This is a genomic window from Microbacterium sp. GbtcB4, assembly GCF_019091465.1.
In the GTDB taxonomy this organism is placed as follows: Bacteria; Actinomycetota; Actinomycetes; order Actinomycetales; family Microbacteriaceae; genus Microbacterium; species Microbacterium paraoxydans.
The window spans coordinates 56,181-237,990 of sequence record NZ_JAGXJJ010000003.1; the positions used below are offsets into that span (position 1 = coordinate 56,181).

General features: G+C 69.9%; 181 protein-coding genes, 3 tRNA genes and 2 pseudogenes. 80 read left to right on the forward strand and 106 right to left on the reverse strand.

Features of this window, described 5'->3' with window-relative positions; translation table 11 throughout:
* Window positions 1–92: 92 nt before the first annotated feature.
* Together KVS71_RS06165 and KVS71_RS06170 are read right to left on the reverse strand one after the other, a co-directional pair.
* Window positions 93–1,211 (reverse strand): BMP family ABC transporter substrate-binding protein, encoded by a 1,119-nt coding sequence (locus tag KVS71_RS06165; RefSeq protein WP_217584132.1) that lies wholly within the window; start codon window positions 1,209–1,211, stop codon window positions 93–95.
* A gap of 147 nt (window positions 1,212–1,358) precedes the next feature.
* Complete coding sequence (locus tag KVS71_RS06170) at window positions 1,359–2,474, reverse strand: mannose-1-phosphate guanylyltransferase (protein WP_060921492.1); 1,116 nt, start codon at window positions 2,472–2,474, stop codon at window positions 1,359–1,361.
* A 165-nt stretch (window positions 2,475–2,639) separates the two neighbouring features.
* Here KVS71_RS06170 and sdhC point away from each other — a divergent pair, with 165 nt between their 5' ends.
* The 6 genes from sdhC to KVS71_RS06200 all read left to right on the forward strand — a co-directional run bounded on the left by sdhC (window position 2,640) and on the right by KVS71_RS06200 (window position 8,315).
* Window positions 2,640–3,074: a succinate dehydrogenase, cytochrome b556 subunit gene (sdhC, locus tag KVS71_RS06175; protein WP_082758508.1), complete on the forward strand. Its 435-nt coding sequence runs from the start codon at window positions 2,640–2,642 to the stop codon at window positions 3,072–3,074.
* The gene (locus KVS71_RS06180) at window positions 3,074–3,514 is read left to right on the forward strand and encodes a succinate dehydrogenase hydrophobic membrane anchor subunit (protein WP_060921490.1); all 441 of its coding nucleotides are present in this window, start codon (window positions 3,074–3,076) and stop codon (window positions 3,512–3,514) included. The genes sdhC and KVS71_RS06180 overlap by 1 nt, the downstream gene beginning before the upstream one ends.
* A 19-nt stretch (window positions 3,515–3,533) precedes the next feature.
* Window positions 3,534–5,360, forward strand: coding sequence for a succinate dehydrogenase flavoprotein subunit (gene sdhA, locus KVS71_RS06185; protein ID WP_060921489.1), 1,827 nt, complete (start codon window positions 3,534–3,536; stop codon window positions 5,358–5,360).
* A gap of 2 nt (window positions 5,361–5,362) precedes the next feature.
* Window positions 5,363–6,130 (forward strand): succinate dehydrogenase iron-sulfur subunit, encoded by a 768-nt coding sequence (locus KVS71_RS06190; protein ID WP_025105655.1) that lies wholly within the window; start codon window positions 5,363–5,365, stop codon window positions 6,128–6,130.
* A 130-nt stretch (window positions 6,131–6,260) separates the two neighbouring features.
* Window positions 6,261–7,466 (forward strand): YihY/virulence factor BrkB family protein, encoded by a 1,206-nt coding sequence (locus tag KVS71_RS06195; RefSeq protein WP_105950180.1) that lies wholly within the window; start codon window positions 6,261–6,263, stop codon window positions 7,464–7,466.
* 9 nt (window positions 7,467–7,475) lie between these two features.
* The gene (locus tag KVS71_RS06200; protein WP_060921487.1) at window positions 7,476–8,315 is read left to right on the forward strand and encodes an exodeoxyribonuclease III; all 840 of its coding nucleotides are present in this window, start codon (window positions 7,476–7,478) and stop codon (window positions 8,313–8,315) included.
* Here the strand turns inward: KVS71_RS06200 and KVS71_RS06205 are convergent.
* A complete protein-coding gene (locus KVS71_RS06205; RefSeq protein ID WP_247641181.1) occupies window positions 8,309–8,974 on the reverse strand; it encodes a DUF4166 domain-containing protein in 666 nt (221 codons plus the stop codon). The two genes, KVS71_RS06200 and KVS71_RS06205, sit on opposite strands and share 7 nt — an antisense overlap.
* A 62-nt stretch (window positions 8,975–9,036) precedes the next feature.
* Between KVS71_RS06205 and trpS the strand changes: the two genes are divergently transcribed.
* Complete coding sequence (gene trpS / locus KVS71_RS06210) at window positions 9,037–10,041, forward strand: tryptophan--tRNA ligase (protein WP_082749972.1); 1,005 nt, start codon at window positions 9,037–9,039, stop codon at window positions 10,039–10,041.
* A 26-nt stretch (window positions 10,042–10,067) separates the two neighbouring features.
* The gene (locus KVS71_RS06215; protein ID WP_217584134.1) at window positions 10,068–10,709 is read left to right on the forward strand and encodes a hypothetical protein; all 642 of its coding nucleotides are present in this window, start codon (window positions 10,068–10,070) and stop codon (window positions 10,707–10,709) included.
* A 19-nt stretch (window positions 10,710–10,728) separates the two neighbouring features.
* On the opposite strand, the gene pth is transcribed toward KVS71_RS06215, so the two are convergent.
* On the reverse strand, window positions 10,729–11,310 hold the full coding sequence (gene pth, locus KVS71_RS06220; protein WP_025105649.1) for an aminoacyl-tRNA hydrolase: 582 nt from the start codon (window positions 11,308–11,310) through the stop codon (window positions 10,729–10,731).
* A gap of 96 nt (window positions 11,311–11,406) precedes the next feature.
* Entirely contained in the window at window positions 11,407–12,024 is a 618-nt protein-coding gene (locus tag KVS71_RS06225) for a 50S ribosomal protein L25/general stress protein Ctc (RefSeq protein ID WP_025105648.1), read from the reverse strand.
* Between the two features lie 224 nt (window positions 12,025–12,248).
* Here KVS71_RS06225 and KVS71_RS20230 point away from each other — a divergent pair, with 224 nt between their 5' ends.
* Window positions 12,249–12,374, forward strand: coding sequence for a hypothetical protein (locus KVS71_RS20230; RefSeq protein WP_255218687.1), 126 nt, complete (start codon window positions 12,249–12,251; stop codon window positions 12,372–12,374).
* Here KVS71_RS20230 and KVS71_RS06230 read toward each other — a convergent pair.
* Both KVS71_RS06230 and KVS71_RS06235 read right to left on the reverse strand, forming a co-directional pair.
* On the reverse strand, window positions 12,359–12,883 hold the full coding sequence (locus KVS71_RS06230; protein WP_217584135.1) for a gluconokinase: 525 nt from the start codon (window positions 12,881–12,883) through the stop codon (window positions 12,359–12,361). The genes KVS71_RS20230 and KVS71_RS06230 overlap by 16 nt on opposite strands.
* A 19-nt stretch (window positions 12,884–12,902) precedes the next feature.
* Complete coding sequence (locus tag KVS71_RS06235) at window positions 12,903–13,961, reverse strand: D-2-hydroxyacid dehydrogenase (protein WP_217584136.1); 1,059 nt, start codon at window positions 13,959–13,961, stop codon at window positions 12,903–12,905.
* Between the two features lie 162 nt (window positions 13,962–14,123).
* Here KVS71_RS06235 and gndA point away from each other — a divergent pair, with 162 nt between their 5' ends.
* Window positions 14,124–15,578: an NADP-dependent phosphogluconate dehydrogenase gene (gene gndA / locus KVS71_RS06240; RefSeq protein ID WP_217584137.1), complete on the forward strand. Its 1,455-nt coding sequence runs from the start codon at window positions 14,124–14,126 to the stop codon at window positions 15,576–15,578.
* A 51-nt stretch (window positions 15,579–15,629) separates the two neighbouring features.
* Here the strand turns inward: gndA and KVS71_RS06245 are convergent, their stop codons facing one another.
* The 3 genes from KVS71_RS06245 to KVS71_RS06255 form a co-directional block, all read right to left on the reverse strand.
* Complete coding sequence (locus tag KVS71_RS06245; RefSeq protein ID WP_217584138.1) at window positions 15,630–16,880, reverse strand: FAD-binding oxidoreductase; 1,251 nt, start codon at window positions 16,878–16,880, stop codon at window positions 15,630–15,632.
* 76 nt (window positions 16,881–16,956) lie between these two features.
* On the reverse strand, window positions 16,957–17,685 hold the full coding sequence (locus tag KVS71_RS06250) for an ABC transporter ATP-binding protein (RefSeq protein WP_254635519.1): 729 nt from the start codon (window positions 17,683–17,685) through the stop codon (window positions 16,957–16,959).
* A 38-nt stretch (window positions 17,686–17,723) separates the two neighbouring features.
* Window positions 17,724–19,190, reverse strand: a complete 1,467-nt coding sequence (locus tag KVS71_RS06255) for an ABC transporter permease (RefSeq protein WP_217584139.1) — start codon at window positions 19,188–19,190, stop codon at window positions 17,724–17,726.
* Between the two features lie 164 nt (window positions 19,191–19,354).
* Between KVS71_RS06255 and KVS71_RS06260 the strand changes: the two genes are divergently transcribed.
* Window positions 19,355–20,083 (forward strand): response regulator transcription factor, encoded by a 729-nt coding sequence (locus KVS71_RS06260; protein WP_025105641.1) that lies wholly within the window; start codon window positions 19,355–19,357, stop codon window positions 20,081–20,083.
* A gap of 26 nt (window positions 20,084–20,109) precedes the next feature.
* On the forward strand, window positions 20,110–21,603 hold the full coding sequence (locus tag KVS71_RS06265) for an ATP-binding protein (RefSeq protein WP_217584140.1): 1,494 nt from the start codon (window positions 20,110–20,112) through the stop codon (window positions 21,601–21,603).
* Window positions 21,604–21,636: 33 nt separating this feature from the next.
* Here the strand turns inward: KVS71_RS06265 and KVS71_RS06270 are convergent, their stop codons facing one another.
* The 6 genes from KVS71_RS06270 to KVS71_RS06295 form a co-directional block, all read right to left on the reverse strand.
* Window positions 21,637–23,211 (reverse strand): flavodoxin reductase, encoded by a 1,575-nt coding sequence (locus tag KVS71_RS06270; protein WP_217584141.1) that lies wholly within the window; start codon window positions 23,209–23,211, stop codon window positions 21,637–21,639.
* Window positions 23,208–24,101: an FAD:protein FMN transferase gene (locus KVS71_RS06275; RefSeq protein WP_217584142.1), complete on the reverse strand. Its 894-nt coding sequence runs from the start codon at window positions 24,099–24,101 to the stop codon at window positions 23,208–23,210. Before KVS71_RS06275 ends, KVS71_RS06270 begins: the two co-directional genes overlap by 4 nt.
* Window positions 24,102–24,116: 15 nt before the next feature.
* A complete protein-coding gene (locus KVS71_RS06280; RefSeq protein ID WP_217584143.1) occupies window positions 24,117–24,593 on the reverse strand; it encodes an FMN-binding protein in 477 nt (158 codons plus the stop codon).
* 92 nt (window positions 24,594–24,685) lie between these two features.
* Complete coding sequence (locus KVS71_RS06285) at window positions 24,686–25,720, reverse strand: ribose-phosphate diphosphokinase (RefSeq protein ID WP_025105636.1); 1,035 nt, start codon at window positions 25,718–25,720, stop codon at window positions 24,686–24,688.
* A 7-nt stretch (window positions 25,721–25,727) separates the two neighbouring features.
* Complete coding sequence (gene glmU, locus KVS71_RS06290) at window positions 25,728–27,158, reverse strand: bifunctional UDP-N-acetylglucosamine diphosphorylase/glucosamine-1-phosphate N-acetyltransferase GlmU (RefSeq protein WP_105950193.1); 1,431 nt, start codon at window positions 27,156–27,158, stop codon at window positions 25,728–25,730.
* A 1-nt stretch (window position 27,159) separates the two neighbouring features.
* Window positions 27,160–27,231: transfer RNA gene (locus KVS71_RS06295), tRNA-Gln, on the reverse strand.
* A gap of 123 nt (window positions 27,232–27,354) precedes the next feature.
* Here KVS71_RS06295 and KVS71_RS06300 point away from each other — a divergent pair.
* Both KVS71_RS06300 and KVS71_RS06305 read left to right on the forward strand, forming a co-directional pair.
* A complete protein-coding gene (locus KVS71_RS06300) occupies window positions 27,355–27,864 on the forward strand; it encodes a GNAT family N-acetyltransferase (RefSeq protein ID WP_217584144.1) in 510 nt (169 codons plus the stop codon).
* A complete protein-coding gene (locus KVS71_RS06305) occupies window positions 27,861–28,355 on the forward strand; it encodes a MarR family winged helix-turn-helix transcriptional regulator (RefSeq protein WP_025105633.1) in 495 nt (164 codons plus the stop codon). Before KVS71_RS06300 ends, KVS71_RS06305 begins: the two co-directional genes overlap by 4 nt.
* A gap of 45 nt (window positions 28,356–28,400) precedes the next feature.
* Here KVS71_RS06305 and KVS71_RS06310 read toward each other — a convergent pair whose 3' ends face one another.
* Window positions 28,401–28,871 carry an Rrf2 family transcriptional regulator gene (locus KVS71_RS06310; RefSeq protein WP_085606068.1) on the reverse strand — a complete coding sequence of 157 codons (471 nt, stop codon included), beginning with the start codon at window positions 28,869–28,871 and terminating at the stop codon, window positions 28,401–28,403.
* Between the two features lie 63 nt (window positions 28,872–28,934).
* Between KVS71_RS06310 and KVS71_RS06315 the strand changes: the two genes are divergently transcribed.
* On the forward strand, window positions 28,935–29,684 hold the full coding sequence (locus KVS71_RS06315) for an NAD(P)H-binding protein (RefSeq protein WP_217584145.1): 750 nt from the start codon (window positions 28,935–28,937) through the stop codon (window positions 29,682–29,684).
* Window positions 29,685–29,790: 106 nt separating this feature from the next.
* Window positions 29,791–30,714 (forward strand): pseudouridine synthase, encoded by a 924-nt coding sequence (locus KVS71_RS06320; RefSeq protein WP_254635520.1) that lies wholly within the window; start codon window positions 29,791–29,793, stop codon window positions 30,712–30,714.
* A gap of 6 nt (window positions 30,715–30,720) precedes the next feature.
* Here the strand turns inward: KVS71_RS06320 and KVS71_RS06325 are convergent, their stop codons facing one another.
* The 6 genes from KVS71_RS06325 to KVS71_RS06350 all read right to left on the reverse strand — a co-directional run bounded on the left by KVS71_RS06325 (window position 30,721) and on the right by KVS71_RS06350 (window position 38,025).
* The gene (locus tag KVS71_RS06325; protein WP_025105629.1) at window positions 30,721–31,380 is read right to left on the reverse strand and encodes a methionine ABC transporter permease; all 660 of its coding nucleotides are present in this window, start codon (window positions 31,378–31,380) and stop codon (window positions 30,721–30,723) included.
* Window positions 31,380–32,423, reverse strand: coding sequence for a methionine ABC transporter ATP-binding protein (locus KVS71_RS06330; RefSeq protein ID WP_105950198.1), 1,044 nt, complete (start codon window positions 32,421–32,423; stop codon window positions 31,380–31,382). The genes KVS71_RS06325 and KVS71_RS06330 overlap by 1 nt, the downstream gene beginning before the upstream one ends.
* Window positions 32,424–32,529: 106 nt before the next feature.
* Window positions 32,530–33,432, reverse strand: coding sequence for a MetQ/NlpA family ABC transporter substrate-binding protein (locus tag KVS71_RS06335; protein ID WP_217584146.1), 903 nt, complete (start codon window positions 33,430–33,432; stop codon window positions 32,530–32,532).
* 102 nt (window positions 33,433–33,534) lie between these two features.
* A complete protein-coding gene (locus KVS71_RS06340) occupies window positions 33,535–35,310 on the reverse strand; it encodes a Na+/H+ antiporter (RefSeq protein WP_217584147.1) in 1,776 nt (591 codons plus the stop codon).
* Between the two features lie 39 nt (window positions 35,311–35,349).
* Window positions 35,350–37,218 carry an ABC-F family ATP-binding cassette domain-containing protein gene (locus KVS71_RS06345; RefSeq protein ID WP_217584148.1) on the reverse strand — a complete coding sequence of 623 codons (1,869 nt, stop codon included), beginning with the start codon at window positions 37,216–37,218 and terminating at the stop codon, window positions 35,350–35,352.
* Between the two features lie 42 nt (window positions 37,219–37,260).
* The gene (locus KVS71_RS06350; protein ID WP_217584149.1) at window positions 37,261–38,025 is read right to left on the reverse strand and encodes an alpha/beta fold hydrolase; all 765 of its coding nucleotides are present in this window, start codon (window positions 38,023–38,025) and stop codon (window positions 37,261–37,263) included.
* A 102-nt stretch (window positions 38,026–38,127) separates the two neighbouring features.
* Here KVS71_RS06350 and KVS71_RS06355 point away from each other — a divergent pair, with 102 nt between their 5' ends.
* Together KVS71_RS06355 and KVS71_RS06360 are read left to right on the forward strand one after the other, a co-directional pair.
* Window positions 38,128–39,486: an HNH endonuclease signature motif containing protein gene (locus tag KVS71_RS06355; RefSeq protein ID WP_217584150.1), complete on the forward strand. Its 1,359-nt coding sequence runs from the start codon at window positions 38,128–38,130 to the stop codon at window positions 39,484–39,486.
* 251 nt (window positions 39,487–39,737) lie between these two features.
* A complete protein-coding gene (locus KVS71_RS06360; RefSeq protein ID WP_217584151.1) occupies window positions 39,738–40,919 on the forward strand; it encodes a Cmx/CmrA family chloramphenicol efflux MFS transporter in 1,182 nt (393 codons plus the stop codon).
* Between the two features lie 107 nt (window positions 40,920–41,026).
* On the opposite strand, the gene KVS71_RS06365 is transcribed toward KVS71_RS06360, so the two are convergent.
* From KVS71_RS06365 to rsmA, 7 genes are all read right to left on the reverse strand, one after another.
* Complete coding sequence (locus KVS71_RS06365; protein ID WP_060922920.1) at window positions 41,027–42,145, reverse strand: sugar-binding protein; 1,119 nt, start codon at window positions 42,143–42,145, stop codon at window positions 41,027–41,029.
* A 59-nt stretch (window positions 42,146–42,204) separates the two neighbouring features.
* Window positions 42,205–43,575 (reverse strand): multiple monosaccharide ABC transporter permease, encoded by a 1,371-nt coding sequence (gene mmsB, locus KVS71_RS06370; protein ID WP_025105620.1) that lies wholly within the window; start codon window positions 43,573–43,575, stop codon window positions 42,205–42,207.
* Window positions 43,572–45,092: a multiple monosaccharide ABC transporter ATP-binding protein gene (gene mmsA / locus KVS71_RS06375; protein ID WP_060922924.1), complete on the reverse strand. Its 1,521-nt coding sequence runs from the start codon at window positions 45,090–45,092 to the stop codon at window positions 43,572–43,574. The genes mmsB and mmsA overlap by 4 nt, the downstream gene beginning before the upstream one ends.
* A 153-nt stretch (window positions 45,093–45,245) precedes the next feature.
* Complete coding sequence (locus KVS71_RS06380) at window positions 45,246–46,259, reverse strand: LacI family DNA-binding transcriptional regulator (protein ID WP_082750126.1); 1,014 nt, start codon at window positions 46,257–46,259, stop codon at window positions 45,246–45,248.
* A 119-nt stretch (window positions 46,260–46,378) separates the two neighbouring features.
* A complete protein-coding gene (locus tag KVS71_RS06385; protein WP_217584152.1) occupies window positions 46,379–47,311 on the reverse strand; it encodes a 4-(cytidine 5'-diphospho)-2-C-methyl-D-erythritol kinase in 933 nt (310 codons plus the stop codon).
* A gap of 7 nt (window positions 47,312–47,318) precedes the next feature.
* Window positions 47,319–48,386 (reverse strand): L-glyceraldehyde 3-phosphate reductase, encoded by a 1,068-nt coding sequence (mgrA, locus tag KVS71_RS06390; RefSeq protein ID WP_060922917.1) that lies wholly within the window; start codon window positions 48,384–48,386, stop codon window positions 47,319–47,321.
* A gap of 9 nt (window positions 48,387–48,395) precedes the next feature.
* On the reverse strand, window positions 48,396–49,265 hold the full coding sequence (rsmA, locus tag KVS71_RS06395; RefSeq protein WP_060922916.1) for a 16S rRNA (adenine(1518)-N(6)/adenine(1519)-N(6))-dimethyltransferase RsmA: 870 nt from the start codon (window positions 49,263–49,265) through the stop codon (window positions 48,396–48,398).
* Between the two features lie 27 nt (window positions 49,266–49,292).
* Here rsmA and KVS71_RS06400 point away from each other — a divergent pair, with 27 nt between their 5' ends.
* Complete coding sequence (locus KVS71_RS06400) at window positions 49,293–50,579, forward strand: MFS transporter (RefSeq protein ID WP_217584153.1); 1,287 nt, start codon at window positions 49,293–49,295, stop codon at window positions 50,577–50,579.
* Here the strand turns inward: KVS71_RS06400 and KVS71_RS06405 are convergent.
* The 10 genes from KVS71_RS06405 to rsmI form a co-directional block, all read right to left on the reverse strand.
* Window positions 50,558–51,478: a TatD family hydrolase gene (locus tag KVS71_RS06405; protein ID WP_217584154.1), complete on the reverse strand. Its 921-nt coding sequence runs from the start codon at window positions 51,476–51,478 to the stop codon at window positions 50,558–50,560. The genes KVS71_RS06400 and KVS71_RS06405 overlap by 22 nt on opposite strands.
* Before the next feature lie 17 nt (window positions 51,479–51,495).
* A complete protein-coding gene (metG, locus tag KVS71_RS06410) occupies window positions 51,496–53,073 on the reverse strand; it encodes a methionine--tRNA ligase (protein ID WP_217584155.1) in 1,578 nt (525 codons plus the stop codon).
* A gap of 49 nt (window positions 53,074–53,122) precedes the next feature.
* A complete protein-coding gene (locus tag KVS71_RS06415; protein WP_102209046.1) occupies window positions 53,123–54,292 on the reverse strand; it encodes a glycoside hydrolase family 1 protein in 1,170 nt (389 codons plus the stop codon).
* 41 nt (window positions 54,293–54,333) lie between these two features.
* Complete coding sequence (locus KVS71_RS06420) at window positions 54,334–56,043, reverse strand: ABC transporter ATP-binding protein (protein ID WP_254635521.1); 1,710 nt, start codon at window positions 56,041–56,043, stop codon at window positions 54,334–54,336.
* Window positions 56,040–56,972, reverse strand: a complete 933-nt coding sequence (locus KVS71_RS06425; RefSeq protein ID WP_025105609.1) for an ABC transporter permease — start codon at window positions 56,970–56,972, stop codon at window positions 56,040–56,042. Before KVS71_RS06425 ends, KVS71_RS06420 begins: the two co-directional genes overlap by 4 nt.
* Window positions 56,969–57,949, reverse strand: a complete 981-nt coding sequence (locus tag KVS71_RS06430) for an ABC transporter permease (RefSeq protein WP_025105608.1) — start codon at window positions 57,947–57,949, stop codon at window positions 56,969–56,971. The genes KVS71_RS06425 and KVS71_RS06430 overlap by 4 nt, the downstream gene beginning before the upstream one ends.
* Window positions 57,946–59,610: an ABC transporter substrate-binding protein gene (locus KVS71_RS06435; RefSeq protein ID WP_217584156.1), complete on the reverse strand. Its 1,665-nt coding sequence runs from the start codon at window positions 59,608–59,610 to the stop codon at window positions 57,946–57,948. The genes KVS71_RS06430 and KVS71_RS06435 overlap by 4 nt, the downstream gene beginning before the upstream one ends.
* A gap of 156 nt (window positions 59,611–59,766) precedes the next feature.
* Window positions 59,767–60,861 carry a LacI family DNA-binding transcriptional regulator gene (locus tag KVS71_RS06440; RefSeq protein WP_217584157.1) on the reverse strand — a complete coding sequence of 365 codons (1,095 nt, stop codon included), beginning with the start codon at window positions 60,859–60,861 and terminating at the stop codon, window positions 59,767–59,769.
* 232 nt (window positions 60,862–61,093) lie between these two features.
* Window positions 61,094–61,648, reverse strand: coding sequence for a class I SAM-dependent methyltransferase (locus tag KVS71_RS06445; RefSeq protein ID WP_217584158.1), 555 nt, complete (start codon window positions 61,646–61,648; stop codon window positions 61,094–61,096).
* Window positions 61,649–61,890: 242 nt separating this feature from the next.
* Window positions 61,891–62,712, reverse strand: coding sequence for a 16S rRNA (cytidine(1402)-2'-O)-methyltransferase (gene rsmI, locus KVS71_RS06450; RefSeq protein WP_217584159.1), 822 nt, complete (start codon window positions 62,710–62,712; stop codon window positions 61,891–61,893).
* A gap of 96 nt (window positions 62,713–62,808) precedes the next feature.
* Between rsmI and KVS71_RS06455 the strand changes: the two genes are divergently transcribed.
* Complete coding sequence (locus KVS71_RS06455) at window positions 62,809–64,362, forward strand: phospholipid carrier-dependent glycosyltransferase (protein ID WP_217584160.1); 1,554 nt, start codon at window positions 62,809–62,811, stop codon at window positions 64,360–64,362.
* A gap of 22 nt (window positions 64,363–64,384) precedes the next feature.
* On the opposite strand, the gene KVS71_RS06460 is transcribed toward KVS71_RS06455, so the two are convergent.
* The 7 genes from KVS71_RS06460 to KVS71_RS06490 form a co-directional block, all read right to left on the reverse strand.
* Window positions 64,385–64,864 (reverse strand): Lrp/AsnC family transcriptional regulator, encoded by a 480-nt coding sequence (locus KVS71_RS06460; RefSeq protein ID WP_144882465.1) that lies wholly within the window; start codon window positions 64,862–64,864, stop codon window positions 64,385–64,387.
* 1 nt (window position 64,865) lies between these two features.
* On the reverse strand, window positions 64,866–66,284 hold the full coding sequence (locus KVS71_RS06465; protein WP_231919645.1) for an amino acid permease: 1,419 nt from the start codon (window positions 66,282–66,284) through the stop codon (window positions 64,866–64,868).
* Entirely contained in the window at window positions 66,281–67,348 is a 1,068-nt protein-coding gene (hisC, locus tag KVS71_RS06470; RefSeq protein ID WP_217584161.1) for a histidinol-phosphate transaminase, read from the reverse strand. Before hisC ends, KVS71_RS06465 begins: the two co-directional genes overlap by 4 nt.
* 165 nt (window positions 67,349–67,513) lie before the next feature.
* The gene (locus KVS71_RS06475) at window positions 67,514–69,316 is read right to left on the reverse strand and encodes a DUF255 domain-containing protein (protein WP_217584162.1); all 1,803 of its coding nucleotides are present in this window, start codon (window positions 69,314–69,316) and stop codon (window positions 67,514–67,516) included.
* 40 nt (window positions 69,317–69,356) lie between these two features.
* The gene (gene msuE, locus KVS71_RS06480) at window positions 69,357–69,926 is read right to left on the reverse strand and encodes an FMN reductase (protein WP_105950217.1); all 570 of its coding nucleotides are present in this window, start codon (window positions 69,924–69,926) and stop codon (window positions 69,357–69,359) included.
* An 89-nt stretch (window positions 69,927–70,015) separates the two neighbouring features.
* Window positions 70,016–70,852, reverse strand: coding sequence for an aldo/keto reductase (locus KVS71_RS06485; RefSeq protein WP_060923596.1), 837 nt, complete (start codon window positions 70,850–70,852; stop codon window positions 70,016–70,018).
* Window positions 70,853–70,907: 55 nt separating this feature from the next.
* Complete coding sequence (locus tag KVS71_RS06490) at window positions 70,908–72,134, reverse strand: heparan-alpha-glucosaminide N-acetyltransferase domain-containing protein (RefSeq protein ID WP_217584163.1); 1,227 nt, start codon at window positions 72,132–72,134, stop codon at window positions 70,908–70,910.
* A 66-nt stretch (window positions 72,135–72,200) separates the two neighbouring features.
* Here KVS71_RS06490 and hrpA point away from each other — a divergent pair, with 66 nt between their 5' ends.
* The 4 genes from hrpA to KVS71_RS06510 all read left to right on the forward strand — a co-directional run bounded on the left by hrpA (window position 72,201) and on the right by KVS71_RS06510 (window position 77,865).
* Complete coding sequence (hrpA, locus tag KVS71_RS06495) at window positions 72,201–76,250, forward strand: ATP-dependent RNA helicase HrpA (RefSeq protein ID WP_217584164.1); 4,050 nt, start codon at window positions 72,201–72,203, stop codon at window positions 76,248–76,250.
* Window positions 76,251–76,273: 23 nt separating this feature from the next.
* Entirely contained in the window at window positions 76,274–77,218 is a 945-nt protein-coding gene (locus tag KVS71_RS06500) for an NADP-dependent oxidoreductase (RefSeq protein WP_217584165.1), read from the forward strand.
* Window positions 77,219–77,323: 105 nt separating this feature from the next.
* Window positions 77,324–77,596: a hypothetical protein gene (locus tag KVS71_RS06505; protein WP_217584166.1), complete on the forward strand. Its 273-nt coding sequence runs from the start codon at window positions 77,324–77,326 to the stop codon at window positions 77,594–77,596.
* Window positions 77,593–77,865: a hypothetical protein gene (locus KVS71_RS06510; RefSeq protein WP_217584167.1), complete on the forward strand. Its 273-nt coding sequence runs from the start codon at window positions 77,593–77,595 to the stop codon at window positions 77,863–77,865. Before KVS71_RS06505 ends, KVS71_RS06510 begins: the two co-directional genes overlap by 4 nt.
* Before the next feature lie 122 nt (window positions 77,866–77,987).
* Here the strand turns inward: KVS71_RS06510 and KVS71_RS20425 are convergent, their stop codons facing one another.
* Complete coding sequence (locus KVS71_RS20425; protein ID WP_217584168.1) at window positions 77,988–78,215, reverse strand: GNAT family N-acetyltransferase; 228 nt, start codon at window positions 78,213–78,215, stop codon at window positions 77,988–77,990.
* A gap of 9 nt (window positions 78,216–78,224) precedes the next feature.
* On the opposite strand from KVS71_RS20425, the gene KVS71_RS06520 reads away from it, so the two are divergent.
* On the forward strand, window positions 78,225–78,368 hold the full coding sequence (locus KVS71_RS06520; protein ID WP_217584169.1) for a hypothetical protein: 144 nt from the start codon (window positions 78,225–78,227) through the stop codon (window positions 78,366–78,368).
* 10 nt (window positions 78,369–78,378) lie between these two features.
* Here KVS71_RS06520 and KVS71_RS06525 read toward each other — a convergent pair whose 3' ends face one another.
* The 8 genes from KVS71_RS06525 to KVS71_RS06560 all read right to left on the reverse strand — a co-directional run bounded on the left by KVS71_RS06525 (window position 78,379) and on the right by KVS71_RS06560 (window position 87,349).
* On the reverse strand, window positions 78,379–78,987 hold the full coding sequence (locus tag KVS71_RS06525; RefSeq protein WP_217584170.1) for an alkylhydroperoxidase domain protein: 609 nt from the start codon (window positions 78,985–78,987) through the stop codon (window positions 78,379–78,381).
* Entirely contained in the window at window positions 78,984–79,619 is a 636-nt protein-coding gene (locus tag KVS71_RS06530) for a CMD domain protein (protein WP_217584171.1), read from the reverse strand. The genes KVS71_RS06525 and KVS71_RS06530 overlap by 4 nt, the downstream gene beginning before the upstream one ends.
* Window positions 79,616–80,683: a putative FMN-dependent luciferase-like monooxygenase gene (locus KVS71_RS06535; RefSeq protein WP_105950224.1), complete on the reverse strand. Its 1,068-nt coding sequence runs from the start codon at window positions 80,681–80,683 to the stop codon at window positions 79,616–79,618. Before KVS71_RS06535 ends, KVS71_RS06530 begins: the two co-directional genes overlap by 4 nt.
* Window positions 80,680–82,308: an ABC transporter ATP-binding protein gene (locus KVS71_RS06540; protein WP_217584172.1), complete on the reverse strand. Its 1,629-nt coding sequence runs from the start codon at window positions 82,306–82,308 to the stop codon at window positions 80,680–80,682. The genes KVS71_RS06535 and KVS71_RS06540 overlap by 4 nt, the downstream gene beginning before the upstream one ends.
* Window positions 82,305–83,198 carry an ABC transporter permease gene (locus KVS71_RS06545; RefSeq protein WP_105950226.1) on the reverse strand — a complete coding sequence of 298 codons (894 nt, stop codon included), beginning with the start codon at window positions 83,196–83,198 and terminating at the stop codon, window positions 82,305–82,307. Before KVS71_RS06545 ends, KVS71_RS06540 begins: the two co-directional genes overlap by 4 nt.
* The gene (locus tag KVS71_RS06550; protein ID WP_105950227.1) at window positions 83,195–84,175 is read right to left on the reverse strand and encodes an ABC transporter permease; all 981 of its coding nucleotides are present in this window, start codon (window positions 84,173–84,175) and stop codon (window positions 83,195–83,197) included. The genes KVS71_RS06545 and KVS71_RS06550 overlap by 4 nt, the downstream gene beginning before the upstream one ends.
* Before the next feature lie 16 nt (window positions 84,176–84,191).
* Window positions 84,192–85,826, reverse strand: a complete 1,635-nt coding sequence (locus KVS71_RS06555; protein WP_105950228.1) for a TIGR04028 family ABC transporter substrate-binding protein — start codon at window positions 85,824–85,826, stop codon at window positions 84,192–84,194.
* A gap of 128 nt (window positions 85,827–85,954) precedes the next feature.
* A complete protein-coding gene (locus tag KVS71_RS06560) occupies window positions 85,955–87,349 on the reverse strand; it encodes an NtaA/DmoA family FMN-dependent monooxygenase (RefSeq protein ID WP_217584173.1) in 1,395 nt (464 codons plus the stop codon).
* A 103-nt stretch (window positions 87,350–87,452) separates the two neighbouring features.
* Here KVS71_RS06560 and KVS71_RS06565 point away from each other — a divergent pair, with 103 nt between their 5' ends.
* Together KVS71_RS06565 and KVS71_RS06570 are read left to right on the forward strand one after the other, a co-directional pair.
* Entirely contained in the window at window positions 87,453–88,448 is a 996-nt protein-coding gene (locus KVS71_RS06565; protein ID WP_217584174.1) for a Gfo/Idh/MocA family protein, read from the forward strand.
* Window positions 88,441–89,418 (forward strand): NYN domain-containing protein, encoded by a 978-nt coding sequence (locus tag KVS71_RS06570; protein WP_060923159.1) that lies wholly within the window; start codon window positions 88,441–88,443, stop codon window positions 89,416–89,418. Before KVS71_RS06565 ends, KVS71_RS06570 begins: the two co-directional genes overlap by 8 nt.
* Window positions 89,419–89,443: 25 nt before the next feature.
* Here the strand turns inward: KVS71_RS06570 and KVS71_RS06575 are convergent, their stop codons facing one another.
* The 7 genes from KVS71_RS06575 to KVS71_RS06605 form a co-directional block, all read right to left on the reverse strand.
* Entirely contained in the window at window positions 89,444–90,451 is a 1,008-nt protein-coding gene (locus KVS71_RS06575) for a sugar phosphate isomerase/epimerase (RefSeq protein ID WP_217584175.1), read from the reverse strand.
* Window positions 90,452–90,496: 45 nt separating this feature from the next.
* On the reverse strand, window positions 90,497–91,348 hold the full coding sequence (locus KVS71_RS06580) for a sugar phosphate isomerase/epimerase (RefSeq protein WP_217584176.1): 852 nt from the start codon (window positions 91,346–91,348) through the stop codon (window positions 90,497–90,499).
* A 78-nt stretch (window positions 91,349–91,426) separates the two neighbouring features.
* Window positions 91,427–92,635 (reverse strand): substrate-binding domain-containing protein, encoded by a 1,209-nt coding sequence (locus KVS71_RS06585; RefSeq protein ID WP_144882449.1) that lies wholly within the window; start codon window positions 92,633–92,635, stop codon window positions 91,427–91,429.
* A gap of 2 nt (window positions 92,636–92,637) precedes the next feature.
* Window positions 92,638–93,687, reverse strand: a complete 1,050-nt coding sequence (locus KVS71_RS06590; protein WP_060923163.1) for an ABC transporter permease — start codon at window positions 93,685–93,687, stop codon at window positions 92,638–92,640.
* Window positions 93,684–94,820: an ABC transporter permease gene (locus KVS71_RS06595; protein WP_105950231.1), complete on the reverse strand. Its 1,137-nt coding sequence runs from the start codon at window positions 94,818–94,820 to the stop codon at window positions 93,684–93,686. The genes KVS71_RS06590 and KVS71_RS06595 overlap by 4 nt, the downstream gene beginning before the upstream one ends.
* The gene (locus tag KVS71_RS06600; protein ID WP_144882448.1) at window positions 94,817–96,337 is read right to left on the reverse strand and encodes a sugar ABC transporter ATP-binding protein; all 1,521 of its coding nucleotides are present in this window, start codon (window positions 96,335–96,337) and stop codon (window positions 94,817–94,819) included. The genes KVS71_RS06595 and KVS71_RS06600 overlap by 4 nt, the downstream gene beginning before the upstream one ends.
* Window positions 96,334–97,440, reverse strand: a complete 1,107-nt coding sequence (locus tag KVS71_RS06605; RefSeq protein ID WP_083370901.1) for a Gfo/Idh/MocA family protein — start codon at window positions 97,438–97,440, stop codon at window positions 96,334–96,336. Before KVS71_RS06605 ends, KVS71_RS06600 begins: the two co-directional genes overlap by 4 nt.
* Before the next feature lie 115 nt (window positions 97,441–97,555).
* Between KVS71_RS06605 and KVS71_RS06610 the strand changes: the two genes are divergently transcribed.
* On the forward strand, window positions 97,556–98,773 hold the full coding sequence (locus KVS71_RS06610; RefSeq protein ID WP_060923559.1) for an ROK family protein: 1,218 nt from the start codon (window positions 97,556–97,558) through the stop codon (window positions 98,771–98,773).
* On the opposite strand, the gene KVS71_RS06615 is transcribed toward KVS71_RS06610, so the two are convergent.
* A complete protein-coding gene (locus KVS71_RS06615) occupies window positions 98,725–99,861 on the reverse strand; it encodes a Gfo/Idh/MocA family protein (protein ID WP_144882447.1) in 1,137 nt (378 codons plus the stop codon). The genes KVS71_RS06610 and KVS71_RS06615 overlap by 49 nt on opposite strands.
* Window positions 99,861–100,667: a sugar phosphate isomerase/epimerase gene (locus KVS71_RS06620; protein ID WP_144882446.1), complete on the reverse strand. Its 807-nt coding sequence runs from the start codon at window positions 100,665–100,667 to the stop codon at window positions 99,861–99,863. Before KVS71_RS06620 ends, KVS71_RS06615 begins: the two co-directional genes overlap by 1 nt.
* Window positions 100,668–100,771: 104 nt before the next feature.
* Here KVS71_RS06620 and KVS71_RS06625 point away from each other — a divergent pair, with 104 nt between their 5' ends.
* The 3 genes from KVS71_RS06625 to KVS71_RS06635 are packed head-to-tail and all read left to right on the forward strand — an operon-like array spanning window position 100,772 to window position 103,038.
* Entirely contained in the window at window positions 100,772–101,413 is a 642-nt protein-coding gene (locus KVS71_RS06625) for a TetR/AcrR family transcriptional regulator (protein WP_217584177.1), read from the forward strand.
* Window positions 101,414–101,422: 9 nt separating this feature from the next.
* Entirely contained in the window at window positions 101,423–102,055 is a 633-nt protein-coding gene (locus KVS71_RS06630; protein ID WP_105950237.1) for a DUF4166 domain-containing protein, read from the forward strand.
* Window positions 102,052–103,038 (forward strand): DUF1731 domain-containing protein, encoded by a 987-nt coding sequence (locus KVS71_RS06635; protein WP_217584178.1) that lies wholly within the window; start codon window positions 102,052–102,054, stop codon window positions 103,036–103,038. Before KVS71_RS06630 ends, KVS71_RS06635 begins: the two co-directional genes overlap by 4 nt.
* Window positions 103,039–103,060: 22 nt before the next feature.
* Here the strand turns inward: KVS71_RS06635 and KVS71_RS06640 are convergent, their stop codons facing one another.
* The 4 genes from KVS71_RS06640 to KVS71_RS06655 are packed head-to-tail and all read right to left on the reverse strand — an operon-like array spanning window position 103,061 to window position 105,644.
* Window positions 103,061–104,005: a DUF1214 domain-containing protein gene (locus KVS71_RS06640; protein WP_105950239.1), complete on the reverse strand. Its 945-nt coding sequence runs from the start codon at window positions 104,003–104,005 to the stop codon at window positions 103,061–103,063.
* A gap of 33 nt (window positions 104,006–104,038) precedes the next feature.
* Complete coding sequence (locus tag KVS71_RS06645) at window positions 104,039–104,425, reverse strand: PLDc N-terminal domain-containing protein (RefSeq protein WP_060921770.1); 387 nt, start codon at window positions 104,423–104,425, stop codon at window positions 104,039–104,041.
* Window positions 104,426–104,464: 39 nt separating this feature from the next.
* A complete protein-coding gene (locus KVS71_RS06650) occupies window positions 104,465–105,394 on the reverse strand; it encodes an aldo/keto reductase (protein WP_217584179.1) in 930 nt (309 codons plus the stop codon).
* A 55-nt stretch (window positions 105,395–105,449) separates the two neighbouring features.
* On the reverse strand, window positions 105,450–105,644 hold the full coding sequence (locus KVS71_RS06655) for a helix-turn-helix transcriptional regulator (protein ID WP_060921772.1): 195 nt from the start codon (window positions 105,642–105,644) through the stop codon (window positions 105,450–105,452).
* 118 nt (window positions 105,645–105,762) lie between these two features.
* Here KVS71_RS06655 and KVS71_RS06660 point away from each other — a divergent pair, with 118 nt between their 5' ends.
* The 3 genes from KVS71_RS06660 to KVS71_RS06670 are packed head-to-tail and all read left to right on the forward strand — an operon-like array spanning window position 105,763 to window position 107,195.
* The gene (locus KVS71_RS06660) at window positions 105,763–106,134 is read left to right on the forward strand and encodes a helix-turn-helix domain-containing protein (protein WP_231919646.1); all 372 of its coding nucleotides are present in this window, start codon (window positions 105,763–105,765) and stop codon (window positions 106,132–106,134) included.
* 24 nt (window positions 106,135–106,158) lie between these two features.
* A complete protein-coding gene (locus KVS71_RS06665) occupies window positions 106,159–106,554 on the forward strand; it encodes an ImmA/IrrE family metallo-endopeptidase (protein ID WP_217584180.1) in 396 nt (131 codons plus the stop codon).
* Between the two features lie 38 nt (window positions 106,555–106,592).
* The gene (locus KVS71_RS06670) at window positions 106,593–107,195 is read left to right on the forward strand and encodes a GNAT family N-acetyltransferase (protein WP_217584181.1); all 603 of its coding nucleotides are present in this window, start codon (window positions 106,593–106,595) and stop codon (window positions 107,193–107,195) included.
* 24 nt (window positions 107,196–107,219) lie between these two features.
* Here KVS71_RS06670 and KVS71_RS06675 read toward each other — a convergent pair whose 3' ends face one another.
* Window positions 107,220–107,426 carry a hypothetical protein gene (locus KVS71_RS06675; protein ID WP_025105563.1) on the reverse strand — a complete coding sequence of 69 codons (207 nt, stop codon included), beginning with the start codon at window positions 107,424–107,426 and terminating at the stop codon, window positions 107,220–107,222.
* Between the two features lie 88 nt (window positions 107,427–107,514).
* Here KVS71_RS06675 and KVS71_RS06680 point away from each other — a divergent pair, with 88 nt between their 5' ends.
* A complete protein-coding gene (locus KVS71_RS06680) occupies window positions 107,515–108,126 on the forward strand; it encodes an NAD(P)H-dependent oxidoreductase (protein ID WP_217584182.1) in 612 nt (203 codons plus the stop codon).
* 9 nt (window positions 108,127–108,135) lie between these two features.
* On the opposite strand, the gene KVS71_RS06685 is transcribed toward KVS71_RS06680, so the two are convergent.
* From KVS71_RS06685 to galU, 4 genes are all read right to left on the reverse strand, one after another.
* Window positions 108,136–108,447, reverse strand: a complete 312-nt coding sequence (locus tag KVS71_RS06685; RefSeq protein ID WP_025105561.1) for a hypothetical protein — start codon at window positions 108,445–108,447, stop codon at window positions 108,136–108,138.
* Window positions 108,448–108,541: 94 nt separating this feature from the next.
* Entirely contained in the window at window positions 108,542–109,405 is an 864-nt protein-coding gene (locus KVS71_RS06690) for a hypothetical protein (protein WP_217584183.1), read from the reverse strand.
* Window positions 109,406–109,487: 82 nt separating this feature from the next.
* The gene (locus KVS71_RS06695; RefSeq protein ID WP_060921801.1) at window positions 109,488–110,099 is read right to left on the reverse strand and encodes a GNAT family N-acetyltransferase; all 612 of its coding nucleotides are present in this window, start codon (window positions 110,097–110,099) and stop codon (window positions 109,488–109,490) included.
* Between the two features lie 45 nt (window positions 110,100–110,144).
* On the reverse strand, window positions 110,145–111,032 hold the full coding sequence (gene galU, locus KVS71_RS06700; protein WP_060921777.1) for a UTP--glucose-1-phosphate uridylyltransferase GalU: 888 nt from the start codon (window positions 111,030–111,032) through the stop codon (window positions 110,145–110,147).
* Window positions 111,033–111,072: 40 nt separating this feature from the next.
* Here galU and KVS71_RS06705 point away from each other — a divergent pair, with 40 nt between their 5' ends.
* The 3 genes from KVS71_RS06705 to mscL are packed head-to-tail and all read left to right on the forward strand — an operon-like array spanning window position 111,073 to window position 112,413.
* A complete protein-coding gene (locus KVS71_RS06705; RefSeq protein ID WP_144882436.1) occupies window positions 111,073–111,669 on the forward strand; it encodes a 5-formyltetrahydrofolate cyclo-ligase in 597 nt (198 codons plus the stop codon).
* Window positions 111,670–111,684: 15 nt separating this feature from the next.
* Window positions 111,685–111,957 (forward strand): FmdB family zinc ribbon protein, encoded by a 273-nt coding sequence (locus KVS71_RS06710; RefSeq protein WP_025105556.1) that lies wholly within the window; start codon window positions 111,685–111,687, stop codon window positions 111,955–111,957.
* A gap of 24 nt (window positions 111,958–111,981) precedes the next feature.
* Entirely contained in the window at window positions 111,982–112,413 is a 432-nt protein-coding gene (gene mscL / locus KVS71_RS06715; RefSeq protein ID WP_060921779.1) for a large conductance mechanosensitive channel protein MscL, read from the forward strand.
* A gap of 71 nt (window positions 112,414–112,484) precedes the next feature.
* Here mscL and KVS71_RS06720 read toward each other — a convergent pair whose 3' ends face one another.
* Entirely contained in the window at window positions 112,485–112,682 is a 198-nt protein-coding gene (locus KVS71_RS06720) for a hypothetical protein (RefSeq protein ID WP_217584184.1), read from the reverse strand.
* On the reverse strand, window positions 112,675–116,355 hold the full coding sequence (locus tag KVS71_RS06725) for an AAA family ATPase (RefSeq protein WP_368874576.1): 3,681 nt from the start codon (window positions 116,353–116,355) through the stop codon (window positions 112,675–112,677). Before KVS71_RS06725 ends, KVS71_RS06720 begins: the two co-directional genes overlap by 8 nt.
* Window positions 116,356–116,582: 227 nt before the next feature.
* Between KVS71_RS06725 and KVS71_RS06730 the strand changes: the two genes are divergently transcribed.
* Window positions 116,583–117,095, forward strand: a complete 513-nt coding sequence (locus KVS71_RS06730; RefSeq protein WP_217584185.1) for a methylated-DNA--[protein]-cysteine S-methyltransferase — start codon at window positions 116,583–116,585, stop codon at window positions 117,093–117,095.
* A gap of 63 nt (window positions 117,096–117,158) precedes the next feature.
* Here KVS71_RS06730 and KVS71_RS06735 read toward each other — a convergent pair whose 3' ends face one another.
* Both KVS71_RS06735 and KVS71_RS06740 read right to left on the reverse strand, forming a co-directional pair.
* A complete protein-coding gene (locus tag KVS71_RS06735) occupies window positions 117,159–118,796 on the reverse strand; it encodes a cation acetate symporter (RefSeq protein ID WP_060921783.1) in 1,638 nt (545 codons plus the stop codon).
* On the reverse strand, window positions 118,793–119,140 hold the full coding sequence (locus tag KVS71_RS06740; RefSeq protein ID WP_060921784.1) for a DUF485 domain-containing protein: 348 nt from the start codon (window positions 119,138–119,140) through the stop codon (window positions 118,793–118,795). Before KVS71_RS06740 ends, KVS71_RS06735 begins: the two co-directional genes overlap by 4 nt.
* Before the next feature lie 109 nt (window positions 119,141–119,249).
* On the opposite strand from KVS71_RS06740, the gene KVS71_RS06745 reads away from it, so the two are divergent.
* Together KVS71_RS06745 and KVS71_RS06750 are read left to right on the forward strand one after the other, a co-directional pair.
* Complete coding sequence (locus KVS71_RS06745) at window positions 119,250–120,107, forward strand: LuxR C-terminal-related transcriptional regulator (protein WP_060921785.1); 858 nt, start codon at window positions 119,250–119,252, stop codon at window positions 120,105–120,107.
* 89 nt (window positions 120,108–120,196) lie between these two features.
* Window positions 120,197–120,559: an Lsr2 family protein gene (locus tag KVS71_RS06750; RefSeq protein ID WP_025105548.1), complete on the forward strand. Its 363-nt coding sequence runs from the start codon at window positions 120,197–120,199 to the stop codon at window positions 120,557–120,559.
* Between the two features lie 17 nt (window positions 120,560–120,576).
* Here KVS71_RS06750 and KVS71_RS06755 read toward each other — a convergent pair whose 3' ends face one another.
* Window positions 120,577–121,209 (reverse strand): MarR family winged helix-turn-helix transcriptional regulator, encoded by a 633-nt coding sequence (locus KVS71_RS06755; RefSeq protein ID WP_105950249.1) that lies wholly within the window; start codon window positions 121,207–121,209, stop codon window positions 120,577–120,579.
* 75 nt (window positions 121,210–121,284) lie between these two features.
* Between KVS71_RS06755 and idi the strand changes: the two genes are divergently transcribed.
* From idi to KVS71_RS06795, 8 genes are read left to right on the forward strand one after another with little or no spacing between them, the layout of a single operon-like run.
* The gene (gene idi / locus KVS71_RS06760) at window positions 121,285–121,806 is read left to right on the forward strand and encodes an isopentenyl-diphosphate Delta-isomerase (protein ID WP_060921787.1); all 522 of its coding nucleotides are present in this window, start codon (window positions 121,285–121,287) and stop codon (window positions 121,804–121,806) included.
* Window positions 121,807–121,809: 3 nt separating this feature from the next.
* Window positions 121,810–122,892 (forward strand): polyprenyl synthetase family protein, encoded by a 1,083-nt coding sequence (locus KVS71_RS06765; RefSeq protein WP_217584186.1) that lies wholly within the window; start codon window positions 121,810–121,812, stop codon window positions 122,890–122,892.
* Window positions 122,889–123,797, forward strand: coding sequence for a squalene/phytoene synthase family protein (locus KVS71_RS06770; protein WP_217584187.1), 909 nt, complete (start codon window positions 122,889–122,891; stop codon window positions 123,795–123,797). The genes KVS71_RS06765 and KVS71_RS06770 overlap by 4 nt, the downstream gene beginning before the upstream one ends.
* Window positions 123,794–125,386, forward strand: coding sequence for a phytoene desaturase family protein (gene crtI, locus KVS71_RS06775; protein ID WP_217584188.1), 1,593 nt, complete (start codon window positions 123,794–123,796; stop codon window positions 125,384–125,386). The genes KVS71_RS06770 and crtI overlap by 4 nt, the downstream gene beginning before the upstream one ends.
* On the forward strand, window positions 125,386–125,733 hold the full coding sequence (locus KVS71_RS06780; RefSeq protein WP_060921791.1) for a lycopene cyclase domain-containing protein: 348 nt from the start codon (window positions 125,386–125,388) through the stop codon (window positions 125,731–125,733). The genes crtI and KVS71_RS06780 overlap by 1 nt, the downstream gene beginning before the upstream one ends.
* Window positions 125,730–126,068 carry a lycopene cyclase domain-containing protein gene (locus KVS71_RS06785; protein WP_144882434.1) on the forward strand — a complete coding sequence of 113 codons (339 nt, stop codon included), beginning with the start codon at window positions 125,730–125,732 and terminating at the stop codon, window positions 126,066–126,068. The genes KVS71_RS06780 and KVS71_RS06785 overlap by 4 nt, the downstream gene beginning before the upstream one ends.
* Window positions 126,065–126,958 (forward strand): prenyltransferase, encoded by an 894-nt coding sequence (locus KVS71_RS06790; RefSeq protein WP_217584189.1) that lies wholly within the window; start codon window positions 126,065–126,067, stop codon window positions 126,956–126,958. The genes KVS71_RS06785 and KVS71_RS06790 overlap by 4 nt, the downstream gene beginning before the upstream one ends.
* A gap of 41 nt (window positions 126,959–126,999) precedes the next feature.
* Window positions 127,000–129,186, forward strand: coding sequence for an MMPL family transporter (locus KVS71_RS06795; RefSeq protein WP_217584190.1), 2,187 nt, complete (start codon window positions 127,000–127,002; stop codon window positions 129,184–129,186).
* Window positions 129,187–129,204: 18 nt separating this feature from the next.
* Here the strand turns inward: KVS71_RS06795 and KVS71_RS06800 are convergent.
* The 4 genes from KVS71_RS06800 to KVS71_RS06815 all read right to left on the reverse strand — a co-directional run bounded on the left by KVS71_RS06800 (window position 129,205) and on the right by KVS71_RS06815 (window position 131,901).
* Window positions 129,205–129,278: transfer RNA gene (locus KVS71_RS06800), tRNA-Arg, on the reverse strand.
* Window positions 129,279–129,326: 48 nt separating this feature from the next.
* Window positions 129,327–129,824 carry an HNH endonuclease gene (locus tag KVS71_RS06805; RefSeq protein WP_060921795.1) on the reverse strand — a complete coding sequence of 166 codons (498 nt, stop codon included), beginning with the start codon at window positions 129,822–129,824 and terminating at the stop codon, window positions 129,327–129,329.
* Window positions 129,825–130,131: 307 nt separating this feature from the next.
* Complete coding sequence (locus KVS71_RS06810) at window positions 130,132–130,857, reverse strand: M23 family metallopeptidase (RefSeq protein WP_231919647.1); 726 nt, start codon at window positions 130,855–130,857, stop codon at window positions 130,132–130,134.
* A 342-nt stretch (window positions 130,858–131,199) separates the two neighbouring features.
* Window positions 131,200–131,901, reverse strand: a complete 702-nt coding sequence (locus KVS71_RS06815) for a metal-dependent transcriptional regulator (protein ID WP_025105536.1) — start codon at window positions 131,899–131,901, stop codon at window positions 131,200–131,202.
* Window positions 131,902–132,002: 101 nt separating this feature from the next.
* Between KVS71_RS06815 and serC the strand changes: the two genes are divergently transcribed.
* Window positions 132,003–133,115 carry a phosphoserine transaminase gene (serC, locus tag KVS71_RS06820; RefSeq protein ID WP_217584191.1) on the forward strand — a complete coding sequence of 371 codons (1,113 nt, stop codon included), beginning with the start codon at window positions 132,003–132,005 and terminating at the stop codon, window positions 133,113–133,115.
* A gap of 9 nt (window positions 133,116–133,124) precedes the next feature.
* On the opposite strand, the gene KVS71_RS06825 is transcribed toward serC, so the two are convergent.
* Both KVS71_RS06825 and KVS71_RS06830 read right to left on the reverse strand, forming a co-directional pair.
* A complete protein-coding gene (locus KVS71_RS06825) occupies window positions 133,125–133,727 on the reverse strand; it encodes a DUF3027 domain-containing protein (protein WP_060921797.1) in 603 nt (200 codons plus the stop codon).
* Window positions 133,711–134,091: a cold-shock protein gene (locus KVS71_RS06830; protein ID WP_025105533.1), complete on the reverse strand. Its 381-nt coding sequence runs from the start codon at window positions 134,089–134,091 to the stop codon at window positions 133,711–133,713. The genes KVS71_RS06825 and KVS71_RS06830 overlap by 17 nt, the downstream gene beginning before the upstream one ends.
* Before the next feature lie 113 nt (window positions 134,092–134,204).
* Here KVS71_RS06830 and KVS71_RS06835 point away from each other — a divergent pair, with 113 nt between their 5' ends.
* From KVS71_RS06835 to KVS71_RS06845, 3 genes are read left to right on the forward strand one after another with little or no spacing between them, the layout of a single operon-like run.
* Window positions 134,205–134,480, forward strand: coding sequence for a hypothetical protein (locus KVS71_RS06835; RefSeq protein WP_060921798.1), 276 nt, complete (start codon window positions 134,205–134,207; stop codon window positions 134,478–134,480).
* 10 nt (window positions 134,481–134,490) lie between these two features.
* On the forward strand, window positions 134,491–136,194 hold the full coding sequence (locus KVS71_RS06840) for a helicase-associated domain-containing protein (protein ID WP_217584192.1): 1,704 nt from the start codon (window positions 134,491–134,493) through the stop codon (window positions 136,192–136,194).
* A gap of 36 nt (window positions 136,195–136,230) precedes the next feature.
* The gene (locus KVS71_RS06845) at window positions 136,231–137,871 is read left to right on the forward strand and encodes a DNA repair helicase XPB (RefSeq protein WP_083370903.1); all 1,641 of its coding nucleotides are present in this window, start codon (window positions 136,231–136,233) and stop codon (window positions 137,869–137,871) included.
* Window positions 137,872–137,886: 15 nt separating this feature from the next.
* On the opposite strand, the gene KVS71_RS06850 is transcribed toward KVS71_RS06845, so the two are convergent.
* Window positions 137,887–138,888: a type II CAAX endopeptidase family protein gene (locus KVS71_RS06850; RefSeq protein WP_217584193.1), complete on the reverse strand. Its 1,002-nt coding sequence runs from the start codon at window positions 138,886–138,888 to the stop codon at window positions 137,887–137,889.
* A 118-nt stretch (window positions 138,889–139,006) separates the two neighbouring features.
* On the opposite strand from KVS71_RS06850, the gene KVS71_RS06855 reads away from it, so the two are divergent.
* The 3 genes from KVS71_RS06855 to KVS71_RS06865 all read left to right on the forward strand — a co-directional run bounded on the left by KVS71_RS06855 (window position 139,007) and on the right by KVS71_RS06865 (window position 141,865).
* Window positions 139,007–139,699, forward strand: coding sequence for a response regulator transcription factor (locus KVS71_RS06855; RefSeq protein ID WP_025105529.1), 693 nt, complete (start codon window positions 139,007–139,009; stop codon window positions 139,697–139,699).
* Window positions 139,700–139,760: 61 nt separating this feature from the next.
* Window positions 139,761–141,452 carry a HAMP domain-containing sensor histidine kinase gene (locus KVS71_RS06860; RefSeq protein WP_217584194.1) on the forward strand — a complete coding sequence of 564 codons (1,692 nt, stop codon included), beginning with the start codon at window positions 139,761–139,763 and terminating at the stop codon, window positions 141,450–141,452.
* 125 nt (window positions 141,453–141,577) lie between these two features.
* Window positions 141,578–141,865 carry a WXG100 family type VII secretion target gene (locus tag KVS71_RS06865; RefSeq protein WP_060921915.1) on the forward strand — a complete coding sequence of 96 codons (288 nt, stop codon included), beginning with the start codon at window positions 141,578–141,580 and terminating at the stop codon, window positions 141,863–141,865.
* A gap of 72 nt (window positions 141,866–141,937) precedes the next feature.
* Here KVS71_RS06865 and groL read toward each other — a convergent pair whose 3' ends face one another.
* The 4 genes from groL to KVS71_RS06885 all read right to left on the reverse strand — a co-directional run bounded on the left by groL (window position 141,938) and on the right by KVS71_RS06885 (window position 145,577).
* Window positions 141,938–143,557, reverse strand: a complete 1,620-nt coding sequence (groL, locus tag KVS71_RS06870; RefSeq protein WP_025105526.1) for a chaperonin GroEL — start codon at window positions 143,555–143,557, stop codon at window positions 141,938–141,940.
* 124 nt (window positions 143,558–143,681) lie between these two features.
* Window positions 143,682–144,248: a LytR C-terminal domain-containing protein gene (locus KVS71_RS06875; RefSeq protein WP_231919648.1), complete on the reverse strand. Its 567-nt coding sequence runs from the start codon at window positions 144,246–144,248 to the stop codon at window positions 143,682–143,684.
* 66 nt (window positions 144,249–144,314) lie between these two features.
* Window positions 144,315–144,575: a DUF3263 domain-containing protein gene (locus tag KVS71_RS06880; RefSeq protein ID WP_217584195.1), complete on the reverse strand. Its 261-nt coding sequence runs from the start codon at window positions 144,573–144,575 to the stop codon at window positions 144,315–144,317.
* A 9-nt stretch (window positions 144,576–144,584) separates the two neighbouring features.
* On the reverse strand, window positions 144,585–145,577 hold the full coding sequence (locus KVS71_RS06885) for a DUF2332 domain-containing protein (RefSeq protein WP_144882426.1): 993 nt from the start codon (window positions 145,575–145,577) through the stop codon (window positions 144,585–144,587).
* 72 nt (window positions 145,578–145,649) lie between these two features.
* On the opposite strand from KVS71_RS06885, the gene msrB reads away from it, so the two are divergent.
* Entirely contained in the window at window positions 145,650–146,054 is a 405-nt protein-coding gene (gene msrB / locus KVS71_RS06890; protein ID WP_025105523.1) for a peptide-methionine (R)-S-oxide reductase MsrB, read from the forward strand.
* Window positions 146,051–146,581, forward strand: a pseudogene (locus KVS71_RS06895) (nitroreductase family protein); the annotation flags it as partial. The gene msrB and the pseudogene KVS71_RS06895, both read left to right, overlap by 4 nt.
* Before the next feature lie 149 nt (window positions 146,582–146,730).
* Here KVS71_RS06895 and KVS71_RS06900 read toward each other — a convergent pair.
* Entirely contained in the window at window positions 146,731–147,645 is a 915-nt protein-coding gene (locus KVS71_RS06900) for a DMT family transporter (RefSeq protein WP_060921936.1), read from the reverse strand.
* Between the two features lie 164 nt (window positions 147,646–147,809).
* On the opposite strand from KVS71_RS06900, the gene KVS71_RS06905 reads away from it, so the two are divergent.
* From KVS71_RS06905 to KVS71_RS06920, 4 genes are read left to right on the forward strand one after another with little or no spacing between them, the layout of a single operon-like run.
* Entirely contained in the window at window positions 147,810–148,721 is a 912-nt protein-coding gene (locus KVS71_RS06905) for an ABC transporter ATP-binding protein (RefSeq protein ID WP_025105520.1), read from the forward strand.
* Entirely contained in the window at window positions 148,718–149,542 is an 825-nt protein-coding gene (locus tag KVS71_RS06910; RefSeq protein WP_217584196.1) for an ABC transporter permease, read from the forward strand. Before KVS71_RS06905 ends, KVS71_RS06910 begins: the two co-directional genes overlap by 4 nt.
* A gap of 8 nt (window positions 149,543–149,550) precedes the next feature.
* Complete coding sequence (locus KVS71_RS06915; RefSeq protein ID WP_231919649.1) at window positions 149,551–150,789, forward strand: sensor histidine kinase; 1,239 nt, start codon at window positions 149,551–149,553, stop codon at window positions 150,787–150,789.
* Window positions 150,786–151,454 (forward strand): response regulator transcription factor, encoded by a 669-nt coding sequence (locus tag KVS71_RS06920; protein ID WP_217584197.1) that lies wholly within the window; start codon window positions 150,786–150,788, stop codon window positions 151,452–151,454. The genes KVS71_RS06915 and KVS71_RS06920 overlap by 4 nt, the downstream gene beginning before the upstream one ends.
* Before the next feature lie 7 nt (window positions 151,455–151,461).
* Here KVS71_RS06920 and KVS71_RS06925 read toward each other — a convergent pair whose 3' ends face one another.
* The gene (locus tag KVS71_RS06925) at window positions 151,462–152,415 is read right to left on the reverse strand and encodes an aldo/keto reductase (protein WP_217584198.1); all 954 of its coding nucleotides are present in this window, start codon (window positions 152,413–152,415) and stop codon (window positions 151,462–151,464) included.
* Window positions 152,416–152,560: 145 nt separating this feature from the next.
* The gene (locus KVS71_RS06930) at window positions 152,561–152,713 is read right to left on the reverse strand and encodes a hypothetical protein (RefSeq protein ID WP_217584199.1); all 153 of its coding nucleotides are present in this window, start codon (window positions 152,711–152,713) and stop codon (window positions 152,561–152,563) included.
* 270 nt (window positions 152,714–152,983) lie between these two features.
* Here KVS71_RS06930 and KVS71_RS06935 point away from each other — a divergent pair, with 270 nt between their 5' ends.
* Genes KVS71_RS06935 through KVS71_RS06945 form a run of 3 tightly spaced genes read left to right on the forward strand, consistent with a single transcriptional unit; the run spans window position 152,984 to window position 156,382 of the window.
* Window positions 152,984–154,045, forward strand: coding sequence for a tyrosine-type recombinase/integrase (locus tag KVS71_RS06935; protein WP_217584200.1), 1,062 nt, complete (start codon window positions 152,984–152,986; stop codon window positions 154,043–154,045).
* Window positions 154,042–155,964 carry a tyrosine-type recombinase/integrase gene (locus KVS71_RS06940; RefSeq protein ID WP_217584201.1) on the forward strand — a complete coding sequence of 641 codons (1,923 nt, stop codon included), beginning with the start codon at window positions 154,042–154,044 and terminating at the stop codon, window positions 155,962–155,964. Before KVS71_RS06935 ends, KVS71_RS06940 begins: the two co-directional genes overlap by 4 nt.
* Window positions 155,965–155,968: 4 nt before the next feature.
* Window positions 155,969–156,382 carry a DUF6262 family protein gene (locus KVS71_RS06945; RefSeq protein WP_217584202.1) on the forward strand — a complete coding sequence of 138 codons (414 nt, stop codon included), beginning with the start codon at window positions 155,969–155,971 and terminating at the stop codon, window positions 156,380–156,382.
* Window positions 156,383–156,441: 59 nt separating this feature from the next.
* Here the strand turns inward: KVS71_RS06945 and KVS71_RS06950 are convergent, their stop codons facing one another.
* Entirely contained in the window at window positions 156,442–157,197 is a 756-nt protein-coding gene (locus tag KVS71_RS06950) for a hypothetical protein (protein ID WP_217584203.1), read from the reverse strand.
* A 59-nt stretch (window positions 157,198–157,256) separates the two neighbouring features.
* On the reverse strand, window positions 157,257–157,634 hold the full coding sequence (locus KVS71_RS20335; RefSeq protein ID WP_368874585.1) for a helix-turn-helix domain-containing protein: 378 nt from the start codon (window positions 157,632–157,634) through the stop codon (window positions 157,257–157,259).
* 516 nt (window positions 157,635–158,150) lie between these two features.
* On the opposite strand from KVS71_RS20335, the gene KVS71_RS06960 reads away from it, so the two are divergent.
* The 4 genes from KVS71_RS06960 to KVS71_RS06975 all read left to right on the forward strand — a co-directional run bounded on the left by KVS71_RS06960 (window position 158,151) and on the right by KVS71_RS06975 (window position 160,425).
* Window positions 158,151–158,978, forward strand: a complete 828-nt coding sequence (locus KVS71_RS06960; RefSeq protein WP_254635523.1) for a metallophosphoesterase — start codon at window positions 158,151–158,153, stop codon at window positions 158,976–158,978.
* Complete coding sequence (locus KVS71_RS06965; protein ID WP_217584204.1) at window positions 158,975–159,367, forward strand: hypothetical protein; 393 nt, start codon at window positions 158,975–158,977, stop codon at window positions 159,365–159,367. Before KVS71_RS06960 ends, KVS71_RS06965 begins: the two co-directional genes overlap by 4 nt.
* A 79-nt stretch (window positions 159,368–159,446) precedes the next feature.
* On the forward strand, window positions 159,447–159,764 hold the full coding sequence (locus KVS71_RS06970) for a hypothetical protein (protein WP_217584205.1): 318 nt from the start codon (window positions 159,447–159,449) through the stop codon (window positions 159,762–159,764).
* Window positions 159,765–159,816: 52 nt separating this feature from the next.
* On the forward strand, window positions 159,817–160,425 hold the full coding sequence (locus KVS71_RS06975) for an HIRAN domain-containing protein (RefSeq protein ID WP_217584206.1): 609 nt from the start codon (window positions 159,817–159,819) through the stop codon (window positions 160,423–160,425).
* Between the two features lie 390 nt (window positions 160,426–160,815).
* Here KVS71_RS06975 and KVS71_RS20240 read toward each other — a convergent pair.
* From KVS71_RS20240 to KVS71_RS06985, 3 genes and pseudogenes are all read right to left on the reverse strand, one after another.
* Window positions 160,816–161,025 (reverse strand): annotated as a pseudogene (locus KVS71_RS20240) (CoA-disulfide reductase); the annotation flags it as partial.
* A gap of 1 nt (window position 161,026) precedes the next feature.
* Window positions 161,027–161,374, reverse strand: coding sequence for a metalloregulator ArsR/SmtB family transcription factor (locus tag KVS71_RS06980; protein ID WP_217584207.1), 348 nt, complete (start codon window positions 161,372–161,374; stop codon window positions 161,027–161,029).
* A 56-nt stretch (window positions 161,375–161,430) separates the two neighbouring features.
* On the reverse strand, window positions 161,431–162,480 hold the full coding sequence (locus tag KVS71_RS06985; RefSeq protein ID WP_217584208.1) for a DUF418 domain-containing protein: 1,050 nt from the start codon (window positions 162,478–162,480) through the stop codon (window positions 161,431–161,433).
* Between the two features lie 158 nt (window positions 162,481–162,638).
* Here KVS71_RS06985 and KVS71_RS06990 point away from each other — a divergent pair, with 158 nt between their 5' ends.
* The 8 genes from KVS71_RS06990 (at window position 162,639) to tcmP (ending at window position 171,094) form a co-directional block, all read left to right on the forward strand.
* Window positions 162,639–164,168: a gamma-glutamyltransferase gene (locus KVS71_RS06990; RefSeq protein WP_217584209.1), complete on the forward strand. Its 1,530-nt coding sequence runs from the start codon at window positions 162,639–162,641 to the stop codon at window positions 164,166–164,168.
* A 113-nt stretch (window positions 164,169–164,281) separates the two neighbouring features.
* Window positions 164,282–165,286, forward strand: coding sequence for a DUF418 domain-containing protein (locus KVS71_RS06995; RefSeq protein ID WP_217584210.1), 1,005 nt, complete (start codon window positions 164,282–164,284; stop codon window positions 165,284–165,286).
* 32 nt (window positions 165,287–165,318) lie between these two features.
* Complete coding sequence (locus tag KVS71_RS07000; RefSeq protein WP_217584211.1) at window positions 165,319–165,699, forward strand: metalloregulator ArsR/SmtB family transcription factor; 381 nt, start codon at window positions 165,319–165,321, stop codon at window positions 165,697–165,699.
* A complete protein-coding gene (locus KVS71_RS07005) occupies window positions 165,696–166,958 on the forward strand; it encodes an MFS transporter (RefSeq protein ID WP_217584212.1) in 1,263 nt (420 codons plus the stop codon). Before KVS71_RS07000 ends, KVS71_RS07005 begins: the two co-directional genes overlap by 4 nt.
* A gap of 5 nt (window positions 166,959–166,963) precedes the next feature.
* On the forward strand, window positions 166,964–168,313 hold the full coding sequence (gene hisD, locus KVS71_RS07010) for a histidinol dehydrogenase (protein WP_217584213.1): 1,350 nt from the start codon (window positions 166,964–166,966) through the stop codon (window positions 168,311–168,313).
* Complete coding sequence (locus tag KVS71_RS07015; protein WP_217584214.1) at window positions 168,310–169,017, forward strand: hypothetical protein; 708 nt, start codon at window positions 168,310–168,312, stop codon at window positions 169,015–169,017. Before hisD ends, KVS71_RS07015 begins: the two co-directional genes overlap by 4 nt.
* Before the next feature lie 39 nt (window positions 169,018–169,056).
* Entirely contained in the window at window positions 169,057–169,656 is a 600-nt protein-coding gene (locus tag KVS71_RS07020) for a copper resistance CopC family protein (RefSeq protein WP_217584215.1), read from the forward strand.
* Between the two features lie 229 nt (window positions 169,657–169,885).
* A complete protein-coding gene (gene tcmP, locus KVS71_RS07025; RefSeq protein WP_217584216.1) occupies window positions 169,886–171,094 on the forward strand; it encodes a three-Cys-motif partner protein TcmP in 1,209 nt (402 codons plus the stop codon).
* A gap of 2 nt (window positions 171,095–171,096) precedes the next feature.
* Here the strand turns inward: tcmP and KVS71_RS07030 are convergent, their stop codons facing one another.
* The 3 genes from KVS71_RS07030 to KVS71_RS07040 form a co-directional block, all read right to left on the reverse strand.
* Window positions 171,097–171,909, reverse strand: a complete 813-nt coding sequence (locus tag KVS71_RS07030) for a phage Gp37/Gp68 family protein (RefSeq protein ID WP_306663910.1) — start codon at window positions 171,907–171,909, stop codon at window positions 171,097–171,099.
* 445 nt (window positions 171,910–172,354) lie between these two features.
* A tRNA-Thr gene (locus tag KVS71_RS07035) sits at window positions 172,355–172,429 on the reverse strand.
* A 169-nt stretch (window positions 172,430–172,598) separates the two neighbouring features.
* Window positions 172,599–173,549, reverse strand: coding sequence for a thioredoxin domain-containing protein (locus tag KVS71_RS07040; protein WP_217584218.1), 951 nt, complete (start codon window positions 173,547–173,549; stop codon window positions 172,599–172,601).
* A gap of 228 nt (window positions 173,550–173,777) precedes the next feature.
* On the opposite strand from KVS71_RS07040, the gene KVS71_RS07045 reads away from it, so the two are divergent.
* Window positions 173,778–174,881: an ABC transporter ATP-binding protein gene (locus KVS71_RS07045; RefSeq protein WP_060921924.1), complete on the forward strand. Its 1,104-nt coding sequence runs from the start codon at window positions 173,778–173,780 to the stop codon at window positions 174,879–174,881.
* 77 nt (window positions 174,882–174,958) lie between these two features.
* Window positions 174,959–176,260, forward strand: coding sequence for a DUF4032 domain-containing protein (locus KVS71_RS07050; RefSeq protein ID WP_060921925.1), 1,302 nt, complete (start codon window positions 174,959–174,961; stop codon window positions 176,258–176,260).
* A 36-nt stretch (window positions 176,261–176,296) separates the two neighbouring features.
* Here the strand turns inward: KVS71_RS07050 and KVS71_RS07055 are convergent, their stop codons facing one another.
* The 5 genes from KVS71_RS07055 to KVS71_RS07075 all read right to left on the reverse strand — a co-directional run bounded on the left by KVS71_RS07055 (window position 176,297) and on the right by KVS71_RS07075 (window position 181,162).
* On the reverse strand, window positions 176,297–176,938 hold the full coding sequence (locus KVS71_RS07055) for an NAD(P)-dependent oxidoreductase (RefSeq protein WP_060921926.1): 642 nt from the start codon (window positions 176,936–176,938) through the stop codon (window positions 176,297–176,299).
* A 15-nt stretch (window positions 176,939–176,953) separates the two neighbouring features.
* Window positions 176,954–177,958 carry a 23S rRNA (guanosine(2251)-2'-O)-methyltransferase RlmB gene (gene rlmB, locus KVS71_RS07060; protein WP_217584219.1) on the reverse strand — a complete coding sequence of 335 codons (1,005 nt, stop codon included), beginning with the start codon at window positions 177,956–177,958 and terminating at the stop codon, window positions 176,954–176,956.
* Entirely contained in the window at window positions 177,951–179,357 is a 1,407-nt protein-coding gene (gene cysS, locus KVS71_RS07065) for a cysteine--tRNA ligase (RefSeq protein WP_217584220.1), read from the reverse strand. Before cysS ends, rlmB begins: the two co-directional genes overlap by 8 nt.
* A 9-nt stretch (window positions 179,358–179,366) precedes the next feature.
* Window positions 179,367–180,611: a 2-C-methyl-D-erythritol 4-phosphate cytidylyltransferase gene (gene ispD, locus KVS71_RS07070; RefSeq protein ID WP_217584221.1), complete on the reverse strand. Its 1,245-nt coding sequence runs from the start codon at window positions 180,609–180,611 to the stop codon at window positions 179,367–179,369.
* A 68-nt stretch (window positions 180,612–180,679) separates the two neighbouring features.
* Window positions 180,680–181,162, reverse strand: a complete 483-nt coding sequence (locus KVS71_RS07075; RefSeq protein ID WP_045255828.1) for a CarD family transcriptional regulator — start codon at window positions 181,160–181,162, stop codon at window positions 180,680–180,682.
* A gap of 133 nt (window positions 181,163–181,295) precedes the next feature.
* Between KVS71_RS07075 and KVS71_RS07080 the strand changes: the two genes are divergently transcribed.
* Window positions 181,296–181,766 carry a hypothetical protein gene (locus tag KVS71_RS07080; RefSeq protein ID WP_060921931.1) on the forward strand — a complete coding sequence of 157 codons (471 nt, stop codon included), beginning with the start codon at window positions 181,296–181,298 and terminating at the stop codon, window positions 181,764–181,766.
* Window positions 181,767–181,810 lie beyond the last annotated feature (44 nt).

A 181,810-nucleotide genomic window follows, 5' to 3' on the forward strand; every position in this document is an offset into this window, starting at 1 on the left:
CCAGAAGAGTCACGGAGGAGAATCGTCGCCGCCCACAGTGCGGGGCGAGTGGCAGCCTGCGCCACTCGCCCCGTGCTGGGTACGGCTCCGACTCAGCGGGTGGGAGAGTTCTCGGACTCCACCGTGATGTCACCGGAGATGATCTGCTCCTGCAGAGCGGACAGCTCGTCCGTCAGGCCCTCGGGCAGGTCCGCCTCGAAGTCGCCGAAGCCGGACAGCTTGACGCCCTCGTTCTCGAGCGTGCCGATGTAGGGCTCCGGGTCGAACTCGCCGGCGGCGGCCGCGAGCGTCGCGTCGCGGACGGCCACGTCGATGGCCTTCATGATCGAGACGAGCGTGATGTCGGCGACGCTGGGGTCGGCGACGGCGAGGTCGCTGTCGACACCGAGCATCAGCGTGTCCTTGCCGCTGTCGTTGATCGCCGCTGCGGCGCTCTGGTAGACCGGGCCGCCGACGGGGAGGATGACGTCGACACCCTGGTCGAGCACGCCCTGGGCGGTCTGCTTGGCGGTGTCGTTGGCGTCGAAGCCGCCCGTGAAGGAGCCCTTCTGGGTGGCGGCGTCCCAACCGAAGACCTGGACGTCGGCCGACTTGTCCTCGTTGTACTTCTCGACGCCGAGCTGGTAGCCGTCCATGAAGACCGCGACCGACGGGATCTGCATGCCGCCGAAGGTGCCGACCTTGTTCACGCCGGCCTCAGCGGACCAGGCGGCCGCCGCGTAGCCACCGAGGTAGGCGGCCTGGGCGGTGTCGAAGACGAGGGGCTTGATGTTCGGCGCGTCGGTGGTGCCGTCGAAGTCGTTGTCGGCCCAGTCGTCGATGATCGCGTAGTCGATGTCGGGGTTCGCGAGCGCGGACTCGACCGTGGCGGCGGACAGCTTGAAGCCGACCGAGACGATGAGCGAGCAGCCCTCGGAGACGGCGGTCTCGAGGTTCGGCGCGTAGTCGTTGTCGTTCGCGGACTCGAACTCCAGCGGCTTGATGCCGAGCTCTTCGGCGGCGCTGTCCATGCCCTCCTTGGCCGACTGGTTGAACGACTTGTCGTTCCAGCCGCCGGCGTCGGAAATGAGGCAGGGCTTGAAGTCGGAGTCGACGGGGGCGGATCCGCCCTCGGACTCGTCGGTCGGCGCCTGACCGCAGCCGGCAAGAGCGAAGACGACACCGGCGGCGACCGTCGCGCCGAGCAGCTTCTTGGTGGTGGAGATGGTCACGGATGCCTCCCTCAACGAACCCGCGGCCATCGCGGATCGATCAAAGTTACCTAGTGTTTCGACGTTCGTGCACGTCGGCCCCGGGCGGCCGGGCCAATGGTTACAAAGCTGAAATCAACCCTGCCGATGAGCACGCGCCGGTGCTCATCAGAGCACATCGCCCTGTCCGTTGAGTTTCAACGACTCCACCACGCCCTTCACCCGCTGCGCGTTCTCGACCGTCGTGACCAGGAGAGCGTCGGGGGTGTCGACCACGACGATGTCCTGCACGCCGACGAGGCTGATCACGCGCGTGGTCTGGCTGACGAGGATGCCGCTGGCCGCGTCGGTGAGTACCCGGGCGCGGGGCCCGAGGACGGCGAGGTCGTTCTTGCGGCCGTTCGTGATGAGCTTCGTCAGCGACGCGAAGTCCCCCACGTCGTCCCAGTCGAAGTGCCCGGGGACCACGGCGAGGCGCCCCCGCCGCGCCGCCGGCTCCGCGACGGCGTAGTCGATCGCGATCTTCTTCAGCCGCGGCCAGATGCGGTCGACGGCGGGCCCGCGGAGCTCCCGGTCGTCCCAGGCCTCGGCGAGTTCGAGCAGACCGGCGTGCAGCGCGGGCTCATTGGCGGCGAGCTCGTCCAGCAGGACGCTCGCCTTCGCGATGAACATGCCCGCGTTCCACAGGTAGGTGCGCTCGGCGAGGTAGGCCTTGGCCGTCTCCAGATCCGGCTTCTCGACGAAGCTCTCGACGAGGGCCGCCTCCCTGGCGCGCTCGACGACCAGCTCCGGCCCCTTCTTGATGTAGCCGAAGCCGACCGCCGGCTCGGTCGGCGCGATGCCGATCGTGCAGATGTAGCCCTCCCTCGCCACCTCGACCGCGTCGCGGACGGCGAACTCGAAGACCCGCGTGCCCCGGATGACGTGGTCGGCACTGAACGAGCCGATGATCACGTCCGGGTTGCGCCGGTGCAGCACGGCCGCCGCCAGCCCGATCGCCGCCGCGGACTCGCGGGGCTCGGATTCCAGGAAGACGTTGAGGTCGGCGATGCCCGGCAGCTCCGCCTCCACCGCCGCTCGGTGCGCACGCCCGGTGACCACGGCGATCCGGTCCGGACCGGCGAGCGGCTCCAGACGGTCCCACGTGTCGCGCAGCAGCGAATGCCCGGACCCGGTGAGGTCGTGCAGGAACTTCGGGGCGTCCGCACGGGACAGCGGCCACAGCCGACTGCCGATGCCGCCGGCAGGGATGACCGCGTAGAAGTCTTCGATCGGCTCGCTCATGCAGGCCAGCGTAGCGGCGGGTCCGACTTAGGCTCCCCTTCGTCGCCCGGGGCGTCCGCGCGGGAATAGGATGGACACCGATCGGGCGTGCCTGACCCTCCTCCAGGCCAGATGTGGACGAAGCAGCGCACGCGACCGAAACACATCGATCCAGGGAGGACGACCGTGTCCACAAGCGCTCGCTTGACACCGTCGATTTCGGAAACCACGTCCAAAACCCCCCGCGGCACCCTCTACCGGGGTCGCGAAGGCATGTGGTCGTGGGTGCTTCACCGCATCACCGGAGTCGCCATCTTCTTCTTCCTGTTGGTGCACGTGCTCGACACGGCGCTGATCAGGGTGTCGCCGGAGGCGTACGACGCGGTCATCGGCACATACAAGAACCCGGTCATGGCGATCGGTGAGGTCGTGCTCGTGGCGGGCATCGTGTTCCACGCCATGAACGGCCTGCGCATCATCGCCGTCGACTTCTGGTCGAAGGGCGCCAAGTACCAGCGCCAGCTCTTCTGGGGCGTGCTGCTCGTGTGGGGCATCATCATGGCCGGCTTCGTGCCGCGCCACCTGATGCTCGCGTTCGCCGGCTTCGGAGGAGGACACTGATGACCGCCCAGACCGTCGCCGCCCCGGCCCGCCGCCAGCGCGGGATCAACCTCGAGAAGTGGGGCTGGGTCTTCATGCGCGTCTCGGGCGTCGTGCTCGTCGTGCTGATCTTCGGCCACCTCTTCGTCAACCTCATGGTCGGCGAAGGCATCCACGCCCTCGACTTCGCCTTCATCGCCGGCAAGTTCGCCACGCCGTTCTGGCAGTGGTGGGACGTGCTGATGCTCTGGCTCGCGCTCATCCACGGTGCCAACGGCATGCGGACGATCGTGAACGACTACGTGACCAACCCCACCGCCCGCAAGGCGCTCGTCTGGGCCCTCGGCCTGGCCGCGGGCCTGCTCATCCTCCTCGGCACCCTGGTCGTCTTCACGTTCGACCCGTGCCTGGGTGTGACCGAGTCGAGCACGCTGTGGGAGACCTGCCAGGCGCAGGGCTAGAAGAAGAGGCAAACGAGAAGTGACTACCCAGACGCAGGATTCCGTCGTCCGTGACGGCGTGCACTACCACCAGTTCGACATCGTCATCGTGGGCGCCGGCGGCGCCGGCATGCGGGCGGCCATCGAGGCCGGCCCCGGCGCGAAGACGGCCGTGATCTCCAAGCTGTACCCGACGCGCTCGCACACCGGTGCCGCGCAGGGCGGTATGGCGGCGGCCCTCGCGAACGTCGAGGAGGACTCCTGGGAGTGGCACACCTTCGACACCGTGAAGGGCGGCGACTACCTCGTCGACCAGGACGCGGCGGAGATCCTCGCGAAGGAGGCCATCGACGCGGTCATCGACCTCGAGAACATGGGTCTCCCCTTCAACCGCACCCCCGAGGGCAAGATCGACCAGCGTCGCTTCGGCGGTCACACGGCCGAGCACGGCAAGACCCCGGTCCGCCGCGCCTGCTACGCCGCCGACCGCACCGGTCACATGATCCTGCAGACGCTGTTCCAGAACTGCGTCAAGCTCGGCATCAACTTCTTCAACGAGTTCTACGTGCTCGACCTCATCACCGTGAAGGACGCGGCGGGCGCGACCCAGATCGCCGGCGTGGTGGCCTACGACCTCGCCACGGGCGAGCTGCACGTCTTCCAGTCCAAGGCCGTGATCTTCGCGACCGGCGGTTTCGGCAAGATCTTCAAGACGACCTCCAACGCGCACACCCTCACGGGCGACGGCGTCGGCATCGTCTGGCGCAAGGGCCTCCCCCTCGAGGACCTCGAGTTCTTCCAGTTCCACCCGACCGGCCTCGCCGGCCTCGGAATCCTCCTCACCGAGGGCGCCCGCGGCGAGGGTGCGATCCTGCGCAACGCCTCGGGTGAGCGCTTCATGGAGCGGTACGCCCCCACCATCAAGGACCTGGCGCCCCGAGACATCGTCGCGCGCTGCATGGTCCAGGAGGTCGCGGAGGGCCGCGGCGCCGGTCCCCACAAGGACTACGTGCTGCTGGACTGCACGCACCTCGGCGCCGAGGTGCTGGAGACCAAGCTCCCCGACATCACCGAGTTCGCCCGCACCTACCTGGGCGTCGACCCGGTCGTCGAGCCGGTGCCCGTCATGCCGACCGCGCACTACGCCATGGGCGGCATCCCCACGAACAACAACGGAGAGGTGCTCGCGGACAACGACACCGTCGTCCCCGGCCTCTACGCCGCCGGCGAGTGCGCCTGCGTCTCGGTGCACGGCGCCAACCGCCTCGGCACGAACTCGCTGCTCGACATCAACGTGTTCGGCAAGCGGTCCGGCCGCAACGCCGTCGAGTACGTCAAGACGGCCGAGTTCGTCCCGCTGCCGGAGAACCCCGCCGCCTTCGTCTCCGACATGCTCGAGGGCCTGCGCAACAACCAGGGCACCGAGCGGATCGCGGTCCTCCGCAAGACGCTGCAGGACGAGATGGACAAGGGCGCGCAGGTCTTCCGCACGCACGAGTCGCTGCAGCACGTCCTCGGCGTGATCGCGGAGCTCCGCGAGCGCTACAAGAACGTGCACGTCGACGACAAGGGCCACCGGTTCAACACCGACCTGCTCGAGGCCGTCGAACTGGGCTTCCTGCTCGACATCGCCGAGGTCGTCGTCTACGCCGCGCAGAACCGCGAGGAGAGCCGCGGCGGCCACATGCGCGACGACTTCCCGAAGCGCGACGACGAGAACTACATGAAGCACACCATGGCGTACCTCACGGGCGACCCGCACTCCTCCGACCCGAGCGACCACATCAAGCTCGACTGGAAGCCGGTCGTCTTCACCAAGAACGACAAGGGCGAGTTGAACTACCCGCCGATGGAGAGGAAGTACTGAGCATGTCGAACGCCATCGCCGAAGCGCCGGCCGAGACGACCGAAGACACCGGGATCCAGTCCTTCATCGTCACCTTCAACATCCGCCGGTTCGACCCCGAGGTCGACGCCGAGCCGCACTGGGTCGACTACGACGTGGAGCTCTACTCCACCGACCGCGTCCTCGACGCCCTGCACAAGATCAAGTGGGAGGTCGACGGCTCGCTGACCTTCCGCCGCTCCTGCGCGCACGGCATCTGCGGCTCCGACGCCATGCGCATCAACGGCCGCAACCGCCTGGCCTGCAAGACGCTGATCAAGGACCTCGACATCTCGAAGCCGATCTACGTCGAGGCCATCAAGGGCCTGCCGCTGGAGAAGGACCTCGTCGTCGACATGGAGCCGTTCTTCGCGTCGTACCGCGAGGTGCAGCCGTTCCTCGTCGCGAACTCCGTGCCGGAGAAGGGCAAGGAGCGCACGCAGTCCATCGCCGACCGCGAGATCTTCGACGACACCACGAAGTGCATCCTCTGCGCCGCGTGCACCTCGTCGTGCCCCGTGTTCTGGACCGACGGGCAGTACTTCGGCCCGGCCGCGATCGTCAACGCGCACCGCTTCATCTTCGACTCGCGCGACGACAACGCCGCGGTGCGTCTCGACATCCTCAACGACAAGGAGGGCGTCTGGCGCTGCCGCACGACCTTCAACTGCTCCGAGGCCTGCCCCCGTGGCATCGAGGTCACCAAGGCCATCGCCGAGGTCAAGCAGGCGGTCCTCCGCGGCCGTCCCTGACGCCGACACAGGCATTCACGCGAGAACAGGCGGTCCCGGACGGGGCCGCCTGTTCTCGTGTCTGCGCCTGTTCTCGCGGAGGCAGGCAGGGCGCGCGAAGGCGGGGCCCGCGCTTGGGTAGGGTGGGGGCGTGTCCGAGCCCGGTTCGGCGACCGACGGTCGCCTCGATGCCGCGGTCGAGCGCGCGACCGCGCTGACCCGGCGTACCCTCGGCCTCTTCCCGGTGCGGGTGTGGCGGCACTTCCTGCAGCACAACGGCTTCCTGCTCGCCGCCGGGGTGAGCTACCAGGCGCTGTTCGCCATCTTCGCCGCGATCTACCTCGCGTTCGCCATCGCGGGTCTCTGGCTCGGCGGCAGCGAGGAGGCGGTGAACGGGCTCATCGACATCATCAACAACTACATCCCGAACCTCATCCTCGACGAGGGCGGCGTCTTCACCCCCGCGCAGGTGCAGGAGATCGCCTCGAACACCAGCGGGTTCCTCGGCATCACCGGTCTCATCGCCCTCGGCACGGTGATCTGGACCGCGATCGGGTGGGTGACCTTCTCCCGGCGGGCCGTGCGGGACATCTTCGGCCTCGAGCCCGACCGGCGCAGCTACCTCCTCCTCAAGGCGCGCGACCTGCTCGCCGCTCTCATCTTCGGAGTCGCTCTCATCGTCGGCTCCGCACTGAGCTCGGCCAGCGCCGCGGTCCTCAGCTGGGTGCTGTCGCTGCTGGGCTGGGATGCCGGCTCCGACGGCCTCAACATCAGCATCCGGATCGGCACCGTCCTGGTGTCGTTCGTCCTGCTGACGGGAGCGCTGGCGGCGATGGTGCGCTTCCTCACCGGCACCTCGCTGCACTGGGGCACCATCTGGCCCGGCGCCCTCCTCGGCGGCGCGGCCATGACGGTGCTGCAGTTCGGGGTCGGGTTCCTGTTGAGCTACACGCCGTCGAACCCGCTGCTGGCGACCTTCGCGATCTTCGTCGGACTGCTGCTGTGGTTCCGGGTGAACGGGGTGGTCATGCTCGTCGCCGCCTCGTGGATCGCCGTCGCCGCCCAGGACCGCGACCTCCCGCTCTTGCTGCCGACGGAGGCCGAGCGGCGGGTGGCCGAACACGCCACGCTGCTCTCCGCGGCACGGATCCGCTTGCGCGACGCCCGGGCCGCGCGCGACGAGGCCCCGTGGTACCGGAGCTGGGCCGCCGGGCACGCCGTCCGCGCGGCGGAGGACGAGGTCGCGCGACTGGAGGCCTCCGCTCCCCCGCCCGCACCCCCGACCTCCCCTCTCGCGCAGCGCCTGCTCTCCGAGCTCGACCACCGTCAGAACCGCGATGTCGGCGGTGCTCGTTAGGCTGGAGGAATGCCTCACCTGCGTATCGCCTCGGTCAATGTCAACGGGATCCGGGCGGCCGCCCGCAACGGGATGAGCACGTGGCTGGACGCCGCGGACATCGACATCCTCACCCTTCAGGAGGTGCGCGGGCAGGACGAGCACATCGAGGCTGCCCTCCCCGGCTGGACCTTCGTTCACGATGAGGCCACGGCCAAGGGGCGAGCGGGCGTCGCGATCGCCAGCCGCCTCCCCGCGCTCGCCTCCCGGGTGGACTTCGGCCCGGAGGACTTCGACTCCAAGGGCCGCTGGATCGAGGCCGACTTCCTGATCGGCGACCGTCCGCTCACCGTCGTCAGCGCCTACGTGCACTCCGGCGAGGCCGACACCCCGAAGCAGGACGAGAAGTGGAAGTTCCTCGATGCGTTCGAGGCTCGACTGGCGAGTCTGAACACCGACGGCGCCCTCGCGCTCGTCACCGGAGACCTCAATGTGGGGCACCGCGAGCTCGACATCAAGAACTGGCGCGGCAACCGCACCAAGGCCGGCTTCCTGCCGCGCGAACGCGCCTACTTCGATCGCTTCCTCGGTGAGGCCGGGGCCTCGGTCACCGGCGTCGACGGCTCGGTCGGCACCGGTCTGGGCTGGGTGGACGTCGGCCGCCGCTTCCATGGCGAGGTGGACGGGCCGTACACCTGGTGGTCCATGCGCGGGAAGGCCTTCGACAACGACTCGGGATGGCGCATCGACTACCACCTGGCCACGCCCGCTCTCGCCGAGCGCGTCCAGGCGTATCACGTGGCCCGTGCGGCCGCGTATGACCAGCGCTGGAGCGACCACGCGCCGGTCGTCGTCGACTACACCTACTGACGCGGTTCCGGCCGCTCGGAGGGCGACGGCGGCGACTCGCGATACCATCCGCGATACTCCAGAACGGTGCCGAGCACGGGGTTCACGGCGCGCATGTCGATGGTGCGACGGCGGTGCTCGGCGTCCCAGCCGTCGACGAGGTCCACGCGCACGCCGAGCGGACCGGGCAGAGCGAACCGCCGACCGAACAACCGCAGGGCGACCCGGACGGTGCGCATCCGCAGGAAGCCCTCCGCCGTCACGCTGCACTCCTCGATGAGCTCCACGCGGCCGCGGGCGCCGAGGAGATTCCGGACCAGTCCCGGCCGCACGCTCACCGTCAGCCGGTCCACGATCCGTTCGGTCCGCCCGGGGAAGAGGAACTCGCGGGTGGAGTCCAGTGTCGCGCGGCCCGTCTCCGCGCGTCCGGTCGTCGTGCGGAGGACGAACCGGACGTCTCGTCCCGATGTCGGCACCAACAGCCCCGGTCCGACGATCGGACGCGCGAGAGCCGCCCAGCGGCCGAACCGGCTCCCCGCGACCGCGAACATCCCCTCCGCGTGCCCCGCCGGCCCCGGAGCGCGGTACTGCGCGAGGATCTCCGGATGGAGACGCTCCGCTTCCGCGCCCAGGGCATCGAGGAACACCTGTCCGCGTCTCAGGGGCATGCCGTCCGTCATGACGTCAGCGTAGGGGATGCGGCGACGCCGGGCTTCGCCGCGCAGACGCATAGGATTGACGGGTGAACAAGCCTCGTCTCTACTCCGGAATGCAGCCCTCCGCCGACTCCCTCCAGATCGGCAACTACATCGGCGCGCTCCTGCAGTGGCGGGAGCTCCAGACCTCGTACGACGCGTTCTTCTCCGTCGTCGACCTGCACGCCCTCACGGTCGCCCAGAACCCGGCCGAGCTGCGCGAGAAGACCCGCCGTACCGCCGCGCAGTACATCGCCGCGGGCATCGAGCCGTCGCAGTCGACGCTGTACGTGCAGTCGCACGTCCGCGCGCATGCCGAGCTCGCCTGGATCCTCAGCACGATCACCGGCTTCGGCGAGGCCGGACGCATGACCCAGTTCAAGGACAAGTCGGCCCGCTACGGCGCCGATGCGACCAGCGTCGGCCTCTTCACCTATCCGGTGCTCATGGCCGCCGACATCCTGCTCTACCAGACCGACGTCGTGCCGGTCGGCGACGACCAGAAGCAGCACGTAGAGCTCACCCGCGACCTCGCGGAGCGCTTCAACTCGCGGTTCGGCGAGACCTTCACGGTGCCGGTCCCGGTCATCCAGAAGGAGACGGCGAGGATCTACGACCTGCAGAACCCGACGGCGAAGATGTCGAAGTCGGCCGAGAGCGACGCCGGTGTGCTGTGGATGCTCGACGACCCGGCGAAGTCGGCGAAGAAGATCATGCGCGCGGTGACCGACAACGAGGGCACCGTGCGGTTCGATCGGGAGGCCAAGCCCGGCGTCTCGAACCTGCTGACCATCTACGCCGCCCTGACCGGCCGTCAGATCCCGGCGATCGAGGACGAGTACGCGGGCCGCGGCTACGGCGACTTCAAGAAGGGCCTCGCCGAGGTCGTCGTGGAGGAGTTCGCCCCGGTGCGCGACCGTGCCCTCGAGCTCCTCGACGACCCGGCGGAGCTCGACCGGATCCTCGCCGAGAACGCCGCCCGTGCCGACGCCGTCGCCGATCGCACGCTGTCCGACGTGTACGACCGCGTCGGACTGCTGCGCCGGGTGTGAGCCGCAGCCGACCCTAGGATGACATCGTGACCGATCCGCAGCTGCCCCCTCCGCCCGGCGCCGTGCCACCCCTGCCCCCGGCGACCTCGGTCCCGCAGGAGCCGGCATCCGGTGCGGTCCCGCCGCCCGCGTATCCGTCGGCGCCGCCTGCTCCTCCGGCAACGTACCCGCCCGCCGGCGGATACGGCCAGCCGGCACCCCCTGCCGCGCCTCCCGGGGCGTATCAGGTGCCCGTGGGCGGCTACGCGGCACCGTCCGGCACGTACACCGCGCCGGACGCCGCGCCGAAGCCCTCGGGATTCCTCGGCCTGCTCGCTCTCGGCCTCTCGATCCTCGCGGCCGTCGTCATGCCGATCATCGGCGGCGTCAGCGCGTTCGAGGTCGGCCGCCGCATCCCGCAGGGCTTCAGCGGCTCCACGGGCAATCTCGGATTCCTGTCCCCCGCGCGCGACCAGGTGCTGTGGACGGAGCTGTCCTTCTGGGCCGGGACGGTGCTCGGCATCGCCGCGATCGTGCTGGGGATCATCGCGATCCGCCGCAAGCAGGGGCGCGGAGCGGGCATCGCCGCGCTCATCGTCGCCGTCCTCGGCGCGATCATCTTCTTCGTCGCCGTCTTCACCGCTTTCGCCGTCGGCGGGGCGGCGGGGTACGCCACCTTCACCACCTGACACGCGGCGCGCCGCGTCCTCAGCGAGGGGCGTGGTGCTTCTGCTGCGCGGCGAGCAGCCCCTCGTCGACGAGGAGCTCGACGGCGTCGGCTGCGTCGCCCACGAGGAGGGGCAGGTTCGCGCGCTCGTCCTTGCCGAACGGGGAGAGCACCCAGTCGGCGGGGTCCTGACGCCCCACCGGCCGGCCGATGCCCACGCGCACCCGGGGGAAGTCCGGGCTCGTGAGCGCTCGCGCGATGTCGCGGACGCCGTTGTGCCCGCCGTGGCCTCCCCCGGTCTTGAGCTTGACCGTGTCGAACGGGATGTCGAGCTCATCGTGCACGACGACCACGTGATCGAGGGGGACGGAGTAGAAGCGGGCGAGCGCCGCGACGGGCGTACCCGAGACGTTCATGAACGTGTTCGGCTTCGCGAGCACGAGCTTGTCGGCGCCGGGGCGGAGCCAGGTCTCCACGACGCGCGCGCCGCCCTTGTGCTCCCGGAAGCTCTCGCCGCGCCGGGCCGCGAGCTCGTCGACGACCATCTGGCCGATGTTGTGGCGGGTCGCCTCATAGCGGGGTCCGGGGTTGCCGAGACCGACCACGAGCCAGGTCGCTGCCATTCCTCGTCCTCTCTCGCCGGAGCCGTCACCCCGGTCAGGATACGACGGAGGGGACGCGATCCGATCGCGTCCCCTCCGTGATGAAGCAGGCGGAGATCACTCCGCGGCGGCCTCCTCGGACGCCTCGGCGGCGCCCTCGGCGGACTCGCCCTCGGTCTCCTCGTCCTCGACCGGAGCGGCCGGGACGGAGATGGCGACCACGAGGACCTCGGCGTCGGTGAGGAGCGTCGAGCCCTTCGGGAGGGTGACGTCGGCGGCGGTGATGTGCGCGCCCTCCTCGAGACCCTCGACCGAGACCTCGATGTTCTCGGGGATGTGCGTGGCCTCGGCCTCGACCTGGATGGTCGTGGCGTCGAGGTTGACGATGGTGCCGGGAGCCGGCTCGCCGGTCACGACGACGGGGACGTCGATGGCGACCTTCTCGCCCTTCTTCACGACCAGGAGGTCGATGTGCTCGATGATCTGGTGCACCGGGTCCTTCTGCACGTCCTTGACGAGCGCGAGCTGCGAGGTGCCCTCGATGTCGAGGTCGAGCAGCGCGTTGGCGCGACGGATGATCAGGGAGACCTGGTGACCCGGCAGCGCGACGTGCACAGGCTCGGTGCCGTGGCCGTAGATGACCGCGGGGATCTTGCCGGCGGCGCGCAGACGACGGGCGAAGCCCTTGCCGAAGCTGCTGCGCAGCTCGGCGTGGACCGTGGTGTCTTCAGACATGAGGTTCTCCTTCGGGCACGCAGCGAAGGCGCCGCGCGGTGGTCTTGGAATTGTGGACTCGAACGCGGACGCGTGAGGAAAGCCACCGGGCTTGCTTCGCCGCGTCGATCACGGACGTCCGCGCACGCGCAGAAGCGTCCCTCGCCGAGGTACGACTCCATGGTACCGGATGACCCGATAGGCTGAGGACACCGGTCCCCTCTGCAGAAATTCGGAGTACCTCCATGCTCGACGCCGCGTTCCTCTCTCACGTCCTCCTCTGGGTGATCGGCGCCATGTCGCTGTGCGCCGCCGTCGCAACGGGCGCCGCCCTGTTCTCCCTCGGCCGCTCGGGCTACCGCAAGGACTGAGCGCCCCCTGGCGCTCCCGTCACCGCGGTGAGCGCCTTCCGGATCGCCGCCACCTCGCGCCTCAGCGGAAGCGCGGCATCGACCCGGAGCCCCGACTCGTCGTCCGTCAGCGGTTCCCACGTGTCGAGCTGAGAATCGAGCAGCGAGGCCGGCATGAAGTGGTCGGAGCGACCGCCGACCCGCCGTGCGAGCGTCTCCCGTGCCACGCCGAGCTCGACGAAAACGGCGTCCGGTGCTTCCGCCCTGATGGCATCCCGGTAGCGCCGCCGCAGCGCGGAGCACGCGACCACGATGTGCGCCTCCGCGGCGAGCGTCCGTCCGACCACCCGCAGCCACGGCATCCGGTCCTCGTCGTCGAGGGCGATACCCGCCGCCATCTTCTCGACGTTTGTGAGCGGATGCAGGTCGTCCCCGTCCACGAAGCGCGCCCCGAGATCCTCGGCCAGCGCCGCACCCACCGTCGACTTCCCGGAGCCGCTGGGCCCCATCACGACGATGCGCACGCTCATGCCGGCCTGCCGTCGATCCTCAGTAGAACTCGACCGTGTCGACCACTGCACGCAGCTCGCGTCCGTCGAGCAGCCGGGTGGCGTTCTCAGCGAATCGCCGCGCGATGCGCTCCTCTTCCTTCGAGCTGAGCGCCGCGGTGTGCGGACTGACGAGGACGCGGGGGTGCGCCCACAACGGGGACTCGGCGGGCAGCGGCTCCTGCTCGAAGACGTCCAGCCCGGCGAAGCCGACGCGGCCGTCGTCGAGCGCGGCGAGAAGCGCCGTCTCATCGACGACGCTGCCGCGTCCGACGTTGGTGAGGATGACCCCGGGCTTCACCGCCTGCAGGACCTCCTCGCCGATGAGATGCCTGGTCTGCTCGGTGCCCGGCAGCGTGACGACGATCGCGTCGACCTCGCCCACCGCGCCCACGAGCTCGTCGGGCGCGATGAGACGGTCGACACCCTCGACCGCGCGGCCGGAGCGACTGGTCCCCCACACCCGCGCGCCGAGCGCGTGGAACCGGCGGGCGCACTCCGCGCCGATGCCGCCGAGCCCGACCACCAGCACGGTCATCTCGTCGACCTGACGCATCTCCCAGCGGTCGGGCCAGACGCGGCGATCCTGATCCGTCCGCAGGCGTGGAAGGTCCTTCGCCCCGGCGAGCACCGCGAAGACGGCGAACTCGGCGAGCGTGCCGCCGTGGACGCCCGCGCTGGTGGTGAAGACGATGCGGTCGAGATCCGCCCGGTCGAGCCCCGCGGCCTTCACGGTGCTCCCGCCGCCGGCCGCCGTGGTCATGACCCACCGCAGCCGCGGGTTCGCGGACACCGTTCGCGCCAGCGCGTCGGGGTCGACGTCGGGGATGCCGAAGAGGACGTCCGCCGAGTCGACGAGGTCGTCGAACGCCCGTTGCTGCTCCGGCGTGCGAGTGAAGTCAGGGTCGCCCGACCAGTCTGCAGGGCCGCGCATAGGAGGCACGAGCGCCGCATCGTGGACGACCTCGAGCCGCGGCTCCAGCTCCTCGATGAGCCCGCACAGCTCCTCCGCCAACGGCACCGCGACGACAGCGCGGACCTTCTTCTCGGACTCCGTCACGACCGACTCCCTCCAGCTCCTGTGCTCTCCTCAGCGTAGAGGTCCCGAGCGTCCGGACGCCCGCCACCGCGGACGATGACAGGGCCGTGTCACGGGTGCGCCTCGATCCGCCCTACAGCGATACGCTGAACTCAACCCTTCTTCACGACCGAGGAGCCTTCCGTGCCCGAAGCATCAGCGAACATCGGAGTCGTCGGACTCGCCGTCATGGGGTCGAACCTCGCCCGCAACCTCGCGAGCCGCGAGGGCAACACCGTGGCGATCTTCAACCGCAGCTACGAGAAGACGCAGACCCTCCTCGACGAGCATCCCGAGGCGGGCTTCATCCCGGCGAAGACCTACCAGGAGTTCGCCGATTCGCTGCAGAAGCCGCGTACCGCGATCATCATGGTCAAGGCCGGAGCTCCGACCGACGCCGTGATCGACTCCCTCGTCGAGGTCTTCGAGCCGGGCGACATCATCGTCGACGGCGGCAACGCCTACTTCCCGGACACCATCCGCCGCGAGAAGGCCGTCCGCGAGACCGGCATCAACTTCGTCGGCGCCGGCATCTCCGGCGGCGAGGAGGGGGCCCTCACGGGTCCCTCGATCATGCCGGGCGGCTCCGACGAGTCCTGGGTCACGCTCGGACCCATCCTGAAGTCCATCGCCGCGATCGCCGAGGGCGAGCCGTGCGTGACGCACGTCGGCCACGACGGCGCCGGCCACTTCGTCAAGATGGTGCACAACGGCATCGAGTACGCCGACATGCAGCTCATCGCCGAGGCCTACGACCTCATCCGTCGCGGCACCGGCAAGACGCCCGCGGAGATCGCCGAGATCTTCGCCGAGTGGAACCGCGGCGAGCTGGAGTCGTACCTCATCGAGATCACCGCCGAGGTGCTGCGGCAGGTCGACGCGTCCACCGGCAAGCCGCTCGTCGACGTCATCCTGGACCAGGCCGGCGCGAAGGGCACCGGTGCCTGGACCGTGCAGACCGCGCTCTCGCTCGGCGTTCCGGTCTCGGGTATCGCCGAGGCGACGTTCGCCCGCTCCCTCTCCTCGCACCCCGAGCAGCGCGCGGTCGCCGCGGCGCTTCCTGGCCCGGACGAGGAGTTCACGGTCCCGGCCGACGAGGTCGACGCCTTCGTCGAGGACGTCCGCCTGGCGCTCTACGCCTCCAAGATCGTCGCCTACTCGCAGGGCTTCGACGAGATCCGCGCCGGTGCCGCCGAGTACGGCTGGAACATCGATCTCGGTGCGATCTCCAAGATCTGGCGCGGCGGCTGCATCATCCGTGCCCAGTTCCTGAACCGGATCGCGGACGCCTACGCCGAGACGCCCGACCTGCCCGTGCTGATGACGGCTCCGTACTTCGCCGAGGCGCTCACCCGCGGCCAGGCGGCATGGCGCCGCGTGGTGGTCACGGCGGCGCAGTCCGGCATCCCGGCTCCGGCGTTCTCGTCGTCGTTGTCGTACTACGACGGCATCCGCGCCGACCGCCTTCCGGCTGCTCTCGTGCAGGGCCAGCGCGACTTCTTCGGCGCGCACACCTACAAGCGCATCGACAAGGAGGGCACCTTCCACACGCTGTGGTCGGGCGACCGCTCCGAGATCGAGGCCGAAGACACGCACTGACCTCGGGTCTGCGAAGGGCCGGGCACCGTACGGTGCCCGGCCCTTCGTGCGTCAGACGAGGATGTTGTGGTTGCGGCGGAACACGTTCTGCGGGTCCCACTGCGCCTTCACCGCCCGCAGACGCGCGTAGCCGTCGCGGCCGTACATCCCGGACACCGCGTCCGGTCGCTCGCGGTCGACGAAGTTGCTGTACTCGGCGAGGCGGCCCTCGACGATCCGCTGCGCGTCGGCGGCGGCTTTCTCACGCCCCTGCTCGTCGAGCAGTCCGGGGACGTCGAAGGCACCGGCCATGACGAACCAGGTCGCGCTGCGCGCCGGGAATGCCGTCTCCTCCTGCGGCACGTCGCCGAACGCCCCGCCGAGGGACCGGAGGAAGACGACCGAGGCGGGGAACTCCCGCCGATACGCCACCAGCCGATCGATCGTCTCATCGTCGAGGTCGGCGACGAGCCCGTTCCCGCCGAGGAACCCGGGAGGGGCGGGAGCCTCGCCGCCCTCGGGCTGCGGCATCTCCATCAGGATGTCCCGGTAGGCGGGCTCGGTGATCTCCGTCGTGACACCGTCGAGGGCGGTGATCGGCGCGAGCTCCACACGCAGCGCCTCCGGGTCGGGCCCTGCCCACACGGCGGTCAGCCGGGCACCGGCCGGAGCACTCGGGTCCATGGGCGGCACGTCCATGTACGTGACGGTCAGTTCGCGCGGGGCGTCGCGGAGGAGTTCGCGCGCAGCCCGGAGCACGGCCGTCGCGTCACCTTCGACGACGGACTCGGCCAGCGCGATCCCCGGCAGACGATGCGCCTCGAAATCGAAACGGGTGACGATGCCGAAGTTGCCGCCACCGCCGCGCAGCGCCCAGAACAGGTCGGGATGCTGCGTGGCCGACACCTCCACCACGTCTCCGCTCGCGGTGACGACCTGGGCGCCGACGAGCTGATCGACGGCGAGGCCCCAGGCGCGCACCATCCAGCCGATGCCGCCGCCGAGCGTGAGACCGCCGACACCGACGCTGGCCGTGTCGCCGGAGCTCAGGGCGAGGCCATGGGCGGCGAGGGCTGTCGCGACATCGCCCCAGACAGCACCGCCACCGAGGCGTACGGCGGTGCCGTCGACCTCGATCGAGGAGAGCTCCCCGAGTTCGAGCCGCAGACCGGGGGCGGAGGCGTGGGACCAGGGCCCGTGGCCGCCGGAGACGACGGTCAGGGGGACCGCCTCCTGCGCGGCGGCGCGGACGAGCGCGGCCACCTCGGAGACGGTGGAGGGACGGTGGACGGTGGGCTGTGCGGATTCGACGTGGTCGACCATGAGCACACGGTAGACCCGGGGTCGGACATCGCGGAAGAGGGGCGGCTCGCCGTCCGCCCCTCCCCCGCGCCGCCGGCTATCGGGTGGTGTCTTTCACCGTCCCCTGCGTCAGACGCAGCCGCTTCGTCGCGCGTCGCGCCACCGCGGAGTCGTGCGTGACCACGACCATGGTGATGCCCTCCGCGCACAGCCGCTCGAGGAGGTCGAGGATCTCGTCGCGCATCCTCTCGTCGAGGTTGCCCGTCGGCTCGTCCGCGAGCAGCACCCGCGGGCGCTTGACGATCGCCCGCGCGATCGCGACACGCTGCTGCTGTCCACCGGACAACTCTGCGGGACGATGGTCTCCGCGGTCCGCCAGGCCGACGTGGGCGAGGGCGGCGGCGACCCGCGTGCGTCGTTCCGCCGGGTCGATGCCGAGCGGCTCCAGGGCCATGTCGACGTTCTCCGCCGCCGTCAGCGTCGGGATCAGGTTGAACCCCTGGAAGACGAATCCGATCTCCTGCGCGCGGATCCGTCCCAGCTCCGACGGCGAGGCCGACGACAGTTCACGGCCGTCCAGCTGCAGCGTCCCGGAGGTCGGGGTGTCGAGCGCCCCCAGCAGCTGCAACAGCGTCGACTTGCCCCCTCCGGTCGGCCCCTGGATCGTGACGAATGCGCCGGGCATGATCTCCAGGTCGACGCCCGTGAGCGCCGTCACCGTCCGTCCCTTCCGCGTATAGGTGCGGGTGACGCCCGTCGCCTGGTACAGCGGGGTCGCCGCCGACGGGGCCGGAACGCGGGCCTCGGAATCCGTCATCGTGGTCATCTCGGTCTCCTTCTCTCCTGTGTGGTTCGCGACGCCGCTCATGCGACGGACCGCAGGGCCTCGGCGGGGCTCAGTCGCGCCGCCCGCCAGCCTCCGAAGGCGCCGGCGACGAGCCCGCCCAGCACCGCGAGGCCCACGGCGGCGACGAGCACCCAGGGGGTCAGCGGCGCCTGCAGCACGATGTCGGTGGCGGTCTCCGCGCCCGGGGCCATGCCGCCGGGGCCGCCGAAGCCTCCTCCTCCGTTCGGGCCTCCGCCGACGGCCGTGGATCCGGCGGCCACGGTCGGCTGCATGACGGTGATGATCAGGATCCCGGCGAGGCCGAGCACGAGACCAGCTGCGCCTCCGAGGAGTCCCTGCACCATCGACTCCCCGGCGACCTGGCGCACGACGCGGCCGTTCGACCACCCCATCGCCTTCAGGGTGCCGAACTCGCGGGTGCGGCGGCCGACGCCGGAGAGGGTGAGGAGCACCGAGAGCAGCACGGCGACGGCGAGGACGATGATCGACAGCCAGGTGCCGAGATTCGTGACGAGCGCCGTCGCGTTCGAGAGCGAGCCGGACACCGTCGCAGCGAGCTCGGACTGTGAGGAGACGGTGGCGTCGGGTAGCTCCTCCGCCAGGGCCGTCTGCACCTCGTCGATGGACGCCGCCGAATCCGCCTGCACGTACACCGTGGAGATCACGTCCTCCACGCCGGCCAGCTCCTGCGCGGTGTCGAGCGGGAGGTAGACGTCCGCCGCGGTGTCTGCGGCATCCGACGCCGAGGTGAGGAGGCCGACGACCTCGACGTCGGAGCCCGCGACGTCCAGGGTGTCGCCGACGGCGATGTCCTCGCTCGCGGCGTACGTGCTGTCCACCAGCGCGACGAGGGCTCCGCTGTCGTCGGCGTCCAGCCCACGCCCCTCGCCGATCTCGGCGGAGGCCAGCGGGCCGACCTCCGACGCGGACGGGTCGATGCCGAGGACGGTGAACGAGTCGATGCCGAACGCACCGCCTCCGCCCCCGCCGCCACCCTGCGGAGGCGCCTGGCCCTCCGCGGGCGCCTCGCCGCCCTCCGCACCGTCCTGCCCGCCGAAGCCGCCACTCGGCAGCTCACCGGAGAAGGTCGAGTTCGTCAGGCTCAGCGCACCGGTCGCGGCGGCGACGCCATCGGTACCGGCGACCGTGTCCAGCACCGCGGCGTCGAGCGTCGTCCGGCCGAAGTCCGTGCGCAGGGTCGACTGCTCCAGGGTCGTGGTCTCGCCGTCGCTCTCCCCCGCGTCCTCGTCGAACTCGAACCGCGGTCCTGTCCCGTCGCCCGGTTCCGCGGCGGCACCCGTGACGGTCAGATCCGTCCCCACTCCGTAGACCGCTGCCAGCGACTGCGCCTGGGCGTCGCGCACACCGGTCGTCAGGGCGTTCACCACGATTACGAGTCCGATCGCGATCGCGAGCCCGATGGCCACGATCGCCGTCTGCTTCTTGCGGCCCGCGAGTTCGCGCCGCAGATATCGTCCGTACATGTCTCTCCTCCCGCCGCGACGATCGCGGCGCGGAACCGACGCTAGGGACGACCGTTATGCGGATTCGAGGGACGGATGATGAGGGTTCTATGAGGCGGACATCTCCCAGAGAACCCATAGCCTGCTCCATAGAAATCACATAGGAAGTTCCGCAGAATAGAGGCATGACCAGCGACCTGCCCGAACTGCGCCGCCCCGACGGCTCCCCTCTGCGCATCCTCGCCGTGGACGACGAGCAGATGCTCACCGATCTGCTCGCCATGGCCCTGCGCATGGAGGGCTGGGAGGTGCGCACCGCCTCCTCCGGCCTCGAGGCGATCCAGGTCGCGAAGGAGTTCGAACCGGACGCCCTCGTGCTCGACATCATGATGCCCGACCTCGACGGGATGGCCGTGCTGAAGCGCCTCCGCGAAGCAGGCAACCTCGTCCCGGTCCTCTTCCTCACGGCGAAGGATGCCGTGGGCGACCGCGTCGCCGGGCTCACCGCCGGGGGCGACGATTACGTGACCAAGCCGTTCAGCCTGGAAGAGGTGATCGCCCGGCTCCGCGCGATCATCCGGCGCACCGGACACGCCAGCGCCGACGACGGGCAGTCGATCCTCCGCGTCGCCGATCTCACGCTCAACGAGGACAGCCACGAGGTCGTCCGGGACGGCGTGGAGATCGAGCTGACCGCGACCGAGTTCGAGTTGCTGCGCTACCTCATGCGCAACGAGCGCCGGGTGCTGTCCAAGGCGCAGATCCTGGACCGCGTCTGGAGCTACGACTTCGGTGGCAAGTCGTCGGTCGTGGAGCTCTACATCTCGTACCTCCGGAAGAAGATCGACGCCGGCCGCACGCCCCTCCTGCACACCGTGCGCGGCGTCGGCTACATGATCAAGGCCCCGCAGTGAGCGGAGCGACGGTGACGCGGCGGCCCATGAGCCTGCAGACGCGGCTGATGACCGCGGTGATCGGGTTCGTGTCGCTGATCCTCGTCATCGTCGCCGTCATCACCAGCGCCACCCTGGGCAGCACGCTCGAGGACCAGCTCGACAACAAGGTGAAGACCTACGCTGCGACGATCCGGGACGGGATCGTGGAGCGGGTCGCGCCCTCCGAGGCGACCGTCGACAACATCCTCCCCCTCCTCAACACCCGCGTCCCCGGGCTGCTGCTCTCGCTCGGGAGCCCCGTGGCCGGACCGAGCGGCGTCACGTTCCAGGAGAGCCGTGGGGCGTTGAACAGCACGCCGCAGTCGCTCACTCCCGAGCAGTTGCAGAGGTTGTACGGCACGGTCGCGCTCGGCACCCCTGCCACGGTCTCGTTCGACGGCCTCGGCTCGTATCGGGTCGTCGCGACCACCGCGAGCAACGGCGTCGTCGTCGTCACGGGGCTCCCCCGCGACGACGTCCAGAATCAGCTCACGCAGCTCCTCACCGTGATCCTGCTCGCGACGGCGGGCGGCCTGATCCTCCTCGCCCTGACGACGGCGGTCACGATCCGGGTCGGGCTTCGGCCGCTGCGGGCGGTTGCAGCGACCGCGACGAGAGTCGCCAATCAGCAGCTCGACCGCGGCGAGGTCAGCATCACCGAGCGCGTACCGGCGAGCGAGGCCGATCCGCGGACGGAGACCGGGCTCGTCGGCGCCGCGCTCAACAAGCTCCTCGACCACGTGGACACGTCCCTCGCGGCGCGCCAGAAGAACGAGGAGCAGATGCGCCGGTTCGTCGCCGACGCGAGCCATGAGCTGCGCACGCCGCTGGCCTCGATCCGCGGCTACTCGGAGCTCTCGTTGCGAGCGCTGCGTCAGGCACCGGAGGCGACGAAGGAAGACGCGGTCATCGAGGGCACGACCTCCTCCTTGGAGCGCATCCAGGCGCAGTCGCTGCGCATGACACGGCTCGTGGAGGACCTCCTGCTCCTCGCCCGTCTCGACGAGGGACGAGAACTCGTGTACGGCACGGTCGACCTCGCCCAGCTCGCCCTCGAGGGCCTCTCGGATGCGCGGCCGACGGCGGTCGATCATCACTGGAACATCGAGGTGCCGGATGAGCCGGTCACCGTCGTCGGTGATGCAGGGCGGCTGCATCAGGTCGTCGCGAACCTGCTGGCCAATGCCAGGACCCACACCCCTGCGGGGACCACGGTGACGCTGAGCGTGGCCCGGGAGGGCGACGAGGCCGTGCTCCGCGTGCACGACGACGGCCCGGGGATCGATCCCGCCCTCCGCGACGAGCTCTTCGCCCGGTTCGCCCGCGGAGACAGCTCCCGCGCCCGGCAGACCGGAGGGACCGGACTCGGTCTCGCGATCGTCAAGGCCATCGTGGAGGGCCACCACGGCCGCATCTCGGTCGACAGCGAGCCCGGCGACACGACCTTCACCGTCCGGATCCCGCTGACTCATCCCGGCGAGACTCCGCCCGACGCCTGACCCGGGGCCCCGAACGGGAGGAAGAGGGTCAGGTCAGTACCCGGCGAAGGCGTCGGTGGTGAGCGACCGGGCCTTCTGCAGCGCGGGCGCGAGGTCGGCGATGAGCCGCGGCGGGCCGGAGATGAAGGCGTGCCGCGCCGAGAGGTCCCCCACCGCGCGCTCCAGGGTCTCCGCGTCCAGGCGGGCCCCCTGCGCCCAGGTCCAGTGCGCGGGGAGGTCGTCCGGCTCATCACGGGTGAACACGACGGTGCGCACACCCGTCGCGGCGAGCTCGTCGCGGAAGGCGAGCTCCTCCGCCGAGGACGCCACGTAGACGAGGACGACGTCGCGCCGCTCCCCCGTCGCCTGAAGCTGCCGGAGCTGCGACACGAACGGCGTCACACCGATGCCTGCCGCGACCATGAGCACCGGCTGCTCACCGCGCGGGAGGATGAAGTCGCCCCAGGTTCCGGTCACCGCGAACGTCGCACCGGGCTCGGCTGCCGCGAGAGCCCGCTTGTAGCTCGACGGGTGCTGCTGGTCGCCGTTCTTGTACGCGATGCGGAGGATCGGCAGGTCGGCCGGAGCGGACACGATGCTGAACTCGCGGCGGGTCCCCCGCGCGTCCGGCCGTCGGTGCGGCACGTCGAGCTCGAGATACTGCCCGGGGAGGAACCGCACGCGGCCCTTCGCCCGGAAGGTGAGCTCCTGGGCAGTCGGCGTCACGGAGGCGCGGCTCTCCAGGACGAGACGCACGGACCCGCGGAGCGCGAACGCGAAGGCCACGAGGTTCCCGATGAGCAGAGCGCGCTCCTGTCCGAGCGTGAACAGACCGGCCACCGAGATCGGCCACCCCGCGAGTACGCCCACCACGACGGCGACGACGAGCTGCTGCCGACGACGCGGCGGGAGCGTCAAGGGCTCCGACAGCATGAACGCGCCGAGGAAGAGGAACGGCGACTGGAGCACCGCGAACGACAGCGCCGTCACGACGTCGAAGGAGACGTCGAACTGCACGGCCTGCACCGCCTGCCGCACGATCGAGGTGGCGACGGCGACGACGAGGAAGAGCAGGACGACCCCGACCTTCTCCGTACGCCAGAGCACGGCGAGCCCGAGGAGGACGACGGGGATCACGAGAACCGGGGTGCCGACCCACCAGGAGGACGAGGTACCGAGCCAGCTGAACGCCCCGAACGCCCCCAGGATCGACACGACCGCGGCACCGAACGCCGCCGGGTTGAAGATGTGCCGCCCTCGCCAGGCGATGAGGTACTTGGACACGCTGGCCACCGCACCGGCGATCCCGAGGCCGAGCAGCGCCGACGGCTCGATGCCGGGACGCAGCACGAACAGGAGGATGAGGGCAGTGACGAGTGAGGACTCCACGCGCCAGGGCAGGCGGAGAAGGCGCTGCGCGACCGCGTCCACGGCCGAGATCACGACCGCGAGCACGAGGAAGGACGCCACCAGTTCCCCCGGCGTCGGAGACACGATCACCCCGAACAGGGACAGCACGAGGGCGATGATGGCCAGTGCCGTCAGCGCGAACAGCACGAGGCGGTACATCGACAGCGCGCCGAGGACGGCGGGGACGCGCTGGCGGGCGGCGGCGAAGGCGGTGGTCATGGGTTCCTGTCTCCCCGGGTTCCGGCAGCAGCGGCGGGTGCCGCGGTGAAGAGCTCGGCGTGGCAACCGGGCGAGCGCTGCACACGGCCGTCGGTGGTCATGCGCACCCACTCGACGCCCCAGCGGGCGGCCAGCTCCGGGCCGCCGTCGAAGAACAGCGCGGTGGCCACGGCATCCGCCGTCATCGCCTCCGGGGCGAGAGCCCACGTCGCGGCCCAGGTGCGGACGGGCCGTCCCGTCCGCGCATCGAGCACGTGGTGGAGGCCCTCGCCCCAGGCCCGTCGATTGACGGCCGAGGCGCACAGCGCGCCGTCGGTGATCTCGACCACGCCGATCGCCTTCCGCGCATCGAACGGGTGCTCGAGAGCGACGCGCACGCCGGCGCCGCGCACCCGGATGTCTCCGCCGGCATCCACGACCACGTCCCCGGGAACGTCGGCCAGCACCGCCATCACGCGATCGACGAGACGCCCCTTGCCGAGGGCGCCCACGTCGAGGAGGGCGGGCTCGTGCGCCTCGACCGTGTCCGCCGCCCAGGTCAGCCGGGATGTCCAGGAGGCGGGAGCGGGGCGGGGCTCCCCCGCCCGCAGCGAGTAGGCGGCGTCATAGCCCAGGGCCTCCAGGCTGTCGGCGACCAGGGGGTTCACCGCACCGGCCGTCGCGGCATCGAGCTCGCGATAGGCATCGAGCATCGGCCCCGCGTCCGGAGCGGTCAGCGAGCCGCCCGACCGGCCGAGACGCACCACGTCGGAGTCGTCGCGGAAGCGGGACCAGAGGCGATCGAAGCGCTCGATCTCGGCCGTCACGGACGCGCGGACGTCATCCGTGAGCGGGGCACCGGTCTCGATCTCCCACCCGGTGCCGATCGCCTCGAATCGCCACTCCCCCATGAGGACGCCTCGCGCCTAGGCGGCGGCCTGCTCCTTGATGGAGGCCACGGCGTCGTTGAAGCCGCCGCTCGTGAGCGACGACCCGGCGACGCGGCTGACGTTCAGCTCGTCGATCGGCTGCCCCACGACCTCGTCGGCGATCCCGTCGATGAACTCGCCCTGGTACCGCTCGGTCTCCGGAGCCTTCGGGTCGCCGGTCACCTCGACCTCCGTCACGACGCCGTCGGCGAGGGTGAGCGTGACGGTGATCTCCTCCACCGTCTCCGGGGTCTGGTACGAGCCGTCGGCGGTGTACGTGCCGTCGGTGTAGGTGCCGGAGGCGTCACCCCCGCTCGACGAGGACGAGGAGCTCGACCCCGCGGTCTCGTCGGTGCCGGTCGAGGTGTCTGCGGCGTCGCCGGTCGACGAGCATCCCGCGAGGACGAACAGCCCTGCGACCCCGAGGAGGGCAGTGCCGGTGCGGACAGAGGTCGGAACGGTCGTGCGGATCATGGGGTCCTCCGTGGTCGTCGTCGGTCGACTCTTCCGTCGATGACTCGACCGTAAGCAGCCCGGCTATGCACGGGCTGTGCCGTCCCGATGAGTTACGCGTCTCCGCCGAACATGCTCGTGACGGAGCCGTCTTCGAAGACCTCATGGATCGCCCGCGCGAGCAGCGGCGCGATCGGCAGCACCGTGAGGTTCTCCCAACGACGCGACGCGGAGAGCGGGATGGTGTCCGTGACGACGACCTCGTCGATCGCCGCATCCTGCAGCCGCTCGGAGGCCGGGTCGCTGAAGATCGCGTGGGTCGCCGCGACGATCACGCGGTGCGCGCCGTTCGCCTTGAGCGCCTGCGCCGCCTTGACGATCGTGCCGCCGGTGTCGATCATGTCGTCGACGAGGAGACAGGTGCGTCCCTCCACGGTGCCGACGATCTCGTGCACCGAGACCTGGTTGGCGACCTTCGGGTCGCGGCGCTTGTGGATGATCGCGAGCGGCGCGCCGAGGCTGTCCGACCAGGTGTCGGCGACGCGAACGCGCCCCATGTCCGGGGAGACGACCGTGAGGATCTCGCGGTCCTCCGGCGTGAGCGTGCGCTCGAAGTGGTCCAGGAGCACCGGCTTGGCGAACAGGTGGTCGACGGGGCCGTCGAAGAAGCCCTGGATCTGGGCGGCGTGCAGGTCGACGCTCATCACGCGGTCGGCGCCTGCCGTCTTCAGCAGATCAGCGACGAGGCGGGCGCTGATGGGCTCACGGCCACGGCCCTTCTTGTCCTGACGCGAATACGGATAGTACGGCGCGACGACGGTGATGCGCTTGGCCGAGGCGCGCTTGGCGGCGTCGATCATGATGAGCGTCTCCATGAGCCACTCGTTGACCGGCTCCCCGAAGGTCTGCACGAGGAAGAGGTCGCAGCCGCGGATCGAGACCTCGAAGCGCGCGTAGATCTCGCCGGAGGCGAAGGTACGGTGCTCGACCGGAGCGATCTCGGTGCCGAGCGAAGCGGCGACGGCCGCCGTCAGCTCGGGATGCGATCGACCACCAGCGATGACCAGACGCTTCTTCGTCTTGGCGACGAGGCCGGGGGCCACGCCGTTGTCGCGATCCAGGTCGACCGTCTTCTTCTTCCGGGCCATGCTCCGCCTATTCCGCCGAATTCTCCCGGGCCGCGGCATCCGCCGCGCCCGTCCCTGCTCTGTTCTTCTCGACCCACCCCTCGATGTTGCGCTGGGGGGCCACGCTCATGGCCAGGGCACCGGCCGGGACGTCCTTGCGGACGACGGCGCCGGCGCCGGTCTTCGCACCAGGACCAAGCCTAACGGGCGCGACCAGCACCGTGTGCGAGCCGGTGTGCACCTCGTCGCCGATCTCCGTGCGGTGCTTGTTGACGTCGTCGTAGTTCGCCGTGATGGTGCTCGCGCCGAGGTTGACGCCACGGCCGATCGTCGCATCGCCCACGTACGACAGGTGCGGCACCTTGCTCCCCTCGCCGATCTCGGCGTTCTTCGTCTCGACATAGGCGCCGATCTTGCCCTTCGGGCCGAGCACGGTGCCGGCGCGGAGGTAGGAGAACGGGCCCACGGTCGCCTCGGCGCCGATCACGGCCAGAGTGGCGTCGGTGCGACGGACGACCGCATCCTCTCCCACTTCGCAGTCGACGAGAGTCGTGTCCGGTCCGATCGTCGCGCCCGCGGCGATCGTCGTCGCGCGCAGGATCTGCGTGTTCGGCAGGATCGTGACGTCGGGCGCGAGCGTGGCGTCGTCGTCGATCCACGTCGTGGCCGGGTCGACGATGGTGACGCCCTCGAGCTGCCAGCGACGGACGATGCGGGCGTTCAGACGACGGCCGACCTCGGCGAGCTGGGCGCGGTCGTTGACCCCGAACGTGACCTCGACGTCCGACACGATCGACGCCGCGACCCGGTCGCCGTCCCGGCGCACGAGGCCGGGCACGTCGGTCAGGTACATCTCCCCCTGGGCGTTGTCCACGCCGATCCGGGGCAGGTAGGTGCGCAGTGTGGCAGCGCGGAAGACGTACATCCCGGCGTTGATCTCGCTGACCGCCGCCTCCTCCGCCGTCGCGTCCTTCTGCTCGACGATGCGGTCCACGGTGCCGTCGGCATCGCGGATGACCCGCCCGTAGCCGGTGGGGTCGTCGACGAGGGCGGTCATGAGGGTCGCCGGCGCTCCGGAGGCGCGGTGCTCGGCGAGGAACGTCGAGAGCGTCTCGGCATCGGCCAGCGGGCAGTCGCCGGAGAGCACGAGCACGTCGCCGTCGAAGTCTGCGGGGAGCGCGTCGACGGCGACCTGGACGGCGCGGCCCGTGCCCGGAACCTCGTCCTGGTCGATGAAGACGGCGTCCGGGTAGTCCTCACGCAGCGCGGAGACGACCTGATCGCGCTCGTGCCGCACGACGACCTCGATGTGCGACGGGTGCAGCCGAGTCGCCGTCGTCAGCACGTGTCCGACCAGAGGCCGCCCGCTGATCCGGTGCAGCACCTTCGGCAGGCGCGACTTCATGCGCGTGCCTTGGCCCGCGGCGAGGACGACGACGGCGAGGTTGTTCTCAGTCATGCTCCGCCGCCAGGACTCGAACCTAGACCTCACAGCTCCAAAGGCTGTCGTGCTGCCATTACACCACGGCGGACCGCGCTGCCCCCGGGGCACCGCCCGATAAGTCTGCCACGTCCTCGCCCGTCTTCCTGTGCGTGAGGCGCACGCCGAGTGGGCTCGTCATCCGCTCGAAACACGGCTCTGCGATGCTGGGACGATGAGCCTCGTGATCGACCGTGTCACCGTCGCCACCCCCGAGATCGCGGCCTTCATCGCCGCACACCACGCGGAGATGGACGGCACTGCTCCGCCCGAGAGCCAGCATGCGCTTCCGCTCGACCGGCTGCTGACTCCACGCGTCCGGTTTTTCACGGGACGGGTCGACGGACGGATCGCCGCGACGGGCGCCCTCGCGGTCGTCGAGGACGGACATGAGGAGCTGAAGTCGATGCGCACCGATCCCGCCTTCCGCGGACGCGGGTTCGGGCGCACGATGCTCGGTCATCTGCTCGACGACGCCGGCGCGCGCGGCATCGGTCGCGTATCGCTCGAAACCGGCCGGGACCCCTTCTTCGATCCGGCCCGGGCGATGTACGCCGCCGCCGGCTTCCGGGAGGGTCCGCCGTTCGGCTCCTACCTCCCCGACCCGCACAGCGCGTTCCTCACGATGCTGCTCCCCGCGTCCTCCGCGGTCACGACGCCGCCGGGAGCGATAATGAACGGATGAGCGAGGCGGATGAGGTCGATCGGATCGTCGGCGCGTGGAACACGCAGCGGCCCGACCTCGACTTCTCCCCGCTCGAGGTGCTGTCCCGCATGGACCGCCTCTCCCGGCACCTCGACCGCGCGCGCCGCGAGGTGTTCCGCAGGAGCGACCTCGAGCCCTGGGAGTGGGACGTGCTGTCGGCGCTGCGCCGGGCGGGGTCGCCGTTCCAGCTCTCGCCCAAGCAGCTCCTGCAGCAGACGCTCGTGTCGAGCGGCACCATGACCAACCGCATCGACCGTCTCGTCGGCCGTCGCTTCGTGCGCCGTGAGGCCGACCCGGCAGATGGCCGCAGCGTGCTCGTGACCCTGACCGACGACGGCCGGGTCCGGGTGGACGCCGCGATCACCCGGCTCGTCGACGCCGAGGCCGACCTCCTGCGCGCCCTCTCCCGCGCCGACCGCGACCGGCTGGCCGCCCTGCTACGGAAACTGAGCCTCAGCTTCGACACCTGACCCGGGCTCGGTCCTCTTCGGTACGGTCCGTCCTGTTCAGGCAGGTCAGGGGCCGAGGAGGAGACGCCGGTTCTTGGCGGGGACGGTGTCCGGGAGCGTGCCGACGACCTCAGCGATCGACACCGCCTCCAGAGAAGCCCGCCAGGCCTCGTGGGCACGGCGCATCACGACGGCGAGTCCGCACGGCGCGGTGCAGTCCTCCGGACGGGCGGCACCTCTTCCCTGCTGACGGAGTTCGCGGCAGATGTAAGGGTCGGCGGCGCCGTCGACCGCAGTGACGAGATCGAGGATGGTGATGCTCTCGGGCTCCCTGGCCAGGCGGAAGCCGCCGCGGGGCCCCGTGCTCCCGGTGAGGATGCCGGCGCGGACGAGCTTCGCGAGCTGCTTCGAGAGGTACGGCCCCGGCACGCCGAAGTGCTCGGCGAGCTGCGCACCCGACACCGTCGACCCGGCGGGGAGCTGGGCGATCACCGCGACGGTGTGCAGCACCCATTCGGAGGTCTCGGGAAGTTTCACTTGCCCATCGTACCGGGACCGCCCTATTGTAGACACACAATATCCATGATTGAAGGAGCGGGCATGCGCATCGCGGTCGCAGGAGGAACGGGACGGATCGGGCGGCTGGTCGTCGAGGAGGCCCGGCGTCGGGGGCACGATCCGCTGTCGCTCAGCCGCAGCGAGGGCGTCGATCTGACCACGGGCGAAGGTCTCCCCGCCCTGCTGCGCGGAGTGGATGCGGTCGTCGATGCGACGAATCCCCCGGCATCCGACGTCGCCGAGGCCGAGCGGGTGTTCACCACACTCAGCCGCACGCTGCTCACCGCCGAGGGCGAAGCCGGGGTCGGCCACCACGTGGCCCTCTCGATCGCGGCGCTCGATCGGGTGCGCGGCAATCCGCACTACGCAGGCAAACGCGCCCAGGAGCGTGAGGTCACGCGCGGCGCGGTGCCTTTCACCATCGTGCGGGCGACGCAGTTCCACGACTTCCCCGCGATGATCGCCGAGTGGAGCATCGAGGACGGTGAAGGCATCGTGCCCCCGCTGCTGCTGCAGCCCATCGCGCCCGCGGACGTGGCCGTCGCCCTCGTCGACGCGGCGGAGTCGCCGGCGCTCGGCGGCTCGTTCGACATCGCCGGACCCCGCACGGAGGACGCCGTCGACATGGCGCGCCGCACTCTCGCGGCGTGGGGCCGCGACCTTCCGCTGCGCGCCGCGTGGAAGGGTGCCGCGCTCGGCGTCGAGTTCGCGGGCGAGGTCCTGCTTCCCGGGGGCGACGCCCGAACGGCGGCGACGACCTTCGACGACTGGCTCGCCGCCGGAACCCGCTGACACCCCGACCAGTTCCGGGGCGCGGGGCCCCGGGGACGCCTGGCCGGTCGCCTAGGCTGGGAGCACCCGGTCGCAGCCCCGCGACCCCTGCTCCGAAGGCCGAGACATGGGCATGCCCTCCCCGCTTCCCGTGCGCGACGGGGTCGGCGCGACCCGGCTGCACGTGCCGATGACGGGTGAGTGGCCCACCGTCGCCGCCTACATGGTCGAGCGATTCTTCCACCTCGATCCGGAGCGGCTGCTCGTGCGCTTCGACCGTGGGGAGATCGTCGCGCGCGACGGCCGGCCGCTCTCCCGGGACACGCCTCTCGGCGCCGAGGAGTTCGTCTGGTACTACCGGGAGCCTCCGGTCGAGAAGGAGATCCCGTTCACCGAAGAGATCCTGCACCAGGACGAGCATCTGGTGGTGGTGGACAAGCCGCACTTCCTCCCCACCACGCCGGGCGGCAAGTACCTGCAGAACTCCGCCCTCGTCCGGCTGCGCAATCGCCTCGGCAACCCGGATCTCACGCCCATCCACCGCCTCGACCGGGCCACGGCGGGGCTGCTGATGTTCTCCGCCCGTCCGGCCACGCGCGGCGCCTACCAGCTGCTGTTCGAGGACCGCCGTGTGGAGAAGGTGTACGAGGCGGTCTCGGCACGCCCGGCGGACTGGGATCCGTCGCGGTTCCCCCTCGTCTACCGCAACCGGATCGAGAAGCTCCGCGGCCAGGTGTGCGTGCAGGTGGATGAGGACGGCGAGCCGAACTCCGAGACGCTCATCGAGGTCATCGCCGCCGACGATCGCGTCGTGCACACGCTTCTCCGTCCGCACAGCGGGAAGATGCACCAGCTCCGTGTGCACCTCGCCGCCCTCGGGCTCGGTATCCTCCACGACGGCTTCTACCCCGTGCTGCAGCCGGAGCGTCCGGACGACTTCACCCGCCCGCTCCAGCTCCTCGCACGCGAGCTCCGGTTCACCGATCCGCTGAGCGGGCAGGAGCGCACGTTCACCACGCGCCGGAGCCTGCAGGAGGCCCCGGCACGCTGATCGACCTCAGCGCCGCATGACCTTCCGCGCGAGCCGGGTGCCGAGAAGCTGCACGAGGTGCACGAACACCACGATGAGGATGATCGCCGCCCACATCACGAGCGGCTCGAACTGCCGGAAGCCGTAGATCTGCGCGAAGGCCCCGAGCCCGCCGCCGCCGATGAGTCCGGCCATCGCGGTCATGTCGATGAGCGCGACGACGATGAAGGTGTAACCGAGGATGAGCGGGCCGAGCGACTCGGGGATCGCGACGGTGAAGAGGATCCGCCACGGCCCGGCCCCCATCGCCCGCGCCGCCTCGATCACGCCCGGCGATACGGAGACGAGATGCTGCTCGACGATACGGCCGATCGCGAACGCCGCCGCGAGACCGATGATGAACGCTCCGGCGGTGGTGCCGATGCCGCTGCCGACGACCAGGCGCGCGAACGGCTGCGCCACCGCCATGAAGATGACGAACGGGATCGGTCGGAAGAAGTTCACCACGAAGTTGATGAGCCCGGAGACGACGCGGTTCGGCATCAGTCCGCCGGGGCGCGTCACGTACAGCAGGACGCCCACGGCAAGGCCGAGGATCCCGCCGAGCACGAGCGCGAACGACGTCATGTACAGGGTCTCGAGCGCGGCCTGCCAGAACTCCGGCCACAGTTCGTTCAGACGGTCCATCAGCGTCCCTCCTCTCCGGCGATGACGGTGACTTCGACCCGCTCCGCGATACGCGCCAGTGCCGTGTCGATCGCCGCGCGGTCACCCCGGATGGCGAGCGTGAGGTGGCCGAACGCACGACCCCGGATGTCGTTGATCCCGCCGTAGACGAGCTCGAAGTCGAGACCCGCCGAAGCGAGGTCGAGGAACACCTGAGCCTGCGACGAGTCGCCGTCGCGGAACGACAGGGTCACCAGGCGTCCGGTGTGCCGGTCCCGCAGCACCGCGAGTTCCGACGGCGAGGGCACCCCCTTCACCACCGTGCCGACGAACCGCTGGGACGCCGGATTCCGCGGGGCGGAGAAGACATCGAAGACGTCGCCCTGCTCGATGACCCGTCCGTTCTCCATGACGGCGACGCGGGTGGCGATGGTCTGGATCACATCCATCTCGTGGGTGATGACGACGATCGTGACGCCCTGCTCCTCGTTGACGCGCTTGAGCAGGTCGAGGACCTCGTGCGTGGTCTGCGGATCGAGCGCGCTCGTCGCTTCGTCAGCGAGGAGGATGGCGGGCTTGGTGGCGAGCGCGCGGGCGATCCCGACGCGCTGCTTCTGTCCACCGGAGAGCTGCTCGGGGTACGCCTTCGCCTTGTCGGAGAGCCCCACGAACGACAGCAGCTCGGCGACGCGCTCCTCGATATCCGGCTTCGACCAGCCGGCGAGCTTGAGCGGATACGCGATGTTGGCCTTGACGCTGCGCGACGAGAACAGGTTGAACTGCTGGAAGATCATCCCGATGCCGCCGCGCACGGCGCGCAGCTCGCTCTCCTTGAGCGCCGTGATGTCGACGCCGTCGACCGTGATGGTGCCGCGGGTGGCCGGCTCGAGCGCGTTGATGAGACGGACGAGCGTCGACTTCCCCGCACCGGAGTATCCGATGATGCCGAAGACGTCGCCCTTGTCGATGGAGAGGGTGACGTCGTCGACGGCGACGATCTCGCGATCGCCCTGGCTGCGGGAGGGGTATGTCTTGGAGACGTTCGTCAGGGTGACGATCGGCATGTGGTGCTCCGGTCTGGTTCTCGGGAAACGGAGAATCGGGCAGCGCACGAAGCGCCACCCGATTCTCCCTCATCGAACAGGGGGCGGATCACACCCCGGCGTCCGGTTACTTCTCTTCGGCGTCCTTCTGAACCTTCTCCAGCGAGGCCACGAGGTCCTCGACCGGAGTACGCAGCGCCACCGCGGTGTCGCCGGAGGACTCGAGCAGCCCCGCCTGCACATCCTCGTTCGTCTGGAAGATCTCCACGAGCTTCTGGTACGTCTCGTTGTCCGCGTCCTCCGCACGCGCGGCGAAGATGTTGACGTACGGGAGGGCGTTCGGGTCCTCCGGGTCGTCCTGCGCGATCGCGTCGTCGAACGTCAGTCCGGCGTCCTCGACGAAGTCGTTGTTGATGATCGCGGCGGCGACATCCGGGAGCGAGGTCGGGATGAGCGCACCCTCGAGGGCCGTCACCTTCACCTTCGACTTGTCCGCGTCGATGTCGGCGAGGTCGGAGTACGGCGTGCCGCCGCTCTTGAGCTCGATCAGACCCGCCTGCTGCAGGACGTTGAGCGCCCGTGCCTGGTTCGACGCGTCGTCGGGAACCGCGACCGTGTCGCCCTTCTTGATGTCGTCGACGTCGTCGTACTTCGTCGAGTACAAGCCGAGCGGGTAGATGGCGGTCGAGCCGATGGGCGTGAGATCGGAGCCCGAGGCGTTGTTGTACTCCGCGAGGTACACGATGTGCTGGAACTGGTTGAGGTCGATCTCCCCCTCGGTCAGCGCCGGGTTCGGCTGCTCGTAGGACCCGAAGTCGACGAGCTCGACCGTGATGCCCTCGTCGGCGGCGGCCTCGACGAAGGGCGCCCACTGCGCGTCGCCCTTCCCGACGACACCGATCTTGACGGTCTCGTTCTCGGAGCCGCCGTCGCCGGAGCCCGCGTCGGACGAGGTGGCGCACCCGGCGAGGGCGACGAACAGCGGGACCACGGCGAGCGCGGCGAGGGCGGAGGTGGTGCGGCGGGACATGATGAGGGGTTCCTTCCTGGCGGGACTCGACAACGTTAGGCAGGAGGGCGCGCTGTCGCGGAATCGGTATGTCACACGGCGTCACAGCCGTGCGGGATCGGGTCAGTCGAACTCTTCGATGCCCTGCAGACGCACCTGCTCCAGGTCGAGACGGGCGGAGATCCGGCGGACCACCATGTCGTCCACGGTGCCGGCGCCGCGGAGCCCGAGCAGGACCTCGCGCTTGCGGTCGAGCAGCGCGAGCTTGAGCCGGGTGTGTTCCTCGTGCCGCACGAGCGGCGAGCGCTGGGCGAGGTCGACGTCGGCGGAGGTCGCGATCATCTGCAGTGTCGTGCCGTCCGTGGTCTCGGGGTCGGGGGCGGTCCCGGCCGAGACCGCGACGTCGCCTGCTTCCTCCTCCGCCGGGCGCGCCTCTCCCCCGGTGCCGTAGGGATCGGGCTGGCCGAGCATCTCGTCCAGCGCGTCGGCCTCGGCATCGATGAGCGCCTGCTCGCGCGCGAGTGTTCGGGCGTTCGCGAACTCCAGCGCCTGGTACCCCTCAGCACGCACCCGGTCGCGCACCTCCTGGCCGATGCCGTGCTCCGCGGCGAGGTCGTCGAGCGCGGCGAGGGCTGCTCCGGAGATCGCCCGCTCGGCGAGCTCGTACTCCTCGTCCTCTGCATGGTCGACCGGGAATCGCGCCCACCGCACGAGCGCGGGAAGCAGCGGCGCCTGCACGAGGAGGCTGAGCAGGATCACCCCGGCTGTCACGAAGACGATCTCGTCACGCCCGCCCACCATGCTCCCTTCGGGGACACCGGTCGGCACCGACAGCGCGATCGCCAGCGACACCGCGCCGCGCATGCCGGCGACCGTGGACACGAGCCGGGCACGGGAGCGGGCTCCGCGGGGCGGTCGTTCGGACGGCCGCCGCTGGAACAGGGCGTTGAGGAGCTGGAACACGTACCGGACGGCGAACAGCGTCACCCACACGGCGAGCGTCACGAGCACCAGACGGCCGATGGCGGCGGCGGAGATCTCGTGCGCGACGAACTGCACCTCGAGGCCGATGAGGACGAACAGCGCCCCGTTGAGGAGGAAGACGCCGAACGGCCACGCGGCGTCGGCCTGCCGTCGCGAAGCCGCGGTCGTCACGCGCGGCGACACCCAGGCGACGATGAGTCCGGCGACGACCACGGCGAGCACCCCGGACGCGTGGACGAGCTCGGCGAGCAGGAACGCGGAGAACGGCACGAGCAGCAGCGTGACGTTGATGACGATGGTGGACGAGATGCGGCGCAGCAGCAGCGTGGCCAGGGCCGCGACCGCGATCCCCGCGGCGATTCCACCCACGTACGACACCAGCACGTCCCAGGTGACCGAGAGCGGCGTGACCTGGCCGCCCAGCGCGAGGGACACGGCGATGGCGTAGAGCACGAGCGCGGTGCCGTCGTTGGTCAGGCTCTCGGCCTTGAGCTTCATGAACATCCGACGCGGCAGCAGCCGGCCGAGCGCGGCGACGGCCGTGGCGTCGGGCGGCGCGACCGCGGCCCCGAGGATGAGGGCGATCTCCCAGGGCATGCCGAACAGCACGCCGATGCCGGCCACCGCGAACGCCGAGGCGACGACGAGGAGGGTGCTCATCGGCACGATGTAGCGGAAGTCGCGGCGGATCGACCGCAGCGATGTCGTGAGGCTCTCCCAGAACAGCATCACCGGCAGGAACAGCAGCAGCACGGTCTCCGGCGGCAGCTGGACCTCACGCAGCGGCGGGATGAATCCCAGCGCCAGACCGAGGATGACGAGGACGAGCGGCAGCGCGAGACGCACGCGCGGGGCGATCAGGGTTCCGACGAGGATCGTGAGTCCGAGCAGGACGGTTACTTCGAGGCCTTCCATCGCTACTCCCAACAGTCGTGGGAGAAGGATATTCCTCCGTCAGCCGATCTGCTCCGTGAGTTCGAACCAGCGCAGCTCCAGCTCTTCGATCTCGGCCTCCTGCGCGGTGATCGCCTTCATCCGCTCGCCGAGGCCCGCGTAGTCGGACTGGTCATGGTCGGCGAGGGCGTGCTTGGCCGCGTCGACCTGCTGCGTGAGCTTCTGGATGCGACGCTCGAGGGCGGCCGCTTCCTTCTGCGCCGCCCGGAGAGCCGCGCCGTCGAGACCGCTCGCTGCGGGGGCCGACGCCGCCGTCGAGGTCGCCGGGGCGCTCTCGACGCGCTGCCGCAGGCGCAGGTACTCGTCGACGCCGCCCGGGAGATGCCGCAGGCGCCCCGCGCCGTCCGGACCGGGAAGGATCGCGTACTGCTGATCCGTCACCCGCTCCAGGAAGTACCGGTCGTGGCTCACGACGAGGAGCGTGCCCGACCAGGAGTCGAGGAGGTCCTCGATCGCGGCGAGCATGTCGGTGTCCATGTCGTTCGTGGGCTCGTCGAGGATGAGCACGTTCGGCTGGTCGAGCAGCACCAGCAGCAGCTGCAACCGACGCTGCTGGCCACCGGAGAGATCCTTCACCGGCGTCGAGAGCTGGGCGGAGGAGAACCCGAGTCGCTCCAGGAGCTGTCCTGGCGTGAGGTCCTGCGCCTTCGACCCGGCGCCGAGCGTGTACGAGGTGCGCAGACCCGAGATGACCACGCGCACGGGGTCGTTCCAGTGCGGCAGGAGTTCGTCGAGGCGCTGCGTGAGCGTACGGACCTGCACGGTCTTCCCCCGCTTGATCCGCCCCTCGGTGGGCTCGACCGTGCCGGAGATGAGCCCCAGGAGTGTGGACTTCCCGGCACCGTTCACGCCGAGGATGCCCGTGCGCTCGCCCGGGGCGATCCGCCACTCCACGTCCTTGAGCACGGTCTTCCCGCCGGCCCCCGAACCCGCCTGGGTCCCCGAGCCTGTCGAAGGGTGGGTCCCTGAGCCTGTCGAAGGGTACGTCACCCCCACATCGAGCAGGTCAACGACGTCCTTGCCCAGCCGCGAGACGGCGAGCGACTGCAGCGAGACCTTGTCACGGATCTCGGGCACGTCGGCGATGAGCTCGTTGGCCGCATCGATGCGGAACTTGGGCTTGCTGGTGCGGGCCGGGGCACCGCGACGCAGCCAGGCGAGCTCCTTACGGGCGAGATTCTGCCGCTTCGCCTCGGTCGCCGCCGCCATGCGGTCGCGCTCGACCCGCTGCAGGATGTACGCCGCATAGCCGCCCTCGAAGGGCTCGACGATGCGATCGTGCACCTCCCACGTCTCGGTACAGATCTCGTCGAGGAACCACCGGTCGTGGGTCACGACGAGGAGGGCTCCGGCGTTCGCGGGCCAGCGCTTCTTGAGGTGACCGGCGAGCCAGGTGATCGCCTCGACGTCGAGGTGGTTCGTCGGCTCGTCGAGAGCGATGACGTCCCAGTCTCCGGTGAGCAGCTTCGCGAGCGACACGCGGCGGCGCTGACCGCCGGAGAGGGAGCCGATCTGCGCGTCCCAAGGAAGGTCGGTCAGCAGCCCCTCGATCACGTCGCGGACGCGGGCGTCTCCGGCCCATTCGTGCTCGGCCATGTCGCCGACGACGGCGGCGCCGATCGTGATGTCGTCGGGGAGGGTGTCGGCCTGGTCCAGCACGCCGATGCGGGTGCCGCCGCGGACGGTCACCCGGCCGGAGTCCGGCTCCTTCGTGCCGGCGAGCATGCCGAGAAGGCTCGACTTGCCGTCGCCGTTCCGGCCGACGATGCCGATGCGGTCGCCCTCCTCGATGCCGAGGGTCACGGCGTCGAAGACGACGCGGGTCGGGTATTCGAGGTGCAGGGCTTCGGCCCCGAGAAGATGTGCCATGTCCTCTCCAGGGTAGTCGCGCCGCGTCGGACGGTCTCCCGGTCAGACCAGCGACGGGGCGAAGAGCTCCGGCAGCGCGGCGGTGAAGACCTCGAAGTGGCTGTACCAGACCGTGTGGGCGGCCCCGGGGATGCTGCGCACCGTCACCCCACCGTGCTCGAACCGCCGCGCGTCCTCGTCGGTGACCCAGGCACTGGGTTCCGCGCGGACGACGATGGAGCCGGGCGCGGCGGTCCAATGGCCGTCCTCCCCGCAGGAGACGGAGGCCGCGGTCGGCGGATCGAAGCGCTCGGCCGCCCGCGCCTCGACCGAGGCGTCGTCCACGGAGTAGAAGGGCCGGAGCTTGCGGAGCTCGGCGGGCGACATGCGCGCGCGGCGGTCGTGCTCGTACTGCGAGATGAGAGAGGCGCGGTCGTGCCCGCCCTGAAGGGCGAGCGGCGCGTCGACGTAGACAGCGAGGCCCGGTTCGAGGCGCGGCGCGGCGGCGGCGAGCACGGTGGCGCCGAAGGAGTGCCCGACGGCGACGGCGGGCGGGGCGGCGGCCCTGTCCCCCGCGGCGGACCCTGCCCCCGGAAGGAGAGCCGTCTGCGCCAGAGTCTCGACGACGGCATCGGCCGCCGTCTCTATCGTGAGCTCCGGGTCACGCGGTGAGAGGCCGTGGCCCGGCAGATCGAGCGCAAGCACGCGGAAGCCGCGTTCCACGAGCAGCGGGACCACGCGGTGCCAGCTCTCGGCGGACCCCATCATGCCGTGCAGCAGCACGGCGACACGGTCGCCCTCCCCGGCTTCGATGACGTTCAGGAGCACGGAGCCAGTCAACCACGGTCGTTATCCTTTCGTGATACGACTTTCGGCCAGATTCCTTCGAATCTTCGTTCGAATGTCGATGGTCGATGATGGACTGGCGCCATGCCCGCACTGCTCGACGCGACCGACTCCCAGATGGCGATTCTCGCCGATCTGGTGGAGGGGCTGGAAGCGGCGGAGAAGACGCTGAGCAGCATGCAGGCGGCCCGCGACGGACTGCTCGCGATGGCCGGCCGACTGGCGGTCGACATCGCCCGACAGGCGCGTCACCCAGACGGCGCAGACATGGCGATCCGCACGGTCGCCGCGGAGATCGGGGCTGCACAGCGCGTCAGCGACCGCACGATCGAGCGGCGGATGTCCGATGCGTCCTGGCTGGTCGAACGGTTCCCCGCCGTCTGGGAGGCTCAGGGCGCCGGCCGGATCAGCGCCGCGCATGCACGCGTGATCGTGGAGGCGGGGGCACACCTCGATGACCCGGACGACCGTTCGCGTTTCGCGACGGAGGCGATCGAGGTGGCCGCTGCAGAGTCTCCGAACCGGATACGCCGACTCGTGCGCCGACTGGCCGACCGGTTCCAGGAGCGGACGCTCGTCGAGCGACATCGTGACGCCCGGGAGCTGCGCCGCGTCTGGGTGACAGACCTCGAAGACGGCATGGCCGAGCTCGGCGCCCGCGGCCCCGCGGCCCTCGTGCACGGGATGCACGACCGGCTCTCCCAGATGGCGCATGCCGTGCGGGAGGAGAACGCACAGGCACGGCGTCGAGAGCCGGAGGAGAGCATCCTCGACGACAGGACGGTCGATCAGCTGCGCGCGGATCTGCTCGCCGACCTCGTCCTGACCGGCGCTCCGGCGGGCCATGACTCGGAAGAGGGGCTGCTCTCGGAGCTTCGAGCGCGCGTCGAGGTCACCGTGCCGGTGCTGACGCTGATGCACGGCGAGCTGATGCACGGCGAGCGGGAACGGACGACGGACGGTACTCCGATCCTCGCCGCGGAGCTCGACGGGGTCGTTCCGATCGATCCAGCCACGGCTCGCCGACTGGCCGGCGCGGCGAGCGGCTGGGACCGGGTGCTGACCCACCCGATCAGCGGGGCGCTGCTGGCCGTCGACCGGTATCGCCCGAGCGAAGACCTCCGCCGGCACCTGCGGGCCCGCGATCAACGCTGCCGCTTCCCCGGCTGCGGCCTCGCGCCGCGGAAGTGCGACCTCGATCACAATCACGATGCGGCGCTCGGCGGCGAGACCGTGCACGACAACCTCGCGACCTTCTGCCGACGACATCACATGCTCAAACACCACTCTCCGTGGCACGTCGAACAGGGGCCGGGCGGTGTTCTGGAGTGGACGAGCCCCACCGGCCGGACCTACATCGACCGACCGCCGCCTCCGCACACCGTGACCTTCGCCGAGGAACCTCCGTGGTCTTCGCCCGACGCCAGGACCACCACCGGCTGAACGCGCGAGCGCACCGATCACGCAGGTACACCGATCACGCCTGCACACCGATCACGCCTGCACACCGATCAGCCCTATGGTGGAGGGCATGTCGAGTCCCGAATCAGACAGGTCGGGGGCTGCCGGTCACACCGTCAGCCCCGTGAACCGCTGATCCCTTCGTCCGCCCTTTCAGCGGGCGCGCGCCGGTGCCCCGGGCGCTGACCGTGGTGACGAGAAGCTACCCCTTCCCTCTCACCTCGGAGCACTCGATGCCTTTCCCCCTCTATGCCCTTGCCCTGGCGGTCTTCGTCATGGGCACCTCCGAATTCATGCTCGCGGGACTCCTCCCCGCGATCGCGCACGAGCTCGACGTCCCGGTCGGTACGGCGGGCCTCCTCACCTCCGCCTTCGCGGTCGGCATGGTCATCGGCGCACCCGCCATGGCCGCGTTCGCGCGCGGCTGGACCCCACGCCGCACGCTCGTCGCCTGCCTCGCGCTCTTCGCCGCGTGCCATGCCGTCGGCGCGGTGACGTCCCTGTTCGAGGTTCTGCTCGTCACGCGCGTACTCAGCGCCCTCGCGAACGCGGGCTTCCTCGCCGTCGCCCTACGCACGACGACCCTCCTCGTCCCCCGTGAGCGCACCGGACGAGCGCTCGCGGTGCTGCTCTCCGGGACGACCGTCGCCACCATCGTCGGCGTCCCTGTCGGCGCCATCCTCGGCACCGCGCTGAGCTGGCGCGCCACCTTCGCCGCTGTCTCGCTCCTCTGCCTCCCCGCACTGCTCGGAATCCTCCACGGCGTGCCGACAACGATCCCGGGCACGGAGTCCGACCCTGCTCCGGCACCACTCCCCCGGAAGGAACCGGCCCTCCGTGCGGAGCTCGCGCTCCTGCGGACACCGCGCCTGGCCCTCGCGATGACCCTGGCGGCCCTGGTGAACGCGGGGACCTTCGCGGTCTTCACGTTCCTCGCGCCGATCGTCACCGAGTTCGCGGGCCTGCCCGACGCTGCGGTCCCCCTCGCGCTGGCCCTGTTCGGCATCGGCTCGTTCCTCGGGGTGACCATCGCGGGTCGGTTCGCCGATCGACACGCCGGCGCGCTCCTCACGGTCGGTGGCCCGCTGCTCCTCGGCGGCTGGATCGTCCTGGCGGCGGTCGCGACGCAGCCGATACCGCTGCTGTTCCTCGTCTTCGTGCAGGGCATGGCCTCGTTCGGCGTCGGAAGCACACTGATCACCCGGGTGCTGTACGCCGCCTCCGGCGCCCCGACCATGGGTGGGTCCTACGCCACGGCGGCCTTGAACCTCGGCGCCGTGATCGGACCGGCGTCGGGAGCGTGGACCCTCGCGAGCGGGGCGGGTCCGCTCTCCCCCGTAGCTCTCGCGGTCACGCTGACGACGGCGGCGCTCCTCCTCGCCCTGGCGACGCGGCGATGGCGGCCCGTCGGCTGAGGGCAGACGGTGACGCGCCGCAACGGCGACGAGCCGCCCGGACCCGAGGGTCCGGACGGCTCGTCGTGTCCGATGTTCTCTGGGAACCCGGATGTTCGCGTTACGGCTTACTCGTACGACTTCACGATCTCGAGGAGGCTCGGGACGTTGGCGTAGGCCTCGGCCGCGTTCTCCTTGGTCACGATGACCGGCGGGAGCAGGTAGGCCGGGACGACCTTCTTGCCGTTGTCGTACTGGTCGGTGTCGTTGACGTCGACCTCGTCGCCCTTCTGGAGCTGACCGACCATCTTGATGGCCTGCTCCACAAGCAGCGCGGTGTCCTTGTTGATCGTGGAGTACTGCACGCCCTCCATGATCGACTTCACCGACTCGACCTCGGAGTCCTGACCGGTGACGACCGGGACGGGCTTGCCGGCCTGCTGCGCCGAGGTGATGATGGCGCGGGCGAGGGTGTCGTTCGGGGACAGGACGCCGTCGAGCGTCTCCGAGCCGTAGCTCGACGTGAGGATCGAGTCCATGCGGCGCTGGGCGTTCTCCGGCTTCCAGCCCTCGGTCGCCGTCTGGGAGATCTCGGTCTGCCCGGAGACGACGTTCAGCGTGCCGTCGTCGATTTTCGGCTGCAGCACCTCCATCGCCCCGTTGAAGAACACCGCCGAGTTGGCGTCGTCCGGCGAGCCCGAGAACAGCTCGATGTTGTACGGCGCCTCGTGATCCGCACGCTCGGCGAGCCCGTCGAGCAGAGCCTGGCCCTGGAGCTTGCCGACCTCGAAGTTGTCGAAGGCGACGTAGTAGTCCACGGCGTCGGTGTTCTCGATGAGACGGTCGTAGGCGATGACCGCGACACCGGCGTCGCGCGCGGCCTCCACCTGCGTGGTGAGCTGCTTGCCGTCCTTGGCGCCGATGATGATGACCTTGGCGCCACCGGTGACCATCGCCTGGATCTGGTTCTGCTGCTCGGCGACCGTGTTGCTGGCGGGCGCGTACTGCACGTCCGCCTTGAAGCCGGCCTTTTCGAGGCCGTCGGTGAACAGCTGACCGGCCAGGACCCAGTTCTCCGAGGTCTTGTCCGGCAGAGCGACACCGATCGTGGAGCCGGCGTCGAAGCCCGAGGCGGTCTCCTCGCCCGACCCCGAACCCGAGTCACCGCCGCGCTCCGAGGAGCAGCCGGTGAGGGCGAATGCGCCCGCGACGACAAGCGCTGTCGCCGACAGAAGGATCTTCTTCATGTGATCTCTTTCTCTGGTGTGTGCAGGTCCCGTCGCGCCTGCGTTGCGCGACGCGGCCCTTACTTTCCGCGCGTCTCCTCGACGGCGGGGGCTTCGTACTTCTGACTGGTGGGGTAGTTCGTCTTCGTGGGATCGAACGTGTCGGTGGCCGGATCCTGCTTCCGGCCGAGACGGCGCGTGAGGAAGCCGATGATCGACGGACGGCCCTGCTGCTTGTTCCACACGTCGACGCCGACGGCGAAGAGGAGCACGAGGCCCTTGATCATGGAGACGACGTCGGCACCGGCGCCGAGCAGCGCGAGGCCGTTGTTCAGGAACGCCATCACGAGACCACCGATGATCGAGCCGATCACCGTGCCGATGCCACCGGAGACGGCCGCGCCGCCGATGAAGACGGAGGCGATCGCGTCGAGCTCCCACCCGTTGCCGTCCTGCGGGCCCGAGGCGGTCGCCCTGGCGACGTAGATCATGCCGGCGAGCGAGGCCAGGACCGACATGTTCATCATCACGAAGAAGTCGACCCAGCGGTCCTTCACGCCCGAGAGGCGCGCGGCCTGCCGGTTGCCGCCGACCGCGTAGATGTGGCGGCCGAAGACGGTGTTGTTCGTGATGAACGAGTAGAGGATGACGAGAGCGAGGAGGATGACGCCCGAGATCGGGAAGCTCGTGCCCTCGCGCCCCGTGGCGAACAGCCAGCCGGCGACGAGGATGACGGCCGAGATGAGGACGACCTTCGTCACGCTCACCCAGAGCGGCGCCATGTCGGAGCCCATCTTGCGCTGGATGCGCCGGGTGCGGATCTCCCAGAACACGATCCATGCGACGCCGGCGAGCGCCAGCAGCATGGTCGGGATGTTGAACGGCAGCGGCAGGGCGATCTCCGGCAGATAGCCGGCGCCGATGATCTTGAAGCCCTCCGGCACGGGTACCGACTGCGAGTCGCCCACCGCCTGGTTCGCGCCGCGGAAGAACAGCATGCCGGCCAGCGTCACGATGAACGCCGGCACCCCGACGTAGGCGACCCAGAACCCCTGCCAGGCGCCGACGAGCACGCCGACACCGAGACCGAGGAGGATGCCCAGCGGCCAGGGGAGGTTCCAGTCCTGCATGGCCTTCGCCACGACGATTCCGGTGAACGCCGCCACCGAGCCGACCGAGAGGTCGATGTGCCCCATGATGATGACCATCACCATGCCGATCGCCAGGATCAGGATGTACGAGTACTGGTTGACGACGTTGATGAGGTTGCCGGAGGACAGCGTGAGGCCGGTGCCCTTGAAGATCCACGTCAGCACCTGGAAGACGACGAGGATGACGACGAGGCTGCCGAGGATGCCGAACTGACGGAGGGTCGACTGCCCTCCCCCGAACATCTTCGTGATGTCCTTGAAGTGGAAGCCGCGCTTCGCGGTGGTCGAGTCGGTGGTCATGCGGATGCTTTCTGGGTCGCGGACGTCATGCTGCGCATGAGGTCTTCGGGGGTCGCCTGGTCGGCCGGGATGCAGTCGGTGACCCGGCCTTCGAACACGGTGTAGATGCGGTCGGAGATGCCGAGCAGCTCGGGCAGCTCGCTGGAGATCACGATCACGCCCTTGCCCTGGGCGGCGAGCTCGTTGATGATCGCGTAGATCTCGTACTTGGCTCCGACGTCGATGCCACGGGTGGGCTCGTCGAGGATCAGCAGGTCGGGGTCAGTGAACATCCACTTCGCCAGCACGACCTTCTGCTGATTGCCGCCGGAGAGCTTGCCGACGCCCTCCTCCACCGACGGGGTCTTGATGCGCAGCGTCTTGCGGTAGCGCTCCGCCACCGCGAACTCCTCGCGGGAGTCGACGACGCCGTTGTGCGCGATCTTGGAGAGCTTCGCCGCGACGATCGACCGCTTGATGGTGTCGAGCAGGTTGAGCCCGAGCACCTTGCGGTCCTCGCTCACGTAGGCGAGGCCGTGCTTGATCGCGGCGGCGACGTCGGGGAGCTCGATCTCCTGGCCGTCCTTGACGAGCGTGCCGGAGAGGAACGTGCCGTAGGAGCGGCCGAAGATGCTCATCGCCAGCTCGGTGCGGCCGGCGCCCATGAGGCCGGCGATGCCGACGACCTCGCCGCGACGGACATTGATGCTCGACCCCTTCACGACCATGCGCTCGGGCACGGTGGGGTGCTGGACCCACCAGTCCTTGACCTCGAAGAACACCTCGCCGATCTCCGGCGTGCGGTCCGGGTAGCGGCTCTCCAGCGATCGGCCGACCATCCCGCGGATGATGCGGTCCTCGTTGATCTCGCCGCGGGAGATGTCCAGCGTCTCCACCGTGCGGCCGTCGCGGATGATCGTGATCTCGTCGGCGATCTGCTCGATCTCGTTGAGCTTGTGGCTGATCATGATCGACGCGATGCCCTTGGCCTTGAGCCCGAGGATCAGGTCGAGGAGGTGCTGCGAGTCGTTCTCGTTGAGAGCGGCGGTGGGCTCGTCGAGGATGAGCAGCTTGACGTCCTTGTTCAGCGCCTTGGCGATCTCGATGAGCTGCTGCTTGCCGACGCCGAGGGTCTTGATCGGCACGTCCGGGTCCTCGTCCAGACCGACGCGGGCGAGGAGCTCGATGGTGCGCTCCTTCTGTGCCTGCCAGTCGATGCGGCCGAAGCGACGGATCTCGTTGCCGAGGAAGATGTTCTCGGTGACCGAGAGCTCCGGGATGAGCGCGAGCTCCTGGTGGATGATGACGATGCCGGCCTGCTCGCTGGCCGCGATGTCCTTGAAGCGCTGCTCCTGGCCGTACAGGAGGATCTCGCCGTCGTACGTGCCGTACGGGTACACCCCCGAGAGGACCTTCATCAGCGTCGACTTCCCGGCGCCGTTCTCGCCGCAGATCGCATGGATCTCGCCGGCGCGGACGGTGATCGAGACGTCGGCGAGCGCCTTGACTCCCGGGAACTCCTTGGTGATGCGGCGCATCTCCAGGATCGGGCCTGACACGGTCGGCAACGTTGCTGTGGTGCTCACGGATCTTCCTCGCGACGTGCGGTCACCTTCGATGTGACCGTTCACATCGGTATATCGTCGTCTTCCGCGGGAGCGGTGTCAAGTCCGCGGCGTGTTTTCGTGTCGCTACCGTGATGCAGCGGATTCGCGCGCCCGCAAGAGGGTCTGGAGCGGGCCGAACGCGGGGGCCTTCTCGCCCCGGATCTCGGCGAGGAGGATACGCACGGCACGCCGCCCGAGCTCGGGGAAGTCCTGGTGCACCGTGCTCAGCGTCGGCGCCACGTGCGCGGCGACGGGGATGTCGTCGAACCCGATCACGCTCACGTCGTGCGGCACGCGCACCCCGGCGTCGCGGAACCCGTGCAGCAGCCCGATGGCCATGAGGTCGTTGGCCGCGAACACCGCCGTGAAGTCGCGCCGCAGCGAGAGCTCCTTGCCGGCGAAGTACCCGAAGTCGGCCGTCCAGTCCCCGCGGATCGGCGGGAACGTGGGCAGGTCGGCGTCCCGGAGCGCATCCAGATACCCGCGCATCCGGGACTCCGCCTCGATCCAGTCCTGCGGCCCGGCGAGATGGAGGATGTCGCTGTGGCCCAGCGCGATCAAGTGCTCGGTCGCCGCCTTCGCCCCCGCCACCTGGTCGGCGGAGAGGCTGACGCCGTCCGACCCCGAGGCGGTCTGCAGGGTCACGAAGGGCATGGTGACGTTCATGCCGCGCAGGACATGGAAGACCCGCACCTGCGGCGCGAGCACCACGATGCCGTCGACCTGCTCACGTTCGAGCTGGCGGACCGCGTTGCCGATCGCCTCCGGCGTGGTCGCGGGAAGGTTGAGCGTGGAGACCGAGTAGCCCTCCTCGCGCGCCGCGTCCTCGATGCCGGCGATGGACGACGTCGGCCCGAACTCGCCGATCGTCGCGGAGAGGATGCCGAGCATGTTCGACTTGCTCGTCACCAGCGCGCGCGCCGCGAGATTGGGACGGTAGTCGAGCACGGCGATCGCGTCGAGCACCTTCGCCTTGGTTTCCGGGCGGATGCTGGGATGGTCGTTGAGCACCCGGGAGACGGTCTGATGCGAGACGCCGGCGAGGCGGGCGACGTCGCGGATGCTCGGCATGCGGGCACGCTCGGAGGAGGTGGACATCCAGCCTCCTCGCGTGTGCACGGTCACATGACTACTTCATTATGTCTGTGATGACCCGCCGGGTGCACCTCGACCGCGATACGCTCCTCGCGGCTCGGAGGCGCGGGAATGGGGCAGGTTCAGCCGACGATCCGGGCTCCCGGCACGGCGCCGTGCACATGCAGCGGATCGAGACCGCCCTCGCGGAGAGCCGTCTGGACCGCCTGCGCGGACTCGGGATCGGCGCAGAGGAGGGCCACGGTCGGCCCCGAGCCAGACACGAGACCGTGCAGCGCACCGGCCGCGACCCCGCGTTCGATGGTCCGCGCCAGATCCGGTCGCAGGTCGAGCGCGGCCGCCTGGAGATCGTTGTGGAGTGCGTCGGCGAGCTGCCAGGCGTCTCCGGTCCGCAGCGCCTGCAGCACCGGGATCGGCACGTCGAGCGAGAGCGGCGGATCGTCGGCGAGAGCCCCCTCCTGCTCGCGCAGCTCGTCGAGCCGGGTGTACACGGCGGGGGTGGACAGCCCGTCGTCACTAGTCACGAGCAGCCAGTCGAAGCGCCCGCGGGCGAGCGCCGGGTTCAGCTGATCGCCGCGACCGGTGCCGACGGCAGTGCCGCCATGCAACGCGAAGGGGACATCGGCACCGAGCCGCGCGGCGAGGTCGTGCAGCCGCGCAGCGGAGAGTCCCGTGCCCCACAGAGCGTCGCAGGCGACCAGAGCGGCCGCGGCATCCGCGGAGCCCCCGCCCATGCCACCGGCGACCGGGACGCTCTTCCGGATCTGCAACGCCACCCCGCCCGGATGATCCGTCGCCATCGCCAGCAGCTTGGCGGCCCGCATCGCGAGGTTCCTGTCGTCGAGCGGAACCGAGCCGTCGTCCTCCACCCCGGTCACCGTGATCGAGAAGTCGTCGGCGTCCCTGGCGATCACGTCCTCGTACAGCGACACCGCCTGGAAGACCGTCGCAAGGGCGTGATAGCCGTCGTCGTGGCGCCCGCCGACGCCGAGGTAGACGTTGATCTTCCCCGGCGCGCGCACGTGCACGGACCCGGAGGACGCGGCGAGGCTCATGAGCGGGTCACAGGTCCGACGAGGTCGCCCACAGGTTGACGTCGATGGCGCCGGCGAGCTCGTCGATGCGGCGGAGCTCCTCGTCGGTGAACGCAGGACCGTCGAGGGCGGCGAGGTTCTCGTCGAGCTGCTCCGTCCGGGAGGCGCCGATGAGCGCCGAGGCGACCACCGGAGTGCGTAGCGTCCACTGCAGCGCGAGCTGCGCGAGCGACTGCCCCCGGCCCTGCGCGACCTCGTTCAGCGCCCGGAGCGTCTCGACGGCCTCGTCGGTCAGCTTGCCCTTCGGCAGCGAACCCCGCTGCTGCGCGCGCTCGGCCGTGCCGTCGCCGAGGTACTTGTCGGTGAGGAGGCCCTGGGCGAGCGGGGTGAAGGCGATGGCGCCGAGGCCCGACTCCTCCAGGGTCTGCGTGAGGCCGTCCTCGATCCAGCGGTTGAGGATCGAGTACGCGGGCTGGTGGATGACGAGCGGCGTGCCCAGCTCCTTCGCCACGGCGACGGCCTCCGCCGTGCGCTCCGCGCTGTACGAGGAGATGCCGACGTAGAGGGCCTTGCCCTGGCGGACCAGGGTGTCCAGCGCCCCGACGGTCTCGGCGATCGGGGTGACCGGGTCGACACGGTGCGAGTAGAAGATGTCGACGTAGTCCAGCCCCATGCGGGTGAGCGACTGCTCGGCGCTCGCGAGGATGTACTTCCGGCTCGCGTAGTCGCCGTACGGTCCGGGCCACATGTCCCAGCCGGCCTTCGATGAGATGATCAGCTCGTCGCGGTAGGGACGCAGGTCCTCCGCGAAGATGCGGCCGAAGTTCTTCTCGGCCGAGCCGTACGGCGGGCCGTAGTTGTTCGCCAGGTCGAAGTGCGTGATCCCGTTGTCGAACGCGTGACGCAGAAGCGCCCGCTGGTTGTCGAGGGGGATGTTGTCGCCGAAGTTCCACCAGAGGCCCAGCGAGATCGGGGGCAGGTAGAGGCCGGAGGCGCCCACCTGACGGTAGGCGAACCGTCCGTAGCGGCCCTCGTCGGCGGCGTACGGACGGTGCAGTTCGGGGACGTCGGGGCGGAAGCGGGGGGAGTCGGTCACCGTGCCAGATTAGCCGCTGACGCCGGAACCCTCGATCGCCGTTGCGTGCTGGGCGATCCGCTGGTAGTCGTCGACCGTGAGGTCCTCCCCGCGGGCGGTCGGGGCGACGCCGGCAGCGGTGAGCACCTCGGTCGCCGCGGCCGAGCTGCCGAAGAGGCCGGAGAGGGCCTGCCGGAGCATCTTGCGCCGCTGGTTGAAGGCCGCGTCGACGATGGCGAAGGTGCGCCGGCGCTCCTCCACCGAGCCGCGCTCGCCCTCGGAGCGGTCGAAGCCGACGAGGAGACTGTCGACGTTCGGCACCGGCCAGAACACCTGGCGGGAGACGTTCCCGGTGAGCTTCCACTCGCCGTACCAGGCGGCCTTGACGCTGGGCGAGCCGTAGATCTTCGACCCCGGCTTCGCAGCGAGCCGCTCGGCCACCTCCGCCTGCACCATCACGACACCCCGCTGCAGGTACGGGAACGTCTCCAGGAAGTGCAGCAGGACCGGCACCGACACGTTGTACGGCAGGTTCGCGACGAGGACGGTCGGCTCCCCCGGCAGTTCCGTCACGCGGAGCGCGTCCGCGTCGACCACCGTCAGCATCCCCTCCGGCACGCCGTGCTCGGCCGCGGTCTGCGGCAGGCGGGCGGCCAGGCGGTGGTCGATCTCCACGGCGGTGACCGCGGCCCCCGCCTCCAGGATCGCGAGGGTAAGGGATCCGAGTCCCGGTCCGACCTCGACCACCCGCTCCCCCGGCTGCACGCGGGCGGCCTGGACGATCTTGCGGACGGTGTTCGCGTCGACGACGAAGTTCTGTCCGAGCTTCTTCGTGGGGGTGACATCGAGCTCGGCGGCCAGACGGCGGATCTCGGTGGCCCCGAGCAACGTGACGGTCATGCACCCATTCTCCCGTATCCTTCGGGGGTGCCCTCCCTCGGTGAACTGATCGCTCCGCGGCGCCTGGGCAGGGACTTCCGCTGGCTGCTCGCATCGTCGTGGACGAGCAACATCGGAGACGGCGTGGCGCTGGCCGCCGCTCCCCTGCTCATCGCGTCGATGACGTCGTCGCCGATCCTCGTGGCCTCCGGCGCCATCCTGCAGTTCCTGCCGTGGCTGCTCTTCGGCCTGCACGCGGGGGCCATCGCCGACCGCTTCGATCGGCGCCGCCTGGTGATGACCGCCAACGCCGTGCGCGCCGTCGTGCTCGCGGCGCTCTGCGTGTTCCTCGTGACGGGAACCGCGAACATCGGGATCGTCCTCGCCGTCGCGTTCCTCTACGGCACCGCCGAGGTCTTCGTCGACACCGCGGGGAGCACATTGCTGCCGATGCTCGTGAAGCCGGCCGACCTCGGCATCGGGAACGCCCGCCTGCAGGCCGGGTATCTCGTCGCCAACCAGTTCGCCGGACCGCCGCTGGGCGCGTTCCTCTTCGCTGCCGGGAGCGCGTGGCCGTTCCTCGTCGAGGTGCTGTGCGTGACGCTCGCGATCGTCCTCATCTCCCGCATGGCGCGCACGCCCGTCCCACCCCGGGAGACCGAGACCCACCCGCCGGTGCACACCGACATCGCGGAGGGACTGCGCTGGCTGTGGCACAACCCGCCGGTGCGGATGCTCGTGCTCATCATCCTCGTCTTCAACGTGACCTGGGCCGCGCCCTGGGGCGTGCTCGTGCTCTACGCCACCGAGCACTTGCAGATGGGCCCCGTGGGCTACGGCGCCCTCACCACGGCGTCCGCGGCGGGCGGCATCCTCGCGACGCTGAGCTTCGGCTGGCTGGAGCGGCACGTGTCGTTCGCGAGCCTGATGCGCATCGTCCTGTCGCTCGAGGTGCTCATGCACCTCGCGTTCGCCCTCACCACCACGGGCACGGTGGCCCTCGTCATCATGTTCTTCTTCGGGGCGTACGCCTTCGTGTGGGGCACGATCTCCACGACCGTCCGGCAGCGGCTCGTCCCCGCTTCCCTGCAGGGGCGCGTCGCCTCGGTCAACATGGTCGGCGTCTTCGGCGGCATGATCGTCGGCCAGGCCCTCGGCGGCGTCATCGCGCAGACCTGGGGCCTGACCGCACCGTGGTGGTTCGCGTTCGGCGGGGCGGCGATCACGCTGGTGCTGGTGTGGAAGCCCATCTCGCACATCGTCAGTGCGAAGCCGGTCGCCGAGACGGGGCCGGAGGACGTCGAGCCGGAGGGTCAGTCGGCGAACGAGCCGTAGACGCGGAGGGTGTTCTCGGCGAGCTGCGCGGCGAGCTCGTCCACGTCCAGGTCGAGCTCCGCGGCCAGGAAGCGCACCGTGAGCGGCACGAGGTACGGCGCGTTCGGACGGCCCCGCAGCGGGACCGGCGTGAGGAACGGCGCGTCCGTCTCGACGAGGAGGCGGTCCCGCGGGGTGACCCTCAGCGCGTCGCGCAGGTTCTGCGCGTTCTTGAACGTCACGTTCCCGGCGAACGACAGGTAGTAGCCCGCGTCGGCGCACACCCGGGCCATCGCCTCGTCGCCGGAGAAGCAGTGGAACACGGTGCGCTCGGGGGCCCCGACCCGCGTGAGCGTCTCCAGCACGGCCTCGTGCGCATCCCGGTCGTGGATCTGCATCGCGATGCCGTGCTTCTTCGCGAGCGCGATGTGCGCCTCGAAGGAGGCGAACTGCGGCGCACGGCGCTCCGGTTCGGTGCGGAAGAAGTCGAGCCCGGTCTCGCCGATCGCGCGCGTGCGCGGATGCGCGGCGAGCTCGTCGATCACGGCGAGCGCCTCGTCGAGACGACCCTCCTCCGCGTACGTCGGGGCGTCGTTCGGGTGGATGGCGACCGCGGCGAGGACCCGGGGGTCGGACGCGGCGGCCTCGACCGCCCAGCGGGACGACTCGATGTCTCCGGATGCCTGCACGACGCCGATGACGCCGACCGCCTCCGCCCGGTCGAGCTGCTCGGTGAGCGAAAGCCCCTGGGTCCCTGAGCCTGTCGAAGCCTGGGTCCCTGAGCCTGTCGAAGGGCCATCGGCGATCTCGAGGTGCGCGTGGTTGTCGTAGACGGGCACAGCGAGGGGTTCCGGGGCCGCCGGATAGGTCCGGTCCTTGCGCCCGTCGCCCGAGCGCTCGCGCACGTAGGTCTCCGCCATGGTGTCCTGCCCGGTCGTCAGGCCGTGGACTCCACGCGCGGGAAGAGCGGCGCGAGGCCGTTGACGCTCGTGCCCGGCTTCAGCACGCCCCAGGAGCCCGCCTCGCGGATCCGCTGGTCCTGCAACCGGCCCAGGGTCTCCGCGGCGCCGAGCGCGATCCACAGCTTCTCGGTCGACTGCGGCATCACCGGCGACAGCAGCACGGCGAGCGCCCGCAGCCCCTCGGCGCAGGTGTAGAGCACGGTGCCCAGACGCTCCCGCTGGTCCTCGTCGCGGGCGAGCGCCCACGGCTCGTTCTCGGTGATGTACCCGTTGAGCGCGTCGACGATGGTCCAGATCGCGGAGATGGCCTCGTCGATGCGGAACTGGCCGATCGCGGCGTCCGCCTTCGTCGCGGCGTCCGCGACGATCCGCTGGATCACGAGGTCGGCCTCGGTGTAGTCGGCCGCCGGCGGCACGATGCCTTCGAAGTACTTCTCGATCATCGCGGTCGTGCGCGAGGCGAGGTTGCCGAAGCCGTTCGCGAGCTCGGCCTGGTAACGGGCGGAGAGGTCCTCCCAGGAGAACGAGCCGTCCTGCCCGAACGCGATGGCCGACAGGAAGTAGAAGCGGTAGGCGTCGGAGCCGAAGACGTCGGTGATCTCGGTCGGCGCGATGCCGGTGAGCTTCGACTTCGACATCTTCTCGCCGCCGACGAGCAGCCAGCCGTGCGCGAACACGCCCTTCGGCACGTCGAGCCCCGCCGCCATCAGCAGCGCCGGCCAGATCACGGCGTGGAAGCGCAGGATGTCCTTGCCGACCACGTGGTAGGCGGGCCAGCGGCGCGCGAAGGTCTCCTCGTCGGAGCCGTAGCCGACGGCCGTGGCGTAGTTGAGCAGCGCATCGACCCACACGTAGATGACGTGCGACTCGTCCCACGGCAGCGGGATGCCCCAGTCGAAGGTCGAGCGGGAGATCGAGAGGTCCTTGAGGCCCTGGCTCACGAACGAGACGACCTCGTTGCGCGCCGAATCGGGCCGCACGAAGTCGGGCTCGGTCTTGTAGAGCTCGAGCAGGCGGTCCTGGAACTCGCTGAGCTTGAAGAAGTAGTTCTTCTCCTGCAGCAGCTCCAGCGGCTTGGAGTGGATGGCGCAGACCTTCAGCCCCTCGAAGGGACCGGTGCCGTCGACGATCTCCGACTCCGGCTTGAACTCCTCGCAGCCCACACAGTAGAGCGCCTCGTACTCGCCGGCGTAGATGTACCCGCGGTCGTAGAGCCGCTGGAAGAACGTCTGCACGTTGGTCTCGTGCCGCTCCTGCGTGGTGCGGATGAAGTCGTCGTTCGCGACGTCGAGGGTCTTCAGCAGCGGGAACCAGCTCTCGCTGACGAGCTTGTCGACCCACTCCTGCGGGGTGACGCCGTTGGCGGCTGCGGCCCGCAGCATCTTCTGACCGTGCTCGTCGGTGCCCGTCAGCATCCAGGTGTCGTCGCCCGCCTGACGGTGCCACCGTGCGAGCGTGTCGACGGCCACCGTCGTGTACCCGTGACCGATGTGCGGCACATCGGAGGGGTAGTAGATGGGCGTGGTGATGTAGAAGGAGTCGCCAGCGGGCATGGGGACAATTCTAGGTGCCCCCATGCCCGTGGTTACGCCGTGCGGCTCGTCAGAGCCCATTGCGGCGGGCGACCTCGCCGAGCCAGGCCAGCGAGGGCTTCGGGAACCGCTCGAAGGTCTCGTGGTCGAAGCCGATGAGACCGAACGTCGGCCGGAATCCGCTCGCCCATTCGTAGTTGTCCAGCGCGCTCCAGTGCTGGTAGGCGCGGACCTCGATGCCGTCGCTGATGGCGCGGTGCAGCCCCTCCAGCGCGCCCTGCGTGTAGGCGATGCGGCGGGTGTCGTCGGCCGTCGCGATGCCGTTCTCCGTGACGAGCACGGGGACACCGCCGCTGCGCTCCCACGCGCTGCGCACGCCCAGCTCGAGGGCTTCGGGGAAGAACTCCCACCCCGTCAGCGTCGTCTCCACATCCGGCGACACCGGCAGTGGCCCCTCCGGACCGATGAACGTGCGGGTGTAGGCCTGCACGCCCACGAAGTCGTCTCCGGCGGACTGCTCCAGGTACCAGTGGTCGCGCGGGTCGCCGTACGTCGCGAGCATCTCGTCGGCGCCGGGCTCACCGGTGGAGTGGAAGGCCTGGGTGGCGATCGTCCAGCCCGCCTGCACCCCGGGAACCGTGTGCAGGATCTCGGACGCGCGCCGGTGGGCCGTCAGCAGCGTGTCCGCGACGCCGAGGTCGGGATTCGGCAGGCCGTAGGCGACGAGGTTCGCCGCATCCTCGCCTCCGGCCAGCATCGCCGCGATATTCGGCTCGTTGATGGTGCACACGTAGCGCACGCCGTCGAGGATCGGCAGCACGGTCTCCACGTAGCGGGAGAACAGGTCCACCGCGTCGTCGGCACGCCAGAAGCCGTCCTTCTGGAACCACTGCGGCACCGTGAAGTGCATGAGGGTGACCGTCGGGTCCAGCCCGTTCTCCCTGGCGGTGTCGATCATGCGGCGGTAGTGGTCGAGCATCGCCCGCGAGACGAACCCGCGCTCCGGCTCGATCCGCGCCCACTCGACCGAGAACCGGTAGGAGTTCAGCCCGGCCTCGGCGAGCAGCCGCATGTCCTCCGGGTAGCGGTGGAAATGGTCGGCGGCGTCACCGGAGGGCTCGACCATGGGCGAGTCGGGGGCGTGTTCCATCGCCCACCAGTTGCTCGTGGTGTTGTTGCCCTCCACCTGATGGGCGGCGGTCGCGGCGCCCCAGAGGAAGCCGTCGGGGAATGCGAGCACGGATGCGCTCCTCTCTCTTTCTTGCAGTCGTCCGGCGCGCGTCAGCGGGCGCGGGCGGGGTTCGGCACGGCGTCGAGCAGTTCGACCGTGTACGGGTCCTCCGGGTGCTGCAGCACCTGCGAGGTCTCGCCCCGCTCGACGACGCGGCCGCTGTTGAGCACGAGGATGTTCTCGGTGACGAGCCGCGCGCTCAGCAGATCGTGGGTGATGTAGAGCATGCTGATGCCCCACCGTTCACGGAGGTCCTCCAGCAGCGCGAGCACGCCGGCGCGGAGCGACACGTCGAGCATCGACACCGGCTCGTCCGCGATGAGCACCTGCGGGTCGCTCGCGAGCGCCCTGGCGATCACCACGCGCTGCCGCTGCCCGCCGGAGAGCTGGTGCGGCAGCTTGGCGGCGAACTGCTCGACGGGCGTCAGGCCCACCGTCTCCAGCAGTTCGAGCACACGGACCCTGGCCTCCGCCCCGCGCAGCCTCGTGTAGTTCAGGACCGGGCGGGTCAGGGCGTACTCGACGGTGTGCAGCGGGTTCAGGGCCGCGTACGGATCCTGGAACACCATCTGCACGTCCTTGCGGAGGTCGCGGAGTCCGCGGCGCTTCAGGGACGCGACATCGGTGTCGCCGAAGCGGATGCGGCCGGAGGTCGGCTTCTCGACCCCGGTGAGCATCTTCGCGATCGTCGACTTGCCGGAGCCGGAGGCACCGACCAAGGCCAGCGCCTCCCCCGGCTCCAGCCGGAAGGACACGTCGTCGACCGCGACGACCGGATCCTGGCCGCGGCGCGGTGCCGGATAGCGCTTGGTCACGCCCTCCACGACGATCGCGGCATCGGCCCGCCGGGCGTCCCGCGGCGACACGGTCGGCAGGGTCTCGGTGACGTCCGTACGGCTGCGTCCCTCCCGGCGACGGGTGCCGAGATCGACGAACCCGGGGATCTCGATCTTCTCGGCGCGCGGGTCGGCGTAGTGGCTCAGCAGCATCCGGGTGTACTCGTCCTGCGGGCGGTGCAGGATGTCCTGGCTGCGGGCGTCCTCCACGATGCGGCCCTCGTGCATGACCATCACCCGGTCGGTCGCCTCGAGGACGATGCCGAGGTCGTGGCTGATGAGGATCGCCGTGAAGCGCTCGGACCGCTGCAGCTCCTGGATCGTGTCCATGACCGCGTGCTGGACGAGCACGTCGAGTGCCGTGGTGGGCTCGTCGAACACCATCAGCTGGGGTTCGAGCGAGAGGGCGAGGGCGATCGAGGCGCGCTGCCGCATGCCGCCGGAGAGCTCCCCGGGATACCGGTCGAGCACCTCCGGCTTGAGCCCCACCTTGCCGACGAGCTCCCGCGCCCTGGCCTGGCGCTGCTCGGCGGGCACATGACCGTGCGCGGCGAAGATGTCGCGGAAGTGGTTGCCCACGGTCCGCACGGGGTTCAGCGCGTTCATGCCGGACTGCAGCACCATCGCGAAGCCGCCCTGCCGCTGACGCCGCAGTTCTTCGGCGTCGAGCTCGCGGATGTCGCGGCCGTCGAACAGGATGCGTCCGCCGCTGATGCGCGCCGGCGGCTTCTGCAGCCGCGTGAGCGCGAAGCCGAGCGTGGACTTGCCCGACCCCGACTCGCCGACGAGCCCCACGAACTCGCCGCGCCGGAGCGCGAACGACACGTCGCGCACGGCAGGCACCGGCTCCTGCCCCGGGGAGGCGTACTCCACGGACAGCGACTGGACGTCGAGGAGGATGTCGTCGTGCTCCATGGCGCTCATCGGCCCTTCCCTTCGCGGAGGCGCGGATTGGAGATGCCGTCCACGCCGAAGTTGATGAGTGTGAGACTGAGGGCGAGCAGTGCGATGCACAGACCGGGCGCGAACAGCAGCAGCCACTGGCCGGTGAGCAGGGAGTTCGAGTTCTGCGCCCAGTAGAGCATCGTGCCCCAGCTGACGATGCTGGAGTCGCCCAGGCCGAGGAACTCTAGCCCCGCCTCGGCGAGGATCGCCGCCGTCGCCGCTCCGAAGAGGGTGCCGGCGATGATCGACGTCATGTTCGGCAGGATCTCGCGGAAGACGATCCGCGCCCTGCTGTCGCCGGAGAACTGCGCCGAGGTGACGAAGTCGTTGCCGCGGAGGGACTGGGTCTGGCTGCGCAGTACACGGGCGCCCCAGGCCCAGCCGGTCACGACGATCACGGCGATGATCATGAGGATGCCGCCGTTCTGCAGGTAGGCCGCGATCACGATCATCAGCGGCAGGCCCGGGATCACGAGGAAGAGGTTCACGATGAACCCGACGACCTCGCCCGCGAAGCCGCGCATGTAGCCCCAGCTCAGACCGATCAGCACGGCCACGATCGTGGAGAGGAGCCCGGCCGCGAAGCCCACGAGGAGGCTGACCTGGGCGCCGTAGATGAGCTGGCTGAGCACGTCCTCCCCGGCCGCGGTCGTGCCGAGCCAGTGCTCCCACGAGGCATCCGCATTGCGCGGGAACCCGTTCTCCTTCGGCCCGTAGGGAGCCAGGAGCGGGGCGAACACGGCGACGAGCACGAAGAACGCGAGGAGGCAGAGTCCGATACGCGCCTTGCCGTTGGACCACAGGGTGCCGACCATGCGGCCGAAGGCGCGCCAGGGGCTGGGCGCCGCGATGCGGGCGGTGGGGACCTTGACGGTCACGGTGCTGGGGGTGGGGTTCGGGGTCGTCATCGGCGAGTCCTCGGGTCGAGAACCCCGTAGAGGATGTCCACGAGGAAGTTGGCGATGAGCACGCTCACGGTGATCATCAGGAAGAGCGCCTGCATGAGCGGGTAGTCCTGCCCGATCACGGCGTTGAAGAGCAGGTAGCCGATGCCCGGGTAGCCGAACACCTGCTCGACGAGGATCGAGCCGCCCACCACGCCGCCGAGCGTGAGCCCGAAGCCGGTGAGGTTCGGCAGGATCGCGTTGCGGGCCGCGTACCGGAGGGCGATCGTGCGGCCGCGGAGGCCGTTCGCCTCGCCGAAGGTGATGTAGTCCTCGCCGAGCGTGTTGATCATCGCGTTGCGCATGCCGATGATCCAGCCGCCGAGCGACGTGAGCAGGATCGTCAGCGCCGGAAGGAACGCGTGCCGGACGAGGTCGACGATGAAGTCCCAGGTGAATCCCGGGGTGGTCGTCGCCGAGTAGGCGCCGGTGGTCGGGAACCAGTGCAGCACGTAGCCGAGGAAGAACAGCAGCAGCAGCGCCGTCCAGAAGTACGGGAACGTGCTGAGGAACGACCCGGTCAGCGTCGGCAGGGAGTCCAGCCAGGTGCCGCGCCGCCAGGCGGCCATCACGCCGATGAGGGTGCCGATCACGAAGGCGAGGATCGTGACGATGCCGACGAGGCCGAGCGTGTAGGGCAGCGCGGTGGAGACCATGCTCGACACGGTCTGCGGGTAGAACGTGTACGAGACGCCGAAGTCGAGCCGGACGACCTGGCCGAGGTAGGCCACGTACTGGTCCCACATCGAACCGGTCGGCACTCCGAGCTGCGCCTCGATCGCGGCGCGCGTGGCGTCCGAGACCGGACCGTTCTGGGAGAGCTTCGCGATCGCGGCGTCGGCGGGAGAGCCGGGCATGAGTCGCGGGAGGAAGAAGTTCAGGGTGATCGCGGCCCACAGGGTGAGCAGGAACAGGCCGATCTTCTGGAGGACGTACTTCACTGGTCCCCTCCGTCCGTGCGCTTCAGGTGGGTGAAGATGCCCAGCGGCGCCGAATCGTAGTTCTGCGGGATCATGTACGGATCGTCCGCGGAGGGCCAGCCGGTGAACTTCGCGTCGTTGAACAGGCCCCAGATCCCGCCGTAGTACAGGCCGATCACGGGGACCTGCTCGTACACGATGCTCTGCAGCTCGTGCACGATCTCGGTCTGGCGGTCGGGGTCGATCGTGGCGCGGTACTCCTCCAGCAGGGCGTCGGCCTCCGGCGAACGGTAGCGCTCGAAGTTGTTGGTCGTGACCTCGCCGGCCGGCACGTAGAAGTCGCTGGAGAGCAGGCTGTTGTAGGCCTGGTACACGTCGCCGTTACCCATGCCGCCGATCGCCATCTCGAAATCGCCGGTGCCGATCGCGCTCTGATACCCGGCGGGCTGCGGGAGCTTGAGCGAGACCTTGACGCCGACGTCCGCGAGCTGGCGCTGCACGGTCTGGGCGGCGCGCGTCCAGTCGGAGAATCCGTTGGCGGTGGTCAGCGAGAACGCGAGCTGCTCGCCGTCCGGGCCGACGAGCTGATCGCCCTGGAGGGTGTACCCGGACTCGGCGAACGCCGCCAGCGCGGCGTCGCGGTCCTGGGCGAGCATGCCCTGGTCCGGGATCTCCGGGTCGAGGTACTTCTCCTGGTTGGGCAGGATGAGGCCGGTCTGTCCGGCGGGCTGCATGTAGCCCTCGGAGGCGGTCTCGGCGATCTCTTCCCGGTCGAGCGCCAGCGCGATGCCGCGACGGACGTTCACGTCGTCGAACGGGGCGACCTCGAGGTTGGGCACGAGCGAGACGACGCCGCCCGGCGGGAACCACCAGGTGTTGTCGGGACTCGCCGCTCCCCAGGTGCCCTCGACATCGGAGATGAAGGAGTAGGCCCAGTCGTAGCCGCGGGTCACGGTGTCGAGCTGGGTGTTCGTGGCCGGCAGGATGATGTGCTCGATCTCGATCTTGTCCGCCTGCCAGTAGTCCGGGTTGCGGTCCATCGAGTACTGCTGGTCGTTGTAGTTGCCGAGCACGAACGGGCCGGTGCCGACCGGCTCCTCGTTGCGCCAGGTGGCCGGGTCCTCCACGTCGGCCCACAGGTGCTCGGGCACGATCATGGTCTGCCCGAGGATCGAGAGCGACGGCGCGTCCTCGCCCTGGAGGTGGAACACCACGTCGTCGCCGTCGACCTCGATGCGGTCGATGTGCTGCCATGCGCCCTTGATGTCGAGCGAAGGCTCGTCCTTGATGAGCTGGAACGTGAAGGCCACATCCTCCGGGGTGAGGGGCTCGCCGTCGCTCCACTCCACGCCGTCGCGGACCGTCATCACGATCGTGCGGGCGTCGGGCTGGGTCCACTCGGACGCGAGCCACGGGGTGAGCTCGCCGTCGAGCGGGTTCACGAGGATGAGCGGCTCGTAGATCCACCGCGACGCCGTCCGGGTGTTCGTGAGGTAGGGGTTGAAGTTCTGCGTGAAGAACGGGTTGCCCTTGTCGGCGTTGATGAGCATCGTGTCGTCGCCGATCGAGGGGTCGGGCTGCGAGCTGATCTGGATGCTGCAGCCGCTGAGCGCGACCGCTGCGGCCGCGAGCCCCACGACGGCGGCGCGGCGCCAGCGTCGGAAGGTGTGCGTCTCTGCCACTGGATGACCTCATGTCGTCTCTGTCATGAAGGGCGCCCCGGGGGGTGGGGAATCCTGCCGGCCGAAGCCGTACACCAGATTGTAAGCGCATACATTTTGAATCGGCAACCCCGTGGTGAGCCAGGGGGTCCTCCGGGGCGGCGCGGTCGCGGCGACTCAGGCCGGGCGCGTGGAGCTCTCGCGGAGGAGGATCTGGAGGGGCAGACGCGTCGTGAGCGGCGGGGCGTCCGGCTGCTCCAGCCGTCGCGCGAGCACCTGCACCGCCGCACGCCCGAGCTCGATCATCGGCTGCCGAATCGTGGTCAGTGGCGGCGACACCAGGGTCGCCGCCTCGATGCCATCGAACCCCGTGACGAGGACGTCGTCCGGCACCCGCACGCCCGCGGTTCGGAACACGTCCATCGCCCCGAGGGCCATCTGGTCGTTGGCGGCGATGAGCGCGGCGGGCACGCCATCACGCAGGAGGTCCTCCCCGGCCCTGCGACCGGAGGCCCGGGTGAAATCGCCCCGGAGCACGCGCACCGCTGCCGGGTCGCGCCCCGCCGCGGCGAGCGCGGTCGACACGCCCTCCCACCGCTGCTCGGCGTCGGGCGAGTCGGCCGGGCCGGCGAGGAACGCGGTCTCCCCCTCCCCGACCTGGGACAACACGTGGCGGGTCAGCTCCCCCATCGCCTCGACGTTGCTCACCGTGACGTGGTCGTAGGCATCGCCGCGCGGCGGGCCGGACAGCACGACCACCGGGATACGACGGGCCAGTCGGGCGAGCACGTCGTCCGGCACACTGCGGGCGAGCACCATGAGCCCGTCCACGCGGCCGGCCATGTCGCGGACGGTGGAGCGGTCGGGATCGTCGCGGCCGACGCCCACCATGAGCACGAACCCCTGCTTCCACGCCTCCAGCTCGGCGCCGCGGAGGACTTCGTCGAGGAACAGCATCGAGGAGTGCGGCGGGTCCTGGTCGTCCGTCACCACCGTGAACGGCGGGCGGGCGGCGGCGGACAGCACGTCGAGGGGCGGAGCGTCCTCGGCGGCGTCGAATCCGGGGAAGTACAGCCCCAGCACCCCGGTCCGGCGTTCGGCGAGACCCCGCGCGCTCCCACTGGGGACGTACCCCAGCGCGGAGACCGCGTCGAGCACCCGCTCCCGGGTCGCCGGACGGACGGCCTCCGGCGAGCGCAACACCCGCGACACGGTCGCGATCGACACTCCGGCGCGGTCGGCGACGTCGTACACCGTCGCGGCCTTGCTCACGCAGACTCCTCTCGTCGCGGTCCTGGTCCTGGTCCTGGTTCTGTCAGCGTAGGACAGTCTCCCCCGGTGCCCCCTTCCCCTCCCGCGCGCGGGCGCAGATTCGCGTCGGTGTCGCAGGGATGGGGCCAGAACCTGCGACACGATGCGTATGTCCGACACAGTGCATATGTCCGACACAGTGCAGACCTGCGACGGGGTGCGGATCTGCGAGAGTGTGCCTGGACGCGGCGGGTCAGGAGCGGAGGGCGCGGAGGGCTCCGTGGGGGCGAGAGCTGATCTCGCCGGGTTCGCGCTCGCGGGTCTCGGACCACTGCAGCTCGAGACCGGCCGCGGCGAGCAGCGGGGCCAGGGCCTCGGCCGTCCAGAAGAACGCGGGTGCGACGGCATGAGGGAAGACCGCCCGGGGCTCGCCGACGAAGTAGCCGAGGAGCAGTCCTCCGCCGGAAGTGAGCACCCGAGCGAACTCGGCGAATACGTCCGGGAGCTCGGCCGGAGGCGTGTGGATCACGGAATACCACGCGAGGACGCCGCCGACGGTGCCCGATGCCTGCGGCAGCGTCCGGAACGACCCGTGATGGAACGAGAGGTGCGGATACTGCACCCTCGCCCCGCGGATGAAGACCGTGGAGAGATCGATCCCCTCGACGTCCCGCCCGGTTCCGAACTCTGCGCCTTCATCCCCGTGCAGGAAGGCCGTCCAGTGCCCGGGGCCGCACCCCGCGTCGAGCAGCCGTCCCGGGGTCTCATCGCGCCACTTCCGGATGAGCTCACGGTCACGGGGATCCATCAGCCCCAGGTCTCCTGCGACCTCCCGGTACTCCTCAGCCCTCGCGTCGTAGGCGCGCGCGACCGAGTCCGCTCCCGCGGGAGGTCGCAGATCCGGACTCGTGTCGCAACTCTCCCCCGCATCCCTGCGACCGGGGTGCGAATCTGCGACCGACTCCTGCCCCGCGGGAGGTCGCAGATCCGGGCTCATGTCGCAGCCGTCCCGCGGGTCACTGCGACCCCGGTGCGAATCTGCGACGGGGGTCACCGCGTCCGGGCGGCGAGGGCCGCCTGATACAGATCCCGGGAGGACAAGCCCGTCAGGGCCGCGACCTCGGAGGCCGCCTCCTTCAGGCGGGTGCCGTCCGCGACCAGGGCCTGCACCTGGGCGAGGGCGTCCTCCGGGGAGGCGTCCCGCCGCGGCGCCCCCTCGACGACCACCACGATCTCGCCCTTCACCCCGTCGGCGGCCCAGGCGGCGAGCTCGGACGCGGTGCCACGACGGACCTCCTCGTACAGCTTCGTCAGCTCCCGACACACGGCGATCCGGCGGTCCGCGCCGAAGGCGGCCCCCATGTCGGTGAGGGTCGTCGCCAGGCGCGAAGGCGACTCGAAGAACACCATCGTTCGCGGCTCGGCGGCGAGGGCGGAGAGGGTCGCCCGGCGCTCCCCCGGCTTCCGCGGCAGGAACCCCTCGAAGGTGAAGCGGTCCGTCGGCAGCCCCGAGATCGCCAGGGCCATGAGCACTGCGCTCGGCCCCGGGATCGCGGTCACCGTGACGCCCTGCGCCACCGCCTCGGCGACGAGGCCGTATCCCGGATCGCTCACGGTCGGCATGCCCGCATCGCTCAGCACCACGAGGTCGGTCTCCGCGGCGAGTGCGGCCAGCTCCGCGGCCTTCTGCTTCTCGTTGTGGTCGTGCAGCGCGATCAGCCGGGGCCGGTTGTCGATCTTGAGGGCCTGCAAAAGGCGCTGCGTCGTGCGGGTGTCCTCCGCGACGACGATCTCCGCGTTCTCCAGCACCTCCACGAGGCGCCGCGACGCATCGCCCAGGTTTCCGATCGGGGTCGCGGCGAGGATGATCACCCGCCCAGCTTAGGCGCGGCCCCTTGGTGGACCCTCGAGACGGGACCGGAGCCGGCATACCGGGAGCACAGAGCGGAGTGTGTCTAGGCTGGACCGGTGACCGCGCCCGAGCCCCTCCTGCCCCTCCCCGAGGAGCGCCTCACGCGTTACGAGCGGCTCCGCGACCGTGTGCTGCAGGCGCCGGACTGGGGCCGGGCGATCGGCTGGCTGGCCCCGCTGCTGGTCACCGCTCTCGCGGCGGTCCTGCGCCTGGCGAACGTCGGCCACCCGCACCAGCTCGCCTTCGACGAGACCTACTACGTCAAGGACGCCTGGTCGCTGTGGAGTCTCGGCTACGAGGGGGTGTGGGGCGAGAACGCGAACGACGCCTTCGTCACCCTGCAGGAGCTCCCGCTGACGAACAAGGGCGCGTTCATCGTGCACCCGCCGCTCGGGAAGTGGCTCATCGCGCTCGGCATGGCCATCGGCGGCCCGGACAACAGCGCCGGCTGGCGTCTGGCGACCGCCCTCCTCGGTGCGGGATCGGTGCTGCTGGTGTTCCTCATCGCCCGGCGCCTGACCGGCTCGGTCGTGGCGGCGACCGTGGCCGGCACCCTCCTCGCGATCGACGGCCTCAGCATCGTGATGAGCCGGATCGCGCTGCTCGACGGCATCCTCACCTTCTTCGTGCTGCTGGGCGTGCTGTTCGTGCTCATCGACCGCCAGCGCACGATCCCGCTGCTCGAACGCCGGAACCCCGACGACGAGCACCCGCTGTGGGGACCGATCCTCTGGCGCCGTCCCTGGCTCGTCGCCGCGGGCCTCGCGCTCGGCGCCGCCTCGGCGGTGAAGTGGTCGGGGCTGTACGTGCTCGCGGGCTTCGGACTCTACGTCGTCGTCACCGACGCCCTGGCCCGGCGCCGCGGCGGGGTCGTCGTGTGGCCGGCGTCCGCGGTCTTCCGCCAGGGGCCGGTGTCGTTCGTCCTCCTCGTCTTCCCCGCTCTCGCGGTGTACCTCGCGAGCTGGACCGGGTGGCTGGTTACGGCGAACGGCTACGACCGCGGCAGCGACCCGAACCCGCTCGTCGCCCTGTGGAACTACCACGAGGCGATGCTCGGCTTCCACGTGGGTCTCACCCGCGGGCACCCCTACGCGAGCCCGGCCTGGGAGTGGCCGTTCCTGCTCCGCCCGACCGCGGTGTGGGTGGACAGCGATCCGACCGGCTGCGGCGTCGACCGCTGCATCGGCGTGATCTCGGCGATCCCCAACCCGCTGATCTGGTACGGCGGCGTCGCGGCCAGCGTGTACCTGCTCTACCGCCTCGTCCGCGGCTGGATCACGCGGCAACCGGTCGGCCCGGCGCTCAGCCTGCCGCTCGTGGGGCTCGCGGTGACGTATCTGCCCTGGCTGATGTTCCCCGACCGCACGATCTTCCAGTTCTACACGGTCGTGATGATGCCGTTCCTCGTGCTCGCGCTCACCGTCACGCTGCGGATCATCGCCGGGCGCCGGGAGGATCCGCTCCCGCGCCGCCAGTCGGGAGAGCGCACCGTCCTGATCTACCTCGGCGTCGTCGTCCTGGTCTCGGCGTTCTTCCTGCCGCTGTGGACGGGGATGAGCGTTCCCTACGACTTCTGGCGCCTGCACAACTGGCTGCCCGGCTGGGTCTGACGGACCGGACCGCGAGCGCGGGTCAGGGGATCTCGTCGGCCACGTGCTCCACGAGCGGGAGCACGCGACCGGAGAGGTGCGTGCGCATCGCGATGGAGGACGCGGTCCGCGCGACGCCCGGCACGAGGGCCACCCGGTCCAGCACCTCCTGGAGCCGCGTCGCATCGCGGGCGACGAGCCGGAGCTGCATGTCGCTCGCGCCCGTGACGGTGTGCATGTCGACGATCTCCGGCACCGCGTCCGCGAGGGCGGTCGCGACGTCGTCGTGTCCGACCTTCTGATCGATCTCGACGAGGCAGAACGCCACGACGCCGTACCCGAAGCCGGCGGGGTCGATGCGCGGCACGATCGCCTCGATCACCCCGCCCTCGTGCAGGCGCGCGAGACGGCTGGTGGCCGTCCCCCGCGCGATGCCCAGCCGGCGTGCGCACTCCAGCAGGGGCAGCTGCGGCGACTCCGTCAGCAGCCGGATCAACGCGGCGTCGAGGCGGTCGATCCGCACGTCACTCCTTGACGATCCCGGGGCGGGCCACACCCCGCGTCACGCGGGCGACGACCAGCAGCACGGCGGTGAGCCCGAGCGTGAGCAGCAGCTGGATGCGCGCGGCCGGATCGATCATCGCCAGCGCGATCACGGCCGCGAGCAGCACCAGGCAGAGCCACGAGACCCAGGGGAAGCCCCAGAGCCGCATGGGCATCGCCTCACCGGCGCGGTCGGCCCGCCGGCGCAGCACGATCTGCGAGATCGCCGTCGCGGTCCAGATCACGAGCAGCGTCGACCCCACGACGTTCAGCAGTGCCGGCAGCACCACGTCCGGGAACGCCCAGTTGAGTCCGACGGTGACGAAGCCGAAGGCGACCGAGGCGAGGACGGCGACGAACGGCACGCCCTTGAGGCTCGTCCGGGTGACGGACAGCGGCGCCAGCCCCCGCTCCCCCAGCGAGTACGCCATCCGCGACGCGCCGTAGATGTTGGCGTTCATGGCCGAGAGCAGCGCGATCACGACGATGAGGTCCATGACGAGGCCGACGCCCGGGATGTTCAGCGTGTCCAGCACGGCCGAGAACGGACCGGCCTGCACGGCGGGGTCGTCCCACGGGAGCACCGCGACGATGACGAAGATCGAGCCGACGTAGAAGATGAGGATGCGCACGAGCACCTCGCGCACGATCCGGCGGATGTTGCGGGACGGATCGTCCGACTCGGCGGCCGCGATCGCGACGACCTCGGTGCCTCCGAACGCGAAGACCACGATGAGGAGCGCCGCGGCGATGCCGGTGATGCCGTGCGGCGCGAAGCCGCCCTGGTCCACGAGGTTCGAGATGCCGGTCGCCGGCACGCCGGGGATGAGTCCGACGATCGCGCACACGCCGACGACGAGGAAGGCGATGATCGCGGCGACCTTGATCGCCGCGAACCAGAACTCGAAGCGGCCGTAGTTGCGCACGCCGAAGAGGTTCACCGCGGTGAGGGCCACGACGAACACGAGCACCCAGACCCACGCCGGGATCCCGGGTACCCAGTTCGCCACGATCCCGGCCGCGCCGGTCGCCTCGGCGGCGATCACGACGACGAGCTGGATCCAGTACAGCCAGCCCACCGCGCTGCCGGCGCTGCGCCCCATGGCCTTCTGGGCGTAGGAGCTGAAGGCGCCGGAGCTCGGGCGGGCCGCGACCATCTCGGCGAGCATCGCCATCACGAGCACGACGATGCCGCCCGCGACGAGGTAGGAGATGAGCACGGCGGGTCCGGCGATGCTGATCGCCTGCCCGGAGCCGACGAACAGCCCCGCGCCGATCGCGCCGCCGAGCCCCATCATGGAGATCTGGCGGCGGGTGAGGCCCGGGTGCAGGCCCTTCGTGGTCGTCGTGGTGACGGGGACCTCGGTCACGGGATCGTTGGTCATGCGTCCATCGGTCATGCGTTCACCTCGGCGAGCTCGGTCTCGAGGGCGGCTTCCACCCGGTCGATGTCCTCCACGGAGCCGGACGAGATGCGGATGCCCTCGCCGGGGAAGGCGCGGGCGACCACGCCGCCGGCGTGCAGGAGGGCGTCGAGTTCGGCGGTGCGCTCCCCCGCGGGTACCCAGACGAAGTTGGCCTGCGAGCGGACGGCGGGCCAGCCGGCGGCGGTGAGCACGGTGTACAGCCGATCGCGCTGTGCCACGACCTCGTCGATGCGGACGGCGAGCTCGTCCTCCGCGGCGAGCGAGGCGAGGGCCGCGGCCTGGGCGAGGTCGGTGACCCCGAACGGCACGGCCACCTTGCGCTGCGCCTCGGCGATCACGGTGGGGGCGATCGCGTAGCCGATGCGGAGCCCGGCCAGGCCGTAGGCCTTGGAGAACGTGTGCAGCACCGCGACGTGCGGGTGGCGACGGAACAGCTCGATGCCGGCGCCGCGACTGTCCGTGCGGTCGAAGTGCACGTAGGCCTCGTCGATGACGACGAGGACGTCGTGCGGCACCGCGGCGACGAACCGCTCCAGGGCCTCGGCGTCGACGACGGTGCCGGTCGGGTTGTTGGGGTTGCACACGAAGACGAGACGGGTGCGCGGGGTGATCGCGGCACGCATCGCGTCGAGGTCGTGGCCGTGATCGGCGTCCAGCGGCACGGCGACGGGCGTCGCGCCCGCGATCCTGACGAGCGAGGGGTAGGCCTCGAAGGACCGCCAGGCGAAGACGACCTCGTCCCCCTCGCCGGCCACCGCGTGGATGAGCTGGGCGGCGATCTCCACCGACCCCGCCCCGACGGTCACCTGCGCCGGGTCCACGGCGTATCGGGCGGCGAGCGCCTCCCGGACCGCGGAGGCGCTCATGTCGGGGTAGCGGTGGATACCGGCCACCCGGTCCTGCACGGCGCGCACGACGGAGGGCAGCGGTGGATGCGGCGACTCGTTCGAGGAGAGCTTGGAGGCACCGGCCGGGGCGGAGCGCCCCTGTCGGTACGCGGGCACGGCGTCGAGACCGGTGCGGGCGGAGAGGGTCATCGTCAGAGCATCCTTGCTGTGATCCGAGAGGGGTCGCGTCACCCTAGAACGGATGACGGGCGCTGGGCAAACCGTGCACCCGAAGCTGCGCATCGCGCGCACCCGACGGGCAGACGGACGCCGCACGGTAGGCAGAATGCACAGCCCAGCTCCGAACAAGGCGGCTCACCGTGCGCGAGACACCGCGGCCGGATCGCTCACCGGCAGGCGGCACACGAAGGCGCGGCAGTCGTATGCGCGCTCGGCGGTCGCCTCCTTGCCCTCGAACAGCTCGAACCCCGAGGCGGCGAACGCCGCGGCCTGCGCCGGCGTGACGACGGCGACGACATCGGCATCGGCTCCGCGGGCCGCGGCGGCGAGCGCGCCGCCGGGGTCCTCCGTCACCACGACGAGCTGCCGCGGCGCCGCGGCGAGTCCGGCGGCGACCCGGAGCAGGCTGCCGTGGGCGAACGGCTGGGCGAGGGCCCGAGAGGCGAGGGCCTCCACCCGCTCGGCCGCCGCCGCGCGGTAGCGGTCCCCCGCCCCGAGCCGCCAGGCGGTGAGCGCAGCCTGCGCGACCGCGGCCGTGTCCGAGGGAAGGTCGCCGTCGGTGTGGTCGGGCGAGGCGGCGATGCCCTGCGCGCGGAGCAACGGGTCGTCCCCCGCGGCGCCGTCCAGCACCTCGTCGAGGAGGCCCAGGGCCGTGACCGCCGGAGCGACGTCGCCGGTGGCCGCCGCGAGGGCGAACAGCCCCTCGGCGAGCAGCGCGAGGTCGGCGGCCGTGGCGACCGCGGCGGAGGCCCGGCCGTCCAGCGATGCCCGCACGAGCGCGCCGTCGGCCCCGCGATTGGTGCCGAGCACGGCGGCGGCGGCCTCCGCAGCGGCGGCGATCCACGCGTCTTCGCCGAGTGCCGCGCCCGCGCGGGCGAGTGCCGCGATCGCGAGGCCGTTCCATCCCGTGATGACCTTGCCGTCCACCGCCGGCGGCTCCAAGGCGGTGCGCTCCGCAACCGGACGGAGGTAGTACCCACCCTCGTTGCGAACGCCGTCGATCCACGACTCGGAGTCCTGCGCGGCACCGAAGCCGCCGCCCTCCCGCCGCAGCGCGCCGAGCAGGAAGCCGGCGATCCCGCGGGCGGTCTCCTCGTCGCCGGCGTCGAGCGCGACCTCGAGCAGCTGGGCGTTGTCGGTCAGCATGCGCTCGTAGTGCGGCACCGTCCAGTCACGCCGGGTCGCATAGCGGAAGAACCCGCCATCGGCGTCACGCAGGTCCGACGCGGCCATCGCCGCGAGCGCGCGTTCGGCCGCAGCCGCCGCCTCCGGTACGGCCGCGCGGATGAGGGGCTCCTGGAGGAACCGCAGGGTCGTGGCCACCGGGAACTTCGGAGCTCCGCCGAAGCCGCCGAACTCCGCGTCCTCCCTGGCAGCGAGGCCGCGGGCGGCTTCCGCGAGGGCGGCGGTGTCCGGCAGGGTCGATGCCGTGGCCTGCGCGGCCTCGGCGAGCGCCGCGGTCACCGCGTCCGCGGATTCCTCGGCCTGCGCCCGTCGCGTCGTCCACGCCTCGCGGACGGCCACCAGCACCTCGCGGAACGCGGGCATCGGCGGTCGCGCCTCCGGCGGCCAGTACGTCCCCGCGTAGAAGGCGCGACCGGCGGGCGTGGTGAACACCGTGAGCGGCCAGCCGAGGTTCCGCGTGAACGCCGACGCGGCGGCCATGTAGGCCCCGTCGACGTGCGGATGCTCCTCGCGGTCGACCTTCACCGCGACGAACCCCTCGTTGATGCGGGCGGCGGTCTCCGGGTCGGCGAACGACTCGCGCGCCATCACATGGCACCAGTGGCAGGTGGAGTAGCCGATCGAGATCAGCATCGGGACGTCCCGGCGGCGGGCCTCGGCGAAGGCATCCTCGCCCCAGGGGTACCAGTCGACGGGATTGTCCGCGTGCGCCCGCAGGTAAGGGCTGAGGGTGTCGGCGAGCCGGTTCGTCATGCTCCCACGCTACGCCGGGGTCACCGACTCCGGACCCGGATCAACCGACGAGCAGCTCCGCGGGGCGCGACAGGGTGTAGCCGACGAGCGGGAGGGCCCGCTCGGCCGCGAGCGCGATCCGCGCACGCAGCACGTCGGTCGCCACCTCGTAGCCGTCGAAGTCGGTCGTGCTCGCGTACACGCCGAGCGGGAGGGTGAGCGCCTGGAAGAACGCGAACAGGGGGCGCAGCTGGTGCTCGATCATGAGGGCGTGCCGCTCGCCCCCGCCGGTCGCGGCGAGGAGCACCGGCGTGCCGACCAGGGCGTACTGGTCTACGAAGTCGAACAGGTGCTTGAACAGCCCCGTGAACGAGGCGCGGTACACCGGGCTGCCCACGATGAGGAGGTCGGCGGTCTCGATCGCCCGCAGGTTCGCCTCCACCTCCGGCGGGAGCTGGTCACGGGTGAGAGCACCCGCGAGGGAGGGGCCGACCTGCGTGAGCTCGATCAGCTGCGCCTCGACGGGGGCGCGCTCGGCGACCGCGGCGGTGATCGCACGGAGGAGAGCGGTGGTCTTGCTCGGCTCGTGGAGGGAGCCCGAGACGGCGACGACGCGGAGCGGAGCTGTCATGGGCTCGACGGTACCCACGCGGACGCCCCGTGTCGCGCGAAGCGACACGGGGCGTCATGTGGAGGGGGTGCTGCGCAGCGTGCGTGCCGTCAGTTGACCTCGTCGGGGTGCGAGCCCACGCGGCCGGAGCCGTCGAGCGGGTCGAGCGCGTCGATCGCGGCGATCTCGGCGTCGGTGAGCTCGAAGCCGAACACGTCCAGGTTCTCGCGCAGGCGCTCCGGACGCACCGACTTCGGGAAGACGATAATGCCCTTCTGCAGGTGCCAGCGCAGGACGGCCTGTGCGGGGGTCACGCCGTGGGCGGCGGCCGCCTCCGCGATCGCCGGGGTGCCGAAGAGGTCGTACTTGCCCTGGCCGAGCGGACCCCAGGCCTCGATGCGGACGCCGTTGGCCTCGGCCCACGCGACCTCCTCGCGGCGCTGGTAGGCCGGGTGCAGCTCGATCTGGTTCACAGCCGGGACGACGCCGGTCTCCTTCACCGTGCGCTCCAGGTGCGGCACGAGGAAGTTCGAGACGCCGATGCTGCGGGTCAGGCCCGCGTCGCGCAGCTCGACGAGCTTCGCGAACGCGTGGACGTAGTCGTCCTTCGCCGGGGTGGGCCAGTGCACGAGGTACAGGTCCACCTGCTCCAGGCCGAGCTTCTCGAGGCTCTCGCCGATGGCGGCGCGGGGCTCGTCGTCGTGGTGGCGGTCGTTCCACAGCTTCGTGGTGACGAAGAGCTCCTCGCGGGGGATGCCGGAGGACGCGATGGCCGCGCCGACGCCCTCTTCGTTGCCGTAGATCGCGGCGGTGTCGATGTGGCGGTACCCGATCTCGAGGGCCTCGCTCACCGCCTTCTCGGTCTCTGCCGGCGGCACCTTGAAGACGCCGTAGCCCAGCTGGGGGATGGAGTTGCCGTCGTTCAGTTCGAGTGCAGGAATGGTCATCCCCCCAGCCTAGGACCTGTGATGACAGGTGCGCCCGTGTGGATGACGAAAAGCGTCAGCGGCGAGGGACGGCCGCCATCGCGGCGGCGCCCTTTCCGACGAGACGTTCCAGCGGGCCGCGGCCGACGAACATCGCCCACAGCGTCGTGACCAGCAGGAGTCCCACGGCGGTGAGCGCCCAGAAGGCGTTGTCCGCGATGAAGCCGCCGGGACCCGCGACGAGGACGACGGAGACGACGTGCAGGCTGTATGCCGTGAGCGGCATGGACCCCAGCGCACCGAGGGGCAGCAGCGGCCAGCGCAGCGGACGGCTCAGCAGCAGGCACAGCGCGACCACCGCGAGGGCGAAGCCACCGGAGCCCAGGATCTCGGCGGTGCCACCGCTGTGCGGGTCGACAGCGAAGACCGCGCGGACCATGGAGCCGAGCGGATCCGTCGCGGCGAGCGCCTCGGGATAGCTCTCCCAGCCGGACGGCGGCATCACATCGTCGGGGATGAACGACGACGACAGGCTCTCGTCGGGAAGGATCTCGATGCTCTCGCTCCCGGAGGAGGCGCTGGTCGAGGAGACGATCGATCCCGTCTCTCCCCCCAGCCCCGCGCCCGCGCCGAGGGCGCCCAGGCCGTAGCCGATCGCGGCGAGGACCACGCCGACGACGAGGGCGACGACGGCCGTGCGCACCTCCTGCACCCGGAGCCGCCCCAGAGCCATGCCGCCGAGCACGAGCGCCAGCCACACGGTGATCGGATAGGTGCCGTAGAGCACGAACCCGATGCCCGCGCCGAACGGCTGCAGCGCCACCGCACTGAGCAGAGCGAGCAGCGCCGGACCGGCGAGGGCGAGGACGGCGGCGCCGAGGAGCAGCTGCCGCGGTCGCCACCGCAGCACGGGGATGACGGCGACGTAGAGCAGGCCGTACAGGGTGAGGATCACGGCGATCGGCGTGTTGAGGAGCTCCAGGGCGAGACCGATCACGAAGATCACCGCGCCGCGGCCCACGAGGTTGAGGCGGATGCTCGGCAGGCGCTCCCGCTCCGGCAGCACGTCGCGCCCGGTCATGAGGGCGATGGAGACGCCGGCGAGCAGCGCGAAGAGGATCGAGGAGCGGCCGTGCACGAGGTCGGTCCAGGTGGTCGGGTCGCCCCACTCGAACGCCTCCGTCACCCCGACGTGGGCACCGGCCATGCCGAGGATCGCCAGACCCCGCGCGACGTCGAGACCGAGGATGCGCGGCGGCCGCCCGAAATCACGGAACCAGCGCACGGGGCGGAGAGCAGTCATCACCCGATGATGGTATGCGGCGATCGCGGCGACCCCGGTGCACATCCCGGCATACGATGGAGGGCTATGTCCTCCCCCGTGATCTCCTACCCTCCGGAGCTGCCCGTCAGCGCGGCCAGGGACGAGATCGCCGACGCCATCCGCGACCACCAGGTCGTCATCGTCGCCGGTGCGACCGGATCGGGGAAGACCACCCAGCTCCCGAAGATCGCGCTGGAACTGGGCCGCGAGCGCATCGCCCACACCCAGCCCCGCCGCCTGGCCGCCCGCACGATCGCGGAGCGCGTGGCCGAGGAGCTGCGGGTCGAGCTCGGCACCCTCGTCGGCTACAAGGTGCGCTTCACCGACAAGGTCTCCGATGAGACGCGGATCGCGCTGATGACCGACGGGATCCTCCTCAACGAGATCCACCGCGACCGGCTGCTGACGCGCTACGACACGATCATCATCGACGAGGCGCACGAACGATCCCTCAACGTCGACTTCCTGCTGGGCTACCTCGCCCGCATCCTCCCGGAGCGTCCTGACCTGAAGGTGATCATCACCTCCGCCACGATCGATCCGGAGAGCTTCGCCCGGCACTTCGCCGCCGCCGACGGCACCCCCGCGCCCGTCATCGAGGTGTCGGGGCGCACGTATCCCGTCGAGATCCGCTATCGCCCGCTCGTCGACGAGGACGCAGAGCAGGACGCCGCCGGCGAGCCGGAGGACGAGGTGAGCGCGATCGTCTCGGCACTCCGCGAGCTCGACCGGGAGGCGCCCGGCGACGTGCTCGTGTTCCTGCCGGGCGAGGCGGAGATCCGGGACGCGGCCGACGCCGTGCGCGCCGCCTACGCGAAGGACCGTTCGCCCACCGAGGTGCTCCCCCTGTTCGGCCGGCTCTCCGCCGCCGAGCAGCACCGGGTGTTCGAGCGCAGCACCGTGGCCGGCGTCCGTCGCCGCGTGGTGCTCGCGACGAACGTCGCCGAGACGAGCCTCACGGTCCCCGGCATCAAATACGTCATCGACACCGGCACCGCACGCATCTCGCGGTACAGCAACCGCTCGAAGGTGCAGCGGCTGCCCATCGAGGCCATCTCCCAGGCCTCGGCGAACCAGCGCTCCGGCCGCGCCGGCCGCACGAGCGACGGCATCGCCATCCGCCTGTACTCCGAGGAGGACTACGCGCGGCGTCCCGAGTTCACCGAACCCGAGATCCTGCGCACCTCCCTCGCCTCCGTCATCCTGCAGATGCTCGCGCTCGGCTTCGGCGACATCACCGCGTTCCCCTTCCTCACCCCGCCCGACTCCCGGGGCGTGAAGGCGGCGTTCGACCTGCTCACCGAGCTCGGCGCCCTCCGCCCGGCGCGGGGGCCGGACGACGGCCCCCGGCTCACCCGGATCGGACGCGACATAGCCCGGATGCCGATGGACCCCCGGTTCGCGCGCATGCTCATCGAGGCAGGCCCTTCGACAGGCTCAGGGACCCAGAGGGGGGCAGGCCCTTCGACAGGCTCAGGGACCCAGAGGGGGTCAGGCCCTTCGACAGGCTCAGGGACCCAGAGGGGGTCAAGCCCTTCGACAGGCTCAGGGACCCAGAGGGCGGTGCTGCGGGACGTGCTCGCGATCGTGGCGGGGCTGTCCATCCAGGACGTCCGGGAGCGACCCGAGGAGCGCCGCGAGGAGGCGGACCGGCTGCACGCGCGCTTCGTGGACCCGACGAGCGACTTCCTCACTCTCCTGAACCTCTGGAACCACCTGCGCGAACAGCAGCGCGAGCTCGGCTCCAGCGCGTTCCGCCGGCTGTGCCGCAGCGAGCACCTCAACTACGTGCGCGTCCGCGAGTGGTTCGACGTGCACCGCCAGCTCCGCACGCTCGTGAAGAACCCCGACCGCGGGGCGGAGCCGGGCGGCGCGGCCGATCCGGACGCCATCCACCGCGCGCTGCTGTCCGGCCTGCTGTCGCAGATCGGCATCCTCGACGAGCGCACCGCCCCCGCGGGGAAGGCTCACTCCCCTGCGAAGGACGCGCGCCGCCGGATCACGGAGTACCGGGGCGCGCGGGGCATCCGGTTCTCGATCTTCCCGGGCTCAGGGCTGCGCAAGAAGAGCCCCCGGGCGGTCATGGCGGCCGAGATTGTGGAGACCTCCCGCACCTTCGCCCGCACCGTCGCCGCCATCGACCCCGCCTGGGCAGAGCCGCTCGCCGGCGACCTCGCGAAGCGCCAGGTCACCGAGCCGCACTGGTCCAAGGACGCCGGAGCCGCCGTTGCCTTCGAGAAGGTCACCCTGTTCGGGGTCGAGATCATCCCGCGCCGGCGGGTGCAGTTCGCCCGCATCGACCGGGCCGCCTCGCGCGAGCTCTTCGTCCGTCATGCGCTCGTCGAGGGCGAATGGGACCCGTCCCGCATCGACAAGCGGGTCAGCGCGTTCTGGCGCAGCAACGCCGAGCTCCGCCGCCGCCTCGAGAAGCTCGAGGAGCGCGAGCGGCGCCGCGACATCCTGGCCGGCGACGAGGCCGTCTTCCGCTTCTACGACGAGCGCATCCCCGCTGACGTGTTCGACGTGCGGTCGTTCGAGAAGTGGTGGCGCGAGGCGCTGACCGCGACGCCGAAGCTGCTCGTGATGCGCGAGAGCGACCTCATCGACGACGAGGACCGCGCCGACCAGCGCGAGTTCCCGACCCGGTGGACGCAGGGCGACCAGGTGCTCGGCCTCGCGTACCGGTTCGAGCCGGGCGCACCTGACGACGGCGTGAGCGTCGTGCTGCCTCTGCCGCTGCTCGCCCAGATCGAGGACCGCGGCTTCGACTGGCAGGTGCCAGGGCTGCGCGCCGAGCTCGTCACCGGACTGCTGCGTGCGCTGCCCAAGGCCATCCGGCGCCACGTCGTCCCCGCCGCCGACTGGGCGGAGAAGTTCGGGGCGGCGCTGGCCGACGAGGGTCCGGAGGTGCACGGCGGTCTCCCCCCGCGCACCCTCAAGGAGGCGCTCGCGCGGCTCGTGCAGCCGCTCGCGAACCAGGTGGTCACGGCCGCCGACTTCGACGACGAACGGGTGCCGGCGCATCTGCGCATGAACTTCCGCGCCGTGGACGAGCGGGGACGCGTGGTCGGGTCCGGGCGCGATCTCCGATCGCTGCAGGCTCAGCTCTCCGACCGCGCGCGCAGCAGCGTCGCCCGCTCCATCGCGCGCCCCGGGCGTGCGGAGACACCGGGACCGCGCGGGGCGGAGCGCGTGGCCGCCGCTCCGGTCGAACAGACCGGGCTGACGGCGTGGACGTTCGGCGACCTCCCGGCGGTCATCGACACCAAGGTCGCGGGCGGCGTCGTCCGGGGGTATCCGGCGATCGTCGATGCCGGCACGAGCGTGTCGGTGCGGGTCGAGGCGACTCCCGACGCCGCGGCCGCCACCACGCGCGACGGCGTGCTCCGTCTCGTCCTGCTCGCGGTGCCCTCGCCGTCCTCGTACGTGCAGCAGCACCTCACCAGCCAGGAGAAGCTCGGACTCGCCGCCTCGCCGTATCCGTCGGCGGCCGCGCTCATCGAGGACTGCCGGGCCGCCGTCGCCCGTCGCGTGATCGACGCGTCGACCGGCGGCGCCGACGGCCGGGACCGCGGCGTCGTGCGCACCGAGGCCGAGTTCGCGCGGGTGCGCGACGCCGTGTCCGCCGTGCTCGTCGACGAGCTCTTCGCCTGCGTCTCCCTCGTCGCGCGCATCCTGACGAAGGCGCGGGAGGTGGAGCGCGGCATCAAGGCGCAGAACGCGCTGGCGCTGCTCGGCCCGCTGAACGACATCCGCAGCCAGCTCTCCGGACTGCTGCATCCCGGCTTCGTCGCGGCGGCGGGGGTCGACCGGCTCGCCCACTTCCCCCGGTACCTCGACGGCATGATCGACCGGCTGAAGACCCTCGCGAACGAGCCGGGCAAGGACCGCGCGCGGATGACGGAGTTCGAGCGGATGGCCGTGCTGTTCGCGGACGCCGGGGGCACCATCCCCCTCGCGCCCGACGCTCCGCCCGCGATCGTCGAGGTGCGCTGGCTGCTGGAGGAGTACCGGGTCAGCGTCTTCGCCCAGCGTCTCGGCACCGCGCAGCCGGTGTCGCCGCAGCGGATCACCAAGGCGCTCGCGGGGAAGTGACCCCCGCCGGGTAGCCTGAGGGCATGGCCCGCGCGATCGTCTACACCGAGTTCGGATCCCCCGCTGTCCTCCACCTGATGGAGGTGCCTGACCCCGTGCCCGTCCGCGGCGAGGCGCTGGTGCGCATCGAGGCGGCCGGCGCCAACCCCATCGACGCCAAGCTCCGCGGCGGCAAGCGCCCCTCCGCGCCGATCACCGAGCCGCGTCCGGTCGGGTTCGACGGCGCCGGGGTGATCGAGGTGCTGGGCGAGGGCGTGGACGGGTTCGAGGTCGGCGACCGCGTCGCGATCCGCGACACGCTCGGGACCTACGCCTCCGCCCTCGCGGTCGAGGCCGACAAGCTCGTGAAGCTCCCGGACGCCGTCACCGCGGCCGAGGGGGCGGCGATCGGCATCCCGGCCGGCACCGCCTATCAGTCCCTCCGCTCGCTCGCCGTGACGGCCGACGACGTGCTCCTCGTGCACGCGGGCTCGGGTGCGGTCGGCCAGGCCGCCGTGCAGTTCGCGGTCGCCTGGGGCGCGACCGTGATCGCCACCGCGAGCCCCGCCCGGCACGACCAGCTCCGCGAGCTCGGCGCGATCCCCGTGGCCTACGGAGACGGGCTGCTCGACCGCGTCCGCGCGGCGGCCCCCTCCCCCGTGACCGTCGTCTTGGACTGTGCGGGCACCGACGAGGCGATCGAGACCTCCATCGCCCTGGTCGCCGACCGCGACCGCATCGCGACCATCGTCCGTGGCCCCGACGCCGCCGACTTCGGTATCCGGGCGTTCTCCGGCGGCTCGCCCGAGCCGCTCACGCCGCAGGAGCTGGAGTGGCGCGCAGAAGCGCTGCAGAAGACGGTCGACCTGCTGGCCGCGGGCGACTTCACCATCGAACTCGGCCCGGAGCTGCCCCTCGACCAGGCGGCACGGGCCCATGAGCTCATGGAGACCGGCGCCGCCTCCGGGAAGATCATCCTCGTCCCCTGATGGATCAGGGTCGTACCGGAGCGGAATTGGTGTCACCACCGGTTATGTCGGCGTCGAGAAGGACAGGCCCGCCGCCAGCCTTCAGCCCAGCGATAAGCTGCGCGCATGACTGAATCTCTGGGGGATTCTCCGGACGAACTCGCCGTGACCGAGCGCAAGCTCGGCCGTCGGGCATGGCTGATGACGCTGCTCGGAGTGGGTTGGGTCGCGATGACGATCGGCGCAGCGTTTCTCGTCGCCGACCTCACCGGACAATGGATCCCGACCGTCTTCCTCGGACTCACGTTCGGCCTCGGTGTGTTCATCCCCCTGATTCGAGATCAGAAGCGGCGCAGACGGGAGCTCTTCGACACGGGTAGCGGTCAGGGAATCAGATGACTGCGAAAGACCCCGTCCCGTCCCTGACTCAGCAGCGCCTCGCCCTCGGACGCTTGCGTCTGACCGCGCTCTTCATGATGATCGGCTGGGGCGCAGTCGCCGCACTTCGGGGCTTAGGGGGCCTCGACGTCGCCGAGGTTATCGACTGGATCGCCTTCCTCTTACCACTGGCACTCGCGTTGTACGGCGTGAAGCTGTGGTTCGACTATCGCCGCAAGGTACGAGCATTCGAGGCTGCGCACGGACCCGACGCCGGCAAGCAGCCGTAGCACGACGCTCTCCCCTCTCGTACCCTGCGTCACCGCCGGAGTTCCCCGCGTGAGCACATCTCGGGGTGATCCGAAGGCCGGTCCGGCCGGTTGAGACGATCGTTGCCGCAACGGATCCTGGCTCAGCTTGTGCTCAGTTCTTTGAGGACGAGGCCCGTCACCTGTCTATCGTCGCCGTACCTGGCAAGGCTCTGCCATCCTCGCGATGAGTACAACTGGACTGCCGGGTCCTGAGGGTTGCTGGATGTTGCGAGCAGGGCGCAGTGATGGTCGAGGTCGGCGAGCAGAGCGTCATGTAATCGACCGCCGATGCCTCGTCCACGAGCCTCGCGAATCACCGCGAGCTCCACGAACTCAAAGTGACCACCGACCCATCCCTCGACCTTCGGGCCCAGCTCACGGGTGAACGTCTCGGCCCAGACCTGCCCCTCGCCGAGGCGGCACGGGCCCATGAGCTCAGGGAGACCGGCGCCGCCTCGGGGAAGATCATCCTCGTCCCCTGACCCCGCGAGGTCAGGCGGGAGCGACGGGGCGGCCGAGCGAGAGCATCAGCCGGTTCGCCCAGTTGAAGAAGGCCGCGCCGTACACGACGTCCGCGATCTCGAGGTCGTCCAGTCCGGCCGCACGGAGGCGCGCGATGTGCGCGGGACCGAACGTGCGGGGCGTGTCGGTCAGCGCGACCGCGGCGGCGACGATCGCGTTCCAGCGCTCCCCGAGATCCGCGTCCACGCCCTCGGCGAGGAGCGTATCGACGTCCCCCGGCCGCTTGCCGTGGTGCGCCGCGAACCGGGAGTGCACGGAGGCACAGAACACGCAGCCGTTGCGGCGGGAGGCTGCGGTGGCCGCGAGCTCCCGCTCGGCGCGTGGGAGGCCCTCCGCGGTGTTGTAGAAGATGTCCTTGTCGACGAGGGTGCGCGCGCGGAGCACCTCGGGGTCGCGCGCGAGCAGCCGGAAGTACTCGTTCTTCGCGCGGGCGGCGTCGACGAGGCCGTCGAGGTGTCGCGGGGTGAGATCCTCCTCCGCCAGCGGCGCGAGGTGCGGCGTCCAGCCGACCTCGGCGCGGGTGAAGGCGTCGGGATACGGGGCGTCGTCGTGGCGGAGCACGGTGTCGGCGGCGGTCATGCGGCCTCCTCGTCGGTGTCGGTGTCGGTATCTGTGGCGGTGGCGGTCAGCCCGGCGTCCTGGAGCACCCGCAGGCCGGTGACGACCCGCTGCTGGAAGGCGAGGAACGACACGAGCTGCGACAGTGTCACGATGCCGTCCGTCGACCAGCCGGCGTCGTGCAGGCGGCCGAGATCGGCGCCCGATGCCTCGCGGGGACGGAACACCAGCAGGTGCGTGTGCGCGAGAGCCGCCGCGAGGCGCTCCCCCAGGGCGGCCGACGCCGCCGCGTCCGGCACGTACCGCGCGCCGTCGGTGCTCTCCGCCTCCAGCCCGCGTTCGGTGTAGGCGCCGAACGGTCCCGTGGTCGCGGCGGCGTCGGCCACTCGGGCGACGATCGCGGCGCGCTCCGGGTCGATCTCGCGGGCCCTCTCGGCGTAGAACTCCGCCGTGTGGTCGTCGGCACCGGCGAGCGCGGTCGCGAACGCCGCGATGAGCGCGCGCTCCGCGAGCGACACGTGCTCCGCGGAGACCGGGTGGAACAGCGCGTCGAAGCTCGCCTGGAGCTGCTCCCTGGTCACGGGACGGCGACGACGCAGCGCATCCAGCTCCGGCGTCACCCCCGTCAGCTGGTCGACGATGTCGGCGGTCATGCGTTCTCCTTCACGGTGGGGGTGTTCTCGGTCGTGCGGGTGCTCTCGGGATCCGGCGGACTCAGCGCGTAGCCGAGGGCCGGGGCGACCTCCGTCGCGAACAGCTCGATCGAGCGCAGGACGTGGGCGTGCGGCGCGTCGACCGAGTGCACCTGGAACGCCACCTCGGTCGCGCGGTGCAACGTGGCGTCGGCGGCGAGCGAGGCGGCGACCTCCTCGGGCGTGCCGAGATGCGTGTCGAGAGCGGCGATGAGGTCGTCGAGGTCGTCTCCGGGGATCGTCTGGCCCTGCCGACGGAAGCCCTCGGCCGCGCGCCGCAACCCGACCTCGGCGAACCGGAGCGCCTCGGCGCGGTCGTCCGCCACGAACACGGTGCGGGAGGCGGTGATGCGCGGGGTCGCCTCGGCGGGGAGCGCGTCGAGGTACGCGTCGATGATGGGGTCCTGCAGCGCGGACAGCGGCGCGTGCAGCCGGTCGTGGGGGCGGGGCTGTGTGCGGGACAGGAGCAGTCCGTGACCGTGGACGCCCGCCCGATGACCGCCGGGGGCCGAGAACGTCGCCTGCCAGATGCGCGCGGCCAGCGACCCTGCGTCCGGATACAGCGTGTTCCCCGCACCGATGTCCCGGCCGGCGAGAGCGTCGAGCAGGAGACTGAGCTTGCGGTCGTAGGTGGGCCCCTTGTCGCGCACGTCCTCCCCGAAGGGCGCGAAGGATGACGGGGTACCGCCGCTGCCGAGCCCGAGGTCGATCCGCCCGTCGGCGAGCAGGTCGGCCACCACGGCGTCCTCGGCCACGCGGACCGGGTCTTCGAGGGGCAGGGTGATGATCCCGGTGCCGAGGCGGATCCGCGAGGTGCGTGCCGCCGCGTGCGCGAGGAAGACGAGCGGCGAGGGCAGCCCGCCTTCCGCAGCCCGGAAGTGGTGCTGCGCCACCCACGCCCTCCCCACGCCGTGCTCCTCGGCGTGCTGGATCTGCGTCAGGGCGAGGCGGTAGCGGTCGGCCGGGGACGCGTCGTCGAGGAGCCGCGTGAAGAACGCGACGGTGGGACGAGGGGTGGTGCTCATGCGAGGATCTCCGTTCGTCCGGGGACCGCGGCCAGCAGCTCCCGGGTGTTCTCGTGCTGCGGGTCGTGGAACAGCTCTTCGGTCGGCCCGTCCTCCACGACGCGTCCGCGGTGCATGACGGAGACGGTGTGGCTGATGCGGCGCACCACGGCGAGGTCGTGCGAGATGAAGAGGTAGGTGAGTCCGAGCTCGGCCTGGAGCGCGGAGAGCAGTTCGAGGATGCGTGCCTGCACCGTCACGTCGAGCGCCGACACCGCCTCGTCGAGCACGAGGATCTCCGGGTCGACGGCGAGCGCCCGCGCGATCGCGACCCGCTGGCGCTGCCCGCCGGACAGCTCGCTCGGGGTGCGGCGTGCCGCATCCGCCGGCAGCGCCACGCGTTCGAGCAGCGCGACCGCCCGATCCCGACGCTCGGAGCGGGTGCCGATGCGGAAGTTGTGCAGCGGCTCGGCCACGATGTCGGCGATCTGCTGCCGCGGGTCGAGGGAGGCGAACGGGTTCTGGTACACGAGCTGGATCCGCCGGCGCAGCGCACGCAGTCGCGCCCCCTCGACGGCCGTCGCGTCCTCCCCCGCGAGCTCCACGGTCCCGGCGTCCGGACGGAGGAAGCGCGTGACCAGGCGCGCGGTCGTGGACTTGCCCGATCCGGACTCGCCGACCAGGGCATGGGTCGTCCCGCGCCGTACCCGGAAGGAGACGTCGTCGACCGCCCGGAAGCGCTCACGACCCGCGACCCGGAACTCCTTCACGAGGCCCGCGGCCACGATCTCGTAGGGCTTCTCGGCGGCCACCGCCGCGGCATCCCGGAGGAACGGCGGCGCGTCCGGACGCCGGAAGCCGGTCGTGAAGGCGGGCGCGTCGGTGAGCAGCTGCCGCGTGTACGGGTCTTCCGGATCGGCGAGCACCTGCGCACTCGGCCCCTGCTCCACGATCCGGCCGTCCTTCAGCACCGCGATCCGCGCCGCCCGGTCCGCGGCGACGCCGAGGTCGTGCGTCACGAGCAGGATGCTCGTGCCGTCCTCGCGCTGCAGTTCGTCCAGCAGGTCCAGCACGCGGCGCTGGACCGTGGCGTCGAGGGCGCTGGTGGGCTCGTCCGCGATGAGCAGCCGAGGGCGGAGGGCGATCGCGGCCGCGATGAGCACGCGCTGCCGCATGCCGCCGGAGAGCTCGTGCGGATACTGGCGCGCCCGCAGCTCGGGGTCGTCCAGCCCGACGCGCTCGAGCAGCTCGAGCACGCGGGCGTTCCGGGAGCGACGGTCGCGATGCCCGTGCAGGCGCAGCACCTCGGCGACCTGCACGCCCACGGGGCGCACCGGGTCGAGCGACGTCGTCGGATCCTGCGGCACCAGCCCGATCTCCGACCCGCGGATGCCGCGGAACGCCCGATCCGACCATCCGGAGATGTCGAGGTCGCCGAGCCGGACGCGGCCGCCCTCGACCCGTCCACCCTCCGGCAGCAGGCCGAGGAGGGCGTGCGCCGTGGTGGACTTGCCGGAGCCCGACTCGCCGACCAGGGCGAGCGTCTCCCCCTCGGCGATGGCGAACGAGAGGCCGTGCACGACCTCGCGGCCGGCGTACGAGACCCGCAGGTCCGTCGCCGTGAGGACGGGGGTTGGCGCGCTCATCGGGCGCTCCTTCCGAGCCGGTGGCTGATGCGGTTGGCGCTGAGCACGACGGCGACCACCACGAGGCCGGGCAACGCCGTGAGCCACCAGGCGGTCGCGATGTAGTTGCGTCCCTCGGCGATCAGCAGCCCCCACTCGGGGGTGGGCGGCGGAGCGCCGTAGCCGAGGAAGCCGAGGGTGGAGATGGCGAGGATGGCCGTGCCGAACTGCAAGGCGGCGAGCGCGACGATCGGGGTGAGGGCGTTCGGGAGCACATGCCGGCGCAGCACGGCGACGAAGGTGCCGCCGCTGCCGAAGGCCGCCTCGACGTACTCGGTGCGGCGCACCCGTGCCACCTCGGCGCGCATGAGCCGGGCGAAGGCGGCGACGCTGCCGAGTCCCACGGCGATCGCCGCGTTGACGGTGCCGAAGCCGAGCAGGATGATGACGGAGAGCGACAGCAGCAGCCCCGGGATGGCCAGCAGCACGTCGACGATCCGCATCAGCACGTCGTCCACGATGCCGCCGGTCGCACCGGCGACGGCCCCGAGGAGCGTGCCGAGCGCGAGGCCGACCGTCACGGCGATGAGCGCACCCGACAGCGAGTGCACCGCGCCGTGGACGACCCGGCCGAACAGGTCGCGGCCCAGCGCATCGGTCCCGAACCAGTGCGCGGCGCTCGGGGGCAGGAGCTTGTCGGCGGGCACGCCGGTCAGCGGATCGCCCGGCGCGAAGACCCCCGGGATCACCGCCCACAGCACCGCCACGGCGACGACCGCGAACGCGAGGTACAGCCCCCAGGCGCGCGACCGCCGTCGCGGATGGGATGCGGAGACGGGCGCCGGGGCGGACGGCGCGGGCGGGGCATCCGACGTCTCGACCGACGTCTCGGCGATGACGGGAGCGGTCATGCGGGCACCTCCTGGGCGGCGGGACGGACGGGGCGGGAACGGGCCGCGCGCGCCGATCGCCGCTGCCGCGGGTCGATCAGGGGCGTGGCGAGGTCGACGGCGAAGCTGATCACCACGAACCCCAGGGCCGACAGCAGCACCACCCCCTGCAGCACCGGGATGTCCTGGTTCGCGACCGCCTGCTCCGTGAGGCGTCCGATGCCGGTGCGGCCGAAGACCGTCTCGGTGACCACCGCACCCCCGACGAGCTCTCCGAACAGCACCCCCGCGATGGTGAGCGTCGGGACGGCGGCGTTGCGTGCGACCGCGCGGGTGAGCACCCAGGCCGGCGGCGCGCCCTTCGCCCGGACCACGGTCACGAACGGCTGTGCCTGCACCCGGTCGATCGACCGGACCAGCACCTGGGCGAGGGGCGCCGAGATCGGCACGGCGAGCGTGAGGACGGGGAGGATCAGGCCGCTGACGGGATCGGCTCCCACGATCGGCACCCAGCCGAGCCCGAACGAGAACACCTGGATGAGGAGGATGCCGAGCCAGAACACCGGCACCGCGACGAACAGCCCCGGCACCTGCCGCAGACCGTCCCGCAGCCAGGCGAAGGGCGCGAGCGCGGAGAGCGCCGCGATGAGGACCGCGATGAGGACGGCGACCACCAGTCCGAGCGCCGCGAGCAGCAGCGTGGCGGGCAGCGCTTCGGCGAGCATCGTCCGCACCGGCGTGCCGTACTGGGTCGAGTAGCCGAAGTCGCCGGCGAGGAAGCCGAGACCGGCGTGCAGGTACTGCTCCCCCCACGGCACGTCGGCACCGTAGGTCGCGCGGATGTCGTCGAGCTGCTCCGGCGAGAGCCCCAGGCTCGGGTCGGAGAACTTGATGAGGATGGCGTCTCCCGGCAGCAGCTGCAGCAGGAAGAACGTGGCCGTGAAGGCCGCGATCAGCACGATCGCGGCCTGCCCGGCCCGTCGGAGGACGAAGGTCATGGGGTCACCGTGGTCCTCAGTGCTCCGCGAGCCACACGCCGGAGAACGTGGGGCGGCCGACCGACTCGAAGGCGACGCCGTGCACATAGGTGGCCGCACCGTAGACCTGCGGCTCCTCGAAGAGCGGGATCACGTACGCCTGCTCCGCGATGTAGTCCTGCACGGCCTGCGAGGCGGCCACCCGCTTCTCGGCGTCCGGCTCGGAGGCCACGGCGAGCAGCAGCTCGTCCAGCGTCGCGTCCTGGGAGATGAGCACGTCGCGGTTCTTCGTGAAGTACTGGCTCTTGATCACGTCGAGGTCCGCACGGCCGACCATCGAGTGGTAGAACCCCGTCTTCAGCGGATCACGGGTGTCCTCCGCGTAGCTGCCCGCGTCGCCGGGCTTGACGGTGAGCTCCACCCCGACCGCCGCGAGCTGCTGCGCCACGAGCTCCAGGGTCTGCTTCGACAGGGGCTGCGGCTTGGCCTCGTAGACCGTGATCGACAGCCGCTCGCCGTCCTTCTCCCTGATGCCGTCGGCGCCGGGCTCCCAGCCGGCCTCGTCGAGCAGCGCCTCCGCTTTCTCCGGATCGTGGGCGTAGTGCGCGGACTCGTCCTTGTATCCCGCGGCCTGGGAGGACAGCACCGACGTGGCCACCGGGTAGTTCTCGGTGAACAGGGTGTCGACGACCTCCTGCGCGTCGACCGCGGCGATGATCGCCTGGCGCACGCGGATGTCGGACAGCAGCGGGTTCTCCGGGCGGAGGGCGATCGAGTTGTTCACGCCGCGGGTCTGCGGGGCGTACAGCGTGAATCCGGCGCCCTCGACGCGGTCCTCGTCGAACGCCTGCACGTAGCGGACATAGTCGGCCTGGCCCGCGAGCAGCGACCCGATGCGCACGGAGTCCTCGGGCGTGACCAGCACGTGCACCGCGTCGAGGTAGGGCCGACCGTCGTTCTCGGCGCTGTCCGGGCCCCAGGCGTAGTCGTCGCGGGCGGTGAGGGTGTACTCGGTACCGAGCTTCTCGTCGGTGACGGTGAAGGGCCCGGAGCCGATGATCTCCTCCGCATTGCCCGCGCCGAAGTCCTCGATCGTGCCGTCCAGGGTCTCCGGGGACAGCAGTCCCGAGTTGATGGTCGACGTCGCCTGCAGGAAGCCGGGCGACGGCGCGCTGAAGCGGAACGTCACGGTGTCCTCGTCCACCACCTCGCTGCCGGCGTAGTTGTTGATGGCCTCGGAGACGGTGAGCCCGCGCTCGGCGTCGCCCAGCCCGTAGGTGTCGAAATTCTTCGCCACGGCAGCGGCGTCCACGGGCGTGCCGTCCGAGAACGTCACGTCCGGGTTGAGGTCGAAGGTGTACTCCGTGGCGTCGTCGTTCACGGTCCACTCCGCGGCGATCCACGGCTCGATCTCGAGCGTCTCCGGGTTCTGCCAGGTGAGCCGGGCGGCGATGTTGTTGACGATGCCGCCGTTCGGGTAGAAGCCGGCCTGCGGCGGATACAGGTTCGTGTAGGCCTGGTGCTCGAGGTAGGTGAGCGTGCCGCCGGTGACGGGGTCTCCCGCCGCGGCCGGGGTGTTCCCCGGCGCGGGCGAGGTGGCGCAGGCGGCGAGGCTGCCGATCAGGACGAGCGGGACCGCGACGGCGGCGGTGCGGATGAGGCGGCGGTTCATGCGGAGGGCTCCTCGAGTTCGGAAGGCAGGGTGTGTGCGGAAGGGGTGCGAGTGGTGTTCACGGTAGGAAGCGGCGGGGTGCAGCGGCGAGGCCGCGGACTCCGGGTGTCGCGAGACGACACGCGTGGTCACGCGCCGACACGCGACGTCACACGGAGGCGGTCGCGCAGCGTCTCCGCGCGGGACCCCTGGCCGGTCTCGTCCGGGGCGCGGAGGAGACCGCGACGACGGAGCTCGGGGGCTGCGAGGCGGGTGAAGGCCTCGAACTGCCCGGGCTGGAACGCCGAGAGGACGTTGAAGCCGTCGGCGGCGCCCTCGTCGCGCCAGTGCGCGAAGTGGTCGGCGATCGTGCCGGCGTCGCCGACGACGAAGGCCGCAGGGACGGCGTGCGCGGCGACGAGATGCCGCCAGGTCGGGGCGTCCGGCGTCCCGACCCGGAGTCCGGCGATCCCCGCGAGCCGTTCGACGAGCGCGGCGCCCCGCTCCCCCAGGCGTGCGGCCTCGGCGACCGTCACCGGGGTGTCGAAGGCTGCGGCCCGCAGCGGGTCGTCGGCGGCCACCTCCAGCGCGTCGGCCAGAGCCTCCACCGTGCGGTTCGCCGGGAACCCGACGCGCTCCCGCTGCCCGCCCTCCGCGAGCGGGACGAGTTCCAGCAGCCGCCGGACGATCCGGTGGGCGGCTGCGTCGGACTCCGCGACGACGGGGAGCACCGGGGCGATGACCTTCAGCTCCTCCGCGGGACGGCCCGCCTCCGCCGCGATCTCCCGCAGCAGACGCCGCGTGGCCACGGCGTCGGCGAGGGTGGGGGCGGCGATCAGGGCGAGGTCGGCGGCGGTCGCCGCGAGCGCCCGCGACCGCGGCGAGGTCCCCGCGTGCACGATCGGGATGCGCCCCTGCGGCGGGCGGGCGACGTTGAGCGGGCCGGCGACCCGCACGTGTGCACCCTGGACGTCGGCGGCGCGCAGCCCCCGGGGGTCGATGAGCACACCGCGCTCGGCGTCGGCGATCCAGGCGTCCTCGGCCCAGGAGTCCCAGAGTCGGCGCAGGGCGACGACGAACTCCTCCGCACGGTCGTAGCGCGTCTCGGTGTCGGCGTGCGCGTCCCGACCGGGGTTGCCGGCGGCCCGCGGCTCCGCGCCGGTCACGAGGTTGATCCCGGCGCGCCCGTGCGTGAGGACGTCGAGCGATGCCAGCGCCCGCGCCGTGGCGTAGGGGTCGGCATAGGTGGTGTTCACCGTCGCGATGAGCCCGATCCGCGAGGTCACCCCGGCGAGGAACAGCACCGCGCTCAGCGGGTCGATACGGGCCAGGAGGTACGGATCGCGGAACTCCAGGTCGGGCCCGGTCGCGAGCCAGTCGCCGAAGAAGAGGTAGTCCAGGCCGGCGTCCTCCCCCGCCCGCGCGATACGGCGGAGGATGTCGGCGTCGCCTGCGGGGTCACGGTGGGCGCCGGGATACCGCCATCCGGAGGGGTAGGCGCCGAGGGTGCGCACCATGGCGCCGATCACGAGGGGTTCCGTCATGCCGACACGGTAGGAGCGCGACGGCGGCCCCGGCCACGACGGCGATGCCGGAGGTCACCGGACGTCACAGACGGTCACATGCGCCACCCTCTACGCTGAGAGGATGACTGGACTTCGTTGGGGAATCCTCGCGACCGGCGGCATCGCCGGCGCCTTCGCATCCGATCTGCGCACGGCCGGCCTCGACCTCGTCGCGGTGGGCTCGCGCTCGCAGGAGTCGGCCGACGCCTTCGCCGCACGCTTCGACATCGCGCACGCGCATCCGTCGTACGAGGCGCTGGTCTCCGATCCCGACGTCGACATCGTCTACGTCTCCACGCCGCACCCGATGCACCACGAGAACGCCCGGCTCGCCCTGGAGCACGGCAAGCACGTGCTCGTGGAGAAGGCGTTCACCCTCAACCGCGCCCAGGCCGAAGACCTCCAGCGGCTCGCCGCCGAGCGCGGGCTGCTCGTGATGGAGGCGATGTGGACGCGCTACCTGCCGCACATGGTCCGCATCCGCGAGCTCCTCGCCGACGGCGCCCTGGGGGAGATCCGCGCCGTGAGCGCCGACCACACGCAGCAGCTGCCCACCGACCCCGCACACCGTCTGAATGCGCTCGAGCTCGGCGGCGGCGCGCTGCTCGACCTCGGCATCTACCCGATCTCCTTCATCTGGGACATCCTCGGGGCACCGACCACCATCCGCGCCGTGGGGCGTCTGGTCGAGACCGGGGCCGATTCCGAGGTCGCCACCGTCATGATCCACGAGAGCGGGGCGGTCTCCACGAGTCTCTCCTCCTCGCGCGGTGCCGGCCCCAACGCCGCGAGCATCGTCGGCACCGAGGCCCGCATCGACATCGATCGGGTCTGGTACACCCCCACCTCCTTCCGCGTCGTGCGGCCGGACGGCACCGTGCAGGAGGAGTACGTCTCGGAGGTCGAGGGCCGCGGCATGCAGTTCCAGGCGCTCGCGGCCGAGCGTCTGGTCCGCGACGGTCTCCTCGAGGGCGACATCCTCCCCATCGCGGAGAGCGTCGCCATCATGGGGGCCCTCGACGAGATCCGTGCGCAGATCGGCGTCCGGTACCCCGGTGAGGAGGACGACCGTGGCTGAGACGACCGACGCCCGTGTGGCGGTGTACCTGGACTTCGACAACATCGTCATCTCCTGGTACGACCGCGTCCACGGCCGCAACTCCTACGGCAAGGATCGCCAGCGCATCACGGAGCACCCGAACGACCCCGAGGTCGCCGAGCGGCTGAACCGGGCGATGATCGAGGTCGGCGCCATCATCGACTACGCGGCGTCCTTCGGCACGCTCGTGCTGACGAGGGCGTATGCGGACTGGTCGTCGCCGGTCAACGCCGAGTACCGCTCGCAGCTCGTGGCGCGCGCGGTGGACCTCGTGCAGCTCTTCCCCGCCGCGGCGTACGCGAAGAACGGCGCGGACATCCGGCTGGCGGTCGACGCAGTCGAGGACATGTTCCGCCTGCCGGACCTGACCCACGTCGTCATCGTGGCGGGCGACAGCGACTATGTGCCGCTCGCCCAGCGCTGCAAGCGCCTCGGCCGGTACGTGATCGGGGTGGGCGTGGCCGGGTCCACGGCGAAATCCCTCGCGGCCGCGTGCGACGAGTTCGAGTCGTACGACTCGCTCCCCGGCGTGGCGCGTCCGACGAAGGCGGCACCGGCCGCCGCCCCCGCGGTCGAGGTTCCGGCGGAGCCGTCCGCCCCGGCCACCGCGGACACGGGTGCCCCGAAGCCCAAGACGGCGTCGAAGTCGCGCACGAAGGCCAAGAGCAAGCCCACCGCCGAGGAGCCCAAGGTCGAGGAGAAGATCGACGACCAGGGCGAGGCCACACGCCTCCTGGAGCGGGCGCTGCGTCTGGGCCACGACAAGGCGGACGCCGACGAATGGCTGCACAGCTCCGCGGTCAAGACGCACATGCGCCGCATGGACCCGTCCTTCAGCGAGAAGGCCCTCGGCTACCGGTCGTTCTCCGACTTCCTCAAGTCGCGCGACGACATCGCCGAGCTCGAGGAGACCGGGCACGAGCGCCTGGTCCGCCTGCGGGAGCCCTGAGCACGGCCGGTCGTCCGCCCTGCCGTCACTGATGGCGGAACGCGGCGTCGAAGGCGGCTTCGGGCTGCGGCCACAGCAGGGAGCGCACGAAAGCCAGAGCCTCAGGGGCTCCGTGCAGGCGGTCCATACCGGCGTCCTCCCACTCGATCGAGATCGGTCCGTCGTAGCCGACCGCGTCCAGCGCACGGAAGGCGTCCTCCCACGGCACGTCGCCGTGGCCGGTGGAGACGAAGTCCCAGCCGCGCCGGGGGTCGCCCCACGGCAGGTGCGAGCCGAGCACCCCGGCCCGCCCGTTCCGCGGGCGCAGACGGGTGTCCTTGCAGTCGACGTGGTAGATCCGGTCGGCGAAGTCGACGATGAAGCCGACGGGGTCGATGTTCTGCCACATCATGTGCGAGGGGTCCCAGTTGAAGCCGAACGCGTCGCGGTGGTCGATCGCGTCGAGGGTGCGGACGCTCGACCAGTAGTCGTACGCGATCTCCCCCGGGTGGACCTCGTGGGCGAAGCGCACGCCCTCCCCGTCGAACACGTCGAGGATCGGATTCCACCGGTCAGCGAAATCCTGGAAGCCCTGGGCGATCACCGCCTCCGGCACCGGCGGGAACATCGCGACATAGGGCCAGATCGACGACCCGGTGAAGCCGACGACGGTGTCGACGCCGAGCTTCCCGGCCACCCTTGCCGCCCGCTTCATGTCCTCCGCGGCCCGCTGCCGTACACCCTCGGCCTCGCCTTCGCCCCAGACGTACGGGCGCAGGATGCCCTGGTGCCGGAAGTCGATCGGGTCGTCGCACACCGCCTGCCCGGCCAGGTGGTTGGAGATCGCGAACACCTGCAGCCCGTGCCGGTCGAGGATCTCGCGGCGGGACGCGACGTAGGCGTCGTCCTCGTCCGCCCGACGGAGGTCGAGGTGGTCGCCGGACGCGGCGATCTCCAGCCCGTCGTAGCCCCACTCCGCCGCGAGGCGGGCCACCTCCTCGAACGGGAGGTCGGCCCACTGGCCGGTGAACAGGGTGACCGGGTGACTGCTCATGGATACTCCTTCGTATCGCGGGGGCTTCGTGTCGCGGACGGGGGTTCAGGCACCGAGGGCGCGCAGGTGGGCGATGCTGCGGGCGGCGAGGTCGTCCTGGCTCGCGGCGAGCGGTCTCCAGACGGAGGCGGCGACGGCGATCGTCGCGTTCTCCCCCGTGAAGCTCTCCAGTCCTAGGGCGCCGCGGTAGCCGGCGTCGTCGAGCGCGCGGAGCATCTCCGGCCAGTCGGTGTGGTCGTCGCCCACGGCACCGCGGTCGCTGCCGCACACCTGCACGTGCGCGATGGCGGCGCCGGCCGCGCGGACCGCATCGGCCGGCCGCTTCTCCTCGATGTTGAGGTGGTAGGTGTCGAGGGCCAGCCCCACCCCGGCACCGAGCAGCGGCGCCAGCGCGTCCAGACTCTGCGCCACGGTGTTCAGCACGCTGGTCTCGTAGCGGTTGAGCGGCTCGACGGCCAGCGTCACGCCGATCGCCGCGGCCTCCCTGGCGAGCGGAGCGAGGTTCTCCCGGAGCTCGCCGACGACCTCCGCCCGCTCCGTCTCGTCCATGCGCCAGGTGACGCCGGTCGGCGCGTAGAACGGTCCGGCGACGACCGAGGCCCCGAGCACGGCCGCGGCGTCCAGGCACGCGCGGAGGTAGTCCTGCGTCGCGGCGACGTCTCCGGCGCGTGCGAGCAGCGAGCGGCCGGGACCCATCGCGCCGACCACGACCGCGCCCATGCCGAGGCCGTCCAGCACGGCGCGGGCCCGCAGCGGGTCCCAGTCGCCGACGCTCTCCAGCGGCAGCTCCAGGGCGTCATAGCCCATCCGCGCTGCCGTGCGGGCGAGCGGCTCCAGGGTGTCGTCCGTCAGCGGAGACGTCCAGACCCAGGTGTTGACGGCGATCGTGCGGGGCATCGTTGTCCTTGTGATCGTGCGGGTGCTCCCACCCTCCCACTCGGCGCGGGCCGAGCGGAAGGGCGGGAGCACACGGGGTTACGGGATCTGACGCTCCTGCCAGACCGTCGGGTAACCGGGGAGGTCCTCGCCGCCGAACTTGGCGTAGTGGCCGTCGGGCATCCCCTCGTTCGCCGCGAGGTAGTCGTCCAGCTCGGCCTCGGTGATCGGCTTCTGCGGGAGCACCCACTCCTTCGGCACCTCTTCACCCGCGAAGATCATCTGCGCCGCGAGCAGCGGGGTGCGCCACTGGAAGTTCGAGTACACCGGAGCGAGGCCGGTGAGGCCCGTGTCCTTCCACTTCCGCAGGAAGCTCATCTCGTCCTCGCCGGTCATCACCGGGTAGTCGGCTCCGGCGTCCTCGAAGGCCTCGATGGCGGCGACGGCTCCGTCACCGGCGTCCATCCAGATGCCCTGCACGTCGCCCTTGGCGAGCTCGTCGCTGATGATGCTCTTGATCTCGGCGGGGTCGGCACCGGTGAAGTGGTCGACGGCCTCGATCCCGGCCTCCTCGAACAGCTTCTCGGCTCCGGCCCAGCGGTGCTCCAGCACGTCGACGCCGGGGAGGATCCGGAGAGCCACGACCTTGTCGCCCTCTTCCAGGTTGTCGATGAGGAACTCCGCGGTGTCGATGCCCCAGGCGAAGCCGCCGATCGGGTGGATGAACGTGACAGGGCAGTCGGTGTTCACGCCGCGGTCGAACACGACCACCGGCTTGCCCGTCTCGCACGCCCGCTCGACCGCGGGGGTCATCGCCGCCGTGCTGTTCGGCGAGATGAGGAAGACGTCGCAGTTCCCCTCGGAGATGAAGTAGTCGATGTCGGCGATCTGGGTGTCGTCGGAGTCCTGCGCGTCGCGGGTCTCCATCTCACTGATCGCGCCCGACTCCTGCAGCACCTTCAGCTGCTCGTTCATCGTGATCCAGCCCGTCTGCCGCCACGGGTTCGAGATCGAGGCGTTCGCGAAGCAGGCCTTCTTGGCGCCGGTGCTGGCAAACTCCGACGTGTCGACCATCTCGGCGTTGATGTGCTGCAGGTAGGGCTGGTCGGCGGGGCCCTGGGGGTCGATGCCGCGCTCCTCGTCCTGCTTGTCGAAGAGCTCCTGGTCGAACCACTCGGTGGTCTCGGCCGACTCCTCGGGGTTCTCCGACTCCGCCGGCGCCACGGACGGGTCGGTCGTGCACCCGGCGAGCGCGATGAGGCCGAAGAGGGCCACCCCTGCGGTGGCGATCTTCATCGATCGTCGCATTGCTAATCTCCTCTGGTTGTAGGGCTTGATGCGGTGGTGCGGTTCTGGGGGTTTTCGGTCCCCGCGGTCGGGACGTCCGTCGGCTGGGGACCGCGCCGGCGGCGGGCTCGGAAGGCGACCCCCGCATAGGCGACGGCCGCGATGATGATGACGCCCTGCACGGCGTCGCGGAGCGTGGAGGGGACGCCCGCGATGTTCAGGAGCAGGAACAGCGCCTCCAGCGCGAAGGCTCCGGCCACGGCGCCCACGATCCACCCTCGGCCTCCGCCGAGCACGACGCCGCCGAGCACCACCGCGGTGATCGCGGTGAACTCGTAGCCGCGGCCGACGGACGGGTGCACCCCCGCGTACCCGACGAGCAGGACGGCGGAGAGAGTGGCCGAGAGGGAGGAGAGCACGAACGCGCGGGTCGTGACCCAGGCCCGGCGGGCACCGGCGTAGTCCACCGCGCGGGCGTTGTCGCCGATCGCGATGAGGGTCTTGCCCAGCGGGCGCTTGGTGATGACGATGCCGAGGGCGAGCCAGGCGGCGAGCAGCAGCACGGCCCAGGGCAGGAACTCCAGCACGGGGAGGTCGCGGATCCCGCCGCGACCGATCTCCCGGAAGCTGTCGGCCGGGTTCCCCGTGGCCGCGCCGCCCGTCCACCACATCACGCCGCCGAGCAGGGCGAGCATCATGCCCAGCGTCACGATGAACGACGGCACCTTGAGCAGCGTCGTGAGGACGCCGTTCACGAGCCCCACCACGACGCCGAACACGATCATGAGCAGCAGGACAGGGAGGGTGCGCGCGTCGTCCTGGCCGACGAGGTTGCCGGCGATGATGACCTGCGCCGTGATGAGCGACCCCTGGGAGAGGTCGAACTCCCCCGCGATGATCACGAAGTACTGCCCGATCGCGACGATCGCGATGGGGGCGACGCGCTGCAGGTACCGCATGAACTGCCCGGGCTCGGCGAAGCTCGGGTTGAGCACGGCGACCGCGACGAGCAGGATCACGAGCAGCAGGAAGACCGCCCCGCGGGGGCTGACGAGCGTGCGCAGCGCGTTCATGAGCGCCCTCCTTCCCGCACGGAGGCGGTATCCGCGGCGCTGTCGACGGCGGCGACCTCGGTGGTCGGGTCGGCGAGCTCGGCGGCCGCGACCGCCATGTCGGCTTCGGCCGCCTTCGCGGCATCATCTCCCCCGGTGCGCGTGCCGCCGGCGCCGAAGCGAGGACGGCGCCGCACGATGGCACGCCGACTGTAGACGGCGACCGCGGCGACGATGACGATGCCGCGCACCACGTCCTTGAGGAAGGGGTTCACCTGCAGCACGCTCATGACGTTGTCGACGACGGCGAGGATGGCGACGCCGCCGATGGTGCCCCAGATCGAGCCGCGCCCGCCGAGGAGCAGGGTGCCGCCGAGCACGACCGCGGCGATGGAGAGCAGCGCGTAGCCGCCCTGCTGCCCGACCGTCGGGCTGCCCACGCCGAGACGGCTGGCGAGCAGGAGTCCGGCGAGGCCCGCGAACACGGAGCACAGCACGTGCGCCCAGATCAGCGGGAGGCGGGTGCGCACGCCGCTGAGCCGCGCGATCTCGGGGTCGCCGCCGACGGCGTAGAGATGGGCGCCGGTGCGGGTGCGGTTGAGCAGCACCCAGACCAGCACAGCGAGCGCGATCATGATGAGCGTGGACACCGGGATCGGTCCGACCCCGGTCGCGCCGATGAGCTGGAACGCCCACGGGACCTCGCCTGCCGAACCTTCGAAGTTCGTGTTGAGGATGCCCTGGAGGATCAGCCCGACGCCGAGCGTCGCGATGAAGCCGTTGACCTTGAGCACCGTCACGATGAGCCCGTTCACGAGCCCGATCCCTGCGCACACGAGGAGCGTCACGATCACCGCGAGCGGGATGTTGCCGGCGCTCCCGGCCATCATCGTCGCCGCGAGCAGGCTCGACAGGCTGATGACGTAGGTGACCGACAGGTCGAGCGAGGCGCCGAGCACCACGAGCGTCTGCCCGATGGCCACGAGGCCGAGCACGCTCATCCCGGTCAGGATGTCGCGGATGTTCCCCGGGCTGAGGAAGTTGCGACCGACCGTGGCGACGAGGATCGCGCCGACGACGAGCGCGAGCAGCAGGATGCCGAGCACGATCACGGTCGAGTCGATGCGGAGACGGGCTCCGGAGCGGCGGCTCATCGCGCACCCCCGTTCGTCGAAGGACCGCGGTCGGCGCCGGTGGCCGCCGCGAGGATCTCGTGCTCGGCCGCACCGGCCGGCAGCTCGGCGACGAGTTCGCCGTCGTGCATGACGAGGATGCGGTCGCTCATGCCGATGACCTCCGGCAGCTCGCTCGAGACCATGAGCACGGCCTTCCCCTGTGCCGCCAGCTCGCGCATGAGCTGGTAGACGGCGTACTTGGCGCCCACGTCGATGCCCCGCGTCGGCTCGTCGAAGAGCACGATCTGCGGCTGGGTGAGCAGCCATTTCGCCAGCACCACCTTCTGCTGGTTGCCGCCGGACAGGAAGCGCACCTCCTGATCGAGGCCGCGCGAGGACACCTCCAGCGTGCGGAGCACCCCCGGCACCTCCCGGCGCGACGCCGCGGTGCGTCCCGCGAACACGTTCCGCACCACGAGCAGGGCGTTGTCGAGGATCGACTGCCCCAGCGCGAGCCCCTGCGCCTTGCGGTCCTCGGAGACGAGGGCGAGTCCGGCGCGCACAGCCGCGCGTGGGCCGCCGATCCGCACCGGCTTCCCGTCGATCCGCACGGCGCCGCGGGTGAAGGCCTGGATGCCGAACACGCCCTCCACCAGCTCGGTGCGCCCCGACCCCTGGAGCCCGGCCACCCCGACGATCTCCCCCGCACGGAGCGTCAGCGACACCCCGTCCACGTAGGCGTTCCCGCAGCCGTCGAGCTCGAGTCGGGGCGCGCCGACCGCGGTGCCGGCCACCGGGTCGGGGAAGTACGACTGGATCGACCGCCCGACCATCCGGCGCACGAGCTCGTCGGTGGTCAGCGCCGCGGTCTCGTCCGTGGAGACGAGGGCGCCGTCCTTGAGGATCGTGATCCGGTCGCAGAGGTCGAAGATCTCCTTCAGCCGGTGCGAGACGTAGATGACGGCGACCCCTCGCGACGTGAGCCGGCGGATGATCGCGTACAGCAGCTCCACCTCGCGGTCGCTGAGGGCGGCGGTCGGCTCGTCCATCGAGATCACCTGCGCGTCGAACGACAGCGCCTTCACGATCTCGACGATCTGCTGCTCGGCCACCGTCAGCGAGCCCACCCGGGACTGCGGATCGATGAAGGAGACGCCGAGGTCGCTCAGCAGCTCCCCGGTACGCACGTTCATGGCCCGGACGTCGATGAGCCCCGCGCGCCGCGGCTCCCGGCCGAGGTAGACGTTCTGCGCGACCGTCCGCTCCGGGAGCAGGGTGAACTCCTGGAACACCGTGACGATGCCGGCGTCCATGGCCTGCCGCGGGTGCGCGTGGCGTACCTCCGCGCCCCGGTACGTGATCGTCCCCTCGTCGGCCGGCTGCACGCCCGCGATGATCTTCATGAGCGTGGACTTGCCCGCGCCGTTCTCGCCGACGAGGCCGTGCACCTCCCCCGGCCGCACGTCGAAGTCGATGCCCTTCAGCACCTCCACGCCGAAGAACGCCTTGCGGATCCCGGCCACCTGCAGCACGGGCTGCGTCGTCGTCGCGGTCATGCCGGCACCTCCGTCCAGCGTCCCTCGTGGGCGGCGGAATCGAGCACGGCCTCGGTCAGCACCGCCGCGCGGTGGCCGTCGGCGAACGTCGGCAGTCCGTCGGGGACGTCACCCGCGATCGCGGCGTAGACGTCGGCGACGAAGCCGTTGAAGGCGTCCTGATATCCCATGGCGTGCCCGGCCGGGACACGCTGCAGCCGGGCGGACTCCGGGTCGGCCGCGACGGGGTCGCGCAGCAGCAGCCGCGACTCCTCCCGCATGCCGACCCAGAGCTCCTCCGGCCGTTCCTGCTCGAACCGCAGACTCTGCCGCGTCCCGTGCAGCTCCAGGGTGAGGGCGTTCTTCCGGCCCGCCGCCATCTGCGAGATGAGCAGCGTGCCGAGCGCCCCCGCCGAGGTCTCGACGAGCACGGCGACGATGTCCTCCGTGTCGACGGCTTGCCCTGCCCGCTCGGCGAAGACGCGGCGGGTACGGGCGCTCAGGGTGCGGATCCGGTCGCCCGTGACGAACTCGAGGAGGTCGCACAGATGCGAGCCGATGTCGGCGAAGGCGCGGGAGGCGCCGCCGGACGAGGAGCGCACCCGCCAGTCGTCGTCGGTGGGCCGCAGCATCCAGTCCTGCAGGTACGAGCAGTCCAGCGTGAGCAGCTCCCCGGCCTCACCACGGGCGATGCGCGCCCTGGCCTCGCGCACCATGGGGTGGTAGCGGTACACGAAGGGGACGGCCGCGACGAGCCCCGCCTCGGCGGCGGCCTCGGCGAGGGCGGCCGCATCGGCGGCGGTCGTCGCGAGCGGCTTCTCGCACACGACATGCTTGCCCGCCCGCAGCGCGCGGAGAGCGAGGTCGGCATGCGTGGCATTGGGGGTGCAGATGTGGACGACGTCGATGTCGTCGGCGTCCAGCAGGGCCTCCACGTCGTCGGCCCGTGCGGCGCCGAGCAGCTGCGCGGCCTCCCTGGCGCCCTGCGCGGAACGGGTGGCGACGGCGCGCAGGGCGCCGCCCGCGTCTCGGGCGGCCGTGCGGTGCACGCGGGCCATGAAGCCCCCGCCGAGGATCCCGGTTCGGATCGTCCCGAGACCGGTGTCAGTGACATCCGTTGTCATGGCGGCGAGTCTGACACAGCGACGAGGACTTTTGCTAGCCCTTCGTCAAAAGTTGTTTGTAACGAATCCGAAGTCGCACAGCCGACTGCGAGAAGTGCTGTGCTTTACTGACGCCATGGTTGACGTGCTGAGGCCGCTCGCGACGCCCTCCCCCGGGACCGGCGAGATCTTCCAGATCCTCCGCGACGGGCACGCGCGCACCAAGGCGGAGCTCGCCGCCCTCACCGGCCTCGCCCGCTCCACCGTCGCGTCCCGGGTCGACGCGCTGCTCGCCGCCGATCTCCTCCGCCCCGCCGGTGAAGCGGTCTCGACGGGCGGCCGCCCTCCGGCCCGCGTCGCCTTCAACCCGCGCGCCGGCCTCGTCCTCGCCGTCGACCTCGGAGCCACGCACGCGACCGTCGCCGTGGCCGACCTCGCCGGCGTGATCCTCGACGCGCACACCCGCGCGATCGACATCGGCGACGGACCGGAGGCCCTCCTCGACGCGATCCTCGCGGAGGGGACGGCCCTGCTCGCCGCGACCGCCGACGGCCTGCCCCTCGTGGGCGTCGGCATCGGCGTCCCCGGCCCTGTCGAGCACTCCACGGGGCGCCCGACCAACCCGCCGATCATGCCGGGCTGGGACCGCTTCGACGTCCCCGGCTACGTGCAGCGCACGTTCGACGTCCCGGTCCTCGTCGACAACGATGTGAACATCCTCGCCCTCGGCGAGCAGGCCACGAGCTGGCCGCGGGTGGACGACCTCGTGTTCGTGAAGGTCTCGACCGGCATCGGCGCCGGCATCATCGCCGGCGGTCAGCTGCAGCGCGGGGCGCAGGGATCGGCGGGCGACATGGGTCACGTCCAGGTGCCGATGAGCGCCGGCTCGGGGCGGGAGCCGGGCGACGAACGGGATCTCGAGGCCCTCGCGAGCGGTTCGGCCCTCGCCGTCGCGCTGCGCGCCGAAGGTCACGACGTGCACAGCGCCTCCGACGTCGTCGACCTCGTCCGCGCCGGCAACGCCGCGGCCATCGAGGCTACCCGCCAGGCGGGTCGCGATGTCGGCGAGGTGCTCGCGACGGTCGTGAACCTGCTCAACCCGTCGATCATCGTGCTCGGGGGCAGCATCGCCCGCGCGGGAGAGCACCTGCTCGCCGGTGTCCGCGAGGTCGTCTACCGCCGCTCGATCCCGCTCGCCACCCAGCACCTCGCGATCGTGCAGTCGCAGGCGGGCGACCGCGCGGCGGTGCTGGGGGCGGCGATCATGGTCGCTCGCGAGGTGCTCTCCCCCGCGAACGTGGACCGCTACGTCGCCGCGAAGGGATCGAAGTCGGCGGGCAGCGCGCCCACCTGATCCAGCGTGCTCGCGACCTCCACGAACGTGCGCCGCGCTGCAGCCTCCTCGATCGAGAGGAGCGTGTCGAGCACGTGGTACCCGAACTCGCCGGTGGCGACGTGCGGTCGGTCCTCCGCGATCGCGCGCACCATGTCGAGCAGCCCGAGCCCGCGCCCCGCGAGCACCCCCTCGGACGCGACATCGACGACCTCCTGCACCACCGGCTCCGGTGGCACGAAGTGCCGGGACAGCGGCCGGGTGATCGTGATCGGCCCGCCGAACGTGTTCGGGTCGGGGATGACGAGGGTGCCCTCGGTTCCCGTGATCTCCACGATGCCCTGCCGCACCAGCGGCGAGTCCGTGCTGTAGAGGCTCTGGGCCTGACCGCCGCCTTCGAAGTCCATCAGGACGCTGAGCGTGGACGGGATCTCGACCGGGAACTCCTCCCCGGCACGGTCGCCGACCTGCACGCGGCGGGTCGGCGACCCCTGCAGCCCGAGGGCGGCCACGGCGGCCACCGGCCCGAAGACGTGGACCAGGGTCGAGACGTAGTACGGCCCCATGTCGAGGAGCGGCCCCGCCCCCTTCGCGTAGAGGAACGCGGGGTTCGGGTGGAAGATCTCCGGTCCCTGCCACTGGAAGGTCGTCTGACCGAACAGCGGACGCCCGATGTCGCCGCGGGCGATCGCGCGCTTCGCGGTCTGCACACCGGGGCCGAGGACCGTGTCGGGCGCGACGCCGACACGGAGTCCGGCCGCTGCGGCCGTCTCCAGCAGGCGTCGCGCCTCCTCGCGGTCCACGCCGAGCGGCTTCTCGGTCCACACGTGCTTCCCGGCGGCGACGATGGCCTCCGAGACGGCGACGTGCGCGGCGGGGATCGTGAGGTTCACGACGATGTCGATGTCGGGATCGTCGAGCACGACCTCCACGCCCCCGGCCCGCGGCACACCGTACGCCGCGGCCTGCGCGCGCGCCCGCTCCTCGACGAGGTCGCCGATCGCCCGCACCTCCACGTCCGGGAAGCGCGTGAGGTTCTGCAGATACTGGTCGCTGATGTTTCCGGCGCCGATGAGGCCGACGCCGACGACACCACCCCCGCGCACCATCAGCGCGCCACCTCGGCGTCCAGGAAGACCCGGCTGCGCTCGATGGCGTCGAACAGGTCGCCGTCGTAGTGGTCGAACTCCACGATGGCGAGTTCGAGCGCGGGCGCGGCGGCGATGGCCTCCCGGAGCGGCACCGTCCCGTCGCCCGCGGGCACCTGATCGGCCGGCGGGTACGCATCCAGCAGCGCGGGGTCGAGGGTGCCGTCCTTCGCGTGCACCGCGATCACGCGCTCGCCGAGACGCTCCACGAGGGCCACCGGATCGACGCCGCCCCGAGCGACCCAGTAGAGGTCGACCTCCAGCACGACGCGCTCATCGAGGTGCTCCGCGAGGACCTCCAGCCCGGTCATCCCGTCGAACACCGCCTCCAGCTCATGCGCGTGGTTGTGGTAGCCGACCCGGACGCCGGCCTCGGCGCCGATCTCCGCCGCCTCGTTGAGCAGCCGGGCCGTCTCGACGATCTGATCGATGCGTTCCCAGCGCGCCGGCTCGGTGTAGGGATCGATCACCGTGCCCATGCCGAGCGCCTTCGCGGCCGCGAATACCTCCGCGGGCGAAGGCACGGGGGCCGTGGTGCCGGAGCCGTCAGGGCGTACGAAGGTCGGCGTGGCCAGGAAAGCGTGCCCGGAGGGGGCGGTCAGTCCCGCGGCCGACACGGCGGCGGCCATGGCGTCCGCCCGGCGCACGAAGTCGTAGGGCTCGACCGCGGTGAACCCGCGCGCCGCCACCGCGGCGAGCGTGCCCTCGAGGTCGGCCTCCAGCTGCTCGCGGATCGTGAACAGCTGGAGAGAGGTCTGGATCGTCATCGGTCGTGCTCCTCGGTCGTCGGTGACAGGTAGGCATCGCGCCCCGGAGGCACGCTAGCACCGAATACCTCCACATGGAAGTTTTCTGTCGATAGACTCGCGACATGCCCGCCGCACCCTCCGACGACTCCGAACGCCCGCGTCCCCGCGGGACGTACGCCAAGGGCATCGCCCGCCGCCAGGAGATCCTGGACCGCGCGATCGAGGTGTTCGCGGCCCGCGGCGCCGACCGCACGAGTCTGCGGGCGATCGCGAAGGAGGTGGGGGTGACGCATGCCGCCCTCACCCACTACTTCGGGTCGCTGGAGGAGCTGCTCGTCGCGGTCTATGTCGAGAGCAACGCCCCGGGACGCAAGACCGAGCCGGAACCCGCGAACCCCGTCGAGGGGATGATCCGGTCGGCCAGGGCCAACCGCGAGGTCCCCGGCCTGGTGCAGCTGTACTCCACGCTCGTCGCCAGCGCGCTCGAGGAGGGCCATCCCGCCGCCCGCGCCTTCGCGACCGAGCGCTTCGCCCGCCTGCGGGCCGACATCGCCGAGACGGTCCGGGAGCAGCAGACGGACGGGCGCATCCGGGCGGACGTCGATCCTCTCGCGGTCGCCGCCCTCGTCGTCGCGGCCTCGGACGGCCTGCAGACGCAGTGGCTGCTGGACGACACGGCTCCGCAGCACGAGGCCCTCGCCCTCCTCGACCGTCTGCTCCGCCCGGCGGACGGCGCGGGCCGGGGCGGCGTCCCCGAGGGCTAGGCTCGAACCGTGACGCCCGTGCCGCAGTCCCCGTACGCGAGGGCCCTCGGCGAGCGCCTCGCCGAGCTGCACCCCCGGCTCCGGACCTACTTCCAGGCGGTCCCGGACGGGATGGTCGGTGTCGGCGAAGGCACGTTCCAGCGCGTCGGCACGCCGCGCCGCGCGCTCTGGCCGCTCCTCCGCCGCCTCGAACGGCGCGGGGTGATCGCCGCCCGCTGGGAGCGCGACGTGCCCTTCCGCATCGAGAACCGCACCATCGCCTCCCGGGCGATCGCCGAGCGCACCTTCCGGTTCGCGACCGGGCCGTGGGTCATGCGCGACGCCGTCGCCCCGACGCGGCACGGCCGCATCGTCGACGAAATCGGCGAGCCCGGCCTCATCGCGGCCTGCTTCGATGTCGAGCCCCGCGCGGGCGCTCTGCACCTGACCAGTCGCGCGGTGGGCATCCGCCTCGGGCGCTTCCGGCTCCGCATCCCGCGGATCGTGGCTCCCGTGGTCCGGCTCGTCGAGCGCTGGGACGACGAGGCCGGTCGTCAGCGGGTGCGCCTGACGGTCGACGCACCGCTCCTCGGCCGCCTCTACGAGTACCGGGGCGACTTCGACTACGCCCTCGAACCCGATCGGAAGGACGACAGCGCATGAGCACGGACCGGGCGGTCATCGGCGGGGCCACAGGGTTCATGGGGCGATTCCTCACGGCACGACTCCGGGATGCCGGGCGCGAGGTCGTCACGATCTCCCGCTCGGGAAGCGACCTCACCTGGAGCGATCAGGACGGCATCGACGCCGCTGTCGACGGGGCCTCGCTCGTGGTCGGCCTCGCGGGAAAGAGCGTGAACTGTCGCTACACGCCACGCAACCGTGCCGAGATCTTCCGCTCCCGCCTGGACACGACCGCGGCCCTGAGCCGCGCCATCTCCCGCGCGGCCACCCCGCCGCCGCTGTGGATCAACTCCTCGACGGCCACGATCTACCGGCACGCGGAAGACCGGCCGATGACGGAGTCCTCCGGCGAGATCGGCACGGGCTTCTCGGTCGAGGTCGCCAAGGCGTGGGAGCGTGCCCTCTTCGCCGACACGCTCCCCGGCACCCGCCGCGTGGCCCTCCGCACCGCCATCGTCCTCGGCGACGGCGGTGTACTGGAACCGCTCCGCACCCTCGCACGGCGGGGCCTCGGCGGCCCCCAGTACGACGGGTTCTGGCCGGTCGGTCCCGCGCGCCGCGCCGCCGGCACCGCGCACCTTCCCGGCGCCCGTCGTGGGCGACAGCGCTTCAGCTGGATCCACATCGAGGATGTGGCGCGCAGCATCGAGTTCCTCGAACGGACCCCCGCCCTGGACGGGCCGGTCAACGCCGCCTCACCGCACCCTGTCGACAACGTCAGCTTCATGGCCACCGTGCGCCGCGTGCTGGGAACGAAGATCGGCCCGCCGATGCCGCGCTGGATGCTCGAGCTCGGCGCCATCGGCATCCGTACCGAGACCGAGCTCGTGCTCAAGAGCCGCTGGGTCCTCCCCGAGAAGCTCACTGCCGCCGGCTTCACCTTCCGCTACCCGGACCTCGAGGAGGCCGTCTGTGCCTCGTTCGCCGCGGCGGACGCGAACGCCCGGACGTACGTGGCTTGACCGCGGTCGCGCGAAGAGCCCGTCATGCCGACTCCGGGAGCGCCGGGAACGTCCAGCTGCCGTCGAGCACCTCGGGGCGGGGGCGGTAGAGGCGGACGAGGTAGTTCCAACCCTCCGTGATCGGCAGCACGTTCGGCACCCCCTCCGGATGGTCGCCGAAGCGGACGGTGATCGTGCCGTCGTCGTTGCGGACGCCGGTGATGTCGTTGATCGTGTAGGCGTCGCGATCGTTCGGCTCGAAGAAGCCGTCCGCGTTGTACACCGAGATCGACCAGAAGCCGTCGACCGGAACCTCGCCGACCGTGAGCTCGTACCGGCCCACCGGCAGACGGGGGTCGACGCCGATGTAGCTCGCTTCGGATGACGGCAGCCCGCCCCAGCCCGCCGCCGTGCCGATGAGGTGCCGCACCGGGTCGACCTCGCCCTCGCTGCCGAACATGCGGTCGAAGCCTCGCAGGTTCCGCGCCAGCGCGAGCAGCGCCTGGCGGGTCTCGTCGAAGCTGACGGTGTCGTAGTCCGGCATCGTGAACGGCGTGGCCGACCCGCTGTGCAGCGCGATGCGGTCCTGCAGCGCCCCCACCTCCGCCACATCCGCCGGGTCCGCGGGGTCCACGAGGATGCGGACGGCCAGCACGACGTACGGAGTCCCGAACTGCGCCACCGTCAGCGTGTGCTCGCCCGCCTCGTGGAAGATCGCATCGACGTAGTGGTGCTCGTTGACGACCATCGCCGAGAGGTAGCGGTCGCCGTGCTCCGGGATGGTGAACGTCGCGCCCTCGCTGATGTCGAGGACCGCGAAGCTGTACAGGGTGTCCCGGTTCAGCCGGATCACGGTCTGCCGGTCGATCGCGGCCGGAGCCCTGTTGTGCAGGAACCGATCCACACCCCCGGCCTCCTTCTGGAGGTCGCGCATCATGCGGTGGGTCTCAGCGAGGGCGAAGTTGTCGACGTTCACGAGGATGCTCATGACGGCATCCTGGCAGGCTGGACCGCTCGGCGGCTAGGACGAAGGAAGAGCGTCGTCTCCCCGCTCCCGACGCCGCTTCTCGATCTCCTCGCGGAGCCGCCACTCCTCGATCTCGCGGTCGAGGTCCGCGATCTGCTGCTCGGTGGAGCGCACGTCGACCGGCGGCGCTGAGCGTGTGACCGTGGTCGTCGGGGCGGTCGGGCGCTCGGCGCGCCGCATCCGCGGAAGAGGGACGCCGGCGTCCCCGTACTCGCGGCCGATCGCGAACCACAGCGCGCTGCCGATCAGCGGCAGGAGGATCACGATGATGATCCAGACCATCTTCGGCAGGTACTTCACCTGCGAGTCGTCGCGCGTGATGATGTCGATCAGGGCACCGATCATCAGCGCGATGACCAGGAGCGAGAACAGGAACGGCATGGGTTCAGGGTAGACGACGCACGGGCCGGAGCCGAGGGTTCACGGCAGCAGGTGTCCGGCGGCGCGGAAGAGCTCGTACCACTCCGAGCGGGTGAGCACGACGTCCACCCCGGCCGCCGCCTCCTGCACGCGGTGCGGTGTCGTCGTCCCGAGCACGACCTGCATCCCGGCGGGGTGCCGGGTGATCCAGGCGGTGGCGATCGCGGTCGGTGTCACTCCATGGACTCCGGCCAGACGCTCGATCACCGCGTTGAGTTCGGGGTAGTCCGGGTGCCCGAGGAAGACGCCGCCGCCGAAACCGCTCTGGTAGGGCGACCAGGCCTGCACGGTGATGCCATGGATCCGGCAGTAGTCCACGACGCCGCCGCCGTCGCGCCCGATGCTCTGATCGTGCCCGGCCATGTTCGCGGCCACCGGCTGCGCGATGATCGGCGCGTGCGTGAGGGACAGCTGCAGCTGGTTCGCGACCAGGGGCTGCCGCACTGCGGTCTTCAGCAGCTCGATCTGCGAGGGCGTGTGGTTGGACACCCCGAACGCCCGGACCTTGCCCGAGGACTCGAGGTGGTCGAAGGCGCGGGCCACCTCTTCCGGCTCGACCAGAGCGTCCGGCCGGTGCAGCAGGAGCACATCGATGCGGTCGGTACGGAGGGCCGCGAGCGAGCCCTCCACCTGCCCGACGATGTGGTCGTAGGAGAAATCGAACATGCCCTGCGCCGGCACGATGCCGCACTTGGTCTGCAGCACGATCTCGTCGCGCTCCGCGCCGCCGAGCTGGAGGGCATCCGCGAAACGTGCCTCGCAGTGGTGCATCTGGCCGCCGTAGATGTCCGCGTGGTCGAAGAAGTCGATCCCGGCGTCGCGTGCGGTCGTGTACAGCGCGCGGATCTGCTCGTCGTCGAGGCTGTCGATGCGCATCATCCCGGCGATCAGGGCCGGAGCGGTCGTCGATCCGAAGGAAACGGTCTTCATGCGCCCACGCTACTTCATCGCGTCCCGCCCGCCCGCGGCACGAGCGGGCCCCGCCTCAGGGCGCGCAGGGAAGCAGGCGCGTGACGGGGACGCCGAGGACCATCGCGATCCCCGCGACATCCTCCATCGTGAAGTCCGCGCGCTCCTCGAGGAGGTCTGCCAGGGCGGGAGGTGCGATCCCGGCCTGCTCCGAGAGGTCCATGAACGACACTCCGGCGTGCAATCGCGCCGCCTCCACCGCTGATGCCATCAGATGACGCAATTCTGTCCCCATACGCCTACGGTACCGCCACGCACGGACACCCACACTTCCATAACCCACCAATATGACGGCATCCTGCTGTCGGCCCGCTGCTAAGGTGAGCCGGATGAAGACACCAGCCGAGCAGTTCAACGAGGCGATCGGTCGTCAGATGCGGGCGGAGATCGCGGCGGCACGCAGCAGCATCGCCGCCATGGCGCGCGACGTGGGCATCGCCCGGAGCGCGCTGGACAACTACGTGACGGGCAAGCGCGCCATTCCCGTCCCTGTGGTCTACGCGGTGTGCGCCACGCTCGGGATCGAGCCGCACGTCCTCGTCGCCCGGGCCGAGGAGCGCCTGGCCGCCGACGGCATGTCGGCGATCATCACCCCCTTCCGGCGCCGCACCGATGTCGCCACCCCGCGCGACAATACCCGCGAGGTCGCCTTCGAATCCGGATCCGCCCGCGAGACGGACACCGACGACCTCTACGAGTAGACGACACCGACCGGACGGAGGCCCATGCAGCATCTCCTCCGTCTGGCCGACGATCTCGGTCTCCGCGTGATCGAACGCACAGGTCCCACCCCCGGAGGCTTCCAACCCGTCACCGGGACCATCCGGCTCGCTCCGGGGATGAGCCGGCGTACCGCGCGCAGCGTGCTCGCCCACGAACTCGGCCACGCCCACCTCGGCCATCAGCCCACACGGCAAGCCACCTTCCGCGCGCGACAGGAGCGGCAGGCCGATGAGTGGGCCGCGCGATGTCTGATCACGCCCGCGGCGTACGCAGCGGCGGAGCAGCTCCGCGGCACCCACCTGGCCAGCCTGGCGTTCGAACTCGACGTGACGATCGAGATCGTCCTCGCTTTCCAGCGTGTGCTCCTCCGGAAGAACCCGTCCGAGTCCGCCGCCTGATGATCGGGGACGGCGGGGGACGCTGGTTGAATGACCTCATGGCCTTCCTCGTCACCCCCGCCCCCGTCACTCTCACCGGCGAGCTCGTCGAGCTCCGCCCTCTCGACCGGTCGCACGTCGACGGACTCGTCGAAGCGGTCACCGAGGGCGACCTGTGGAAGACGGCCTGGTACACCTCGGTTCCGGCGCCCGACGGCGTCGCGGCTGAGGTCGACCGCCGCCTGGGCCTCGTCGCCACCGGCGAGATGGTGCCCTTCACGGCCTTCGACAGCGCCGGTCGCGTGCTGGGCCTCACGTCGTACTACGACATCGTCGCCGACGTCCCCCGGCTGCACATCGGGTACACCTGGAACCGCCCGTCCGCCCATGGCACGGGCACCAACGCGGAATCGAAGCTGCTGCTCCTCCGCCACGCCTTCGAGACGCTGGGGGTGTTCCGGGTCGGGCTGACGACCCAGTGGGTGAACTTCCAGTCCCGCGCCGCGATCGAACGGCTGGGAGCGAAGCAGGACGGTGTGATGCGGGCCATGAGCCGCTACCGCAACGGCGCACTCCGCGACAGCGTGGAGTACTCCATCATCGAGCCGGAATGGCCCGCGGTGCGGGCGAACCTCGAAGCGAGGCTCGCCCGGAGACGGTGAGCGCGGGGCGCCGCCCCGCGCTGGTCACTCGGTCGGGCTGCCGGTCCAGTTCTTGGAGCGACGCGTGGCAGAACCGCGCTGACGCATCGCGAACCCGAGAGCCAGCGAGACGAGCAGGATGCCGCCGACGAAGGTGAGCGCGGCGAGCGTGTCCGGCATCTCGTGGGCGATCCCCAGCAGCCAGAAGCCTCCGAGGAACATGATCATGAAGAAGAGGAAGCTGAGGATCACGGGATCTCCTGTCGTCGGTGCTCTACCAGGATAGCCCGGACCCGGAAAGGCCCTGTGCCGCCGCCCGGATCTCTGGTGGAGTCGGAGCATGGACACCTCCCTCACCGCCCTCGCGATCTCCTGCACCCTCAAGCCCTCCCCCGCGTCGTCGAGCTCCGATCTGCTCGCGCGTCAGCTGCTCGATGCCCTTACCGAGCACGGGGTGACGGGTGACCTCGTCGGTGCCGTCGACCTCGACATCCGTCCCGGCGTCGAGAAGGACATGGGCGACGGCGACCAGTGGCCGGGCCTGCGTCAGCGCGTCCTCGATGCCGACATCCTCGTCTTCGTCACGCCGACGTGGATGGGACAGCACTCGAGCGTCGCCCAGCGCGTGCTGGAGCGCCTGGACGCCGAGCTCGGCGAGACGGACGAGCAGGGCCGCCCGATCCTCTTCGACAAGGTCGCGATCGCCGGTGTCCTCGGGAACGAGGACGGCGCGCACCACATCTCCGCGATCCTCTTCCAGGCGCTGAACGACATCGGCTACACGATCCCGGCCCAGACGTCGGTGTACTGGAACGGCGAGGCCATGCAGACCGTGGACTACAAGGACCTCGACGAGACCCCGGAGGCCGTGAGCTCCGCGATCGCGACCGCGACCCGCAACGCCGCGCACCTCGCCCGGCAGCTCACTGCGCAGGCGTACCCCGCCGAGTAGCGGAGGCGCTCAGTCGGCGGGACCGTCGACGACCTCGTCCACGAGGCTGATGCCTCCCGACGAGCTCGCCTCGACCATGAGGGCCTGGATCCACTTCACGTTCAGCTCCGGCGTCTCCGGCTCCGAGAAGGTGAAGCGCAGCGGGATCGACGGATGCAGCCAGATCGTCGAGCGTCCCGGCACGTCGCCGTCGGGGTGCTTCCAGGACAGTGTGAAGCTCTCGTTCCGGCGGAGTTTGGTCGCGATCGCGACCTTCAGATGGGCCAGGGCGCGGTCCTCGATCTGGATCTCGCTGCCGGAGCCGTACTGCATGGTTCCCATCCCACGACTCTACGGCCCCGAGCGGGCGGGACGCGAGGAGCGACACTCGCGCGCGTCTGGTGTCAGCGGTGGAGAACCGCGCTCACCGCTGCCGTCAACCCGCGGCCCGACGCTGGAGGAGCTGGCGGACATGCGCCTCGATCTCCGCGTCGTCGACGAAGCCCATGCGGGCGTACGGGGATTCCGCCGATGCCGCCGGAGCTGCCGGGAGGCTGACGGGCGCTGCCGGCGCCATCTCCTCGGCGCGGGCACGGAGCGCGGCGACCCGAGCGGCCTTGCGGCGCTCCTCCTGCGCATCGATCTCGGCGCGAGCCGCCTGTGCGCGCGATCCCGACACCGACACCATCGGCTCCGGGAGCGGGCGCGGGGTCCAGGTGGCGGGGCCCTGGTCATGCAGGGCCGGAGCGATCCTCTCCGCGACGGTCTCGACGGCAGCGGGCTCCGGACGACGGGCAGCACGCACAGCGACCGCCGCCATCCGCTGCAGGACGATGGTGGCGATGAGGGCTGCCACCCCACCGCTCCAGAGGAGCACGGCTCCCCCGGTGGCCAGGAGCTGCCAGATGCCGAGCCCGACCGCGGCGAGGCCGACGACGAGCGCGCCGGTCGCCGTCAGCCGCACGCGTCGGCGGGCACGGGCGCGACGGATCACGGGATCGGCGCGCGTGGCGGCGAGTTCCTGGCGGAGGGCCTCGAGCTCCGCGGCTTCCCGCTGGGCCTGCAGCCGCTTCGCGAGCTTCTGCTGGGCCACGACGGTACGGGCGTTGAGCTCCATGTGCACCTCACTGGGCGTCTCGCTCGTCTCGGCGAGGATCCGCAGCGCCTGGTTCAGCCGCACGGCGTTCCGCTCGGCCGCGTTGTACTGGAAGCGCCCGCGCCAAGAGGGCAGCAGGTACAGCATCCACAGGAGCACGGCGACGAGCACGATCACTCCCCCGCTCAGCACCGGCCCGTCCATAGGACAACGGTAACGGCGGCGGACCGGCCGCGCCGTGCAGTCGGGGCGCGTGTCGCGGCGTGTCCTTCCGCAACGGGCGATGTCAGAGGCTGATGCGGTCCGCCGGCGGGATCGTGGCCGCGTGCGGCGGCACCTGTCCGTGGATCCACCGGGCGAGCACGCCCTGCGGAACCTCCTCCTGCGTGAGGGCGAAGGCGTAGTGGTCGCGCCAGTCCCCGTCGATGTGGATGTATCGCCGGCGCAGCCCCTCGTACCGGAACCCGAGCTTCTGGACCACGCGAAGGCTCGCGGCGTTCTCGGGCCGGATGCAGATCTCCATCCGATGCAGCCCGTACTCCGTGAAGCAGGCGTCCGTGGCGAGCGCGACCGCGGTCGGGGTGATCCCCCGCCCCGCGAAGCGCTCACTCACCCAGTACCCGATCGTCGCCGAGCACAGCGAGCCCCGGGCGACACCCCAGACGTTCAGCTGCCCGGCGACCTCACCGTCGTACTCCATGACGAACGGGTAGCCGCCGCCGTCCCGGTACTGCTGGAGCAGCCGACGGATGCTGACCCGCATGTCGAAGGAGACCGCCCCGTGCGGGATCGTCGCCTCCCACGGCTGCAGCCACGCGCGGTTCGCGAGCAGCTCCTGCTGCAGAGGCCGCGCGTCCTTCGTCCGGATCAGACGCAGCTCGACCGGTCCGTGCCGCATCCCCGTCGACAGCTCCACGCCGCACCTCCGACGACCGCGAGGCGCCTAGAGGCGCTCCGCGAAGTCCTTGAGCCAGGGGCGCAGCTCCGAGCCCAGGTCGTCGCGGTCGGCCGCGAGCTGCACGATCGCCTTGATGTAGTCCACGCGGTCGCCGGTGTCGTAGCGGCGGCCTCCGAAGACGACGCCGACCACGCCGGGACCGCCGTCCGCCGTCGCGAGCTCCTGCAGCGCGTCGGTGAGCTGGATCTCTCCGCCCTTGCCGGGCTCGGTCCGCTCGAGGATCTCGAAGACCGATGCGGGGAGCACGTAGCGTCCGATGATCGCGAGGTTGGACGGGGCGTCCTCCTTCGCGGGCTTCTCGACGAGGCCCGTGACACGAACGGCGTCCGACCCCTCGATCGGCTCGACGGCGGCGGCCCCGTACATGTGGATGCTGTCCGGGTCGACCTCCATGAGGGCGATGACGGCGGCGCCCGTGCGCTCGTGCTCCGCGATCATCTCCGTGAGCAGCGGGTCGCGCTCATCGATGAGGTCGTCGCCGAGCAGCACCGCGAACGAGCTGTCGCCGACGTGCGTCCGAGCGCGGAGCACGGCGTGGCCGAGACCCTTGGGCTCGCCCTGGCGGACGAAGTGGATGTCGGCGAGGTCGCTCGACTTCATCACGCGCTCCAGGCGACCCGTGTCGCCCTTCTCCATGAGCTTCACCTCGAGCTCCGGCACGGAGTCGAAGTGGTTGGAGATCGCGTTCTTGTTGCGCCCGATGATCACGAGGATGTCCTCGATCCCGGCGTTCGCCGCCTCCTCGACGACGTACTGGATCGCCGGCTTGTCGACGACGGGGAGCATCTCCTTCGGCATCGCCTTCGTCGCGGGCAGGAAACGTGTCCCCAACCCGGCAGCGGGAATGACAGCCTTGATCTTCTCGTGAGCCATTCCCACAGCCTACCGGTGGGGGCCGCCCTAGACTCGGACCATGGCTAACGACGTCGAGCACGCCAAGCGAGCCCTCCGCGCGGAGCTGCGCGAGCGGCGTCAGCTTCTGTCCGATCCGCAGCGCGAAGCCGCTGCCACGGCGATCGGCGAACGGCTGGACGCCCTCGTCGACGAGCTCGGCGCCCGCTCCGTCTCCTGCTTCCTCTCCACCACCACGGAGCCGGGCACCAGGGAGTTCGTCACCCGCGCGGTCCGCCGCGGGATCCGGGTCCTCCTCCCGGTCACCCGCTCCGACGGACTGCTGGACTGGGCGGTCGCCGACGACACCGACGAGATCGCGGAAGGTTTGCACGGGCTGCCCGAGCCCACCGGCGAGGTGCTCGGGCCGATCGCGGTGAACGACGTCGATCTGATGATCGTCCCCGCCGCCGCCGTCGACCGTTCGGGGATGCGCATGGGCTGGGGCCGCGGCTACTTCGACAAGACCATCGGCTCCATGGAGAAATGCCCTCCGGTGTACGCGGTGATCTATGATTCCGAGGTACTCGACGAACTGCCGCGCGAGGTGCACGACCAGCCGGTCGACGGCATCGTGACCCCGTCGCAGACGCTGCATCTGTCGCCTCGGCGACGCTGACCCGCAAGGACCGCCATGCCCACCTACGCCTATGCCTGCACCGCGTGCGGGCACCAGTTCGACGCCGTCCAGAGCTTCTCTGACGACGCGCTCACGGTCTGCCCCGAGTGCGGTGGCGCGCTGCGCAAGCAGTACGGCTCGATCGGCGTGACCTTCAACGGCTCCGGCTTCTATCGCACGGACTCGCGCGCCAAATCCGGGGGTTCGAAGGATGCTTCGGCATCATCGAAGTCGGATTCGACGACGAGCGCCAAACCGGCTGCTGCGTCGACTCCCGCCTCGAACTGAGGCCCAGTCGACTTGGGGGTTTCCATGCTCAAAGGATTCAAGGACTTCCTGCTCCGCGGGAACGTCATCGATCTGGCCGTCGCGGTCGTCATCGGCACCGCCTTCACGGCCGTCGTGACGGCCGTGGTGAACAGCATCATCAACCCGCTCATCGCGCTCTTCCTCAAGGCCGATGCGGCCGGGAACTTCGGCATCCCTGTCACCAACATCTACGGCGAAGAGGTCGTCTTCCCGATCGGCGACCTGATCTCGGCGATCATCAGCTTCCTCGCGGTCGCCGCGGTCGTCTATTTCGTCTTCGTGCTGCCGATGAACACCTTCAAGGCGCACGTCGAGGCACGCAAGGGCACGCCCGCCGAGGAGCCGGAGGAGGAGCCGGCCGCCGCGACCGAGGCGGAGCTGCTCGTCGAGATCCGCGATCTGCTCAAGACCCAGCAGGGTCCGCGCGGCGTCTGACCGCTCCGCCCTCACGACCCACGGCTCTCCTCGGAGGGCCGTGGGTCTTTCTGGTTCCGGGTGCGGCCGCGTCAGTAGTGCGGAGGCACGTCGCGGAGGAGCTGGTCGTCATTGGGCTCCTTCGGGTCACCCGGGGCCGACCGGCGCGGCGCCTGGCCCTCCGGGACCTCCGGCGCCGGGTCGCTGCCCTCGACCGGCGTCAGGCGCGCCCGCCGGGAGCCCGGCACCCGGACGACCCGCTGACGCGGCTCGTCACGGCCGTCAGTCATTCCGGTGGTCGCCGAGGTCGAGGGGCTGCGTGTCGTTCTCCGCGCGCGGGGCCGACTCCGAGATGCCGAGCACCGTCGCGATCCGGGACGCCACGGTGCGCGGGTCGCTGTAGAGGTCGAACGCGTGGACGCGGACGTAGTGCCAGCCGAGGCGGCGGAGCACATGCGGGCGCAGCCGGAGCGTCTCGCGCAGGGACTCCCCCCGGGACTCCGGATCGGACTCGATCACGACGGCCTTGCCGTTGTGCTGCGCCACGAGCGGCAGGAGCCCTCGGTAATCGACGTCGACGGAGGCCCCGAGACGCCGGAGCTCCCTGGCCAGCGCGAGCGTGAGCGGGTCGGCCAGATCCTCCAGGCGCGCGTCGCGGGCGCGGGCCGCGAGACCGCCGAGGATCGACATGAGCGTGGCCGCGCCGTGCTCGAGACGCCCGTCGTCGAAGGCCGAGGGGCGGATGGACGAGACGATCACCATGGAACGCCGCGCCCGGGTCATCCCGACGGTCAGCAGCCGCTCGCCGTCCGGCGTCGACAGGTCGCCGAAGTCGCTGAGGACGCGGCCGTGCTTGGTGAGCCCGAAGCCGAGCGAGAAGATGACGCGGTCGCGGCTCTCGGCGACGGACTCCTCGAGCGTGAGCACGGCGAACGGCTCCGCGGTGTCGCGGGCGACGAAGTCGGCGACGTCGGAGCGGCCGGCGAAGGCGGCGGTCACGGCGGCCCGCACGCGCTCCGCGTGACGGGTGCTGGCGGTGACCACCATGAGCGACTCCGTCGGGCGGTGCACGGCGTGCTCGACGACGAGCGTGACGACGCGGGCGACCTCGGCGTCCGGGCTCTCGACGGCGCCGGACACGGGATCAGGCGTCCCGGTGCCGCCTTCGACGTAGTCGACGGTGAGGCTGCCGCGGCCCAGATACGACCCCGCCCACGGAAGGGAGACGATCTCGCCGCCGTAGAACGCGTCGTTGATGAGCTCCGCGAGATCCTCGCCGCCGGCACGGTAGCTCCGGGTCAGCGTCATCACGGGGAACAGCTCGGACAGCCGCTCGAAGACGGAGACCTCGTCGAACGGGACCTCCTCCTCCCAGTCCTCCGCGGGGTCGACCGCGATGCGGAAGGGGGAGGGCCGCTGCGTGACCGGGTCTCCGAAGGCGACAACCTGCCGGGCACGGCGGATCGCCGGGGCCGCCTCGGCGAGGTTGATGGCCGCGGCATCGACGAGGAGCACGGTGTCGAACTCCACCGCGTCCGGGATCTCCGGGACGAGGTAGGGCGACGAGATCCAGACCGGAGCCAGGACGTCGACGAGCGTCGGTGCGGCGCTGACGACCTCGGCGGCCGTCGTCGCGGACTGCGTGAGGGCCCGGCGCAGGTTCTGCGACTGCTCGGGCTCGTCGACGATGGCGATGCGCCACTGGTTCGCGAGTTGCCAGGCGAGCAGCGGTCCCGCCATCGCCGCGTGCGCCTCGTCCACCAGACGGAAGTCGCGCTCGAGGCGGTCGACCACGGCCGTGTTCGCTCCGAGCAGCGCTCGGTTGTCCTGCAGCGCGCGCTCGAGAAGGGACTGCCACCAGGCGAACTCGAGCTCGTCCCCCACCCGGGCTTCGGAGACGTGGCGCACCGAGAGCTCGGTCAGCAGCGGCTCCAGGCCGAGGAGGGCGAGCTTGTCACGCAGCTGCGCGCGCTCGACGAGGTTCTCGAAGACGTCGGACTTCGCCGCGAGGCCCGCGAGCATGCGCACGAGTCGCGCGACCGGCAGCGAGGACAGCGGCTCGCGGCGGCCGAGAGCGGCATCCAGCTCGGCCAGCTCGGCCTCCACCCGCTGCCAGGAGGCGAACACGTCGGCGAGGCCGAGCGGGATCTCCGGCGCGACGCCCGCGTCGACGTAGCGCTGCCACTGCGTGCGCTGGGTCTGGATGCGCAGCAGCGCCTCGTGCATCTCCGTCACGTGCACGCCGGGGCGGACGTACTCCTTGGCGAGACGGCGGAGGCGGCGACGGTTGGCTCCGGACATCCCGGGCGCGTCCCGGCGCGAGCCGTGCGCCTGGATGAGCTCCCCGAGCGGACGCTCGAACACCGTCGGGCTGAACCGGTCCAGGGTGTCGCGGATGCCCTGCAGCAGCTCGAGGTAGTCGCCAAGCTCGTCGATCGTCGAGAACGGTCGCATGTGCGTCTGCGCGATGAGCTCGTAGCCGCGCTCCAGCAGGGCGGGCACGCTGACGGCATGGAGGCGCCCGGCGAGCTCGTGGGCGGCGCGGGCGGCCTCGGTGCTGCCGAAGGTCACGCCGTACCAGGGCGAATCGTTCGGGCCGACGCGGAACTCGCCGAGCCGCGCGGCGTGCGCCAGGGCGGCGGCCGCGTCGCTGCGGTCCTTCGCGAGCCTGCGCAGGGCGTCCACACTCAGGCGGGCCGTGGTCGACGGCGGGACCGGCAGCGACGCGAGGCGAGTGAGGTGCCTGGTCGCGTCCAGGACGGAGGCGTCGAGGCCGGGGATCGGGACGGTCAGAGCGTCGCGGTAGTCGCGGAGCACCGTGCGCAGCCGCACGAGCGCGTCGTCGACCTCGCTCACCTTGGGCGCGGTCGCCTTCTCGTTCCTGCCGATCGCCCGGACGAGGTCGCGGCGCAGGCTCGCCGGGGACACCGCGAGGCTGTCGAGGCCGATGCCGGCGAGGCGGTGGCGCACGCCGTCGAGCGTCGACCGGCGCGCCGAGACGACGAGCACCTTCTTGCCGGCACGGACGAGCTCGCCCAGCGCGTTGATGACGGTCTGCGTGCCGCCGGTGCCCGGCAGCGTCGCCACGGTGAGGGAGTGACCGGCGGTGATGCGGGCCAGCACCGCCTCCTGCTCGGCATCGGCGTCGAGGAGGAGCGTGTCCGAGGCGGGCGCGCGGTCGTCGGGGCCGATGTGGTGAGGAACGGCCCGGGGTGCCGTGACCTGCTCGCGATCGCCGACGTGGCCGCCGAGGGCGTTGAGGACCGGGTGGTCGAGGGTGCCGCCGTCCTGGGCCATGGCACCCGCGACGTCGGCGAAGGTGGAGACGACGAGTCGAGGCTCGACGGAGAACGTCTCGATCGATCGGGTGAGACCGCGAAGGCTGTCGATCACCGGCTGCGGCTTGAAGATGCCGCCGTCGTAGGCGAGCGCCGCGAGGGCTGTGGCGTCGAGCGACAGCCCGAAGTGCTCGCGGGCGACCCGGACGAGCTCCGGATTCACCTCGAAGGCGCCCTGCAGCTTGAGCTCGAAGTCCGTGTGATGGCGGCGGATCGCGAGGGGTCGCAGCAGGACAGGGGCGGCGAAGGTCGCCCCGCCGATGCGCCACCGCGCGACACCGACGGCGAGGTGCACGGCTTCGATCCCCCGGACCGTGCGCAGCTCGGTGTTCTTGGCCGTGATCCGCTCGGCGGCCAGCCGCGCGGTACGCAGGCCCACCTCGTCGCGGAAGAGGTTGGACAGGAGCGTCGACTTGCCGGTGATGAACTGCGGGAGGCTGCCCGGGTGCGCCTTGGAGATGTCGATGCCGGATTCCGGCCCGTCGCGGAAGCTGCTCAGCGGCGAAGGACCGCCCAGATCGGCGGCTTCGGCCCGCAGGCGCGTGCGCTCGGCCTCGGCGGCGTGCGCGATGCCGACTCCGGTGGACGAGTCGTGCAGGTCGCCGAGGGACACAGCGTTGTCCACCGCTGTGCTGTTCGCAGACCTGCTTTCCCGTCGCCACACACTCACACCCTAGGCGCGACACCGCCGGAGATCGGTATCCACGGCGGGTTTCCGGTGAAAAACAGCCGGTGCGACGCCCGCTCGGACTGCTCCTCCCCGGACGGTCGTGCGCTCACGTTGTCCACGGAACGCGCGACCGGGCCGGCGACCGGTTCTCTCGTGTCGAGCGGGCCGGTCAGGATGGGGACATGACTTTCCGCTATGACTTCGCTCCGACGCCCTTCGGCGATGCCCTCGCGGTCTTCTCCGACGAGGGCATCGTGCGCTTCGACCTCTCCGAGTCCGCAGACCCGCAGGTGCCCTGGCTGCTCGAGAGCGTGTCGCGGCAGCTCGGTGCCGTCCCGGAGCCCGAGCCCGGCGCCGCCGACGAGCTCGTCCCGCTCCTCGATGCCTACTTCGACGGCGAGCCCGTGCGCTTCGACGAGCTCGTGCGCCTCGACTGGCGCCTCGTGGACGGATTCCACCGGGCGGCGCTGCACACCGTGTGCGACATCCCCTGGGGCCAGACCCTGAGCTACGGGGAGGTCGCGGTCCTCGCCGGCCACCCGGGGGCCGCGCGCGCCGTCGGGACGGCGTGCCGCCTCACGCCGTTCTCGATCATCGTGCCCGTGCACCGGGTCGTGCGATCCGACGGCTCCGCGGGGCACTACGGCGGCCATCCGGAACGGAAGCGCTTCCTTCTGGACCTCGAGTCCCGATGAATCCCGCTCCTGGGGTGCGGGCCCGGCGAGTAGGCCGCCGGGCCCGCACCCGAGGAGGTCGCGTCAGTGGTCGACGGCCTTCTCCGCGCCGAAGCCGGTGAGCGAGCGCACCTCCATCTCGGCCGCCAGCTCGGGAGACTCGCGCCGCGTGCTGGTGACGGTCCCGAGCCAGCCGAGCGCGAACCCGAGCGGTATGGACACGATGCCCGGGTTGTTCAAGGGCCAGACGGCGATGTCGATCCCCGGGATCATCGACGTCGGCGTGCCGGAGAACACGGGCGACAGGATGATGAGGATGATCGCTGAACCGAGCCCGCCGTACATGCTCCACACCGCGCCCCGCGTCGTGAACCGGCGCCAGAACAGCGAGTAGAGGATCGTCGGCAGATTGGCCGATGCCGCAACCGCGAAGGCGAGCGCGACGAGGAACGCGATGTTCTGCCCCTGCGCCCCGATGCCGCCGACGATCGCGAGGATGCCGATGACGATCACGGTCCGGCGAGCGACCCGCACCTCGCCATTGGGATCGGCCTCGACCGGCTTCCCCGAGGCGTCCTTGCGCCCCTTCTGGATGACGTTCGCGTAGATGTCGTGGGCGAACGACGCCGCCGCCGTGATGGTGAGTCCGGCGACGACCGCGAGGATCGTGGCGAACGCCACCGCGGAGATGAACCCGAGGAGCACCGGACCGCCGAGCTTCAACGCCAGCAGCGGCGCAGCGGAGTTCACTCCCCCGGGTGCCGCGGCGATCACATCGGCGCCGACGAGCGCACCGGCTCCGTAACCGAGCACCAGCGTGAGCAGGTAGAACCCGCCGATCAGCCAGATAGCCCACACCACCGAACGCCGTGCCTCCTTGGCCGTCGGCACGGTGTAGAAACGCATGAGCACGTGCGGCAGACCCGCAGTGCCGAGCACGAGGGCCATGCCCAGCGACAGGAAGTCCCACGGGTTGGCCCCGTACTGCAGACCGGGCGCCAGGACCGCCTCACCCTTGTCGGAGTTGGCCACCGCGGCCTCCAGGAGGGTGTTCAGGCTGAAGCCGTTGATCGCGAGGACCCAGATGGTCATCGCCAGGGCACCGCCGATGAGGAGCACCGCCTTGACGATCTGCACCCAGGTGGTGCCCTTCATGCCGCCGATGAGCACGTAGACGATCATGAGGATGCCGACGACGGCGATGACGACCGACTGCCCGACGCGCCCGTCGATCCCGAGCAGCAGGGACACGAGGCCGCCCGCCCCCGCCATCTGCGCCAGGAGATAGAAGAAGCAGACCGCGAGCGTGGTGATCGCCGCCGCCATCCGCACCGGGCGCTGCTTCAAGCGGAACGAGAGCACGTCCGCCATCGTGAACTTGCCCGTGTTGCGCATGAGCTCCGCCACGAGCAGCAGCGCCACCAGCCAGGCGACGAGGAATCCGATGGAGTAGAGGAATCCGTCGTACCCGTTGATCGCGATGGCGCCGCAGATGCCGAGGAACGACGCGGCGGAGAGATAGTCGCCGGCGATCGCGAATCCGTTCTGGGGCCCGGTGAAGGAACGACCAGCTGCGTAGTAGTCAGCGGCCGTCTTGTTGTTCCGACTGGCGCGGATGACGATGAACAACGTCACCGCGACGAAAGCGAGGAAGATCGAGATGTTGAATACCGGATTGATGTCGAGTGCCACATCCTCGGTGGCCGTGCGGATGATGGTCATGCGTCCGCCTGCGCCTTCTCGAGTTCTTCGCGGATCTCCGATGCCAGCGGGTCGAGCTTCCTATTCGCGAATGCGACATACGCCATCGTGATGGCGAATGTCGTCACGAACTGTCCGAGCCCGAACAGCAGCCCCACGGTGATATCGCCCCAGACGCGCTGCGCCATGAAATCGCGGGCGAATGCCGCCAGCAGCACGTAGACGAAATACCACACGAGGAAGAACGCGGCGAGGGGGAAGATGAAAGAGCGCTGCGTCCGTTTCAATCGCAGGAATCGAGGGGATTGCTCGACGGCGACGTAATCGATCGCACCGTTCTGAGGGGTCGGAACCTGTTCGCTCATGGGGCCTCCTTGCCACATGTCCGCTGCACGCGCGGCTGTCGCCGCCCGAGTGGTAGGGTCGACGCTACGAAACGGGGAACGGTGCCGTCACCCCCGAAAGTAGGTATTCGTGAGCTCTCCGATCACCGTCGAATCCGAGGCGGAGCTCGTCGCCAACGCGGTGCGCGAGCTCGCGCGGCGCACGCGCTTCCCCGTCGCGTTCGGCGGGCTGATCGAAGAGGGCGTCGTGAGCGTCACGAGCATCGTCGGTGCCCGCACGCGTGCTCTCGACGGGCTCCGCGTGCGCCCCGAGCGCGGCCTCGGCGGGCGGGCGATGATGGAGCTGCGCCCGCGGATGACGAGCGACTACGGCTCCTCCCGCCAGATCACCCACGACTACGACGTCTTCGTGCTCGGCGAAGGCCTGCGGACGCTGCTCGCCCTGCCGATCGTCGTCCAGGGGCGCCCGCGCGGCGTGCTCTATGCCGGCGCCTGGGCCGAGGAGAGGATCGGCGGCGTGACGACGGCACCGGCGATGCAGGTCGCCCAATCCGTCGCCGATGAGCTGCGCATCCGGGACGAGGTGCAGCGCCGTCTGCGGGCCGCGTCCCCGTCGCCCGCAACGGTCGCGCCGGCCCAGCGCGAGGAGTTGCGGGAGAGCTTCGCCGAGCTGCGCAGCATCGCCGCCACCGTGGACGACGCCGGCATCCGCGCGCGGCTGGCGCAGGTCGAGCGCCGACTGCTGACCCTCGCCGGTGACGACCTCCCGACGACGACCGGTCCCGTCCCCGTCATCCACCTCTCCCCGCGCGAGACCGACGTCCTCGCGTGCGCCGCCCTCGGATCGACGAATGCGGAGATCGCCGCGCACCTCGGTCTGCGGGAAGGCACCGTCAAGGCCTATCTCGGCACCGCGATGTCGAAATTGGACGCGTCGACGCGGCATGCCGCCGTGACCAAAGCACGTCGCGCGGGCCTGCTTCCCTGAATCGGCATTCTCCACGACCGCGTCATACGGGGCGATGAAGGAGCGGCCTTTGTTGTGCGCATTCCCGCCGCCGCGATAAAGTCGCCGTCATGGCGAGACGAATTGTGCACCAGCTGGTCGACGATATCGACGGCACCGTCCTGGAGGTCGGAGAAGGCGAGACCGTGCATTTCTCGCTGAACGGCACCTCCTACGAGATCGATCTGAATTCCGCGCACGCCGAGGAATTGCGTCAGGCCCTCGAGCCGTACATCACGGCCGGGCGTCGGGCGGGATCCGGTGCGTCCACCGGCGGAGGGCGCTCCTCGTCCTCCTCCTCGTCGCGGAAGCGGCCCTCACGCAACCCCGAGGTCGCGGCGATCCGCGCCTGGGCGAAGGAGAACGGGTACACGCTCTCGGAGCGGGGACGAGTTCCGGCCCCCATCCTCGACGCGTACCGCGCCGCTCATTGATCCGGTCCCGCCCCACCTCACGGTCGGGCGGGATCTTCGTGTACGCCCTGCGTGGCCCACGGCTCGTCACGCAGGGTGATCTCCTCCGTCATGTCCTGGAGGAACCGGATCACCACATCGCGCTCCGCCGCCGACAACCGCGCGGCCGCGTAGAAGCGCTTGGCCTGCTGCCGCCCGACCGTCTCCATCGCGGCGTGCCTGGTCTCCGGAGTGATCGTGATCGCGAGGGCTCGTCGGTCGGTGGGATGCGGCGAGCGCCGGATGTGCCCGCCCTTCTCGAGCCGGTCGAGCAGCTTCGTCGTCGCCGCGGTCGAGACCCCGAGGTGATGGGCGATCCCGCTGGGGGTCGCCACCAGCGACCGATTCGCGCACACGATCAGATAGTGCAGCGCCCGCATGTCGGTCTCGTTCAGCTGCATGTACCGGCGCGACGCCTGCGACAGCCGCTGCTCGGCGTCGCGCAATCCGCCGAGCGCCTCCATGACGCGAGCGATCTGCCGCAGATCCTCCGGCGCGACGCCGGAGCGGTCGATGAGCGTGCTGCGCGGATCGCTGGCCTCGACGTCGTAGATCGCGCCATGGGTCAGGTCGTCCGGCCCCGCGGTCGCCGGCGCCTCGGCGACCGGGGTGGTGCGGGGCTCGGAGTGCATGCGATCATGTTACACACCAACAGCTTCATGCTAAGTTGATATTTCGCCAGGTTAGCTAAAAGACGAGAGGGCGCCATGGACAACGTCACACTCCTCGCCGAAGACGGGACTGCCGTCGGCATCCTGCCGAAGAGCGAAGTCCACACGACCGACACGCCCCTCCACCTCGCCTTCTCCTGCTACGTGCAGGATCGAGAGGGACGCCTGCTCGTCACCCGTCGCGCCCTCGGCAAGCGCACGTGGCCGGGTGTCTGGACCAACAGCTTCTGCGGTCACCCGCAGCCCGGCGAGGACATGATCGAGGCGGTGCGCCGACGCGGCTCCGAGGAACTGGGGGTCCAGGTCAGCGACGTCCGGCTCGCGCTCCCCGACTACCGCTACCGCGCCGTGGACGCGAGCGGCATCGTGGAGAACGAGATCTGCCCGGTGCACGTCGCCGTGATCGACGGGCAGCCCGCCGCGAATCCCGACGAGGTGGCGGAATGGGAATGGGTCGATGTGGACGACCTGCTCGCCGCGGTCATCCGCACCCCCTTCGCCTTCAGCCCCTGGCTCGCGGAGCAGCTCCCGCTCCTTCGACGACACGGAGAGGTCTGAGCCATGGCCGTCACCGTGACAGAGGAAGACCTCGGCACCCGCATCGAGGCGGTGCTGCGACGACGCTTCGCCGAGCGCACGGTCGCCGCCGAGCACTACGGGGCGGAGTTCGCCGCGCTGTGGCACACGGCGGCAGAGCACGCCCTCGGCGGGAAGCTCCTGCGTCCGCGCATGCTCATGGACCTGCTGTCCGCACTCACCGCGGCTCCCCTCACGGCGAAGGACACCGCGCGGGCGATCGACGTGGCCGCTCATGTCGAGCTCCTGCACTTCGCGTTCCTCCTGCACGACGACGTGATCGACGGCGACCTCACGCGCCGCCGCCGCCCCAACCTCATCGGCTCCCTCGTCTCCCGTCGCCCCGACGCCGGTGGCGAGGCGGCCCTGCACTGGGGCCGGTCGAGCGCCATCCTCCTCGGAGACCTCCTCCTGTCCAGTGCCGTGCTCGGGTTCGCCCGCGCCGACATCCCCGCCGCGCGACGGGAGCGGCTCCTCGCCCTCCTCGAGACGACGGTGTTCGAGACCGTCGCGGGCGAGCACTCGGACGTGGCCCTCAGCGACGGCATCATCGCGGCCGACCTCCGCACCATCCTCTCCACGAGCGCGTCGAAGACGGCCGCCTATTCATTCGTCCTCCCCCTCCGCGCGGCGGCCATCCTGTCGGGGGCGTCGACGGCAGCCGAGGAGCAGCTGACCGAGATCGGCGGCCACCTCGGGCTCGCCTACCAGCTCCAGGACGACCTGCTGTCCGTGTTCGGAGACCCGGACACGCACGGCAAGGACCCCTACTCCGACCTCCGCGAGGGCAAGGAGACCGCGATCATCGCCTACGCGCGGATGACCAGCCACTGGCCCGGCATCGAACTGCGATTCGGGGCCACCGACCTCAGCATCGACGACGCGGCGGAGATGCGCGACCGCCTCCGCGAGTGCGGTGCGGAGGGCTTCGTCCGCGGACTCGTGGAGGAGCAGCTGACCGCCGTCTCGACAGTCCTCGCGGAAGCGGAGGAGGCGGGCACGCTCTCCGCCGACGCGGGGCGCGTCGTCCTCGCTCTCGCCGACCGGATCGAGGGCCGCAGCCGATGACCGCGACCCCCGCCGAGCATCGCGACGACGCGGCGCTGCGCCGCTTCAGCCGCACCGCCGAGATCGCGACCTCCAACGTGATCCGCACCTATTCGACATCATTCGGCCTGGCCACTCGCCTCCTCGGTCGACGCCACCGTCAGCACGTCCGCAACATCTACGCCATGGTGCGCATCGCCGACGAGATCGTCGACGGTGTCGCCGCGGAGGCCGGGCTCGACGCGGGCGCCCAGGCGACCGCCCTGGACTCGTACATCGCGGAGACGCATCGGGCGATGCGGACCGGCTACAGCAGCGACCTCATCCTGCACGCGTTCGCGCGGACGGCGCGCGCGTGCGGGATCGGCGAGGAGCTCACGCGGCCGTTCTTCGACTCGATGCGCGCCGACATCGCCGGTGACTCCGGCTTCACGGCCTACGACGCCGACGCGCACGCCGCCTACGTCTACGGGTCGGCGGAGGTCGTGGGCCTCATGTGCCTGCGGGTCTTCCTCCGCGACGCCACGCGGACGCCGGCCGAGCTCGACATCCTCGAGCGCGGGGCTCGGCGGCTGGGAGCCGCGTTCCAGAACGTGAACTTCCTCCGCGATCTGGCCGACGACACGGACCGCCTGCAGCGCGGCTACCTCGGCGGCTCAGCTCGTCTCACCGATGCCGACCGCGACGCCTGGGTCGACACGGTCCACCGTCAGCTCACCGACGCGAGAGCTGCGATCCCGCTGCTCCCGAAGGACGCCCGTGCCGCGGTGCGCAGCGCCCTCGCCCTCTTCGCCGCCCTGACCCGGAAGGTCGCGCGGACGCCGGCCGCGGAGCTGTACCGCCGGCGGGTCCGCGTGCCGGATCCGATCAAGGCGCTGCTCGCCGCGCGTGCCGTCGCCGTCACGAGCCTGGAGCGGGACCGATGAGCCGCGTCGTCATCATCGGCGCGGGGGTGGCCGGCCTGGCGACGGCCGGGCTGCTCGCACGCGACGGCCACGACGTCGTGGTCCTGGAGAAGAACGACCGCGTGGGCGGACGGGCGGGCACCATCGAGCGCGACGGCTTCCGATTCGACTCCGGCCCCTCGTGGTACCTCATGCCCGAGGTGTTCGACCACTACTTCGCGATGATGGGCACGAGCACCGAGGAGCAGCTCGACCTGACCCTGCTCGACCCGGGGTATCGCGTCTTCCGCTCCCCCGAGTCCGGCGACGCTCCGGTCACGGTGCCTGCCGGACGGGACGCCGTCTCGGCGCTGTTCGAGTCGATGGAACCCGGCTCCGCTGCTGCGCTCGACACATACCTCGCCTCCGCCCACGATGCCGGGGCGATGGCGAGGAGGTACTTCCTCTACAACCCGTTCACCAGGACCAGGACGCTGGCCGCGCCCGAGGTGGTGCGCGCGCTCCCTCGGCTCTTCTCGCTGCTCGGCACGCGCCTCCAGGCCTTCGCCGCCCGCCGCTTCCGGAACCCGGTGCTGCGCCAGATCCTGGGCTACCCCGCGGTCTTCCTCGGCACCGATCCCCGGACGGCCCCGGCGATGTACCACCTGATGAGCGCGCTCGACCTCGACCAGGGCGTGCTGTATCCGCAGGGCGGCTTCTGGCGCGTCGTCGAACGGTTGGCGGCGCTGGCCCAGGATGCCGGCGCCCGGATCGTCACCGGCGCGGAGGTCACCGGGATCCGCACCCAGGATGCCGACGGCGCGACCCATGCGACCGGGGTCGGCTGGACGGACCGCGACGGCCACCACCATGTGGAGGACGCGGACATCGTCGTCTCCGGCGCCGATCTGCACCACACGGAGACGGCGCTGCTGCCCCCGACGCTGCAGTCCTACCCGGAGTCCTGGTGGGCGCGGCGCACGAGCGGGCCCGGCGGCGTGCTCGTGATGCTCGGCGTCCGCGGCGCCCTGCCCGAGCTCCCCCATCACTCGCTCTTCTTCACCGACGACTGGGATGCGAACTTCGACGCGATCTTCGGTCGCACCCCTGCCGTCCCCAGCCCGGCGTCCACCTACGTCTGCCGCCCCAGCGCCACCGACGCCGAGGTCGCGCCGGACGGGTACGAGAACCTCTTCGTGCTGGTGCCGGTGCCGGCCGACGTCGATCTCGGGCACGGGGGAAGCGACGGCGCCGGCTCCGCGGCTGTCGAGAAGGCCGCGGACGCCGCGATCGACATGATCGAGACGTGGGCGGGGATCCCCGACCTTCGGGAGCGGATCGTCGTCCGGGAGACCGTGGGGCCTGCCGACTTCCGCGACGACTACCACTCCTGGCGGGGTGGGATGCTCGGGCCCGCGCACATCCTCTCGCAGAGTGCCATGTTCCGCGCGCAGAACGCCTCCCGCCGCGTGCAGGGGCTGTACTACGCCGGAGCGACCACCGCCCCCGGTGTGGGCGTGCCGATGTGCCTCATCAGCGCCGAGATCGTGCTCAAGCGCATCCGGGGCGACCACTCCCCCGGTCCGCTGCCGGAGCCGGCCCCACGGCCGACGAGCGCGGAGCGGGCATGATGGGCGCGATCTATCTGGCCGCCCTGCTCGTCTCCCTCGGCTGCATGCTCCTGCTGGACTGGCGGTTCCGCCTGTTCTTCTGGCGCGACGCCGTGGCGGCGGCCGTCGTCACCGCCGTCGGCCTCGCCTTCTTCCTCGTCTGGGATGTGGCCGGTATCGCGGCGGGGATCTTCTTCCGCGGCGAGGCGGCGATCGCCACGGGCATCGTCCTGGCTCCCGAACTCCCTCTCGAAGAGCCGATCTTCCTCGTCTTCCTCGTCGTGTGCACGATGGTGCTCTACGGCGGCGCGGTGCGCCTCCTGGAGCGCCGCCATGGCACTTCCCAGGCGCAAGGAGCGGCGCGATGACCTACCTGCAGCTGTCCGCCGTGTTCCTCGCCGTCGCCGCTCTCGCCGCGGTCGCCCTCGGCGTCGCCGCACGCCGCACCCCGCACCTCGGCGCCCTCGCGCTGACAGCCCTCGCCCTCCTCGTGCTGACCGCCGTGTTCGACACCGTCATGATCGCCACCGGCCTCTTCCACTACGCGCCCGGCCCGCTCGCCGGCCTGCACATCGGGCTCGCCCCGATCGAGGACTTCGCCTACCCGCTGGCAGGTGTGCTGCTGCTCCCCGCGCTGTGGACCGCCCTCCGCGGGCGCCGCTCCCGGACGCGCGCCGCCGCCCGGACGGAGGAGCAGGCATGACCGATCAGACGTCCCGCACCGGGGGCCCCGGCCGCGACATCGCCCAGATCGTCCTCTCCTCCCGACCGATCAGCTGGATCAACACCGCCTTCCCCTTCGCCGCCGCCTACCTGTTGAGCACCAGGGAGATCGACGCGACGTTCGTGATCGGCACGCTGTACTTCCTCGTCCCGTACAACCTCGCCATGTACGGCATCAACGACGTCTTCGACTACGCCTCCGATCTGGCCAACCCCCGCAAGGGCGGGATCGAGGGCGCCCTGCTGTCCCCGCGGATCCACCGCGCGACGCTGTGGGCGGCGGCGGTCACGAACGTGCCGTTCCTCGTGTACCTGTTCGCGGTCGGTACCCCGGCATCCTGGCTGTGGCTCGCCGTCAGCGTCTTCGCCGTCCTCGCCTACTCGGCACCGGCGCTGCGCTTCAAGGAGCGTCCCTTCCTGGACTCCGTGACCTCGAGCACCCACTTCGTCAGCCCCGCCCTCGTCGGCCTCTCCCTCGCCGGAGCCCCCGTCACGACGACCGCCGTCCTCGTCCTCGTCGCCTTCTTCCTCTGGGGCATGGCGGCCCACGCCTTCGGCGCCGTGCAGGACATCGGGCCCGATCGCGAGGGCGGCATCTCGTCCATCGCGACCGTGATCGGAGCCAGGGCCACCGTCCGGCTCTCCCTCGTGCTCTGGACGATCGCCGGCGCCGCGATGCTGCTGACCCCCTGGCCCGGACCGCTCGCCGCCGTGCTGGCGCTGCCCTACATCGTCAACGCCGCGCCGTGGTGGAACGTCACCGACGAGACCTCGGCCGGCACGAACCGCGCCTGGCGCCGGTTCATCGCGCTCAACTACATCGCTGGCTTCCTCGCCACGATGATCCTCATCCTCGCCTGGGTCTCCTGACCCGTCGCACCCTCCCCGACCGCCCGCCTGAAAGGACCCCGATGTCCCGCCCCGCCCCCGCACCGACGCCGCCGACCCGCGAGCGCACCCGCCGCCATTCCTGGCTGCGGGTGTTCCTGCCCGTCGCCCTCATCCTGGTGTGGCTCGCGGGTGCGTCCTTCGGCGGTCCGCTGTTCGGGAAGGTCGACGAGGTGTCGTCGAACGACCAGACCACCTACCTCCCGGAGTCCGCGGACGCCACGACCGTGCAGCAGCTCCTCGGCGAGTTCACCGACAGCGACGCCATCCCGGCGATCGCGGTGTTCACCTCGGAGGAGGAGCTGACGCCGTCCGAGCTCGAAGCGATCTCCGACGCGGTGGCCGACGCGCCGGACGTGGAGGGCGTCGCGGACGACGTCTCCCCGGCGCTGCCGTCCGAGGACGGCCGCGCCGTGCAGGCCTTCATCCCGATCGACGGCGACGCCGAGCTCAGCGATGCCACCACCGCTCTCGGCGATGAGCTGCGCGCCGCGGTGCCGGACGGCATCACGGTCTACATCACCGGTCCTGCGGGCTTCACGGCCGACCTCGCCGCGGGGTTCGCCGGCATCGACGGCCTCCTCCTCGGCGTCGCCCTGCTCGCCGTGCTCGTGATCCTCGTGCTCGTCTACCGCTCGTTCCTGCTGCCGCTCGTCGTGCTCTCCACGAGCCTGTTCGCCCTGTGCGTCGCGCTCCTCGTCGTCTGGTGGCTGGCCAAGTGGGAGATCCTGCTGCTCAGCGGGCAGACCCAGGGCATCCTCTTCATCCTCGTGATCGGCGCCGCCACCGACTACGCGCTGCTCTTCGTCGCGCGGTTCCGGGAGGAGCTGCGGGTCTCGCAGGACAAGGGCGTCGCGCTCCTCGCCGCGTGGAAGGGGTCGGTCGAGCCGATCGTCGCGTCCGGGGGCACCGTGATCGCGGGACTCCTGTGCCTGCTGCTCAGCGACCTGAAGTCGAACAGCACCCTCGGCCCGGTCGCGGCGATCGGCATCGTGTTCGCGATGCTGTCCGCGCTCACGCTCCTGCCCTCGCTGCTGCTGCTGTTCGGGCGCGCGGTCTTCTGGCCGCGGCGTCCCCGCTTCGAGCCCGCGGTCGTTGCCGAGGAGCACGGCATGCGCACCACCGGCCTCTGGGCACGACTGTCCGGCCTCATCAAGAAGCGCCCGCGCGTGATCTGGATCGCGACCACGCTCGTCCTCCTCGCGGGCGCGGCCGGGGTCACCCAGCTGGACGCTCAGGGGGTGCCGCAGTCCGACCTCGTGCTCGGGGCCTCCGAGGCGCGCGACGGCCAGGTCGCGCTCGGCGAGCACTTCCCCGGCGGCTCGGGGAGCCCGGTCTCCGTGATCGTCGACGAGGACAACCTGCAGGATGCCGCCGACGTGCTCCTCGCGAACGACGGGATCGACGGGGTGACCGTCACCGCGGCCGACTCGCCGAGCGGATCCGCGCCGGTGACGGCAGACGGGATCACGGCCGTCGGCCCTCCCGGGACCCCGGCTCCCGACCCCACGACGGTCGACGGTCAGGTGCTCCTGCAGGCGACGCTGACGGACGCCGCTGACTCTGCGGCCGCGGCCTCCACCGTGCGCGAGCTGCGGGGAGAGCTCGATGACCTCGGCGCCGTGGTGGGCGGGGTGACGGCCACCTCGATCGATACGAACGACGCGTCCATCCACGACCGCAACCTCATCATCCCGGTGATCCTCGTCGTGATCATGATCATCCTCATGCTGCTGCTGCGCTCGATCCTCGCGCCGGTGCTGCTGATCCTCACGACGGTGCTGTCCTTCGGTACGGCCATGGGGGTCTCGGCCCTCGTGTTCAACGGCATCTTCGACTTCCCCGGCGCCGATCCCGCCGTCCCGCTCTACGGCTTCGTGTTCCTCGTCGCCCTGGGCATCGACTACAACATCTTCCTCATGACGCGGGTGCGGGAAGAGTCGAAGCAGCACGGGACGAGGGAGGGCATCCTGCGCGGGCTCTCGATCACCGGAGGCGTCATCACCTCCGCGGGCCTGGTGCTGGCGGCGACCTTCGCGGCGCTGTCGGTGATCCCGATCCTCTTCCTCGTGCAGCTCGCGTTCATCGTCGCGTTCGGAGTGCTGCTGGACACCTTCGTGGTGCGCTCGCTGCTCGTGCCGGCGCTCGCGTACGACATCGGCAAGCCCATCTGGTGGCCGTCGAAGCTCTGGCGGCGCGGACGCCCCTGACGCGTGCGGAAGCGGGAGTGCCCTCGACAGGATTCGAACCTGCGACCTGCCCTTTAGGAGAGGGCTGCTCTATCCTGCTGAGCTACGAGGGCGCGCAACCCAGTCTACGGGACCAGGGTTGCGCGCCCTCGCGCCGTCCGTCACGCGGCGAGGGCGAGGTAGGGTTCCCACCGAGGATCGCTGCGCTCCACCCCGCGTACCGTCCATGCCGTTCCGTGCGGCGGTCGCGGCGTGAACCGCAGCTGCCACCGCATCTCCTGCGGGGTGCGGTTGCTCTTGAGGTTGTTGCAGCGCAGGCAGCACGCGACGAGGTTCTCCCAGGAGTCCGCGCCGCCGCGCGACCGTGGCAGGACGTGGTCGATGGTCGCAGCGGCCTTGCCGCAGTATCCGCAGCGATGCCCGTCACGCCGCAGCACGCCACGTCGCGTGACCGGCACGCGACGGCTGAGGGGGACGCGCACGTAGCGGGAGAGGATGATCACCGCCGGGCGATCGTAGACGCCGTGAGTACCCCAGACAGGGTCGTCCTCGACTCTCTCGATGACCGTCGCCTTGTCGTTCATCACCAGCACGAGGGCTCTCTTGAAGGACACGATCGCCAACGGCTCGTATCCGGCGTTCAGGACCAGTGTGCGCATTCGTCATCCTCTCGATCCGCCGGGACGGCTTCCCGGCACTCTCGACTCACACGACGTCGTGCAGGAGGAAGAGTGTTCGCAGGGACGAAAAAAGGCGCCGTCTACAGACGGCGCCTCTCGCGCGCGGCAGCACCGCGGCATCCCTGCGGGCAATGCCGAAGGACGTGACGACCGAGAGCGTCCATGGTTCGGATGCTCGGTGTTCGCTCCATCAGCCTCTCCCGTCTGTATGACGACGGGTTCAGGCTAACCCATCCCGCGAGGACCGAGGCGAAACGGGAGATGAATGCTCGAGAACGTGTCCCGCTCAGCCGGCGTTGACGGAGAGCCAGGACATCGGCTCGACCAGACCGCCGTTGATCCAGACCTCGAAGTGGAGGTGGTTCGCGGTCGACCGGCCCGTGCTGCCGACGTAGCCGATCAGCTGCCCGGCGGCGACGGTCTGGCCGGCCTGCACCTGGCGCGACCCGTAGAGCATGTGGCCGTACGTGGTCTGGACCTGCTGTCCGCCCACGACGCTGTCCAGCATGACGGCGACGCCGTAGCCGCCGATGCTCTCGGCCGAGGCGCGCACGACGCCTGCGGCGGCGGCATAGATCGGCGTACCGGCCGGCGCGAGCATGTCGGCGCCGTTGTGGCCGCCGCCGACGGTACGGCTGACGTTCCACGAGCCGAGCGGCAAGGGGTAGCGGACCTGGCCGGAGCCGGGGGCGACGAGCGCGTAGCCGGACGTGTTGAAGGTGCCTGAGGACGGCGCGGACGCGGAGGCGGACGCGGTGGCAGCAGCGGCACGGGCCGCGGCGGCGGCCGCTTCTTCTGCCTTCTTCTTCTCGATCTCCTCCGGCGTGGTCGCGCTGAAGGCGCCACGGACGAGCGGAGCCGCCGTGGCCTCCGATGCGACGACGAGCGACTGAGCGTCGACCGCGGCGAGCTGCTGCACGGTCTGCGCCGTGGCGTCCGTCGGCTTCGAGGCCGCGTAGGCGGGGAGCGCGACGGCGGCGACGAGAGCACCGACGGCACCGAAGATCGCCACCGACCGGAGAGGGGCTGCGATCTTCCGAGCACTGACCCTGGCACCGGTGCGCCGGGCGGGTACTCGATCTTCAGATGTCTTCGCGGTCGGTTCGATGTCTGCGGCCAAAACGTGGTCCTCCTGAGCCTTCGCACCTCGGGTGGCGCTGGCTCGTCGGCCTCTGCCCGAGGGCAGAGATGCACTGCTCGGGTTCGAGCGCATCCCTCTCGGGAAGACGACGAGCCGGAAGGCGGATCTTCGCGGTTCGCCCCCAGCGGGCTTCTTCGCTGAGGACCTGACCGAGGTTACCGGAAGATAACGATCATGTCACCCTGGGAAACTGACAATCCTCGGTGAGGGTTTTCAGGCCGGTTCGCCGACGAGGAAGATGTGCGAGGCCAGCTCCACCGGAAGCTCCAGGCCCTCCTCCTTGCCGTCCATCTGGATGAGCACGTAGCCCTCGTTGAAGCGGAAGTCTCCGCGCGCACCCGGGACGACGCCCGCGTCACGCAGCTGCTCCAGGAGCTCGGGGTCGACCTGGGCCGGCTCGGCGAGACGGCGGACGGTCCCCTCGACCGGCTCGCCCGCGGCATTCAGCCGCTGCACGAGGCCGATGACACCCTCGTCGAAGGTGCGGGCGGGAAGGTCGCCGAGCTGGTCGAGGCCCGGGATCGGGTTGCCGTACGGCGACTCGGTGGGGTGACCGAGCAGCTCGACGAGACGGCGCTCGACCTGCTCGCTCATGACGTGCTCCCAGCGACAGGCCTCCTCGTGGACGAACGCCCAGTCCAGCCCGATCACGTCGGACAACAGGCGCTCGGCGAGGCGGTGCTTGCGCATGACGTCGACGGCCTTGCGACGTCCGGCGTCGGTGAGCTCGAGCGTGCGGTCTTCGGACACCACGACGAGGCCGTCCCGTTCCATGCGTCCGACGGTCTGCGAGACGGTGGGACCGGAGTGGCCGAGGCGCTCCGAGATGCGCGCCCGCAGCGGCACGATGTTCTCCTCCTCGAGCTCGAGGATGGTGCGGAGATACATCTCCGTGGTGTCGATCAGATCCGTCATGTGGCCCTCCGAAAGTTCTTAGGCAAGCCTACATTCCTCCGGCGACATCGGACGGGGCGGAGGCGGGAGGGACGGCGGCGCGATCCCCCTAGAATCTAGCCATGGCGATCGAGATTCCCCGTGACCTCCTGCCCACCGACGGCCGCTTCGGCTGCGGACCCTCGAAGGTGCGCGGCGCGCAGCTCGAGGCGCTCGTCACGACGGGAGCCTCGATCCTGGGCACATCGCATCGCCAAGCGCCCGTGAAGAACCTCGTCGGCAGCGTCCGCGAGCAGCTGGCCGCTCTCTTCCGCCTCCCGGAGGGATACGAGATCATCCTCGGCAACGGCGGCTCGACGGCGTTCTGGGACGCCGCGGCCTTCGGTCTCATCGAGCGTCGCAGCCAGAACCTCGTGTTCGGCGAGTTCGGAGGCAAGTTCGCCAAGGCCGCCGCCGCTCCCTGGCTGGAGGCTCCCGACGTCCGCTCCGCCGAGCCCGGGTCGCGCAGCGCCGCCGAGCTCGTCGAGGGTGTGGACGTGTACGCCTGGCCGCACAACGAGACCTCCACCGGCGTGGCCGCGCCGATCCAGCGCGTCCACGCGGAAGGAGCGCTCACCGTGATCGACGCGACGAGCGCCGCGGGCGGCATCGACCTCGACATGGCGCAGGCCGACGTCTACTACTTCGCCCCGCAGAAGAACCTCGGCTCCGACGGCGGACTCTGGTTCGCCGCGGTCTCCCCCGCCGCGATCGACCGCATCGAGCGGATCGCCGCCTCGGGGCGGTACATCCCGGAGTTCCTGAGCCTGAAGCATGCGGTGGACAACTCGCGGCTCAACCAGACGCTCAACACACCCGCTCTGACGACGCTGCTGCTCCTGGACGACCAGTTGCGGTGGATCCTCGACAACGGCGGGCTCTCGTGGGCTGCGGCACGGACGGCGGAGTCGTCGTCGGTGCTCTACGACTGGGCGGAGGCGTCCGCCGTGGCGACGCCCTTCGTCAGCGACCCGGCGCACCGCTCGCCCGTGGTGGCGACCATCGACTTCGACGAGAGCGTCGACGCCGCGGCGATCGCGAAAACGCTGCGCGCCAACGGCATCGTCGACACCGAGCCGTACCGCAAGCTCGGCCGCAACCAGCTGCGGGTGGCGACCTTCGTCTCGATCGAGCCGGACGACGTGCGTCAGCTCATCCGGGCCATCGACTTCGTGCAGGAGAACATGGGCGGCTGACCGCCCGGCTCACTCCTCTTCGTCGCCGGCGTCCGCATCGCGGGCGTCGGCGTCGTCGTCTTCGGAGTCCTCTGCCTCGTCGTCTTCGTCGACGTCGTCGCCGGACGCGTCCTCCTCGTCGGAGTCGTCGAGTTCGTCGATGTCCACGCCGTCGAGATCGCCGGCGTGGAGGATGTCCGAGCCATCCTCATCGAGCTCGTCATCGTCGATGCCGTCGTCGAGGTCGCCGTCCTCGTCGTCCCCGTCAGCGTCCTCGTCCTCACCGCCGGCTGCCGCGGCCTCGGCCAGCTCGGCCTGGTGCGCACGGTACTCGGCGAGGCGCTCCGCCCACGGGACCCATTCCGGGGCCAGGAGCGCTCCGTCGCCGGGGAGCAGCTCGACCTCGAGGACGGTCGGCTCCTCGTCGTCGACCCGAGCGACCGTCACGGTCCAGTACCAGCCCGGGTAACCGGGAAGACGGTTCTCGAACCGCAGCGAGACGGATCCGTCGTCCTCCGGCGTGAAACCCGCAGCCGGCCCGATCGTGGCGGCGGGAGTGATCTCACGCAGTGCGGAGAGCGCGAGGTCATGCGCCTCGATGAGACGCGCGTCGGCGTCAGGCTTCGAGGTCATCGGCGACCTTGCGCAGGACGGCCGCGATCTTGCGACCATGGCTGGAGGAAGGGTAGCGGCCGCGGCGCAGATCGCCGCCGATGCCATCGAGGAGCTTCACGAGGTCCTCGATGATGATGGCCATGTCGTCGGCGGGCTTGCGCTTCGCCTTCGCCAGGCTGGGCGGCGCTTCGAGCACGCGCACCGACAGTGCCTGGAGGCCGCGCTTGCCGTCGGCCACGCCGAACTCCACGCGTGCACCGGCCTTCACGGCGGTGCCTGCCGGCATCGCGGAGGCGTGCAGGAAGACGTCCTGGCCGTCATCGCTGGCGATGAAGCCGAAACCCTTGTCTTCGTCGTAGAACCTGACCTTGCCGGTGGGCATGGGAGAACCTCGCTGGATCGAATGCTGACGGAGCGCGCTCGTGCGCGTGCCCCCAGCCTACCGGTCACGCGCGGAACGGAACCGCTCCCGCGCGTGCGAGTAGGCTGGGGCCGATGAGTACGCAGAGTCCCGGACCGGAGGTCCCCATCCGTCGGATCGACCGCATCCTGGCGTTCACCGCGCTCGGCATCGCGGCGGCCTCGGTGATCTGCTTCTTTGTCATCATCATCGGCACGGCGCTCGGCATGGACCGGGCCGCGTTCGGCGAAGGCCTCTGGCCGGTGATCGCGGCGATCCCGTACTGGGGCCTGCCTCTCGCCTTCATCATGATCATCGTGCTGCTGGTGATGAGCTTCGTGCGGAAGGGCCGCGCCGAGTCGCGTCGTTGAGGCCGCATCGATGAGCACGCACGCACGCCCGTTGGCCGACGACCTGGCTGCGGCGAGCGATGACGAGCTGACGGCGCTGCTGTCCGCGCGCGGCGTGCGTCCCGACGCCACCTGGCAGGATCTCTTCGACGCCGCGGAGGCCCTGCTGGAGCCCTCGTCGATCGGCCGCGTGCTCCCGACCCTCACCGCCGCGGAGGCCGCCGCGCTCGTCGATGCTGCGAAGGGAGGCGACGCCGGCGCCGGGCGTGAGCGCCTGACCGCACTCGCCCTGCTCCGCCCCGACGGCACGCCGCATCCGCCGGTCGCCGACGCCGTCGCCGGAAGACCACGACCTGCTCCGCTCGATGAGACGCCCGCACCGGCCGCGGAGGAATCCGCGGCCGCGCACGCCGCCGAGCGGGCGTTCACCACTGTCGGCGTACTCGCCGACATCCTCCTGCTCGCCAGAGAGCAGCCGTTCGCGCTTCTCATGGGCGGGGCGGTGAGCGCAGGTCAGAAGCGCCAGCTCGCCGAGGCGGGTCTCGCCGTCGAGAGCGTGGACCCGCTGGTGGCTCTCGCCGTGCGAGCCGGCCTGGCCACCCCGGTCGAGCGACTGCTGCGCACCACACCCGTAGCAGAGGAATGGCTCCGCTCCCCCGCTCCCGCCCGCTGGGGCCTCCTGGCCACGACCTTCCGCGACACCCTCCCTCGGGGGATCCGCACCGCGACGGGCGGCTGGCTGCCACCCGGCCAATGGCCTCTGGCCCACCCGTGGGACCCGGCCTGGCCGGAAGAGGCAGCGCGGCAGCTCGAGGCCGCTCGTCTGCTCGGCCTCATCGCCGAGGACGGCTCCGAGCCCCCGTGGTCTGCGCCGTTGCGAAGCGGTGCGGCTGCGGACCCTTCACCCTTGTCGATACTCCTGCCCGCGGAGGTCGATCGGATCTTCCTGCAGAACGACCTCACGGCGATCGCCCCCGGTCCGCTGCAACCCGCACTGGACGTGCGCCTACGCACCATGGCCCGCCGGGAGTCCGCCTCCCAGGCCTCGTCGTACCGGTTCACGGCGGAGTCCGTCGCGCACGCCTTCGCCGCGGGAGAGGACGAGGCGTCGATCCTGGAGTTCCTCGGGGGGATCTCGCTCACGGGCATCCCGCAGCCCCTGGGCTACCTCGTCGCGCAGACCGCGCAGCGTCACGGGCTCGTACGGGTCTCGGTGGACGACGAGACCGGACGCACACGGGTGGAGAGCGCTGATGCGCACCTCCTCGAGGCCATGGCGGTCGACCAGTCGCTGCGCCCTCTCGGGCTCGCCGTGCACGGGGGATCGCTGACGACCAAAGTCGGGCAGGACACCGTCTACTGGGCGCTGACCGACGCCCGGTATCCGGCGACGCTCGTCGATCGCGACGGGACCGTCGCGGTGCGCACACGCCATCCGGCCGCCGTGCCGGATCCCACCTCCGACGCCGACTACGGACCGCTGATCGCCCGATTGCGCGAAGGCCAGGGTCCTGATGCGGACGCCGCGTGGCTGGACAGGGAACTGGAGGCGGCCGTGCGCGCGAAGGCCGTGCTGCGGGTGACGGTCGGCATGCCGGACGGTTCCACCAGGGACCTCCTCCTCGAAGCCACCGGGATCGGCGGTGGGCGACTGCGGGGGAGGGACAGGGCAGCTGACGTCGAGCGCACCCTGCCCGTGTCGAGCATCCGTGCCGCCACCGTCGTCCCGTCTTAGGCCTCGGGCAGCCAGGGGCCGGTAGACTGGTCAGCTATGTCTGATGGCCCCCTGATCGTCCAGAGCGACCGCACCGTGCTCCTCGAGGTCGCCCACGCCGACGCCGAGAGCGCCCGCCACGAGCTCGCGATCTTCGCCGAGCTGGAGCGCGCGCCCGAGCACATCCACACGTACCGGATCACGCGGCTCGGTCTGTGGAACGCCCGCGCGGCCGGGCACACCGCTGAGGACATGCTGGAGACGCTCGACCGCTGGTCGCGCTTCCCCGTGCCGCCCTCCGTCGCGGTCGACCTGCGCGAGACGGTCAACCGGTACGGGCGCCTGGTCATCGAGCGCGACGACGAGGGCGTGCTCATCCTGCGTTCGACCGATCCCGCCGTGCTGGCTCAGGTCGCGAACAACAAGCGCATCCAGCCGCTGCTCATCGGGCACCCCACGCCGGAGACCTTCGTCGTCGACGCGTGGGCCCGCGGTCAGATCAAGCAGGAGCTCCTGAAGATCGGCTGGCCGGCCGAAGACCTGGCCGGCTACACCCCCGGCACGCCCCACGAGATCGAGCTGGCCGAGGACGGCTGGACCATCCGCCCGTACCAGCAGGACGCCGTCGACGCCTTCTCGAAGGACGGCTCGGGTGTGGTCGTGCTCCCCTGTGGCGCAGGCAAGACGATCGTGGGCGCCGGGGCCATGGCGGCGACCAAGACGACGACGCTCATCCTCGTGACGAACACGGTGTCCGCACGGCAGTGGCGGGACGAGCTGCTCAAGCGCACCAGCCTCACACCCGAGGAGATCGGCGAGTACTCCGGGCAGGCCAAGGAGGTCAAGCCCGTCACGATCGCGACGTACCAGATCCTCACGGCGAAGCGGAAGGGCGAGTACGCGCACCTCGCACTCCTCGACGCCCTGGACTGGGGCCTCATCGTGTACGACGAGGTGCACCTGCTGCCCGCCCCGGTGTTCAAGCTCACCGCCGACCTGCAGGCGCGGCGCCGGATCGGCCTCACCGCGACCCTGGTCCGCGAGGACGGCCGCGAGGGTGACGTGTTCAGTCTCATCGGCCCCAAGCGCTTCGACGCCCCCTGGAAGCAGATCGAGGCGCAGGGGTTCATCTCCCCCGCTGCCTGCTTCGAGGTGCGGGTCGACCTCCCCCCGGCGGACCGCCTGGAGTACGCGGCGGCGACAGACGATGAGCGCTACCGGCTCGCGGCCTCCGCCCCGGCGAAGATCGATGCGGTGCGCGAGTTGATCGCGGCCCACCAGGGCGAGCAGATCCTCGTCATCGGCCAGTATCTCGACCAGCTCGACGCGCTCTCGCAGGCGCTCGACGCCCCGCAGATCACCGGGTCCACCCCGGTCGAGGAGCGCGAGGAGCTGTACCGGGCATTCCGCGAGGGCGACATCTCGCTGCTCGTGGTCTCGAAGGTCGCGAACTTCTCCATCGACCTCCCCGAGGCATCGGTGGCCATCCAGGTGTCCGGCTCGTTCGGCTCGCGGCAGGAGGAGGCCCAGCGACTCGGGCGGCTGCTCCGCCCCAAGCAGTCCGGCCACACCGCGAGCTTCTACACGCTCGTGGCCCGCGACACGATCGACCAGGACTACGCGCAGAACCGGCAGCGGTTCCTCGCGGAGCAGGGGTACAGCTACACGATCATGGACGCCGAGGCGATCGCCGCCTGAACAGGGTCGCGGCGCTCAGCCGTGCATCCTCGGCGGCAGGAGGTGCGTCCCGCGGGCGACGGCTGACGCGGTCCGGGTGATCCCTCTCCGGCGCGCCCAGCGGTCTGCGACGACGGCGAAGACGAGCATCGCCGCGGCCGAGCCCAGGAGATCCACCGGCGTCCCCGAAGTGGCGTTCGCGTCGACCACGGCGACGGAGCCGAGCAGGAAGATCATCAGGTTGTTCACGATGTGCAGCGCGATCGCCGCCTCCAGCCCGCCCGTCCGCCACGTGAGCCAGGCGGCGACGACGGCGAAGAGGCCGACGCTCGCCGCACCCCAGATGTCGTAGCCGTGCCCCAGCACGAACAGCGGCACCGGCAGCAGGATCGCGAAGGCGGGGTGCCGGAACCAGGTCCCGACGAGCTGCATGAGATAGCCGCGGAAGACGTACTCCTCCGCGGCGGCCTGGAACGGGATCAGCACGAGCAGCAGCACCACCATGAGCAGGAGCCCCGGGTGCGAGAAGTCCGGCGTCACCGCATCGCCGAGGGCCGCCGACCAGCCGAGCACCACGGCGAAGTAGACGACGAACACCGCGAACGCCAGCCCGAGGGTCCGACCGAGCCAGTCCATCCGCAGCCGCCCGGCGACCGAGGACAGCAGGCCGACGCCTCGTCCCTGGACGACCCGCGAGGCCAGCAGCAGCGCCGGGATCATGAGGATGAGCGGCAGCACGAGCGCCACCAGGAGCCATGGACGATCGAGCTGGAAGTAGGCGGTGGTGCGGAAGAGCATCTGCAGCTCCGCTCCCCATTCCGGGACGAGGGCCGCCACGATCACGAGCGGCACGATCACCAGGACGAGGATCGCGAGGTAGAACGCGATGCCCAGGAGTCCGGTGAGCAGCGGCTTCCACCAGCGGGGACGCGGACGGAGGAGCGCCAGACGGTGGTACTCGACCCCGCGAGCGGACACCTCCGACGAGGGGGCGGACGGGGAGACGGGGGCGACGGTGGCGTCCTCGATCGAACTCATGCCTCGATCCTCCCCCGGACGGCTGTGCAGCACATCCACCGGCCGACGGATGGACCGCATCCACGCCGTTCCGCAGGATAATCAGCCCGCGCATGGCCGAAGTCACCATAATGGGGTCATGACTGCTGCGCGCATCCTGGTCGTCGACGACGAGCCCAACATCCGCGACCTGCTTTCCACGGGTCTCAGCTTCGCCGGGTTCCAGGTGAAGACGGTGGCCAACGGCGCCGCCACGATCTCCGCCGTCCTCGAGGAGGAGCCGGACCTCATCATCCTCGACGTCATGCTCCCCGACATGAACGGGTTCAGCGTGACCAAGCGCCTCCGCGGCGCCGGATTCACCGCCCCCATCCTCTTCCTCACGGCCAAGGACGGCACGGAGGACAAGATCGAGGGCCTGAACGCCGGCGGCGACGACTACGTCACCAAGCCGTTCAGCCTGGACGAGATCGTCGCCAGGGCCCAGGCCATCCTCCGCCGCACGATGCAGGCCGACGAGGAGTCGATCATCCGCGCCGGCGAGCTCTCCATGGACCAGGACACGCACGACGTGCACGTCGGCAAGGAGCCGATCGACCTGAGCCCGACCGAGTTCAAGCTCCTCCGCTACCTCATGCTGAACCCGAACCGGGTGCTGTCGAAGGCGCAGATCCTCGACCACGTCTGGGAGTACGACTTCAACGGCGACGCCGGCATCGTCGAGAGCTACATCTCGTACCTGCGTCGCAAGATCGATCCGCACACGGAGGAGTCGCTGATCCAGACGAAGCGCGGCTTCGGGTACATGCTCAAGGTGGGCAAGACGGTCTGAGACCGTCGAGCCCGCACCCGCCGTCCCCGGACGGCATCGCCGCCGCACGAGGGAGGACCGCATGGCGCACAAGCCGGATGCGGTCACCGCGTGGTGGCGGCGGATCAGCCTCCGCGCCAAGGTCACCGGCGTCACGGTCGCCGTGCTCGCCCTCGGTCTCCTCGTCGCGGGGATCGGCACGGTGCCGCTGCTGCGTAACGCCCTCGTGGAGAACATCAATGCACAGCTCCCTGCACTGGTGACCAGCGACCTCGTCGACCGCTATTTCGACACGACGACGATCGACGGCGTCACCACCTATACGCCGAGAGACGAGAAGCCCCGTGACTTCTCCTTCGCGATCTACGATGCGGAGGGCGCCCTCCGCGCGACCGCACCCAGTGCCTCCGGCCGGGCTCCGGTCTTCCCCGCGGAGTACTCCCTGTCCGACGCCCAGGCGAACGAGGACCAGGTGCTCGCCCTCGAGGACACGGACGGCCGGGTCTACCACGCCGCCGCGGCCGTCGTGCAGCAGGAGGGCGACCCGCTGAGCATCCAGATGGTGGCGCTCCCCCTCGCCGAAGCCGACCGCATCATCAGCCAGTACTTCGGGATCTACATCACCATCGCCCTCATCACGATCCTCGTCGCGGCGCTGCTCACCCGCGGCCTCGTGACGCTGACGTTCCGCCGGCTCGGGCAGGTCGAGCAGACCGCCATGTCGATCGCCGCCGGCGACTTCCGACAGCGGCTCACGGATCTGGAGCCGACCACCGAGGTCGGGCGCCTGAACGCGGCCATCAACACGATGCTCGACCGGGTGGATCGCTCCCTGGCTCAGCGCGATCGCACCGTGCAGCACATGCGACGCTTCATCGGCGACGCCAGCCACGAGCTGCGCACTCCGCTCGTCAGCGTCCGTGGGTACGCGGAGCTGTACCGCATGGGCGCGATCAAGGGCGAGGAGGACACCGCCCGGGCGATGGAGCGCATCGAGAAGGAGGCGATCCGCATGGGCGTCCTCGTGGAGGACCTGCTGGCGCTCGCTCGTCTGGATGAGGAGCGGGAGCCGCAGATCGTTCCTCTCGACCTCCGTCCCATCGCCCGCGACGCCGCCTTGGACGTGCGCGCCGCCGCCCCCGGCCGGGTGATCTCCGTGATCGACCGCACGGTCGAGAACGTGCCCACGGCCCCCATCCGCACGCCTGTGGTGCCCATCGCCCCGGAGCCCGCCCCCAAGACGCGCCCCCGGGCCACCCTGTCACGGCTGCGCCGTCGTCCGCGGACGCCGGCGCAGCCTCCGGCCATCGATTTCACCGAGGTGGCGGACATCCCGGTCCGGACGCCGCCGATCGTGCTCGGCGAGGAGAACAAGGTCCGACAGGTCGTCACGAACCTCCTGGGCAACGCCCGCCGCTTCTCCCCCGAGGACAGCCCGATCGAGATCGTCGTGGACTCCGACCGCACGGCGGGCACCGCGAGCGTCTCGATCGTCGACCATGGCGAGGGCGTGCCACCGCAGATCCGCGAGCAGATCTTCGAGCGGTTCTGGCGCGCCGACACGTCGCGGGCGCGCGAGACCGGCGGGTCCGGTCTGGGGCTCGCCATCGTCGCCTCGATCCTCAAGGCGCTCAATGGTGACATCGCGGTGTCGGAGAGCCCGGGAGGCGGCGCCACGTTCACCGTCACGCTCCCGCTCGCCCCCGCGCGCTCGACCCCGGAGCATCTCCTCGAGGACACGCAGCCGCTGGAGCGGCTCGACGACCTCCCGTAGGCACTCGCTCCTGCACCATCCACGGGCGAGGCGGGCTTCTCCCGGCTTCCGGAGCCGATGCGGGCTCGCCTCTTCGACGACGCTGCAGCCCCCGTACCGTCGGAGCTTCTTCGAAGGGAGTTCCCATGACCGTCTTCACCGTCGACACCGACGCCGTCCACGCGGCGGAAGCCGCGACCCGCGCCACCATCGAGCGCCTGCGCACCGAATCCGCCACCCTCATGTCTCAGCTCAGGCAGCTGCAGACCGCATGGGTCGGCACCGCCGCCACGGCGTTCCAAGGCTGCGCCGAAGAGTGGCAGGGCGCTCAGCAGCACGTCGAGCTCGTCCTGGACGGGATCGGGACATCGCTCGGCGCCGTGGCCACCCAGTACGCCGAAGCGGATCAGTACTCGGCGAGCCTCTTCCGCTGAGCGACGCAGAAAGCCCCCGGCCGGAGCCGGGGGCTTTCTGTGTGAGACGGGGTCTCTGAACCTCTCAGAGGATCAGAAGTCCATGCCGCCCGTGGGGTCACCCGCGGGAGCAGCAGCCTTCTCGGGCTTGTCGGCGACGACGGCCTCGGTCGTGAGGAACAGGCCGGCGATCGACGCGGCGTTCTGCAGCGCGGAACGCGTGACCTTCGCCGGGTCGATGATGCCCTGTGCGAACATGTCGCCGTACTCGCCGCTGGCGGCGTTCAGGCCCTGGCCCGCGGGGAGCTCGGAGACCTTGTTGGCGACGACACCCGGCTCGAGGCCGGCGTTCAGCGCGATCTGCTTCAGCGGAGCCTCGATCGCGACGCGCACGATGTTCGCACCGGTCGCCTCGTCGCCCTCGAGCGAGAGCGCGTCAAGCGCCTTCGTGCCGGACTGGATGAGCGCGACGCCACCACCGGGGACGATGCCCTCCTCGACGGCGGCCTTCGCGTTGCGGACGGCGTCCTCGATGCGGTGCTTGCGCTCCTTGAGCTCGACCTCGGTCGCAGCGCCCGCCTTGATGACGGCCACGCCACCGGCGAGCTTCGCCAGACGCTCCTGCAGCTTCTCGCGGTCGTAGTCGCTGTCGGTGTTCTCGATCTCGCGACGGATCTGCGTGACGCGACCCTCGATCTGGTCGGCCTCACCGGCACCCTCGACGATCGTGGTCTCGTCCTTGGTGACGATGACCTTGCGCGCACGACCCAGCAGGTCGAGCGTGGCGTTCTCGAGCTTCAGGCCCACCTCTTCGGTGATGACCTGGCCACCCGTGAGGATCGCGATGTCCTGCAGCTGCGCCTTGCGACGGTCGCCGAAGCCGGGAGCCTTGACGGCGACCGACTTGAAGATGCCCTTGAGCTTGTTCAGCACGAGGGTAGCGAGGGCCTCACCCTCGACGTCCTCGGCGATGATGACGAGTTCCTTGCCGTCCTGGATCACCTTGTCGACGATCGGCAGGAGGTCCTTGATGTTGGAGACCTTCTGGTTCGCGATGAGGATGTACGGGTCTTCGAAGACGGCTTCCTGGCGCTCCGGGTCCGTGACGAAGTACGGGTTCAGGTAGCCCTTGTCGAAGCGCATGCCCTCGGTGAGCTCGAGCTCGGTGCCGAAGGTCTGCGACTCCTCGACGGTGACGACACCCTCCTTGCCGACCTTGTCGATGGCCTCGGCGATGAGCTCGCCGATCGCGGGGTCGGCGGCGGAGATGGAGGCGGTCGCGGCGATCTGCTCCTTGGAGTCGATCTCCTTCGCCGTGCTCAGCAGCTCCTCGGTGATGGCGGCGACGGCCTTCTCGATGCCGCGCTTGAGGGAGATGGGGTCGGCACCGGCCGCGACGTTGCGCAGGCCTTCGCGGACCAGGGCCTGGGCGAGGACCGTGGCGGTCGTCGTGCCGTCACCGGCGACGTCGTCGGTCTTCTTGGCGACCTCCTTGACGAGCTCCGCGCCGATCTTCTCGTACGGGTCGTCCAGCTCGATCTCCTTGGCGATGGAGACACCGTCGTTCGTGATCGTGGGGGCGCCCCACTTCTTCTCGAGCACGACGTTGCGACCACGCGGGCCGAGGGTCACCTTGACCGCGTCGGCGAGGATGTTGAGGCCACGCTCGAGGCCGCGGCGGGCCTCCTCATCGAAGGCGATGATCTTTGCCATGAGTTTTGTCGTCCCTCCTGGACGTAGACGGTGGGTTTAGCACTCAGAGTGAGAGAGTGCTAACGCCATTCTGGCACTCGACACCATCGAGTGCAAGCCGCGTCGTCCGGGAGTCGGGCGACGGTCAGGGCGCGGGAGTCTCGGGCACCGATGCCGCCCGGTCGACGCCGATCACGATGGTGAGCTGCTTCTGCCCGTCCTCCGTCTGGCCGGCGTAGTAGTCGCTCTGCTGTACCTCGGCGCCGCCGATGACGCCGGCGAGGCCCTTCGCCGCCTCCTCGTCCTCGGCGCTGACGTAGTAGACGGTCGTGGTCTCGAAGTCGTCGCTGGCGCTGTCGCTGGCGAGCACGGTCGCCGCCGCCCACCCGGCGTTGATGAGGGTGTCGCGCATCTGTTCGTCCAGCCCGCTGTCGGGGGTCGCGTTGAGGATGAGCACCGAGTAGGTCGGGTCGATCACCCCGGTCTGCTCAGGCGTGGGAGCCGCGGACGACGTCGGCTCCGGAAAGAGGTCGATCCGTCCCATGACGACCAGAGCGCCGAAGATACCGGCGATGATGAGCACGAGAGCGGCGACGAACGACCACAGGAGCACGACCCAGCCGTTCATCCCCGGAGCTTCGGCGCGGTGTGCTCCCACACGTCCGGTGGAACGGGGAACCTCGTCGAAACGGTCACGGGGGGGCTTGGACACCCCTCGATGCTAGCGGCACGTCGCTGGCAAACCGTTCCACGACGAGCCCGACCCCGCAGGATCAGGTCATCCGGTGAACCCGGGGATCCGGGACGTGCGCCGGGCGCTTCTGGCGTCCCGCAGTCGACGCAGTCGGCGGACGAGGATCGGATCGAAGGCGAGGGCCGCCTCGGAGTCGATGAGACGGGCGAGCAGCTGATAGTAACGCGCCGCGCTCATGCCCAGTCGCGCACGGATCGCCTCCTCCTTCATACCGCCGTGGCGCGGCCAGGCGGCCTCCAGGGCGAGGATCGCGCGATCGCGTTCCGTGAGGTGGTCAGCGGGCATGCCCTCAGATTAGGTCGTGGTCGACGGATCGCCCGCGCGCCACTCCCACCGGGCGCCGAGCGGGTCGGCAGCGGCGCGCACCCGCCCGTCGAGCGCGACGACGAAGCCGGGCCAGGCCTCCGCGACGATGGGTGGGTCCCAGACCCCGAGGAGAGCAGGCGGGTCGATCGTGACCCAGCGCGCGGGCAGCGCCGCGATCGTCTCGATCAGCGCCTCCCGCTGCTCCCGGGGGATGTGTACGAGAACCCCGGGGGTCGTGATCACCAGCGTGGCATCCGCCGGAGCGGCTCCTGCCAGCTCCTCCAGATGGGCGGCTGCGTCTCCGGCGACGAGAAGCGGCGGCTCGGCGGCCGCGATGTCGAGGGCGGCGGTGATGCGCTGCTCCCTCCCCACCTCTCCCGGCCACACGAGGGCCCGCAGCCAGCGCCGATCCTCTTCGTCGGCCGCGTCCAGCGGGGCGAGGTCGATCCCGGCGCGCCACACCACCTCTGGCATGCGCAGCGGGGGGAGGTCGCCGGTGACGGTGCTCTCCAGTACCACGGTGGAGGGACCGTCGAGGGGGTCGAGCGCGCGACGAACGGACCCGCCGTCGTCGATGAAACGGTACGAGTAGCGATCGGGATAGAGGCAGAGGCCGGCGGAGGCGCCGACCTCCAGCAGCGCGATCGGGCCCTCGATCTCGGAGAGCACCGGAAGCAGTGCCGCGGTGCGGAGGGGCTCGTTGGTCTGCAGAGCCCGCCTGGTGCATTCCTCGACGAGTCGAGTGGCATTGGTCAGGACGAAACGACGCCACTCCCGGTACGGACCGTGACCGGCGCCGAGCAGGCGGGACACGGCGAACACGAGCGGAGGCTGGCGACGGGTCGCGGGGATCCGCAGCAGCACCTCGCTGATCTCGTCGTCGGCGGCGACCCCGGCCGCCCACTCCGCGTACAGCGCGCTGCGCCCAGGAGCCTCCGTCGCCGCGAATCGGGCATAGCGCTCCTGCACGGCGTCGGTCATGCGTCCATTCTGACGCGAAGCGCCATCGACGCCCCCGCACGAGGGAGAATGGAGGGGACTCAGGAGGACACGATGCCCTACAGCGTGAACAAGACCGAAGACGAATGGCGCGACGAGCTCGGCGAAGAGCAGTACGCCGTGCTGCGCCAGGCGGCGACCGAGCGGGCGTGGACCGGTGAGCTGCTCGATGAGGAGCGCGCCGGCCTCTACACCTGCGGCGCCTGCGGAGCCGAGCTGTTCAAGAGCGGCACGAAGTTCGATTCCGGCTGCGGCTGGCCGAGCTTCTACGAGTCGGTCCGGCCGGATGCGGTCGAGCTGCTCGAGGACGACAGTCTCGGCATGGTGCGCACGGAGGTCCGCTGCGCGACCTGCGGTTCGCACCTCGGCCACGTCTTCCCGGACGGCTTCGGCACCCCCACCGGTGACCGCTACTGCATGAACTCGATCGCGCTGAACTTCACGCCCGACGAGTCGTGAGCGCCCTCGACGCCGTCCGCGCACGGCAGTCCTGGTCGAAGGTCGGCGACACCGCTCCGGGGCGCGAGGAGCTGGTGACGCTCGTCGGCGCCGCCGGCCGCGTCGCCGACCATTCCTCGCTGCGTCCCTGGCGTCTGATCGAGCTCCGCGGCGCGGACCGCGAGGCGCTCGGTGCCGCGATCGCCGAGGCTCAGGGGGACGCGGAGCCGTCGACCAAGCCGCTGCGGGCTCCGCTCCTCATCGCGGTGGTCGCGAGCTACCGTCCGAGCGAGAAGGTCCCGCGCTGGGAGCAGGAGGCGGTGGCCTCCGGGGTCGCGCATGTGCTGAGCCTGCTGCTCGATGAGGCGGGGTGGGGCGTCATCTGGCGCACCGGACACTACACGCGCTCGGAGCCGGTCGCGCGCATGCACGGGCTGGGGCCGCACGAGGAGCTCCTCGGTTGGCTCTATGTCGGGGCGAAACCCGAGGGCAAGAGCCCGGGCCGCCGCAAGACCGTCGACGCCCGCGCGCTCCTGACCCGACCGCCGAAACTCTCTCCGGAGGCGCGGGCGGCTGCTGAGGCGGCCGCACAGGAGGCCGAGAAGCAGAAGGCCGAGAAGGCCGAGAAGAAGGCGCGCAAGAAGGCGAAGAAGAGGGAAAAGAAGAAAGCCAAGAAGGCCGCCAAGAAGAGCGGCTCCTAGAGCCGGCGGCGACGCCAGGGCACCGCGACGAGGACCGAGCCGACCGCGACGACCACCATCGCGACCACCTGCCACAGCGCCGGTCCCGCCTGCGCCGGCCAGAGCAGGTCGATCACGACCGACGTCACGAGCTGCCCGAGCACCGATCCCAGCCCCATGAGCAGCACGCCCGTGTGCGCGACGATGAACGCGCCGAGCAGGATGTAGCCCGCACCGAGGAAGCCGCCGAGGTAGAGCCAGGGCTCGGTCGGCAGCGCGGCCGGCCATCCCCGCACGGCGACGCTGGTGCCGGCGGCGACCGCGAGCACCAGCGTCCCGGCGATGAAGCTCATGAGTGTCGCGGCGATCGGCGACTGCACGCGCTGTGCCAGCCGCCCGTTGGTCGCCGCCTGCCAGGCGATACCGACGCCGGCGGCGAAGGGCAGCAGCAGCATCCACAGCGGGGCGGTCGCCAGCACGTCGCCCGAGAGGGAGATCCCCACCGCGGCGAGCGCGAGCACCCCGCCCATCACCCGACCGGGGGTCACGGCCACGACGCCGGCCGGCCCGAAGCCGATGCGGTCGAGGACGAGGCCGTGCAGCGTCTGCCCTGCCACGACACCCACCGTGAAGAGGGAGACGCCGAGGATGCCCGCCGTCAGCCCCTGGGTGGAGACGGTGAGAGCGCCGCAGGCGCCCCCGAGGAGCATCCAGAACGGGATGCTCCGATCGCGGATGCCGCGGCCCAGGCGCATGGCACCACGGCGCGCCGAAGGCAGGAAGGAGATGACCACGGCGAGGGCCACCAATCCCACCGCGAAGGACAGGAAGCCGGCGACGATGCCGTTGTCGACGCGCACGCCCAGGACCCCGTTGATGCGCGCCTGGATCGCGGTCATGACTCCGATCGCGACGGCTCCCCCGAGCGCCAGAGGGGCGGGGAGGCGGCGTGCGGGGGTCACCTCTCGACACTATCGGAGCCTCCGCGCGCACCTGTCCTCCACGGCACCGTCCTCCCGGAGGACGAGCGCACCGCACCAGGGAATCGTCCTGCAGGAGGACGCGCCGCGGCGCGGCGGTCCGTAGCGTGGGGACCATGATCACCGCAGAAGGCCTCACCAAGAGATTCGGGGACAAGACCGCCGTCGACGGCGTGTCCTTCACCGTGCAGCCCGGGACCGTCACCGGCTTCCTCGGACCGAACGGCGCAGGGAAGTCGACGACCATGCGCATGATCGTCGGGCTGGACCGTCCGTCGGCGGGCCGGGCGACCGTCGCCGGCCAGGAGTATCGCAAGCTCCGGGCACCCCTCACCGAGGTCGGCGTGCTCCTCGATGCCAAGGCCGTGCACACCGGTCGGACCGCGCGCGACCACCTCCGGGCCATGGCCGCCACGCACGGCATCCCGACGTCGCGCGTCGACGAGGTCATCGAGCTCGCCGGCATCGGCGCGGTCGCCCGCAAGCGCGCCGGGAAGTTCTCCCTCGGCATGGGGCAGCGCCTCGGGATCGCCTCCGCACTGCTCGGCGACCCGCACACCCTCATCCTCGACGAGCCGGTCAACGGCCTCGACCCGGAGGGCGTCCGCTGGGTGCGGCAGTTCGTCCGGCATGCCGCCTCCGAGGGCCGGACGGTCCTGCTGTCCAGTCACCTCATGAGCGAGATGGCGCAGACCGCGGACCACGTCATCGTGATGGGACGGGGCAAGGTCCTCGCCGACGCTCCGCTGGCCGAGCTGGTGCGCTCCTGGACGACCAACCGCGTGCGCGTGCGGACACCCCGCCCCACCGACCTCGTGGCCGCGGTGGGCGGTCCGGACGTGGAGATCGTCAGCGCCGCTCCCGATCTGCTCGACATCGCGGGGCTCCCGGCAGCGCGCATCGGCGACCTCGCCGCGGAGCGCGGGATCCCGCTGCACGAACTCACCCCGACCACCGGATCCCTCGAAGAGGCCTACCTCGCCCTCACCGGCGACGCCGTCGAGTACCGCACGAAGGAGCTCTCATGACCGCCGCCCCCGCCGTGACGACCCCGGCCGTCGCGCCCCCCGCCGTCGACTCGGGTCGCCGCCTCACCTTCGCACGAGCCGTGCGCGGCGAGGCGATCAAGCTCATCACCCTCCGGTCGACGTGGTGGTCCATCGCGATCGCCGCCGTGCTCACGATCGGCATCGCCGTCCTCATCGCCCAGGCGATCGATGCCCCCGGGTTCGACCCGATCCAGGCCGTCGTCATGCCGATCCAGTTCACGATGCTGCTCGCCGGCATCATCGGAGCGATCTCGGTGACCGGCGAGTACTCCACGGGCATGATCCGCTCGACGCTGACCGCCGACCCGATCCGCGGGTCCGTGCTGCTGGCGAAGTCGCTCGTGCTCGCGGGCTTCCTCTTCCTGTCGTCGCTGGTCATCTTCGGCGTCGCCGCGGTCGCCGTGTCCGCCGTGGTCGCGGGATGGGAGCAGGGCATCGACTGGTCGGACCCCGCGGCCTCCGTCCTGCCGATCGTGGTCGCCTCCCTCGCCATGGCCGTCTTCGCGCTGATCGGCGTGGCGTTCGGCTTCATCCTGCGCTCGGGTGCCGGAGCGATCGCGGCGACGGTCGGTCTGCTGTTCGTCCTGCCGATCGTCGCGAGCTTCTTCGCGATGGCGGGAGAGGCCTGGGCCTGGGTGATCGACGCCTCCGCCTACCTGCCGGTCGCCGCCGCGCAGAGCGCGATCCTGCGCGGTGACGCGGCGACACTGGATGCGCCAGTCGCCTTCCTCACCCTCGGCTGTTGGGTGGTCGGCGGTCTGCTGGCCGCGTGGGCCGTCCTCCGCACGCGCGACGCGTAGGAGACCGGGTGCCGGCGAAGCGACGCGGAACGGACACCGTCCGGGAGGACGAGGGGCTGCGGCTCCCTCGTCCTCCCGGCGTGTTCCGGCGTTTCTGGGCGCGCCATCCCGTCCTCGCCGACGTCCTGCTCACCCTGCTCTGCATCGTCCTCACGATCACACCCGCCGCGCGCATCGACGATGCCGACCGCGGCCCCGTCGGGCTCGTGCTCGCCGCCCTGCTGCCGCTCTGCGTGGTCGCCGCCTCCGCCACCCTGCTCTGGCGCCGACGGAAGCCGTGGCTCCCCGCGATCGCCGCGATCCTGCTCGAGGTCTTCCTGCTTTTCACCGCGCTGCCGGGAAGCAGCCCGCTGCTGCTTTTCGCCGGCTACTCCCTCGCCGTCTACCGCTCCACCCGTGCCGCGTGGACCGCTTTCGGCATCGGCGTCGCAGCCAGCGCCTCGGGAGCCGGGCTTCTCCTCTGGGCCGGCGTCTTCACACTCCAAGAGGCGGTCAACGCCCTGCTCGGCACGGTCGTGCTCGGCCTCATCGGCACTCTGATCGGCGCGAACGTCGGCAACCGGAAGCGCTACCTGGACGCCGTCATCGACCGCTCCCGGCAGCTCCTCGTGGAGCGCGACCAGCAGGCGCAGCTCGCCGCAGCGGCGGAGCGGGCGCGGATCGCACGCGAGATGCACGACATCGTGTCGCACTCCCTGACCGTGGTCGTGGCGCTGTCCGAGGGTGCGGCCGCCACCCCGGACCGCGAACAGGCGCGCGCGGCGGCCACCTCTGCGGCGGACACCGCCCGCAGCGCGCTCACGCAGATGCGGGCGATGCTCGGCGTGCTCCGGGACGACGACGCCCCGCTCCTCCTCGCGCCGGTCTCGCCCGCCTCTCCACAGGAGACCGTCGCGGCGGCGCAGCGGACCGGTTATCCGGTCACCCTCGCCACGACGGGGCAGGCGGATGTCTCGTCCGACGTCGCCCATGCGCTCGGACGGATCGTGCAGGAGGGGGTGACGAACGCGATGCGGCACGCGCCGACCGCGACGGCCGCGGCCGTGCGTCTGGAGTACGCGCCCGCTACCGTGGTCGTCGAGATCGTCAACGACGGCGTCGCGGGCTCTCCGGGCGAGGGAGGCTTCGGTCTCCGAGGTCTCCAGGAACGCGCTGCCCACGTGCACGGCACACTGGAGTCACGGCCGGACGGTGCGGGCCGATGGATCCTTCGCGCCGTGCTGCCGACAGAGGAGGAGAACAGATGACATCACCCATCCGTGTGCTCCTGGTCGACGACCAGGAGCTGATCCGCCTGGGGTTCCGCATGGTCCTGGAGGCGGAGCCCGACATCGTCGTGATCGGCGAAGCCGCCGACGGGAAGGCGGCGATCGCGCAGAGCGCCGCGCTCGCCCCGGACCTCGTGCTGATGGACATCCGCATGCCCGAGCTCGACGGGATCGCGGCGACGACGGCCATCGTCGGCGCCCACCCCGAGACGAAGGTGCTCGTCCTCACCACCTTCGACCTCGACGAGTACGCCTTCGGCGCGATCCGGGCCGGCGCCAGCGGGTTCCTCCTGAAAGACGCCCAGCGCCACGAGATGCTCTCCGCCGTCCGTGCCGTGCACCGCGGGGACGCCGCTTTGGCGCCGAGGATCACGCGCATGCTGATCGAGCACGTCGGCCCGCAGCTCGGCACTTCCCCCGTCGACGAGATCGAGGATGCCGGGTACCGCTCCCTGACCGAGCGCGAGCGCGAGGTGTTCCTCGCGATCGGCCAGGGGCTCACCAACGCCGAGATCGCGACGACCCTCTACGTCGGCGAGTCCACCGTCAAGACGCATGTCGGGCGGATCCTGGCGAAGCTCGGGGCGCGGGATCGGATCCATGCTGTGATCCTCGCCCACCGGCTCGGCCTCGTCGGGCGGTGAGAGCGGGTCAGTCCTGTGGCGGCGTCCAGGCCGACACGCGGTTCAGGCGCTCGACCTCCTCTGTCGACAGCTCCAGCCGCGCTCCGGCGAGCAGATCCGGAACCTGATCCACCGTCCGGGCACTCGCGATGGGCGCCACCACCGTCGGCTGCGCCCGCAGCCAGGCCAGGGCCGTCGCGGCGACGGATGCGTCGTGCGCGGCGCCGATCTCATCCAGCGCGTCGATGATCCGAAGTCCAGCCGCGGTGGCGTACTTCGCGGCGCCGGCGGCCCGCGGAGACCCCTCTCCCCCGGCATCCGTCGAACGGTACTTGCCGGTGAGGAAGCCGCTCGCCAGCGCGTAGTACGGCACGAGGCTCAGCCCGAACTCCTCAGCGACGGGGATGATGGTGTCCTCGACGTCGTTGCGGTGCACGAGGTTGTAGTGCGGCTGGACGGCGACCGGTCGCGCGACGCCGAGGCGGTCCGCGATGTCGATCCACTGCCGGATGCGGTCGGCCGTGTAGTTCGACACCGCCACGTGCCGCACGAGCCCGTCCGTGACGAGGGCGCCGAACGCCTCGACGGTCTCCTCCAGCGGCACCGACTCGTCGTCGAAGTGCGCGTAGTAGAGGTCGATCTCGTCCACTCCGAGGCGAGCGAGCGACGCTTCGGCCGCCCGACGGACGTTGCCGGCCGACAGACCGCGGAAGGCCGGGTGCTGGCTGACCTTGGTCGCGACGACGACCCCCTGGGGCCGCCGCGACGCGAGCCATGCACCGATGATCGTCTCGCTCTCGCCGCCCTCGTTGCCGGCAACCCATGCGCTGTAGGAGTCCGCCGTGTCGATGAAGTCGCCACCCCCGTCGACGAAGGCGTCGAGGACGGCGAAGGAGGCGTCACGGTCGGCGGTCCAGCCGAACACGTTGCCGCCGAGGGCGAGGGGGAAGACGTCGAGGTCACTGGAGCCGATGCGGGTCATGTCCGAGACAACCGCTGTGAGCGGCACGAACATTCCCGTGGCGGGGCGGAAAGATGCGCAGGTGGCCGGGGCGGGGTGCCGACCACCTGCACCCCAGTAACATAACACCCTCCGACGTGCTACGCGATATGCGGGCGCCCTGACATCACGGCGCACCTGTCAGAAGACCAGAGCTCAGCCACCAGGCGGCGCTCACCGTCCAGAACACGGCGAGCACGATCGCCCACATCCTCCGTCGCTGCAGTGCGAGCCGCTGCGGGATCAGCGACGGGCCGGGCTCGTCCGCGGGCTCGCTCATGCGCAGAGCCTAGCGCTGGCGCCGTGGGTGCCGGTGGAAGTGTGCAGCACTCCTCGCCGAGATGCGCGAAAGGCCCGCATTCCCCGTGTCTCCCGGGGGATGCGGGCCTTCCCGTATGAGCCGACTACGGGACTCGAACCCGTAACCCCCGTATTACAAGTACGGTGTTATTCCTACCATACCGGTAAGGTGTAATCGAAGTCATCGACTTGACAAGATCCTGCGTCGATGACATGTTTGACCCCATCGTGTCATCGACGGAGGGTCATAGTGGCGTCTGCAGTGAGAGTTGAGACTCCCGAGCGTTGGGCTGTCGTCGACGCCCGGGGGGTTCCCCTCGGGGACATCACTGCGTTCCTCCGCTACCAGCACTCGATTGAACGATCCCCGAACACGATCAAGGCATACGCCTCGGACCTGGCTCACTTCCATGGCTTCCTCGAGTCGGAGAAGACAACATGGGCCGCCGTCACCAACGAGGTGCTTGCAGGGTTCATTGCCTTTATGCGCGCTCCTTCGCCTGAGCTCGTGACGAGGGCAAACCCAGCAGGGAAGCGCGCCAAGGCGACGGTCAATCGTGCACTCTCAGCCGTCTCGTCATTCGCGCTGTTTCTCGCCGACGCGAGAGGAGACGGCGTGTACAGCCACCTCCTCCTCACTGCGCGTCGTTCGAAGAACAAGTACACAGAGGATGGCCGCCAGATCATTCGCGTCGGGCCTCGCCTCAAAGGCGCCGGAGAGGTTCGACACGTACTCTCGGACGACGAGGTCACGTCAATCATCGACGCGTGCAACCGCCTTCGTGACAAGTTCCTCTTCGCACTTCTTTACGAAACGGGAATGCGAATTGGGCAGGCGCTACTTCTTCGTCATTCCGATATTCGCATCTCACGCTCCACGATCCGCGTGCTCCCAGACGAAGATGCGACCGCCGAAACTGAGGCACGCAACAAAAGCAAGAACTTTGCCGAGGTGCCGGTCCCGGCGTACGTGATTCGCATGTACGCCGCGTACCAGCACAACGAGTACCGCGACGTCGACTCGGACTTCGTGTTCGTCAACCTGTGGGCGGGGGAGATCGGTCGGCCGATGTCGTACGGCGCCGTGGAGCGACTGGTGATTCGGCTGCGAAAGAAGTCCGGTGTTCACCGGTGGTCACCGCATACCTTCAGGCACACGTACATCACCCGGTTGCTCTCTCGCGGCGTCTCGCCGAGCACCGTCGCCTATCTCGCTACCCACTCGACTGTGATGACCACTCTCGAGACCTACAACCACGTGGACGTCGAGTCTGTCCGCAACGAAATAGAGAACGCAGGTGTCTGGACATGAAATCCGCCGAAGAACCACGTGACGATGCTCCAGATCAGATTAGGAGACTCCTAGAAGCACGCTTCCTCGAAGATCCGATCCAGGCTGACCCAGAAGGTCAATACTCGAGGAAGATCTGCGCGGTGAACGACTGCCCCAGAATCACTCGGCTCAAAGAGCGTCAACTCTGTAAGCCTCACGGCGCCGCGTTTGCCAAGAGTCACGCGACCGACTGGAGGGAATGGGCTGCTACTGCGAAGAACCTCGCAGTTCACAAGGACTCCTTTACGACCCTCGGCTACTTCGATGTGGCCGCTGCGGGGAATCAGACGGTGCGCGACGAGCTCGCCTACGGGCTCCAACAGCGAGGCCGTCGTAGGCGCATCACCAGGCCGGAGATTGTGACTCGCCTCGCTCGCGCACTGAAAGCTCGGCATGTCCGAAGCCTCGTGTCGATTCGCCACAACGGTCTCCTCATCGAGGCCATCGCGAGGGACTGCGGAGGAGAGTACACGTCCGTGCGCTCCTTTCTTCTTGACGCGCTAGACGAGGTGTGCCTCGTTCACGGACAGGAACCAACGCGACGGTACCTCGGTATTGGCTCCGTCGGACACAGCCTCTTTGTCAATCTGAACCTGGTGAGCAACGACGAGTTCCGCGACACCATCGTTCGGTGGATGAACTACAGGTTGAACGCCGAGAGCGCGACTCCCACCCACATCCATGCAATCGTGGGGTGGCTCACCGAATTTACGATATGGCTGACAGAGAGGGGCATCGAGACCTGGTCTGGCGTCTCACGGAACGTGCTGCTCGACTATCTGGCGGTGATCAATTCCATGAGAAAGAGAGATGGAACCAGGTTCTCCGCGAAGTACCGCACGAAGATCATCAGTGGCATCGGCGTCTTCCTTGAAGAAGCCGCCGTAAACGGTTGGGCCGCAATCCCTTCGGGGGCGAAGTGGCTTCGCGGAGAGACACCAAAAATCACCAAACGAGTGCCCAGGCTCATCGGGAAGATGAACGCGGCGCGTCTTCGTGATCCCGGCAACCTGCAGTTGGTTGAAGACCTCGACTGCCGCATGGCGATCCTCATCATGGCCTCAACGGGGCTGCGCCGCAAGGACGTCTGCCTGGGGATCACCGTGGACTCTGTCTTGAACCTCGGCGACGGCCGCTGGTCGCTCGTCTACCTGAACAGCAAGGCCGGCGACGAGAAGGTCATCCCTATCAGTGCGGAGCTGGCGGAGAGCATCAACGCTCATATCAAGTACAAGGTCGCAAGGTACCCCAACTCTCGGATGCTGTTCGCGCGCGATGACGCTGACAAGGTCATCATGTTGACCATTATCAACGCGGAACTCGCGAAACTCAGCCGCCTCCTCGAGCTCACCGATACCGCGGGCAACCCGGTCACAATCACTCCGCATATGTTCCGGCATCAGAACGCGACCGAATGGCTCGAAAAGGGAATGTCCCTCACCGCGATTCGAGACCTCCTCGGTCACAGTTCGACGCGAACAACCGAGATCTACGCGCACATGACAGAAGCGAAAGTCAGGGATGAGTGGGAGCAGTCCCTTGCTGTTAATAGCGACGGCGACCTTCTCTATGCTCCGGGCAGCGTGGAGATGGAGGCCGCGTGGACGCACGCCTTCATGGGCGGCGCGACGCAAGCACTTCCCAACGGGCGATGCGGGATGCCGTGCAGCGAGGAGTGTGAGCACGCGAACGCGTGTCTCTACTGTCCTCTGTTCATTACCACCCCGGAGTACTTGCCGGTACTGCGCGAGCAGCGCGACGAACACGAGACGATGATGAAGCTCGCCGAGGACGCCGGCCACCAGCGGATCGTCGAAAGAAACAGGAAGCCGTTCTTCGCTCTGTCTAAACTGATTGCGAAGCTCGAGAAGATCGAGGACCAGTCGCAAGGAGGGTAGCCGCATGACCGATGCGCTTGCAGACGCTGCGCGACGTAGATCGCTCGAGAGTCTGGCTGCTGTAACGCGCGCGGTCAATGAACTACTCCGTTCAGACGAACGTGTGACGCTACGCGCTGTAGCGGACCGCGCGGGCGTCTCGCGGAATTACATCTACACCACACCTAAAGCGAAGGACCTCGTTGACCAAGCACGCAAGAACTCGTCAACTCGTGGCCGCCACGTGCGTCCGGAGTCGCGCAGTGCGAGCGAAGCATCGCTGCAGACCAAGCTCGATGCACAAGCACTGCTAATAGACGACTTGGAGGCCGAAGTTGCCGAGTTGCGCACTAAAAATCAGGCGCTCATCCAAGAAGTGATTAGTCTCCAAAACCCTCAGCCTGAGAACGTCACGCGCATCCGAAAGCGACGTGGCTGACCACCCGAGCGTGCTCAGCAAGTACACGACGTCTTCGCCGACGTCTGGCAAGTTTCGACTCACACGCCCATATAGGCGCCTATCACTTTCTCGGCGACCTCTTCGTCTATCCCTTCGTCCCGGAGAAGGCTGTAGGTCATCGCCACGATGAAGAGCTGTGTAAGTCGGTGCGTCTCCAGATCAGGATCAGCGACTGGCGGCCGGTCAGATCCGAGCCACCTGTTATGCTCCGCGGGCGCGTAGGAACCAGCTAGAAAGCCAGTGGCGTGCGCGTATGAACTCTCCTCACGCCAGGCTCGGTAGAGCCCCGCGTTCTTAACCTCAGTCGCGTGGGCGGCTGCGGCGAACTTCTCCGCCTGATTTCTGACCTCACCATTGCTGGTGACGTTGAGCACGAACTCCCGCATCTCCGTGAGATCGACTTCACTCTCCCACCCCATCTGACGCATGTGCTCAAAGGTCTTCTCCTGGTTCTTCCGCTCCCAGTCCAGCGCTGCGTCCACCGCTCCCGGCCGCTCCGCCTTAGGCAGGTCATTCAACCAATGGAGGCGAACCGCTAGCTCGGCGAACAGACGGCGATTGGGGGCTGCTGCGCTCGCCCTGCCCTGCATCGTCAAGTCTGCGATGAGAAGCGACTGGTCGAAGGCCGCCCTGAACCAGCCGACTATGAACTGTGTAACACGCGTGAGCGCGACCTCGCGAAGGTCTAGTGCGAGCATTGCCTTGGCAGACCGCGCGGCGTACCCGCCGTTCACGATATAGAGCGGGCGACTCCGAGCCGCTTGCCGCCTTGCCTTCGCCTTGCTCCCGCTCATGAGAAAGATCGTAGAGCCTTGACCTCCGTCCTTCGGGAGGATCACATGCAGCGCTCTACCTACTCAGGGATGAGTTCGCCAACCGTGGTCTCAAGGGCACGAGCCAGCGCGATGAGCGTACGCATCTTCGGGTTCACGGGCTGACCTGGACGCCCTTCGCCCTTCTCGTACTTGCCGTACACGTAACGGCTGAGCCCCGCACGTTGCGCCACAGCCTCTTGAGACAAGGCGAGCATTTCTCTACGTTTCCGGAGGTTGGCGGCAAACAGCGCTGCAACCGCCTCCGCGGCCTCAGTATCGTTCGACCGCCGCGCACTCACTTTCCCAGCGTCGCGGGCTTCGCCGCAGAACACAGCCACACCGGTGTGGCATAATTTCCACAGCCATACGAAACATTCACTACATCGACTGACGCGGTCTCGCGTCTCGACCTGCACGTGTGCCGCTGCACATCGGCTCCGGGTCGCCTCGATGTGCAGGTCCCGTTCAGGTCGACCCCGATTGTTGAGTAGCAGTGACTGATTCCCGACCGATCTGGTGGAGTGCCACGGAGGTCGACGCTCCCGAGGCTTGGATCGAGGCGTTCAGGGCGCTCACGGATGACGAGCGAGCAGACGAGCTGGGCTTGGCCGCGGCCATCTTCATTGCACGTGTACGGCGCCGCACGAACAGGGGGCCGACGTTCTCAGAGATGTTCTCCGAGCTCTTCCCTCATGACCAACTCCACCCGGAGTGGCCTGCCGGTCTGACCTATCCCGTTCGCGCCACCATCCACCACGCGTTCCGCCTCCACGTGGCAATCCAGTGGAAACGCGGCGGATGGATCAGCTGGGATCCGGGCGTGGAGCGCAGCCTCCGCGTAGGACCTACGTTTCGTGAGCGGTCACGCGCTCGTCAGGCCGCGAGGGCGAGATGACACTCCCCCACATCAGCCAGGGAACTGGGGTTGAATCATGAGGACACCGCCGCCGCTGAAAGCTCTCGAACTCGCATCAACGGTCGACCTGCCTGACCAGCGCGTGGCTGTGGTCGGTGACATCCACGGCAACTTCCGATGGCTGGACATCATCGCTAGGGCGGTCCAGACGCTCGCACCCGACGTCACCACCATGCTGCAGCTCGGCGACTGGGCGATGGATCCCAACACCACCGACGAGGCCCTCGACGGAACAGGTATCGGACGCATCTATGTGACGCTCGGCAACCACGAGCAGTGGGACCAGCTCAGCCCTCTGCTCGATGCCCACCCTGGCGCCGCCATCCGAGTCTCCGACACCACCTGGATCTTGCCAAGACCTGCCCGTCTGACCATCAGTGGCCGCGGCGTGCTGTCGCTGGGCGGTGCCGTGTCAGTCGACAAGGCCTGGCGGCAGGAAGGCGTCAGCTGGTGGCAGGACGAGGAGATCACTCGAGAGCATGTGTCGGCAGCCATCGCCGGGGGCCCCGCGGATCTCATGCTCACGCACGAGTCTCCCGCCGGCACTCCTGTTCGCGCCGTGCGGGAGATCCTGCGAACAAATCCCTTCGGGTTCCCGGCCGACGCAATCGCGGACTCGGCCACCTCTCGCGCGCGAGTGGCGAAGGTCTGGAACATCGTCTATCCGGAGCTTCTCGTTCACGGCCACATGCACGCGCCCGGTGGCGGACAGACTGAGGACGGGCTGCGCGTGGCAAGCCTTGGTCAGGACGGGCAACAGGGCAACCTCGGCTTCCTCGATATGCAGACGCTGCGCATCGAGACGCCGACGCTTCGACAGATCCGGGAGGCGGCAGAGCGGTGACGGAAGAAGCGCGGATCAACCCCTGGGCAGCCATCATCGGCCCCTGCTACACCGCTTCTTCGTTAGCTCGAACTCTCGGATGGAATGAGGCCCTCATCGTTGAGGCCGCGGCATCTCACCATGTACTCGAGCTGGAGACCAGCGACGGGCGACTGCTCTACCCGGCGTTTCAGGTGTGGGACGGGCGCGTAGTCGACGGCCTAGGCGCCGTACTTCACGCCTTGAGCGCGGGAACGTCGTCGCGGTGGACGTGGGCGCAATGGCTGAACACCGCCACGGACGATGACTCAGGCGAAAACGCGCCGAGTGCAATCGAGCAGCTGCGCGCTGGCCAGCTGGACATTGTCCTGTGTGATGCGCGTCATGCTGCAGCGGCGTGGAGCGCCTGAAGTTTCCGGTCAACCTTGCACCGCGAGTGGTTGCCCCCGTTGTCCCGGCGAGCTCAATCCCGCTGAACTCAGTGGGGCGGTGACTGAGAAGCTCGGCGTGGCGATATGGTGTCGGCACACGCAGAGAGGCTTCGCCGTGGACTTCCAGATGAACCCCGATTTCCCCCGCCAGATGCAGGAACAGCTCAACAAACTGAAGGCTGTGCTCGATGAAGTCTCATCCGAATATGCCGGCCAAGACCTCGAGGTAGTCAAGACGGCACTGCGCAGTCGCTGGCGAGCGGTGGGCAACGGTGCGGATGTGACTGACCCAGATCTCACCAACGTGGCGACCCGTATCAGTCTGGGAAAGCGCGTGTGGATGGAGAACAACGGAAAGATCATGTCGGACGACTAGTCATGACGCATATAGCGCTGAAGAGAGAACTAGATCGGGCTAGTCTCGCCCCATGGGTTTACTCGACTGGTTCGGGCGTAGGAGTCCACCTGCCGTCAGCCCGGGCCGCGCCGGAACGCCCGTCAAGCCAGTTCTCGTCTCGCGACGCGAGACGGCTTCAGGCTTCACGGTGTCTGCCTATGTGTCTGGAGGGCCGCCCGCCGGTTACGTCTCGCCGTATCTGTCGGCGGATGAGGCTGAGGAGCTTGTACATCTGGACGAGCGTGGATTGCCCAACCTTCGCATTGTGGAGTTCAGAGGCGAGTGGTGGCTGGCAGAGACGTCGACCGGGCGGCTGGTGAATGCTGGGTCCCGGGCGCTGAGGCGTCTCGGGATCTGGAGCGTGCGCGTCCGTGGCGATGAGCACGCGCCCGGTACCCTACGAATCGGTCCGGCTAGCCTTGAGCGGGAGCCAGACAACGAGTTCGACGCGAACGCCATCGCGGTCTATCAGGATGGGATTCGTTGTGGGTACTGGAACAAGGGCGCTGCCCGATCCTTGTCGAAGCTCCTCGACAGTGGACAGCAGATGGCCGCGTATGCCATCTCCGCTCGGCCCCCGAAGGTGATTGCGACGGAGCGGCGGATTCTCACGCATCTCGTAGGACGCCTTCGACCGTAGGCGCTTGATGCACCCCCGCGGCTCCTACTCGTCTCGCAGCTGCACCGCATTGCTCCACACCCAGCACCAGAACGTCTGGTCGCCGGCTCGAAACTCGATGCCCGCAGCAAAGGGCGTGGACCGAACCAGCTTCGCGTCAACACGGATGGCCTCCGGCCCGAACCTGACCCAAGCCGATACCGCCGCGAGCGGACACGGATAGATGGTGAGCGGTTGCTCTCGCAAACCGAGTTCGCGTTGCGTCAGCGACTGCAACGGCCCCGACCGGGCTGCGGCCGGCACTGCCTGATGCTGCGCGCGCATGTCGTAGTGAGCGGCCAACCGACGGTTGGCTCGTCCACAAGAGTTACGACTAGCCGGAGGTGGACGCTCAGCGCACCGCGGTCCCTTCCAGGACTGAGTAGCCATCTGTTCGGCATCCCACGGCGATCCGAGCGGTGGGGTGTAGGAGAGGTCGAGGCCGCTCATCTGTGCTGCGAGGGTCATCTCGTGGTGTAGCGCGGTGGCGTATATGTCGACGCGCTTGGCGATCTCTGCGGATCGCTGGCCGAACAGCTGTGCGCCGAGTAGGCGACCAGATTCGCCGCCGGTGATGCGGATTCTAGTGAACGCGGTGGTGAGCAGGGTTTCCTAGTGCGTGCTCCGCCTGCTTCAGTGCCTCTTCTACGAGGTTGACGGCGTGCTCGTCGACGAGACGATAGAACACCCGGGTGCCCTCGTGACGGGTTGTGACGATGCGGGTGAGACGGAGCTTTGCGAGGTGCTGCGACACGGCCGTCGGCGACTTTCCGACTGCGGATGCGAGGTCGTTGACCGCTTGCTCGCCGCCGCGAAGGGCGAGTATCAGGCGCACACGGGTCGCATCAGCGAGCATCCCGAAGACCTCCACGGCAAGCTCGACGTAGTTGTCGGCGTGGGCGGCGCTCAGCTCGGCATCGGAATGACTCATGTCTCCAATACTGCCGCACGCAGCCATTCCGCAATGAGACACGTCGGAAGTCTTGGTCAACGTCGCAGTTCGAGCCACCGCGCGCGCATCACCCATTCGAGAGGCCCGACAGTGAAGCGCCGGCGCCACACGACCGCTGTGAGCAGGCTGACTCCCACGAGGATCACGGAGACGACAACGCCTTGGGAGAACGTGAATCCGCTCTCAGGGCGCACGATGGCGAGTACGACGAGGTGAAGGACGTACAGGCTGAGCGCAACCTGTCCCGCAAGCACGAGTGGTCGGGCGGCGCTTCCGACCGAGCTCCAGAAGTACAGCAACAGTCCAAGTGCGAGCGCGGCGCTCCCCAAGCTGCTCAGTAGCCATAGAGGCATCTGACCGTGGGGGGTCCCCGTCAGGAGAAGTCCGTACCCGGATTCGAAAGGACCGAAGAGGGCCGTGAGGATCTCGGATGCTGCGAGACCTACAACGGTGGCCACCAGGCCCACCCAGATCATCAGCTTCTGGTTCCGTTGCGCGCGAAGGTCGATCCGACCGAGCAGCATGCCGAGGATGAACGGCACGATCCACACCACGAACGGGTACGGCCTGGTGAGGAACAAGGTGTGAAGGAGATCGCGCGCCGATGCATCCCATCGCAAGTAGAAGCTCCCATCGCCTGCATGATCCATGGACTCACCGACGAAAATCACGGGACCGATAGCGACGAACGTCGCGGCGAGAACGATGAGCACCCAAGACGGCATCCAGAACAACACAAGCGCAGCCAGGAACAGCGCTCCGTACAGCGGGAGGATGACATTCACCCCGTGCGGAAGCAGTCCAAGCAAGAGCCCTCCCGCGAGCAAGATGCCCGCTCGCCAGAGGAGGATCAGCACGCGACGTGGCCCTTGTCCCGGGCGCAGGAACAGGCTCATGGAGAGTCCCGCGACGACGACGAACAGGATGGAGGCTCGTCCGTAGGGAGCCAACCAGGCGCGCTGCAGAACCGATTCGGAGGCGACCGGCCCCACGTTGACGATAATCATGCCGATGAGGGCAAGACCCCGAGCCGCGTCTATCGCAAACAGACGCCGAGCCGGCGCGGGAGCAGTCGTCTCGGTCATCACGTCAATCCTAGAGTGCCTACCTGCATACACATTCAGGTACGCACCTACTTTGTTACGCTGACAGTGTGACTACGACGCCTTCGACTCTTCGCCGCGGCGCCACAATCTTTGCCGCCGCGCTCATCCTGACCGCGTGCGCCCCAGCGGAGCAGCCCTTGGAATCCAAGACGACCGCTCCGTCTCCCCTGCCCACTCCTGTCGAGCCCGCGCTGGGTGGCGGAGCGGTCGCCGCGGGCCATCCGCTCGCTGCCGCCGCCGGAACCGCAGTTCTCGATGCTGGCGGGAACGCGGTAGACGCGGCCATCGCCGCAGCGTTCGCTGACACGGTGCTGCAGCCAGACGCCTCCAGCCTCGGCGGCGGCGGATCCGCCATCATCGCCGATTCCGATGGCATCTCCTACGTCGACTACCGCGATGAGGTGAATCTCGCTGGCGTCGTCCCGAGCGGCGGTGCGGGCATCCCGGGTTTCGTAGCGGGCATGGCGGCCCTGCATGAGCGGTACGGCTCCCTTCCTTGGGGCGACCTCGTGCAGAGCGCGCTGACGCTTGCCAGGGATGGAGCACCGGTGTCGGAGTACCTCGCGGGACAGCTTCGCTACCTTCCCACTGGGCCAGGCGCGACCCCGGCGTTCTACGGAGCCGACGGCGCTCGAGTGCCCGCTGGAACCGCACTCGTTCAGCCGGATCTCGCGGCCACCCTGCAGACGCTCGCGTCGGAGGGAGCGGCCGCGTACTACACCGGGTCGCTCGTTCCGGCACTCAGTAGCATTCCCGGGATCGACGCACCCTCCCTGGCCGCGTACGAAGTGCAGTGGTCTACGCCGCCGTCCGGCACGTTCGGTGACTACCTCGTCGTGTCAGCCTCACCCGCCTTGCCGGGGGCAGCAGTGATCCAACAGCTGCAGATCGAGGAAGCCCTGGGCATCGCTGAGACGGCCCCGAACTCGGCCGAGTTCATCGATGCGCAGACGAAGGCATGGCGGATCGCGAACAACTCGATCCAGACCCTCTTCGGCGATCCGTCATTCGTCGAAGTCCCCACCGACACGTTGACGGACCCGGAACTCAACGCCGCGCTGGCAGCCTCAGGCGGAGCGGCGGCCAGCGCCGACAGCCCCGAGGTCGACGGCAACACCACGCACATCTCCGTCGTCGACGAAGACGGCCTGACTGTGTCGATGACGAACACGGTCACCAACTTCTGGGGCTCCGGACAGTACGTCGCCGGGTTCTTCCTCAACGACTCCCTCGAACGATTCAACGACATCGGCTCCGCTGGCTTGAACGTCGTGCGCCCGGGCGCACGGTCGGTGAGCTGGAGCGCCCCGTCTCTTGTCCTCGACAAAAACGACCGACCAGTTCTCGTGGTGGGGCTACCCGGTGGACGGCAGATCCCGAGCTCGCTGGCCACGGTCATCGCACTGTGGGCACTGCACGACTACTCGGTCCAGGACGCCGTCCTCACCCCACGCTTCCAGCTCCTCCCTAATGACACTCTCCGCGTCGAGAATGGTGCGCCCGTCGATGCACTCCGCGCTCTCGGCTACCGAGTCGAAGTGTCCGACAACGCCGCCGTGTTCGGATCCGTACAGGCGCTCGAGATCGACTGGGACACGCGCACAGTTGTGGGGCATCCCGATCCGCGTCGAGCCGCTGGGGTGAGCTACACCACCGACCAACCATGACTGGTCGACCCGGTCAGACCTTCGTCGACCGCGTCCAGACCAATTGGAGACATCTCGACAGCCCGCACCGAAATCAGGGGCTCGACCTCGCCCGAGGGCTGGCAGTGCTAGGAATGCTCGCCGCTCACCTACTCGTCATCCCCGCATTCACCTGGACCGACCCGGCTTCCTGGACAGCAGTGACGCAGGGCCGCTCCTCAATCCTCTTCGCCACCCTCGCCGGAGTCTCCCTCGGGCTTGCCGCCGGAGGGCCCGCAGCTGTGCGAGGAGCGGAGCTGCACTCTCTGCAACGCCGCCTCGTGCTTCGAGCGGTCGCGATCTGGCTTCTCGGTGTCGTCGTCAGCACCCTCGGTGTACCCGTGTACGTAATCCTCCCCGCCTACGGCATCCTGTTCCTCATCGCCGTACCCGCTATCGCCGCCACCCGGACACAACTGATAGTTCTCGCCGTCCTCGCGGCGCTCCTCATGCCGGTCGTGCAGACCCTCTTAGACGGGTCACCCTGGTGGACCACAGATGCGGGTTTCCTCACGAGCTGGCTACTCGGATGGCACTACCCCTTCCTGGTGTGGAGCACGTTCATCCTCGCCGGGCTCGCTCTCGCCCGCTACGCCTTGACCACTCTCCGCACCCAAGTCGCTGTGCTTCTCGTCGGCGCGGTGCTCGCGACCCTCGGTTACACACTGGACGCCCTCACCTCTCTCCCTCCAGGATTCCTGGCGGATCTTCTCACGGCCGAGGCGCACTCCAGCGGTCTCCTCGAGGTCATGGGCTCTGGCGGCTTCGCTCTCTTCATCTTCGCGGCATGCATGCTGCTCAGCCGCACACCCGTATCCGTGGTGATGCTCCCCGTTCGTGCCGTGGGGACCATGCCGCTGACGGCGTACGTCCTGCAATTGCTCGTGTGGGCGGTCATCGCTGGTCTGACACTCGACAACCCGGGTGATCTGTCCGGGTTCCGCGCCCTCCAACCGTTCTGGCCGTTTGCCATCGGAACGATTGTCGTCTGCACGCTCTGGGCCGCCCTCTTCGGTCGCGGCCCCCTGGAGCGAGTACTTCCCCGGCTGTCGAGGCCCGCCGTCGCCTCCCCGGATGCGCTCAGCTCGGTCGAACGATGACGTCACTAACAGAACTGTGTAATAATCTGCGTATGCATGCAGATACTGGATGTACGTTCACTCCGGACAGTCGCCTCGTACAGGTCGCGGCCGAGATGTTCGCGTTGTTGTCCGACCCGACACGGTTGCAGATCATCCTCGCGTTGCGAGACGGAGAGCTGTCGGTGAACCATCTCGCGGACATCGTCGACAAGACCCCAGCGTCGGTGTCGCAGCATCTCGCCCGTCTCCGCCTGTCGAGAATGGTCGCTGCACGCCAAGACGGCACACGCGTGTTCTACCGACTGGCGAACGAGCATGCACGTCGTCTTGCCGTCGATGCGATCTTCCAAGCCGAACACAGCGTCGCCGAAACCCCTTCCCACCACCGCCACGGGGTCACCCCGTCAGACATTGCAACGAGCATCCGATGATCTCCGTCCTCCGAAACGCGTCCTACGCCAAGCTGTTCAGCGCCCAGGTCATCGCGCTCGTCGGCACGGGTCTGCTGACCGTCGCCTTGGGTCTGCTGGCCTTCGACATCGCGGGCGGGGACGCCGGAATCGTGGTGGGAACCGCGCTGACCATCAAAATGGTCGCCTACGTCGCCGTGTCGCCACTGATGATTGCCATCACCGCCCGCGTCCCCCGGAAGGTGCTGCTCATCGCCGCCGACGTGATGCGCGCGCTGGTCGCCATGTCCCTCCCGTTCGTCACGGAGGCATGGCAGATCTACGTTCTCATCTTCCTGCTGCAGTCGGCCTCGGCGACCTTCACCCCGACGTTCCAAGCGGTCATTCCCGAAATCCTTCCCGACGAACGCGAGTACACGCGAGCCCTGTCACTGTCTCGCCTCGCCTACGACCTCGAATCGCTGGTGAGCCCCGTGCTCGCCGCCGCCCTCCTCACCGTCATCAGCTACCACAACCTCTTCATCGGCACCGTCGTCGGATTCATCGGCTCTGCTCTCCTCGTCATCGCCACGAGGTTCCCGGCCATGAGGCCGTTCGAACCTGCGCCTTTCTTCGACCGTCTCACCCGTGGCGCTCGAGTGTTCCTGAGAACGACAGAACTCCGCAGCCTTCTCGCCATGAACCTGGTCGTCGGAACCTCGACAGCGATGGTCATCGTCAACACCGTCGTCCTCGTCCAGGGTGACCTCGGTCGGCCTCAGAGCGACGTCGCCCTTCTCCTCGCCGCCTACGGTGCCGGGTCAATGGTCATCGCCCTGCTCCTACCTCGCGTTCTCGACAAGCTCCCCGAGCGACCGGTCATGCTCTCCGGAGCCGTTACGCTACCGGTCGGGCTTGTCGCCGCTGTCGCGCTGACAGCGACACCTGCTGGCCCCATGACATGGCCGTTGCTCCTAGTGAACTGGCTCGTCCTAGGCGCGGCGACCTCGCTCGTCCTCACCCCGTCGGCGCGGCTGCTCCGCCGCGCATCCGACGAATCGAACCGGCCGGCGGTCTTCGCCGCGCAATTCTCCCTGTCCCACGCGTGCTTCATGATCACGTACCCGATTGCCGGAATCGTCGGCGCCACCTGGGGCCTGTGGGCCGCTGCCGCGACGCTCGCCGCTATCGGCGCTCTCGCGGCCCTCGCCGCGGTCATCGCGTGGCGACGCACGAGTGCGGCGGAACCCGAACCAGGGCCACGACGCAAGGGCATCCCGATAGCCGGGGAGCCCCGATGACGCATATGACGAGCACCAGCATCCGCATCGTCGATGCTCGTGGTGCGCAAAAGGACCGCAGCGCCGTCCGAGCGGAACTACCCCGTGCCCGCGCGGCAGAAGCAGAGGACCTCGAAAGCCGCGTCTCCGAGACCATCGCCCGAGTGCGCACGGACGGCTTCGCCGCCGTCGCGGACCTCACCCGTGAATTCGACGGCATCGACCTCACCGCGCTCCGCGTGCCTGAAAGCACGATCCGTGATGCCTCCGCGGCACTCACCCCGCAGATGCGTCGCGCTCTCGAACACGCCATCGACCGAGCTCGAGCATTCGCGAACGCGCAGATCCCGACGCCGGTCTCTGTCGACTACCCGGGAGGGGCGACCGTCTCCCTCATCTGGGAACCCGTGCAGCGCGCGGGGGTATACGTGCCGGGTGGCAAGGCCGTGTACCCGCCCTCCGTCGTGATGAACGTCGTCCCCGCACAGGCAGCGGGAGTCGGCTCCATTGCTCTCGTGAGCCCTCCGCAGCGCGCCTTCGATGGCTCACCGCACCCCAGCATCCTCGCCGCTGCCGACCTGCTCGGCATCGACGAGATCTACGCCATCGGCGGGGCACAGGCCATCGCCGCTCTCGCCTTCGGAATCGCTGAGCACGACGCAGAGCGCACGGTGCCGGCCGTCGACGTGATCACCGGTCCAGGCAATGTCTACGTCGCAGCAGCGAAACGTCTCGTCCGCGGTACCGTTGGAGTGGATGCCGAAGCCGGGGCGACCGAGGTGATGATCCTCGCCGATGGCTCCGCCGATCCCTTCCTCATCGCTATGGACATGATCTGCCAGGCCGAGCACGACGAGAACGCCGCAGCGATCCTGGTGACCCCGTCCGGCTCTCTCATCGCAGCGGTCGGCGCCGAGCTCGACCGCCGAACGCCTCACACCGCCAACCGCGAGCGAGTCCGCGCGGCACTGGGCGGTGCACAGTCCGCGCTCGTTCTCGTCGACGACATCACTCACGGCGTTGAGGTCGTCTCCGCCTACGCCCCGGAACACCTCGAGGTACATACCGAAGACGCGGCCGCGGTCGCTGGCCGGATCACGGGCGCAGGCGCGATCTTCATCGGCGCGTCCACTCCCGTGAGTCTGGGCGACTACGCCGCCGGCTCCAACCACGTCCTCCCCACCGGAGGAACCGCAACGTTCTCATCCGGCCTGTCCGTGTTCTCATTCCTACGGAACGTGCAACACATCACGTACCCGACCGCCGCTCTAGCTTCGCTCAGAGACACCATCACTACGCTCAGCAGAGCCGAAAGCCTCCCCGCCCACGGGGATGCCTTCGAAGCACGCTTCCCGCACGCCCCACCCACTCCGTGAACGCTCCCGACAACGCCCAGCAGCGCCTGATCCGACTCACCCGTGGAGTCGCCGCTGCCAGCACGGCGACGCTCACGGCACTCATCTTCCATGTGAGCAGCGGCGGACGGGTTCCGGGGTGGCTCGGGATCGTCATCCCTTTCCTGTTCGCGACCCTCTTCTGCATCTTCGTCGCCAGCGCGAAGCCTTCCGTGCCCAGACTCGTCGTCTCCGTCGCGATGAGCCAGTTCCTCTTTCACACGCTGTTCATTCTCGGCGCGGGCAACTCGGACTCCGCGACAGCACCGCTGCAGCTCAGCCATCACGGCACGACACCCATTCAGAACATCGTGACCTCGTCGACCGCCAACGCCACACCGGTGGAACCAGTTGACCTGACCATGTGGGCCGGTCATGCCGTCGCCGCGTCGCTTACCATCCTGGCGCTCTCAACGGGCGACTCCTTGCTCCGCTGTCTCCTACGCATCAGCAAGCGAATTCACTCCTGGTGGCGTGCGCATCTCCCGTATTTCCCATCCCTCAAAGTCCGATTCGCTCTCACCCGCATCGGCATCCGGCGTGAACTCCTCGAACGCCGGCAACAGCTCACGCCAGTGCGAAGACGCGGGCCACCGCACGGCGTAGCTCTCACAAGAAAACCACTTCTGACATCACGCGCGCTGCTGAACGCAGCCACGCGACATCCGCGTCATCTGACGCACTGAAAGGCAAGCAGCATGCCCGCAAGAACTCGACGGCTCTCTGTGATCTCCGCAGCCGCCGCAGCCCTGGTCCTCCTCAGCGTAGGAACCACCGCCAACCCGGCGGCCGCACACGACAACCTCGTCGCCAGCAGCCCCGCATCCGGCGAACAACTCGCCCTGCCGCCCGAGCAGGTCACTCTGCAGTTCAGCGCCTCGATCTTTACCGACGGAGCAGAAGTCGTACTCAACGACTCCGCCGGCAACAACTGGATCGAAGGGGCTCTCACCATCGACGGACCGAACGTCACCGCCAATGTCGCCGCGGGAATGCCCGCCGGTTCGTACGAAGTGATCTGGAAGGTGGTCTCGGCCGACGGTCACCCCATCAGCGAAGCCATCCCGTTCACCGTCCTCGAAGGAGCGCCCGTCGTAACCCCCACCCCGACTCCAGCACCCGTCGCGTCGGAGGAACCCGAGGAAACCTTGCCCGCTCCGACCGCGACGCCATCGGAGACCAACAGCCCTGAGGGCCCGGAAGAGTGGCAGGTCGGCCTCATCATCTCGTCGGTCGTTCTCGCCCTCGGCGGAATCGCCGTCGCCGTGATCCTCATCACACGACGGCGAAGCGTGGTCTCGTCGCAAAAAGAGTCGGACGACTAGGCGCAAGCCTGTCTCGACGGGAGCCGGTCACCTGAGGGTGACCGGCTCCCTCTCACAAGTCATAGAACCTCCCTCGTCTAGGCCACTAACTCGCAATCGACGGCTCCGTGAGAGGTCGTCAAGGCGCCGCTTCCGTTGCCGGACTCCGCCCTGCACGTCCGCAAGATGAAACGATCTGACGCTAGAGTGCGAAGACTCCTCTTCTCCCCTAGTCCGACGAGACGGAACTGTGACCGCAAACGAGAAGTTCTTCGAAGACGACAAGAAAGCCGCTGCTGTTCTAAAGCACGGGGTGCTCCGACGCTATCTGGCCAAGTTCTCGGGAGCCACGTCTTCCACTTCATCCGGCAAACGCGTCGCCTACATCGACGGGTACGCGGGCGAAGGCGAGTACGTGAATCCTCGAACTGGTGTGACTTCTGAAGGTTCACCAGCGATTGCTCTTCGGATCGCCAGCGACCAGGCCTCCGTTGGGATCACTTTGAGTTGCACATTCATCGAGAAGGATGCTGAGTCCTTCACGGCCTTGGAGTCGTTCGTCGCAAGTCACGCCGCAGGGAGCGGAAGAGCGCTTCAGGGTGACGCGCGCGAGCACCTCGCTACTGTGATGCAGAGTTGTGCAGGGATGCCGGCGCTGGTATTCATCGATCCGTTCGGGCGAGGACCCGATGTCGTCGTCACGGTGAAGACGATCCTCGGTCGTGATGACGCGCGTCCCACGGAACTGCTTCTGAACCTCTCGATCCAGGCAATCCGAAGGATTGGGGCGCGCATCTGGGAGGCCCAGGGCGCGACCGGCCGAGAAGCGACACTTGCGGGGTTGGATGAGTGGATGGGCGGCGACTGGTGGCGCGACATCTATACCAGCGACGAAATCTTGTCGACGCCGGAAGCAGACCGAGCACATGCCGCCGCCACCGCGGTGGCCGCGGCGTACGTGAGGAAGATCGCGGACGCGGCGGGCTGTGCAGCCTACGCAGTCCCGATTCGCCGCAAGCCCTCCGACAAGGAGCTCTTCTGGCTGACCCTCTTCTGCCCTCGCACACTTGCTCTGTGGCACTTCAATGAGGTTGTGAGCCTCGCTCTGAAGGAATGGCGGGGATTTCTCGCCGATGTCGAGCTCGCGGAACTCGAGCGCACCGAAACGGAGACTCCGGGCTTGTTCTCGAACGTCTCGGAGCTCCAGGGCATTCAGCAGGCCGACGAACGGCAGATCGACCGAGACGCCATAAATGACATCAAAGCGTCGGTGCGGAAGAACCTGGGCCCGAACTCGCCCCTGTCGACGCGAAGTGATCTGCAGGCAATCTTCGGCCCCGCATTAGGCATCGGCCGCGAAACCCACTTGCGCACTGCGTGGAAAGAACTGGCCGCCGAGGGATACGTACTCCCCGCTCCAACTGGAAAACTCCAGAATGTCCTGATCCACCGCGCCTGAGGTCAAGCTGTGAGAGATCGCCGCTTGGCCGATGGCATCTCATCCCAGTAGAGGCCGTCAAGTTCGCGCCCCGCCGCCTTGGGAGTGCGCCCGCCCCACTGCTTGTGGAAGAACGGCACCCCTGCTCGGGTGCACAGATCACGAATGTCTCTTACCCAAGCAGGATCCAGGGGGCGTGCTCGCGGCCCCGATTCCCCGCCAGTGATCACCCAGTCGATTCCCTCCAGATCAAGCCCGGTAAGCGGGCCAAGTAGAGGTTCACATGAGAGGAACCGGACGGCTGCCGGCACCTGGCGCAGGTGGTCGACACGGAAAAGCTGCTCCTCCGATTCGACACTGACGCCCATCCAGAGATTCTCCGGCCAGGGAAGCTGCATCATGACCTTTGGGAGGCGGGCTGACCGCTTGGTGAGGATCTGATAAGTGTGCTGCGGCGTGTTCGCGATGACCTCGAACACCTGCTTGACGAAGTCCAGGGGCACCTTCGCGTGGAAGAGGTCGCTCATGGAGTTCACGAACACCACCCGACGCCCCTTCCACGAGTACGGCTGCTCAAGCGCCGATGGATGAAGGGTCACCGCGAACCCCGGACCTGATGTTCGGGCATCACCGTCGTTCTGGTATTTCTCGGCCCCCATCGCTTTCAGTCGCTTCGCCATCGCAAGCGCGTAGCAGTTGTCGCATCCGGGTGAGATTCGGTCACATCCCGTCGTTGGGTTCCAGGTGACCTCGGTCCACTCAATCCCGGTTCGCTTCATGAGCTCACGGTACATTACGTGCTCTGCGTAATGCGTATCGCGAATCGCGATTCGCATATAATCACACGCATGACGACCGCCGACCGACTCGCCCTCCGACGGCTATCCCGGACTGTCTTCGGCCAGGATCATCGACTCGAGCTGATGTTGGCGATCCGCGACGCAGAGGATCAGATCGTCACCCTGTCCGAGCTCGCCTCGACTCTGGGGCTGCCTACGAGCAGTCTGCAGCGACCGTTTCACGCCCTCATCTCTTCAGGGCTACTAACCTTGCTCCCGGCCGAGCCATCTCGGTTCCGCTACTACCAGGCCAACCGAAGCGCCGCATGGGACTGGGCGACTGAACTCGAGGGTCTCGCCACGACAGAGCTGAGTGCCTCAGCTAACCCAACTCGGCGCCCGACATAGAGGCGCCAGCACGGCCGTCGAACCCATCGAGCAACGATAGATCGGTCCCCGTGCACACCGACTGAACATTCATCTGTGTGCACGCGAGCAACATTGGAGCCGCCTGTCGGATTCGAACCGACGACCTTCGCTTTACAAGAGCGCTGCGCTACCACTGCGCCAAGGCGGCATTTTCGATTATCTTGTTCCTATCCTAGCTGTCGATTACATGTACTCGACAGCAGCTCCGCGGAACCACGGGGATCTGACGGGCATGGTAGAGATAACGAGCGCGCTACCAATTGCGCCAAGTCGGCGGATGCCATCACAGCTTAGCGATGGCCGGGACGCGCGGCGGACTACTTCGCCGGCGCCGACGTGGCCGTGGGGCTCGGCGTCGGAGTCGCCGACTCGTAGTAGGCCTCGCTGGCGACCGACATGACGAACGTCGACAGCTCCTGCGGGTCGTCCAGCGCGCCGACGTAGGCCTCGCCGTTCACGACGATCATCGGTGCGGCCGTGAGCACGAGGTCGTCGGAGCCGGGGAGCGGCCCCTCGAGCGCGCGGGTCGTCGCCTCCTTCGCCCAGCTGACGTAGTCGCCGTCCTGGATGCAGGAGCGCACGGTCTTGCCGTTGTCCACGCCGACAGCGCCCGCGAGGTTGGCGAGCTCTTCGTCCGACATCCCGTCGCTGCCCACATCGGGCTGGTCATCGAGCAGGTCGTGGTTGAACGCGTAGAACTGGTCCGGCGAGTGCGTCGCCACACAGGCGGCCGCGGCGGCGGAACGCAGCGAGTACTTGGTGCCGTTGGAGCTGGCGGTGAGCAGAGCGACCGGGTGGTAGCTGACGGTCGCGGCGCCGTCCTCGATCCACTGCGCGAGCAGCCGGGCGTTGGCGCGCTCGAACTTGCCCGCGTCGGGCGAGAGGTAGTCGACGTAGATGTGCACCTCGACAGCACCCGCCGCGGACGGCTCGGGCGACGGCGTCTCGCTGGCGCCGGCCTCGCTGGGCTCGGGGTCCGGCGTGGCGGAAGGGGTACCGGCGATCGCGGCGGAGGCGATGTCCGTCACCACGACGCCATCCGCCTCCATGCCGCTCGGGCTGAGCTGCGGCTTGGACGTCTGCGAGGTCACGGCGAGCGTCACGGCGGTCCCGATCGCACCGACCGCGATGATCGCGACCGCACCGATGATGATCCGTCGCATGAGACGCGCCCGCGACTGCTGGGCGTGCACCTTCTGTGCCTTCTCCCGCACGGCCTCGCGCGAATTGCGAGGGGCGGGGACGTTCGGCGTTTCGTCGCTCGACATCGTTCCTCTTGAGTCTCAGGGGGTCCGGGTTGGCCCCGACCACCGTCGGGCGGTGATCGCCGCTGCGCACGGCCGGGTTCGATGCTAACCAGTGAGGCTGAGAAATACCCAGGTGCGGGCGTTCGTGCCATACTGATCCCGACCCGATGAAGGGTCACGGCGGGTCGCTCCGCCGCTTCATTCACTACGGATCGTCCGGCACGTACCTGCCGGTGAAGGAGAAACACGATGGCATCTGTGACTTTCGACGAGGCCACCCGCCTGTACCCCGGCGGCACCCGTCCGGCTGTCGACAAGCTCAACCTCGAGGTGGGAGACGGCGAGTTCCTCGTCCTGGTCGGTCCCTCCGGTTGCGGTAAGTCCACCTCCCTCCGCATGCTCGCCGGCCTCGAAGAGGTCAACTCCGGCCGCATCCTCATCGGTGACCGCGACGTCACCGACGTGCCGCCGAAGGACCGCGACATCGCGATGGTGTTCCAGAACTACGCGCTGTACCCGCACATGACCGTCGCCGAGAACATGGGCTTCGCGCTCAAGATCGCCGGCGTCGGCAAGGAGGAGCGCGCCGCGCGCGTGCTCGAGGCCGCGAAGCTCCTCGACCTGGAGCAGTACCTCACCCGCAAGCCGAAGGCCCTCTCCGGTGGTCAGCGTCAGCGTGTCGCCATGGGCCGCGCGATCGTCCGTCAGCCCCAGGTCTTCCTCATGGACGAGCCGCTGTCGAACCTCGACGCGAAGCTCCGTGTCCAGACCCGTACGCAGATCGCGTCGCTGCAGCGTCGTCTCGGCGTCACCACGGTCTACGTCACGCACGACCAGACCGAGGCACTCACCATGGGTGACCGCATCGCCGTGCTGAAGGACGGCCTGCTCCAGCAGGTCGGCTCGCCGCGCGACCTGTACGAGAAGCCGGAGAACGTCTTCGTCGCCGGCTTCATCGGCTCCCCCGCGATGAACCTGTTCTCGGCCGACCTGGCCGACGGCGGCGTGCGCTTCGGCACCGAGATCGTCCCGCTCGACCGCGACACCGTGGGCCGCGCCAACGGCTCGCAGGTCACGGTCGGCGTCCGCCCCGAGGACATCACCGTCGGCCCGGCCGACGGCCAGGGCCTGTCGGTCGTCGTCGACCTCGTCGAGGAGCTCGGCGCCGACGGCTACCTCTACGGCCACACGGAGATCAACGGCAAGCGCACCGACCTCGTCGCCCGCGTCGACGGCCGCAACCACCCGAACGCCGGCGAGACCGTCACCCTCGCCGCGAACCCGGGTCACGTGCACGCGTTCGACCTCGAGTCGGGCGACCGCCTGAACGACAAGCCGGTCGTCTCGGCCTGATCGGACACTCCACCGCGGCGCGGGCTGACTTCGGTCGCCCGCGCCGCGTCGTTTCCCCGGCACCCTCAGGAGCCCCCATGCAGGAATCCCTCCGGATCACCGCCAAGACGGTCGACCCCGGTCTGCTCGCTCTGCCCTGGTCGACGCCTCTGGAGAAGTGGCCGTCCGAGCACATCGTCTCGCTGCCCAAGGGCCTCTCCCGCCACCTCGTGCGCTTCGCGGACCTCTCCGGGCGGGTGGTGGCGGTCAAGGAGACGACGACGGAGATGGCACGCCGGGAGTACGAGATGCTCGGAAACCTGTCGCGACTCGACGTGCCGTGCGTGGAACGCGTCGCGGTCATCGCGGGGCGCACCGACGCGGCGGGGGCGCCGCTCCCCGCCGCGCTGGTCACCTCGCATCTGCGCTTCTCGATGCCGTACCGGGCGCTCTTCACCCGGGTGCTCCGTCCGGACACGGCCACGCGCCTCGTCGACGCGCTGGCGCTCCTGCTCGTGCGCCTGCACAACGTCGGCTTCTACTGGGGCGACGTCTCCCTCTCGAACACGCTGTTCCGCCGGGATGCCGGAGCCTTCGCGGCGTACCTCGTGGACGCGGAGACCGGCGAGCTGCACGAAGAGGGCCTCACCGACGGTCAGCGCGCCTACGACCTGGACCTCGCGCGCACGAACATCGCCGGCGAGATCATGGACCTCGCCGCGGGCGGCCGCCTGGAGCACGGGGTCGACGCCGTTGCCATCGCGGACGGCATCGTGTCGTCCTACCGCTCCCTCTGGGCCGAGCTCACCGCGCAGGAGTCCTTCTCCGCCGCCGAGACGTGGCGCATCACGGAACGCGTCGAGCGGCTCAACGCCCTCGGCTTCGACATCGACGAGATGTCGATGTCGACGACCGCCGACGGCACGGTCGTGGAGATCCAGCCCAAGGTCGTCGATGCCGGGCACCACCAGCGCCGGCTCATCCGCCTCACCGGTCTCGACGTCGAGGAGAACCAGGCCCGGCGGCTCCTCAACGACCTCGACGAGTTCCGTGCCCGCTCCACCAAGCAGTGGGCGGACGAGGAGATGTACGCGCACGAGTGGCTCACCCGCGTCTTCGAGCCCGTCGTCCGCGCGATCCCCTACGACCTGCGCGCCAAGCTGGAGCCGGCCGAGGTGTTCCACCAGGTGCTGGAGCACCGCTGGTACCTGTCCCAGGCACAGGGCCGCTCGGTCGCCCTCGCGGAGGTGCTGACGAGCTACATCAACGACGTGCTCCGCCACCGGCGCGACGAGGCCACCATCATGGGGCCGCCGACCGAGACGATGGGCCTCCCCGTCGTCACCGGCACGCTGGCGCTCGGCGACGACGACGAGGTGGACTGGCGCGACCTCGTCTGAGACCGTGCCCGCCCGTCGGCGCCGCGCCGGACGGTGTCAGTAGCCGACGGTGAACCGCTCGCGGTGGTGGTTGCCCTGCTCGATCTCGTCGACGATCGCGACGGCGAAGTCCGCCCCGGAGATGTACGACTTCCCGTCCTCGTCGCGGACGAGCACGTCACCGCCGTCCCGGTAGTGTCCGGTGCGCTCCCCCTCGGCCCACGGCCCGAAGACCTCGGCCGGGTGCACGAAGAACCAGTCCAGGCTCTCGGCCGTGCGCTCCAGGAGCGCGAGAGAGTCGATGCCGACCTGCGCCTCGTGCTTGTACTCCTCGGGGAACCCCTGATCGAACAGTCGGGGGCCACCGGGCGCGACGAGGCTGCCGCCCGCGCCGCCCACGACCCCGAGCCGGGTCTCGGTGCCGTCGAGCAGCGCGACCACGTTCGTCAGCGCCTCGAGGACACGGTCCTCCATGTCGCCACGCGGCGAGAGCGCGGAGACCACGGCATCGGCACCCGCGAACGCCTCGGTCAGCGTCGCAGGGTCGAGCGCGGACCCCTGCACGTACGCCGCACCCGCGACCGGATCCGCGGGGGTCGAGCGCGAGATGGCGACGACCGCGTGATCGCGGCTCACCGCCTCCGCGACGATGTGGCGTCCGGCGTAGCCGGTTCCTCCCAGGACGATGATGCGGGCCATGCGTGTTCCTCTCGGTCAGTCCGCGGCGCGGACGGTCGCGACCTGGTACAGCGCGACCGAGGCCGCGATGCCGGCGTTCAGCGATTCGGTCGCCGCGGAGATGGGGATGGAGACGATCTGGTCGCAGGTCTCGGTCACGAGGCGGGACAGGCCCTTGCCCTCCGAGCCCACGACGATGACGACGGGACGGTCCGCCAGCTCCAGCGCGGGCAGCGAGACGTCGCCGTCGCCGTCGAGCCCGAGCACGAACACGCCCTGCTTCTTGAAATCCTTGAGCTGCGTGGTGAGGTTCGACGCCAGCGCCACCGGGATGCGGGCGGCCGCGCCCGCACTGGTCTTCCACGCTGCGGAGTTCACACCGGCGGAACGACGCTGCGGCAGGATGATGCCGTGGCCGCCGAACGCCGCCGTCGAGCGGATGATCGCTCCGAGGTTGCGAGGGTCGGTGATCCCGTCGAGGGCGACGAACAGGGGCGTCTCGCCGCGATCGATGACCTCTTCCAGGAGGTCCTGCGGGTGGGCGTACTCGTACGGCGGCACCTTGAGGGCGACTCCCTGATGCACGCCGTCGAAGCCGGCCATGCGGTCGAGCTCCTGGCGGGTGACCTCGAGCACGGGGATGTCGCGGTGGGTCGCGATCGACAGCATCTCCTTGACGCGGTCGTCCATCTCGACGCGCTGCGCGATGTACATCGCGGTCGCCGGGATCTTTGCCCGCAGCGCCTCGAGCACCGAGTTGCGGCCGGTGACCGTCTCGGTGTCGTTGGTGTTGTCCTTCGACCTGGCGTTGCGGTTCGGGTTGCCCCCGGAGGCGGGACGCCCTCCGGGCTTGCCCTTGCCGCCCGCAGCCGCGTAGCGCTCAGCCGCAGCCTTGCGCTTGCCGGCGGGGTGCCACGCGCGGTCCTCCGCCTTCGGCGTGGGGCCACGCCCTTCGAGCGCCTTGCGCCCGAGACCGCCCGTGCCCTTGGTCGGGCCCTTCTTGTTTCCCTTGCTCGCGCCGGGGCGCCCTGGCTTAGCCATCGATACTCCAATGAGTTCCGGCCGGAGTGTCCTCCAGCGTGATTCCTGCGGCGGCGATCGCGTCTCGGATGCGATCCGCCGCCGCCCAGTCCTTCTCCGCGCGCGCGGTGGCGCGCTGCGCGATCATCTCCTGCACCAGCGCGTCCAGCGTCGCTGCCTGCGCATCCCCGGCGGCGCCGGATCCCGTGCGCGGGTTCAGACCGAGGATCCCGGTCATGGCGAGCACCGCCCGCGCCGCGTCCAGGGCCGTGTCGGTGTCGCCCGCGTCCAGCGCCGAGTTCCCGGCCCGCACGCTCTCGTGCACGACGGCCAGCGCCTGCGGCACGCCGAGGTCGTCGTCCATCGCCTCGACGAAGGCGTCGGGCATGCTCCGCGCGTCCTCGGCACCGATCTCCTCGCCGGCCGCGCGGACTGCGCGATCAAGGAAGGAGCGGATACGGCCGAGCGCCGCGTCCGCCTCCGCCCAGGACGATTCCGAGAGGTCGAGGCTCGATCGGTAGTGCGCGGCGGCGAGGGCATAGCGCACGACCAGCGGGTCCCGCTCCGCGAGAACGTCCCGCGCGAGGGTGAAGTTGCCGAGGGATTTCGACATCTTCTGGCCGTCGACGGTCACGAGACCGTTGTGCACCCAGTAGCGGGCGAAGCCGTCACCCGCGGCCGTCGACTGCGCGAGCTCGTTCTCGTGATGAGGGAACCGCAGGTCGAGGCCGCCGCCGTGGATGTCGAACTCCGCACCGAGGTACCGCTTCGCCATGGCCGAGCACTCGATGTGCCAGCCAGGACGCCCCGGCCCCCACGGCGACGCCCAGGTCGCATCGGCGGGCTCGTCGGGCTTGGCGCCCTTCCACAGGGCGAAGTCCTGGGGGTTGCGCTTGCCCCGCGGGTCGGCGTCCTGCGCGGCCTCCATCGCGTCCACCGACTGATGGGTGAGATCGCCGTAGGACGGCCAGGAGCGCACATCGAAGTACACGTCGCCCGACCCGTCGGGAGCGGGATACGCGTGGCCCCGGTCGATGAGCAGCGCGATGAGCTCCTGCATCTGCGGGACGGAGGCCGTCGCCCGCGGCTCGTACGTGGGCGGCAGGATGCCGATGCCGGCGTAGGCCGCGGCGAACTCCTGCTCCATCCGGTAGGCGAGCGCCCACCACGGCTCGGCGTCCGTGGCGTTGGCGAGCACCTTGTCGTCGATGTCGGTGACGTTGCGCACGAAGGTCACTCGGCCGTGGCGGTGCGTCAGCCAGCGGCGCAGGAGATCGAAGCTCAGGGCCGCCCGGACGTGGCCGATGTGCGGGCCGGACTGCACGGTGGGTCCGCACACGTACATCGTGATGTTCTCGGGATCGAGAGGCACGAAGTCGCGCAGCAGCTGTGCGCGGGTGTCGTAGAGGCGGAGAGTCACCGCTCAAGCCTACTCGGCGGGCGCTGAGAGACCCTGCTCCGGTCGCGGGATGACGATCGCGACGGCCGTGACCGCGATCCCCTCGCCCCGTCCGGGGAAGCCGAGGCCGTCGGTCGTCGTGGCCGTCACGGCCACCGGAGCACCCCCGAGCGCCGCCGACAGCACCGCCTCGGCCTCCCCGCGTCGTCCGCTGAACCGCGGACGATTGCCCTGGAACTGGACGGAAACGTTGCCGATCATGAACCCCGCCGCCGCCAGGAGCTCCGCGGTGCGGGAGAGGAAGACGTCGGCGTGCGCACCCGCATACTCCGGGTGAGCTGTACCGAAGTGCTCGCCGATGTCACCGAGCCCGGCGGCGCCGAGCAGGGCGTCGACGATCGCGTGGGCGACCGCGTCCCCGTCCGAATGCCCGGAGAGCGCGGGCTCCCCCGGCCATTCCAGCCCGGCCAGCCACAGCGCCCCGTCGCCGCCGAACCCATGCACGTCCGTGCCGATGCCCACGCGCGGCCCGAGCCCGGCGACAGCCGACGCGCGAGGCACGGGAGACGAGACGGGCGCGGGCGCGACGAGGAGGCGGGCGCGCTCGAGATCGGCAGGGGTGGTGATCTTGAACGAACGCTCGGAGCCGGGCACCAGCCGCACCGCGTGCCCCGCCGCGGCGAAGAGCGCCGCGTCATCCGTGTACTCGACACCCTGGGCCGTCGCCTCCGCGTAAGCCGCTTCCAGCGGGCCACGCGGGAAACCCTGCGGCGTCTGCGCGGCCGCGAGTTCCGCACGATCCACGGTGCCCACGACGAGACCGTCCGCGATCCGCTTGAGTGTGTCCACGACCGGCAGGCTCGGTACGGCACCGGCGTCGCCGATCACGGCCGCCGCCACGGCGTCGATCACCTCGGGCGGGGTCAGCGCGCGCGCGGCGTCGTGCACGAGCACCGTGCTCACGTCCCCCCACAGCGCCGCGAGTCCGGCCGCGACGGACTCCTGCCGTGTCGCCCCTCCGGTGACCACGCGGGCCAGGTCGGCACGATCGCCGGCAGCCGCGAGCAGCTCGGTCTGCGCGTCGCCCTCGTATCCCGCGGGGGCGACGACGATGACCTGCATGGGAGCCGCAGCGAACACGCCGTCGAGGGCGTGCCGCAGGATGGTCCGTCCGTCGATGCCGACGAAGGCCTTGGGCGCCCCCGCCTCGAGACGGGTGCCGGAACCGGCGGCGACGACGATGATCGCGATGTGCGGGACGGGGAGGATGCTCACAGCTTCACGTTACCCGCGGGAACGACGAAAGGCGGGTGCCGAAGCACCCGCCTTCCGTGAAGGACGTCTCAGGACGCGAGGACCTCGTCGAGCAGCGCGCCCGCCTTGTCCTCGTCGATCTTCTCGGCCAGTGCCAGCTCCGAGATGAGGATCTGCCGGGCCTTGGCCAGCATCCGCTTCTCGCCCGCGGACAGGCCGCGGTCCTGGTCGCGACGCCAGAGGTCGCGCACGACCTCGCTCACCTTGATGACATCGCCGGACGCGAGCTTCTCCAGGTTCGCCTTGTACCGGCGCGACCAGTTGGTGGGCTCCTCGGTGAACGGCGCACGCAGCACCTCGAACACGTGGTCGAGGCCCTCCTTGCCGATCACGTCGCGAACGCCGACGAGGTCGACGTTCTCGGCCGGAACCTCGATGATGAGATCACCCTGCGTGACGTTGAGCTTCAGGTACTTCTTCGCCTCGCCCTTGATGATGCGCTCCTTGACCTCGATGATGGTCGCAGCGCCATGGTGCGGATAGACGACGGTCTCGCCAACCTCAAAAAGCATAAAAACATGTCCTTTCGGCAACCTCAAGGATACCACAGGGGATATGCGCTAAGGTTCGCGCTCCCTGTTCCCTGCGAGCTCCCGACTTACCCATAGAATGGGAGGGATATCCCGTCGGACCTCAGGAGGACCCGTGAAATCGCGCCTTGTCGCGTCTGCCGCCATCAGCGCCCTCGTTCTGCTCGGCGCGACCGGGTGCACGTTCATCACGCCGCAGTCGACGAAGATCGAGTACGCGGCCTCCGACGGCGTGAACGTCTCCGATCAGGACGGCCCCATCGCCGTGCGTAACGCCCTGATCATCGCGAACGAGGACGGCACGGTCGGCAACTTCGTCGGCGCCGTGGTCAACCCGTCGCAGGACCGCGCCACCCTGACGGTGTCGCTGGAGGGCGGCGATCCCTTCAAGATCACGGTGCCCGCCGGCGGAAGGATCAGCTTCGGCGCCGACGAGGAGCCCGTGGAGATCACGGGACTCGACACCATGCCCGGCGCGACCGTCGCGATGCACTTCCAGTCCGGCGACTCCGCCGGTGTGACGACCGAGATCCCGGTCCTCGACGGCACCCTGCCGTACTACTCGGACCTCGCTCCCCAGGACTGAGTCCCCAGAGACGAGGAGAGGCCGGCACCCGTGGGTGCCGGCCT

What these genes read in the sequence shown, in the direction of transcription:
- KVS71_RS06170 (WP_060921492.1), bottom strand. Translation starts at nt 2,474, where the DNA reads ATGAGCGAGCCGATCGAAGACTTCTACGCGGTCATCCCTGCCGGCGGC.
- KVS71_RS06180 (WP_060921490.1), top strand. Translation starts at nt 3,074, where the DNA reads ATGACCGCCCAGACCGTCGCCGCCCCGGCCCGCCGCCAGCGCGGGATC.
- KVS71_RS06190 (WP_025105655.1), top strand. Translation starts at nt 5,363, where the DNA reads ATGTCGAACGCCATCGCCGAAGCGCCGGCCGAGACGACCGAAGACACC.
- KVS71_RS06200 (WP_060921487.1), top strand. Translation starts at nt 7,476, where the DNA reads ATGCCTCACCTGCGTATCGCCTCGGTCAATGTCAACGGGATCCGGGCG.
- KVS71_RS06205 (WP_247641181.1), bottom strand. Translation starts at nt 8,974, where the DNA reads ATGACGGACGGCATGCCCCTGAGACGCGGACAGGTGTTCCTCGATGCC.
- pth (WP_025105649.1), bottom strand. Translation starts at nt 11,310, where the DNA reads ATGGCAGCGACCTGGCTCGTGGTCGGTCTCGGCAACCCCGGACCCCGC.
- KVS71_RS06225 (WP_025105648.1), bottom strand. Translation starts at nt 12,024, where the DNA reads ATGTCTGAAGACACCACGGTCCACGCCGAGCTGCGCAGCAGCTTCGGC.
- KVS71_RS20230 (WP_255218687.1), top strand. Translation starts at nt 12,249, where the DNA reads ATGCTCGACGCCGCGTTCCTCTCTCACGTCCTCCTCTGGGTGATCGGC.
- KVS71_RS06230 (WP_217584135.1), bottom strand. Translation starts at nt 12,883, where the DNA reads ATGAGCGTGCGCATCGTCGTGATGGGGCCCAGCGGCTCCGGGAAGTCG.
- KVS71_RS06245 (WP_217584138.1), bottom strand. Translation starts at nt 16,880, where the DNA reads ATGGTCGACCACGTCGAATCCGCACAGCCCACCGTCCACCGTCCCTCC.
- KVS71_RS06250 (WP_254635519.1), bottom strand. Translation starts at nt 17,685, where the DNA reads ATGACCACGATGACGGATTCCGAGGCCCGCGTTCCGGCCCCGTCGGCG.
- KVS71_RS06255 (WP_217584139.1), bottom strand. Translation starts at nt 19,190, where the DNA reads ATGTACGGACGATATCTGCGGCGCGAACTCGCGGGCCGCAAGAAGCAG.
- KVS71_RS06260 (WP_025105641.1), top strand. Translation starts at nt 19,355, where the DNA reads ATGACCAGCGACCTGCCCGAACTGCGCCGCCCCGACGGCTCCCCTCTG.
- KVS71_RS06265 (WP_217584140.1), top strand. Translation starts at nt 20,110, where the DNA reads ATGAGCCTGCAGACGCGGCTGATGACCGCGGTGATCGGGTTCGTGTCG.
- KVS71_RS06270 (WP_217584141.1), bottom strand. Translation starts at nt 23,211, where the DNA reads ATGACCACCGCCTTCGCCGCCGCCCGCCAGCGCGTCCCCGCCGTCCTC.
- KVS71_RS06275 (WP_217584142.1), bottom strand. Translation starts at nt 24,101, where the DNA reads ATGGGGGAGTGGCGATTCGAGGCGATCGGCACCGGGTGGGAGATCGAG.
- KVS71_RS06280 (WP_217584143.1), bottom strand. Translation starts at nt 24,593, where the DNA reads ATGATCCGCACGACCGTTCCGACCTCTGTCCGCACCGGCACTGCCCTC.
- KVS71_RS06285 (WP_025105636.1), bottom strand. Translation starts at nt 25,720, where the DNA reads ATGGCCCGGAAGAAGAAGACGGTCGACCTGGATCGCGACAACGGCGTG.
- glmU (WP_105950193.1), bottom strand. Translation starts at nt 27,158, where the DNA reads ATGACTGAGAACAACCTCGCCGTCGTCGTCCTCGCCGCGGGCCAAGGC.
- KVS71_RS06300 (WP_217584144.1), top strand. Translation starts at nt 27,355, where the DNA reads ATGAGCCTCGTGATCGACCGTGTCACCGTCGCCACCCCCGAGATCGCG.
- KVS71_RS06305 (WP_025105633.1), top strand. Translation starts at nt 27,861, where the DNA reads ATGAGCGAGGCGGATGAGGTCGATCGGATCGTCGGCGCGTGGAACACG.
- KVS71_RS06315 (WP_217584145.1), top strand. Translation starts at nt 28,935, where the DNA reads ATGCGCATCGCGGTCGCAGGAGGAACGGGACGGATCGGGCGGCTGGTC.
- KVS71_RS06320 (WP_254635520.1), top strand. Translation starts at nt 29,791, where the DNA reads ATGGGCATGCCCTCCCCGCTTCCCGTGCGCGACGGGGTCGGCGCGACC.
- KVS71_RS06325 (WP_025105629.1), bottom strand. Translation starts at nt 31,380, where the DNA reads ATGGACCGTCTGAACGAACTGTGGCCGGAGTTCTGGCAGGCCGCGCTC.
- KVS71_RS06330 (WP_105950198.1), bottom strand. Translation starts at nt 32,423, where the DNA reads ATGCCGATCGTCACCCTGACGAACGTCTCCAAGACATACCCCTCCCGC.
- KVS71_RS06335 (WP_217584146.1), bottom strand. Translation starts at nt 33,432, where the DNA reads ATGTCCCGCCGCACCACCTCCGCCCTCGCCGCGCTCGCCGTGGTCCCG.
- KVS71_RS06340 (WP_217584147.1), bottom strand. Translation starts at nt 35,310, where the DNA reads ATGGAAGGCCTCGAAGTAACCGTCCTGCTCGGACTCACGATCCTCGTC.
- KVS71_RS06345 (WP_217584148.1), bottom strand. Translation starts at nt 37,218, where the DNA reads ATGGCACATCTTCTCGGGGCCGAAGCCCTGCACCTCGAATACCCGACC.
- KVS71_RS06355 (WP_217584150.1), top strand. Translation starts at nt 38,128, where the DNA reads ATGCCCGCACTGCTCGACGCGACCGACTCCCAGATGGCGATTCTCGCC.
- KVS71_RS06360 (WP_217584151.1), top strand. Translation starts at nt 39,738, where the DNA reads ATGCCTTTCCCCCTCTATGCCCTTGCCCTGGCGGTCTTCGTCATGGGC.
- KVS71_RS06365 (WP_060922920.1), bottom strand. Translation starts at nt 42,145, where the DNA reads ATGAAGAAGATCCTTCTGTCGGCGACAGCGCTTGTCGTCGCGGGCGCA.
- mmsB (WP_025105620.1), bottom strand. Translation starts at nt 43,575, where the DNA reads ATGACCACCGACTCGACCACCGCGAAGCGCGGCTTCCACTTCAAGGAC.
- mmsA (WP_060922924.1), bottom strand. Translation starts at nt 45,092, where the DNA reads ATGCGCCGCATCACCAAGGAGTTCCCGGGAGTCAAGGCGCTCGCCGAC.
- KVS71_RS06380 (WP_082750126.1), bottom strand. Translation starts at nt 46,259, where the DNA reads ATGTCCACCTCCTCCGAGCGTGCCCGCATGCCGAGCATCCGCGACGTC.
- KVS71_RS06385 (WP_217584152.1), bottom strand. Translation starts at nt 47,311, where the DNA reads ATGAGCCTCGCCGCGTCCTCCGGGTCCGTGCACGTGCGCGCGCCGGGG.
- rsmA (WP_060922916.1), bottom strand. Translation starts at nt 49,265, where the DNA reads ATGACCGTCACGTTGCTCGGGGCCACCGAGATCCGCCGTCTGGCCGCC.
- KVS71_RS06405 (WP_217584154.1), bottom strand. Translation starts at nt 51,478, where the DNA reads ATGGCGGAGACCTACGTGCGCGAGCGCTCGGGCGACGGGCGCAAGGAC.
- metG (WP_217584155.1), bottom strand. Translation starts at nt 53,073, where the DNA reads ATGCCCGCTGGCGACTCCTTCTACATCACCACGCCCATCTACTACCCC.
- KVS71_RS06420 (WP_254635521.1), bottom strand. Translation starts at nt 56,043, where the DNA reads ATGAGCGCCATGGAGCACGACGACATCCTCCTCGACGTCCAGTCGCTG.
- KVS71_RS06425 (WP_025105609.1), bottom strand. Translation starts at nt 56,972, where the DNA reads ATGACGACCCCGAACCCCACCCCCAGCACCGTGACCGTCAAGGTCCCC.
- KVS71_RS06445 (WP_217584158.1), bottom strand. Translation starts at nt 61,648, where the DNA reads ATGGATCCCCGTGACCGTGAGCTCATCCGGAAGTGGCGCGATGAGACC.
- KVS71_RS06465 (WP_231919645.1), bottom strand. Translation starts at nt 66,284, where the DNA reads ATGACCGATGGACGCATGACCAACGATCCCGTGACCGAGGTCCCCGTC.
- hisC (WP_217584161.1), bottom strand. Translation starts at nt 67,348, where the DNA reads ATGACCCTCTCCGCCCGCACCGGTCTCGACGCCGTGCCCGCGTACCGA.
- KVS71_RS06475 (WP_217584162.1), bottom strand. Translation starts at nt 69,316, where the DNA reads ATGACGAACCGGCTCGCCGACACCCTCAGCCCTTACCTGCGGGCGCAC.
- msuE (WP_105950217.1), bottom strand. Translation starts at nt 69,926, where the DNA reads ATGACAGCTCCGCTCCGCGTCGTCGCCGTCTCGGGCTCCCTCCACGAG.
- KVS71_RS06485 (WP_060923596.1), bottom strand. Translation starts at nt 70,852, where the DNA reads ATGACCATTCCTGCACTCGAACTGAACGACGGCAACTCCATCCCCCAG.
- KVS71_RS06490 (WP_217584163.1), bottom strand. Translation starts at nt 72,134, where the DNA reads ATGACTGCTCTCCGCCCCGTGCGCTGGTTCCGTGATTTCGGGCGGCCG.
- hrpA (WP_217584164.1), top strand. Translation starts at nt 72,201, where the DNA reads ATGTCCTCCCCCGTGATCTCCTACCCTCCGGAGCTGCCCGTCAGCGCG.
- KVS71_RS06500 (WP_217584165.1), top strand. Translation starts at nt 76,274, where the DNA reads ATGGCCCGCGCGATCGTCTACACCGAGTTCGGATCCCCCGCTGTCCTC.
- KVS71_RS06505 (WP_217584166.1), top strand. Translation starts at nt 77,324, where the DNA reads ATGACTGAATCTCTGGGGGATTCTCCGGACGAACTCGCCGTGACCGAG.
- KVS71_RS06510 (WP_217584167.1), top strand. Translation starts at nt 77,593, where the DNA reads ATGACTGCGAAAGACCCCGTCCCGTCCCTGACTCAGCAGCGCCTCGCC.
- KVS71_RS06525 (WP_217584170.1), bottom strand. Translation starts at nt 78,987, where the DNA reads ATGACCGCCGCCGACACCGTGCTCCGCCACGACGACGCCCCGTATCCC.
- KVS71_RS06530 (WP_217584171.1), bottom strand. Translation starts at nt 79,619, where the DNA reads ATGACCGCCGACATCGTCGACCAGCTGACGGGGGTGACGCCGGAGCTG.
- KVS71_RS06535 (WP_105950224.1), bottom strand. Translation starts at nt 80,683, where the DNA reads ATGAGCACCACCCCTCGTCCCACCGTCGCGTTCTTCACGCGGCTCCTC.
- KVS71_RS06540 (WP_217584172.1), bottom strand. Translation starts at nt 82,308, where the DNA reads ATGAGCGCGCCAACCCCCGTCCTCACGGCGACGGACCTGCGGGTCTCG.
- KVS71_RS06545 (WP_105950226.1), bottom strand. Translation starts at nt 83,198, where the DNA reads ATGACCGCTCCCGTCATCGCCGAGACGTCGGTCGAGACGTCGGATGCC.
- KVS71_RS06550 (WP_105950227.1), bottom strand. Translation starts at nt 84,175, where the DNA reads ATGACCTTCGTCCTCCGACGGGCCGGGCAGGCCGCGATCGTGCTGATC.
- KVS71_RS06555 (WP_105950228.1), bottom strand. Translation starts at nt 85,826, where the DNA reads ATGAACCGCCGCCTCATCCGCACCGCCGCCGTCGCGGTCCCGCTCGTC.
- KVS71_RS06560 (WP_217584173.1), bottom strand. Translation starts at nt 87,349, where the DNA reads ATGACGGAACCCCTCGTGATCGGCGCCATGGTGCGCACCCTCGGCGCC.
- KVS71_RS06565 (WP_217584174.1), top strand. Translation starts at nt 87,453, where the DNA reads ATGACTGGACTTCGTTGGGGAATCCTCGCGACCGGCGGCATCGCCGGC.
- KVS71_RS06575 (WP_217584175.1), bottom strand. Translation starts at nt 90,451, where the DNA reads ATGAGCAGTCACCCGGTCACCCTGTTCACCGGCCAGTGGGCCGACCTC.
- KVS71_RS06580 (WP_217584176.1), bottom strand. Translation starts at nt 91,348, where the DNA reads ATGCCCCGCACGATCGCCGTCAACACCTGGGTCTGGACGTCTCCGCTG.
- KVS71_RS06585 (WP_144882449.1), bottom strand. Translation starts at nt 92,635, where the DNA reads ATGCGACGATCGATGAAGATCGCCACCGCAGGGGTGGCCCTCTTCGGC.
- KVS71_RS06590 (WP_060923163.1), bottom strand. Translation starts at nt 93,687, where the DNA reads ATGAACGCGCTGCGCACGCTCGTCAGCCCCCGCGGGGCGGTCTTCCTG.
- KVS71_RS06595 (WP_105950231.1), bottom strand. Translation starts at nt 94,820, where the DNA reads ATGAGCCGCCGCTCCGGAGCCCGTCTCCGCATCGACTCGACCGTGATC.
- KVS71_RS06600 (WP_144882448.1), bottom strand. Translation starts at nt 96,337, where the DNA reads ATGACCGCGACGACGACGCAGCCCGTGCTGCAGGTGGCCGGGATCCGC.
- KVS71_RS06605 (WP_083370901.1), bottom strand. Translation starts at nt 97,440, where the DNA reads ATGACAACGGATGTCACTGACACCGGTCTCGGGACGATCCGAACCGGG.
- KVS71_RS06610 (WP_060923559.1), top strand. Translation starts at nt 97,556, where the DNA reads ATGGTTGACGTGCTGAGGCCGCTCGCGACGCCCTCCCCCGGGACCGGC.
- KVS71_RS06615 (WP_144882447.1), bottom strand. Translation starts at nt 99,861, where the DNA reads ATGGTGCGCGGGGGTGGTGTCGTCGGCGTCGGCCTCATCGGCGCCGGA.
- KVS71_RS06620 (WP_144882446.1), bottom strand. Translation starts at nt 100,667, where the DNA reads ATGACGATCCAGACCTCTCTCCAGCTGTTCACGATCCGCGAGCAGCTG.
- KVS71_RS06625 (WP_217584177.1), top strand. Translation starts at nt 100,772, where the DNA reads ATGCCCGCCGCACCCTCCGACGACTCCGAACGCCCGCGTCCCCGCGGG.
- KVS71_RS06635 (WP_217584178.1), top strand. Translation starts at nt 102,052, where the DNA reads ATGAGCACGGACCGGGCGGTCATCGGCGGGGCCACAGGGTTCATGGGG.
- KVS71_RS06640 (WP_105950239.1), bottom strand. Translation starts at nt 104,005, where the DNA reads ATGAGCATCCTCGTGAACGTCGACAACTTCGCCCTCGCTGAGACCCAC.
- KVS71_RS06645 (WP_060921770.1), bottom strand. Translation starts at nt 104,425, where the DNA reads ATGCCGTTCCTGTTCTCGCTCCTGGTCATCGCGCTGATGATCGGTGCC.
- KVS71_RS06650 (WP_217584179.1), bottom strand. Translation starts at nt 105,394, where the DNA reads ATGAAGACCGTTTCCTTCGGATCGACGACCGCTCCGGCCCTGATCGCC.
- KVS71_RS06655 (WP_060921772.1), bottom strand. Translation starts at nt 105,644, where the DNA reads ATGGCATCAGCGGTGGAGGCGGCGCGATTGCACGCCGGAGTGTCGTTC.
- KVS71_RS06660 (WP_231919646.1), top strand. Translation starts at nt 105,763, where the DNA reads ATGAAGACACCAGCCGAGCAGTTCAACGAGGCGATCGGTCGTCAGATG.
- KVS71_RS06665 (WP_217584180.1), top strand. Translation starts at nt 106,159, where the DNA reads ATGCAGCATCTCCTCCGTCTGGCCGACGATCTCGGTCTCCGCGTGATC.
- KVS71_RS06670 (WP_217584181.1), top strand. Translation starts at nt 106,593, where the DNA reads ATGGCCTTCCTCGTCACCCCCGCCCCCGTCACTCTCACCGGCGAGCTC.
- KVS71_RS06680 (WP_217584182.1), top strand. Translation starts at nt 107,515, where the DNA reads ATGGACACCTCCCTCACCGCCCTCGCGATCTCCTGCACCCTCAAGCCC.
- KVS71_RS06685 (WP_025105561.1), bottom strand. Translation starts at nt 108,447, where the DNA reads ATGGGAACCATGCAGTACGGCTCCGGCAGCGAGATCCAGATCGAGGAC.
- KVS71_RS06690 (WP_217584183.1), bottom strand. Translation starts at nt 109,405, where the DNA reads ATGGACGGGCCGGTGCTGAGCGGGGGAGTGATCGTGCTCGTCGCCGTG.
- KVS71_RS06695 (WP_060921801.1), bottom strand. Translation starts at nt 110,099, where the DNA reads ATGCGGCACGGACCGGTCGAGCTGCGTCTGATCCGGACGAAGGACGCG.
- galU (WP_060921777.1), bottom strand. Translation starts at nt 111,032, where the DNA reads ATGGCTCACGAGAAGATCAAGGCTGTCATTCCCGCTGCCGGGTTGGGG.
- KVS71_RS06705 (WP_144882436.1), top strand. Translation starts at nt 111,073, where the DNA reads ATGGCTAACGACGTCGAGCACGCCAAGCGAGCCCTCCGCGCGGAGCTG.
- KVS71_RS06710 (WP_025105556.1), top strand. Translation starts at nt 111,685, where the DNA reads ATGCCCACCTACGCCTATGCCTGCACCGCGTGCGGGCACCAGTTCGAC.
- mscL (WP_060921779.1), top strand. Translation starts at nt 111,982, where the DNA reads ATGCTCAAAGGATTCAAGGACTTCCTGCTCCGCGGGAACGTCATCGAT.
- KVS71_RS06720 (WP_217584184.1), bottom strand. Translation starts at nt 112,682, where the DNA reads ATGACTGACGGCCGTGACGAGCCGCGTCAGCGGGTCGTCCGGGTGCCG.
- KVS71_RS06730 (WP_217584185.1), top strand. Translation starts at nt 116,583, where the DNA reads ATGACTTTCCGCTATGACTTCGCTCCGACGCCCTTCGGCGATGCCCTC.
- KVS71_RS06735 (WP_060921783.1), bottom strand. Translation starts at nt 118,796, where the DNA reads ATGACCATCATCCGCACGGCCACCGAGGATGTGGCACTCGACATCAAT.
- KVS71_RS06740 (WP_060921784.1), bottom strand. Translation starts at nt 119,140, where the DNA reads ATGAGCGAACAGGTTCCGACCCCTCAGAACGGTGCGATCGATTACGTC.
- KVS71_RS06750 (WP_025105548.1), top strand. Translation starts at nt 120,197, where the DNA reads ATGGCGAGACGAATTGTGCACCAGCTGGTCGACGATATCGACGGCACC.
- KVS71_RS06755 (WP_105950249.1), bottom strand. Translation starts at nt 121,209, where the DNA reads ATGCACTCCGAGCCCCGCACCACCCCGGTCGCCGAGGCGCCGGCGACC.
- idi (WP_060921787.1), top strand. Translation starts at nt 121,285, where the DNA reads ATGGACAACGTCACACTCCTCGCCGAAGACGGGACTGCCGTCGGCATC.
- KVS71_RS06765 (WP_217584186.1), top strand. Translation starts at nt 121,810, where the DNA reads ATGGCCGTCACCGTGACAGAGGAAGACCTCGGCACCCGCATCGAGGCG.
- KVS71_RS06770 (WP_217584187.1), top strand. Translation starts at nt 122,889, where the DNA reads ATGACCGCGACCCCCGCCGAGCATCGCGACGACGCGGCGCTGCGCCGC.
- crtI (WP_217584188.1), top strand. Translation starts at nt 123,794, where the DNA reads ATGAGCCGCGTCGTCATCATCGGCGCGGGGGTGGCCGGCCTGGCGACG.
- KVS71_RS06780 (WP_060921791.1), top strand. Translation starts at nt 125,386, where the DNA reads ATGGGCGCGATCTATCTGGCCGCCCTGCTCGTCTCCCTCGGCTGCATG.
- KVS71_RS06785 (WP_144882434.1), top strand. Translation starts at nt 125,730, where the DNA reads ATGACCTACCTGCAGCTGTCCGCCGTGTTCCTCGCCGTCGCCGCTCTC.
- KVS71_RS06790 (WP_217584189.1), top strand. Translation starts at nt 126,065, where the DNA reads ATGACCGATCAGACGTCCCGCACCGGGGGCCCCGGCCGCGACATCGCC.
- KVS71_RS06795 (WP_217584190.1), top strand. Translation starts at nt 127,000, where the DNA reads ATGTCCCGCCCCGCCCCCGCACCGACGCCGCCGACCCGCGAGCGCACC.
- KVS71_RS06805 (WP_060921795.1), bottom strand. Translation starts at nt 129,824, where the DNA reads ATGCGCACACTGGTCCTGAACGCCGGATACGAGCCGTTGGCGATCGTG.
- KVS71_RS06815 (WP_025105536.1), bottom strand. Translation starts at nt 131,901, where the DNA reads ATGACGGATCTGATCGACACCACGGAGATGTATCTCCGCACCATCCTC.
- serC (WP_217584191.1), top strand. Translation starts at nt 132,003, where the DNA reads ATGGCGATCGAGATTCCCCGTGACCTCCTGCCCACCGACGGCCGCTTC.
- KVS71_RS06825 (WP_060921797.1), bottom strand. Translation starts at nt 133,727, where the DNA reads ATGACCTCGAAGCCTGACGCCGACGCGCGTCTCATCGAGGCGCATGAC.
- KVS71_RS06830 (WP_025105533.1), bottom strand. Translation starts at nt 134,091, where the DNA reads ATGCCCACCGGCAAGGTCAGGTTCTACGACGAAGACAAGGGTTTCGGC.
- KVS71_RS06835 (WP_060921798.1), top strand. Translation starts at nt 134,205, where the DNA reads ATGAGTACGCAGAGTCCCGGACCGGAGGTCCCCATCCGTCGGATCGAC.
- KVS71_RS06840 (WP_217584192.1), top strand. Translation starts at nt 134,491, where the DNA reads ATGAGCACGCACGCACGCCCGTTGGCCGACGACCTGGCTGCGGCGAGC.
- KVS71_RS06845 (WP_083370903.1), top strand. Translation starts at nt 136,231, where the DNA reads ATGTCTGATGGCCCCCTGATCGTCCAGAGCGACCGCACCGTGCTCCTC.
- KVS71_RS06850 (WP_217584193.1), bottom strand. Translation starts at nt 138,888, where the DNA reads ATGAGTTCGATCGAGGACGCCACCGTCGCCCCCGTCTCCCCGTCCGCC.
- KVS71_RS06855 (WP_025105529.1), top strand. Translation starts at nt 139,007, where the DNA reads ATGACTGCTGCGCGCATCCTGGTCGTCGACGACGAGCCCAACATCCGC.
- KVS71_RS06860 (WP_217584194.1), top strand. Translation starts at nt 139,761, where the DNA reads ATGGCGCACAAGCCGGATGCGGTCACCGCGTGGTGGCGGCGGATCAGC.
- KVS71_RS06865 (WP_060921915.1), top strand. Translation starts at nt 141,578, where the DNA reads ATGACCGTCTTCACCGTCGACACCGACGCCGTCCACGCGGCGGAAGCC.
- groL (WP_025105526.1), bottom strand. Translation starts at nt 143,557, where the DNA reads ATGGCAAAGATCATCGCCTTCGATGAGGAGGCCCGCCGCGGCCTCGAG.
- KVS71_RS06880 (WP_217584195.1), bottom strand. Translation starts at nt 144,575, where the DNA reads ATGCCCGCTGACCACCTCACGGAACGCGATCGCGCGATCCTCGCCCTG.
- KVS71_RS06885 (WP_144882426.1), bottom strand. Translation starts at nt 145,577, where the DNA reads ATGACCGACGCCGTGCAGGAGCGCTATGCCCGATTCGCGGCGACGGAG.
- msrB (WP_025105523.1), top strand. Translation starts at nt 145,650, where the DNA reads ATGCCCTACAGCGTGAACAAGACCGAAGACGAATGGCGCGACGAGCTC.
- KVS71_RS06905 (WP_025105520.1), top strand. Translation starts at nt 147,810, where the DNA reads ATGATCACCGCAGAAGGCCTCACCAAGAGATTCGGGGACAAGACCGCC.
- KVS71_RS06910 (WP_217584196.1), top strand. Translation starts at nt 148,718, where the DNA reads ATGACCGCCGCCCCCGCCGTGACGACCCCGGCCGTCGCGCCCCCCGCC.
- KVS71_RS06920 (WP_217584197.1), top strand. Translation starts at nt 150,786, where the DNA reads ATGACATCACCCATCCGTGTGCTCCTGGTCGACGACCAGGAGCTGATC.
- KVS71_RS06925 (WP_217584198.1), bottom strand. Translation starts at nt 152,415, where the DNA reads ATGACCCGCATCGGCTCCAGTGACCTCGACGTCTTCCCCCTCGCCCTC.
- KVS71_RS06930 (WP_217584199.1), bottom strand. Translation starts at nt 152,713, where the DNA reads ATGAGCGAGCCCGCGGACGAGCCCGGCCCGTCGCTGATCCCGCAGCGG.
- KVS71_RS06940 (WP_217584201.1), top strand. Translation starts at nt 154,042, where the DNA reads ATGAAATCCGCCGAAGAACCACGTGACGATGCTCCAGATCAGATTAGG.
- KVS71_RS06945 (WP_217584202.1), top strand. Translation starts at nt 155,969, where the DNA reads ATGACCGATGCGCTTGCAGACGCTGCGCGACGTAGATCGCTCGAGAGT.
- KVS71_RS06950 (WP_217584203.1), bottom strand. Translation starts at nt 157,197, where the DNA reads ATGAGCGGGAGCAAGGCGAAGGCAAGGCGGCAAGCGGCTCGGAGTCGC.
- KVS71_RS06960 (WP_254635523.1), top strand. Translation starts at nt 158,151, where the DNA reads ATGAGGACACCGCCGCCGCTGAAAGCTCTCGAACTCGCATCAACGGTC.
- KVS71_RS06975 (WP_217584206.1), top strand. Translation starts at nt 159,817, where the DNA reads ATGGGTTTACTCGACTGGTTCGGGCGTAGGAGTCCACCTGCCGTCAGC.
- KVS71_RS06980 (WP_217584207.1), bottom strand. Translation starts at nt 161,374, where the DNA reads ATGAGTCATTCCGATGCCGAGCTGAGCGCCGCCCACGCCGACAACTAC.
- KVS71_RS06985 (WP_217584208.1), bottom strand. Translation starts at nt 162,480, where the DNA reads ATGACCGAGACGACTGCTCCCGCGCCGGCTCGGCGTCTGTTTGCGATA.
- KVS71_RS06995 (WP_217584210.1), top strand. Translation starts at nt 164,282, where the DNA reads ATGCTCGCCGCTCACCTACTCGTCATCCCCGCATTCACCTGGACCGAC.
- KVS71_RS07000 (WP_217584211.1), top strand. Translation starts at nt 165,319, where the DNA reads ATGCATGCAGATACTGGATGTACGTTCACTCCGGACAGTCGCCTCGTA.
- KVS71_RS07005 (WP_217584212.1), top strand. Translation starts at nt 165,696, where the DNA reads ATGATCTCCGTCCTCCGAAACGCGTCCTACGCCAAGCTGTTCAGCGCC.
- hisD (WP_217584213.1), top strand. Translation starts at nt 166,964, where the DNA reads ATGACGAGCACCAGCATCCGCATCGTCGATGCTCGTGGTGCGCAAAAG.
- KVS71_RS07030 (WP_306663910.1), bottom strand. Translation starts at nt 171,909, where the DNA reads ATGCGAATCGCGATTCGCGATACGCATTACGCAGAGCACGTAATGTAC.
- KVS71_RS07040 (WP_217584218.1), bottom strand. Translation starts at nt 173,549, where the DNA reads ATGTCGAGCGACGAAACGCCGAACGTCCCCGCCCCTCGCAATTCGCGC.
- KVS71_RS07045 (WP_060921924.1), top strand. Translation starts at nt 173,778, where the DNA reads ATGGCATCTGTGACTTTCGACGAGGCCACCCGCCTGTACCCCGGCGGC.
- KVS71_RS07050 (WP_060921925.1), top strand. Translation starts at nt 174,959, where the DNA reads ATGCAGGAATCCCTCCGGATCACCGCCAAGACGGTCGACCCCGGTCTG.
- KVS71_RS07055 (WP_060921926.1), bottom strand. Translation starts at nt 176,938, where the DNA reads ATGGCCCGCATCATCGTCCTGGGAGGAACCGGCTACGCCGGACGCCAC.
- rlmB (WP_217584219.1), bottom strand. Translation starts at nt 177,958, where the DNA reads ATGGCTAAGCCAGGGCGCCCCGGCGCGAGCAAGGGAAACAAGAAGGGC.
- KVS71_RS07075 (WP_045255828.1), bottom strand. Translation starts at nt 181,162, where the DNA reads ATGCTTTTTGAGGTTGGCGAGACCGTCGTCTATCCGCACCATGGCGCT.